Origin of the sequence: Prescottella sp. D32 (assembly GCF_037287305.1) — a bacterium.
GTDB lineage: Bacteria > Actinomycetota > Actinomycetes > Mycobacteriales > Mycobacteriaceae > Prescottella > Prescottella equi.
The window spans coordinates 566,286-796,971 of the sequence record NZ_JARBSW010000002.1; the positions used below are offsets into that span (position 1 = coordinate 566,286).

The 230,686-nt window shown below is 69.0% G+C and carries 213 protein-coding genes, 5 tRNA genes, 3 pseudogenes and 2 riboswitches (2 of these 223 only partly in view); of the genes and pseudogenes, 103 read left to right on the forward strand and 118 right to left on the reverse strand.

Annotation, left to right across the window (positions count from 1 at the left end):
• Positions 1–1,715, forward strand: the 3' portion of a protein-coding gene (locus tag PSS76_RS12285) for a propionyl-CoA synthetase (protein WP_064057952.1). The gene continues 199 nt to the left of window position 1, outside the view; 1,715 of the gene's 1,914 nt are visible here — the last part of the coding sequence; its start codon lies off the left edge, out of view; its stop codon occupies positions 1,713–1,715.
• A 236-nt stretch (positions 1,716–1,951) separates the two neighbouring features.
• A complete protein-coding gene (locus PSS76_RS12290; protein ID WP_013415062.1) occupies positions 1,952–2,791 on the forward strand; it encodes a hypothetical protein in 840 nt (279 codons plus the stop codon).
• 12 nt (positions 2,792–2,803) lie between these two features.
• Here PSS76_RS12290 and PSS76_RS12295 read toward each other — a convergent pair whose 3' ends face one another.
• The 3 genes from PSS76_RS12295 to PSS76_RS12305 all read right to left on the reverse strand — a co-directional run bounded on the left by PSS76_RS12295 (position 2,804) and on the right by PSS76_RS12305 (position 4,920).
• Entirely contained in the window at positions 2,804–4,003 is a 1,200-nt protein-coding gene (locus PSS76_RS12295; protein WP_005515049.1) for an NADH:flavin oxidoreductase, read from the reverse strand.
• Between the two features lie 96 nt (positions 4,004–4,099).
• Positions 4,100–4,525, reverse strand: a complete 426-nt coding sequence (locus PSS76_RS12300) for a hypothetical protein (RefSeq protein ID WP_041673920.1) — start codon at positions 4,523–4,525, stop codon at positions 4,100–4,102.
• Between the two features lie 38 nt (positions 4,526–4,563).
• The gene (locus PSS76_RS12305) at positions 4,564–4,920 is read right to left on the reverse strand and encodes a hypothetical protein (protein ID WP_005515051.1); all 357 of its coding nucleotides are present in this window, start codon (positions 4,918–4,920) and stop codon (positions 4,564–4,566) included.
• A gap of 151 nt (positions 4,921–5,071) precedes the next feature.
• Here PSS76_RS12305 and PSS76_RS12310 point away from each other — a divergent pair, with 151 nt between their 5' ends.
• Positions 5,072–6,472, forward strand: coding sequence for a DUF1254 domain-containing protein (locus PSS76_RS12310; protein WP_064079198.1), 1,401 nt, complete (start codon positions 5,072–5,074; stop codon positions 6,470–6,472).
• Here the strand turns inward: PSS76_RS12310 and PSS76_RS12315 are convergent.
• The 3 genes from PSS76_RS12315 to PSS76_RS12325 are packed head-to-tail and all read right to left on the reverse strand — an operon-like array spanning position 6,465 to position 8,682.
• Positions 6,465–7,796, reverse strand: coding sequence for a cryptochrome/photolyase family protein (locus PSS76_RS12315; protein ID WP_337456229.1), 1,332 nt, complete (start codon positions 7,794–7,796; stop codon positions 6,465–6,467). The two genes, PSS76_RS12310 and PSS76_RS12315, sit on opposite strands and share 8 nt — an antisense overlap.
• Positions 7,797–7,844: 48 nt before the next feature.
• Complete coding sequence (locus PSS76_RS12320; RefSeq protein WP_255221271.1) at positions 7,845–7,970, reverse strand: hypothetical protein; 126 nt, start codon at positions 7,968–7,970, stop codon at positions 7,845–7,847.
• Between the two features lie 49 nt (positions 7,971–8,019).
• Positions 8,020–8,682 carry a GntR family transcriptional regulator gene (locus PSS76_RS12325; RefSeq protein ID WP_022594382.1) on the reverse strand — a complete coding sequence of 221 codons (663 nt, stop codon included), beginning with the start codon at positions 8,680–8,682 and terminating at the stop codon, positions 8,020–8,022.
• A gap of 123 nt (positions 8,683–8,805) precedes the next feature.
• Here PSS76_RS12325 and PSS76_RS12330 point away from each other — a divergent pair, with 123 nt between their 5' ends.
• The 6 genes from PSS76_RS12330 (at position 8,806) to PSS76_RS12355 (ending at position 15,842) form a co-directional block, all read left to right on the forward strand.
• A complete protein-coding gene (locus tag PSS76_RS12330) occupies positions 8,806–9,651 on the forward strand; it encodes a fumarylacetoacetate hydrolase family protein (RefSeq protein ID WP_064077083.1) in 846 nt (281 codons plus the stop codon).
• A gap of 70 nt (positions 9,652–9,721) precedes the next feature.
• Entirely contained in the window at positions 9,722–10,183 is a 462-nt protein-coding gene (locus tag PSS76_RS12335; protein ID WP_069856207.1) for a MarR family winged helix-turn-helix transcriptional regulator, read from the forward strand.
• Positions 10,184–10,188: 5 nt separating this feature from the next.
• Positions 10,189–10,923 (forward strand): response regulator transcription factor, encoded by a 735-nt coding sequence (locus PSS76_RS12340; protein ID WP_064058041.1) that lies wholly within the window; start codon positions 10,189–10,191, stop codon positions 10,921–10,923.
• Entirely contained in the window at positions 10,920–12,224 is a 1,305-nt protein-coding gene (locus tag PSS76_RS12345) for a sensor histidine kinase (protein ID WP_221278503.1), read from the forward strand. Before PSS76_RS12340 ends, PSS76_RS12345 begins: the two co-directional genes overlap by 4 nt.
• Complete coding sequence (locus PSS76_RS12350) at positions 12,214–14,604, forward strand: lysylphosphatidylglycerol synthase transmembrane domain-containing protein (protein ID WP_005515061.1); 2,391 nt, start codon at positions 12,214–12,216, stop codon at positions 14,602–14,604. The genes PSS76_RS12345 and PSS76_RS12350 overlap by 11 nt, the downstream gene beginning before the upstream one ends.
• A gap of 152 nt (positions 14,605–14,756) precedes the next feature.
• Positions 14,757–15,842: an alpha/beta hydrolase gene (locus tag PSS76_RS12355; RefSeq protein WP_064057949.1), complete on the forward strand. Its 1,086-nt coding sequence runs from the start codon at positions 14,757–14,759 to the stop codon at positions 15,840–15,842.
• A gap of 160 nt (positions 15,843–16,002) precedes the next feature.
• Here the strand turns inward: PSS76_RS12355 and PSS76_RS12360 are convergent, their stop codons facing one another.
• The 6 genes and pseudogenes from PSS76_RS12360 to pdxH form a co-directional block, all read right to left on the reverse strand.
• A complete protein-coding gene (locus tag PSS76_RS12360; protein WP_269149624.1) occupies positions 16,003–16,368 on the reverse strand; it encodes an FKBP-type peptidyl-prolyl cis-trans isomerase in 366 nt (121 codons plus the stop codon).
• 9 nt (positions 16,369–16,377) lie between these two features.
• A pseudogene (locus tag PSS76_RS12365) lies at positions 16,378–16,728 on the reverse strand (FKBP-type peptidyl-prolyl cis-trans isomerase); the annotation flags it as partial.
• Between the two features lie 37 nt (positions 16,729–16,765).
• The gene (locus PSS76_RS12370; protein WP_005515064.1) at positions 16,766–18,064 is read right to left on the reverse strand and encodes a citrate synthase; all 1,299 of its coding nucleotides are present in this window, start codon (positions 18,062–18,064) and stop codon (positions 16,766–16,768) included.
• 57 nt (positions 18,065–18,121) lie between these two features.
• Positions 18,122–19,041, reverse strand: a pseudogene (locus PSS76_RS12375) (PfkB family carbohydrate kinase).
• Positions 19,034–20,314: an MFS transporter gene (locus tag PSS76_RS12380; RefSeq protein ID WP_005515066.1), complete on the reverse strand. Its 1,281-nt coding sequence runs from the start codon at positions 20,312–20,314 to the stop codon at positions 19,034–19,036. Before PSS76_RS12380 ends, PSS76_RS12375 begins: the two are co-directional and overlap by 8 nt.
• Complete coding sequence (gene pdxH / locus PSS76_RS12385; protein WP_337456230.1) at positions 20,311–20,961, reverse strand: pyridoxamine 5'-phosphate oxidase; 651 nt, start codon at positions 20,959–20,961, stop codon at positions 20,311–20,313. Before pdxH ends, PSS76_RS12380 begins: the two co-directional genes overlap by 4 nt.
• 227 nt (positions 20,962–21,188) lie before the next feature.
• Here pdxH and PSS76_RS12390 point away from each other — a divergent pair, with 227 nt between their 5' ends.
• From PSS76_RS12390 to PSS76_RS12405, 4 genes are all read left to right on the forward strand, one after another.
• Complete coding sequence (locus tag PSS76_RS12390; RefSeq protein ID WP_005515068.1) at positions 21,189–22,316, forward strand: citrate synthase 2; 1,128 nt, start codon at positions 21,189–21,191, stop codon at positions 22,314–22,316.
• A 56-nt stretch (positions 22,317–22,372) separates the two neighbouring features.
• Positions 22,373–23,491: a phosphoserine transaminase gene (gene serC, locus PSS76_RS12395; protein WP_005515069.1), complete on the forward strand. Its 1,119-nt coding sequence runs from the start codon at positions 22,373–22,375 to the stop codon at positions 23,489–23,491.
• A 349-nt stretch (positions 23,492–23,840) separates the two neighbouring features.
• The gene (sepH, locus tag PSS76_RS12400) at positions 23,841–24,710 is read left to right on the forward strand and encodes a septation protein SepH (RefSeq protein WP_205317185.1); all 870 of its coding nucleotides are present in this window, start codon (positions 23,841–23,843) and stop codon (positions 24,708–24,710) included.
• Entirely contained in the window at positions 24,665–25,486 is an 822-nt protein-coding gene (locus PSS76_RS12405) for a DUF6928 family protein (RefSeq protein WP_337456231.1), read from the forward strand. Before sepH ends, PSS76_RS12405 begins: the two co-directional genes overlap by 46 nt.
• Positions 25,487–25,492: 6 nt before the next feature.
• Here PSS76_RS12405 and PSS76_RS12410 read toward each other — a convergent pair whose 3' ends face one another.
• Genes PSS76_RS12410 through PSS76_RS12420 form a run of 3 tightly spaced genes read right to left on the reverse strand, consistent with a single transcriptional unit; the run spans position 25,493 to position 27,208 of the window.
• Positions 25,493–25,765: a DUF2537 domain-containing protein gene (locus tag PSS76_RS12410; protein WP_013415047.1), complete on the reverse strand. Its 273-nt coding sequence runs from the start codon at positions 25,763–25,765 to the stop codon at positions 25,493–25,495.
• Entirely contained in the window at positions 25,762–26,568 is an 807-nt protein-coding gene (locus PSS76_RS12415; RefSeq protein ID WP_013415046.1) for a TrmH family RNA methyltransferase, read from the reverse strand. The genes PSS76_RS12410 and PSS76_RS12415 overlap by 4 nt, the downstream gene beginning before the upstream one ends.
• A gap of 34 nt (positions 26,569–26,602) precedes the next feature.
• Positions 26,603–27,208 carry a TetR/AcrR family transcriptional regulator gene (locus PSS76_RS12420; RefSeq protein ID WP_013415045.1) on the reverse strand — a complete coding sequence of 202 codons (606 nt, stop codon included), beginning with the start codon at positions 27,206–27,208 and terminating at the stop codon, positions 26,603–26,605.
• A gap of 69 nt (positions 27,209–27,277) precedes the next feature.
• Here PSS76_RS12420 and PSS76_RS12425 point away from each other — a divergent pair, with 69 nt between their 5' ends.
• Entirely contained in the window at positions 27,278–27,829 is a 552-nt protein-coding gene (locus PSS76_RS12425) for a hypothetical protein (protein ID WP_337456232.1), read from the forward strand.
• Here PSS76_RS12425 and PSS76_RS12430 read toward each other — a convergent pair.
• From PSS76_RS12430 to PSS76_RS12440, 3 genes are all read right to left on the reverse strand, one after another.
• Positions 27,781–28,998 (reverse strand): MFS transporter, encoded by a 1,218-nt coding sequence (locus tag PSS76_RS12430; protein ID WP_084922624.1) that lies wholly within the window; start codon positions 28,996–28,998, stop codon positions 27,781–27,783. The two genes, PSS76_RS12425 and PSS76_RS12430, sit on opposite strands and share 49 nt — an antisense overlap.
• 94 nt (positions 28,999–29,092) lie before the next feature.
• On the reverse strand, positions 29,093–29,524 hold the full coding sequence (locus PSS76_RS12435) for an Rv0880 family HTH-type transcriptional regulator (protein ID WP_022594339.1): 432 nt from the start codon (positions 29,522–29,524) through the stop codon (positions 29,093–29,095).
• 35 nt (positions 29,525–29,559) lie between these two features.
• Positions 29,560–31,050, reverse strand: a complete 1,491-nt coding sequence (locus PSS76_RS12440; protein WP_005515081.1) for an NCS2 family permease — start codon at positions 31,048–31,050, stop codon at positions 29,560–29,562.
• A gap of 81 nt (positions 31,051–31,131) precedes the next feature.
• On the opposite strand from PSS76_RS12440, the gene PSS76_RS12445 reads away from it, so the two are divergent.
• Positions 31,132–31,380, forward strand: a complete 249-nt coding sequence (locus PSS76_RS12445; protein ID WP_005515082.1) for a DUF2530 domain-containing protein — start codon at positions 31,132–31,134, stop codon at positions 31,378–31,380.
• 46 nt (positions 31,381–31,426) lie between these two features.
• Here the strand turns inward: PSS76_RS12445 and PSS76_RS12450 are convergent, their stop codons facing one another.
• From PSS76_RS12450 to PSS76_RS12460, 3 genes are read right to left on the reverse strand one after another with little or no spacing between them, the layout of a single operon-like run.
• A complete protein-coding gene (locus PSS76_RS12450) occupies positions 31,427–31,984 on the reverse strand; it encodes a phosphatase PAP2 family protein (protein ID WP_005515083.1) in 558 nt (185 codons plus the stop codon).
• The gene (locus PSS76_RS12455) at positions 31,981–34,734 is read right to left on the reverse strand and encodes a sacsin N-terminal ATP-binding-like domain-containing protein (protein WP_221285985.1); all 2,754 of its coding nucleotides are present in this window, start codon (positions 34,732–34,734) and stop codon (positions 31,981–31,983) included. Before PSS76_RS12455 ends, PSS76_RS12450 begins: the two co-directional genes overlap by 4 nt.
• A complete protein-coding gene (locus tag PSS76_RS12460) occupies positions 34,731–35,630 on the reverse strand; it encodes a DUF3027 domain-containing protein (RefSeq protein WP_044990538.1) in 900 nt (299 codons plus the stop codon). Before PSS76_RS12460 ends, PSS76_RS12455 begins: the two co-directional genes overlap by 4 nt.
• Positions 35,631–35,639: 9 nt before the next feature.
• Between PSS76_RS12460 and PSS76_RS12465 the strand changes: the two genes are divergently transcribed.
• From PSS76_RS12465 to PSS76_RS12475, 3 genes are all read left to right on the forward strand, one after another.
• Positions 35,640–36,449 (forward strand): glutaminyl-peptide cyclotransferase, encoded by an 810-nt coding sequence (locus tag PSS76_RS12465; protein ID WP_081183263.1) that lies wholly within the window; start codon positions 35,640–35,642, stop codon positions 36,447–36,449.
• 87 nt (positions 36,450–36,536) lie between these two features.
• On the forward strand, positions 36,537–38,282 hold the full coding sequence (locus PSS76_RS12470) for an MFS transporter (RefSeq protein ID WP_064057939.1): 1,746 nt from the start codon (positions 36,537–36,539) through the stop codon (positions 38,280–38,282).
• Positions 38,283–38,297: 15 nt separating this feature from the next.
• The gene (locus tag PSS76_RS12475) at positions 38,298–38,807 is read left to right on the forward strand and encodes a DUF2771 family protein (RefSeq protein ID WP_005515094.1); all 510 of its coding nucleotides are present in this window, start codon (positions 38,298–38,300) and stop codon (positions 38,805–38,807) included.
• A gap of 76 nt (positions 38,808–38,883) precedes the next feature.
• Here the strand turns inward: PSS76_RS12475 and PSS76_RS12480 are convergent, their stop codons facing one another.
• Entirely contained in the window at positions 38,884–39,297 is a 414-nt protein-coding gene (locus tag PSS76_RS12480) for a cold-shock protein (protein ID WP_084922623.1), read from the reverse strand.
• 235 nt (positions 39,298–39,532) lie between these two features.
• Here PSS76_RS12480 and metA point away from each other — a divergent pair, with 235 nt between their 5' ends.
• The 10 genes from metA (at position 39,533) to PSS76_RS12530 (ending at position 48,083) form a co-directional block, all read left to right on the forward strand.
• Positions 39,533–40,447 (forward strand): homoserine O-acetyltransferase MetA, encoded by a 915-nt coding sequence (gene metA, locus PSS76_RS12485; protein WP_005515096.1) that lies wholly within the window; start codon positions 39,533–39,535, stop codon positions 40,445–40,447.
• A gap of 103 nt (positions 40,448–40,550) precedes the next feature.
• Positions 40,551–41,327 (forward strand): cyclase family protein, encoded by a 777-nt coding sequence (locus tag PSS76_RS12490; RefSeq protein ID WP_064057938.1) that lies wholly within the window; start codon positions 40,551–40,553, stop codon positions 41,325–41,327.
• Positions 41,324–42,979, forward strand: coding sequence for a thiamine pyrophosphate-binding protein (locus PSS76_RS12495; protein WP_084845616.1), 1,656 nt, complete (start codon positions 41,324–41,326; stop codon positions 42,977–42,979). Before PSS76_RS12490 ends, PSS76_RS12495 begins: the two co-directional genes overlap by 4 nt.
• Positions 42,980–43,295: 316 nt before the next feature.
• Positions 43,296–43,820, forward strand: a complete 525-nt coding sequence (locus PSS76_RS12500; RefSeq protein WP_084845617.1) for an alternate-type signal peptide domain-containing protein — start codon at positions 43,296–43,298, stop codon at positions 43,818–43,820.
• Positions 43,821–43,824: 4 nt separating this feature from the next.
• Positions 43,825–44,370: a hypothetical protein gene (locus PSS76_RS12505; RefSeq protein ID WP_064078567.1), complete on the forward strand. Its 546-nt coding sequence runs from the start codon at positions 43,825–43,827 to the stop codon at positions 44,368–44,370.
• A 1-nt stretch (position 44,371) separates the two neighbouring features.
• Positions 44,372–45,010, forward strand: a complete 639-nt coding sequence (locus PSS76_RS12510) for a signal peptidase I (protein WP_064078568.1) — start codon at positions 44,372–44,374, stop codon at positions 45,008–45,010.
• A 13-nt stretch (positions 45,011–45,023) separates the two neighbouring features.
• Entirely contained in the window at positions 45,024–45,620 is a 597-nt protein-coding gene (locus PSS76_RS12515; protein ID WP_064078569.1) for a SipW-dependent-type signal peptide-containing protein, read from the forward strand.
• 7 nt (positions 45,621–45,627) lie between these two features.
• Positions 45,628–46,221, forward strand: a complete 594-nt coding sequence (locus PSS76_RS12520; RefSeq protein WP_064078570.1) for a signal peptidase I — start codon at positions 45,628–45,630, stop codon at positions 46,219–46,221.
• Positions 46,218–47,396 carry a RodZ family helix-turn-helix domain-containing protein gene (locus PSS76_RS12525; RefSeq protein ID WP_139810562.1) on the forward strand — a complete coding sequence of 393 codons (1,179 nt, stop codon included), beginning with the start codon at positions 46,218–46,220 and terminating at the stop codon, positions 47,394–47,396. Before PSS76_RS12520 ends, PSS76_RS12525 begins: the two co-directional genes overlap by 4 nt.
• A gap of 87 nt (positions 47,397–47,483) precedes the next feature.
• The gene (locus tag PSS76_RS12530; RefSeq protein WP_236723225.1) at positions 47,484–48,083 is read left to right on the forward strand and encodes an alternate-type signal peptide domain-containing protein; all 600 of its coding nucleotides are present in this window, start codon (positions 47,484–47,486) and stop codon (positions 48,081–48,083) included.
• 114 nt (positions 48,084–48,197) lie between these two features.
• Here PSS76_RS12530 and PSS76_RS12535 read toward each other — a convergent pair whose 3' ends face one another.
• Entirely contained in the window at positions 48,198–48,827 is a 630-nt protein-coding gene (locus PSS76_RS12535; RefSeq protein WP_005515111.1) for a hypothetical protein, read from the reverse strand.
• Positions 48,828–48,942: 115 nt separating this feature from the next.
• Between PSS76_RS12535 and PSS76_RS12540 the strand changes: the two genes are divergently transcribed.
• The 3 genes from PSS76_RS12540 to PSS76_RS12550 all read left to right on the forward strand — a co-directional run bounded on the left by PSS76_RS12540 (position 48,943) and on the right by PSS76_RS12550 (position 50,738).
• Complete coding sequence (locus tag PSS76_RS12540; protein ID WP_005515113.1) at positions 48,943–49,182, forward strand: hypothetical protein; 240 nt, start codon at positions 48,943–48,945, stop codon at positions 49,180–49,182.
• Between the two features lie 11 nt (positions 49,183–49,193).
• Positions 49,194–49,598 carry a YccF domain-containing protein gene (locus PSS76_RS12545; RefSeq protein WP_013415021.1) on the forward strand — a complete coding sequence of 135 codons (405 nt, stop codon included), beginning with the start codon at positions 49,194–49,196 and terminating at the stop codon, positions 49,596–49,598.
• A 507-nt stretch (positions 49,599–50,105) separates the two neighbouring features.
• Complete coding sequence (locus PSS76_RS12550; protein ID WP_081121461.1) at positions 50,106–50,738, forward strand: resuscitation-promoting factor Rpf1 domain-containing protein; 633 nt, start codon at positions 50,106–50,108, stop codon at positions 50,736–50,738.
• Positions 50,739–50,807: 69 nt separating this feature from the next.
• Here the strand turns inward: PSS76_RS12550 and PSS76_RS12555 are convergent, their stop codons facing one another.
• Positions 50,808–50,996 carry a hypothetical protein gene (locus PSS76_RS12555; RefSeq protein ID WP_031937314.1) on the reverse strand — a complete coding sequence of 63 codons (189 nt, stop codon included), beginning with the start codon at positions 50,994–50,996 and terminating at the stop codon, positions 50,808–50,810.
• A 60-nt stretch (positions 50,997–51,056) separates the two neighbouring features.
• Between PSS76_RS12555 and PSS76_RS12560 the strand changes: the two genes are divergently transcribed.
• From PSS76_RS12560 to PSS76_RS12580, 5 genes are all read left to right on the forward strand, one after another.
• On the forward strand, positions 51,057–53,357 hold the full coding sequence (locus PSS76_RS12560) for a helicase-associated domain-containing protein (protein WP_337456233.1): 2,301 nt from the start codon (positions 51,057–51,059) through the stop codon (positions 53,355–53,357).
• 239 nt (positions 53,358–53,596) lie between these two features.
• Positions 53,597–53,809, forward strand: a complete 213-nt coding sequence (locus PSS76_RS12565; RefSeq protein WP_005515120.1) for a hypothetical protein — start codon at positions 53,597–53,599, stop codon at positions 53,807–53,809.
• A 1-nt stretch (position 53,810) separates the two neighbouring features.
• Positions 53,811–53,963: a hypothetical protein gene (locus PSS76_RS12570; protein WP_005515122.1), complete on the forward strand. Its 153-nt coding sequence runs from the start codon at positions 53,811–53,813 to the stop codon at positions 53,961–53,963.
• 131 nt (positions 53,964–54,094) lie between these two features.
• Positions 54,095–55,753: a DNA repair helicase XPB gene (locus PSS76_RS12575; RefSeq protein WP_013415019.1), complete on the forward strand. Its 1,659-nt coding sequence runs from the start codon at positions 54,095–54,097 to the stop codon at positions 55,751–55,753.
• Positions 55,754–55,765: 12 nt separating this feature from the next.
• Complete coding sequence (locus PSS76_RS12580; protein ID WP_005515125.1) at positions 55,766–56,434, forward strand: DUF3239 domain-containing protein; 669 nt, start codon at positions 55,766–55,768, stop codon at positions 56,432–56,434.
• A 58-nt stretch (positions 56,435–56,492) separates the two neighbouring features.
• On the opposite strand, the gene PSS76_RS12585 is transcribed toward PSS76_RS12580, so the two are convergent.
• The gene (locus tag PSS76_RS12585; protein ID WP_231849566.1) at positions 56,493–56,759 is read right to left on the reverse strand and encodes a hypothetical protein; all 267 of its coding nucleotides are present in this window, start codon (positions 56,757–56,759) and stop codon (positions 56,493–56,495) included.
• A 405-nt stretch (positions 56,760–57,164) separates the two neighbouring features.
• Between PSS76_RS12585 and PSS76_RS12590 the strand changes: the two genes are divergently transcribed.
• On the forward strand, positions 57,165–58,706 hold the full coding sequence (locus tag PSS76_RS12590; protein ID WP_013415017.1) for an alpha,alpha-trehalose-phosphate synthase (UDP-forming): 1,542 nt from the start codon (positions 57,165–57,167) through the stop codon (positions 58,704–58,706).
• Here PSS76_RS12590 and PSS76_RS12595 read toward each other — a convergent pair whose 3' ends face one another.
• The 7 genes from PSS76_RS12595 to PSS76_RS12625 all read right to left on the reverse strand — a co-directional run bounded on the left by PSS76_RS12595 (position 58,707) and on the right by PSS76_RS12625 (position 65,675).
• Positions 58,707–59,963: an MCE family protein gene (locus PSS76_RS12595; RefSeq protein WP_081121464.1), complete on the reverse strand. Its 1,257-nt coding sequence runs from the start codon at positions 59,961–59,963 to the stop codon at positions 58,707–58,709.
• Positions 59,964–60,124: 161 nt separating this feature from the next.
• Entirely contained in the window at positions 60,125–60,718 is a 594-nt protein-coding gene (gene idi / locus PSS76_RS12600; protein ID WP_013415015.1) for an isopentenyl-diphosphate Delta-isomerase, read from the reverse strand.
• 36 nt (positions 60,719–60,754) lie between these two features.
• A complete protein-coding gene (locus tag PSS76_RS12605; protein WP_238840316.1) occupies positions 60,755–61,741 on the reverse strand; it encodes a phytoene/squalene synthase family protein in 987 nt (328 codons plus the stop codon).
• On the reverse strand, positions 61,734–63,353 hold the full coding sequence (crtI, locus tag PSS76_RS12610; RefSeq protein WP_337456234.1) for a phytoene desaturase family protein: 1,620 nt from the start codon (positions 63,351–63,353) through the stop codon (positions 61,734–61,736). Before crtI ends, PSS76_RS12605 begins: the two co-directional genes overlap by 8 nt.
• Positions 63,350–64,627: a glycosyltransferase family 2 protein gene (locus tag PSS76_RS12615; RefSeq protein WP_260985093.1), complete on the reverse strand. Its 1,278-nt coding sequence runs from the start codon at positions 64,625–64,627 to the stop codon at positions 63,350–63,352. Before PSS76_RS12615 ends, crtI begins: the two co-directional genes overlap by 4 nt.
• Complete coding sequence (locus tag PSS76_RS12620; protein ID WP_013415012.1) at positions 64,624–65,439, reverse strand: carotenoid biosynthesis protein; 816 nt, start codon at positions 65,437–65,439, stop codon at positions 64,624–64,626. Before PSS76_RS12620 ends, PSS76_RS12615 begins: the two co-directional genes overlap by 4 nt.
• Positions 65,440–65,510: 71 nt before the next feature.
• The gene (locus PSS76_RS12625; RefSeq protein WP_005515140.1) at positions 65,511–65,675 is read right to left on the reverse strand and encodes a hypothetical protein; all 165 of its coding nucleotides are present in this window, start codon (positions 65,673–65,675) and stop codon (positions 65,511–65,513) included.
• Between the two features lie 129 nt (positions 65,676–65,804).
• Between PSS76_RS12625 and PSS76_RS12630 the strand changes: the two genes are divergently transcribed.
• The gene (locus PSS76_RS12630; RefSeq protein ID WP_084865923.1) at positions 65,805–66,776 is read left to right on the forward strand and encodes a sigma-70 family RNA polymerase sigma factor; all 972 of its coding nucleotides are present in this window, start codon (positions 65,805–65,807) and stop codon (positions 66,774–66,776) included.
• Here PSS76_RS12630 and PSS76_RS12635 read toward each other — a convergent pair.
• Complete coding sequence (locus PSS76_RS12635; protein ID WP_005515142.1) at positions 66,703–67,305, reverse strand: carboxymuconolactone decarboxylase family protein; 603 nt, start codon at positions 67,303–67,305, stop codon at positions 66,703–66,705. The genes PSS76_RS12630 and PSS76_RS12635 overlap by 74 nt on opposite strands.
• Before the next feature lie 128 nt (positions 67,306–67,433).
• On the opposite strand from PSS76_RS12635, the gene PSS76_RS12640 reads away from it, so the two are divergent.
• A complete protein-coding gene (locus PSS76_RS12640) occupies positions 67,434–68,618 on the forward strand; it encodes a pyridoxal phosphate-dependent aminotransferase (protein ID WP_005515143.1) in 1,185 nt (394 codons plus the stop codon).
• Positions 68,615–69,631, forward strand: a complete 1,017-nt coding sequence (locus tag PSS76_RS12645) for an AraC family transcriptional regulator (RefSeq protein ID WP_005515144.1) — start codon at positions 68,615–68,617, stop codon at positions 69,629–69,631. The genes PSS76_RS12640 and PSS76_RS12645 overlap by 4 nt, the downstream gene beginning before the upstream one ends.
• On the opposite strand, the gene PSS76_RS12650 is transcribed toward PSS76_RS12645, so the two are convergent.
• Entirely contained in the window at positions 69,591–69,914 is a 324-nt protein-coding gene (locus tag PSS76_RS12650) for a WhiB family transcriptional regulator (RefSeq protein WP_022594306.1), read from the reverse strand. The two genes, PSS76_RS12645 and PSS76_RS12650, sit on opposite strands and share 41 nt — an antisense overlap.
• 88 nt (positions 69,915–70,002) lie before the next feature.
• On the reverse strand, positions 70,003–70,407 hold the full coding sequence (locus PSS76_RS12655; RefSeq protein ID WP_013415009.1) for a hypothetical protein: 405 nt from the start codon (positions 70,405–70,407) through the stop codon (positions 70,003–70,005).
• A 241-nt stretch (positions 70,408–70,648) separates the two neighbouring features.
• Here PSS76_RS12655 and PSS76_RS12660 point away from each other — a divergent pair, with 241 nt between their 5' ends.
• The 5 genes from PSS76_RS12660 to PSS76_RS12680 are packed head-to-tail and all read left to right on the forward strand — an operon-like array spanning position 70,649 to position 72,928.
• A complete protein-coding gene (locus PSS76_RS12660) occupies positions 70,649–70,798 on the forward strand; it encodes a hypothetical protein (protein ID WP_005515149.1) in 150 nt (49 codons plus the stop codon).
• Between the two features lie 37 nt (positions 70,799–70,835).
• Positions 70,836–71,201, forward strand: coding sequence for an anti-sigma factor antagonist (locus PSS76_RS12665; RefSeq protein WP_005515154.1), 366 nt, complete (start codon positions 70,836–70,838; stop codon positions 71,199–71,201).
• 5 nt (positions 71,202–71,206) lie between these two features.
• A complete protein-coding gene (locus PSS76_RS12670) occupies positions 71,207–71,698 on the forward strand; it encodes an ATP-binding protein (RefSeq protein ID WP_005515155.1) in 492 nt (163 codons plus the stop codon).
• A gap of 6 nt (positions 71,699–71,704) precedes the next feature.
• Positions 71,705–72,136, forward strand: a complete 432-nt coding sequence (locus PSS76_RS12675; RefSeq protein ID WP_064078513.1) for an ATP-binding protein — start codon at positions 71,705–71,707, stop codon at positions 72,134–72,136.
• A gap of 3 nt (positions 72,137–72,139) precedes the next feature.
• Positions 72,140–72,928 carry an RNA polymerase sigma factor SigF gene (locus PSS76_RS12680; protein WP_064057919.1) on the forward strand — a complete coding sequence of 263 codons (789 nt, stop codon included), beginning with the start codon at positions 72,140–72,142 and terminating at the stop codon, positions 72,926–72,928.
• Between the two features lie 6 nt (positions 72,929–72,934).
• Here PSS76_RS12680 and PSS76_RS12685 read toward each other — a convergent pair whose 3' ends face one another.
• Positions 72,935–74,614 carry a phospholipase D-like domain-containing protein gene (locus PSS76_RS12685; RefSeq protein ID WP_175279309.1) on the reverse strand — a complete coding sequence of 560 codons (1,680 nt, stop codon included), beginning with the start codon at positions 74,612–74,614 and terminating at the stop codon, positions 72,935–72,937.
• 171 nt (positions 74,615–74,785) lie between these two features.
• Between PSS76_RS12685 and PSS76_RS12690 the strand changes: the two genes are divergently transcribed.
• A complete protein-coding gene (locus PSS76_RS12690) occupies positions 74,786–75,214 on the forward strand; it encodes an ATP-binding protein (RefSeq protein ID WP_005515161.1) in 429 nt (142 codons plus the stop codon).
• Positions 75,215–75,247: 33 nt separating this feature from the next.
• On the opposite strand, the gene PSS76_RS12695 is transcribed toward PSS76_RS12690, so the two are convergent.
• The 4 genes from PSS76_RS12695 to PSS76_RS12710 all read right to left on the reverse strand — a co-directional run bounded on the left by PSS76_RS12695 (position 75,248) and on the right by PSS76_RS12710 (position 79,268).
• Positions 75,248–75,691 carry a response regulator gene (locus PSS76_RS12695; protein WP_005515162.1) on the reverse strand — a complete coding sequence of 148 codons (444 nt, stop codon included), beginning with the start codon at positions 75,689–75,691 and terminating at the stop codon, positions 75,248–75,250.
• Positions 75,688–77,310, reverse strand: coding sequence for a sensor histidine kinase (locus PSS76_RS12700; RefSeq protein WP_084843974.1), 1,623 nt, complete (start codon positions 77,308–77,310; stop codon positions 75,688–75,690). The genes PSS76_RS12695 and PSS76_RS12700 overlap by 4 nt, the downstream gene beginning before the upstream one ends.
• Complete coding sequence (locus tag PSS76_RS12705) at positions 77,307–78,518, reverse strand: PP2C family protein-serine/threonine phosphatase (protein ID WP_064077893.1); 1,212 nt, start codon at positions 78,516–78,518, stop codon at positions 77,307–77,309. Before PSS76_RS12705 ends, PSS76_RS12700 begins: the two co-directional genes overlap by 4 nt.
• Before the next feature lie 138 nt (positions 78,519–78,656).
• Positions 78,657–79,268 (reverse strand): TetR/AcrR family transcriptional regulator, encoded by a 612-nt coding sequence (locus PSS76_RS12710; RefSeq protein ID WP_041673894.1) that lies wholly within the window; start codon positions 79,266–79,268, stop codon positions 78,657–78,659.
• Between the two features lie 201 nt (positions 79,269–79,469).
• Here PSS76_RS12710 and PSS76_RS12715 point away from each other — a divergent pair, with 201 nt between their 5' ends.
• Complete coding sequence (locus PSS76_RS12715; protein ID WP_064077892.1) at positions 79,470–80,576, forward strand: alpha/beta hydrolase; 1,107 nt, start codon at positions 79,470–79,472, stop codon at positions 80,574–80,576.
• Positions 80,577–80,580: 4 nt separating this feature from the next.
• Here PSS76_RS12715 and PSS76_RS12720 read toward each other — a convergent pair whose 3' ends face one another.
• Both PSS76_RS12720 and PSS76_RS12725 read right to left on the reverse strand, forming a co-directional pair.
• Complete coding sequence (locus PSS76_RS12720; RefSeq protein ID WP_064077891.1) at positions 80,581–81,006, reverse strand: VOC family protein; 426 nt, start codon at positions 81,004–81,006, stop codon at positions 80,581–80,583.
• Positions 81,007–81,125: 119 nt separating this feature from the next.
• Positions 81,126–82,202, reverse strand: coding sequence for a 3-deoxy-7-phosphoheptulonate synthase (locus PSS76_RS12725; RefSeq protein ID WP_064077890.1), 1,077 nt, complete (start codon positions 82,200–82,202; stop codon positions 81,126–81,128).
• A gap of 292 nt (positions 82,203–82,494) precedes the next feature.
• Between PSS76_RS12725 and PSS76_RS12730 the strand changes: the two genes are divergently transcribed.
• The 3 genes from PSS76_RS12730 to PSS76_RS12740 all read left to right on the forward strand — a co-directional run bounded on the left by PSS76_RS12730 (position 82,495) and on the right by PSS76_RS12740 (position 84,143).
• Positions 82,495–82,848, forward strand: coding sequence for an ArsR/SmtB family transcription factor (locus tag PSS76_RS12730; protein WP_064057913.1), 354 nt, complete (start codon positions 82,495–82,497; stop codon positions 82,846–82,848).
• Positions 82,849–82,851: 3 nt separating this feature from the next.
• The gene (locus tag PSS76_RS12735; RefSeq protein WP_064077889.1) at positions 82,852–83,337 is read left to right on the forward strand and encodes an SRPBCC family protein; all 486 of its coding nucleotides are present in this window, start codon (positions 82,852–82,854) and stop codon (positions 83,335–83,337) included.
• A 122-nt stretch (positions 83,338–83,459) separates the two neighbouring features.
• Positions 83,460–84,143 (forward strand): nitroreductase, encoded by a 684-nt coding sequence (locus tag PSS76_RS12740; RefSeq protein WP_022594297.1) that lies wholly within the window; start codon positions 83,460–83,462, stop codon positions 84,141–84,143.
• A 27-nt stretch (positions 84,144–84,170) separates the two neighbouring features.
• On the opposite strand, the gene PSS76_RS12745 is transcribed toward PSS76_RS12740, so the two are convergent.
• Complete coding sequence (locus PSS76_RS12745) at positions 84,171–84,809, reverse strand: TetR/AcrR family transcriptional regulator (RefSeq protein WP_254593111.1); 639 nt, start codon at positions 84,807–84,809, stop codon at positions 84,171–84,173.
• A 164-nt stretch (positions 84,810–84,973) separates the two neighbouring features.
• Between PSS76_RS12745 and PSS76_RS12750 the strand changes: the two genes are divergently transcribed.
• From PSS76_RS12750 to metE, 4 genes are all read left to right on the forward strand, one after another.
• Positions 84,974–86,209 (forward strand): cytochrome P450, encoded by a 1,236-nt coding sequence (locus PSS76_RS12750; protein ID WP_064077887.1) that lies wholly within the window; start codon positions 84,974–84,976, stop codon positions 86,207–86,209.
• Between the two features lie 29 nt (positions 86,210–86,238).
• Positions 86,239–87,411, forward strand: coding sequence for a phosphotransferase family protein (locus PSS76_RS12755; protein ID WP_337456237.1), 1,173 nt, complete (start codon positions 86,239–86,241; stop codon positions 87,409–87,411).
• The gene (locus tag PSS76_RS12760) at positions 87,408–89,021 is read left to right on the forward strand and encodes an ABC transporter substrate-binding protein (RefSeq protein WP_084986875.1); all 1,614 of its coding nucleotides are present in this window, start codon (positions 87,408–87,410) and stop codon (positions 89,019–89,021) included. The genes PSS76_RS12755 and PSS76_RS12760 overlap by 4 nt, the downstream gene beginning before the upstream one ends.
• Before the next feature lie 153 nt (positions 89,022–89,174).
• A riboswitch (cobalamin riboswitch) is annotated at positions 89,175–89,357 on the forward strand.
• A 166-nt stretch (positions 89,358–89,523) separates the two neighbouring features.
• Entirely contained in the window at positions 89,524–91,785 is a 2,262-nt protein-coding gene (metE, locus tag PSS76_RS12765; protein WP_337456238.1) for a 5-methyltetrahydropteroyltriglutamate--homocysteine S-methyltransferase, read from the forward strand.
• Positions 91,786–91,828: 43 nt separating this feature from the next.
• Here the strand turns inward: metE and PSS76_RS12770 are convergent, their stop codons facing one another.
• From PSS76_RS12770 to PSS76_RS12785, 4 genes are all read right to left on the reverse strand, one after another.
• Positions 91,829–92,824: an NAD(P)-dependent oxidoreductase gene (locus PSS76_RS12770; RefSeq protein WP_233282339.1), complete on the reverse strand. Its 996-nt coding sequence runs from the start codon at positions 92,822–92,824 to the stop codon at positions 91,829–91,831.
• Entirely contained in the window at positions 92,733–94,184 is a 1,452-nt protein-coding gene (locus PSS76_RS12775) for an MFS transporter (protein WP_337456239.1), read from the reverse strand. Before PSS76_RS12775 ends, PSS76_RS12770 begins: the two co-directional genes overlap by 92 nt.
• Positions 94,185–94,304: 120 nt before the next feature.
• A complete protein-coding gene (locus PSS76_RS12780; RefSeq protein ID WP_337456240.1) occupies positions 94,305–95,030 on the reverse strand; it encodes a hypothetical protein in 726 nt (241 codons plus the stop codon).
• 41 nt (positions 95,031–95,071) lie between these two features.
• Positions 95,072–96,490: a short-chain fatty acyl-CoA regulator family protein gene (locus PSS76_RS12785; protein WP_049799592.1), complete on the reverse strand. Its 1,419-nt coding sequence runs from the start codon at positions 96,488–96,490 to the stop codon at positions 95,072–95,074.
• Between the two features lie 171 nt (positions 96,491–96,661).
• Here PSS76_RS12785 and prpD point away from each other — a divergent pair, with 171 nt between their 5' ends.
• Genes prpD through PSS76_RS12800 form a run of 3 tightly spaced genes read left to right on the forward strand, consistent with a single transcriptional unit; the run spans position 96,662 to position 100,222 of the window.
• Positions 96,662–98,164 carry a 2-methylcitrate dehydratase PrpD gene (gene prpD / locus PSS76_RS12790; protein ID WP_337456241.1) on the forward strand — a complete coding sequence of 501 codons (1,503 nt, stop codon included), beginning with the start codon at positions 96,662–96,664 and terminating at the stop codon, positions 98,162–98,164.
• Between the two features lies 1 nt (position 98,165).
• A complete protein-coding gene (gene prpB / locus PSS76_RS12795) occupies positions 98,166–99,104 on the forward strand; it encodes a methylisocitrate lyase (protein ID WP_337456242.1) in 939 nt (312 codons plus the stop codon).
• Positions 99,101–100,222, forward strand: a complete 1,122-nt coding sequence (locus tag PSS76_RS12800) for a bifunctional 2-methylcitrate synthase/citrate synthase (protein WP_337456244.1) — start codon at positions 99,101–99,103, stop codon at positions 100,220–100,222. Before prpB ends, PSS76_RS12800 begins: the two co-directional genes overlap by 4 nt.
• A gap of 172 nt (positions 100,223–100,394) precedes the next feature.
• On the opposite strand, the gene PSS76_RS12805 is transcribed toward PSS76_RS12800, so the two are convergent.
• Both PSS76_RS12805 and PSS76_RS12810 read right to left on the reverse strand, forming a co-directional pair.
• Positions 100,395–101,840: an MFS transporter gene (locus PSS76_RS12805; protein WP_064057895.1), complete on the reverse strand. Its 1,446-nt coding sequence runs from the start codon at positions 101,838–101,840 to the stop codon at positions 100,395–100,397.
• A 194-nt stretch (positions 101,841–102,034) separates the two neighbouring features.
• Entirely contained in the window at positions 102,035–102,652 is a 618-nt protein-coding gene (locus tag PSS76_RS12810; protein WP_231849562.1) for a hypothetical protein, read from the reverse strand.
• 224 nt (positions 102,653–102,876) lie between these two features.
• Here PSS76_RS12810 and PSS76_RS12815 point away from each other — a divergent pair, with 224 nt between their 5' ends.
• Both PSS76_RS12815 and PSS76_RS12820 read left to right on the forward strand, forming a co-directional pair.
• Entirely contained in the window at positions 102,877–103,590 is a 714-nt protein-coding gene (locus PSS76_RS12815) for an SOS response-associated peptidase (protein ID WP_013414987.1), read from the forward strand.
• 182 nt (positions 103,591–103,772) lie between these two features.
• Positions 103,773–104,543, forward strand: a complete 771-nt coding sequence (locus PSS76_RS12820) for an IclR family transcriptional regulator (protein WP_005515198.1) — start codon at positions 103,773–103,775, stop codon at positions 104,541–104,543.
• 131 nt (positions 104,544–104,674) lie between these two features.
• Here PSS76_RS12820 and PSS76_RS12825 read toward each other — a convergent pair whose 3' ends face one another.
• From PSS76_RS12825 to PSS76_RS12835, 3 genes are all read right to left on the reverse strand, one after another.
• On the reverse strand, positions 104,675–105,835 hold the full coding sequence (locus PSS76_RS12825) for a 3-ketosteroid-9-alpha-monooxygenase, oxygenase component (protein ID WP_013414986.1): 1,161 nt from the start codon (positions 105,833–105,835) through the stop codon (positions 104,675–104,677).
• An 89-nt stretch (positions 105,836–105,924) separates the two neighbouring features.
• The gene (locus PSS76_RS12830) at positions 105,925–106,197 is read right to left on the reverse strand and encodes a hypothetical protein (RefSeq protein ID WP_013414985.1); all 273 of its coding nucleotides are present in this window, start codon (positions 106,195–106,197) and stop codon (positions 105,925–105,927) included.
• Between the two features lie 101 nt (positions 106,198–106,298).
• Positions 106,299–107,054, reverse strand: a complete 756-nt coding sequence (locus PSS76_RS12835) for an SDR family NAD(P)-dependent oxidoreductase (RefSeq protein WP_013414984.1) — start codon at positions 107,052–107,054, stop codon at positions 106,299–106,301.
• A gap of 185 nt (positions 107,055–107,239) precedes the next feature.
• On the opposite strand from PSS76_RS12835, the gene PSS76_RS12840 reads away from it, so the two are divergent.
• Complete coding sequence (locus PSS76_RS12840) at positions 107,240–107,821, forward strand: TetR/AcrR family transcriptional regulator (protein WP_005515203.1); 582 nt, start codon at positions 107,240–107,242, stop codon at positions 107,819–107,821.
• Between the two features lie 64 nt (positions 107,822–107,885).
• On the opposite strand, the gene PSS76_RS12845 is transcribed toward PSS76_RS12840, so the two are convergent.
• Complete coding sequence (locus tag PSS76_RS12845) at positions 107,886–110,318, reverse strand: ATP-dependent Clp protease ATP-binding subunit (protein ID WP_337456245.1); 2,433 nt, start codon at positions 110,316–110,318, stop codon at positions 107,886–107,888.
• Between the two features lie 253 nt (positions 110,319–110,571).
• On the opposite strand from PSS76_RS12845, the gene PSS76_RS12850 reads away from it, so the two are divergent.
• Positions 110,572–112,008 (forward strand): MFS transporter, encoded by a 1,437-nt coding sequence (locus PSS76_RS12850; RefSeq protein ID WP_013414982.1) that lies wholly within the window; start codon positions 110,572–110,574, stop codon positions 112,006–112,008.
• A gap of 1 nt (position 112,009) precedes the next feature.
• On the opposite strand, the gene PSS76_RS12855 is transcribed toward PSS76_RS12850, so the two are convergent.
• From PSS76_RS12855 to PSS76_RS12865, 3 genes are read right to left on the reverse strand one after another with little or no spacing between them, the layout of a single operon-like run.
• On the reverse strand, positions 112,010–112,549 hold the full coding sequence (locus PSS76_RS12855) for a VOC family protein (RefSeq protein ID WP_013414981.1): 540 nt from the start codon (positions 112,547–112,549) through the stop codon (positions 112,010–112,012).
• Between the two features lie 5 nt (positions 112,550–112,554).
• Positions 112,555–113,436, reverse strand: a complete 882-nt coding sequence (locus tag PSS76_RS12860) for an oxidoreductase (RefSeq protein ID WP_037084577.1) — start codon at positions 113,434–113,436, stop codon at positions 112,555–112,557.
• Between the two features lie 55 nt (positions 113,437–113,491).
• Positions 113,492–114,481, reverse strand: a complete 990-nt coding sequence (locus tag PSS76_RS12865; RefSeq protein ID WP_049799410.1) for an alpha/beta hydrolase — start codon at positions 114,479–114,481, stop codon at positions 113,492–113,494.
• 490 nt (positions 114,482–114,971) lie between these two features.
• Here PSS76_RS12865 and PSS76_RS12870 point away from each other — a divergent pair, with 490 nt between their 5' ends.
• Both PSS76_RS12870 and PSS76_RS12875 read left to right on the forward strand, forming a co-directional pair.
• Positions 114,972–115,865: a pseudouridine synthase gene (locus PSS76_RS12870; protein WP_013414979.1), complete on the forward strand. Its 894-nt coding sequence runs from the start codon at positions 114,972–114,974 to the stop codon at positions 115,863–115,865.
• A 112-nt stretch (positions 115,866–115,977) separates the two neighbouring features.
• The gene (locus PSS76_RS12875; RefSeq protein WP_005515222.1) at positions 115,978–116,754 is read left to right on the forward strand and encodes an SDR family NAD(P)-dependent oxidoreductase; all 777 of its coding nucleotides are present in this window, start codon (positions 115,978–115,980) and stop codon (positions 116,752–116,754) included.
• A gap of 22 nt (positions 116,755–116,776) precedes the next feature.
• On the opposite strand, the gene PSS76_RS12880 is transcribed toward PSS76_RS12875, so the two are convergent.
• From PSS76_RS12880 to PSS76_RS12895, 4 genes are all read right to left on the reverse strand, one after another.
• Complete coding sequence (locus tag PSS76_RS12880; RefSeq protein ID WP_005515223.1) at positions 116,777–117,343, reverse strand: TetR/AcrR family transcriptional regulator; 567 nt, start codon at positions 117,341–117,343, stop codon at positions 116,777–116,779.
• Between the two features lie 11 nt (positions 117,344–117,354).
• Positions 117,355–118,977 carry an FAD-binding protein gene (locus PSS76_RS12885; RefSeq protein WP_337456246.1) on the reverse strand — a complete coding sequence of 541 codons (1,623 nt, stop codon included), beginning with the start codon at positions 118,975–118,977 and terminating at the stop codon, positions 117,355–117,357.
• 32 nt (positions 118,978–119,009) lie between these two features.
• Positions 119,010–120,185: a 3-hydroxy-9,10-secoandrosta-1,3,5(10)-triene-9,17-dione monooxygenase oxygenase subunit gene (gene hsaA, locus PSS76_RS12890; protein ID WP_013414977.1), complete on the reverse strand. Its 1,176-nt coding sequence runs from the start codon at positions 120,183–120,185 to the stop codon at positions 119,010–119,012.
• 211 nt (positions 120,186–120,396) lie between these two features.
• Positions 120,397–120,999, reverse strand: a complete 603-nt coding sequence (locus tag PSS76_RS12895) for a TetR family transcriptional regulator (protein WP_013414976.1) — start codon at positions 120,997–120,999, stop codon at positions 120,397–120,399.
• 238 nt (positions 121,000–121,237) lie between these two features.
• Between PSS76_RS12895 and PSS76_RS12900 the strand changes: the two genes are divergently transcribed.
• Positions 121,238–121,996, forward strand: a complete 759-nt coding sequence (locus PSS76_RS12900; RefSeq protein ID WP_005515229.1) for an IclR family transcriptional regulator — start codon at positions 121,238–121,240, stop codon at positions 121,994–121,996.
• Positions 121,997–122,136: 140 nt separating this feature from the next.
• On the opposite strand, the gene PSS76_RS12905 is transcribed toward PSS76_RS12900, so the two are convergent.
• The 12 genes from PSS76_RS12905 to PSS76_RS12960 all read right to left on the reverse strand — a co-directional run bounded on the left by PSS76_RS12905 (position 122,137) and on the right by PSS76_RS12960 (position 129,087).
• Positions 122,137–122,210: transfer RNA gene (locus tag PSS76_RS12905), tRNA-Asp, on the reverse strand.
• 57 nt (positions 122,211–122,267) lie between these two features.
• Positions 122,268–122,344: transfer RNA gene (locus PSS76_RS12910), tRNA-Phe, on the reverse strand.
• Between the two features lie 54 nt (positions 122,345–122,398).
• Positions 122,399–122,472, reverse strand: a tRNA-Asp gene (locus PSS76_RS12915).
• Between the two features lie 49 nt (positions 122,473–122,521).
• Positions 122,522–122,594 (reverse strand) — tRNA-Glu (locus PSS76_RS12920).
• A gap of 117 nt (positions 122,595–122,711) precedes the next feature.
• Positions 122,712–123,368 carry a TetR family transcriptional regulator gene (locus tag PSS76_RS12925; RefSeq protein ID WP_013414975.1) on the reverse strand — a complete coding sequence of 219 codons (657 nt, stop codon included), beginning with the start codon at positions 123,366–123,368 and terminating at the stop codon, positions 122,712–122,714.
• A 205-nt stretch (positions 123,369–123,573) separates the two neighbouring features.
• Complete coding sequence (locus tag PSS76_RS12930; protein WP_242420968.1) at positions 123,574–124,626, reverse strand: magnesium transporter CorA family protein; 1,053 nt, start codon at positions 124,624–124,626, stop codon at positions 123,574–123,576.
• Positions 124,627–125,034: 408 nt separating this feature from the next.
• Positions 125,035–125,175, reverse strand: coding sequence for a hypothetical protein (locus tag PSS76_RS12935; RefSeq protein WP_005515232.1), 141 nt, complete (start codon positions 125,173–125,175; stop codon positions 125,035–125,037).
• Between the two features lie 333 nt (positions 125,176–125,508).
• Positions 125,509–125,581: transfer RNA gene (locus tag PSS76_RS12940), tRNA-Lys, on the reverse strand.
• Between the two features lie 392 nt (positions 125,582–125,973).
• The gene (locus PSS76_RS12945; protein ID WP_064077818.1) at positions 125,974–126,702 is read right to left on the reverse strand and encodes an oxygen-binding di-iron domain-containing protein; all 729 of its coding nucleotides are present in this window, start codon (positions 126,700–126,702) and stop codon (positions 125,974–125,976) included.
• A gap of 104 nt (positions 126,703–126,806) precedes the next feature.
• Positions 126,807–127,388: a hypothetical protein gene (locus tag PSS76_RS12950; protein ID WP_005515331.1), complete on the reverse strand. Its 582-nt coding sequence runs from the start codon at positions 127,386–127,388 to the stop codon at positions 126,807–126,809.
• Positions 127,385–127,777 carry an MmcQ/YjbR family DNA-binding protein gene (locus PSS76_RS12955; RefSeq protein ID WP_022594244.1) on the reverse strand — a complete coding sequence of 131 codons (393 nt, stop codon included), beginning with the start codon at positions 127,775–127,777 and terminating at the stop codon, positions 127,385–127,387. Before PSS76_RS12955 ends, PSS76_RS12950 begins: the two co-directional genes overlap by 4 nt.
• A gap of 74 nt (positions 127,778–127,851) precedes the next feature.
• A complete protein-coding gene (locus PSS76_RS12960; protein WP_013414970.1) occupies positions 127,852–129,087 on the reverse strand; it encodes an MFS transporter in 1,236 nt (411 codons plus the stop codon).
• Positions 129,088–129,182: 95 nt separating this feature from the next.
• Here PSS76_RS12960 and PSS76_RS12965 point away from each other — a divergent pair, with 95 nt between their 5' ends.
• The 8 genes from PSS76_RS12965 (at position 129,183) to PSS76_RS13000 (ending at position 138,867) form a co-directional block, all read left to right on the forward strand.
• Positions 129,183–130,100, forward strand: coding sequence for a LysR family transcriptional regulator (locus tag PSS76_RS12965; RefSeq protein ID WP_337456247.1), 918 nt, complete (start codon positions 129,183–129,185; stop codon positions 130,098–130,100).
• Positions 130,101–130,304: 204 nt separating this feature from the next.
• Complete coding sequence (locus tag PSS76_RS12970) at positions 130,305–131,258, forward strand: acyl-ACP desaturase (RefSeq protein ID WP_005515338.1); 954 nt, start codon at positions 130,305–130,307, stop codon at positions 131,256–131,258.
• 97 nt (positions 131,259–131,355) lie between these two features.
• Positions 131,356–132,498, forward strand: a complete 1,143-nt coding sequence (gene dusB / locus PSS76_RS12975) for a tRNA dihydrouridine synthase DusB (RefSeq protein WP_005515348.1) — start codon at positions 131,356–131,358, stop codon at positions 132,496–132,498.
• Between the two features lie 77 nt (positions 132,499–132,575).
• Positions 132,576–133,517 carry a DUF5996 family protein gene (locus PSS76_RS12980; protein WP_064077816.1) on the forward strand — a complete coding sequence of 314 codons (942 nt, stop codon included), beginning with the start codon at positions 132,576–132,578 and terminating at the stop codon, positions 133,515–133,517.
• Between the two features lie 129 nt (positions 133,518–133,646).
• A complete protein-coding gene (locus PSS76_RS12985) occupies positions 133,647–135,626 on the forward strand; it encodes an LCP family protein (protein ID WP_069856247.1) in 1,980 nt (659 codons plus the stop codon).
• 82 nt (positions 135,627–135,708) lie between these two features.
• Complete coding sequence (gene phoU / locus PSS76_RS12990) at positions 135,709–136,398, forward strand: phosphate signaling complex protein PhoU (protein ID WP_005515352.1); 690 nt, start codon at positions 135,709–135,711, stop codon at positions 136,396–136,398.
• A gap of 73 nt (positions 136,399–136,471) precedes the next feature.
• Positions 136,472–137,458, forward strand: coding sequence for an endonuclease/exonuclease/phosphatase family protein (locus PSS76_RS12995; RefSeq protein WP_069856248.1), 987 nt, complete (start codon positions 136,472–136,474; stop codon positions 137,456–137,458).
• A gap of 278 nt (positions 137,459–137,736) precedes the next feature.
• The gene (locus tag PSS76_RS13000) at positions 137,737–138,867 is read left to right on the forward strand and encodes an NDMA-dependent alcohol dehydrogenase (RefSeq protein WP_005515354.1); all 1,131 of its coding nucleotides are present in this window, start codon (positions 137,737–137,739) and stop codon (positions 138,865–138,867) included.
• An 85-nt stretch (positions 138,868–138,952) separates the two neighbouring features.
• On the opposite strand, the gene pstB is transcribed toward PSS76_RS13000, so the two are convergent.
• From pstB to PSS76_RS13030, 6 genes are all read right to left on the reverse strand, one after another.
• Positions 138,953–139,729 (reverse strand): phosphate ABC transporter ATP-binding protein PstB, encoded by a 777-nt coding sequence (gene pstB / locus PSS76_RS13005; protein WP_005515355.1) that lies wholly within the window; start codon positions 139,727–139,729, stop codon positions 138,953–138,955.
• 94 nt (positions 139,730–139,823) lie between these two features.
• Entirely contained in the window at positions 139,824–140,729 is a 906-nt protein-coding gene (pstA, locus tag PSS76_RS13010; RefSeq protein WP_005515356.1) for a phosphate ABC transporter permease PstA, read from the reverse strand.
• 3 nt (positions 140,730–140,732) lie between these two features.
• On the reverse strand, positions 140,733–141,782 hold the full coding sequence (gene pstC, locus PSS76_RS13015; RefSeq protein ID WP_005515357.1) for a phosphate ABC transporter permease subunit PstC: 1,050 nt from the start codon (positions 141,780–141,782) through the stop codon (positions 140,733–140,735).
• Positions 141,783–141,840: 58 nt separating this feature from the next.
• Complete coding sequence (pstS, locus tag PSS76_RS13020) at positions 141,841–142,968, reverse strand: phosphate ABC transporter substrate-binding protein PstS (protein WP_081183351.1); 1,128 nt, start codon at positions 142,966–142,968, stop codon at positions 141,841–141,843.
• A gap of 205 nt (positions 142,969–143,173) precedes the next feature.
• Positions 143,174–144,082, reverse strand: coding sequence for a mycothiol synthase (mshD, locus tag PSS76_RS13025; RefSeq protein WP_022594231.1), 909 nt, complete (start codon positions 144,080–144,082; stop codon positions 143,174–143,176).
• Entirely contained in the window at positions 144,083–144,844 is a 762-nt protein-coding gene (locus PSS76_RS13030) for a winged helix-turn-helix transcriptional regulator (protein ID WP_064079635.1), read from the reverse strand.
• A 141-nt stretch (positions 144,845–144,985) separates the two neighbouring features.
• Here PSS76_RS13030 and PSS76_RS13035 point away from each other — a divergent pair, with 141 nt between their 5' ends.
• The 6 genes from PSS76_RS13035 (at position 144,986) to PSS76_RS13055 (ending at position 148,215) form a co-directional block, all read left to right on the forward strand.
• A complete protein-coding gene (locus tag PSS76_RS13035) occupies positions 144,986–145,771 on the forward strand; it encodes an LmeA family phospholipid-binding protein (protein ID WP_037085655.1) in 786 nt (261 codons plus the stop codon).
• A complete protein-coding gene (locus tag PSS76_RS13040; RefSeq protein ID WP_081121518.1) occupies positions 145,768–146,241 on the forward strand; it encodes a thioredoxin family protein in 474 nt (157 codons plus the stop codon). The genes PSS76_RS13035 and PSS76_RS13040 overlap by 4 nt, the downstream gene beginning before the upstream one ends.
• Positions 146,242–146,263: 22 nt before the next feature.
• A complete protein-coding gene (locus tag PSS76_RS23920; RefSeq protein WP_350317252.1) occupies positions 146,264–146,350 on the forward strand; it encodes a putative leader peptide in 87 nt (28 codons plus the stop codon).
• Between the two features lie 145 nt (positions 146,351–146,495).
• Positions 146,496–146,969, forward strand: a complete 474-nt coding sequence (locus PSS76_RS13045) for a DUF4395 domain-containing protein (RefSeq protein WP_005515368.1) — start codon at positions 146,496–146,498, stop codon at positions 146,967–146,969.
• A 101-nt stretch (positions 146,970–147,070) separates the two neighbouring features.
• Positions 147,071–147,904 carry a sulfurtransferase gene (locus tag PSS76_RS13050; protein WP_005515369.1) on the forward strand — a complete coding sequence of 278 codons (834 nt, stop codon included), beginning with the start codon at positions 147,071–147,073 and terminating at the stop codon, positions 147,902–147,904.
• 5 nt (positions 147,905–147,909) lie between these two features.
• Positions 147,910–148,215 (forward strand): DUF1416 domain-containing protein, encoded by a 306-nt coding sequence (locus tag PSS76_RS13055; protein WP_005515371.1) that lies wholly within the window; start codon positions 147,910–147,912, stop codon positions 148,213–148,215.
• A 61-nt stretch (positions 148,216–148,276) separates the two neighbouring features.
• Here PSS76_RS13055 and PSS76_RS13060 read toward each other — a convergent pair whose 3' ends face one another.
• Positions 148,277–149,503, reverse strand: coding sequence for a cutinase family protein (locus PSS76_RS13060; protein WP_081183611.1), 1,227 nt, complete (start codon positions 149,501–149,503; stop codon positions 148,277–148,279).
• A gap of 264 nt (positions 149,504–149,767) precedes the next feature.
• Between PSS76_RS13060 and PSS76_RS13065 the strand changes: the two genes are divergently transcribed.
• A complete protein-coding gene (locus tag PSS76_RS13065; RefSeq protein ID WP_013414961.1) occupies positions 149,768–150,466 on the forward strand; it encodes a heme-binding beta-barrel domain-containing protein in 699 nt (232 codons plus the stop codon).
• A 356-nt stretch (positions 150,467–150,822) separates the two neighbouring features.
• Here PSS76_RS13065 and PSS76_RS13070 read toward each other — a convergent pair whose 3' ends face one another.
• The 6 genes from PSS76_RS13070 to PSS76_RS13095 form a co-directional block, all read right to left on the reverse strand.
• A complete protein-coding gene (locus PSS76_RS13070) occupies positions 150,823–151,539 on the reverse strand; it encodes a hypothetical protein (protein ID WP_081183354.1) in 717 nt (238 codons plus the stop codon).
• A 280-nt stretch (positions 151,540–151,819) separates the two neighbouring features.
• Positions 151,820–153,547 (reverse strand): thiol reductant ABC exporter subunit CydC, encoded by a 1,728-nt coding sequence (gene cydC / locus PSS76_RS13075; protein WP_337456248.1) that lies wholly within the window; start codon positions 153,545–153,547, stop codon positions 151,820–151,822.
• Positions 153,537–155,276 carry a thiol reductant ABC exporter subunit CydD gene (gene cydD, locus PSS76_RS13080; protein WP_084870361.1) on the reverse strand — a complete coding sequence of 580 codons (1,740 nt, stop codon included), beginning with the start codon at positions 155,274–155,276 and terminating at the stop codon, positions 153,537–153,539. Before cydD ends, cydC begins: the two co-directional genes overlap by 11 nt.
• On the reverse strand, positions 155,273–156,295 hold the full coding sequence (gene cydB, locus PSS76_RS13085) for a cytochrome d ubiquinol oxidase subunit II (RefSeq protein WP_022594227.1): 1,023 nt from the start codon (positions 156,293–156,295) through the stop codon (positions 155,273–155,275). The genes cydD and cydB overlap by 4 nt, the downstream gene beginning before the upstream one ends.
• A 9-nt stretch (positions 156,296–156,304) precedes the next feature.
• On the reverse strand, positions 156,305–157,822 hold the full coding sequence (locus PSS76_RS13090) for a cytochrome ubiquinol oxidase subunit I (protein ID WP_013414957.1): 1,518 nt from the start codon (positions 157,820–157,822) through the stop codon (positions 156,305–156,307).
• Between the two features lie 156 nt (positions 157,823–157,978).
• Positions 157,979–158,839 (reverse strand): aminodeoxychorismate lyase, encoded by an 861-nt coding sequence (locus PSS76_RS13095; RefSeq protein WP_064077927.1) that lies wholly within the window; start codon positions 158,837–158,839, stop codon positions 157,979–157,981.
• Between the two features lie 88 nt (positions 158,840–158,927).
• Between PSS76_RS13095 and ygfZ the strand changes: the two genes are divergently transcribed.
• From ygfZ to PSS76_RS13115, 4 genes are all read left to right on the forward strand, one after another.
• Positions 158,928–160,061 carry a CAF17-like 4Fe-4S cluster assembly/insertion protein YgfZ gene (gene ygfZ / locus PSS76_RS13100; protein WP_238840340.1) on the forward strand — a complete coding sequence of 378 codons (1,134 nt, stop codon included), beginning with the start codon at positions 158,928–158,930 and terminating at the stop codon, positions 160,059–160,061.
• Positions 160,058–160,708: an MOSC domain-containing protein gene (locus tag PSS76_RS13105; protein WP_022594225.1), complete on the forward strand. Its 651-nt coding sequence runs from the start codon at positions 160,058–160,060 to the stop codon at positions 160,706–160,708. The genes ygfZ and PSS76_RS13105 overlap by 4 nt, the downstream gene beginning before the upstream one ends.
• Positions 160,705–161,700 (forward strand): asparaginase, encoded by a 996-nt coding sequence (locus PSS76_RS13110; RefSeq protein WP_013414953.1) that lies wholly within the window; start codon positions 160,705–160,707, stop codon positions 161,698–161,700. Before PSS76_RS13105 ends, PSS76_RS13110 begins: the two co-directional genes overlap by 4 nt.
• 143 nt (positions 161,701–161,843) lie before the next feature.
• Entirely contained in the window at positions 161,844–162,059 is a 216-nt protein-coding gene (locus tag PSS76_RS13115; protein ID WP_080559279.1) for a DUF3073 domain-containing protein, read from the forward strand.
• A 197-nt stretch (positions 162,060–162,256) separates the two neighbouring features.
• On the opposite strand, the gene purM is transcribed toward PSS76_RS13115, so the two are convergent.
• The 3 genes from purM to PSS76_RS13130 all read right to left on the reverse strand — a co-directional run bounded on the left by purM (position 162,257) and on the right by PSS76_RS13130 (position 165,556).
• Positions 162,257–163,336 carry a phosphoribosylformylglycinamidine cyclo-ligase gene (gene purM, locus PSS76_RS13120; protein WP_022594223.1) on the reverse strand — a complete coding sequence of 360 codons (1,080 nt, stop codon included), beginning with the start codon at positions 163,334–163,336 and terminating at the stop codon, positions 162,257–162,259.
• Positions 163,337–163,479: 143 nt separating this feature from the next.
• On the reverse strand, positions 163,480–165,060 hold the full coding sequence (purF, locus tag PSS76_RS13125) for an amidophosphoribosyltransferase (protein ID WP_005515395.1): 1,581 nt from the start codon (positions 165,058–165,060) through the stop codon (positions 163,480–163,482).
• Between the two features lie 109 nt (positions 165,061–165,169).
• Positions 165,170–165,556: a sterol carrier family protein gene (locus tag PSS76_RS13130; protein WP_022594222.1), complete on the reverse strand. Its 387-nt coding sequence runs from the start codon at positions 165,554–165,556 to the stop codon at positions 165,170–165,172.
• Between the two features lie 55 nt (positions 165,557–165,611).
• Here PSS76_RS13130 and PSS76_RS13135 point away from each other — a divergent pair, with 55 nt between their 5' ends.
• Positions 165,612–166,058, forward strand: a complete 447-nt coding sequence (locus PSS76_RS13135) for a PPOX class F420-dependent oxidoreductase (RefSeq protein WP_041674568.1) — start codon at positions 165,612–165,614, stop codon at positions 166,056–166,058.
• 6 nt (positions 166,059–166,064) lie between these two features.
• Here the strand turns inward: PSS76_RS13135 and PSS76_RS13140 are convergent, their stop codons facing one another.
• The 8 genes from PSS76_RS13140 to PSS76_RS13175 form a co-directional block, all read right to left on the reverse strand.
• Positions 166,065–166,730, reverse strand: a complete 666-nt coding sequence (locus tag PSS76_RS13140; RefSeq protein WP_337456249.1) for a CPBP family intramembrane glutamic endopeptidase — start codon at positions 166,728–166,730, stop codon at positions 166,065–166,067.
• On the reverse strand, positions 166,727–168,508 hold the full coding sequence (locus PSS76_RS13145; RefSeq protein ID WP_005515400.1) for an alpha/beta hydrolase: 1,782 nt from the start codon (positions 168,506–168,508) through the stop codon (positions 166,727–166,729). Before PSS76_RS13145 ends, PSS76_RS13140 begins: the two co-directional genes overlap by 4 nt.
• A 3-nt stretch (positions 168,509–168,511) precedes the next feature.
• Complete coding sequence (gene purL, locus PSS76_RS13150; RefSeq protein ID WP_005515401.1) at positions 168,512–170,791, reverse strand: phosphoribosylformylglycinamidine synthase subunit PurL; 2,280 nt, start codon at positions 170,789–170,791, stop codon at positions 168,512–168,514.
• 141 nt (positions 170,792–170,932) lie between these two features.
• A complete protein-coding gene (locus tag PSS76_RS13155; RefSeq protein WP_167539348.1) occupies positions 170,933–172,222 on the reverse strand; it encodes a M18 family aminopeptidase in 1,290 nt (429 codons plus the stop codon).
• 53 nt (positions 172,223–172,275) lie between these two features.
• Entirely contained in the window at positions 172,276–172,626 is a 351-nt protein-coding gene (locus tag PSS76_RS13160) for a VOC family protein (protein WP_005515403.1), read from the reverse strand.
• Positions 172,627–172,658: 32 nt separating this feature from the next.
• Positions 172,659–173,138, reverse strand: coding sequence for a carboxymuconolactone decarboxylase family protein (locus tag PSS76_RS13165; protein WP_005515404.1), 480 nt, complete (start codon positions 173,136–173,138; stop codon positions 172,659–172,661).
• Complete coding sequence (locus tag PSS76_RS13170) at positions 173,135–174,262, reverse strand: NAD(P)H-dependent amine dehydrogenase family protein (protein WP_044990507.1); 1,128 nt, start codon at positions 174,260–174,262, stop codon at positions 173,135–173,137. The genes PSS76_RS13165 and PSS76_RS13170 overlap by 4 nt, the downstream gene beginning before the upstream one ends.
• 52 nt (positions 174,263–174,314) lie before the next feature.
• Positions 174,315–175,742, reverse strand: a complete 1,428-nt coding sequence (locus PSS76_RS13175) for a C4-dicarboxylate transporter DctA (RefSeq protein WP_005515406.1) — start codon at positions 175,740–175,742, stop codon at positions 174,315–174,317.
• A 175-nt stretch (positions 175,743–175,917) separates the two neighbouring features.
• Here PSS76_RS13175 and PSS76_RS13180 point away from each other — a divergent pair, with 175 nt between their 5' ends.
• Positions 175,918–177,528 (forward strand): sensor histidine kinase, encoded by a 1,611-nt coding sequence (locus PSS76_RS13180; protein ID WP_175272084.1) that lies wholly within the window; start codon positions 175,918–175,920, stop codon positions 177,526–177,528.
• Positions 177,525–178,235, forward strand: a complete 711-nt coding sequence (locus PSS76_RS13185) for a response regulator (RefSeq protein ID WP_084979465.1) — start codon at positions 177,525–177,527, stop codon at positions 178,233–178,235. The genes PSS76_RS13180 and PSS76_RS13185 overlap by 4 nt, the downstream gene beginning before the upstream one ends.
• 150 nt (positions 178,236–178,385) lie before the next feature.
• Here the strand turns inward: PSS76_RS13185 and purQ are convergent, their stop codons facing one another.
• Positions 178,386–179,063 (reverse strand): phosphoribosylformylglycinamidine synthase subunit PurQ, encoded by a 678-nt coding sequence (gene purQ / locus PSS76_RS13190; protein ID WP_005515409.1) that lies wholly within the window; start codon positions 179,061–179,063, stop codon positions 178,386–178,388.
• Positions 179,060–179,296, reverse strand: a complete 237-nt coding sequence (gene purS / locus PSS76_RS13195; RefSeq protein WP_013414946.1) for a phosphoribosylformylglycinamidine synthase subunit PurS — start codon at positions 179,294–179,296, stop codon at positions 179,060–179,062. The genes purQ and purS overlap by 4 nt, the downstream gene beginning before the upstream one ends.
• Positions 179,297–179,437: 141 nt before the next feature.
• On the opposite strand from purS, the gene PSS76_RS13200 reads away from it, so the two are divergent.
• Complete coding sequence (locus tag PSS76_RS13200; RefSeq protein WP_013414945.1) at positions 179,438–180,085, forward strand: MBL fold metallo-hydrolase; 648 nt, start codon at positions 179,438–179,440, stop codon at positions 180,083–180,085.
• A gap of 13 nt (positions 180,086–180,098) precedes the next feature.
• Here the strand turns inward: PSS76_RS13200 and PSS76_RS13205 are convergent, their stop codons facing one another.
• Positions 180,099–180,476, reverse strand: a complete 378-nt coding sequence (locus PSS76_RS13205; protein ID WP_022594211.1) for a VOC family protein — start codon at positions 180,474–180,476, stop codon at positions 180,099–180,101.
• An 84-nt stretch (positions 180,477–180,560) separates the two neighbouring features.
• On the opposite strand from PSS76_RS13205, the gene PSS76_RS13210 reads away from it, so the two are divergent.
• The gene (locus tag PSS76_RS13210; RefSeq protein WP_084865825.1) at positions 180,561–181,307 is read left to right on the forward strand and encodes a TetR/AcrR family transcriptional regulator; all 747 of its coding nucleotides are present in this window, start codon (positions 180,561–180,563) and stop codon (positions 181,305–181,307) included.
• A gap of 10 nt (positions 181,308–181,317) precedes the next feature.
• Here PSS76_RS13210 and PSS76_RS13215 read toward each other — a convergent pair whose 3' ends face one another.
• A complete protein-coding gene (locus PSS76_RS13215) occupies positions 181,318–182,022 on the reverse strand; it encodes a DUF2334 domain-containing protein (protein WP_022594208.1) in 705 nt (234 codons plus the stop codon).
• Positions 182,023–182,122: 100 nt separating this feature from the next.
• Complete coding sequence (locus PSS76_RS13220; protein ID WP_005515420.1) at positions 182,123–182,617, reverse strand: glutathione peroxidase; 495 nt, start codon at positions 182,615–182,617, stop codon at positions 182,123–182,125.
• Positions 182,618–182,807: 190 nt separating this feature from the next.
• On the opposite strand from PSS76_RS13220, the gene PSS76_RS13225 reads away from it, so the two are divergent.
• Positions 182,808–184,160, forward strand: coding sequence for an MFS transporter (locus PSS76_RS13225; protein WP_337456250.1), 1,353 nt, complete (start codon positions 182,808–182,810; stop codon positions 184,158–184,160).
• A gap of 50 nt (positions 184,161–184,210) precedes the next feature.
• On the opposite strand, the gene PSS76_RS13230 is transcribed toward PSS76_RS13225, so the two are convergent.
• The 6 genes from PSS76_RS13230 to PSS76_RS13255 all read right to left on the reverse strand — a co-directional run bounded on the left by PSS76_RS13230 (position 184,211) and on the right by PSS76_RS13255 (position 205,720).
• A complete protein-coding gene (locus PSS76_RS13230; protein WP_337456251.1) occupies positions 184,211–186,034 on the reverse strand; it encodes a siderophore-interacting protein in 1,824 nt (607 codons plus the stop codon).
• A 15-nt stretch (positions 186,035–186,049) separates the two neighbouring features.
• Positions 186,050–187,324, reverse strand: coding sequence for an enterobactin transporter EntS (gene entS / locus PSS76_RS13235; RefSeq protein WP_064059697.1), 1,275 nt, complete (start codon positions 187,322–187,324; stop codon positions 186,050–186,052).
• Positions 187,325–187,331: 7 nt separating this feature from the next.
• On the reverse strand, positions 187,332–187,556 hold the full coding sequence (locus tag PSS76_RS13240; protein ID WP_013414939.1) for a phosphopantetheine-binding protein: 225 nt from the start codon (positions 187,554–187,556) through the stop codon (positions 187,332–187,334).
• 36 nt (positions 187,557–187,592) lie between these two features.
• Positions 187,593–196,757, reverse strand: a complete 9,165-nt coding sequence (locus tag PSS76_RS13245) for a non-ribosomal peptide synthetase (protein ID WP_337456252.1) — start codon at positions 196,755–196,757, stop codon at positions 187,593–187,595.
• A gap of 91 nt (positions 196,758–196,848) precedes the next feature.
• Positions 196,849–197,868: an ABC transporter substrate-binding protein gene (locus PSS76_RS13250; protein ID WP_084968294.1), complete on the reverse strand. Its 1,020-nt coding sequence runs from the start codon at positions 197,866–197,868 to the stop codon at positions 196,849–196,851.
• A gap of 109 nt (positions 197,869–197,977) precedes the next feature.
• On the reverse strand, positions 197,978–205,720 hold the full coding sequence (locus tag PSS76_RS13255) for a non-ribosomal peptide synthetase (RefSeq protein ID WP_084968295.1): 7,743 nt from the start codon (positions 205,718–205,720) through the stop codon (positions 197,978–197,980).
• Positions 205,721–205,897: 177 nt separating this feature from the next.
• On the opposite strand from PSS76_RS13255, the gene PSS76_RS13260 reads away from it, so the two are divergent.
• From PSS76_RS13260 to PSS76_RS13275, 4 genes are read left to right on the forward strand one after another with little or no spacing between them, the layout of a single operon-like run.
• Complete coding sequence (locus PSS76_RS13260; protein ID WP_084968296.1) at positions 205,898–207,043, forward strand: isochorismate synthase; 1,146 nt, start codon at positions 205,898–205,900, stop codon at positions 207,041–207,043.
• Complete coding sequence (locus tag PSS76_RS13265; RefSeq protein ID WP_064077800.1) at positions 207,040–207,813, forward strand: SDR family NAD(P)-dependent oxidoreductase; 774 nt, start codon at positions 207,040–207,042, stop codon at positions 207,811–207,813. Before PSS76_RS13260 ends, PSS76_RS13265 begins: the two co-directional genes overlap by 4 nt.
• 50 nt (positions 207,814–207,863) lie before the next feature.
• Complete coding sequence (locus tag PSS76_RS13270) at positions 207,864–209,546, forward strand: (2,3-dihydroxybenzoyl)adenylate synthase (RefSeq protein ID WP_084968297.1); 1,683 nt, start codon at positions 207,864–207,866, stop codon at positions 209,544–209,546.
• Positions 209,547–209,553: 7 nt separating this feature from the next.
• Complete coding sequence (locus tag PSS76_RS13275; protein ID WP_005515433.1) at positions 209,554–210,204, forward strand: isochorismatase family protein; 651 nt, start codon at positions 209,554–209,556, stop codon at positions 210,202–210,204.
• A gap of 68 nt (positions 210,205–210,272) precedes the next feature.
• Here the strand turns inward: PSS76_RS13275 and PSS76_RS13280 are convergent, their stop codons facing one another.
• Both PSS76_RS13280 and PSS76_RS13285 read right to left on the reverse strand, forming a co-directional pair.
• Positions 210,273–212,402, reverse strand: a complete 2,130-nt coding sequence (locus tag PSS76_RS13280; protein WP_084968298.1) for a S9 family peptidase — start codon at positions 212,400–212,402, stop codon at positions 210,273–210,275.
• A 1-nt stretch (position 212,403) separates the two neighbouring features.
• Positions 212,404–213,288 (reverse strand): phosphoribosylaminoimidazolesuccinocarboxamide synthase, encoded by an 885-nt coding sequence (locus tag PSS76_RS13285; RefSeq protein WP_013414932.1) that lies wholly within the window; start codon positions 213,286–213,288, stop codon positions 212,404–212,406.
• A 294-nt stretch (positions 213,289–213,582) separates the two neighbouring features.
• On the opposite strand from PSS76_RS13285, the gene PSS76_RS13290 reads away from it, so the two are divergent.
• From PSS76_RS13290 to PSS76_RS13320, 7 genes are all read left to right on the forward strand, one after another.
• On the forward strand, positions 213,583–215,001 hold the full coding sequence (locus tag PSS76_RS13290; RefSeq protein ID WP_013414931.1) for an MDR family MFS transporter: 1,419 nt from the start codon (positions 213,583–213,585) through the stop codon (positions 214,999–215,001).
• A 123-nt stretch (positions 215,002–215,124) separates the two neighbouring features.
• Positions 215,125–216,183 (forward strand): ABC transporter substrate-binding protein, encoded by a 1,059-nt coding sequence (locus PSS76_RS13295; protein ID WP_337456253.1) that lies wholly within the window; start codon positions 215,125–215,127, stop codon positions 216,181–216,183.
• A 96-nt stretch (positions 216,184–216,279) separates the two neighbouring features.
• Positions 216,280–216,464: riboswitch (cobalamin riboswitch) on the forward strand.
• Between the two features lie 31 nt (positions 216,465–216,495).
• The gene (locus PSS76_RS13300) at positions 216,496–217,482 is read left to right on the forward strand and encodes an ABC transporter substrate-binding protein (protein WP_217627049.1); all 987 of its coding nucleotides are present in this window, start codon (positions 216,496–216,498) and stop codon (positions 217,480–217,482) included.
• Positions 217,479–218,537, forward strand: a complete 1,059-nt coding sequence (locus PSS76_RS13305) for a FecCD family ABC transporter permease (RefSeq protein ID WP_238780521.1) — start codon at positions 217,479–217,481, stop codon at positions 218,535–218,537. Before PSS76_RS13300 ends, PSS76_RS13305 begins: the two co-directional genes overlap by 4 nt.
• The gene (locus tag PSS76_RS13310; protein WP_238780524.1) at positions 218,534–219,346 is read left to right on the forward strand and encodes an ABC transporter ATP-binding protein; all 813 of its coding nucleotides are present in this window, start codon (positions 218,534–218,536) and stop codon (positions 219,344–219,346) included. Before PSS76_RS13305 ends, PSS76_RS13310 begins: the two co-directional genes overlap by 4 nt.
• On the forward strand, positions 219,343–220,095 hold the full coding sequence (locus PSS76_RS13315; protein ID WP_005515441.1) for a (2Fe-2S) ferredoxin domain-containing protein: 753 nt from the start codon (positions 219,343–219,345) through the stop codon (positions 220,093–220,095). Before PSS76_RS13310 ends, PSS76_RS13315 begins: the two co-directional genes overlap by 4 nt.
• Positions 220,092–220,382 carry an Rdx family protein gene (locus tag PSS76_RS13320; protein WP_084865813.1) on the forward strand — a complete coding sequence of 97 codons (291 nt, stop codon included), beginning with the start codon at positions 220,092–220,094 and terminating at the stop codon, positions 220,380–220,382. The genes PSS76_RS13315 and PSS76_RS13320 overlap by 4 nt, the downstream gene beginning before the upstream one ends.
• Before the next feature lie 39 nt (positions 220,383–220,421).
• Here PSS76_RS13320 and PSS76_RS13325 read toward each other — a convergent pair whose 3' ends face one another.
• From PSS76_RS13325 to PSS76_RS13350, 6 genes are all read right to left on the reverse strand, one after another.
• On the reverse strand, positions 220,422–221,213 hold the full coding sequence (locus tag PSS76_RS13325; RefSeq protein WP_005515443.1) for a phosphatidylethanolamine N-methyltransferase family domain-containing protein: 792 nt from the start codon (positions 221,211–221,213) through the stop codon (positions 220,422–220,424).
• Between the two features lie 169 nt (positions 221,214–221,382).
• Positions 221,383–221,712, reverse strand: a complete 330-nt coding sequence (locus tag PSS76_RS13330; protein ID WP_005515444.1) for a DMT family transporter — start codon at positions 221,710–221,712, stop codon at positions 221,383–221,385.
• On the reverse strand, positions 221,709–222,074 hold the full coding sequence (locus PSS76_RS13335; RefSeq protein WP_238780527.1) for a DMT family transporter: 366 nt from the start codon (positions 222,072–222,074) through the stop codon (positions 221,709–221,711). The genes PSS76_RS13330 and PSS76_RS13335 overlap by 4 nt, the downstream gene beginning before the upstream one ends.
• Before the next feature lie 19 nt (positions 222,075–222,093).
• The gene (locus PSS76_RS13340; RefSeq protein WP_084865809.1) at positions 222,094–223,110 is read right to left on the reverse strand and encodes a 1-aminocyclopropane-1-carboxylate deaminase/D-cysteine desulfhydrase; all 1,017 of its coding nucleotides are present in this window, start codon (positions 223,108–223,110) and stop codon (positions 222,094–222,096) included.
• Complete coding sequence (locus PSS76_RS13345) at positions 223,103–223,531, reverse strand: HIT family protein (protein ID WP_005515459.1); 429 nt, start codon at positions 223,529–223,531, stop codon at positions 223,103–223,105. Before PSS76_RS13345 ends, PSS76_RS13340 begins: the two co-directional genes overlap by 8 nt.
• Positions 223,532–223,542: 11 nt before the next feature.
• Complete coding sequence (locus tag PSS76_RS13350) at positions 223,543–224,094, reverse strand: TetR/AcrR family transcriptional regulator (RefSeq protein ID WP_022594172.1); 552 nt, start codon at positions 224,092–224,094, stop codon at positions 223,543–223,545.
• A gap of 256 nt (positions 224,095–224,350) precedes the next feature.
• On the opposite strand from PSS76_RS13350, the gene PSS76_RS13355 reads away from it, so the two are divergent.
• The gene (locus PSS76_RS13355; RefSeq protein ID WP_337456285.1) at positions 224,351–225,562 is read left to right on the forward strand and encodes a cytochrome P450; all 1,212 of its coding nucleotides are present in this window, start codon (positions 224,351–224,353) and stop codon (positions 225,560–225,562) included.
• Between the two features lie 125 nt (positions 225,563–225,687).
• Positions 225,688–227,100: pseudogene (locus PSS76_RS13360) on the forward strand (FAD-dependent oxidoreductase); the annotation flags it as partial.
• Here PSS76_RS13360 and PSS76_RS13365 read toward each other — a convergent pair.
• A complete protein-coding gene (locus PSS76_RS13365) occupies positions 227,017–228,966 on the reverse strand; it encodes an ABC transporter ATP-binding protein (protein ID WP_443147373.1) in 1,950 nt (649 codons plus the stop codon). The pseudogene PSS76_RS13360 and the gene PSS76_RS13365 overlap by 84 nt on opposite strands.
• Positions 228,967–229,054: 88 nt before the next feature.
• Here PSS76_RS13365 and PSS76_RS13370 point away from each other — a divergent pair, with 88 nt between their 5' ends.
• Positions 229,055–229,489 carry a MarR family winged helix-turn-helix transcriptional regulator gene (locus tag PSS76_RS13370; RefSeq protein ID WP_064059668.1) on the forward strand — a complete coding sequence of 145 codons (435 nt, stop codon included), beginning with the start codon at positions 229,055–229,057 and terminating at the stop codon, positions 229,487–229,489.
• Between the two features lie 76 nt (positions 229,490–229,565).
• Here the strand turns inward: PSS76_RS13370 and PSS76_RS13375 are convergent, their stop codons facing one another.
• Both PSS76_RS13375 and purB read right to left on the reverse strand, forming a co-directional pair.
• Positions 229,566–230,270 (reverse strand): dienelactone hydrolase family protein, encoded by a 705-nt coding sequence (locus tag PSS76_RS13375; protein WP_337456256.1) that lies wholly within the window; start codon positions 230,268–230,270, stop codon positions 229,566–229,568.
• Positions 230,267–230,686, reverse strand: the final stretch of a protein-coding gene (gene purB, locus PSS76_RS13380; protein ID WP_013414916.1) for an adenylosuccinate lyase. Its footprint extends 1,002 nt past the window's final position; the window shows 420 of its 1,422 coding nt (coding positions 1,003–1,422); the start codon falls outside the window, past its right edge — the gene reads right to left on this strand; the stop codon is at positions 230,267–230,269. Before purB ends, PSS76_RS13375 begins: the two co-directional genes overlap by 4 nt.

Below are 230,686 nucleotides of genomic sequence, written 5' to 3' on the forward strand. Positions count from 1 at the left end.
ACCGGCACGTGCGCGACGGCCGCGGTGATCAGGCGGCACTGATCTGGGACTCGGCGATGGTCCCGGCGCAGCGGACGTACACGTACGCCGAGCTGCTCGCGGAGGTGGCCCGATTCGCGGGCGTGCTGTCCGAGCAGGGCGTCGTGGCCGGCGACCGCGTCGTGATCTACATGCCGATGATCCCCGAGGCCGCGATCGCGATGCTCGCGTGCGCCCGGATCGGTGCCGTGCACTCGGTGGTGTTCGGCGGCTTCGCCGCCAAGGAGCTCGCGACCCGCATCGACGACGCACAGCCCGTCGTCCTGGTCACCGCGTCCGGGGGCCTCGAGCCGGGCCGCACCATCGAGTACCTGCCGATGGTCGACCAGGCGCTGGACATGTCGGCGCACCCGCCGCACACCGTGATCGTGAAGAACCGCGAGGCCGTGCCCGGGTCCGCAGGCGACTTCCGCGACCGGGGCGCCGCGTGGTTCGACTGGGACGAGCTGGCCGCCGACGCGAAGGACGCCGCCCCCGTCTCGGTGGCCGCGACCGACCCCCTGTACATCCTCTACACGTCGGGCACCACCGGGAAGCCGAAGGGTGTGGTCCGCGACAACGGTGGCCACGCCGTGGCGTTGACCTGGTCGATGCGCGACATCTACGACCTCGGCCCCGGCCAGGTCATGTGGACCGCGTCGGACGTCGGCTGGGTCGTCGGCCACTCCTACATCGTGTACGCGCCGTTGCTGGCGGGCGCGACCACCGTGATGTACGAGGGCAAGCCGGTGGGCACCCCCGACGCCGGTGCGTTCTGGCGAGTGATCCAGGAGCACAACGTCTCCGCGTTGTTCACCGCACCCACCGCGATCCGCGCGATCCGCAAGGCGGACCCGGAGGCCGCCGAACTCGCCAAGTACGACATCTCGTCGATGACGACGCTGTTCGCCGCCGGCGAGCGCCTCGATCCCGACACCTACGTGTGGGCCACCGAGAAGCTCGGCGTCCCGGTGATCGACCACTGGTGGCAGACCGAGACGGGCTGGGCCATCTGTGCGAATCTGCGTGGGCTGGAACCGATGCCGATCAAGGCCGGCTCCCCCACGGTCCCCGTGCCCGGTTACCGCGTCGGCATCGTCGACGGCGAGGGTTCTCCGGTCGGGGCGGGCACGGAGGGCAACATCGTGATCGCGCTGCCGCTGCCGCCCGGCACCCTGGCGGGGCTGTGGCGCGACGAGGATCGCTACACGAAGTCGTACCTGTCGACGTTCGACGGCTACTACCTCACCGGCGACTCCGGCTACATCGACGAGGACGGCTACGTGTTCGTACTCGGACGCAGCGACGACGTCATCAACGTTGCCGGACACCGCCTTTCGACCGGCAGCATGGAGGCGGTCGTCGCGTCGCATCCCGCGGTCGCCGAGTGCGCGGTGATCGGCATCCACGACGAACTCAAGGGCCAGCGTCCGAGCGGCTACGTGGTCCTCAAGGCCGGCGCGGAGATCGAGGACGACGTTCTGCGCAAGGAACTGATCGCGATGGTCCGGGAACAGATCGGCGCGGTCGCCACGTTCCGCGACGTCACCGTCGTGCAGGCCCTTCCGAAGACGCGATCGGGCAAGATCCTGCGCAAGACGATGCGGCAGATCGCGGACAACGACGAGTACACCGTGCCGTCGACCATCGAGGACCCGTCCGTCATCGACGCACTCGAGAAACTGCTGCGCGGATAGCGTGGCGCCCTGCCGAAAGGCCCCTCCCCACTGCGGGGTGGGGCCTTTCTTTTCGGATAAATCGGATATTCAGCACCAATTAGTACCAAACGACAATTTGGCTTAAATATCCAAAAGGGCAGGTCAGGACCACATAGAGGTTGACCATCACGGTTCGATCACGGTATGTTTACGAACAGGATCCAAGCGATCATCGGATTCGACACCATCAATTCGCACTCGCCCGAGGGGGAGAATTGTCCGTAGTCGCCACGCCATCCGTCCACGCTCTTCTGCGCGATCTCGTCGCGAACTGCACGCGCAGCCATTTCCTGGACGATCCGGAGGGACTCGAACTCTCGAACCAGGCCGCCCTCATGCGTGAGGTCGTCGTCACCGTGCAGGCCTGTCTGGCCCCCGACCTGGACGCCACCCGAGCAGCCGAGCGCCGGGACGCGGCGAGCGACCCCCACTGGTCCGACAGCCCCGGCCTGCGCCTGATCGCCGCCATCGCGCAGTACGAGGAGATTCTGTCCACCCTGCTGGACGCAGCCGCCCTCGTCGAATCGGGGCGCATGAGCACCGCCTGGACGCTCCTCGGATCGACGGCGGACCGCCTCCGGGTCCTCGCAGCCCTCGCATCGGCCGCCGGCGACGACGTCGCCCGGCAGCTGGCCGCCACGTCGGCACACGCCCGCGCGCGATTCACCGCTGCGGCCGCAACCGACGGCGTCGACCTCGGCCTGCCCGCGCCGTTCGAATCGGCGACGAACGTGGTAACCGCGCCCGCCCCCCTCGCACCGGGAGAGCCGCCGCGGGCGATCGCCCGGGTGATCGAACTCGCCACGCTGGGCGCCGCGACCAGCCGGGACGGCGGACCGCTCGACACGACTTCGCTGCACGGTTCGCCGCACCACACCGACTACGCACATCTCGCAACCGTCGGCGGCTACCAGTTCCACCTCGTACTCGACATCGTCCGCGCCGCAACCGATTCCCTCTGCAGCGTCGCCGGCGCCCTCACCGCCGAGCAGGTCTGGGCGGACTGGGCCGACGACGTCCGCGAGGCGATCGAATTCGCGTGGGACTGCATCTAGGACGCGTCCGCGTCAGCCTCCGATGCGCACCGGCCCCCGGTCGACCAGGACGCAGCGGGCGCCCGAGAAGATCGTCGGCATGCACTTGTTGCAGTGGATGCACAGCGACTTGGTGCGGGACTCGGCCTGGATCCGGTTGATCAGGTCGGGTTCGCGCAGCAGCGCGCGGGCCATCGCGACGAACTCGAACCCCTCGTCCATCGCCGTGTCCATGCCGGCCTTGTCGGTGACGCCGCCGAGCAGCACCAGCGGCATCTTCACGGCAGCGCGGATCTGCCGGGCCTCCTCGAGCATGAACAGCGGCTCGTAGGGGTAGGTCTTGATGAACGCCTTGCCCACCAACTGCACGCCGAGCTTGACCGGCTGCGGCATCGCGTTGGCGAAGTCGCGGACCGGGGCGTCGCCCTTGAACAGGTACATCGGGTTGAGCAGCGAACTGCCCATGGTCAACTCGAGTGCATCGAGGCTGCCGTCGGCCTCGAGCCACTGCGCCACCTGGATCGCCTCGTCCACCCAGAACCCGCCGGGCACACCGTCGTCCATGTTGAGTTTGGCGAGCACAGCGATGCGGTCGCCGACGGCCTCGCGGACGGCGCGGGCCGTCTCACGCACGATCCGCGCTCGATTCTCGAGCGATCCGCCGTAGTTGTCCTTGCGCTTGTTCAGCTTGGGGCTGAGGAACGAACTGGCGAAGTAGTTGTGGCCGAAGTGGATCTCCACGGCGTCGAAGCCGCCCTCGATCGCGAATCTCGCGGCGTCGGCGTGCGCCTGCGTGATCCGCGCGATGTCGGCGGAGGTCGCGGCGTGGATCCTCTTCATGCTCAGCGGGCTGAACGACGTCGACGGCGCCAGCGCCGGCAGCCCGTTCGACTTCTCGTTCGCGACGGGGCCGGCGTGCCCGATCTGCGCCGACGCCGCCGCACCCTCGGCATGGATCGCGTCGGTGAGCTCGCGAAGGCCCGGCACCACCTCGGGTCGCATCCACAGCTGACCGCGTTCGGTGCGCCCCTCGGGCTGCACGGCGCAGTACGCGACCGTGGTCATGCCTACACCGCCCGCCGCGGGCCGGCGGTGGAACTCGATGAGCTCGTTCGTGACCAGCGCCTGCGGGGTGCGCCCCTCGAACGTCGCGGACTTGATGATCCGATTGCGCAGCGTGATCGGGCCGAGCTTGGCCGGCGCGAACACGTCGGGGGCAGTGATCTGGGACACCGCGAATCCTTCCGTCGGGAGCGGCCCGAGGCTATACCGATGCCAGCGGTCTCGAAAGTAGGGGTGTCCACTGGGTGGGACGTTTCGGACCGGTGCTCAACGGCAGACCGTCTCCACGAGCCCGTAGATCTCGCGGGACTGCTCTCCTGTCGGCATCCGGCCCTCGTGCTCGGCCCGATCGACGATCCGCGAGCTCACCGCGTCCGGGTCGACGCGCCTGCCGAGATCGTCGCACGACTGCGTGGCGATCCCGGCGATTTCGGCATCATTGCGGTCGACGGCCAACTCGGGGTACCGGGCCCGGAAGGTCGCGACGAAAGCGGCCACCTGCGCGGGGTCGTAGGTCCCGAGTGTGGGCCGGGTGTGATCGTGGTGGTCCGTGTCCGACGGCATCACATCGGTGGTCGCAGCCGGTCCCCGGGGACCCGTGTCGACCGGGTGGTCGTGGACGTCACCGCAGGCGCCGGCGAACACGAGGGTCCCGATTGCGATCGCGATCCCCCCGAACGCCACTCTGGTCATACCTTCGGATTCCCCGACAGCGCGGTTCCGAAACCCGCTCAGCCGGCCACGCTTCGCACCGCGATGCCCAGATACACGAGCATCAGGACGAACAGGAACCATCCCGCCGCCTGCCAGATCGGCCATGTCCCGGCGCGGCGCCACACACGATAGGCCTGCACGAACGCTCCGATCCCACCGAGCAACAGCAGAGCCGACGGCACCACGACCACCACGATGCGCGCGGTGTCGGTACACAGTCGGCCCTCGTCGGGGGCGCAGTCACCGGCCCCCGACCCCACCACGATCGTGACGACCATCGCGATCAACGCGAGCACGATCGTCGCGCCGTCGTACAGCGCCGCCCGGCGAAATGTCTGCGGGTCCGACCACCGCTTCTCCACGTCGCGCGTCATGAGCCTCCCTTCAGGGCTTTTCGTTCAGACACGTACCCGTGACCGGGCGGAACGAAACCGGCACTCACCCCTCGCGGGTGAAGCCGACAGGGTTGCGGTGGGGTTCATTCGTGGGACAGGACTACCAGCCCCGCCGAGTGAAGGATCTGCAATGACGACAGCCGACCGGACGAACGATGCACCGTACGAGCTCCCCGGCGGATACCCGACCGCGGAATCCGCTGCCCGCGCGCGGGACGATGCCGACTTCCAGAGGGCGGTCACGGCATACCGGTTCTGGTACCCGACGGTGTCCGCCGAGGGGATCTTCAACGGCAACCGGGAGATCGGCATCGCCGACAACGAGTCGGTGGGAATCGCCTCGACTGGGCCGCTGCAGGTCGGCTTCACGCTCAACTCCGACACCCCTTACGGTGCGGCTGTGCTCGATCTGACCGACGGACCGATGGTGATCGAACTCCCGGCCGGTCCGTACATCGGGCTTGTCGACGACCACCACCAGCGTTGGATCCTGGACATGGGTATCCCAGGCCCGGACGAAGGGAAAGGGGGACGGCACGTGGTGCTGCCCCCGGGATATGCCGACGACGTCCCATCGGGTTCGCACGTGGGGCGGTCGAACTCGTTCAAGGTTCTGATGGCGCTCCGCGCACTGCCCATCGGCGGCGACATCGCCGGGGCACTGAAAGCGCTGCGCGAGGTGAAAATACACCGCCTGGGCGACGACACGGAGTGCCTCACTTTCGTGGACTTCAGCAACTTGCGGGTCGACAGCACGTGCCTGCGATGGGAGGACAACGTCGAGTTCTGGACCGTTCTGCACGGCGTCGTCGACAGCGAACCGGTGGTGGACGAGTTCCGGCCGATGTACGGACTGCTCGCCGGACTCGGAATCCGCAAGGGCGAACCGTTCGCACCCGACGCGCGAACCACCAGGATCCTGGCACGCGCGGCCAGGGTCGGCCGCGACCAGATGCTGGTATCCGCGTTTGCCAACTCCCGCCCCGACCGGATCGCATGGCCGAATCGTGCGTGGGAGTGGGTAGGGCTGGTTCCCGACAACGCCGACTTCGAAACGCCGATCGGGCTCGATCTGGAGGCGCGCGACCGCTGGTTCGCACAGGCGATCGTCGCGTCCCCGGCGATGTTCCGCAGGGAGGTCGGTGGCGGTTCCCTGTACTGGCTCGGGACGCGGGACTCGCAGGGCAACTATCTCGACGGCGGCGCCGAGTACACGCTTACGGTGCCCACCCCCGTCCCCGGGGGCTTGTTCTGGTCGCTCACCGTCTATGACGCCCAGACTCGGTCCCAGGTTCAGGCTCCACTGGGCCGGGCCGCCCTCCGCTCGCTGTTCGAAGTGCCTGAGGACGACTCGGGCTCGATCGATCTACGCTTCGGTCCGAACGCCCCTGCGGGAGAGGAGAACCTGTGGGTCGAGACCCTCCCCGGCCGGTCCTGGTTCGCGTATCTGCGAATCTACGGTCCACAGGAAAGTGCATTCGACGGCCGGTGGCGACCCGGTGATTTCGTCCGGATGCCCTCTCTCAGCTGAGCTCACCGTAGCGGGCCAGCGCCTCGCGCCGCTCCTCGGCGTGGTCGACTATCGGGTCCGGGTACGCCTCCGGCCGAGCGTCTTTCAGGGTGTGCACCGCCTTGCCGCGCACCCCGCGCAGTTCCGGCACCCAACGCCGCACGTAATCTCCCGTGGGGTCGAACTTCTCACCCTGCCCGGTCGGGTTGAACACCCGGAAGTACGGCGAGGCGTCGGTACCCGACCCGGCGGTCCACTGCCAGCCGTGCTGGTTCGACGCCAGATCGCCGTCGACCAGATGCTGCATGAAGAACCGCGCACCGCGCCACCACGGCAGGTGCAGGTCCTTCACGAGGAACGACGCGACGATCATCCGCACGCGGTTGTGCATCCACCCCTCGGACACCAGCTGCCGCATCCCGGCGTCGACGATCGGAAAGCCGGTGCGCCCCTCGCACCACGCCGCGAACATCGCGTCGGCGTCGCGGCCGGTGTCGTGACGCATGGCGTCGAACTTGGCGTCGTAGTTGCGGCGCGCACTGTCGGGACGCTGGAACAGGATGTCGGCGTAGAAGTCTCGCCACGCCACCTGCCGACGATACTGTTCGGCGCCGTGGCTGCGCTTGCGGGCCAGGTCGGCGAGCATCGTGCGCGGATGGATGTTCCCGAACTTGAGGTACACCGACATTCGACTGGTGGTGTCGAGGTCCGGGCGGTCACGCTCGGCGTCGTACCGGATCAGGTCGTCGTCACAGAAGGCGCTCCAGCGTTCCAGCGCCGCCGCCTCCCCCGCCGCCGGGCCCGGAGCCTCGGGGGCCGGAATTGCGTTGCGCGCCTTCGAGACATCGACGTCGTCCGGGTCGATCCAGTCGAGTGTGTCCGCACCCGTACTCGCCGGCGCGCGCCAGCCGTGGTCGAGCCAGCGCTTGAACCACGGCGTGAACACCTTGTAGGGGCTGCCGTCGTCCTTCGTCACCCGGCCGGGCGCGACCGCGTACGGAGAACCGGTCGTCACCAGGTCCACGTGCTCCGCGACGGCCGCGTCGCGCTCGCGTCCGTACGGACCGTAGTCGGCACTCACGTGCACTTCCTGCGCGCCAATCGCTTTCGCGACCAGAGGTACCACCTCGACCGGATTCCCTCGCACCACCAGCAGTCGTCCGTCCAACTGCTCGTCGAGCGCGGACAGGCTGCGGTACAGGAAGTCCCGTCGCGGACCGCCTGACGGGCCGAGCAACCGGTCGTCGAGCACGAACAGCCCCAGCGCCCGCTCCCCGGCGGCGCTCAGCGTCGGCAGATCACCCACCCGCAGGTCACGGCGGAACCAGACGAGCGATTGCGTCACGGCGTCCTCCTGATCGATAGCGTGCCCGGCACACACGACCACGGTAGTTCAGGCGTCGTCTGCACCGCCCGGCACCGCTTCACGCGACGCGGTGCGGCGCCGGCGCAGCATTCGTCCGGCAACTCCTACGAAGAGAAGCACCACCAGCACCAGCAGCACACCGGCGTCGGACACCCGATTCGCCCAGTCCCCATCACGGCGCTCTCGAGTTCCCCCAGTCCGATCATGCTCCGGCACCGGCAATCAACAGGTCGGTCGTCAGTTCGATGTGCCGCCGCAGCTCGTCCACCGCGCGGTCCGCGTCCCGATCAACGGCCGCCGTGGCGATGCGGTCGTGCTCCGCCTCGACGTCCCGGGCCGCGGATTCGGGGCTGCGCACGCTCCAGCAGCGGTACACCTCCGAGACGTCGCGCAGCGATTCGGCGATGTGCACGAGCCGGGTGTTGGGACACGCCTGCAACAGCGCACCGTGAAAGCCGCTGTGCGCCGCGAGCCACGCCTCCGAGACTCGGCCAAAGGTGTCCAGCGACGCCGTCCGCGACAGCCGGTGCCGCGCCGCGAGCACCGCAGACTCCCATTCGACGTCGCCGTGCGCGATCGACCGGCGCAGCGCCTCGGTCTCGACGAACACGCGAGTGTCGGTCAGTTCCAGCAGGTCCGGCACCGACACCGGGACGACACGGAACCCCAGTTGCGCCTCCGACACGGCGAGCCCCTGCTCGACCAGCCTCGGCAGTACCTCGCGCAGCACCCCGGTGCTGACGTCGTAGCGGGCCTGCAGCTGCCCGAAGGCGAGCTTCTCCCCCGGCGCGAGGACGCCACCGAGGATGTCGGCACGCAGCCGCGCGTGGATCTCGTCGGCGCGGGTCGCGGTCGCTCTGGCCATGCCGTCAGTACAGGCTGTTCCGAATCGCGAGTCAAGTTTCGAAATTATGTTGCTTTTCCGATATTTCTCAGGTCTACTGGGCCCCACTTCCGCCAGCACTCACCGACAGACAGGAACGCCGTCATGCGCGTGGCCAATCTCTCCGGACGCACCGTCCTGATCGACGGCGACCGAGCCCTCGACGTCCACACCGCGAGCTCCGGCCGCTTCGGCCCCGACCCAGCGGCGGTCTACGCGGACTGGCCGGCCTTCGCCGAGTGGGCGCGGACACTCACCGGCACGGACGGGGAACCGTTCGATCGCCGCGAACTCGGCGCCCCGTCTCCCGCGCCCAGCCAGGTGTTCGCGATCGGCCTCAACTACCGCGACCACGCGGCCGAGACCGGACTGGACGCACCCGACGCACCGCCGACGTTCACCAAGTTCGCGAGCTGCCTCACCGGCCCCGAGACCGACCTGGTGCTGCCCACCGACACCGTCGACTGGGAAGTGGAGCTGGTGGCGGTCATCGGCCGGGAGGCCACCGACGTCCCAGCCGCCGACGCATGGTCGTACGTCGCGGGACTGACCGTCGGACAGGACTTCTCGGAGCGGACGTCGCAGATGGCCGGGCCGGCGCCGCAGTTCTCGCTGGCCAAGTCGTTTCCCGGCTTCGGCGCGACCGGGCCGTGGCTGGTGACGCCCGACGAGTTCGCCGACCGGGACGACCTCACGATCGCGTGCGAGATCGACGGCGAGACGGTGCAGTCCGGCCGCACCGGACAGATGATGTTCCCCGTCGCCGACCTGATCGCCCACCTGTCGGCGGTGTGCACGTTGCGCCCGGGCGACCTGATCTTCACCGGCACCCCGGCCGGCGTCGGGGTCGGCCGCAGCCCGCAGCGGTTCCTGGTTCCCGGCAACGTCGTGACCAGCAGCATCGAGGGCATCGGATCGCTGGTCCAGCGCTGCGTGGCCGGAGCGAAGTAGGCGATTCACCGGAATCTCGGCGGGACCGCGACTTAGTGAACAGCATTCACAATGAACTAGCATCACCGCCGTGTCCGACAACTCCGACCACCACGACGCCCGCGACGCGCTCGGCCGCGCGTACGTCCTCGTGGAGAACCTGTCGGCGTCGCTGCAGTCCGGCACCCGCGATGTCGGACTGACCACTGCGCGGACCCGTGCGCTGCTGTGCGTCCTCGAGAATCCGCCGATGACGCAGCGCGACCTCGCGAAGGCGCTGCGGTGCAGCACCCGCCAGGTCACCGCGCTGGTCGATGCGCTCGAGAAGTCCGGACACCTGCGCCGGGATCCGCATCCCACCGATCGGCGCGCCCACATCGTCGCGCTCACCGAGCGCGGCCACCACGACGCCGACCGGGTCCGGCACCTGCGGGCCAGTACCGCGCAGCAGCTGTTCGACGGCGTCGATCCGCACGATCTCGACGCCTTCGTCCGGGTCGCCGACACCGTCATCGCACGCGCCGACCGCGTCCGCCCCCGGCCGGAGGAGTGACGAAGATGAGGGGAAATGCCGCAGTCGGCGGGCACAATGCTCAGGTGACCGCCACCGTACTGGTCGTGGACGACGACCCGGACGTGCTCGCCTCGCTCGAGCGTGGGCTCCGTCTGTCCGGCTTCACCGTCCTCACCGCGTCGGACGGGGCGGTGGCGTTGAGGGTGGTCGCGGACGCGGCGCCCGACGCCGTCGTGCTCGACATGAACATGCCCGTCCTCGACGGCACCGGGGTGGTCACCGCGCTGCGCAGGGCGGGCAACGAGGTCCCGATCTGCGTGCTCAGTGCCCGCAGTTCGGTCGACGATCGCATCGCCGGGCTCGAGTCCGGCGCGGACGACTACCTCGTCAAACCGTTCGTGCTCGCCGAACTGGTCGCCCGGATCCGCGCGATGCTGCGCCGCCGCTCGGTCGCCGTCGCGGCGACGGACACCGATCCCCCGATCGTCGTCGGCCCGCTGTCGGTGGATCTCGCGGGCCGCCGTGTCTGGCTCGGCGACACCGAGATCACCCTCACCAAGAGGGAATTCGAGCTCACGGAGGTGCTGGCCCGCAACGCCGGGGTGGTGCTGAGCCGCGAACGACTGCTCGATCTGGTGTGGGGCTACGACTTCGTCGCCGACACCAACGTGGTGGACGTGTTCGTCGGCTACCTGCGCCGCAAGTTCGAGATCGACGGCACCCCACGGCTCGTGCACACCGTGCGCGGCGTGGGCTTCGTGTTACGGGAACCGACATGAGACCGCAGTCGCTGCGGGCACGCGTCGCCGCCGCCACCGCACTGGGCGCGACGATCGTCGTCGCCGCGGTCGGCGTGTACCTGGCCCTCGCGATCGCCCGCAACAATCTGCAGCAGCTCGATCGGCGGCTCGAGACCGCGTCGCGGGTGCTCGTCGTCAATGCCGGTGCCGCAGCCCCGTTCCTGAACGTCCTCGGTGACGGCGGGGCGTTCGCGGTGACGATCCGGGCGGGCGAGAAGGTCGTGTCGAGCACGTCCAGCCGGCTGCCCGAGCTCGATCCCGGATCGCACTCCGTCGACGTCGCCGGGACCCCGTTCCGCACCTTCACCGCCCCGCTGGGTCCCGACTCCACGACCCTCCTGACGGTGGCGGTCCCGCTCGCCGAAGCGAAGGATCCCACCACCGACCAGCAGCAGCAGGTCGCACTGGTGGGTGTGGGCGCGATCGTCGCCGCCACCGGGCTCGGCTGGCTCTTCGGTGGCCGCGCCGTCCGCCCGCTGGTCGAACTCACCCAGCGCGTCGGCCGCCGCGACCGCGACCTCGCCACCGCGGCGTCCGGGGTCCGCGAGGCCGACGAGCTCGCCGCCGCGGCCGGCGCCATGCTGCAGGACGTCTCCGACGCGCAGGAACGCACCGCGGCCGCGCTCGACACCGCCCGCGACTTCGCGGCCGCGTCCGCGCACGAACTACGGACCCCGCTCACCGCCATGCGCACCGACCTCGAGGTACTCACCACCCTCGACCTGTCCGACGAACAGCGCGCCGAGATCCTCGCCGACCTCGCGCGGACACAGGGCCGGCTCGAGGCCACGCTCACCGCGCTGGAACGGCTCGCGTCGGGCGAGCTGTCCAGCGAGAAGGACCACGTCGACCTCGACCTGACGGAACTGTGCGACCTCGCCGCCGAGGACGCGCAGCGTCTGCGTCCGGATCTCACGGTCACCGTCGACGCGCCACCCGGGCTGGTCGTGCGTGGCCTGCCGGTGGGACTGCGGCTGTCGATCGACAACGCGATCAGCAACGCCGTCCGGCACGGCGGCGCACGGCACGTGTCGATCGGTGCGCACCGCAACGACGACGGCACCGTCACGGTCACCGTCGACGACGACGGCACCGGCATCCCGCACGAGGAGAGGGTCGAGGTGTTCGAGCGCTTCCGGCGCGGCAGCAGCGCCGCCAAGGGCGGCTCGGGGCTCGGGCTGGCGCTCGTGGCGCAGCAGGCCGGTCTGCACGGCGGCACGGCACACCTCGCGGACAGCCCCCTCGGCGGCGCGCGACTGGTGGTGACCCTTGAAAGTTGACGGACGCGAAATCCCGGTCAGCGGCAGCCTGCTGCCGCCACTGATCCGACGCACCAGCGACATCCTGCGGGTCGTCTTCGCGCTGGTCCTGCTCGGCGCCGTGATCGCCGGCTCGGTGATCACTCGCAGCGAGTGGGACGCCCTCGAGACGTCGGTGTCCGACATCGTCGGCATCCTCTCGCCGGGGGTGTCCGACACGGTCTACCTGCTGTACGGCGTCGCGATCCTGGCGCTGCCGTTCGCGATCCTGATCCAGCTGATCGTGGGCCGCCGCTGGAAGCTGCTCGCCGGCTACGCGGCCGCGGGACTCATCGCGGGAGTGGCGCTCTCGTTCACCGGGTCCGGGCTGGCGGCCCCGCGCTGGCACCTCGACGTCTCGGACCGGCTCAACACCTTCCTGTCGCAGTTCCTCGACGACCCCCGCTGGATCGCGATGCTCGCCGCCGTCCTGACCGTCTCGGGGCCGTGGCTGCCCAAACGCTGGCGGCGCGTGTGGTGGGCGCTGCTGCTGTTGTTCGCACCGATCCATCTGATCGTCAGCTCGATCGTCCCGGCCCGCTCGATGCTCGGCCTGGCCGTGGGCTACCTCGTCGGCGCGATCATCGTGCTCGTCGTGGGCACCCCCGCGCTGGAGGTCCCGCTCGAGTCGGCGGTCGAGGCGCTGCAGCGTCTGGGACACCGGGTGACCGCGTTCCGCGTCATCACCACCGCCGGCAGCGGGCCGCTGATCCTCGGCGCGTCCCGCGACGGCGAACCCGAGATGATCGTCGAACTGTACGGGCAGAACCAGCGCAGCAGCGGAGCGATCCGGCAGGTGTCGAAGTGGCTGACGCTGCGCAGCAGCGAGAGCGCCCCCGCGCACGCGTCGCTGGCGCGGGCCGTCGAGCACCGGGCACTCATGGGGATCGCCGTGGCCGATCTGGGACTCGCGGCGTCGAAGCCGATGGCCGTCACCGCCCTCGACCGCGGGTGGCAGCTCTATGCCCGGCCGCTCTCCCACGGCGCCCCGGTCGCGACGCTCCGGACCGACAACCCCCACCCTCGCGACACCCTGCTCGAGATGCTGTGGGCCTCGCTCGGCGAACTGCACGCCCGCCAGATCACGCACGGCGACCTGCGCGCGTCCGAGATCCGGATCGACGACGGCCAGGCCATGTTCGACGGCTTCACGTACGCCGAACTGGGGTCGTCGGAGGCACAGATACAGTCCGACACCGCGCAACTGCTCCTGACGACCGCGACGCTGTTCGGGGTGGAGCCGGCCGTCCGTGCCGCGCTCGCCGCGCGCGGCCGCGACCGGATCCTCGCCGCGTCGGGCCGGCTCACGAAGTCCGCGATGCCGTCACGGCTGCGCAAGCAGGCGCCCGACTCGTCCGCGCTGCTCGGCGCGATCCGGGACGAGGTGAGCAACCAGACCGACATCGAGAAGATCGCCCCAGAACAGGTCACCCGCTTCACCCGGAACCAGATCATCCAGCTGGTGCTGCTGATCGGCCTGGTCTACGTGGCCTACCCGTTCATCAGCCAGGTACCGACGTTCCTCACGGAACTGAAGACCGCGAACTGGTGGTGGGCACTGGCCGGACTGGTCGTCTCGGCCCTCACCTACGTCGGCGCCGCGGCCGCCCTGTGGGCGTGCGCCTCCGAGCTGGTGCGCTACCGGCACCTGCTGATCATGCAGATCGCCAACACGTTCGCCGCCACAACCACCCCGGCCGGCGTCGGTGGCCTCGCGCTGAGCGTGCGGTTCCTACAGAAGGGCGGCCTCGGCACCGTCCGGGCGACGGCCGCGGTGGCCCTGCAACAGACCGTGCAGGTGGTCACCCACGTGGCGCTGCTGATCTTCTTCAGCGTCGCCGCCGGGCGGGACGCCGATCTGTCGCACTTCGTCCCCAAGGGCACGACGCTCTACCTCATCGCGGGCATCGCGTTGGGTGCGATCGGCACCTTCACGTTCATCCCCAAGGCGCGGCGCTGGCTGCGCAACGAGGTCCGGCCACAGCTGACGGAGGTGCTCGGATCCCTGACGCAGCTGGCCCGCAATCCGGGCCGCTTCATGCTGATCGTCCTCGGCAGCGCGGGCACCACCCTCGGGGCCGCACTGGCGTTGTGGGCCAGCGTCGAGGCGTTCGGCGGCGGCACCACGTTCGTCACGGTCACGATCGTCACGATGATCGGCGGCACCCTGGCGTCGGCCGCGCCCACCCCCGGCGGTGTGGGCGCGGTGGAGGCCGCCCTCATCGGTGGCCTGACCGCCTTCGGGCTGCCCGTGGGCATCGCGGTACCGTCAGTGCTGCTGTACCGCGTCCTGACCTGCTGGCTGCCGGTGTTCTGCGGCTGGCCGACATTGCGCTGGTTGCAGAAAAACGACATGGTCTGACGGTTTGTGACCGATAATTCTGGAACGCCGGAAGAATTTTGCGGCAACCAGTAGCAAATCGAGACGTAGTCCCGATAGCGAAAGTGATATACACCTGTTCAGAACCGCGGAGCTGATCCTTGCTCCCGGCCGACCACCGAAGCGGAGAAAGCATGCGCGTAACCCAGAAGTCCCGCCGGCTCAAAGCACTGATCGGCGCCACGACTGCGGCGGTCGCCGCACTGCCCGTCTTCGTCGGAGCCGGGGTCGCCTCCGCCTCGACGCCCGGCGCGACCGACGCCGCCAACGTCCAGGCTTCGGCCCGCGCGAACGGTGGCACCAAGCTCGTGTCGGCCACGTCGACCGGCTCCAACAAGCTCCGCCTGGTGGTCCGCTCCGAGTCGATGAACCGCGACATCCCGCTCGACGTCATCCGCCCGGCCGACACGTCCAAGGCCGCCCCCACGCTGTACCTGCTCAACGGCGCAGGCGGCGGCGAGGACTCGGCGTCGTGGCAGAAGCAGGCCGACATCGGCACCTTCTTCCAGGGCAAGCAGGTCAACGTGGTCACCCCGATGCAGGGCGCGTTCACCTACTACACCGACTGGCAGAAGGCCGACGACGCCCTGCACGGTGTCAACAAGTGGGAGACGTTCCTGACGCAGGAACTGCCGCCGGTCATCGACTCCGCGCTCGGCACCACCAAGGTCAACAGCCTTGCCGGCATCTCGACGTCGGGCACCTCGGTGTTCAACCTCGCGCTCAAGGATCCGCAGCTGTACAAGGCGGTCGGCGCCTACAGCGGTTGCGCGGACACCGTGACTCCGATGGGCCAGACCTACATCCAGATCGTCATCGCGGCCCGCGGCAGCGCCGAGGTCGAGAACATGTGGGGCCCGGTCGGCAGCCCCGACTGGCAGGCCCACGACCCGATCTACAACATCGGCAAGCTCAAGGGCGGCCCGAAGCTGTACGTCGCCAACGCGTCCGGCCTGCCGGGCCCGCACGACACCCTCGAAAGCCAGGGCATCAACGGTAACGTCTCGACGCTGGCCAACCAGATCATCGTCGGCGGCATCATCGAGGCGGCCACCAACGAGTGCACCCACCGTCTGTTCGACGCCGTCAACTTCAACGGCATGGGCGACCAGGCGCACTTCGACTTCAAGCCGGCCGGCACCCACTCGTGGGGCTACTGGCGTGACGACCTGAACAACTCGTGGCCGATGCTGGCCGACGCCATGGGCACTCCCCGGTAGTCGTTCGGCAGTAGTCGCACCACACCGAGCAGAGGGCGCCCCGACTTCGGTCGGGGCGCCTTTCTCGTCGCCGGTGCGGCGCTCCTGACCGGACTGCGGAGACAACTCGGGCCCCGCACCGGTGAACGGTGTGGGGCCCGAGTTCTGTTGCTCTACAGGACTACTGGGTGCCCAACAGGTCGATGACGAACACCAGCGTCTTGCCCGACAGCTGATGGCCGCCACCGGCGGGACCGTATGCGAGCTCCGGAGGAACCGTGAGCTTGCGGCGGCCGCCGACCTTCATGCCGGGGATGCCTTCCTGCCAGCCCGGGATCAACCGGTTGAGAGGGAAGGCGACCGACTCGCCACGCAGGAACGACGAGTCGAACACCTCGTTGGAGTCGTACTCGACACCGTGGTAGTGCACGTCCACGACACCGCCCGGCTGAGCCTCCGCGCCGTCGCCGATCGTGATGTCCTCGATCACCAGCTCGGCCGGGGCCGGGCCCTCGGCGGGCTCGATGACCGGCGGCTTCGGCGGCACGACGACGTCGAGCAGGTCGATGACGAACACGAGGGTCTTGCCCGACAGCTGGTGACCGCTGCCTGCCGGACCGTACGCAAGCTCCGGCGGGATGGTCAGCTGACGCCGGCCGCCCACCTTCATGCCCGGGATGCCTTCCTGCCAGCCTGCGATGAGGCCCTGGAGCGGGAAGGTGATGGACTCGCCGCGGCCCCACGAGGAGTCGAACTCCTCGCCGGAGTCGAACTCGACGCCGACGTAGTGGACCTCGACCTTCGCGCCGGGGGTGGCCTCGGGGCCGTCACCGACGACGATGTCCTTGATGACGAGTTCGGTGGGCGCGGGGCCTTCCTGGAACTCGATCTCGGGCTTGGTGCTCATGATGGTGTCCGATCAGTAGTAGTCGGGCAGAAACAGATCAGCGTGCGGACAGGTCCACGTAGCCGCGCTGCGTGTAGCCGGTGTAGATCTGACGCGGACGGCCGATCTTGGTGGCCGGATCCTCGTGCATCTCACGCCAGTGCGCGATCCAGCCGGGCAGGCGGCCGAGCGCGAACAGGACCGTGAACATGCGCGTCGGGAAGCCCATCGCGCGGTAGATCAGGCCCGTGTAGAAGTCCACGTTCGGGTACAGCTTGCGCTCGATGAAGTACTCGTCGGTGAGCGCGGTCTCCTCGAGCGCCATGGCGATCTCGAGCATCTTGTCGTCGCCGCCGAGCTTGCCGAGCACCGAGTGCGCGGTCTGCTTGACGAGTGCGGCACGCGGGTCGTAGTTGCGGTAGACGCGGTGACCGAAGCCCATGAGCTTCACGCCGTCTTCCTTGTTCTTGACCTTGCGGACGAACTCCTTGACGTCGCCACCGTTCGCGGTGATGTCGTCGAGCATCTCGAGCACGGCCTGGTTGGCGCCGCCGTGCAGCGGGCCCCACAGCGCGTTGATGCCGGCGGAGACCGACGTGAACAGGTTCGCGTCCGACGAGCCGACCATGCGGACCGTCGACGTCGAGCAGTTCTGCTCGTGGTCGGCGTGCAGGATCAGCAGCATGTCGAGGGCCTTGGCGACCTCGGGGTCCACCTCGTACGGCTCGGCGGGGAAGCCGAACGTCATGCGGAGGAAGTTCTCGACCAGGCTCAGCGAGTTGTCCGGGTAGAGGAACGGCTGACCGACCGACTTCTTGTACGCGTACGCCGCGATCGTGGGCAGCTTCGCGAGAAGGCGGATCGTGGACAGCTCGACCTGCTCCGGATCGTCCGGATCCAGGGCGTCCTGGTAGTACGCGGACAGCGCGTTGACGGCGCTCGACAGCACCGGCATCGGGTGCGCGTTGCGCGGGAAGCCGTCGAAGAACCGCTTGAGGTCCTCGTGCAGGAGGGTGTGGCGACGGATCTTGTCGGTGAACACCTCGAGCTGGTTTTCGGTGGGCAGCTCGCCGTAGATCAGCAGGTAGCTGACCTCGATGAACGTGGAGCGCTGTGCGAGCTCCTCGATCGGGTACCCGCGGTAGCGCAGGATGCCCTTGTCGCCGTCGATGTAGGTGATTGCGGAACTGGTGGACGCGGTGTTCACGAAGCCCGGGTCGAGCGTCGTGTAACCCGTGTCGGCAAGGAGCTTGCCCAGCTCGATGCCGTCGTTGCCTTCAGTCGCCTTGGCGATGGACATCGTGTGCTCGCCACCGGGGTAGCTGAGTGTGGGTTTGTTGTCATTCTCAGCGGGCACGGAAGGATCCCTCTCAAACTCAGACCAGTGAGTAACTTCGTAACATTCAAGTAGAAACTAGCCGCCCGCGAGCTCCACTGCCCACGGAGGGTCCGCCCCGGGCCGCGAAACGGTGATCGCCGCCGCGCGCGCCGCGAATTCCAGGGCGTCACGCCATTGTCCCCCGCCGAGCCGCGATACCGAATTCCGACCGAGGAGTTCCCGCCGGTCGAGCCGGCGCAGGAGCGCCGCCTGAACCGTGTCACCTGCACCGATCGTGTCGACGACGGCCACCGGCCGTCCCGGCACGCGCACCGTCAGGGACCGCGTCCGCACGCTCAGTCCGTCCGCCCCGTGCGTCGTGACGACGGCGGCCACTCCGCGATCGAGCCACTGCTCCGGTGTGGTGCCATCCACTCCGTGTCCCAACCATTGGACGTCGTCGTCGGAGACCTTCACTACATCGACCCACGGAAGCAGGTCGCCGAAACGGCGGCGGTAGTCGTCGGGAAAGACGGCCGGGCGGATGTTGGGGTCGAGGATCGTGAGCCGTCCCTCGTCGTGGCAGCGGCGGAGCAGGTCCGCGTAGACGCTCGCGCCCGGTTCGAGCACCAGCGAGAGCGTCCCGAACGACACCGCGACCACCGTGTCCGGGAGGCGGCCGGGATCGGTGACGAGCCGGTCGGCGGTGCCGTCGGCGTAGAAGGTGTAGCGGGCGCCGCCGTCGGGCCCGATGCCCGCGACCGCGAGCGTGGTGGGCTCGGGCCCGCGCTGGACGGTCCGGGTGTCGACGTCCGACGCGGTGAGCGCCGCGAGCACCCGGTCGCCGAACGCGTCGGTCGAGACCCGCGAACAGAACGCCGTCCGGCTACCGAGACGTCCGAGCGCGACGGCCACGTTGAACGGCCCACCGCCCAGGCGCGGTCGAAGGACTCGCCGCCGGTCGGGACGAGGTCGACGAGCGCCTCGCCGCACACCACGATCCGCGGGTCAGACATGTTCGGGTCGTCCCGTCCGGCCCACGCGGTACCGCATGAACGCCGGGAAGGCCAGGATCGAGGCGGCGACGCCGACCACCACCAGGATTCCGCCGCCGGCCGACGCGACGGCGGTGCCGAACGCGAACGCCGCGGCGCCGTGCAGGACGTCGCCGATCCGCGGCCCGCCGGCCACGACGACGGTGAAGACACCCTGCAGGCGTCCGCGCATGTCGTCGGTGGCCACCTGCTGGAGCATCGTGCTGCGCAGTGCCGCGGAGACCATGTCGACGGCACCGCCGAACGCGAGGAACGCGAGTGCCAGCCACAGTAGGAAGGCCGGGCTGTCCGGGCCCGCGATCCCGATGACCACACCGAAACCGACCATCGCCAGACCCCACAGGACGATGCAGATCACGACGGCCCGGCCCTGGAAGCGGATCCGGGGCAGCCACCCGGAGAAGACGCCACCCAGCACGGCACCCGCCGACATCGCGGCGAACAACAGCCCCAGAGCGACGCCGCCGTCGAGTGGATCCCCGAACGACTCGTGAGCGATCTCCGGGAACAGTGCCCGGGGCATTCCGAAGACCATCGCGACGATGTCGACGACGAACGACGCCAGCAGCACCTTCTGGGTGGCGAGATACGTGAAGCCCTCTCCCACCACGCGCAGTCCGGCGCGGCGCGCCGGACCGGTCGGCGGCAGCGCCGGCAGTTTGATCACCGCCCACAGCGTCGCGAGCAGCGCGATCGAGTCCAGCAGATACACCGTCGACAATCCGGCCACCGGTATGAGGACGCCGGCGAGCAGCGGACCGGCGATGGCACCGAACTGCATCACCGTCATGTTGAGGGAGTTCGCCGCCGGCAGATCCTTCAGGGGCAGCAGTCGCGGAATGATCGCGCTGCGGGTCGGCGAGTTCACTGCGAAGAACACCTGCTGCAACGAGAACAGACACAGCAGCAACCACACGTTGTTCACGTTCGCGGCGGCCTGCAGCCACAGCAACACCGACGTGCCGATCAGACCGAGCGTGGTGATGACGATCAGTTTGCGGCGATCCATGACGTCGGCGAGGGCTCCGCCCCACAGGCCGAACACGACCAGCGGCACCAGCCCGAAGATGCCGGCGAGACCCACGTAGGCCGAGTTCTGGGTGATCGCGAAGATCTGCAGCGGCACGGCCACGACGGTGAGCTGTCCGCCGATGACGGTGACGATGCCGCTCGTCCACAACCGCCGGTAGTCGGGATTGCGGAGCGGAGTGACGTCGGCGAGCAGTCCCCTCACGGCTGCAGACGCTCGACGGTCCAGGCGCCGTCGACCAGACGGGTGCGGATGCGGTTGTGCATGCGGTTGGGTCGGCCCTGCCAGAACTCGACCGACTCGGGGCGGATCCGGAACCCACCCCAGTGCGCGGGCACCGGGATGTCACCGTCGACGCCGAAACGCCTGCCGGCGTCCACGAGTCGGCTCTCGAGGTCAGCGCGGGTATCGATCGGGCGGGACTGGTCCGACGCCCACGCCCCCAGCCGGGAGCCGCGCGGGCGGCTGTTCCAGTACTCGGACGTCGTGCTCTCGCTGGTTTTCACCACGGGACCGCGGACGGTGAGCTGGTGTGCGAGCGGAATCCACGTGAACGTCACCGACGCGTACGGCGTCGCGGCCAGCTGACGACCCTTGTCGGAGTCGTAATTGGTGAAGAACTGCACACCGTCCTCGTCGAACCCCTTGCACAGCACCGTCCGCGTGCACGGGTGCCCGTCGGCACCGACGGTGCCGAGCACCATCGCATTCGGTTCCGGCAGTCCCGCCTCTACTGCCTCCTCGACCCACCGGCGCGCCAACGCGACCCATCCGTCGTCGAGCCAGGACGGCTCGAGATCGGGTTCGACGACGGGCCGCTGCGGCCCGATTTCGCCGTAGCTGACCCTCATCGTGGAGAGATCGGAATTCCGGGAACCCCGGCGGCGGGAATCTGACGACACAGCCGTTGACGCTACCCCTGGGTAGGCGCTGGCCAGGTGAGCGGTGACACCCGCTAGAGTTTGGTTAGCACCAGGCCCGACGGAGTATCTCGAAGCCCCATGTTGCAGTAGTCGAAGGCTGAGGCAGGCAGTGCAGCTCGCACGGGCGGCACTCGGATGAGGAGAGTCCAGGAGCAATGGCACCCAGCGCTGTAGTACCCGAGGATTTCGTCAGCGGCCTCGAAGGCGTCGTCGCGTTCACCACCGACATCGCCGAGCCCGACAAGGACGGCGGCGCGCTGCGCTACCGCGGTGTCGACATCGAGGATCTCGTCGGCCGCCGCGTCACGTTCGGCAACGTGTGGGCGCTGCTGGTCGACGGCGAGTTCGGCCGGGGTCTGCCCCCGGCGGAGCCGTTCCCGCTGCCGATCCACACCGGCGACGTCCGCGTCGACGTGCAGGCCGGCCTCGCGATGCTCGCCCCGATCTGGGGCTACCAGCCGCTGCTCGACATCGACGACGAGACCGCCCGCGAGAATCTCGCGCGGGCCTCGGTGATGGCGCTGTCGTACGTCGCGCAGTCCGCGCGCGGCATCTACCAGCCGGCCGTGCCGCAGAAGCTCATCGACGAATGCCCCACCGTCACCGCACGTTTCATGACGCGGTGGAAGGGCGACCCGGATCCGGCGCACATCGAAGCCATCGACGCGTACTGGGTGTCGGCCGCCGAGCACGGCATGAACGCCTCCACCTTCACCGCCCGCGTCATCGCCTCCACCGGCGCCGACGTGGCGGCGTCGCTGTCCGGGGCGATCGGCGCGATGTCCGGCCCGCTGCACGGCGGTGCCCCCGCGCGAGTGCTGCCGATGATCGAGGAGACCGAGCGCACCGGCGACGCCCGCGCCCTGGTCAAGGGGATCCTCGATCGCAAGGAGAAGCTGATGGGCTTCGGCCACCGGGTGTACCGGGCCGAGGACCCACGCGCCCGGGTGCTGCGTGAGACCGCCAAGCGTCTGAACGCACCCCGCTTCGAGGTGGCCGCGGCACTCGAGCAGGCCGCGCTCGCCGAACTGCGTGAACGTCGCCCCGATCGCGCGATCGAGACGAACGTCGAGTTCTGGGCGGCGGTGATCCTCGACTTCGCCGAGGTTCCCGCGCACATGATGCCCGCCATGTTCACGTGCGGCCGTACCGCCGGCTGGTGCGCGCACATCATGGAGCAGAAGCGTCTGGGCAAGCTGGTCCGCCCCGCCGCCATCTACACCGGCCCCGAGCCCCGCACCCCCGACTCGGTCGCGGGCTGGGACCAGATTTCGCACAGCTAGAAACAGCTGGACGTCCAACCACATCCGAGCACAATCGATAAGGACAACTCGCACCGATGAGCACACCGATCATCCCCGCCGACCTCAAGCCCGTCGACGGCCGTTTCGGTTGCGGACCCTCGAAGGTTCGCCCCGAGCAGCTGCAGTCCCTGGTCGACGTCGGCGCCTCGGTGTTCGGCACCAGCCACCGGCAGAAGCCCGTCAAGGACGTCGTCGGCCGCGTGCGCTCGGGCCTGCGTGACCTGTTCTCGCTGCCCGAGGGCTACGAGGTCGTCCTCGGCAACGGCGGCTCCACCGCGTTCTGGGATGCGGCGGCCTTCGGTCTGATCCGGGAGCGCTCGCAGCACTTCACGTACGGCGAGTTCTCGTCCAAGTTCGCGTCTGTGGCGAAGAACAACCCGTTCATCGGCGACCCGATTGTCGTGTCGAGCGATCCGGGCACCGCGCCGGAGATCGTCGCCGACGGTTCGGTCGACCTCATCGGCTGGGCGCACAACGAGACCTCGACGGGTGTCGCCGTGCCGGTGTCCCGCCCGGCGGGTTCGGAGAACGCGCTCATCGCGATCGACGCCACCTCGGGCGCCGGTGGTCTGCCGGTCAACGCCGCCGACGCCGACGTCTACTACTTCGCGCCGCAGAAGTGCTTCGCCGCGGACGGTGGCCTGTGGATCGCGCTGATGAGCCCGGCCGCGCTCGAGCGCGTGGCCGAGATCAAGGACTCGGGCCGCTGGACTCCGGACTTCCTGTCGCTGCCGATCGCGGTCGACAACTCCACCAAGGACCAGACGTACAACACTCCGGCGCTCGCGACGCTGCTGATGTTCGAGAACCAGATCGCGTGGATGAACTCCAACGGCGGCCTGGACTGGACCACGGCCCGCACCAAGGATTCGTCGGAGCGCCTGTACTCGTGGGCCGAGGCTTCGGAGTACGCGACGCCGTTCGTCGCCGATCCGGCCTACCGCTCGCAGGTCGTCGGCACCATCGACTTCGCCGACTCGGTCGACGCGGCCGCCGTCGCGAAGATTTTGCGCGCCAACGGCATCGTCGACACCGAGCCGTACCGCAAGCTGGGCCGTAACCAGCTGCGCATCGGCATGTTCCCGGCGATCGACCCCGAGGACATCTCGCAGCTCACCAAGAGCATCGACTGGGTCGTCTCGCAGCTCGGCTGATTTCCGCCGGGCCGCAGGGGTGGCCCCGGGCTTCCCGGTTCTCCGTAGCGAGGGCGGGCACGCGTGCGCGTGCCCGCCCTTTCTGCGTCCCTACGTCTCCTGCTCCGGCCCCTCCGCGCCCCTCCCCCTCCCCCACCTCGCGTTTTGCGCACTTGTCGCACCCCGGACCACCCCTCCTCCCGCGCTTTGCGCACTTGTCGCGCGCATCACATCCCCGGGGTAGCGATAAGTGCGCAAAACGCGCGGGGAGGGTGATATACGGCGCGCGTGTCTTTCCTGCGCGTGGGTCACGGATGAATTACAGTCGATCATGACGTGATCGCGAGTCGGCGCGATGAGGAGGACGAACGTGCGGGAGCTGCGAGTAATAGGTCTCGAACCTGGCGGCGCGCACGTGGTGTGTTCTGATCCAGACACCGGCGAAAAGTTCCGGCTCCCAGCCGATGACAAACTCCGCGCGGCCTCCCGCGGGGACATCGCTCGACTCGGCCAGATTGAGATCGAAATGGACAGTCAGCTCCGCCCCCGCGAAATCCAGGCCCGCATCCGTGCCGGCGCCTCCGTCGAACAGGTCGCCGAACAGGCCGGCATCCCGCACGCCAAGGTGGAACGCTTCGCGTACCCCGTGCTGCTCGAGCGCGCCCGGGCCGCGGAGATGGCGCAGGCCGGTCATCCGGTACGTCCGGACGGCCCGGCCGTGCACACCCTTTCGGAGATCGTGACGCTGGCGTTCAAGGCGCGCGGTCACGAGAACAGCGCCATCACGTGGGACGCCTGGAAGGACGAGGACGGATTCTGGGTGGCCCAGCTGCAGTGGCAGGCCGGCCGCACCACCAACACCGCACACTGGCGTTACCAGCCGGACGCGCACGGCGGCACCATCACCGCGCTCGACGACACGGCCGCCCAGCTCGTCGACCCCGATTTCGGTCGGCGCGGTCTCGCTCCGGTGCCCACCAACCCGATCTACGGTCCGGCCGATTTCGAGCAGGATCACGAACACGAGAGCGCCGAGCCGTCCGACAAGGCCCAGGATTCTCCGATCGTGTTGGCGGACAACGATTCCCACGCCCCCGCGTCGGAGGTCACAGGCGAGATCGAACACGATCAGCCCAAGGTCGCGCCGCAGCAGACGCCGGGTAAGGACAAGCGCGGCAAGCCCGCCCTGCCGTCGTGGGACGACGTGCTGCTGGGCGTGCGGAGCAACGGGCGCGGCTGACGCCGGTGCTGGGGGTCACCTCCTCGACGATCTGGTACGTCGACGACACCGAGCCCGCCGGGGTCCTGCGCGGCGCGATACCGGACCGGGAGTCCGCCCGGGCCCTCGCCGCGACGCTGCATCCCGGTCTCGACGTCACGTATCTCGGTGACGAGCCGCTTTCCGACGCCGTGAAGCCCGAGCCCGGCGAGGTGGTCGTCGGCCGCTACCCGGGCGTCGCCGTGGTTCGCACGGGGGAGGCGCTGCCGCCGACGCCGTCGACGCTCGTCGAGCACTGGATCCGCCCGACGGGGGCCACCCACACCTACCTGAGTTCGTCGACCGTCCACACGGCCGCCGGTTCCTGGGGTGCGTTCGCGCACTGGGAGGACGGCGAGCTCAAGCGGTCGTTCAGCGCGACGCCGGTGCACATCATCGAGGATCTCGGTCTGCCCCAGGTGTGGGAGCGGCCGTACTGGGCGGGCGAGCACCCGGCGCCGCCGGTGATGGACGTCCTGCCGGACCCGCAGACGCTGCCGTTCGATCCCGGCGCGTTCGCCGAGGCGGCACCGGCCGCATGGCTCGGGGACGACCTGGACCTGTCATCGATCACGGTGTGCCGCTTCGCCGTTCACCCGACGGGTCAGGTGCCGGAGTCGGTGCGACGCGCACAGGAGAGGCTGCGCGCCGAGCAGGCCCGCGCCGAGCAACTGCGCGCCGAGCAGGCCCGGCCCGAGCAGGCGGCCCGGCCGCAGCGGCGATCGTTGTTCGCGCGGCTGTTCCGACGGGAGCGCTGACGCGGCCTAGAAGGCCCCGAAAAGCAATGCGATCCAACCGGATACGACCCCGGCCGCCACACCGTAGACCACCCACCGCCACACCGGCAGGTTCCGCCACCGCCACACGGTGGGTGCGGCGCCGCCGACGGCGACGAGGTTGAACCCCACCGTGAGCAGCGGGTGGATGTGCGCGAGGGTAACGCCGAACGCCACCACCGCGACCAGCGTCACCACCGCGGCGAACGTGCTGACCAGCAGGCCCGTCGCCCACGGGGTCGGATCGGCGGACGCGGTCACGATCCGGTCCGGATTCGCTCGTAGAACGCCATGGCAGCCGCGGTCGCCACGTTGAGCGAATCGGTGCCCGCCGACATCGGGATGCGGGCACGCACGTCGGTGACACGCATCGCGTCTTCGGTCAATCCCGGACCCTCCGCACCGAGCAGCAATGCCACCCTCTCACCCGTCATCGCCTCCGCGAGCGTCGGCGCCGCCGGATTCGGAGTGAGTGAGATCAGCTGGAAACCTCTGTCGCGCAGAATGTTCAGTCCGCGCGGCCATTCCGGGATCTGTGCGAACGGAACCCGTAGCGCGTGCCCCATCGACACGCGCACCGCCCGCCGGTACAACGGGTCCGCCACCGCAGCACCGAACAGGATGGCGTCGACGCCGAGACCGGCGGCGTTGCGGAACATCGAGCCGATGTTCTCGTGGTCGTTGACGCCCTCGAGCACCGCGACGGTGCGGGCGTCGCGCAGGACGTCCTCGACGTCGAGGGCGGGCGGGCGGTGCGCGGCCGCGAGGACACCGCGGTTGAGGTGGAAGCCCACGACCTGCGCCATCACGTCGGCGGTGGTTCGGTAGAACGGCACGTCCACGCCCTCGAGGTCCGCGGACAGTTCGGTGAGACGTCGGTCGACGCCGAGCAGGCTGTTCGGGGTGAAGCGCGATGCGAGCATCCGCTGCACCACCAGCACGCCCTCGGCGATCACCAGGCCCTTGCCTCCGGGCAGGTCGGGGCGACGATCCGACGAATTCAGATCGCGGTAGTCGCCCAACCGGGGGTCGGCGGGGTCTGCGATGTCGATGACGTGAACCACGGGTCCATCGTGCCGTACCGGACTCGGCGTTCGGCTACACGGTGTCCCCATCCACGAGCAGGGCCGCGAAGTGGGCGTCGAGGACGGCGTGGAGCCGCTCGGCGTCCATGCGGCGGGGGTGGTTGACGCCGTGGGCGGCGAGGCCGTCGACCAGGGCGTGCAACCGCGCCGCTTCCACTTCCACCGATGTGTCCGGCGCGAGCAGGCCGGCGTCGTGCAGCGCGCCGACGAGGCGGAGGAAACCCTCGTACATCTCCCGGTCGGTGCGGTCGCGCACCTCGGCGAGGGCTGGATCCGTGCGCGCGGCCACCACGAAGGCCTGCCAGACGTCCATCTCGCCGCGCCGGTCGGCGTCGAGCGGGACGAACTGCTCGGCCAGCAGTCGGGCGTCGGCGCGCAGGTCGCCGGTGAATTCGATCGCCGCGATGCGCTCGTGGACCCGCCTGGTGACCAGTTCCATCGCGAACAGCAGCAGTTCGGACTGGGTGCCGAAGAAGTGCCGCAGCGACCCGGTGGACAGCCCGGCCTCGTCGGCGACGGTGCGCACGCTGGCGGCGCCGATGCCGTCGCGCCGGATCACCTGCAGGACCGCGTCGGCGATCTCCTCGCGGCGGGCCTCGGTACTGGTTCGCTTCACCACGTCGCCAAAACTAACACAGTCGTGATAGTTTCTACCCGACTAACACAGTCGTACTAGAATGGGGCGGACATGATCGTGCAACTGATCGTCGCGTGCGAGATCCTCTTCTGGGTGTTCCTCGGCGCCGGCCTGACGGCGCGCTACCTCCTGCGCCGCCCCACGCTCGGCGCGGTACTGCTGGTGGGCGCACCGCTCGTCGACGTCGTGCTGTTGGTCACCACCACGATCGATCTGCGTGGCGGGGCCGAGGCGTCGTGGAGCCACGGTCTGGCGGCGGCGTACATCGGCTTCTCGGTCGCCTTCGGCCACAGCATCATCCGCTGGGCGGATGGTCGTTTCGCCCACCGCTTCGCCGGAGGACCCGCCCCCGAGAAGCCCGCCCGGCACGGGAGGGCACGGGCGATCCGCGAGTGGCGCGAGTTCGGAAAGGCCGTGGTGGCCTGGGGTATCGCGTGCGGCCTGCTGCTCGCCGCGATCGCGATGGTCGGCGAACCGGACCGCACCGCAGCCCTGTCCGACTGGATCCGCACGCTCACGGTCGTCCTCGGTGTCTGGGGCGTGATCGCGCTCAGCTACACGCTGTTCCCCGCACGCCCCAAGGTTGCCGAACGACGCACGTAGCCCGCGGCGGCCAGGGCTGCGACGAGGGAGACGACGCCGCCGATCACGAGCGGGGCGCGGGGGTCGACGGCGTCGGCCAGCCAGCCCAGGAGCGGGCTGCCCAGCGGGGTGCCGCCGAGGAAGGCGAGCATGTACATGCCCATCACCCGGCCGCGCATCTCGGGCGGCACCGACATCTGCAGGATGCTCATCGCGGCCGTCGAGAACGTGAGGACGAGGGCGCCGGTGGGCACGAGCAGCACGATGACCGCCACATACGACGGGACGAGTCCGATGGCGGTCTCGAGGACGCCGAACCCGACAGCGGCGCCGAGACACCAGCCGACGGTGGGGGCCGTCGCCCGCCGCGCGGCGAGGGTGGCGCCGCCGAGCATGCCGATCGCGAGCATCGTCGACAGCAGACCGAACGCGTCGGCGTCCTTGCCGAAGGTGTTGCGGGCCAGGACGGCCAGGGTGAGCGAGAAGTTCAGCCCGAACGTGGAGACCACGAACACGGTGAGCAGGACGACGGTGAGGTCGGGCCTGCCGCGCGCGTACCGGAAGCCTTCCCGCACCTGCCCCTTGGTCCGCGGCGCCGGCGCGGACCGGGTGAGCTCGTCCACCCGCATCCACAGCAGCGAGGCGAACACCGCGACGAAGGACACGGAGTTGACGAGGAACACCGGGCCGGTGCCGATCAGCGTGATGAGCACACCGGCCACGGCGGGTCCGACGATGCGGGCGGCGTTGAACATCATGGAGTTCAACGCGATTGCGTTGGCCAATCGGTCCGGTCCGACCATCTCGATCGTGAACGACTGGCGCACGGGCGTTTCGAGAGCCGTGACGCAGCCGAGCGCGAACGCCAGCACGTACACGTGCCACAGCTGCACCACACCACCCACGTCGAGCAGTCCGAGAATCAACCCGAACGACGCCATCGCGACCAGCGAGACCATCAGGATGCGCCGCTTGTCGTACCGGTCGGCGAGCAGCCCGCCGTACATCGACAGGAACAGCGTCGGCCCGAACTGCAGAGCCATCACGACGCCGACCGCGAAACCGTCTCCGCCGGAGAGGGTCAGGACCAACCAGTCCTGCGCGATCCGCTGCATCCACGTGCCGACGAGGGACACGATCTGACCGGCCGTCCAGTACCGGTAGTTGCGGGAGCGCAGCGCGGCGAACATCGACGGCGCGAGATCGGTTGACACCCCGTGATCTTGCACACGCGAAACCGGTCAGCGGGGATTACATCCCGCTGACCGGTTTCGGGTGGAAGGGTCAGTCGTTCTCGGAGACCAGGGAACTGATGATCGTGACGGCGTCGCGCAGCGTGGCGAGCTGGGTGGCGTCGAGGCCCGACAGCTTCTCCGTCATCCACGCCTCACGGGCCTGGGTCTCCCCCTCGATGAGGGCGTGGCCGGCGTCGGAGAGCGACACGATGATCTGCCGACCGTCGGTGGGATGCGGTGCGCGGTCGACCAGTCCGACGTCCGCGAGGGAGGCGATGACCCGCGTCATCGACGGCGGCTGGACCTTCTCGCGCTGGGCGAGTGCACCCGGGGTCATGGGTCCCTCGGCGCTGAGCGTGACGAGCGCGGACAGCTGCGTCAGCGTCACCTGTGCGTCCGCGCGCCGTCCCCGCAGGTGGCGGGTGAGGCGGACCACCGCTAGGGAGAGGTCGCTGGCAAGGGCGCGAGTATCCGTTGTCACAACTTCGAACAATACGGGAACTCGCGCCCCGCCAATCACGTAACGGCGTCAGTGATGGGGCCGACCGCGAAGTATGCGACGAACAGCGCGGCGACGATCCACAGCAGCGGATGGATCTTCTTCGCGTTGCCACCCGCGGCCGCGAGGACCACGTAGGAGATGAAGCCGATGCCGATGCCGTTGGCGATCGAGTAGGTGAACGGCATCGTCACGACGGTCAGGAAGGCCGGCAGGGCGATGGCGAACTTGCTGAAGTCGATCTCGCGCAGCTGGCCGATCATCAACGCGCCCACCACGACCAGAGCCGGTGCGGCCGCCTCGATCGGGACCACCGAGTACAGCGGGGTCAGGAACATCGCGGCGAGGAACAGCGTGCCGGTGACGACGTTGGCGAGGCCGGTGCGAGCGCCCTCGGCAATGCCCGAGGCCGACTCGACGAACACCGTGTTGGACGACGCGGACGCGCCGCCGCCCACGACGGCGCCGGCACCCTCGACGATCAGGGCCTTGCCGATGCCGGGCAGGTTGCCGTCCTCGTCGGCCAGCTTCGCTTCCTTGCCGAGACCGGTCATGGTGCCCATGGCGTCGAAGAAGTTCGCGAGCACCAGCGTGAAGACGAGCAGGCTGGCGGCGATGACACCGATACGGGTGAACGCACCGAACAGGCTGACGTCACCGACCAGGCTGAGATCGGGCAGCTGCGCGAACACGTCGGGCATCGCGGGGACGCTGAGGTTCCAGCCCTTGGGGTCGACGCCCTTGGAGGCGCCGATGTCGAAGACGGCCTCGAGGATCGCGGCGAGCACGGTGGTGACGACGATGCCGATCAGCAGACCGCCGCGGACCTTGCGCACGACGAGGATGCCCATGAGCAGCACGCCGAAGACGAACACGGCGGTCGGCCATGCCGAGATGGAGCCGTTGATGCCGAGGCCGACGGGGACCGTGGTGCCCGCGGCGTCGGGGATGCGTCGGACGAAACCGGCGTCGACGAGGCCGATGAACGCGATGAACATGCCGATTCCGGCGGCGATCGCGGCCTTGAGCTCGCGCGGGATGGCGTTGAACACGGCGGTACGGAAGCCGGTGGCGGCGAGCGCGACGATGATGATGCCGTCGATGACGACCAGACCCATCGCCTCGGGCCACGTCACCTGCGGGGCGATCGTCACGGCGAGCAGGCTGTTGATGCCGAGACCCGCGGCGATACCGAACGGATAGTTGGCGATGATGCCGAACGCGATGCTCATCAGGCCCGCGACGAGCGCGGTGACGGCGGCGACCTGGCTGACCGGGAGGATGTTGCCGAGTACGTCGGTCTTGGCGACGGCGTCGTCCGCCGAGAAGCTACCGAGGATCAGCGGGTTGAGGACCACGATGTAGGCCATGGCCACGAACGTGACCAGGCCGCCGCGGACCTCGGTGCTGATGGTCGAGCCCCGCTCGGAGATCTTGAAATAGGTGTCGAGCAACCGCGAGGGTGCCGACGGCCGCGAGGGCTCGGTGGTCTTGTCGGTAACCGCCATGTCGTGTTTCGGTCCAATCGCCGGGAAGTGGGGTTTCGCACCTGGCAGATTAGGGCACCGACGCGCGGGTAACTTAATCGTGTGACCGAAATCCATAGCACGCCGACGCTCGTGGAGCGCCTCTCCGACCCGCGCCCGGTGCTGGCGGTGGGAACCCTCGCGTGGATCGTGGCGACCGTCGTGGTCCTCGCGTCCGGGGACCGTTGGAACACAGCGCTTCCGGTCTGTTACGCCGGAATCGCCCTGGGCCTCCTCGGATTCGGACTGTTCCTGGTTCAGCGCCGCGCGGCGCGGCGCGGCCGACGTGGCGCGCAGCAGGGGCTGGTCTGACCGACAGCGGACGCCGGGGTGCAACCCATCCGCCCGGTGACTGATCTCACAGGGTATTCGCGCGTGTCCGGTGGCGGCTGCGACGGCTGATCGCCCAGATCCACAGCGCCGCCCACGCGATACCGAAGGCCCACCCGGCCAGCACGTCGGTAAGCCAGTGCGCGGCCAGGTAGACGCGGGAGAGTCCGACGGCGATCGTGTAGCAACCCAGCAGCACGAGCAGCGCGATCCGCCGGATCCCGGGTGCGACGAGACGCACGACGACGGCGCCGAGCACGCACGCGAGGATCGCCGACATCATCGCGTGCCCCGACGGGAACGAATAGCTGTCGAGCACGACCAGCCGCTCGGGCACCGGCGGCCGCTGGCGCCCGAAGAAGAGTTTGAGCAGGCTCATCGCGGCCCACCCGGACAGCATTGCGCCCGCGACCGTCACTGCCTCCGCGGTGTACCGGCGGAGCAGCAGCGCGACCGTGACGATCGTCGAGATCACGAACGCGGCGACGGTGCCGCCGCTGTGGGTGATCACGGTGACCACGTCGGTCAGGCCGGGGGTGCGGATGTCGAGCATCCAGTTCAGCACCGACTGATCCATGTCCGTCATCGCTGCTCCCCCACCGGCCGGCGCCGCAAGTGCGCACGGCCGTCGTCGTCGATCCAGATCGGCACCGCGACGTCGCCGTCGAGTGCGCCGCCGAGACGCACCACCAGATCGTCGTGCACGACGACGTCACCGGACGGCAGTGGCAGGCCCAGGGCCGCGCACGCGAGCACCGCGCCGGGCTCGCGGTCCCACGTGCTCACCTCCCCGTCGCCGACGACGTGCGCCTCGACGGCGGCCGACGCGAGCGGCAGGTCCAGCAGATCCGCGAGGGCGGCGGCGGTGTCGAGCGCGCCGAGCACCAGACGCTCCGGCGGCACGACGGCCGCGAGGTGGGCGCGGTCGAGCACCAGCGCGACGTCGGGGTCGACGACGGCGCCGGTCAGGCTGCGCACCTGCGCGGGCAGGTCCAGGTCGTCGAGGTCGAGCACCCCGCGCCGGGCGGCGTCGGCGAGCAGCCGGTGGGCACGGACCACGACGTCGGGGCTGGGCGTGCGCGCGGGGTCGGCGAGACGGTCCAGCAGCACGGCGGTGAGCGCGTTGTCGTCGACGGTCCGCGGGGCGAGCGCCGCCGCGAGCGCCGGGGCGTCGGGGTGGTCGAGGACGTCGAGCAGGCCGGCGAAGGTGTCGTCGTCGGCGGCGCGGAGCAGCCCCAGCGGGTGGCCGTCGATCTCGGCGTGGGTGCGCAGCCACCACGCGGTGTAGCCGGTCCGGTCGCCGAGCGCGGACGCCGTGTCGGGCTCGGCGGCGAGCAGGGTCAGCGCCTGCGCCCAGCGGTCGGGGTCGACCAGGTCGAGGTCGCGGACCGCGATCAGCGTCTCGGGGTCGTCGGCGAGGGTGTCCCACCAGGCGTCCTCGTCGTCGAGGTCGTGTTCGGGGCCGGTGGGCAGGTCGGCGCGCAGCACCGTGAAACCCCAGCCGACGCCCACGGCGCGCAGCGCGTCCGCACCGAACCGGTCCACGAGGGCGGCGTCGACGGTCCCGAAAGGCGAGTCGGCGTCCAGCACGTCGGCCAACGGTGCGCCGGGGAGCAGCAACTGGTCGGCGGGCACGAGTTCGCCGTCGGCGTCGGGCAGTGGGAGTTCACCCAGCCAGGTCGGCCGCGACCCGCGCGCGGTGAGCGTCACGAGCGCGAGCACCGCCGACGCCAGTTCGGTTGCCGCGCCGGGGTCGTCGTAGTCGAGGTCCTCGATCCGCGCGTGCAGTGCGGGATCCGACAGCAGGTCACCGGCGGTGGCCCGCTGCGCGCCCAACCGGTTCAGCAACGGGTGCGCGGCGTCCGGGTGCACCAGGCGTACCCAGTCCAGCGCCGACGCCGCATCGTCGAGCGCGTGCCCCAGATCGGTGCCGGTGACGACGGTGCGCGGGCCGGTGACGGTGCGGCCGTCCGCGAGCGGAACCGGTACGGCGGCAAGCTCTTCCACCGCCAGTGCGTCCACCACCAGCGGTTCGAGCGCGGCGTAGACGGCGTGCCACCACGACGGCTCGCGGCTGTGTCCGCCGAGGAGTTCCGCGACGCGGGCCAGCCCGAAGCGGTGCACGTCGACGGCTGCCAGCGCGGCGGCGTGGCGTGGGCCGGACAGCTCCGGATCCACCAGGCCGGGCACGACATCGGCGAGCGCATCGGCCAGTTCCCTGGTGAGCCCGGACAACACACTCGCCCGCGCCGGCACGAGAGCCGGTACGTCGGAGCCGGTCTCGGCGGGCGGTAGCCACGGTTGGGTCCGCAGGTCGGCGAGCACCGCCTCCCGCAGCGCGGCGTCGGTCTCGCTGCGCGCGAACCCGGGCAGCGGCACCAGGTCGAGCCGCTGGTCGCCGGGCAGGGCGGCGACGAACCGCGCGTAGCCGTGCGCGACACGAGCCAGCGGCGCACCGGGCAGCAGGCGTCGGCGGTCGGGCTGCATCGGGACGTCGGCGATCAGCAACGCGGGCAGCGACAGTTCCTCGTCGGACCGGGTGGGCGCGCGCAGCACGTCCTCGGCGACGGGGCGGACGCGGCCGTCGACCACCGGAACCAGCCAGCGCGCGGTGTCGGTGACGTACTGCCACCACGTGTTCTCACCGACGGTGATCTCGGTGAGCCCGCCGTCGAGGTCGCGGGCGGTGCGGCGCAGCGTGCGGTCGCCGATCGTGATCGTCTCGAGCGCGGGCAGTTCCAGCAGCAGGTCGACGGCCTCGTCGGCGAACCCGCCCAGCAGCGCGGCGCCGTCGATGTCGGGGCGCAGGTGCAGCACTACCTCGGAGTCGAACCCGGCGGCGGGCGGCTCGTCGGTGGCCCACACCAGACGCAGCACCGGGACGCCGGACGCCGGCGCCTGCAGGGAGGAGTCGGCGATCTGCGCCCGGGTGCGGGCGGCCGAGAACTGCAGCGACCCGCTGGTGGAGCGCAGTTCGATCTCGTCGCTCACCGAGCGGACGGCGGTGAAGCCGACGCCGAATCGTCCTACCCCGGTGGACTTCCCGGATGCGCGCAGTGCGGCGAGAGCCTGCACACCCTCGATGTCGAGGGGGGCGCCGGTGTTGGCGATCCGCAACACGTCGCCGTGCAGTTCCACGCGCAGCGTCCCGGGGACGCCGGCCCGGGCGGCGGCGTCGGCCGCGTTCTGTGCCAGTTCCGTCAGCAGCCGGTCGCGGTACCCGGCGCGGACCAGGTCGGCCTCCGCGGCGGCATCCTCACGCAGCCGCGTCGGGGAGTTGCGCCACGCGAGGATCGTGCCGTCGCGCAGCGCGTCGGTGCCGAAGGGGTCGGTCAATCGGCCGAGGTGGTGTCCGGGGAAGCGTCCTCGGGAGCCTGGGACGGCTCGGGAGCCGCTTCGACCGCGGTGGTTTCGGCGGCCGGCTCGGCCCGCTCGATCTGCACCGCCTCGATCGCGCCGTCGTCGTAGGCGTCGTAGCGCGGGGTGCCCGCACCGGTGGGGAGCGTGGTGTCGGAGTGCGCACCGCAGCCGTGCGCCGCGTGCACGATGTGCCCGTCGGCGGCCATCTCGTTGCCGCACACGCCGAACGCGGCGTGCAGCGAACCGGCCAGCGGCAGATAGAAACCGCACAGGTCGCACGTCGACGGCGCGGCCTTGGCCATCTCGGAATCGGGACCGTAGTCGCCGTCGTGCCAGCGGGCGGCGCAGTCCAGGCGGCCCTCGCGGCTCATGACCTGCTTGCGTCCCAGGCCCACCTCGAACGCGACGTCGTCGATCTCGGGGTCGCCGGTGGCGACGTAACCGGGCACCAACCGCGGATCGTTCTCCCGCGGCGCGAGCAGGTCGCCGGGCGAGAGATCGCCGGGGCGGACGCGCTGATCCCACGGCAGCCACTCGGGCGCGACGAGCGCGTCCGGCCCGGGCAGCAGCGCGAGCTCGCTGACGGTGACGTGATCGGAGCCCGGCACGGCGGCCACGACGACGGCCCACTGCCAGCCCCGGTAGCCGGGAAGCTCGGTGTCGAAGCGGTGAGTGGCGGCGCAGTCGTCCTCGGCGGTCACGCCGAGGTATCTGCCCACTCCTCCCTCTCCGAGGTCGACCAGCGCCGTGCGAGCAAGCTCGACGGCATCGGCGAGGACGGGGCGCACGACGGCGCTCTCGGGAGACGACGTAACACTCACGGTGTCCATCTTGCCGCACTCGGTCCCGTCTGCGCTCGTGCGGGCTGCCATGCTGGGCGGGTGAATCTGCGTAGCACCCCCGTCCGGGCCGCGGTCGCGGTGTCCGTGGCGGCCGTCGCTCTGCTCACCGGCTGCTCGGGCGGCACCCCGCCGGCGGGCGCGACGATCGCCGAACGGATGCACCCGGAGATCGTCCGCGAACTTCCCCATGATCCGTCCGCGTTCACGCAGGGCCTGGAGATCTCCGACGGCACCCTGTTCGAGAGCACCGGACGGGTGGGGCAGTCGTGGGTGCGGGCGACCGCGCTCGACACCGGCGTCGAGCAGGCCCGCGCCGACCTGTCGCGGCCGATGTTCGGCGAGGGGATCACCGTCGTCGGCGACACGGTGTGGCAGATCACGTGGAAGGACGGGGTCGCGATCGAACGCGACCGCGACACCCTCGCGCAGCGCCGCACCGTCGACTACGACGGCGAGGGCTGGGGGTTGTGCACGCAGCCCGACCGGCTGGTGATGAGCGACGGTTCCGACGCGCTCACCTTCCGCGATCCCGAGACGTTCGCGGAGACGGGGACGGTCGACGTCACGCTCGACGGCCGGCCCGTCGACAAGCTCAACGAGCTCGAGTGCGCGAGCGACGGTTCGGTGTACGCGAACGTGTGGACCACCGACACGATCGTGCGGATCGATCCGGCGACTGGTGTCGTGACGGGCCGGATCGACGCGGCGGCATTGAAGGACGCGCTGCCGGCGGACGAGCGGGGCGGCATCGACGTGCTCAACGGCATCGCTCAGATCCCCGGCACCGACCGGTTCCTGGTGACGGGGAAGCTGTGGCCGCGCATGTTCGAGGTCCGGTTCGTCGCCTGAGCGCGTCGCGCCGGGCGCCGACACGTCCGAGCGAGCAGGAACGGACCGCCCGTGTCGTGCATTGTCCGGGGACTAGGACAGAATTGAGTGGTGACCGGACCCCGCGACCCCCACGACGCCCCTCGGCGTGGGCCCCACCCGCAGGATCCTTCGACGCGACGTCACCCCGGTTTCGAGAACTATCCGCCGTCGCAGCGGGTCAGCGGGCGTAGGGCACCGCTGCCACCCCTGCATCCGGTGGACCGGTCGGCACGCACCGAGCGCATCGAGCAACCCACCGAGCGTTTCGCGTCGCCGCCGGCCGAAGAGACCCGCCGGATGGACGTCCCCGCGGATGATGCGGCGAACGGGGCCCGCCCCGAATCCCCCGAGCCTCCCGAATCCGCCGAGGCCGACGCCCCCAAGCCGCGCCCCATGCCGCGCAAGCTGACGGTGACCCGGGTCGCCGCGATGCGTGGCCGTGAACTCACCAACAAGGGCATCGCCACGTTCCGGCGGGCGGCCACCGCGGACGGCGCCGACAAGTCGGGGCTGACCGCGCTCACGTACGCGGTGATGGCGAACTTCGCGACCGACGCGACGGTCGCCGTCGCGCTCGCGAACACCCTTTTCTTCTCCGCCGCGACCGGCGAGGACAAGACCAAGGTCGCGCTGTACCTGCTGATCACGATCGCGCCGTTCGCGGTGATCGCGCCGCTCATCGGGCCGGCGCTGGACCGTCTGCAGCGGGGGCGGCGGATCGCGCTGGCGTCGTCGTTTGCGCTGCGCACGCTGCTGGCGATCGTGCTGGTCTTCAACTTCGACAGCTGGGCGCTGTACCCGTGTGCGCTGGGCATGATGGTGCTCAGTAAGTCCTTCGCGGTACTCAAGAGCGCGGTGACGCCACGCGTGCTGCCACCGGAGATAGACCTGGTGCGGGTCAATTCGCGACTGACGGTGTTCGGCCTGATCGGCGGCACCATCGGTGCAGGCGCCCTCGCCGGCGCCCTCGCGTTTCTCACCGGTTCCACGGGTGCGCTGTGGTTGACCGTCCTGATCACCGCGTTCGGTGCGTACCTGAGCATGCGGATCCCGGCGTGGGTGGAGGTCACCGAGGGCGAGGTGCCGGCCAAGCTCGCATTCCACGGGGACGACTCCCCCACCGAACGGATCGACGCGGCCGCCGTCGCGGGCGTCGCCCCCGACAAACGCCGTCAGCCCCTGGGCCGCACCGTCGTCACCGGGCTGTGGGGCAACGGCACCATCCGGGTGCTCACCGGCTTCCTCACGCTCTACATCGCGTTCGTCGCCAAGGCCAACACCGACCACGCCGCGGTCATGCAGGCCGCGATGCTGGGTCTGGTCGGTGCCGCGGCGGGCATCGGCAACTTCGCCGGCAACGCCGCAGGCGCCCGCCTCGAACTGGGCCGTCCCGCGATGATGGTGGTGCGGTGCACCATCGCCGTCACCGTCGTCGCGATCCTCGCCGCGATCACCGGGAACCTGCTCACCGCGGCGCTCGCCGCGCTGGTGGCGTCCGCGGCCAGCGCGCTCGCGAAGGTGTCGCTCGACGCGTCGCTGCAGCAGGACCTGCCCGAGGAGTCCATCGCGTCCGGGTTCGGTCGGTCCGAGACCGTGCTCCAGCTCAGCTGGGTCGTCGGCGGCGCGATGGGCGTCCTGCTGCCCACCGAACTGTGGATCGGTTTCACCGTCGTGTCGGTGGTGCTTACGATCGGGCTGGTACAGACCGTGCTGACGTATCGCGGTGGCTCGCTGCTACCCGGCCTCGGCGGCAAGCGCCCCGAGCACGTCGACCAGGAGACCACCGTCGGCCACAGCCCTCGTGCCGACTGATACACCGAACGAGAAATGGACTTGATGATGCAGGACCGGACGAAGAAGATTCTTGCGCTGATCGCCGCGGTGGTGATCGTCGCGGCTGCCGGTCTGGCCGGAGTTGTGGCCTACCTCGTCGGGCAGTCGGAGGAGAAGCTGCCGACCATCACGGCGTACTCCAAGCAGGAGACCGCCACCGTCGTGCCCGGGTTCTGCGATCCGTCGCTGCAGTGCGAGGGCCTCGAAATCGTCGAGCTGCACGTGCCCGAGGGCTACCCGCTGCAGCTGTCGCTGCCCAAGGAGATCGCCGATTCCGACTGGCGTCTGAACGTACAGATCGGCAACCCGAAGACCGGTGAGATCTACGAGGGCTACCGCGACTACAAGCCCGGCGACGCCTGGGCCGTGACCGTGCCCGGCGCCCCCGGCGAGCAGCTGATCAGCGCCATCATCCAGCTCCCGGCCCAGGGCGGCCTGGCCCCGGTGTGGGCGCTGCAGACGATGCCGCTGCCCGGCGGCGGTGTGGTCGCCCCCGCCTCCTGATTCGAGGCCCCGACCGAAACGGGCGCCCTCCGGTGATGATCACCGGAGGGCGCCCGTTTCGCGTCGCGTGGACGACTCAGCTGTCGAGCTCGCGTGCGACGGCGCGCACCACCTCGGAGATCCGCTGCGCGGTCTTGCGGTCCGGGTACTTACCCTTGCGCAGGTCCGGCTGGATCTTGGCCTCGAGCAGCGTGATCATGTCCTCGACCATGCCGTGCAGTTCGTCGGGCGAATGCTTGCGGGCCCCGGCGTCCTTGCGCGCCCCACCGTTCTGGCGCAGCGTCGGGGCCGGCTCGAGCAGCTGGACCTTGAGCGCCTGCGGACCGCGGCGTCCGGCGGCCATGTCGAATTCGACGCGCTGACCGGCCTTGAGGCCGTCGACGTCGCCGGGCAGCGCGGAAGCGCGGACGTAGACGTCCTCCCCTTCTTCCTGGGACAGGAAGCCGAAACCCTTCTCGACGTCGTACCACTTCACCTTGCCGGTAGGCACCGTGTTCACCTGCTCATCTGCCAGCCGCACTCCCCGTTGAGCGCGCGCGTGTATCTATGCAAAACAACGCGCCCCACTCGGATTGCGGGACGCGTGAATGCCCGAGTGTACCCGCCCCGCCCGGTCACAGGCATCCGCGTTTCGGGCCGCAGGACGCGTGGGCGAGGGTCCGGCATGTGGGTGTCGGAAGCGCCGGCCCCTGCCTCGAACCGGCCGCCGACTATGCTGCTGGGCGATGCCTGTCAACGTGCCGCGCGACCTTCCCGCCAGGGCCATCCTGGAGGCGGAGCGAATCTTTGTCATGTCCGACGAGCGCGCCGGACATCAGGACATTCGCCCCATGCGGATCGCGATTTTGAATCTGATGCCGCTGAAGGTCTCCACCGAGACGCAGCTTCTACGGTTGCTCAGCAACAACCCGCTGCAGATCGAGATCACTCTGCTGCACATGGCCAGCCATGTCTCGCGTACCACCTCTGCCGAGCATCTCGAATCGTTCTACTCGACTTTCGACGACGTGGCCCACATGCACTTCGACGGGCTCATCGTCACCGGGGCGCCGATCGAGAAGCTCGACTTCGAAGACGTCGACTACTGGCCGGAGATGACCAAGATCCTCGACTGGGCCCGCGGCGCCGTGCAGTCGACCCTGCACGTCTGCTGGGGTGCGCAGGCGGCCCTGTACCACTACTACGGCGTCGGCAAACACGAAGTCCCACAGAAGATCTCCGGTGTGTTTCCCCACCGGCTCACCGGGGTGCAATCTCCGATCGTCACCGGGTTCGACGACGAGTTCCTGGCCCCGCACTCACGGCACACCGACGTCCACGCCGCCGACATCGAGGCCACCGGCGAGGTCGACGTGTTGGCGGTGAGCGACGAGGCCGGGGTCTACCTGGCCGCCACCCCGGACGGCCGCCAGGTCTTCGTGACCGGGCACCCCGAGTACGACGCGGACACCTTGGCACGCGAATATCGCCGCGACAGCGCGCAAGGACTGCCGATCGCGGCGCCCGCGCACTACTTCCCCGGCGACGATCCCACCGCGAGCCCGCTCAACCGTTGGCGCGGTCACGGGCACCTGCTGTACTCCAACTGGCTCAACTACTGCGTCTACCAGGAGACCCCGTTCCTTCCCGGCGACGTCTGACCGGCTGAGGCCGTCCCGCAGTTCGGCGACCAGGTGGTCGGTCCGTTCGCTGCGTGCCCGATACTGGTGCGCACGGACTTTCGACGACAGTGAGGACCACGCCGTGACGACGCTCGACGACCTGCTCACCAAGATCGGTTCCAAGAGCATCGAGGTGCTCGACCTCACCGCGCCGCTGAGCTCGGAGACGCCCGTCCTGCATCTGCCGGAGCCGTTCGCGAACACCATCCCGGCACGTCTGGAGACGGTCAGCAACTTCGACGACGACGGGCCGGCGTGGGCGTGGAACAACCTCCACACCGGCGAGCACACCGGCACGCACCTGGACGCGCCGACGCACTGGATCACCGGCCGTGACGGCGCCAGCGTCGACCAGATCCCGCCGGAGCGGCTGATCGGGCCGGTCGCTGTCGTCGACGTCACCGCCGAGGTGGAGCAGAATCCGGATTTCGTGCTCGAGGTGGAGCACCTCGAGGCGTGGGAGGCCGAGAACGGCCCGCTGCCCGACGGCGCGTGGCTGATCCTGCGCACCGGGTGGGGCGAACGCGGCAGCGACCCGGTGCGCTTCGCGAACGCCGACGCCGACGGCCCGCACACGCCCGGCGTCTCGGCGGCCGCCGCGAAATGGCTCGCCGAGCAGAGCCCCATCACCGGTCTCGGCGTCGAGACGGTCGGCATCGACGCGGGCATCGCGGCCGGCTTCGAGCCGATGTTCCCGGCGCACTACTACCTGCTCGGCAACGACAAGTACGGCCTGACGCAGCTGCGGGGCGTCGACAAGCTGCCGACACTCGGCGCGGTGCTGGTGGCCTCGCCGCTGCCGATCGTCGGCGGCACCGGCAGCCCGGCCCGAGTGTTCGCGCTGGTCGAACGGGCATGAGTTCCACCGCCGCCGGTTTCACTGTCGCGCAGTTGGTGGGCGCCACCCTCGCCGAGCTCGGGGTGGGGCACGCGTTCGGGGTGGTGGGCAGCGGCAACTTCGCGGTCACCAACGCGCTGATCGCGGCGGGGGTGCCGTTCGTCGCGGCCCGGCACGAGGGCGGCGCGGCGACGATGGCCGACGCGTACTCGCGGCTGTCGGCGCTGCCGGCGGTGGTCACCACTCATCAGGGCTGCGGGCTCACCAACGCCGTCACCGGGATCGGTGAGGCCGCGAAGAGCCGCACCCCGCTGATCGTGCTCACCGCCGACACTGCCGGTGCTGCCGTGCGATCGAACTTTCGGATCGACCAGGATGCGTTGGCGCGCAGCGTCGGTGCGGTGGCCGAACGGGTGCATTCGGCGGCGTCGGCGGTGGCCGACACCGTCCGCGCCTACCGCACCGCGGTCCGCGAGCGGCGGACCGTGGTGTTGAGTCTGCCGTTGGACGTGCAGGAGCAAGCCGCCCCGCAGTCGTGGGCGGTTCCGCTGCTGCCGCCGATCCAGCGGGTACACCCGGACGCGGACGCGTTGACGTCGCTGGTGGCACTGCTCGAGCAGGCACAGCGGCCGGTGTTCGTGGCCGGGCGCGGCGCCCGAGACGCCGGACCGCAGATCGCGGCGCTGGCCGAGCGCACCGGCGCGCTGGTCGCGACGTCGGCGGTGGCCAACGGTTTGTTCGAGGGAAACCCGTTCTCGCTCGGGATCTCCGGCGGCTTCTCGTGCCCGCTCACGGCGGAGCTGATCGCCGGCGCCGACCTGATCGTGGGCTGGGGTTGTGCGCTGAACATGTGGACGATGCGGCACGGATCGCTGATCGGCGCCGACGCCACCGTCGTACAGGTGGACGTCGAGGACGCGGCGCTGGGCGCGAACCGGCCGATCGATCTGGGAGTGCTGGGCGACTGCCGTGAGACCGCCGCCGCAGCGGTCGCGGCTGTCGGTCCGGCGCGGGCCGGCTACCGCAGCGACGAGCTGCGGGAGCGTATTGCGGCGCACGGCCGTTGGAACGACATGGTGTTCGACGACCTGTCGACCACGTCGACGATCGACCCGCGCGTGCTGTCGCGGGAGCTGGACGCGATTCTGCCGCGCGAGCGCACGGTGTCGGTGGACTCCGGCAACTTCATGGGCTACCCCAGTGCGTACCTGCGGGTGCCGGACGAGTTCGGCTTCAACTTCACGCAGGCCTTCCAGTCGATCGGACTGGGATTGGCGACGGCGATCGGAACGGCGCTGTCGCAACCGGATCGGATCCCGGTCGCCGCGCTGGGCGACGGCGGCTTCCTCATGGGGATCTCCGAACTGGAGACGGTGGTGCGGCTGGGACTGCCCATGGTCTTGGTGGTCTACAACGACAGCGCATACGGCGCGGAGGTCCACCACTTCGATGCGCCGGGCACCGACCATTCCGCAGTCACGTTCCCGGACAACGACATTGCGGCGATAGCCCGTGGGTACGGGGCGGAGGCCGTCACGGTACGGTCGGTCGCCGACCTCGACGCCGTGCGCACCTGGGTCGCGGGGCCGCGGAATCGGCCGCTACTGATCGATGCGAAGGTCAGTTCCGACGGCGGCGCGTGGTGGCTGGCCGAGGCGTTCAAGGGGCACTGACCAGCCGTTTCGTAGGCAGTTTCGCGCACTTCCGGTGACTGAACCGATCCCGGACAAATTTCCTTCTGGACGATTGACCAGTTTTGCCTTCAACAAGGTCTCGGGAGTGCTACAACTTACTCCGGCACCGCGCGGGGGCAGTGCCAAACGTTCGACTCAGCTCTGCATGTTCTGCCATCTCTGCCAGCGCCGGACGAGCGCCGACCAGGTTGTCGTGTGTGAAACAAAGTTTTGACTGGTCCAAGTGTCTGTACGCCGACGCACCACCCTTGCAACGACCCCTACCCTCGGGGCCAGAAGAAACGAGAACACCCGCATGAACAAGAAGACCAAGGGCGCAATCGCCGCCGGCGCTGCTGCAGCCCTCCTCGCCGGTGGTGCCGGCACGTTCGCGCTGTGGAGTGACACGGAAACCGTGACTGGCGGCACCATCAACTCCGGCACGCTGGAGTTCGTCGGTACTACCGCCGCCGGCACTTGGTACGACGGGGCCACCGCGATCTCTGACATCGCCAACTACCGGATCGTCCCCGGAAAGACGCTGACCTACAAGGCATCGCCGACCATTCACGCTGAAGGCAACAATCTCTCCGCAAAGGTGACCGCCAGCGCTGGCGCTGACGCTACGGGCGCTCTCCTTCCGCACCTCACCATCGGCACGCCGACTGTCACCGGCACAGGTGTCGGCGCCGGGGGCGTCATCACTCCCCAGGCTGCCAACCAGACGGTCGAGGTCTCCGTTCCGGTCACCTTCAAGAGCGACGTAACAGGAACGACCGGCCAGGGCGCTCAGGCTGTCCTGTCGACGATTACGCTGACCCTCGAGCAGACCAGCAGCTAACACCGTGTCGAAAAACCACCGTTGGTGGGCGCTCGCAGCGGTGCCGGTCGTTGGGCTGATTCTCTTTTCAGCCCAGCAGACCGGCGCCCTGTGGAGTGACACCGAAAGCCTCCCCGGCGGCACCCTCACCGCCGGCACCCTGGAGATCGGCGTCGGCGCCGGCGGCTCGAGCAGTTCCGCCTTCACCCTCGACGGCTTCGGCAAGACCGGACTTGCCGAGGGCGGATACTCACAGACGCCGTTGACCGTCAAGAACTCCGGCGACATCCCCACCCGGTACCGGCTGGCCGGTGTAACGCAAACCAACGCCTCCCTTCCCTTGACCCTGGACGTGTGGCGAGTTGCGAGCGAGTCGGCCTGTGGCGCCACCGGGACTCCGACGGGCACCTCGCTCTACTCCGGACCCATGAACGGTGCAAGCATCGCATCGTGGCAGACGCTGGCGGCGGGCAGCACCGAAGTGCTCTGCCTGCGTGGCACTGTCGGCTCGGGCGCGGGCCCCGGTATGAGTTCGACCACCCAGTTCACCTTCGACGCGAGCCAGGTCTGACGTGAGGCAAGCAGCCGAACCCGACGATCAACCGGCCACCGTATGGTGGTGGGTCAAGTCGGTCGTGTCCTGGCTGCTGCTCATCGCGATGGTCGGCCTTCTGGCCCTGACCATCGTGATTCCGCGGATCACCGGTTCGACGCCGTACACGGTGTTGACCGGGTCGATGGAGCCGACGTACCCGCCGGGCACCCTCATCGTGGTCAAACCGCAGGCCGCCGAGACCCTCGGCGCCGGTGACGCGATCACCTTCCAGTGGGAGTCCGGCAAGCCGGATGTGGTCACGCACCGCATCACCGCGGTGCAGTACACCGCGGGCGGCGAACGCCGGTTCACCACTCAGGGTGACGCGAACTCGTCACCCGACGAGAGGCCCGTTGTGCCCGAGCAGATTCGCGGCAAGGTCTGGTACGCGGTTCCGTACGTCGGGTACATCAACAACTACATCACCGGCCAGCAACGCTCGGTCCTCGTCCTCGTTGTCGTCGGCGCCCTGCTGACCTACGCGGTGACGATGTTCGTCAGCTCCGGCCGGGACAAGGCGCGCCGGCGCGGTCGGCAGGCACCGGACACCGACGACTCAGCCGTGACAGCCGTCATTCCAGCGGTCGACGCGGACGCGTCAACCGCAACGAAGTAGGAAGGGCCTCTTCATGTCTCGCCACGAGATCACGACCTCGACCCCCACCGTCGGTGGACGTGTCCGCCGGGTCCTGGGCGGCGGCCGGGTGCGCGCCGCACTCTCGCTCGGCATCGTGCTCGGACTCGGCTCGGTCGGCACCCTGGCCGCCTGGAGCGATACCGCCACCGCGACGTCCGGGGAGTTCCGGACCGCCACGATGAACTTGGAAGTCGGCCCGAGCGGCACCAGCAGCAAGAACTACACGTTCAGCGGCCTCACCAGTTCCGGCCTGCTGCCCGGCACCACCACCGAGGCCACGCTTCCCCTCCAGAACAAGGGTGAGCTTGCCCTCAACTACTCGATGACGGCGAATGCCACCGGCAACGCGGCTGTGGCGGGGCAGATCACGATCAGCGTGTTCGCCGGTACCTGCTCCGGGAACGCTCTTGCAAGCAGCGCCTTGTCCACCACGAGTGCTACAGCGTCGCTGATCCCGACGCCCAGAGCCATCACGGCAGGCGGCACCGATACCCTGTGCATTCGGGCTACCGCGGGCAACAGCCTGACGAAGGCGATGCAGAACCAGTCGATCAACGTGGTCTTCACGTTCACCGCCACGTCGGTGTGAGGCTGCGATGTCCGAGAACGCCGTCACTACACCCAGCGCGCCGTCATCGGCCGCCCACAAGGCCCGCGAAGTCGCGCTCACCGTCGGCGCGGTCGCGGGGCTGATCTGCATCGTCGCAACCGTGGCCGCGCTGTTGTTCGACGTCAAGCCGCTGATCTTCCGCTCGGGCTCCATGTCGCCCGCGATCACTACCGGATCGATCGCGCTCGCCCGCACCGTGCCGGCGACGGACCTCACCGTCGGTGACGTCGTCAGTGTCGAGAACGCCCAGGGAACGCGTATCACGCACCGCGTGTACGAGATTCAGCAGCAGTACGGGGACACGTCCGTGGTCACGCTCAAGGGCGACGCCAATACCGAACCCGACGTCGAACCGTATGCGATCACCGAAGCCGACCGCGTCTTCTGGAGCGCCGGCGGTCTCGGCTATGTCGCGGCGTGGCTGTCCAGTTCTACCGCAATCTTTCTCGGCGGCGCCCTCGTCGGGGCGCTGCTCGTGATCGTCGCGCGCCCGTCACCGGGCCGCCGCGCCGACATCCAATCCGATGCCACCGATCAGGACAACGAAATGCACCACGGGGGAAGGACTCAGACACCGTGACCACACAGCTCCCGCCTGACCCCGAGCAGACCACGCCGTCTCGCCGATTCACGCTGCGGTCCACCCGTCCCGCCCTCGCACTCGGTGCTCTGGCGCTGTCCGTCTTCGGGCTGTCGCAGATGACCGGGACCAGCGCCGCTTTCCAGGACACCGCAGCGGCGACCAGTGGTGCGCTCACCGTCAGTGCGAATGTGCTTCCCGCCGTTGCGTCGATGTCGGCCGGCAATCAGGGCTCCGGCGGCACTCAGTGGTGCGAGCTGTCGTGGCCGCACCGCGGCTACCCGTACATCTATCGCACTGAGGTGTACCTGAACAACACCGGCTCACCCGTTTGGACCGGCGACCAGGATCCTGGGGTAAGTGCACCTGTGGGCACTATCGTCAAACGTGGCGTCGGCTCGGATGAAACGACGTATCACTTCACACAGACTCGCTCGTTCACGGCACGCGTCTACACGGTCAACCGTCTGACCGGCGAGAAGTCCACCGACTGGCGTGGGCAGCAGATTCGGCGCCGGGCCGCCTATTTCGAAGGTACCTGCAACGGCGCCGACCAGAGCATCAGCGGAGCGAGCCTGACCGTTGGCCTCGACACATTCAAAGCACAAACAGCTCCGCCGAACGAGGGTGAGTTGGCTACGCCGACTCCGACCACACAGACGGCAGCACCGACCACGATCACAGCAACGCCCAGCATCACAGCAACGCCCAGTACCACTTCGGCAGCCACGCCCTCGCGGTCCTCCCAGCCGACCACGACCACGAGTGCTCCGACGCAGTCCGCTGCCCCCACATCCACCACAGCGCCGGGCATTACAACTGCCCCGAGCACGACTGCTGCCATCCCGACCCCGACCAGTACAACCTGGACCGCTCCCGCCGATACACCGTTGGGCGCTCCACAGCGTTCTCCGTCACTTGGCTACTCGGCAAAGCTCGTGACGTCGTCAGGGACTTCGCAGACGGTGCTCCTCATCGAGGATTCGAGCGGTGACGAGGTGGAGCGCATTCCGGTTTCGGCGTCGGCCAACTTCGAGTGGGATTCGTCCACAGACACCCTGTGGATCGTGGAGGGCGGCCAACTGTACAAGGCGTCCGGCAGCACGTGGTCCAAGACCTCAGCAGACCCGACGTCCAGCGACGTGCCGGCAGACATCGCGGCCCTGGTCGAATAACGCCACGCTGCGCCGGAATCCGATCCGGCGCAGCTCAATCACCGTCGGGCCGTGGAATGTCGCACGAGGGGAATGGAAGACAATCTGATGAACACACAGACGAGGGCGTTCAAGGCCACAATCGCCGCGGTAGCGCTCGGCTCGACGCTGACATTGACCGCCTGCGACTTCGGCAGCCTCGGTAGCGGAAGTGCCGGCGGCGCAACCACCACCACGCCGTCCGCACCCACCACAACGGCTCCCCCGACGACCATCGGTGGCGGCGGCAACGGATCGGGCTCGCTCTCGATCACCCAGGTCACCGCGCCTACGTGGAGCGATCAGAACGGCCCGATCGACATCTCGACGTTCCGCATCGTCCCCGGTGACGTTCTCACCTACCGGGGCAGCTACCGGATCAACCTCGCCGGGACCGACCTGAAGGCGCGCCTCACCGCGGACAACATCACCTTCACCGGCGGCGGCCAGCTCAAGGGCAAGCTGCAGCCTCAGGTGACCGCCACCATCGGCGGCACCGTCGTCCCGGGTGGACCCACGGGCATAGTCGTCACCCCTACCCAGAACAATGCGATCGTCGACGTGGCAGCCAAGTTCACGTTCGATCCACAGACGTCCGGCATTGTCGGACAGGCAGACTCGGCGAACTTCGCGGACTTCCGCGTGCGCCTCGAGCAGGTCATCTCCTAGTTCCGCACAGACTCGAGGCCACCGACGGACCCCCTCCCAGCGAACGGGCGGCTGTCCGACTATCGGCCGGAGCCGTGCCGAACAACCGCCCGTTCAGGGTCGGGTAGAACGAAATCAGGACGCGAGGCTGCCCGAGCTACCCGCGCCGGCGAAGAGGCAGGACAGCGAGCCCAGGGAACCGCTGGGGACGCAGCCGGGATCGGGTAGCTCACCCGGGGTGAAGCCGACGGACCAGCGGGGATTGACGGTGCCGTTCTGCGCCTGGTTGCCGGCGTCTGCGGGCATACCGCTCACCAGATCGATGGACGCGACCGCGCCGGGCGCGAGGTGCACCCGGCCGATCTCCGTCAACGGCGCCACGGCGCCACCGTCGGTCAGCGTCACCGGCGTGCCGGCCGTGCCGTCGACGTCCACACGCACGCTGGCGATCATGTCGGGCGACACCTCGTACTCGCCCACCGCGAAGCCGGCCCAGCCCGCCACACCGGAGGCGTTGCGCACCTTGAAACTGGTCTTCAGCTCCTCGCCGGGCACCAGCAGTCCGTTGTTCCACGTGATCTTCTCGGTGCCACCCCACGTGGTCCCGCCGTCGGACGAGTACTCGACCGTCGCGGGCTCGTCGGCGCGCGCGACGGACGGCACGACGATCACGGCGAGGGCCGACAGGAAGAGGGCGAGCAGCACGGCGCCCAGGATCTTGCCCGGCACCGAGAGGCCTCCGGACACACGGGTGATTGCGGTCATTTCGCGGAGCCTAGGGCAGCAAACCTGGCCAAGCGTCCAATTCGGCGATATTGGATGGATCACGCGAGACGAACTGCGGTACACCACGCGACGACCGGTGGCCTACCGTTGTGTTGTGACGAAAGAATCGAACCGCAACGACGCCGGCGCCCCCACCGAGTCCGGCAAGGGACTGTTCTATGCGGCAGTCGTCAGCTTCCTGATCGGCATCGCGGCCATCGTCGCCATCTTCTTCGTCCACTCGCTCTCCGAGGGCGACCCGGGTCTGGTTCTCTACTTCCTGACCCTGGCGTGCCCGCTCGGCTTCGTACTCGCCGTCGCCTACGCCCTTCGCTCCGGCCGCCGGAGCCGCTGAAAGGAACGATCATGAGGATCCTGCTGAACATCATCTGGCTGATCTTCGGCGGCCTGTGGCTGGCGCTGGGCTACTTCCTGGCCGGCCTCGTCATGTGCATCCTCATCATCACGATCCCGTTCGGCATCGCCTCGTTCCGGATCGGCCTCTACGCGCTGTGGCCGTTCGGCAAGACCGTCGTCGACAAGCCGACGGCGGGTGTCGGCTCGCTCATCGGCAATGTCATCTGGCTGATCCTGGCGGGCATCTGGCTCGCGATCGGACACATCGCGACCGCCTTGGCGATGGCCATCACGATCATCGGCATCCCGCTGGCGATCGCGAACTTAAAGATGATCCCGATCTCGCTGATGCCGCTCGGCAAGGAGATCGTCGACGTCGGGTCCCGCGATCAGGCCCAGTGGGCGCCCGCCTGACACCGCACCGCCCTCCCGGTCCGTTCCGAATTCTGAGACGAGCCTGCGGTATACCTGTGATCTCGCTCACATTACGCGGCGATAACGGGGCGGTGTCGGTCCGTGACCGTCCGGCGCTCGGCGCGACTAGCTGGGGATAAGCCGTCTCAATCGAATCCCGCACGCGAACAACACAAGACGCGCCGCGTTATCAACCGGTGACATTGAGCGGCAAATTCTCGTACCGTCGTTTTCGGCCGCAACCTCGGCCACCCCGGGCCCGCCGCGCCAAACCCCGTCCAGTGGGCCCGGAAGTACCCACGAACCATCCATGGACGGGGACGGGGGACCCAAGGTCCTCCGGGGAAGCAAGTCCCGAACGAGGGACGACCCCGCAGGCATCGGGAGAGCGATCTCCCTGGGGGTGAAGCCAGACCCGCTCCATCCAAGAGCGGCGAGGCCGGGCGACCTCTCAGTCCGAACCCGACAGCTGACCTCGCAGGCGCGTGCGGAGAGGAAACGACCGACATGAGCGGACGCCATCGCAAGCCGACCACCACCGGCCGCACCGTCGCCAAGGTCGCCGTCACCGGCGCCATCATGGGCGTGGGCGGCGTCGCCTTCGCCGGCACCGCCAACGCGGCGCCCGATTCCGACTGGGATCGCCTGGCGCAGTGCGAGGCCAGCGGCAACTGGGGCATCAACACCGGCAACGGCTACCAGGGCGGACTGCAGTTCTCGCCCAGCACGTGGACCGGCCACGGCGGCGGCCAGTTCGCCGCCACCGCGGACAAGGCCACCCGTGAGCAGCAGATCGTCGTCGCCGAGCGGGTGCTCGCGTCGCAGGGCTGGGGCGCCTGGCCGTCCTGCTCCTCCAAGCTCGGTCTGAGCAGCGCGCCGTCGCAGCGCAGCGTCCCGGCTACCCCCGCGCCGGCCCAGGTCACCCCGGCTCCCGTCGCCACCACCCCCGCGGCCCCGGCCGCTCCCTCGGCCGTGCAGGCCGCCTTCGCCGGCATCGATGCGCTCCTCGACGCCGCCGCGAACAACGGCATCGTCATCCACCAGGACGTGCTCAACGCCTACGACGCCGCCAAGTCGTTCGACTTCAACCAGGTGGCCATGCAGAACATCGCCGGTATCGCGAACCAGTCGCAGAGCTGAGATCGCCCCACCCGGAACAGCGAACGGGCCCCTCACCATCGGTGAGGGGCCCGTTCGGTTGTGTGTGCGTCAGCGGTTGATCACGGTGTGCGGGTGCACGTAGGGCAGAGAATCCACCGGAAGGGGGAACTCCGTCTCCTCGCCGAACGGCGAGAGGTTGCCGGCACGACTGGAAGACAACTCGGTCACCGCGTGATCTCCATCCGCAGTTTCCGGCCACCCTGGATCGACATAGCGCTTCTTCGAATTGTTAGCCACGCGCCCATTTTGACAGGAGTGCGAAGCGCGGTACAGCCCAGGTCACTAATCTCATAGGCGATGACCCCCACGCCAGGCACCGAGGGCGCCGCCGAAACCGCGTCGACCGCACCGACACCGACCCTGACCAGCTGGTTGGCCGACCGCAAGGACGCCGCGCTCACCGAGCTGCTGCGGCTGCGTCCCGACCTCGCCGTGCCCCCACCGGCCACCTCCGCGATTCTCGCCGCCCGGGCCGAGCAGCGCGCGTCGGTGGTGCGGGCCGCCGATCTGCTCGACTCCCTCGAGTTCACGGTCCTCGAACTCCTCGCGCTGGAGCAGGCCGACCAGATGCCGGTGGCCCGGCGGCACGTCGACGAGGCGCTGGCCGGCCGGGTACCGCAGCGCACACTGGATCGGGCGCTGGCCCGGCTGCGCGCCCTCGCGCTGGTGTGGGGCGACGACGAGCACCTGCGCATCGTCCGCTCCGCGGTGGAAACCATCCCGTGGCGGGCGGGCCGGATCAACGCCGAACCCGACGACCTGAGCGAGGACGAGATCCGCGCCGCGCTCGACGCGAGCGAACCGAACGAACGCGAGCTGCTGACCACCCTGGCCCGGTCGTCGCCGATCGGACGCACCCGCGACGCCGCGCCCGGCACCTCCCCGGACCGGCCCGTGCAGCGGCTGCTCTCCCGGGGGCTGCTGCGCTGGATCGACGCCGAAACCGTGGAGCTGCCGGCCCGGGTGGGCCAGGTCTTGCGCGGTGAGGCCGTGTTCGATCCGTCCTCCCCCACCCCGCCGCCACTGTCCGGCCGCAAGCAGAAGCCCGCCGATGTCAACGCCGCCGCTGCCGGCGAGGCCCTCGAGCTCGTCCGGCACTGCGAGGACATCGTCGCCGCGCTCGGCGACGCTCCCGCCCCCGCGCTCAAGGCCGGCGGTGTGGGTGTGCGCGAGGTACGACGACTGTCCAAGGCCACCGGTGTCGACGAGGCCCGCGTCGGCCTGTTGCTCGAACTGCTCGCCTCGGCCGGGCTGATCGCCCGCGGCATCCCCGATCCGGCGCCGCTCACCGACGTCGACGACTACTGGGCACCCACCGTCGCCGTCGACGGCTGGCTCACCTCCGGCACCGCCCGCCGCTGGGCCACCGTGGCCGGTGCGTGGCTGGCACTGCCGCGGCGGCCGTGGATCATCGGCAGCCGCGACGCCACCGACAAGCCGATCTCGGCGTTGTCGGAGGAGGTGCGCGCGCCGGGCGCCGCGCACGAGCGTCGGCTGCTGCTCGAACTGCTCGCCGAAACCGGTGGCAAGGAGGTCTCCGCGACCGAGGCCGCCCGCCTGCTCGCGTGGCGGCGCCCCCGTTGGGCGGGCCGGCTGGGCCCGCACGTCGTCGAGCGCACGCTCGCCGAGGCCCGCACCCTCGGGCTGGTCGCGCACGGCGCGCTCAGCTCCCCTGGCAAGGCGCTGCTCCACGGCGGCGACCCCGAGGCGGAGATGGAAGCGGCCCTGCCCCAGCCGATCGACTACGTGCTGGTGCAGGCCGACCTCACCGTCGTCGCCCCCGGCCCGCTGATCCCGGAACTGCTCGAGCAGATCACCCTCGTCGCCGACATCGAATCGGCCGGCGCCGCATCCATGTATCGGATCAGCGAGGCCAGCATCCGGCGCGCGCTCGACGCCGGGCTCACCGCGTCCGAACTGCAGGCCCTCTTCGCGACCCGCTCCAAGACCCCCGTCCCGCAGTCACTGACCTACCTGATCGACGACGTCGCCCGTCGCCACGGCCGGCTGCGTGCCGGGGTCGCGGCGTCGTTCGTGCGCTGTGAGGATCCGGCGCTGCTCGCCGAGGTGCTGTCCTCCCCCGTCGCCGAACACCTGGCGCTGCGCGCGCTCGCCCCCACCGTCGTCATCTCGCAGGCGCCGCTCAAGGAGGTCCTCGCGGAACTGCGCGGCGCCGGGTTCGCTCCGGCCGGGGAGGACTCGAGCGGCGCGATCGTCGACCTGCGCCCGCGTGGGGCCCGGGTGCCCGCCGCCCGGGCCGCGCGCTCACGGGTCCCAGCGGTGCCCAACGACGACCAACTGGCGGCGCTGGTGCGGTCGCTGCGCTCCGGCGACAAGGCCGCCGCGTCGTCGGGGACGGGGCTGCGCAGCGACGGCAGCCGGGCGTCCACTGCCGCGACCATGACCCTGCTGCAGACCGCTGCGCAGGTGCGGCGGTCGGTCACCATCGGCTACGTCGATGCGCAGGGCGTCGCGTCGCACCGCATCGTGCAGCCGGTGAGCGTCGGCGGCGGGCAGTTGGACGCGCTCGATCAGGCGTCCGGCGAGGTGCGCCGGTTCACACTGCACCGGATCACGTCCGTCGCGTTCGCCGACTGAGAATCCGGGCCCGAAGGCCTCGCGAACTGCACGACTGGCTTTTTTCTGGAAATGGGCTATGGTCTCGGTCAAGTGATTGCCACTTCGAATTCAGGAGCGACAATGGCCGACCGAAAACCCGGTAAGAGTCTGAAAAAGTCTGCACAGTCCATCAAGGAAAAGCGTGCGGAAAAGCGGGAGCGTGCCGCTGATGCCGGTGAGTTGATCAAAAAGCGGAAGCGCCACTGACGGACCGCGCCATGACCCGCGAGGCCCCGGCGCCCGACGCGCCGGATGTCCTGGACCACCTACATCGGAAACTGGACCTGCTGCTGGGCGACGACGCCCCCGGGCAGCCCCGCCCGCCGGGCTTCCGGTCCGCGATCGCGTCGGCGAAATTGTTCGTCCTCGACGAACGCGCACACAATTCCGGTTTTCACAAATTCAACGACGCCGAAAAAAGAGGATCCTGACGTGAAGCGGACCCTGCTCGCCCTGGACAGAATTCAGACGCGACTGGAAAACGAGCTCGACGCCACCGAAGTCCGCTCCGAACGCGACGCCGGTTACCGCGCCGGAATTTCCGAGGCGCTGGTGCAGGTGATGGAAACGAGGAAATCCCTCTGAGGCCTTCGGCCTGTGCGCCTTTTCGGTAGCCCTCACTACCGAAAAGGCGCACGGGCCGCAGGCCTACGTGGCGGGACGTCGCCGACGTCTGGACAATGGTCTGGTTACCGTTCCGCTGCTAGGAGGCGCACGTGACCGACGGCCCGCTGATCGTCCAGTCCGACAAGACCCTGTTGCTCGAGGTCGATCACGAGCGCGCCGACGAGGCACGGCAGGCGATCGCACCGTTCGCCGAGCTCGAGCGCGCCCCCGAACACGTGCACACGTATCGGATCACCCCGCTCGCGCTGTGGAATGCGCGCGCCGCCGGGCACGACGCCGAGCAGGTCGTCGACGCGCTCGTCAACTTCTCCCGGTTCGCGGTGCCGCAGCCGCTGCTGGTCGACATCGTCGACACCATGGCCCGCTACGGACGGCTGCAGCTGGTGAAGAGCCCGGTGCACGGTCTCACTCTGGTGAGCCTGGACCGTGCGGTGCTCACCGAGGTGATGCGGCACAAGAAGATCGCCCCGATGCTGGGCGCGAAGATCGACGACGACACCGTGATCGTGCATCCCAGCGAGCGCGGGCACCTCAAGCAGATGCTGCTCAAGATCGGCTGGCCGGCCGAGGACCTCGCCGGGTACGTCGACGGCGAGGCCCACCCCATCGACCTCGCGTTCGAGGAGGGCCACTGGCAGTTGCGCGACTACCAGGAGATGGCGGCCGACTCGTTCTGGGCCGGCGGCTCCGGCGTCGTGGTGCTGCCCTGTGGCGCCGGCAAGACCATGGTGGGCGCCGCCGCGATGGCCAAGGCGAAGGCGACGACGTTGATCCTGGTCACCAACACCGTCGCCGGCCGGCAGTGGAAGCGCGAGCTGATCGCCCGCACCTCGCTCACCGAGGAGGAGATCGGCGAGTACTCGGGTGAGAAGAAGGAGATCCGCCCCGTCACCATCGCCACCTATCAGGTGATCACCCGCAAGTCGAAGGGCGAGTACAAGCACCTCGAGCTGTTCGATTCCCGCGACTGGGGCCTGGTGATCTACGACGAGGTGCACCTGCTGCCCGCGCCGGTGTTCCGGATGACCGCGGATCTGCAGTCCCGCCGCCGTCTCGGCCTGACGGCGACGCTGGTCCGCGAGGACGGCCGCGAGGGCGACGTGTTCTCGCTGATCGGGCCGAAGCGCTACGACGCCCCGTGGAAGGACATCGAGGCGCAGGGCTGGATCGCGCCCGCCGACTGTGTCGAGGTGCGGGTGACGCTCACCGACGCGGAGCGGATGGCGTATGCGACGGCCGAGCCGGAGGAGCGCTACAAGCTGTGCTCCACCGCCCGGACCAAGCACGCGGTGGTGAAGTCCATCCTGGACAGGCACCCGGGCGCGCCGACGCTGGTGATCGGCGCCTACCTGGACCAGCTCGAGGAGCTCGGTGCGGAACTGGACGCCCCCGTCATCCAGGGTTCCACGCGAAACAAGGAACGCGAGGCGCTGTTCGACCGCTTCCGGGCCGGTGAGATCCAGACGCTGGTGGTGAGCAAGGTCGCGAACTTCTCGATCGACCTGCCGGAGGCGTCGGTGGCCGTGCAGGTGTCGGGCACCTTCGGCTCCCGGCAGGAGGAGGCGCAGCGGCTGGGCCGACTCCTGCGTCCCAAGCACGACGGCGGTCAGGCACACTTCTACTCGGTGGTCGCTCGGGACACGCTCGACGCCGAGTACGCCGCCCACCGTCAACGCTTCCTCGCCGAGCAGGGCTACGCGTACCGGATCACGGACGCCGACGACCTGCTCGGCCCGGCCATCGGATAGGACCCCTCACCCGTGCGACGCTTCGAGTTCCCGGTCGACAAACTTCACGCCAAGGCCGTCAACGAGACCCTCGGCGATCTGCGACGGCTGCAGTGGTCGGCCGCGCTGATGGCGGTCCTGCTCGGCGCCGGCGCGGCATGGATGTTCGTCCTGGCACACCCGTGGTCGTACATCCTCGGCGTGGTTCTCGCGATCTGCGCACTGACCTCGCTCTTCATGGTGGTGTGGACGCCTCGGAAGGTGGGCAGCATCGAGGATCTCTACGCGAAGGGTGACCTGGTACCGGCGATCGTGTCGGAGGTGCATCCGCGCGGGTACACGCTGCTGTCGCTGGTCGACATCGCCAAGCCCGGCGCGACGAAGCCGCACTACGCGCTCGCCGCCCGGACCGTCCGCACGCTGCCCGGCAAGAGCTACGCGGTGGGCGCGAAGCTGCCGTCGGTGTCGGTGCTCGGCGACCGTGGATCGCGTTCCTCCGGTGAGACGTGGCAGATGGTGAGCTTCATGCCGGTCTCGTGGGGCACCCGCGACAGCAAGGTCCTCACCAAGGCGTCGGCCGCGATCGACGACGTCGAGTGGAAGCTGCTGAACAAGAACATCGCGAGGTCGGAGAAGGTTCGGGGCTCGAGCGGGCAGTTCGTGCTGCTCGATCCGGCGGATCTCCCCGACGAACTGCGCTGACGCGCAGCGAATTACAGCGATGGGATTAGCCCCGGCCCCGTTTCCCGGGGCCGGGGCGTCAGATCATCAGGGCCGCGAGGCCGACGCCACCGACCGCAACGAGCGCGATCGTGAGCGCGAGGGTCACAGACCCCATCAGTACAACCGTCGCGACCGCCGGCACCGCCGCCACCACGATCAGCAGGGCGACCCACCACAGCGCCGTCTCGACGGACGTTGATCTACCGATTTCCAAGTCGTGCAAGATGTTCGGCCGGACAGCGCCGGTCATCGGCCGGGAAACAGATCCGTTGGCTCGGAGTTCCATAGAGGTGACCTCCTTCATGAGGTCACCTCAGTCTCGCGCACTTCGGCAGATTTCGCAGCCGTGTCGGCAGAACGATCGACATCGACCGCCGCGTCCGGCCGTCCGGGCGCCGATTCCCTTCGAACGCTGAACGTTTTCCGTATGAACGTCAATTGAACTGCGGTGCAGCGATTCCGGACGATTCGCCGTCACTCGGCCGCGCAACGAGGAAGCCGCGCAGGGGCTTTGCCGCCCCGCCACGCCCCTTCCCCCCGATCGCCGGCATGTGTGTGTCGGACGCCCGATCGGTTGCCGCGCACGCACAACACTGATACAACAAATCTATTCCGACAGCTATAGATTTGTCGTCTCGTCGGGCGGCGCGGTTCCGTGCTCCGAGCGATCCCCGCCGCCGGCGGGACGCGTACCCACGGGAGCCGCTCGATGCCATTGGAACTTGCCGACGACACAACCGCCCGCCCCGACGAACAGTCCGACTTCGTCGTGGTCGCCAATCGCCTGCCCGTCGATCTCGAGGAGCGGCCCGACGGCTCCACCGCGTGGCGGCGCTCGCCCGGCGGGCTGGTCACCGCGCTGGAGCCGGTTCTGCGCAGCAGGAACGGCTGCTGGGTGGGCTGGCCCGGCGTCGCCGACCGTGACGTCGCTCCGTTCACTCACGAGGGTTTGCGGGTGCACCCGGTCCGCCTCGGCGAGGACGACATCGAGGGCTTCTACGAAGGCTTCTCGAACAGCACCCTGTGGCCGCTCTACCACGACGTCGTCGTCAAACCCACATTCGACCGCGAGTGGTGGGCCACCTACCGGGACGTCAATCTGCGCTACGCGCATGCGGCCGCCGCCGCAGCCGCACCCGGTGCGACGGTGTGGGTCCACGACTACCAGCTGCAGCTCGTTCCCCGGCTACTCCGGGAGCTGCGCCCGGACGTCACGATCGGGTTCTTCCTGCACATCCCTTTCCCGCCCGTCGAGTTGTTCGCCCAGCTGCCGTGGCGGCGCAGCGTCCTCGAGGGGATGCTCGGCGCCGACCTGGTCGGCTTCCACCTCCCCGGCGGAGCCGAGAACTTCGTGGTGCTGGCGCGCCGGTTGCTCGAGCTCGAGACGCGGCCGGTCGCCGACGGACGCGGCGAGGTCCGCTTCGACGGGCGCATCGTCCGGGTGGGAGCCTTCCCGATCTCCATCGATTCGGCCGACATGGTCGAACGCGCGCGCAGCGAGTCGGTGCGCCGGCGCGCCCGCGAGATCCGGGAGGACCTCGGCAACCCCGAGCAGATCCTGCTGGGTGTCGATCGGCTGGACTACACCAAGGGCATCGACCTGAGACTCGACGCACTGGGCGAGCTGTACGACGAGGGCCGGCTCGACCCGAGCCGGACCGTGATGGTGCAGCTCGCCACCCCGAGCCGGGAGCAGGTGGAGCAGTACGCGCTCATGCGGACGTCGATCGAGACGCAGGTCGGTCGGATCAACGGTGACCACGGTCGCCTCGGGCGCGCGCCCGTCCACTACCTGTACCAGCCGGTGCCGCGGGACGAGTTGATCGCGCTCTACGTGGCCGCGGACGCCATGCTCGTCACACCGCTGCGCGACGGCATGAACCTCGTCGCCAAGGAGTACGTGGCGTGCCGTCCCGACCACACCGGAGCTCTCGTCCTGAGCGAGTTCACCGGCGCCGCTTCCGAATTGGACCAGGCATACCTGGTGAACCCGCACGATCTCGACTTCGTCAAGGACACGATCGTCGCGGCCCTCGAGCAGTCCCCGGAGCAGCGCAGCACCCGGATGGCCGCGCTCCACGCCCAGGTGATGACCCACGACGTGCACCACTGGGCGCGAACGTTCCTCGACCACCTGGCCTTGGCCGGCCGCGCCAACACCGAGGTGGAGGAGTTCTCCCTGGACTGGCAGATGCCGACGACCGGCCCGTTCTCGCCCGGCGAGTCGCCGATCGCCGCCACGGGGCGGTAGTCACCGCGGCGGCACCAATCCCATCACGGTCGCGAGCTGCGTCGCGATCGGGTTGAGGTTCAACGCATCCGGAGCCACCTTCGGCTTGTCGTCCCACGGCTGCGCGACGTTCGGGTCGGCCAGCGCCGCCCGTTCGGCGCTGCGCACGCCCGTGACACTGCCCTGCGGAGCGAGGCACCGGACGTCGGAGGCGAACGGGAAGTCGTCGCGGGTGTCGTCGAAGTCGGGGTCGCGCCGCTTCATATCCGCCAGGATCTCGTGGGTGCTCTCGTAGCCGACCGTGCACGCGGGCGGATTGTTCGTCTCGAGGATGATCCCGAAGTGGATGGTGCCGTCGCCCGGCGCGACGGCACGTGCGGCCACCGGCAGGGCGGGCAGCAACTGCAGCATCGAGCGCAGATAGGGCTCGCGCCCCGGGGCGAGCGAGGTGACCTGCTGCGTGTTCGAGAGCACCTCGGTGAGGTCGGCGCCGCTCTCGCGGACCAACGCACCCACCTGGTCGCTGGTGGCGGTGCCCGTGCCGATCAGCTTGCGTACGTCCGGATCGCTCGAGCGCAGCTGGGCGGCGAGTGCGTCGAGGTCGGCGCTGAACGAGCGGATCGACGACGCCTGGCCCGCCTGGGTGTCGAGTACGGTGCGGCCGTCGCCGATCAGGTCGAGCGTCTGCGGCAGCGCATCCGACGCCTCCCGGGTGAAGGCGTTCAGCGAGTCGACGACGGCCTGCAGGTTGTCGCCCTGGCCGTCGAACGCCTTGCCGAGTTCGGTGGCGACCGTGTGCAGCCGGTCGGCGGGCACGGAACGGGCGAACGCGTCGACCGAGGCCACCAGATCCTCGACCGGTGTCGGGACGGTGGTGTCCTTCCGATCGATCACGGATCCCTCGGCGAGGTACGGGCCGTCGCTGCCGGTGGGCTGCAGGTCCACGTACTGTTCGCCGATCGCCGACCGGTTGGCCACGACCGCCGCCGCGGACGCCGGAACCTGCGGGCCGCCGTCGTCGAGGCGCAGTTCCACGCGGACGCCGTCGGCGGTGAGCTGCAGGTCCCCCACCCGTCCGACCGGGACGCCGCGGTAGGTGACCTCGGCGTTGGAGAAGATGCCGCCGGAGGTCGGCAGGTCGACGAACACGGAGTACTGGCCGAAGCCGAGGAGGTTGTCGAGACGCGCGTACTTGCCGCCTACGAAGACGATGCTCACGACGGCCAGGATCAGGAACGCCGCGATCTGGCCTCGCGCCAGCCTGGACACCATGTTCATCGCCGCCGGCCCTCCATGCTCACCCCGAAGAGAATGTCGGCGAGATCACCAGAACCGCCCCACTGTTACGCAGGCAACAGGCTACCGCTATCCGTTACTCGGGGTCACATTCATGTGACCGGAGTTACAAAGTGGACAATTGTCCGGCTCGCAACCGGCCGCTACGGGGCGTCCACCCCGTGCCGGGCGGCGGGCGGCAGGGCTGTCAGCGGCGCGGCGGTCCAGGCGGCGGGATCCGGGCCGAGTCGGCGCAGCTGCTGCACCTGCTCGCGACACCACGGCGACACGGCGCGAGCGCCGGCGTCGACCTCCGCGGAGAACGTCGACCAGTCCACCCAGTCGACGTCGTCCACCTCCCCCCGCCGCGGAACGGGCGGCGGCCCGTCGTAGCGCACCCGGAATACCGGGCAGATCTCGTTCTCCACCACACCGCTGTCCATCACCGCGCGATAGCGGAAGTCCGGCAGAACCAGATCGACCTCGGACGAATCGATCCCGAGCTCGTGATGCAACCGTCGCCGAACCGCCTCGCGCAGTGGCTCGCCCAGGGCCGGGTGCCCGCAGCACGTGTTGGTCCACACTCCCGGCCACGTAGCCTTGTCGAGGGCACGGCGGGTCATCAGCAGCCGCCCGTGGCGGTCGAAGACGTAGGACGAGAACGCCAGATGCAGCGGCGTCGCGGTGGTGTGGACGGTCGCTTTCGGCTCGGTGCCGACGGCGCGGCCCGCCTCGTCCAGCAGCACGACATGTTCCATGTGATTCCTTCTTCGTCGGGTCGGGGCCGTCGGGGGTCAGGCCGCACGCGCTCGCGTCCGCGCCGTCCGGCGCAACCGCGCGGACGTCCGGCCCGCAATCAGCAACTGCGGCACCGCGACAGCCAGTCGGCGACGCCGGGAGACGACCGCTCGCTCGCAGAGCACGCGGTATCCACCGTCCTCCACTTCGCGCAGGATGTCGGCGTAGAGGACGAATGCGGTGCGGATCGCCGGCCGCGCCGCGGGATCGAGCATGTCGAGCCCCGGTTCGGCGGCCCGGTACACCGACCGGGTGTGGGCGACGAGATGGGCGAGCGCTCGGCCGAGCCGGGGGTCGGTCCGGCCGGTCGAACGACAGCGGCGAAGGAGTTCCTCGTCGACGCCGAACGCCGCGAGCTCGTCGGTCGGCAGATAGATCCGGTCCCGGTCCAGGTCCTCGCCCATGTCGCGGATGAAGTTCGTCAGCTGGAACGCTTCTCCCAGCGCGCGGGCAGGGCCGACGGCGTCGTCGATCGGAACCGACGTGCCCAGGATGGGCAGCATCTGCAACCCGATCACGGCTGCCGAGCCGTACATGTACTCGGACAGCTCGGCCATCGTGCGGTATCGCGACCGGAACGCGGCGGTTCCCGGGATGTCCATCCGCATAGAATGCAGGAACGCGTAGTGGTACTCGTGTGGAATGTCGTAGCGCGCAGTGGTGTCCGCCAGCGCGCTCAGGACCAAGTCCGTCTCGGCGTGTCCCGACACCCCACCGGCCAGCACCGTGCGGACCCGCGCCTCGAGCTCGTCCAGCGCCTCGGCCGCCGCCCGGTCCGTCGGGGCGATACCGCTGTCGGCACCGACGTCGACGACGTCGTCGACCATGCGCGCGAAGCCGTACAGCGCGTGCACACCCGCCCTCCGCGACGTCGGGAGCAGTCTCGTCGCCAGGAAGTACGTCTTGCCGTGCCGCGCGTTCAGGGTGCGACACAGGCGGTAGGCCGCGTGCAGGCTCGGATCGATACCGTCGAGTTCACCCATGCCGGACCTCCACCCGAGACGTTTCCGTGTGCCGAGCTGCGGCCGTCGGCGCCCCGGTGATCCGTTCGGCGGCGAGGCGCCCTGAGACGAGGACGGTCGGCACCCCGACCCCGGGTGTCGTCCCCGACCCGGCCAGCACGACGTTCCCGATCCCGGACACCATGTTCTTGCGGCGGAACGGGCCGGTCTGCCGGAATACGTGCGCCGAGGAGAACGGGCTTCCGGCCAGCATGCCCTTGTCGAGCCAGGTCTGCGGGGTGTCGAGATGGTCGACGACCATGGCCTGCCGCAGATCTCGATAGCCCCGTCCTTCCAGGTCGTCCTGGAGCTCACGCATGTACGACGTCCCCAGCCGGCCCCAGTCCAGATCGGCGCTGTCGAGGTTGGGGCACGGCGCGAGGATCGACACCGGCTCGCTGTGCACGCCGTCCCGGACGACGTGCAGACCGGGATCGGTGACGGCCGGGCGCGTGATCAACAGTGAGGGGTCGTACATCAACCGTCCTCGGCCACGCGGGGCGGTGATCCGGGCGAACGTCTCCGACCACTGCGCACCGAAGTCGATGGTGTGGTGCGCACGAGTCGGCCACGTCCGCGTCACCTCGGTGGGGACCGTGCCGTGGAAGACGACGGCCGACGGTGACGCCACCGCGTAGCCGCGTCTGCGCCCGCGCGTGGCGACGCCCGCGCCGTCGAGCAGCCGGTCCACCACGGGGAGGTCTGCTGTGAGAACCAATGCGTCGCACTCGAAGTGACGGCCGTCGGCCGTCCGGACGCCGGTGGCCCGGCCACCGGCGACGTCCACCGCGCAGACCTCGGCGCCGGTGTACACCACCCCACCGTGGCGGGTGAGGGCATCGGCCATCGCCCGCGCGATGGTGCACATGCCCCCTTCCGGGAAGTAGACACCGAGCGAGGTGTCCATGTGCGCGATGGCGCCGTACACGCCCAGGGCCTTCGCGGGCGACATTCCGGCGTACAGCGCCTGGAAGGTGAAGATGCGGCGCAGTCGGTCGTCCCGGACGAACGAGCCGACCCGCGGTCCGAGGCGACCGAACCCGCCCAGGCGAACGAGTTTCGCGGTGTCGACCAGCGCTCCCCGCGACGACACCAGGTCGAGCGGCGAATCGAAGTTCGAGTCGATGTACCGGTCGAACTCGGTGTCGAAGATCGACGCCAGCCACCGCCGGAGTCGGCGGTATCCCGCGGCTTCGCCTGCACCGCAGACTCGTTCGACCTCCGCGGACATCGCCGCCGGATCGGAGAAGACGTTCAGCGAGGTGCCGTCGGCGAACCGGGCGTGATAGCTCGGCGCGAGTTTGGTGAGCGTGACCGGCGGCGACGTGGACTCGAACGACTCACCGACGGCCGCGAGGGCGTCGGCGATGAGTTCGGGCATGGTCAGCACACTCGCGCCGTTGTCGATGTCGTACAGCCGGTGCCCGGAATCGTCCCGCACCTCGTACGTGCCGACCCGGCCGCCGACCGAACTCTCGCGCTCGAGAACGGTGACGCGCTTGCCTGCCCCCGCGAGGTGCAGTGCCGCGGACAGCCCGGCGAGCCCTGCTCCCACCACGACGACCGACTCGGTCCGTCCCTCGACCGCCCTCATGCGGCACCGTCCAGGATCGACATCAGGGTTCCTCGCTTCTCTCGTTTCCGCGCTCGGTGTGCGGACGGTTCGCCGGTCGGGGAGGGCAGTGCTCTGCCCTTCCAGGAGAGGGTATTTCGTGCCCGGCGGATGTGGGAATCCACGACCAGTCCGGCGAAGACCGCGGTGGCCGGCGGGTGCAGAGCGGCGCTCGCGATCATCCGCAGCAGATCGACAGCCCGCACGCGACCACGATCGGCGACCGCGCTCTCGGACATCGCCGCGCCCACGCGTCCGGCCACGCCGGCGAGGTAGCCGACGGTGCCCGCACGCCGTATGCGTCCGGATCCCAGGACAGCCGCGGCGGGCGGCAGCAGGTACGCCACCGCGGCGAAGGTGAGAACACCTGCGGCCCCTGGCCGCCCGCCGAACGACGACCACAACCATCGCGTGTAGCCCGCCCGTAGTTCGGTCCAGTTGCGGTACATCCGGCATTCGACGAATCCGGCGCCGGACACGACGACGGTGCGCTCACCGGCCCGCCGCAGAGTCCTCGCGATGTCGAGATCCTCGGTGGCGCTGGACGCGACGGACTCGTGTCCACCGATCCGCCGGTAGGCGTCGGCGTCGAACACGAGGAGCTGACCGCACGCCACGGCCAGTGACGGCCGCAGCGAACGGTTCGCCGCGGCGACCATGACGGTCGACATCCACGAGAAGCTCAGCAACGGCTGGATCAGCCACTCGGCGAAGCCCCCGGTCCGCTGTTCGGGCCACGGGCACACCAGCGCCGCTCCGCTGCTGCGCAGGGCCGTCACCGCCGCCCACACCGCGTCCGGCGCCAACCGCACATCGGCGTCGACGAAGACGATGACGTCGGCGGCGGCGGCGGCGGGAGAATCGGCCTGCGCCAGCTCGGCGAGGCGGCGGCAGGCCGCCGCCTTTCCGGTCCACCCGGGCGGCGGCGCGGCGGTGTTCGAATGCACCGCGATCCGCGAGTCACCGCGAGCGGCGTCCAGTGCTGCCGCCCGCGTCCCGTCCCGGGAACCGTCGTCGAGGACGATCACCCGCAGCTCCCCCGGCCAGCTCTGGGCGCGAAGGTCGCCGATCAGCAGCGGCAGTCTCGTCTCCTCGTCGCGCGCCGGTACGCAGACCACGACCCGATCATTGGTCGTCGCCGCAGCCCCGGGTCGTCGCAGCCGCGGCATCGACAGCGCGTTGCCGACCGACAACGCCGCCGACGCCACCGCCAGCGCCGCCCCGCTCACGACCAGCCGGCGGGTGACGGCAGTCATGCCGGCTCCCGGAGCGGTTCGCGTCGCCAGGTCAGCGTCCACAGCAGCGGGACGCCGACCGCCCCCATCATGCAGAACCCGTAGACCGCCGAGTACCGCAGCTCGGCGCCGTCCAGCAGGGCCGCGTGCGCGAACGCCGAGCCGAGCCACGTCCACACGAACAGCACCAGCGGCGCGGTGTCCGGCATCCGCGGGCCGGCGGGCCGGCGGGCGCGAGTGCGCCTGTCCACGATCTCCACGACGACCGCCATCAGCAGAGCGGTACCGAACCATCCGAGATAGTTGGTGACCGGAATCGACGCAATGCCCGGCAGACCGGGAGCGTCGGACGTCCACGTCCACTGTCCGTCCGTCACCATCTGGGTGTCGAGGTACAGATCCCACCCGACCATCCCGACGGCGGTGAGCACGATCCGCTGGAGCCACAGCCGCCCGGCGGGCACCCGGGAGCGTTCGAGCACGTAGGTCACCGCGCACCAGATCGGGTAGAAGCCGGCCGTCCAGGCGAACGGAACCACGACCGGGACGCCGTCGACATCCATCCCGAGCCGGTCGACGGCGTAGAAGTAGCTGCCGAACGGGAAGCCGGTCGCGGTGCCGACGATCTCCGCAGCCAGACCCACGCCCGCGGTCGTGACGAGCAGTGCCGACGCCCACACCGCGCCCCGGGACAGGCCGGCGTGCACCAGGACCGCCGCCGCCGACAGCGTGACGACCGCAACGGTGATCGTGTCGCGGGCTTCCCCGGTCACCAGGGCATACGTGATCTGGGCGAGCAGTGCGCCCCCGACCAGTGCCCACAGCAGCACCATCGCCCCCGCCCGCGGCGCCGTGGCCCCGACGGGGCGGGCGTCCGTTGGCGCCAGGACCGGCCCGGTCGACGTCACTCCGGCCGCCGATCACCTGCGATGTCGACACCACGGTCCGGCACCGAACCGCTCACCGCGCGACCCGCGAGCCGGTTGGCTTCCATGAAGAGTTGGAGGAACCCACCGGGAGGCGGAACCGAATCCTCGCCGGCATGCGCAGAAGCTTCCGTCAACGCCATGTCGCAACCCTTCCCTCGACTGTCCGGCCCGTCCGTGGAGACGCAGCCCTCACCTTCCGGGAAGTCATTCGGAGCACCGACACCGATGGATGGGAACGAATTGTGCGGAGGAGATCGTAGGATCGCGGCATGAGCGCTCCGACTCTCGCGGACTCGTTCGAATCCCATCGCGGACACCTGCTGTCCGCGGCATATCGCCTCACCGGAAGCGTCACCGACGCCGAGGACGCCGTGCAGGAGGCGTGGCTACGCCTCGCGAAATCGGACGCCGACAGGATCGACGACCTCCGGGCCTGGCTCACCACCGTCGTCGGCCGCCTGTGCCTCGATCGCCTGCGCTCGGCGGCCGTCCGCCGCGAGCAGTACGTCGGGCAATGGCTACCCGAGCCGATCGTCACGGACCTGACACCGTCGGCCATGCCCGATCCGCTGGAGGCCGTCGTCCGCCAGGAGGACAACCGGCTGGCCGCGCTGATCGTGCTCGATGCACTCACCCCGGACCAGAGGGTGGCGTTCGTGCTGCACGACGGGTTCGGGGTGCCGTTCGGGGAGATCGCGGATGTGTTGTCGGTGAGCGTCGCGTCGGCCCGACAGCTCGCGTCCCGGGCCCGACGTGCCGTTGCCGACGCCCCACCGCCGGTACCGGACGACGAGCACACCGCGGCCGTCACCCGCCTGATGATCGCGATGGCGGCCGGCGACCTCGACGCCGTCCTCGACGCGCTGCACCCCGACGCCATCACGATCGGCGACGCCAACGGCACCACCCGTACCGCCGTCAACATCATCACCGGCGCCGATCGCACCGCCCGCTTCTTCCTGGGGCTCGCGCACAAGTACGGCCTCGAGGCCTTCCTGAGTGCGGCGATGCCGGCACTGGTCAACGGCCAACTCGGCTTCGTCAGCCACGGCTCTCCCGGCGACGACACCCACCCCGGTTTCCCGGGGCGGGTGACGGGGTTCACCGTCCGCGACGGCCTGGTGTGGGCCGCCTACGACATCGCGAACCCCGAGAAGCACCGTGGGATCAGGCTTTCCGCTCCTCCTGCGCCCCGGACCCCTCCGCCGCCCACGGCACCCGGCACGCGTCGCCCGAGTTGAATCCCTGGTCGTGGATGCCCAGGGCCGAGTTCATCCGCGCCCGCATGTTCTCGAGTCCGATCTGGTAGGTCAGTTCGACGACGCCGTCGCGGCCGAACCGTCGCTCCAGATCGGCCACCTGCTCGTCGGTCGCGGCCGTCGGCGTCTCCGTCATCGCGTCGGCGTAGGCGATCGCGGCGCGTTCGTCGTCGCTGTAGAGCGGCGAGGTGTCGTATTCGCCGATGTGTTGCAGGCGGTCCACGTCGAGGCCCTGCAGTCGCTGGAGCATGGTGCCGAAGTCGACGCACCAAGAGCATCCGACCGTCCAGGCGACGCGGTAGACGGCGATGTCGCGCACGTTCGGCGGCAACACGGTCGACGCCTTCTGTGCGCCCATCTCGTGCCTCGCCGACACCGTGAAGAGCTTGCGATGGTTGGCCAGGACCGCGAACGGTTCGGGTACCTCGCCGAACCGCCGACCGGCGTACCAGTACGCGGCCTTCACCAACGGATTGGCCTCCTGCGGGGTCACCGCGTGAATGCGAGCCATGACGTTCTCCTGTCTCCGGGTCTGCGCCGGGCACCGGTTGCGCCCGTTCACCCCTTGGACGAGACAGCCCCCGTGAACGTGACACGGCCGGGTTCGTTCGTCGACGGCGACGCCGCTACGCTGGACAAATGCCCGCAGCGCCCCGTTCCCGCACCGTCTCGCGACTGCAGCCGTTCGCGTCCACGATCTTCGCCGAGATGACGGCGCTGGCCACCGAGCACGATGCGATCAACCTGGGTCAGGGCTTCCCCGACACCGACGGTCCGGCGTCGATGCTCGAGGTCGCGCGACAGGCGATCGCCGACGGCCTCAACCAGTACCCGCCCGGTCCGGGTATGCCGGTGCTGCGGCAGGCCATCGTGACCGACCGCGCCCTGCGCTACGGCATCTCACTCGACCCCAACTCGGAAGTCCTGGTGACCGTCGGCGCCACGGAGGCGATCAGCGCCGCGATCCTCGGGCTGGTCGAGCCCGGCGAGGAGGTGGTGCTGATCGAGCCGTACTACGACTCGTACGCCGCCGCCGTCGCGCTGGCCGGGGCGGTCCGGCGGTCGGTTCCGCTCGCCCGGGACGGCGGGCGGTTCGTGCTCGACCTCGACGGTCTGCGGGCCGCGATCACCCCGAACACCAAGATGCTCGTGGTCAACTCCCCTCACAATCCCACCGGCACCGTGTTCACCGAGGCCGAGCTGCTCGCGGTTGCCGAGCTGGCGTGCGAGCACGATCTGCTGGTGCTCAGCGACGAGGTGTACGAGCACCTGGTGTTCGACGGCCTCACCCACACGCCGCTCGCTGCGCTGCCCGGCATGTACGAGCGCACGGTCACGGTGTCGAGCGCGGCCAAGACGTTCAACGTCACCGGCTGGAAGACCGGATGGGCCTGCGGCCCTGCCGAACTGATCGACGCGGTTCGCGCGGCGAAGCAGTTCATGTCGTTCGTGGCCGGCGGCCCGTTCCAGCCCGCCGTGGCGCACGCGCTCGAACACGAGCAGGCATGGGTGCGGCAGATGCGAAACGAGTTGCAGGGCAAGCGAGATCTGCTCGCGGCGGCCCTGCGGGACGCCGGATTCGACGTCTGTTCGGGCGGTGGCACGTACTTCCTGCTGGCCGACATCTCCGCGTTCGGCACCCGGGACGGAATCGAGTTCTGCCGCCGACTACCCCGCGAGGTCGGCGTCGCGGCGGTGCCCGTGAGTGTGTTCACCGACCACCCCGAGCAGTGGAGTCACCTGGTTCGGTTCGCGTTCTGCAAGCGTGACGAGGTCCTCACCGAGGCGGCGTCCCGGCTCCGCCGGGCAGAGGTGTCCGGGTGAGCCTGGCGACCGTTCCCGCGGACTTCCTCAAACGCGCCCTGCGACTGGCGGAGACGGCAGGTGCGGACCTGGCGTCGACGCTCGAGGCGTCGGGCATCGACGTCGCGTCGCTCGACGATCCCCGCTCGCGGCTCACCCCGGAGCAGGTCACGGCGTTCACCCAGGCCGCGTGGCAGCTCACCGACGACGAACTGTTCGGCATCGGTGCGTCTCCGGTCCCGCGCGGCACGTTCCGGCTGATCTGTCTGTCGTTGATCCACCGCCCGGATCTGGGCAGCGCGCTCGAGCGGATGGCCGACGTCACCCGCGCGCTACCGGTGCCACCGATCACGCTTGTCCGGAGTGAACGCTCCACGCGACTCGAGGTGCGGGTCGACGTCCGCGACGACGCGTACTCCCCCGAATTCGTCGACGAGGCGTTCCGGCTGGTCACCGATTTCGAGCTGATCCTCCTGCACCGCTTCGCGGCCTGGCTGGTGGGTCGCCGCGTGCGACTGCGGGCGGTGCTCATCCCCTATCCGGAGCCCGAGGCCCGGTTCGCCAAGCACTACGACGCGATCTTCGGGGTCCCGGTCACGTTCGGGGCGGCCGTGGCGACGCTGGAGTTCGACAACGCGATCCTGCGGGCACCGATCATCCAGGACGAGGACACGCTCGCCGAGTACCTGCGCGAATCTCCGAACCTGCTTCTCTCCGAACGCGACTACGACAGCACCGCCTCCGCTCAGGTGCGCCGGGTACTCGAGATGGGCGCGCGCGGACGCACGTGCACTGCCGACGAGATCGCCGAGATGCTCTCGATCAGCGTGCCGCACCTGCGCCGGCTCCTGCGCCAGGAAGGCACGTCGCTCAACGCGCTGCGCGAGGAGGTGCTGCGCGACGCCGCGGTCGCTGCACTCCGCCGCGGCGAGCCGGTGGACGAGCTGTCCGCCCGGCTCGGCTTCTCCGAGGCGAGCGCGTTCCGGCGCGCCTTCAAACGGTGGACGGGCGCGACGCCCGGGGCCTACCGCTGAGCGTTCCGCCGGCACACCCTCCCGCCGCCACGTGGGCGCGGGGCCGTCCGCGTGAGCGCTTGCGGGCGACGACGACGCCGCGGTGCAGGATCTCACCGCCCCAAACTCCCCACGGCTCGGCCCGCTCGAGCGCACCGGCGAGGCACCGGGACCGGATCGGGCATCCCCCGCACTGCCGTTTGGCCTGCTCGAGATCGTCGGGGGCCGGCGAGAACCACAGATCAGGATCGCCGGTGCGGCACGGCGTCGTCCGTTCGTCGATGGAAATCGCACTGCCCTGCATCCCGATGGTCTCCTCGTCTCCCCGCGGCCGGGCAATTCCCGTGCCATCGGTACAGACCGGTTTCAGGACGAAAACTCATCGCGAAAGGTCAGCAGAGAGCGACGGCGCCGGTCGAGGGGACGGTCACGGAGGGGGCGGCCACCGTGGTCGCGTCGGCGGCGCTCGCCGCGAGCTGCCGGCCGGGCACCGCGCGGGCGACGTCGTAGACGCGATCGAACGCGTCCGCCAGCCATTCGTCGGTGGCCTCGGCCAGCACGCCCGCCGACGGATCCTGCTCGTCGTGGACGGTGACCGTCCAGTCCCCGCACGCGTCGGGATCGGTGGTGGTGCCGGTGTCGTCGTTCCGCGCGAGGAGGAACCGTCCGAACTCGAAGTCGACCCGGACCACGCGGCGGCCGCGGTGCAGAACCACCCGGACGGGACGATGAGTCGCCGCCGCCAGCACCGTGACAGCATCGGTGTAGCAAAGATCAGGCGTGTCCAGCCATCCCATGCCGAGGTCCTTTCCCGACGAGTTCTCCGAGTTCTCCGCGCCGCCCTCCGGCAACGCACTCCACGCTGTTACCCCGGGAGAACGGCGGCTATACCTCCGATGTCACACACGTCACCGGAACCGTCCGAAACGGTCGTCCGTACCGCTCCGCCGGCCTTTTCGAGATCGGGGGTATAGGGCACCCGAGAGGTGGGTACAGACGGGGAGATCGTTCGTAAATCTCTCACCGGGAGTTGCCCTCATGTCGTTGTTCTCGAGGACCGCCGTTCGCGTCGCCTGCGTCAAGAGCGTCTACTCGTGGTGCGGCGTGCCGTACTTCGGCGCGCGTGCCGACCTGGCAGCCACGGCCTACCCGACACCGGTGTCCGTTCTGTCGGCGGCGCGGGCGTAGGGCCGGCCGGGTGAGCACCGAACGTATATTTGCGCCCATGGAAATGTCCGGATCTGCCGCCGATTCCGCCCTGTCCCTCGACGTCGACGTGATCGAGGGCGTGGTCGTCCTACGCGCCCGCGGCGAGATCGACGTCCTCACCGCGCAGATGTTCGAGGAAGCACTCGACCGTGCCGCGTCCCGGCTGAAGGACGGCGTACTGATCGTCGACCTCTCCGAGGTCGCGTTCCTCGCGTCGGCCGGCCTCGCCGTGCTGGTCCGCTGCAGCGACGACATCCCCGCCGGTAATCGGTTCATCGTGGCCGCGCACGGCCCCGCCACTGTCCGCCCCCTCGAGCTGACCGGACTGACCGAGGTGCTCGAGGTGCACCCGTCCGTCGAAGCGGCTCTGTCGACGGTGTGATCCTCGTGGCTGACAGAACGGTTACCTCGGCGTCGGTGGCGCAGCAATCGGGCGTCGACGCCACGCGTGGCGACGGCGGCTTCTCGCTGATCGAACTGCGGGCCGAGCCCACGGTCCTCGCACCGGCTCGCCGGGCGCTCGCCGAGTTCCTGAGGCGGGCGGGTTTCCCCGACGACCGGGCGCAGGACGTGCTGTTGGCCTGCTACGAGGCGATGGCGAACATCGTCGAGCACGCGTACCCCAGCGGGGCCGCCGGCACCTTCGACGTGTCGGCGACCTGTGACCGGGCCGGGACCCTGACGGTGACGATCACCGATCGTGGCGTCTGGAACAGCGCGGGGCCCGACCCCGCTTCGCGTCGGGGCCGCGGGTTGCAACTGGTTCGCGCGTGCGCCGACCGATCCGAGGTCGCGTGCGGGGACACCGGGACACGAGTACTTCTCCAGTGGCGCGGCGCGCCCAGCAGCGCCACGCCCTACGACGAACAGGGTGGATAGAACACGATGCAGGCCGACGCCACTTCCGAGGTCTCCCTCAGCCCGTCCGGCACCACCCCCGCCGTGACGGTCACCGTCGCCGCCCGGCACGACCAGCTCACCATCCTGCGGATGCTGACCGAGTTGGTGGCGATGCGCAACAACTGCACCCTCGATCAGGCGGCCGATCTCAAGCTGGCCGTCGACCAGATCTGCACCCTGCTGATCTCGTCCGCCGCCCCGGACACCGAGGTGAGCTGTCGGTACACCACGGTCGACGACACCTTCACCATCGCGCTGACCGCGTTCACGGTAGGCGAGTGGTACCCCGAACAGGGCAGCCTCGAGTGGCGCATCCTCAGCGCCCTGGCCGATTCGATCGCGATCGACCAGCAGCCCGGCGCCTCCGGCGGCGCGACCGAATCGACGGTGACGATCTGCACCCGAAAGCTGGTGTGACGGGTGGTTGCCCACGCCGACTCCCCGTCGTCACAGTCCTCGGACGACCTCGACGGGGTGGCCGAACTGTTCGCCGAACTGGCGAACTGCGACCCCGGTGACGAGCGTGGCACCGCGCTGCGCGACCGGATCGTCGCGCAGTCACTTCCACTGGCCCGCAACATCGCTCGACGCTTCTCCAGCCGCGGCGAGGAGATGGACGACCTCTACCAGGTGGCGTGTGTCGGCCTGATCAACGCCGTCGACCGCTTCGACCCCGCCCAGGGAAGCAGCTTCGCCGCATACGCCGTCCCCACCATCATGGGCGAAGTGCGCCGTTACTTTCGCGACCACGCGTGGGCGGCCCGGGTCCCCCGTCGCCTCAAGGATCTGACACTCGACGTCGGCAAGGCCACCGAGGCACTGTCGCAGCGCCTCGGGCGCTCACCCACCGCACACGAACTGGCCGCCGAACTCGGCACCGATCCGGACTCGGTCATGGAGGCGATCGCCGCGGCCGGTGCGTACCAGACACATTCGCTCGACAGCCCGGTCGGGCGCGACGGCGAGAGCGCGACTCTCGCCGATACCCTCGCGACCGACGACGTGGATCTCGAACAGACCGAACTCCACCTCGCCCTGCGGCCTCTCATCGATCAACTCGAGCCGCGGGAGAAGCGCATCGTCGTGATGCGCTTCTTCGAGGAGAGGACGCAGACCGAGATCGCCCGCGAGATCGGCGTCTCGCAAGTCCAGATCTCCCGCCTGCTGTCGAAGATCCTCGCCAGGATTCGCACCAACCTGGACGAGTGACGCCGCTCAGTAGGCGCGCTTCAGCCGCAGCCGGAGGGGCCGGCCGTCGGGGTCGACGACGAGGCGGTAGACGAGAGCGGCGGCGCGCTGCTGCCACCGTGGCGGCACGTCGATGTGGTGTCGGCGCAGCCGTCCCGCAGGTCTGGTCCCCGCCGACGGCGCCTCGTGCCAGCGGTCCAGCGCGTCGACACTGGTTCTGACGACGTCGAAGAAGCGCCCCGGGTCGATCAGGTCGGCGTCGTCACCCTCGCGCCGGCCCAGGTGTTCCCGGGCCAGCTCGAGCCGGAGGTCGCGCGCGAAACGGCGCGCCCCGTCGCCCAGACCGGCCGGGTCGACGGGCGCACGAACCTCACGCTCGGCGTCCACGACGGCGGCAGTCAGCTCCGAATCATGGGTCCAGGACCGACGATTGAAGTTGTCGCTCCCGACGGCCGCCCACGTGTCGTCGACAACACACACCTTGGAGTGCACGTACACGGGAATGCCGCGATCGTTCTCGAGGTCGAGCACCAGAACCCGGTCGCCACCGGCGGCGCGGATGGTTTCGAGCGCCGACGAGTGCCCGAGCAGCGCAGACGGGATCGTGATGGGACTGTCGTCGTCGAGATGCTTCGGAACGACCGCCACCAGCCTCAGCTCCGGCTCGCGGCGCAGCGCCTCGGCGAACACCCGCGCGACGTCCACCGACCACAGGTACTGGTCCTCGACGTACACCAGGGTCCGGGCGCGGTGCAGAACCTTCGCGTATGCCTTGGCCGCGCTGCGTTCGCCCTCTCGGGCAAAGGGGTAGGCCGGTCGGCGCCGCGGGTAGGTGCGCAGCAACTGCACCGAACACGACCCGCACGGCTCGGGAGGCGCTGCGGGCGTCGGCAATTCGGACGGTGATCGAGTCAGGCCCCGCAGGATGTCCGGCAACGCGTGCCACGGCAGCCGGGACAGCGCAGCGGGATCCTCCCACCGCTCCCGGAACACGTCCTCGACGTCACGGACCGCCGGCCCGCGAATCTGCAACTGGGCGTCGTGCCACGCCGGGGTCTCGCCGTACTCGGGCGGGAACGGCCGGCTGAGCGGGTCACCGAAGTGATCGGCGTCGTCACGGCGGGCGCGGGCGAGATCGATTCCCCCGACGAACGCGACGTCGGGGATGTGCGGGTCGGCATACCGGACCACGACGAACTTCTGATGGTGACTGCCGAGTGCGGGTACCCGCTGGTCGAGGATCACCTCACCGCCGGCGGCCTCGAGCGTCTCCGCGAGCTTGCGGTTGCGGCGCCCCGGGAATCCCAGTGTCTCGATGTGCGAGCGCCACATCATGCCCTTGACCGTCGCGCCGCGACGGGCGGCGCCGGCGAAGGCGTCGGCCACGGTAGTGCCGTCGACGAGCTGTTGATCGGCATCACCGCGCCAATCCGTGAACAGCACGAGGTCGTTCGATCCGGCGCGGGCCAGAGCCTCGGCCAGGGCCTCGAAGTACGCCCTGCCGTGGATCAGGGGCGTGACCTCGTTGCCGTCCGTCCACGCCGGGATCCGGGTGTCGCCGTTTCCTCGCTCGTCGTCGCTGAGGAACCACGGGTGCGCCGGATCGAACCGCTCCCGGCGGCCCGTCAGCGCGAGGCTGGACCGCCCGAACGCCGAGGAGACCCGCCCAGCGAGCACACGGCAGCGACGCCACAGGGTTACGACCAACGCTCGAATCCTCCTCGGGAGCACTCCGGGATCATTCCAGAACCGTGGGGCGCTGTCCGGCACCGGACGGTCGGAGCGAGATTCCGGTCGGAAGTCCCAGGTATAGGACCCCCGTACTCGGGGTACCAGATCGGGGAACCGTGTCACCGTACCGAGCCGGGGAGAGAAGCCATGTCACGGCAGCTGCGGCAGCGCCCGACCGACGACGCCCTGTCATTGACGGGCATTCGTGCGATCCCGACCGAGCTGGCGCCGGCCCGCGCCAGCCTGACGTCGTACATGCACGGCCTGGGCCTGCCCGCAGTCCAGGCCCAGGACGCGGTCCTGGCCGGCTACGAGGCGATGGCGAACAGCGTCGAGCACGCCTACCCGCCCGGCGGCGCAGGAACATTCGATCTGCATGCCACTCGCGGGCACGACGGGGTCGTCACCGTCACGATCACCGACCACGGAACGTGGAAGGACACCGGGACGCAGCCGCACGCCAAGCGGGGGCGCGGCCTGCAGCTGATGAAGGCGTGCAGCGACCACGCGGAGGTGCACCGTGGCCACGACGGGACGCGCGTCCGGTTGCAGTGGAGCCCTCGCGTCGCCGCGTGACGGCGCGGCTCCGGATGTCGCCGAACGGCGGATTCAGTGCCGGCCGGGGAGACGGACCACCTGCACCCAGAAGTCGTCGATCTGCCGGACGGCAGCGATGAACTGATCGAGATCCACCGGCTTGGTGACGTACGCGTTCGCGTGCAGCTTGTAGCTGCGCACTATGTCCTCCTCGGCGCCCGACGTCGTCAGGATCACTACCGGGATGTCGGCCAGGTCCTGGTCCGACTTGATCTTCTCGAGCACCTGGCGTCCGTCGTACTTGGGCAGGTTGAGGTCGAGCAGGATCAGGTCCGGCCGAACAGCGTCCGGGTACTCCCCGCGCTTGTAGAGGAAGTCCAGCGCCTGTTCGCCGTCCCGGACGACGTGCAGGTTGTTGCCGACCTTGTTGAACTCGAACGCTTCCCGCGTCATCAGTTCGTCGCCGGGATCGTCCTCGACGAGAAGGACGTCGATCGCCTTGCCTGCAGAACTCATGTGAGGGCTCCTTGTCCGGTGTGGACGCCGACATCGGCGCCGTTGTCTGCTTCGCTGATGACGGGCAGGGTGAAGTTGAACCGCGCCCCGTCGGAAGAGGTTGTGTCGAGCCAGATCTGACCGCCGTGGTACTCGACGATCTTCTTGCACAACGCGAGTCCGATACCTGTACCGGTGTACTCGTCGCGGCCGTGCAGGCGCTGGAAGATGACGAAGATCTTCTCCTCGAACTCCTCCGCGATCCCGATCCCGCGGTCCTGCACGCTCACCAGCCACATGTCGTCTGGGCGGCGCTGCACGCTGATGGATACCTCGGGTGTGCTCTCGGGCCGAGTGAACTTGATCGCGTTACCGATCAGGTTCTGCCACAACATCGCCAGCAGCGTTGCATCGCCGTCGATCTCGGGCAGCCGCTGCGGTCGCTCGATCGTCGCACCCGACTCGTCGACGGCCGCGGAGAGGTTCGCCAACGCCTTGTCGAGCGCGTGGTCGAGGGACACCGGTCCGAAGCCGTCGTTGACCCGACCCACGCGGGAGAAGGTGAGCAGGTCGTTGATCAGCACCTGCATGCGCTTGGCACCGTCCACCGCGAAGTCGATGTACTGGCGGCCCCGCTCGTCGACGACGTCCCCGTAGCGCTTCTCGAGGAGCTGGCAGAACGAGGCGACCTTCCGGAGCGGTTCCTGCAGGTCGTGCGATGTGACGTAGGCGAACTGCTCGAGTTCGGCGTTGGAGCGCCGCAACTCCACCGTCTGCGCGTCCAGCTTGGCGGTCTGCACCTCGAGTCGGGCCTGACGGTCTCGCACGAGCTCGAGTTCGGCGACGATCCGCTGCCGCATCCCCTCGATGTCCTCGGCGAGCGCCCGGATGTCCGCCGGACCGCTACCCGCGTCGACCTGCTGCCCGAAGTTGCCCAGTGCCACGCGGCGCGACGATTCCGACAGTCGCCGCAGCGGGCTGGTGATCGCCTTGCGGATCAGCACCGCGAACGCCGCCGACGCGGCCAACAGAATCACGAACAGCGACACGAACACCGCGGCCCGGATCTCCCGCGCGTGCGCGAGGGTCGCCCGGGCGTCGGCGCCTGCCTCGGCCAAGTGCTGGTCCAACTCGCCGAGACCGGCGCGCAGCTGGTCGAAGGCGAGCTTGCCGCGCTCGTACACGCCCGGGTCGAGAGGGCGGCCACCCGTGGTCGGTGTGGTGGCGAGGATGGGCTCGACGAAAACGGTCTGCCAGTTCGCGGCGTCCTGCTCGATCGCGTCGAGATCGGCGACCAGTTCGGATGTGGAACTGACCAGACCGCGCAGCTCGGCCATCGCGTCGGTCTGCAGCTGCTCTCCCGCGGTGTACGGCTCGAGGGCTGCCGTGTCACCGCTGAGCGCGTACCCGCGAACCCCCGTCTCCTGATTCAGGAACGACGCCCCGAGCTGCGAGGCCGCAGCTTCCGCCGGCGCGAGCCGGTTGATCAGATTGTCGGTGGCCGTCTGGGTCCAGTTCAGCGACACGGCAGCAGCGACCGCCCCGCCACAGATCAGAACCACCAGGGCGGCCAGGATCACGTTGAACCATGCCTGGACCGTGAGGCCCTTACCGGCGGTTCGCCGCAATTGCGTACTCATCGACGGGCACCTTCCTTCGTCATCCGAACATGGACGACTGCGATGTCGTCGGTCAGGCCGCCGAAGTCGGCCGCAAGGCTCTCCGCGTGGCCGATCAGCGCGTCGACGAAGTCGTCCGCCGACGCATCTACGCGCGTACGCGCGTACTCGAGCAGACGCTCCTCGCCGAGCCGCTCCGTCGTACCGGTGCGGCTCTCGAACAAGCCGTCGGTGAAGAGCACCATCGCGGACCGATCCTCGATCGGCAGCTCGTGGGCCGTCCACTGCCCCGGCACCCGGCGCAGACCCAATGCGGGCCCACCGGGAACCTCGAGCCAGTGCACCCCGGAGCCGGTGCGCAGCATCATGCCGGGATGGCCCGCGCGAATGACGCGCATCGTGGACCGATCCGGTGCGAGCACGACGCACGTCATCGTCGCGAAGATGTGGCGCCGGGGCCGCTCCGCGATCAGGATCTCCTCGAGCGTCCGCATCGCGGCGTCGGTGGGGACACCACCGACCACCAGCGTCCGCCACGCGATTCGCAGGCTCACGCCGAGGGCGGCCTCGTCCGGACCGTGCCCGCAGATGTCGCCGATGAGGACGTGCACCGTCCCGTCGCCGGCCTCCACCACGTCGTAGAAGTCGCCGCCGAGCAGGCCGTGCTCACGTCCCGCCCGGTAACGCGCAACCACCTCGACGTGGTCGCTGCGCAGCAGGGGAACCGGCAGCAGGCCGCGCTCGAGCCGGGCGTTCTCGCGGGATCGCTGTTCACTCGCTTGCAGGGCAGCCGCATTGTTCTCGGCACGCTTGCGCTCGACGGCGTACCGGACCGAGCGCGTCAGCAGGTCGCCGTCGACCCGGCCCTTGACCAGGTAGTCCTGCGCGCCGGCCGCCACGGCCGCGAGTCCCGTTCCGTCCTCGGCGAGACCGGTCATCACCACTACGGGCGCACCGTTCGCGCTGCGCTGAACAGCGGCGAGCGCGTCGAGTCCCTGCGCATCCGGCAGATGCAGGTCCAGCAGGATGCAGTCCGGCCTACCGGTTTCGAGTACCGCCTGGGCCTGTCCCAGCGACTTGGTCCAGACCAGGTCGTAGTCGAAGGCCGAGTCGATCGCCATCTCCTCGACCAGGAGGGCATCGCCGGGGTCGTCCTCGATCAGCAGGATCGACAGCTTGCTGTCGCCTGCTATTTTCGCACCGCTGGGAACAGTGTCGTCGTCGGTCACGCCGGATTGGCCAGCGAAACAGTCGACAAGGCCATGACCTGCTCCTCACGTCGGGGCAGACGATCTGCCGACGACTACCCTAACGGACGCTTGGACCACGGGCCGCGCCGCTGTGAGGACCCGCACCGGTGTCGTTCGTTACGCGGCCACCACCGGTGTGACGACGGCGAGGCCGGCGAACACCTTCGCGAAGGCCGCGAGCGACGCCTCCACCTCGTCGGTGCGCCCGTCGGCGAGCCAGCCGAGGATCAGGCCGTCGATGGCCGTGGTTACCATGCGGCTGAGCACGGGGATGGGAACGGTCCATTCGATCCCGGCGGTCTCGGCGAGCCGGGCGAGGAAGCGGCCGGTCGATGCGAAGTACTCGCGGTACTGCCACTCGGCCACGTCGCTGCGTTCGGGGGCGCGCAGCGCCCCGACGGTCAGCTCGTAGAACACCAACTGCTTCCGGGGTTGGACACGAACGGTTTCCCACAGGGTCATGAGCCCCTTGAAGATCGACTGCTCGGCATCGACACCGGGCGTCAGGCTGGCGACCGCGTTCTCGAGCATCGTCGCGACGACCTCACGGGTGAGTTCGCGCAACAGTTCCTCCTTGGAACTGAAGCAGTAGTGGAACACGCTCTGCTGCACCCCGGCCTCGGTGCAGATCGCGCGGGTACTCGCGGCGGCGAGCCCCACCTCGGAGCTGACGCGAATGGCCGCGTCGATCAAGTCCCTGCGCCGTTGTTCCGCCGAAACGTAAGGCATCGCAACCTTTCCCGAACCCTCGCACCCAGTGTTCCCGGCAGCGTAGTGGGCAGTTGGTCCGGTGGCCAGGGTTGAGCGCAGTGAATTCGCGGAGCCGAGCGATGTCCGATTTCACCCTTGTTTCCAAGCCGGTCGGTTGACAGACTTCGGGGACGATTCGGCAGCACGACGTGCGGCCCGCGGCGAGAGGACGAAAGACCGATGAGAACGACGCTCGAATCGATGCTCGAATCGGCGGTCCGGACCGTGGCCACGGTCGCCGGAGCACTCCCCACGCCGCTGCAACGCGCCCTCGGCGGCCGACCGGTCCGCCTCGACGGGCAGGAGCTGAATCCCGAGATCCAGTTGATGCTGCGCATGCTGGCGCTGCTTCCGGACTCCGACTTCGAAGAGCTCCCGATCGAGAAGTCGCGCGCGCAGATCGACATGGAGGCACGCCTGGTCAGCGGTCGGCCGATTCCGATGGCATCGGTCGAGTCGCTGGCGATCCCCGGACCGGCGGGCCCCGTCCCGGCACGGATGTTCCGCCCCGCTGGTCTGCCGACCTCCGCGCCGCTGCTGGTCTACTTCCACGGCGGCGGTTTCGTCCTCGGCAGCCTCGACAGCCACGACTCGCTGTGCCGGTTCCTCGCCCGGAACGCCGAGGTGGCCGTGCTGGCCGTGGACTATCGCCTGGCACCTGAGCACGCCTTCCCCGCTGCGGTGGACGACGCCGTGTCCGCCTTCCGCTACGCGGTCGAGAACGCATCGGCGCTCGGCATCGATCCCGACCGGGTGGCTGTCGCCGGCGACAGTGCCGGCGGCAACCTCGCCGCGGTCGTCTCGCAGGTCACCCGGAACGACGACCGGCGTCCCGCGTTCCAGATGCTGTTCTTCCCGTGGCTCGACATGACCGCGAAACGCCGCTCGTACCAACTGTTCAGCGACGGCTTCTTCCTCACGGAGGCCCAGATGGATTGGTACACGAACCATTACGTGCCGAAGACGGAAGATCGCAGCGACCCGCAGGCATCGCCGATCCTCACTGCGGACCTCACCGGACTGCCCGCGGCGTACGTCGCGATCTCAGGATTCGACGTACTGCGCGACGAGGGCATCGAATACGCCGAGTGCTTGCGTGCCGCGGGCGTCCCGACCACGTTGCGCGTCCACGACGACCTGGTACACGCGTTCGTGAACCTCACCGGCTACGGGCGAGCCGGGGTGGATGCACTCCGCGAGGCCGCCGGTGCACTGCGCGTGGGACTCTCCTTCGCGCCGCGGCGTGCGTCCGATCCCGGACTCGGGGCAGTCGAACTGGCGGAGTGACCGCTCAGCCCACGCAGAACTCGTTGCCCTCGGGGTCGGTCATCGTGATCCAGATGCTCGGGCCCTGCCGGCCGCGATGCAGGACCGTGGCGCCGGCGGCGACCAGTTCGGCGGCCACCTCCTCGCGGCGGTCCCCCACTCGCACGTCGAAATGCATCCGGTTCTTAACCGCTTTGCCCTCGGGCACCAGTTGGAACAGCACCCTGGGCCGCTGCGGGTGCTCGGGGTCCCGGATGGCCGCCCCCTCCTTCCAGACGAGGACCCCCTCGAACACCGTGGTGTCCGACTCCTGCGCATGTCCCGCCTCGACGAGTCCCCGGATGAACTGCTCGTCGCTGGGCTCCACCTCCCAGCCCAAGGTCTGCGCCCACCACTTCGCCTGCAGGTGAGGATCCTTCGCGTCTACGGTGATCTGAATTTCGTATCCCATGTCGCGACGCTACTGCGGACCACCGACAAGTCTGTGCGGAATACGCTTCGCCGATCAGCTGCCGACGGGGCGTGCCCTCACCAATGGAGAACACGCCCCCGTGCGGCCGACGACCGGCCTCAGCCGCGGCGAGTGGCGACCGCGGCGGCGAGACGGTCGAGCGTCGAGGCCGTAGTCTCCCAGTCGATGCAGGCGTCGGTGATCGACTGGCCGTAGGTCAGTTCATCGGACCTGCCCAGCGTCAGGTCCTGGCGGCCCGCCTCGATGAAGCTCTCGAGCATGATGCCCACGATCCCCTTCTCGCCGGCCTCGATCCGCTCGGCGACGTCGGCGGCGACGTCGACCTGCTTGTTGTGGTCCTTGCGGCTGTTGCCGTGACTCGCGTCGATCACGACCCGCTCCGGAAGACCCGACTTCGCAAGGCGCGCAAGGGTGTCCGCGACGGTCTCGGCGTCGTAGTTCGGCCCGTCGGTGCCGCCACGCAGGATCACGTGGCAGTCCGGGTTCCCGACGGTGTGGATCAGCGCGGCCTGCCCCTCGAGATCGGTGCCCGGGAAGACGTGGCTCGCGGCCGCGGCGCGGGTGCCGTCGACCGCAACCTGGACGTCGCCCTCGGTGGAGTTCTTGATACCCACCGGCATCGACAGCGCGCTGCACAGCTGACGGTGCACCTGGCTGGCGGCGGTGCGGGCACCGATCGCGCCGTAGGTGACCAGGTCGGCGATGTACTGCGGGATGATCGGGTCGAGGAATTCGCAGCCGACCGGCAGACCGAGCCGAGAGATGTCCAGCAGCAGCTTGCGCCCCATCCGCAGGCCGGTGTTGATGTCGAAGGTGCCGTCGAGGTGCGGGTCGTTGAGCAGGCCCTTCCAGCCCAGCGTGGTGCGCGGCTTCTCGAAGTAGACGCGCATGACGATCTGCAGGTCGTCGCGCAACTCCTCGGCCTTCGCGGCCAGACGGCGTGCGTAGTCCATTGCCGCCTCGGGATCGTGCACCGAGCACGGTCCGACCACGACGACCAGACGGTCGTCGTCGCCGTTGAGGATGTTGACGGTGTCGGCACGCCCCGAACGCACGGTGGCCGCGGCCACCTCGTCGGGAGTGTGCTCGGCGCGCACGACGGACGGCGCCACCAGCGGGCTGACACTGACGGTGCGCTGTTCGTCGAGACGCTGGTCGTTTGCGATAGCAGTCATGGGGTTCGGTTTCCTGTTCTCAGGCCGACCCTCGAAGACTGAAGAATCCAGTGAGCCGGTCTGTCATCCGGCTCTGGGGTGGAAGATTGTCAGCGCGTGGTTACGCCGACCGACCCACCCGGGGCCGGCCTGCTAAACCAGAAATAGGTCGCTGACACGTCGACCACAGTAGCGCGGGCCGCCCAGACATGCAGCAGCGCCCCCGCGAACGAGACCACGATCACACCTAGTGGGCACCCGGCCCGTAGCCCCTCCCACGCACCGAACCCTTGACATACAACCAATCGGTTGTATGTTTGCCAGTGTGAGCGGAGATGACGAGGACCGGGCGGACGCCCTGTTCCACGCGCTCGCCGACCGCACCCGGCGCGACATCCTGCGCCGCGTCCTGGCCGGAGAGCACTCGGTTTCCGCGCTCGCCGAGAAGTACGACATGAGCTTCGCCGCCGTGCAGAAGCACGTTTCCGTGCTGCAGAACGCCGGCCTGCTCACCAAACGGCGTCGCGGGCGCGAGCAGTTGGCCAGTGGCGACGTGGCCGCGGTGCGCTCGGTGGCCTCCATGCTCACCGAGCTGGAGGACGTCTGGCGCGGGCGCATCGCACGTATCGACGAGCTCATCGCACTCGACTCGACCAAGGAGGACTGAGCAATGCCTGTCACCGATGTTTCGCACGATCTCGAAAACCGCACCCTGACGATCACCGCGCAGTTCGCGGCTCCGGTGGAACGGATCTGGCAGATCTATGCCGACCCGCGCCAACTGGAGAAGGTGTGGGGGCCGCCGGCCTGCCCCGCGACGGTGGTGGACCACGAACTCGTACCGGGCGGACGGGTCACGTACTTCATGACCGGTCCGGAAGGTGAGAAGTACGCGGGCTACTGGGAGATCTCGGCAGTGGACGAACCGCACAGTTTCTCGTTCGCCGACGGCTTCGCCGACGAGGACTTCAATCCGAATCCCGAACTGCCCGTGTCGCAGAACGTCTACACGTTCACTGCACACGACCGGGGCACGCGGGCGACGTACACGAGCACATTCGAGTCCGCAGAGGGCCTGCAGAAGGTGTTGGACATGGGCGTCGTCGAGGGTGCGACGTCGGCGATCAACCAGATCGACAGCGTTCTGACGGCCTGACGACACCCGGCCGGGCGGGGCCACCTCTGGCGAAACTGAAATCAATTCCATATCGTGTGACGCGCGACACCCGCGCGACGGGCGCCGCTCACGCCCGTCCGCCGTCGTCAGGAGTGCCCCCCGTGACCGCATCGCCCAGCTCGAGCGCCGATCTTCAGACTCTGCTCGCGACCCGCAGCAGTTGCCGCGCGTTCCGTCCGGATCCCGTTCCGCGGGTGACGATCGAGCAGATCCTCGAGCTGGCGCAGCGCACTCCGTCGTGGTGCAACACCCAGCCCTGGCAGGTCGCGATCACCGAGGGTGAGGGCACCGAACGGTTCCGGAAGGGGCTGGGCGAGTATGTGCGGTCCAACCCCCAGGAATCGGACTTCCCGTTCCCCGCCGAGTACCGCGGCGCGTACCAGCAGCGCCGCAAGGAATGCGCGATGCAGTTGTACGCGAGCGTCGGCATCGCGCCCGGAGACCGGCAGGCGTCGGCGCAGCAGACCATGAAGAACTTCGACCTGTTCGGCGCACCGCACGTCGCGATCGTCACCACGGACGCCGCGCTCGGCGTCTACGGTGCGGTCGACTGCGGCCTGTACGTGAACACCTTCCTGCTCGCCGCCCAGAGCCTCGGTGTGGCAAGCATTCCGCAGGCCGCGCTGGCCGGAAGCGCGCCCTACCTCCGCAGCTTCCTCGACCTGCCCGAGGACCGGAAGGTCGTGTGCGCCATCTCGTTCGGCTACGCCGACGAATCCCACCCAGCGAACGGCTTCCGCACCACCCGCGCCGACATCGCGTCCGTGGCCACCTGGGTGTCCTGAGGCGCCCGCGGCGTCGAACGGCCGACTCTAGAAGGAGCTCAGGGCGCGGTCCGGAAGCTCCGCGAGGCTGCCCAGCGTGCCCATCTCGATGAGATTGATGACGAAGGTGTCGTGATCGAGCGGGAGCTCGCTCCCGCCGTCGAACGCCCGTGCCCGCGACGCCAGCGCCGAGACGATGAAATTGGTCGTCAGCCGGATCCGCTCCTCGCGGAGCGCTTCGCTCATGCCCGTCATGGATCGGCGGACCACATCCTTCGCGATCGCACTCGCCGGGGAATACTGGGCGTCGGCGAGACCGCCACGCCGCTCGTACACCTCGGCCATGATCTGCACGAAGTCACGCCCTCGTTCGTCGAGAAGCTTCTCCGCGAGCGGAATCGTCATTGCGGCGATGGCATCGCGCAGCGCCTCCGGCGAAGGTCCGCGGCCGACACACAACCGTTCGACCAGCTCGTCCATACGCCCGCTGACATCGACCATGTGCCGCAGCACGATGGCCTCGAGCAATCCTTCGCGGGATCCGAAGTAGTAGTGCACCGCCGAGTCGTTCCGCACCTCGGCCATCGCGTTGAGATCGCGGATGCGTACTCGCGCAATTCCTTCACGCGCGAACAGATACTCACCCGCCCGCAGCAATCGCTCCCTCGCGGGAAGATTCGGAGCCATGGCTTGACAGCCTAACAAACATGATTAATGTGTTCCGCATCACTGTTAACGGCCCTCGTTAACTGTTTCCTTCTCCACGGCCCGGTGCCCTCGGACGACCCGGGTCGAGCTGGACACTGTCCGATGTCAGGACTCCCGAATCCCTATGCGCGGAGGGAATTTCCATGGCTGTACCCGAAGGAATCGACGTCACCGACGCTTCGACGTTCGAGAACGGAATCCCCCACGACCTCTTCGCGGAACTGCGCCGCACCGACCCCATCTGGTGGAACCCGCAGCGTCGTGGGGCCGCGGGCTACGACGACGAAGGATTCTGGGTGGTGTCGACACACGAACTCGTCCAGGACGTTTCCCGGCGCAACGACGTGTTCTCGTCGTGGGAGAACACCGTCATGGTGCGAAACGCGGACGACGCGCCCCGCGAACAGATCGAAGCCCAGCGGGCCACCATGCTCAACAAGGACGAACCCGAGCACTCGGCACTTCGTCGCATCGTCACCAGAGGTTTCACCCCACGGGCCGTCAGCGGACTGCGCTCGGCGCTGGCCGCGCGGGCGCAGGACATCGCACGAACCGCAGCCGGCCTGGGACGCGGCAACTTCGTCGAGGAGGCCGCGTGCGAGCTGCCCCTGCAGGCGATTGCCGATCTCCTCGGTGTGCCGCAGGAGGACCGCCGCAAGCTCTTCGACTGGTCCAACCGAATGACCGGCCGAGACGACCCCGACGCGCACGGAGATCCGCTGGTCGCGGTCGGCGAAATCGCGGGGTACGCATACGCACTGGCCACCGAACGCCGCGAGAATCCGGCCGACGACATCGTCACGAAGTTGGTCCAGGCCCAGGTCGACGACGGCGCGCTCACCCCGGAGGAGTTCGCGTACTTCGTCATCCTGCTCGTGGTGGCCGGCAGTGAGACCACCCGGAACTCGATCACGCACGGGCTGATGGCGTTCCTCGACAACCCCGAGCAGTGGGAGCTGTACAAGCGCGAACGCCCGTCGACCGCGGTCGACGAGATCATCCGCTGGGCGAGCCCGGTCCTGTCGTTCCAACGGACCGCGACCTGCGACACCGAACTCGGCGGCCGGACGGTGCGGAAGGGCGATCGCGTGGTGATGCTGTATGCGTCCGCGAACTACGACGAGACCGTCTTCGACGAGCCCCGCCGCTTCGACATCCTGCGGTCCCCCAACCCTCATCTGGCCTTCGGGGGTACCGGGGCGCACTACTGCCTCGGCGCCAATCTCGCGCGACTCGAAGTGGAACTGATGTTCGCCGCGATCGCCGATCACCTGCCCGACATCACGATCCTCGGACCGCCCACTCGTATGCGCTCGGCATGGCTCAACAGCATCAAGGCGCTACCCGTCGACTACGGCACCTGCCCGGTCGCGCACTGACGGCCGCCCGGAACGACAGGAGGAAGGCGATGACCACCAGTTCCGCTGTCCCGAGGGGAGTGAACACGGACGTCACGACGACCTCGACCGATGTCGCGGCGCTCCGCGGAAGTCTCGAACGCTGGGTGCGAGACCGGATCGGGAGCCCCACCGCTCATGTCTCCGCTCTGCAGATACCGTCCGCATCCGGGATGTCGAGCATCTCGGTGCTCTTCACCGTCGACTGGGACGAGCACGGAACGCGCCACCACGCCGACCTCGTCGCCCGGCTGGCCCCCGAATCCACCGCGCTTCCCGTGTTTCCCGAGTACGACCTCGAACGGCAGGCTGCCGTCATGCGCGCCGTCGCCGCTCACAGCGCGGTGCCGGTGCCCCGGGTGCGGTGGGTCGAGCCGTCGTCCGACGTCCTGGGGCAACCGTTCGTCGTGATGGACCGGGTCGAGGGTGTGGTCCCGGTCGACAATCCCCCCTACGTGTTCGGTGGCTGGCTGCACGAGGCCACGTCGGAGCAGTGCGAGGTCCTGCGACGCGGTTCGGTGGAGGTGTTGGCGGCCATCCACTCGATTCCCGATCCGGAGTCGCTGTTGCCGGAGCTCGGTGCCGGCGCCGCCGACGACGCCCTGCGCAGGCACGTCGACAACGAGCGCACCTACTACGAGTGGACGCACCGCGAGGACGGGGTGCGGATCCCGCTGCTGGAGAAGGGGTTCGACTGGCTCGAGGAACACTGGCCGAGCGCTCCGTCGGAACCGGTGCTGTGTTGGGGAGACTCCCGTATCGGCAACATCATGTATCGGGACTTCGCGCCTGTGGCCGTACTCGATTGGGAGCTCGCAACCCTCGCTCCCCGTGAGGTGGACGTCGGTTGGTTCGTCTTCTTCCACCGGATGTTCCAGGACATGGCGGAACAGTTCGACCGACCGGGCCTTCCCCATCTGCTCCGACGCGAGGAGGTGGTCGCCCTGTACGAGGAGACGACCGGCGTCGAACTGCGCGACCTCGACTTCTACCTCGTCTACGCCGCCGTCCGCCACGGCATCATCATGTCCCGCATCAAGCGTCGCTCCATCCACTTCGGCGACAGTGCGGCGCCGTCGGACCCCGACGAGTACGTCCTGCACCACCACCTGCTCCGCCGGATGATCGACGGCGAGCCCGCATTCCCAATCACACAGTCTCGGAACGGAAGAAGGATCGAATGACACGATCGTCACTTGCCCGGTTCGGTCGGGTGTTCACAGCGTTGGCCGCGGCGACGGTGCTGGCGGCCGGATGCGCAGGCCAGAGCTCGACCTCCGCCACCGACGCCACCGACGTCACGACGGGCCTGGTGGGCGAGCAGCCCGACGGCGGCGACGCCGTGTCCGGCGGAATGCTGTCGTACGCGACGTACAACGCGGTGAGCAGCCTGGATCCGGCCGATCGGCAGGACGGCGGGGCGACCGGCGGCACCGAGATGGCGGCGATCTACGACGTCCTCATGCGCTACGACACCGCCACCAAGGAGTATCAGCCGCAGTTGGCGCAGTCGCTGACACCCAACGGGGACAACACCGTCTGGACGTTGAAGCTGCGGGACGGCGTGAAGTTCAGCGACGGCACCGCGCTCGACGCAGCGGCGGTGCAGTGGAGCATCGACCACTACCTCGAGAAGAAGGGCACCCACACGCAGGTGTGGAAGGTGACGGTCGACAAGGTGGAGTCGCCCGACCCGTCGACGGTCGTGTTCACGCTGAAGCAGCCGTGGAACGAGTTCCCGATCATGTTCACCACCGGACCGGGCATGATCGTGGCGCCCTCGTCGACGGCCAACGGCACCTTCACTCCCATCGGAGCGGGCCCGTTCACGGTCGAGAAGTTCGCATCCCAGAACGAACTGGTACTCGCCGCGAATCCGGGCTACTGGGACGGCAGGCCGAACCTGGACAAGCTGCGGTTCCCGGCCATCGTCGGCGAGCAGGCCAAGCTCGACGCGTTGCACAGCGGCGGCATCCAGGCCGCGTACCTGCGTGCCGCGGACACCGTGCACAACGCACTCGAGGCCGGGGACGTCGGCTACGTCTACACCGCCAGCATGGGTGGCGTGCAGGTACTGAACCAGCGCGAGGGACGCGCGGCGTCGGATCCGCGGGTGCGCGAGGCGATCGTCAAGGCATTGAACCCGGAAACGTTCAACGAGCGCGGTGAAGGTGGCTTCGGTATGCCGGGCACCGACATGTTCCAGTCCTGGTCGCAGTGGCACGGAGACGTGTCCGGCTCCACCTTCGACCCGGACACCGCGAAGAAGGTCCTGGCCGAGGCCAAGGCCGACGGCTACGACGGCAAACTCACCTATGCGGGCCTCAACGAACCGGGCGCTCAACGCCGGGCACTCGCGATCCAGTCGATGCTGCAGGCCGTCGGGTTCACCGTCGACATCGTCTACAACAGCGGCATCAACGACCTCGTCAAGATGATGTATGCCAAGCACGATTTCGATCTGGGCGAGTCAGCGTTCAATGTCCTCGACGAATCGCCGTTCATGCGCATGTACGGCAATCTGGCGAGCGCGTCGACGTCCAACGTCCTCGGGTATCAGAACCCCGAGATGGACGCCCTCCTCGGCAAGCTGCAGTCCGCACCGAACGACGACGACCGCCGCCGGGTCCTCGAGGACATCCAGACCCTGGTGAACGAGACGAACCCGATGATGGTCCTCGGCGCGGGCAAGTACTTCATCCCGTGGAGCAAGAACGCACACGGCATCACGCCCAGTGCCGACGGCGTCCTGCTGTTCGGAAACGCCTGGCTCACTCCGGATTCGGCGTCGTAGCACCGGACGCAGACACCGCTACTCGATCCTCGATCGGGCGGACGCCACCACGGGTCCGCCCGATCGGCCTTTCCCCGGGGCCTATGCTGGACGGTGCAGCTGGTTCGCCGGGTGCGGTCGTGAGGAGCCCCGAAGACCGCCGCCGGCGTCGAAGCATCCGTGGTCGCGAGACCGGCGGATGTGAGAGGGAACCCGGTGGAAATCCGGGACTGTCCCGCAGCGGTGAGTGGGAACGACCGCCGTCATGAGCACTGGACCGACAGGTCCGGGAAGCGACGGCCAGTAGGTTTCGCCGGGTCGATTCCCGGCCGAGCGCCCACGAGTCCGAAGACCTGCCGACTGTGTCGGGCACGCCGTGCCCGACGGTCCACCGCCTCGTGGAGAAGGCGAGATGGGCGATGCTCGGCACTTCGTGCTGCCCGCTGGCGGGTACACACAGGGCTCGCTTACGTTCTCGTCTGCCGGCGGTGACCATCCACGCTGTGAGCAACTGGAGAACGACGTGACATTCGCTTTCACCGCAACCGTGCTGGGCTCCCCGCGCATCGGACCCCGCCGCGAGCTCAAGAGGGCCGTCGAGGCCTACTGGGCCGGGAACCTCGACGCCGCCGCACTCGCGGCGGTCGGCAAGGATCTGCGCCGACAGACCTGGACCGAACTCGTCTCCGCCGGGATCGACTCCGTCCCGGTGGGCACTTTCTCGTACTACGACCAGATGCTCGACACCGCTGTCATGTTGGGCGCGCTGCCCGAGCGGGTCGAGAGGATCGACGACGAACTGGACCGCTACTTCGCGGCCGCGCGCGGCACCGACACCGTGCCGCCGCTCGAGATGACGAAGTGGTTCGACACCAACTACCACTACCTGGTCCCCGAGATCACCGCCGCGACCAGGTTCGTGCTGAATCCGGGCAAGATACTCGGAGAGGTCGCCGAGGCCCGGGACCTCGGCATCCCGGCACGCCCGGTCGTGATCGGACCGATCACCTTCCTGCTGCTGTCGAAGTTCGACGACGGCTCCGCGCTCGAGCGCCTGGACGAGATCGTGCCCCTGTACGCGGATCTGCTGCACCGTCTCGCGAACGCGGGCGTCGAGTGGGTGCAGATCGACGAGCCGGCGCTCGTGGCCGACCGGACCGACGCCGAGCTGGCCGCGACCCGCTCGGTGTACGACCGCCTCGCCGCGCTCGACCATCGTCCCGCGATCCTCGTCGCGTCGTATTTCGGTGACCTCGGCGCGGCACTGCCGGCGCTGACGTCGACGGGCATCGAGGGCATCGCCGTCGACCTCGTCGCCGGATCCCTCGACGCGGTGATCGCGACGCCGGACATCGAACGCAAGCACCTTGTCGCCGGCGTCGTCGACGGCCGCAACATCTGGCGCAACGGACTGGACGCCTCACTCGACACTCTCGAAATGCTGCGTGAGCGTGCGGGTTCGGTGGCCGTGTCGACGTCGTGCTCGCTGCTGCACGTCCCCTACACCCTCAGCGGCGAGGACGGTCTCGACCGGGCGCTGCGGTCGTGGCTGGCGTTCGGTTCCGAGAAGATCGGTGAGGTCGCCACCCTCGCGGCCGGGCTGCGCTCGGGGCGCGGGGCGATCACCACCGAACTGTCCGAGGCACGGACGGCGGCCGCCACCCGGGTCGCCGATCCGCGACTGCACGACGACACGATCCGCGAGCGCCTCGCCGACCTGACCGACGCCGACCGCACGCGGATCCCGGCGGCGGAGCGGCGCACCGTGCAGGCGAGTCGGCTGCCGCTGCCGCCGTTGCCGACCACCACTATCGGTTCGTACCCGCAGACCACCGCTATCCGCGTGGCCCGCGCCGCGCTGCGCAAGGGCGAGATCGATCAGGCCGAGTACGTCCGCCGCATGCGGGCCGAGGTCGCCGACGTGATTGCACTGCAGGACGAGTTGGGGCTGGATGTCTTGGTACACGGCGAACCCGAACGCAACGACATGGTGCAGTACTTCGCCGAGCAGCTCGACGGCTTCTTCGCCACCGCGAACGGCTGGGTGCAGTCGTACGGCAGCCGCTGCGTCCGCCCACCGATCCTGTTCGGCGACGTGCGCCGACCGAAGCCGATGACCGTCGAATGGTTCACGTACGCCCAGTCACTCACCGACAGACCCGTCAAGGGCATGCTCACCGGCCCGGTCACGATCCTGGCGTGGTCGTTCGTGCGCGACGACCAGCCGCTCGCCGAGTCCGCCGATCAGATCGCCCTCGCGATCCGCGACGAGACGATCGACCTGGAAAGAGCCGGCGCCCAGATCATCCAGGTCGACGAGCCCGCGCTGCGTGAATTGTTGCCGCTGCGGGCGGCAGAGCAACAGCACTACCTGGACTGGGCCGTGGGAGCATTCCGGCTGTCGACGTCGGGCATCGCCGACGCCACCGCGATCCACACCCACCTGTGCTACTCCGAGTTCGGTCCCGTGATCGGGGCGATCGCCGGCTTGGATGCCGACGTCACGTCGATCGAGGCGGCCCGCTCACACATGGAAGTACTCGACGACCTCGACGCGGTCGGTTTCGACCTGGGCGTCGGACCCGGCGTGTACGACATCCACTCGCCGCGGGTGCCGCCCGTCGACGAGATCGCCGCATCTCTGCGCGCCGCACTGAAGGCCGTTCCGTCGGAACGACTCTGGGTCAACCCCGACTGCGGCCTCAAGACACGAGGCTCGGTCGAGGTCGAGGCATCACTGCGCAACCTCGTCGACGCCGCACACATGGTGCGCGCGGAACTCTAGGCGATCGGGTCCGCCGCGACAGCGGAGGCGGGACCGGGGACCACTAAGGTAACCCGGCCCGCCGCCGGGTGGCCTCGGTGACAGCGGACCAGTCCTGGTCGGCCTGCCCGTGGGCGAGCGCGTCGAGGAACAGATCCTCGAGTACGCTGCCGAAGGGCAGGCCGACGTTCACGGCGTGCGCCTGGGCGAGCGCCAGGCGGACGTCCTCGAGTCCCAACGGCAGTCTGAAACCCGCGGGTTCGTAGCGGCGCTGCGCGATCATCGCGCCGTATCCCTGGTAGACGCCACCGGGGAACAGGCTGTCGTTCATGATCTCCATCAGCAGTTCGGGCGAACCGCCGACCTTCTCGGCGACCGTCGTGGCCTCCGCCATTGCCTGAATCGCGTTGGCGATCAGATAGTTTCCCAGAATCTTGACCACATTGGCCTGCGCGGGATCCTCGCCGATCCGCCACGTGCGTCGCCCGATGACGTCGAGCATCGGCGCCACCACGTCGATCGCACCCGGATCCCCCGCCGCTAGTACGGTCAGCTGTCCCGCCTCGGCCACCTCGGCACGCCCGAACACCGGCGCCGCCACGTAGAAGATTCCCCGTTCACTCAGGGCCGCTTCCGCCTCACCGGACTTTCCCGGGCTGACCGTGGCCAGATTGACATGCACGGAACCCTGTTTCGCGGCCTGCAACGACGGCGCCGACAACACCGACTCGGTGAAGGCGCCGTCGTCGGCCAGTGAACTGAACACGACGGACTTGTGAAGCACATCGGCAAGATCGGGCGCCTCGGACGCCCCGTAGTCGACGACGTCGGCGGCCTTGCCCGGACTTCGATTCCACACCGTCACGTCGTAGCCGGCCCGGGCGAGATTGCGCGCCATCGGCCTGCCCATCGTGCCCATACCCAGAAATCCGATGTCCACGTCAGGCTCCTCGTGGTCGGGACCGCGGTCACACGGTTCGCTCCACTGTAACGCCGTCGGGGTCGCTCGGAACCGACTCCGCCGCCGCGCTCCGGAAAAGCAGCGTTGTGGCAACGGCACCGATCAGCGCAGCGACCGCGGCGCCCAGGAAGGCCGCCGAGAACCCGTCGGTCAGGGCTACCGGGTCACCGATCCGGTCGGCGCCGTAGGCAGCCGCGATGGCGGTCATGGCGGCGAGACCGATGGCCGAGCCCACCTGGTAGCTCGTGTTGACGATGCCGGAAGCGAGCCCGCCCTCCTCTGGTCGCGCCGCGGAGATCGCGGTGCCGAGAGTCGGGATGAAGGCGAGCGACATGCCGAGCGCCGCAACCAAGGACGCGGGAAGCACGTCGGTGACGAACGAACCGTCGGGACGCACGAAGGACAGCCAGACCATGCCGGCCGCGAGGAGCAGCAATCCGGCAACCGTCATGTTCTTCGGCCCGAATCGGCCGATTGCCCGAGGTGCGAGCACGACCATGCCGATCATGATCAGTACCGTCATGGGCACCAGGGCCGCGCCGCTGGGGAACGCGGTGTAGCCGAGGACCTGCTGCAGGTACAGGTTGAGGAAGAACCACATCGGGATCCAGGCGGCACCGAGGAGCAGTTGGGCCAGATTGGCAGCGCCGAGGTTGGGAGCCCGGAAGATGCCGAGACGGATCAGCGGTTCGCGACGGGTCGCCTGCAACGCGACGAATCCGACGAGCAGCGCAGCGGCACCTGCGAGAACGAGCCAGGTGCGGGCCGAACCCCACCCGACCACCGGCGCCTGGACGATCCCGTAGACGAGGGCCGCCAGGCCCGCGGTGACGCTGACGGCGCCGAGCACGTCGATCCGACTGCGGGCGACGAGCCCTCCGGGCGGCATGAGAGCAGGGGTGACGGCCAGAATGATCAGAGCGATCGGGATGTTGATGTAGAAAACCCATGGCCAGCTGGCATATTCGGTGATCAGGCCTCCGAAGAACACGCCGGCGGTCCCACCCGCAGGCGCCGCGGCGCCGTAGAGCGCGAACGCCTTGGTCAGTTCGCGAGGGTTACCACCGAAGAGCATCATCAACATCGCCAGGGCAGACGGAGCGATCAGCGCCGCACCGGCGCCCTGCACCGCGCGCCCGGCGAGTTCGACGCCGACATCGGACGCCATCCCTGCCGCGGCCGAACCGGCGATCAGCGTCACCCAGCCGGCGGTGAAGACCCGGCGCGCACCGAAGAGGTCCGACAGCTTGCCGCCGAGAAGCAACAGTCCCCCGAACGCCACGACGTAAGCGTTGAACACCCACGACAGGTTCTCCTGGGAAAATCCCAGGTCGTCCTGCATCTGCGGCAGCGCGACGCCGATGATCGAGGTGTCCATGATGACCATGAACTGGGCAGCCGCGATGACGGCAAGGCCCAGCCAGCGACGAGATGCCGGCGGCGAACTGTGGTTGGACATGTTCTCTCCTCCAAACGTATTCGGATCGATCGACATCTTCGTTGATACCCTAGGGGGGTATTGTATGTCTATGATTCGATCGGAACCGCCGGCCGGGACGACCGGGGAGGGAAGGACCGCCTATGCGGTCTCGGGAGGTGAGGCGTAAAGGACCAATGCGCCGAGAGGCGACGTCAGCGCCAGGTCACGGAGCTCGGCCACGAGCGCGTAGCGTCCCGGAGGGAGATCTTCGACATCGCGGGTAACAATGTTGACCCGCAGATACATTCGATCACCTGGCGCGATGTCGGGCAGTCTCGGCGCATCCGAGAACAAGAACAATCCCGGCACGATCCGCTGGCCGTTCTCGTCGAGAATCCAGCCGTGGACGGTCGTGCGGTCCCCCGCTTCGTCGACCCACGTCGTGTCCGCGGTGTTCACCAACTCGATCGTCACGCCGGGCAGCGCCCCGGCCCTGCAGGTGTGCTCACCCGCCCAGCGCAGTTCCAGACCGACACGGCGGGCAGCGCGGCAGCGGTGCACCCGGTGCGGACCGGGGTGCGCGCCAACCGTCCGGACCCCGTCTGCGTCGCCGACGAACACCAGCGCCCACGCATCCGACACCTCCCCGTGTGGAGCGGCGAAGACCTCGCGAGCTTCCGTGGCGTCTGCGCGGCGCGGGAAGAGCGGGCGCCACCCCCGACGCGGGAGGTCTAACACGGCGTCCGGGGACCTCATCTCGACGCGACTGTCACCGAGAAGATCCCACAACGACGACCCCGGCCCGTCCAGGTCGGCCGGGTCCACTTCGACCGATCCGACCTGGACCAGATCGGCTTCGGGACCGGATCCGGGATCCGTGCTCACTCCCCAACCGTGTCACACGACGGATCCGCATGCCGCCGGTTTCACGACGCCGGCGGATACGGCAGCCGACTGCTGAAGTCGACGTCCACGCGCACCGGGCGGCCGATCTGCGGAAATGCGCGCTGCGCGCAGTTCGTCCGCTCGCAGATCTTGCACCCGGCCCCGATCGGAACCGGCGACACCTGCTCGTCGAGGCGGAGGCCGCGCGAGTAGACGAGACGGTCTGCATGGGTTATGTCGCAGCCGAGGCCGACGGCGAAGCTACGGTCCGGCGTCCCGTACGGGCGGGCGCCGTCGTCGGTGGTGCGGGCGATCCACAGGTACGTTCGGCCGTCCGGCATCTGCGCCACCTGGGTGACGATGCGCCCCGGGGTGCCGAACGCGTCGTGGACCACCCACAACGGACAGCTACCGCCTACGCGAGAGAAGTGGAATGCCGTGGCGGACTGCCGCTTCGAGATGTTCCCGGCTCGGTCGGTACGGACGAAGAAGAACGGCACCCCGCGCCGATTGGGGCGCTGCAGCGTCGAGAGCCGGTGGCAGACGGTCTCGAAGCCCACCTCGAACTGCAGCGCGAGCATCTCGATGTCGTAGTGCAGGTGCTCGGCGGCGTCGAGGAACTGGGTGTACGGCAGCAGCAGCGCCCCCGCGAAGTAGTTCGCCAGGCCGATCTTCGCCAGTTCCCGGGCATTCTCACTCAGGCCGGTCGCCGCCTCGAGCTGTCGCTCGATCACCGCCGACTGCGTGAGAAACGCCAGCTGAGTGGCGATCTGGAAGGCACGCTGCCCCGGCGAGAGCTGCCGCGACAGCGTGAGGATGCGATTGGTCGCGTCGTAGACGCGTTTCGGCCCGGGCCGGTGCGGCGGATCGGTGCGCAGGCGGACGACGATGTCATGTTCGGATTCGAGCAGTGCCGTCAGCTGTGTGTCCAACGATCCGATCCGGAGTCCGCCTTCGACGAACAGCTGCTCGGCGGCGTCGTCAAGCTGCGCGATGTGATTGTGACTGTCGTAGAAGAAGTCTCGCACCTCTTCGAACGGCATCGGCACCCCGTCGCCCGCAGCGGTGGGCGTCGCCAGATGAGCGCTGAACTGCTCGAGCTGCTCGGTCGCGGCCTGCAGCCTACGGTGGACACCGACGAGCGCGTGCCCGATCTCCGGCATGCGGGCGACGAACTCCTCGATGGTGGACGCGGACGGCGCCGGAGTACCGAGGGTCGTCAGCACGTCCTGCAAGTCGGCGGCCAGGCGCGCGTCGGACTCCGCGGCGAAGAAGTGGGCGTCGAGGTCGAACGTCGTATTGAGCTTGAGCAGCACGGGCACCGTCAGCGGCCGCTGGTCGTTCTCGAGCTGATTCACGTAGCTCGCCGACAGATCCAGGATGCGTGCGAGCGCGAGCTGCGTCAGACCACGCTCCTCACGCAGCCGGCGCAAGCGCGGACCGCCGTAGATCTTCTGCACCCTCGTGTCCTTCCACTCGCCCCCACTCAAGCACAGCCGATGCCATTCGCACCATTCGCAAACTCGGTCGATCCACACCACAAAAGTACGCATATTCAGGCTCTTTACCGCCGAACCCGGCCTGCATACGCTGCGAAAACAGCAGCACCGGCCACATCGGAGGACACAGCGTTGAAGACACATCCCGTTCGTACCCGCCTCTCCGCGGAGAACTTCCCCAAGCACGAACACCTCGCGTGGAAGATCGCCGAGGTCGCAACCGACCCGGTCGAGGTACCGGCCGACACCTCGGAGATGATCGTCAACCGGATCATCGACAACGCGGCCGTCGCCGCCGCGTCCGTGACCCGTCGTCCCGTCGCGAACGCCCGGGCCCAGGCGCTGGCGCACCCGTACGCCCCCGGTTCGACGGTCTTCGGTGTCGGTGGCACCTTCTCGCCCGAGTGGGCGGCGTGGGCGAACGGTGTCGCGGTGCGTGAGCTCGACTTCCACGACACGTTCCTGGCCGCGGAGTACTCGCATCCGGGCGACAACATCCCGTCGATCCTCGCGGTCGCACAACACACCGGCCGCGGCGGCGCCGACCTGATCCGCGGTCTGGCCACCGGCTACGAGATCCAGGTGGACCTGGTGCGGACGATCTGCCTGCATGAGCACAAGATCGACCACGTCGCGCACCTCGGCCCGTCCGCCGCCGCCGGCATCGGCACGCTGCTCGGCCTCGACACCGAGACGGTCTACCAGGCGATCGGCCAGGCGCTGCACACCACCACGGCGACCCGTCAGTCCCGCAAGGGCGAGATCTCGAGCTGGAAAGCCTACGCGCCGGCGTTCGCCGGGAAGATGGCCGTGGAGGCCGTCGACCGGGCGATGCGCGGTGAGGGTGCCCCGTCCCCGATCTGGGAGGGCGAGGACGGTGTCATCGCCTGGCTGCTCGGTGGCCCGAACGCGGAATACGCTGTGCCGCTGCCCGGCCCGGGCGAGGCGAAGCGCGCGATCCTCGACACCTACACCAAGGAGCACTCCGCGGAGTACCAGAGCCAGGCTCCCATCGACCTGGCCCGCCGGATGCGCGAGCGCATCGGCGACCTGGACCAGATCGCGTCGATCGTGCTGCACACCAGCCACCACACCCACGTCGTGATCGGCACCGGCTCGAACGATCCGCAGAAGTTCGATCCGTTCGCCAGCCGTGAGACCCTCGACCATTCGGTGATGTACATCTTTGCGGTCGCGCTGCAGGACGGCACGTGGCACCACGAACGCTCGTACGCACCCGAGCGCGCGCAGCGCCCCGACACGATCGAGCTGTGGAAGAAGATCTCCACCGCCGAGGATCCGGAGTGGACCCGCCGCTACCACTCGACCGACCCGGACGAGAAGGCCTTCGGCGCCCGCGCCGAGGTCACGTTGAAGAGCGGCGAGGTGATCGTCGACGAGCTCGCGATCGCCGACGCGCACCCGCTCGGTGCCCGGCCCTTCTCGCGCGACCAGTACATCGCGAAGTTCCGCACCCTCGCCGAGGGCGTCGTCGATCCGGCCGAGCAGGACCGCTTCCTCGACGCCGCGCAGCGCACCCCCGATCTGAAGGCCGGCGAGCTGAACCAGCTCACGTTCACCGTCTCGGACGCCGTTCTCGCCCGCTCCCCCGAGTCGCCGAAGGGACTGTTCTGACATGACCGGTCTCATCGCCGCTTCCACCTCCGCGGCCGACAAGCGCATCGCTTTCCGCGGGGGCCTGTCGTCGGGCAAGATCCAGCGCCTGCCCGGTGCGATCAACCCGTTGAGCGCCAAGCTGATCCAGGAGATCGGTTTCGAGGGCGTGTACGTCTCCGGCGGCGCTTTCTCCGCTGCGCTCGGACTGCCTGACATCGGGCTGACCACGCTCACCGAAGTTGTCGCGCACGGCGGGCAGATCGCCGGGATCACCGATCTGCCGGTGCTCATCGACGCCGACACCGGTTTCGGTGAGCCGATGTCGGCGGCGCGCACCGTCCTTGCCGCCGAGGACGCCGGTATCGCCGGCCTGCACCTCGAGGATCAGGTGAATCCCAAGCGGTGTGGACACCTCGACGGCAAGGCCATCGTCCCCACCGACGAGATGGTTCGTCGCCTGCGCGCCGCCGTGACGGCTCGGCGGGACCCGAACTTCGTGATCTGCGCCCGCACCGACGCCGCCGGCATCGGATACGACGCAGCCTCCGGCAAGACCGGCATCGACGCCGCAATCGAGCGGGCCAAGGCCTACGCGGACGCCGGCGCCGACCTGATCTTCACCGAGGCCCTGCACACCGAGGCGGACTTCGCGAAGTTCCGCGCCGCGGTGGATATCCCGCTGCTCGCGAACATGACCGAGTTCGGCAAGTCCCGATTGATCCCCGCGCAGACGCTCGAGGACATCGGCTACAACGCGGTGATCTACCCGGTCACCACGCTGCGGCTGGCGATGGGCGCCATCGAGCGGGGCCTACGCGAGATCCACGCGACCGGCACGCAGGAGGGGCAGCTCGATCAGATGCAGACCCGGTCGCGGTTGTACGAACTGCTCGAGTACGAGCGCTACAACGAATTCGATTCCGGAGTCTTCAACTTCACGCTCGGAGGGAACCAATGACGAATGCAGTCCCGACGATCTACAAAGGCCTGGCCGGCGTCGTCGTCGACACCACCGCGATCTCGAAGGTCGTCCCCGAGACCAACTCGCTGACCTACCGCGGCTACGCGGTCCAGGACTTGGCGGCGAACTGCACCTTCGAACAGGTCGCGTACCTCCTGTGGAACGGTGAGCTGCCCTCGGACGCCCAGCTCGAACTCTTCTGCCAGCGCGAGCGGGCCAGCCGCCGTGCGGACCGGTCGCTGCTCGCGCTGGTGGCGAAGATGCCGGACAACTGTCACCCGATGGACGTGGTGCGCACCGCGATCAGCTTCCTCGGCGCGGAAGACCCGGAGGAGGCAGACAGCTCTCCGAAGGCCAACCGCGAGAAGGCTCTTCGCATGATGGCGGTGCTGCCGACGATCGTCGCCGCCGATCATCGCCGGCGCCACGGTCTCGACCCGATCGCGCCGCACAGCCACCTCGGCTTCGCCGAGAACTTCCTGAACATGTGCTTCGGCGAGATCCCCGATCAGGAGATCGTCAGGGCCTTCGAGGTGTCGCTGATCCTGTACGCGGAGCACAGCTTCAATGCCTCGACCTTCGCCGCCCGCGTGGTGACCTCGACGCTGTCCGACATCTACAGCGCCGTCACCGCCGCGATCGGCACCCTCAAGGGACCGCTGCACGGCGGCGCCAACGAGGCGGTCATGCACGGCATGCTCGAGATCGGCGAACCCGAACGCGCCGAGTCCTGGCTGCGCGGCAAGCTGGCCCGCAAGGAAAAGGTGATGGGCTTCGGGCACCGCGTCTACAAGAACGGTGACTCGCGCGTCCCGACCATGCGTCAGGCGTTCCTCGACGTCGCCGCGAGGACCGGCGGCGACAAGTGGGTCCGGATGTACCAGATCCTCGAGCGCACCATGAGCGAGGCGACAGGCATCGCGCCCAACCTCGACTTTCCCACCGGGCCCGCGTACTACCTGATGGGCTTCGACATCGAGATCTTCACACCCATCTTCGTGATGAGTCGCATCACCGGGTGGACCGCGCACATCATCGAACAGGGCGAGTCCAACGCCCTGATCCGACCGCTCAGCGAGTACACCGGCGTGCCGCAGCGCTCGGTGGTGGCCTGAGCCGGTGGCACACAGGTTCTGCCGGGATCACACCGCGGTTCGACTACGACAAGGTGTGTGTTCCCGGGAAGTACTGTGTGACGCGACGCCGCGGAGGACGTGAGGCCGCGAATACCTCGGGGCCTGCACCGGATGACGGTGCAGGCCCCGAGGCGCCGAAAGCGTTGCGGGACTATCCCTCGCCGCGTCGTCCGACGGTGATACCGAAGGCCAGGACCGCGCCGAGCAGTGCGGCGCCGGCGGCGACCATGAAGGCCACGAAGAACCCGTCCGAGCTGTAGACGGGGCCGGCGGGGCCGACCGTCATGACGTGCTGCGCCAACAGCGCGAAGCCCACCGAGGACAGCATGCCGCCGAACATCGACTGCGACAGACCGGTGAAGTTGGCGCCGATCGCGCGCTGGTCCTCGGGCAGCGCCATCATCACCAGGTTCGGGATCGCGGCGTAGATCATCGAACCGAAGCCGATGAGACCGTACGCGCACACGACCTGCCACGCCTGGTCCGGCGTCGTCGCCAGCCAGGTGGCACCCAGCGCGATGAGGACGGCGCCGAGAACGAGGTGCTGACGGAAGCCGATGCGCTTCGCCGTCGCGCCGACGAAGACGCCACCGAGGACGATCAGGCAACCGCCGGGCAGCATCCACAGCGCCATGTCGGTGACTGTGAGTCCGAAGCCGTAGTCGGCCGCTTCCTTCGGGGTCTGCAGCAGCATCGGAATGAGCGTCGCGGTGAGCGTCGTCGCTCCGTAGGCGATGCCGCCGGCGAGCAGCGTGATGCCGACCTTGCGGCTGGCGAGCACGTCGATGCTGATGAGCGGTTCGGGCACGCGGCGCTCCCAGACGACCCAGGCGACCGCGAAGACGACGGTGACGGCGAGCGTGCCGAGGGTCTTTCCGCTCAGCCAGCCCCAACCGGCGCCCAAGGACAGCGCGAGCATGACGGTGAACAGCGCGACGGTGAGCAGGAAGGCGCCGAGCCAGTCGACGGAAACCTTGGCACGCACCGGAGTTTCGGGGACGAAGAACAGCGTCAGCAGTCCGCCCACGGCGCACAGCCCGAAGGAGAACCAGAACACCGACGAGACACCGGAGTGGTCGAGCATGTAGCCCGAGATCAGTGGCGCGACGACGGTGACGACACCGACGCCGGTGTTCGCTATGGAGATCGACATGGCCTGCAGGCGAGCCGGGAACACGTCGCGGATCAGCGAGTAACCGAGCGCGGTGAAGGCGAAGCCGACACCGGACAGGAAGCGGCCGACCAGCAGGATCGGGAACGTCGGCGCAACCGCCGAGATGAGCGCACCGAGGCTCGCGATCGCGGCGGTGACCACGAGAATGCGCTTCTTGCCGTAGACGTCGGCGAGCTTCCCGAGAATCGGCGACGCGATGGCCGCCGCCAGAACCAGCGCCGTCATCACCCAGACCACCTGCGTGGTCTTGTACTCCGCAGCGATCTTCGGGAGCGCGGGAGTGAAGAGGGCGAAGGCAAGCGCCGCCTGCTCGGTGAGCAGAACGAGGATCAGCAGGACACGGATCCAGTACCCGGTCGAGCCGCCGGCATCGCCGGGGCCCCGCACGGGGGCTGCGTCGCCCTGAGAGACGGAGACTGCCATTTCTACCTACACATTCCGGTCTGGGGTCCAACAGTGACCGGACGCACATTAGGAGGTGAGACGGGACTCACCTTCATCGCTTCCCGATGAACGGGAAGGTGGCATGGATCGACGGACGCACCCCCGCCGCCGACGCGCCGTCTTCGACCAATCCGATTGCCGCTTCGTCACTTTCGCGGAGCACCGGGCCCCGCTCAGGCAAGGGCGTCGAACACCTCCGCCCAGTTGCCCCCGGCTACCTCCATCGCATTCGCGATCTCGCGGAGGATGTCGCGTGCGATCTGCTCACGCGTGGACCCGTCGTCGGGATCCTCCGTTCCCTTGATCGCCCTGATGCCCTCCCCCGCCGCGGTGAATTGCTCCTTCCACTGCCCGGCGGACGACAGAAGGAATCTCAGGTGGTACGGAAAGCTGAAGTCGGGCATCGGTATCCCGGATTCCGCGACGCGCTCGAGCGAGGTGACGATCGACCGCAGTCGCGCGGACTCGAAGGTGCACGACTCGGGCTCCGCCAATTCGGAGGACCCGACGGATCCGTCGACCAGACCCTGCCAGTACTCACGATCGTGGAGACCGTCTCGCTGTTCCATGTGGGTCTCCGCGAACACCGCCATGAGTCCGCTGTCGCTGATGAGCGGGGACAGGACCAGATCCTCGCTGTAGTCGTAACCGAAGAAGTACCGTGTGCCGTCGACCTCGATGGACTCGATTCCGCCGATGTGGCGGTAATCCCGAAGCAGCGGCACGGGAATGTCCGGCGCCGCGTCGGCACCGTCGGGTACTCCACTCTCGCCGCATCCCTGGGATCTCATCGCCGTTCCTTTCATCCACGATTCCGACCTTGTTGCCCGCAGTCGATCGAGTGTACGAATCGGCGCTCCGGGGGAGCCCACGGGAGCGCAGCCCGGACGCATGCCGTCCGAGGGGGCGACCGCACGCATCCGGGCCTTTCCGGGTCGGCAGCGCGCTCTGCCGCGCAAGTGTCCGTGGTGCGGATATCGTTCGCGAGGTACCTGCGACGACGGGAGACGCGCGCGTGTGTGGACGGTATGCCTCGACCACGACCGACAAGGAACTGCGCTCGCTGTTCGATGTGGCCGAGTCGGTGGGCCCCGAAGTGCCGCCGTCGTACAACGTCGCCCCCACCCGACAGGTTCGCGTCGTGCTCGAACGCGCGCCCCGCAGGGAGCCGCGAGCAGGCGCCGAGCGGCAGCTCAGGACCGCCAAGTGGGGTCTGGTACCGGCGTGGTCGAAGGACCCGAAGATCGGCTCCCGGTTGATCAACGCCCGCTCGGAGACGATCACCGAGAAGCCCAGCTTCCGATCGGCCGCCGCGAAGCGCCGCTGCATCATCCCGGCGGACGGATACTTCGAATGGATGAAAGACGCCGAAGGAAAGAAGATTCCGTACTTCCTCCACGGCGACGACCCGGTCCTCGCGATGGCCGGCCTCTACGAGCTGTGGCCGGACCCGTCCAAGGCCGAGGACGATCCAGACCGCTGGCTGTGGACCACCACCGTGCTCACCACACAGGCGACGGATGCGACCGGACACATCCATGACCGCTCCCCTGTCATCCTGCCCGCGTCGTTCTGGGAGCACTGGCTCGACCCCTCGATCACCGACCGCGACGAAGTGCAGGCGATGGTCAACTCCATCCCCGAACCGCATCTGCAGCCCTACCAAGTGAGCACGGCGGTCAACAACGTCGAGAACGACCGTCCGGAGCTGCTGAACCCGGTCGGCTAGGACGAGAAGTAGAGCGGCGCCGGACCGCTCCGGGCCTCATGGCATCGGGATCCGGTGCATCACCGAAATGAATCGACGGGGCCGCTGGAGCGACGCGGCTCACGCTGATACAGTTCGCACCACTTGATTGAACGCTTGCTCAATCAGACTGGAATGCGAGCACCCTGGAGGTTCAGAACGTCATGACGACGACAGACGCAAGCTCCCCCATCGCAGTCATCGACCGTGTCGCAGTCCTGCTGGACGCATTCCGGGAAGCCGAGCGGTTGACCCTGTCGGAGCTCTCGCGGCGCACCGGGTTTCCCCGGTCGTCGACGCACCGCATGCTGCTGCAACTGGTTCGGATCGGATGGATCCGCCGACACGGGCACGCCTACGAACTCGGCATGAAGATGCTCGAGCTCGGCTCCCTCGCGCAGCACCACGATCGTGTGCACCAGGCGGCCCTGCCGGTGATGCACGAACTGCACAACGCCACCGGACTCGTCGTCCACCTCGCGGTGCTCGACGGCCCCGACGTGCTGTACCTCGAGAAGATCGGCGGCCGTTTCACGCTGTCGGTCCCGTCGCGCGTCGGCGGGCGCCAGCCCGCCCACCGCACCGCGATCGGCAAGGCGCTGCTCGCAAGCTCGCGGATCGATGCCGAGTCGGTCATGCCGCATCCGGTGGTAGGCCCCACGCCGAACTCCATCGGCGATGCGGCGCGACTGCGCGTGGAGCTCGCACGAATCCGTGAGCAGAGCATCGCGCACGATCGGGACGAGACCACCGTCGGCGTCTCCTGCGTGGCAGCGGCGATCGGCGACGGCAAGAACACCGTCGGCGCGGTCTCGGTGTGCGGCCCCACCAAGAGCATGAACAGCTCGGCACTGGTGGCACCGGTCCGCATGGCCGCGCTCGCGACGTGGCGGCACATGACGAGCAGCCGCACCCTGCGCCCCATCCCTGCCTGACACTCCCCCACACGACGAAGGGGTGGTTCCGCCGGTCGGCGGAACCACCCCTTCGTCGTTGCCCGCACCCGCGAAAACAACTGTGCCCCTGCCCGATGATCGGCAGGGGCACAGTCGGTGCCGTCGGCGGACTAGACGTCGGCAACCAGCTCGACGGGCTTGACGCCGTTCGCCACGTTGTCCGCGACGACGTCACGCCAGTTCTGCTGAGCGCGGGTCGTGTCGACCTCGAACTCGAAGCGCTTGGTCATGTCCTCCGTGACGTCTGCGACGTCCACGTAGAACTGCTGGTACCAGCGACGCAACTGGTAGACCGGGCCGTCTTCCTCGGTCAGCAGCGGGTTCTCGATACGGCTCTTGTGGTTCCAGATCGCGATGTCCTGCTTGAACTGGTGCTCGACGCCCTCCGTGAACTGCTCCGCCATCGCCTTGGCGTCCTCGTCCGACAACCCCTCGGTCCGCTTGACGATGGTGCCCCACTGCAGGATGAACGAGTTGTTCGTGATCGGGTAGTGGCAGTTCGCCAGCTTCGTCTCGACCTTGATGTCGCCGGCAACCGTGTAGACGGTGTCGAGCATGAAAGACGGGCCGAAGTACGAAGCGTCCGAAATGGTTTCCGCCTCGGCCATCCCGAGCTGGACACCGGTCTGGATGTCGTCACGCCCACCCGACCGCATCACCTGGGTCGCGACGTGGCCCTCGAAGACGTTCTTGAAGTAGGTCGGGATCTGGAAGTGCACGTAGAAGAAGTGCGCCATGTCCACCACGTTGTCGACGATCTCGCGGCAGTGCGAACCCTCGACGACGTAGGTGTTCCAGCTCCAGTCGCTCCAGCCACCCTCGTCGTAGCCCTCGATCTGCGGGATCGTGACTTCGGCCGGCGGCGGGTTGCCCTCCGGGTCGTTGTAGACGAAGAGGAGACCGTTGCGCTCGAGCTTGACCCACGCCTTGGTCTTGGCGACCGGAGGAACACGACGCGCGTAGGGGATGTCGGTGCACTTGCCCTTGCCGTTCCAGCGCCAGTCGTGGAACGGGCAGGCGATGGTGTCACCCTTGATCTCGCCCATCGCGAGGTTGCCACCCATGTGACGGCAGAACGCGTCGAGCACCTGCAGCTCGCCCTTGCTGTCCTCGAACACCACCAGGTCGGTGCCGAAGATCTTGACCTGGTGCGGCTTTCCGTCACGGAAGTCCTGCGCGCGGCCGATGCAGTGCCAGCCGCGAGCGAAGCGGTCGGGATTGCTGCCCGCCACGATCTCCCGGACCTCGACGTCGTCGGAAATCTCGGTCATCTTGCCTCCTTCGAAGAAGTGAACGCTTCCCGCCCATGTGCGGGCAGCGTCGAAAAATACGGAATCGCAGAGAATCTGGTTCCGGCGCTTTACGAGTACGGACGGACTTCCGCCGTGGACCCCGAGACCGGCACGGTCCGGTACGACTCGCCCAGACGCCCCTCGGCGACCGCCTCGTCGATGCTCTCGGTCAACGCACCGCACGTGCGCACGTACATGCTGTGCGTTCCGTTCGCCGCGGCGTCACGGAACTCGGCGCACGCCGTCTCCGCATCCTCGAGCCACTGGGTGCTGGTGTGCGTCGAGCTGTACTTCTCGACGAGTACGCGGTTGCCGCACGCTCCGCATTCGACCGGCTGCATTGCGCGATCCTTCCGTTGGAACTGTATTGGTCCACCGTACGAGCAGTGGGCTTGCTCGTTGCTGTCGATTTCCGTTGAGCGGTAAAGAATTCGGTGCTCCACTACCTCAGGAAAGCCTGCCCTCCGTCGACCGGCAGTGAATGCCCCGTTATGTAGCGGGCGGCCGGGCTGCACAGGAACACCACGGCCGGCCCGATGTCCGACTCGGCGTCACCCAGACGACCGAGCGGCACGCTCCGCAGATACTCCCCGTACGCCTCCTGATTCAGCTCTGCCCACTCGTCCATCAACGGGGTCGACGCCAGCGGGAGCACCGCGTTGACTCGGATCCCGTCGCTGCCCCACTCGCACGCGGCGGTGCGCGTGAGCACCCGCACCGCTTCCTTCGCGGCAGCGTAGGCACCGGTACCGGTCGGATCCCATTTCAGCCCGGCGGCGGAGCCGAGGTTGACGATCGAACCGCGACCCTTCAGATGCGGGTGGCACACGCGCATCAGCCGCAGCGTCGCCAGCGGACCCGAGTTCATGCTGCCGTGGTAGTCGTCTTCGCTGACATCCAGGAGCATGCCGTGAGCCGGGGTCTGCGCGTTGTTCACCAGGATCGACAGGCCGCCGTATCGGTCGACCACATCCGCGACCACGGCGTCGATGCGTTCCGCGTCCGTCACGTCACACTGCAGTGCGACGGCGTCACCGCCGCGACGGACGATCTCGTCGGCGGTGTCGACGACCTTCGACAGCGTGCGCCCGACGACCGCGACGCGCGCGCCCTCGGCGGCCAGCGCCAGGGCGATTCCACGTCCGATCCCCTGACCGGCACCCGTCACCAACGCGACGTCGCCCTCGAGTACACCCATCAACTGCTCCCACTTCCGATCTCGGCCACAACTGCCGACCATTGTGATCCAAGACACGATATTGAGCAAGCGATCAATCAATGTAGGATTGCCTGGCCAGGTTGGTCGGGGGCGGTGCGGTCGCAGGTAGCATGAGGCGCCTCGACCGGCAACCGATCGACCCAGGTACAGGGGGAACAACCGCGATGGATCCGCAGGAACGTCGGCGCCAGATACTCGACCGTTCCGGCGAGATCTTCGCGACCAAGGGCATCTCCGCCACGACGGTGCGGGAGATAGCGGACGCCTGCGGCGTCTACTCGGGCACGCTTTACCACTACTTCCCGTCGAAGGAAGCCATCGTCACCGAGATCATCCGGGTGTACGTCGACGAACTCTACGAACGCTGCTCCCAGGTGATCGCCGAGAACCTTCCCCCGATCGAACGCCTCGAGGCCCTCGTACTGGTGGCGATCGACGCCGCCGAACGTCATCGCCACGCCACCGCGATCTGGCAGGTCGAGACGGACTACATGCGCGACAAGATGCTCGAGGCCAGCCTGGACGACAAGGGCGACTTCGCGGCAGGTTTATGGATGCAGTGCATCACCGAGGCCCAGGCGGACGGCGAACTCCGCTCGGATGTCGATGCCGCGACCTTCTACCAACTGATGCGGGACTCGGTGTGGCTCACCAGTCGGTGGTTCCGCGCGTCGCCGCAGAAGTCCAATGCCGACTTCGCCCGCGAGATCACGTCGATCTACATCGACGGACTCCGCGTGCGCTGAGGGCAGCACACAACGAAGGGCGGGACAGGTTTTCACCTGTCCCGCCCTTGTCGTTGTCTCGGCGTCAGCTGACCACGAGATCCAGTTCGTCGTCGGTGACCTTGACCGTGATCCGCCCACCGGCGTCGAGGACGTCGTCGAGCAGCAGATCGGCGATTCGGTCGTCGACCTCACGGGCGATGGTCCGGCGCAGCGGCCGTGCCCCGAACTCGGGCTGGTGCCCGTGCTCGGCGATCCAGTCCACCGCATCGGGAGTGAACTCGATGTCGATGTCCTGAGCCCGCAGGCGATCCCGGCTCTCGCCCAGCAGCAGATCGGTGATCCGGTGCAGCTGCTCGGCCTCGAGCTTGCGGAAGATCACGATCTCGTCGATCCGGTTGAGGAACTCCGGCCGGAACGACTCCCGCAGGCGGCCCATCACCCGATCGCGCAGGGGCTTCTCGGTCGCCGCGGCGTCACCGGTGGTGAAGCCCAGCGCCCCGCCCTTGCTCGAGATGATGTCCGAGCCGAGGTTGCTCGTCATGATCAGGACGGTGTTCTTGAAGTCCACCGTGCGGCCCTGGCCGTCGGTGAGCCGTCCGTCGTCTAGCACCTGGAGCAGCACGTTGAACACATCCGGGTGGGCCTTCTCGATCTCGTCGAGCAGGATCACCGAGTACGGGTGACGTCGCACCTGCTCGGTGAGCTGACCGGCCTCGCCGTAGCCGACGTAACCCGGAGGCGCCCCGACCAGTCGGCTCGCGGTGTGCCGCTCGCCGAACTCGCTCATGTCGAGCCGCAGCATCTTGCTCTCGTCACCGAACAGCGACTGCGCCAACGCCTTCGCCAGTTCCGTCTTGCCGACGCCCGTCGGACCGAGGAACAGGAAGCTACCGACCGGACGACGGGGATCACCCATGCCGGTCCGGCTGCGTCGCACCGCTCGTGCGATCGCCTTCACCGCATCCTCCTGGCCGACGACCCGCCGATGCAGTTCGTCCTCCAGTCGCCGCAGACGCTCCTTGTCCTTCTGCGTCATCTGGCTGGCCGGGATTCCCGTGGACCGCGCGACGATCTCCGCGATGTCCTCGGCAGTCACCGACGGCGTCCCCACCGCGACGGGCTCACCTGCGCGAGTCTCGGAGAGTCGCTTCTCGGCTCCCGCGATCTCGTCGCGCAGCTGCGACGCGCGCTCGTAGTTCTCGGCGCTCACCGCATCTTCCTTGGCCTTCTCCAGTCGCGCGATCCGCTGCTGCAGCGCCTTGGCATCCGGATTGGATGCGCCGAGCTGCAGGCGCTTCCGCGCGCCGGCCTGGTCGAGCAGGTCGATCGCCTTGTCCGGCAGGTACCGGTCGGCGATGTACCGCGACGACAGTTCGACGGCAGCGGAGATCGCCTCGTCGGTGTAGCTGACGCGGTGATGCTCCTCGTACCGCTCGCGCAGCCCGCTCAGGATCGCCTTGGCGTCGTCCTGGCTGGGCTCGTTCACGGTCACCGGCTGGAACCGCCGCTCGAGCGCGGGATCCTTCTCGATGTGCTTGCGGTACTCGTCGAGCGTGGTTGCACCCACGATGCGGAGATCGCCGCGAGCCAGCTTGGGCTTGAGGATGTTTCCGGCATCCATGGCACCCTCGCCGCCGGCGCCCGCACCCACGATGGTGTGCAGCTCGTCGATGAACACGATCAGCCGGCCGTCCTGCGCGACGATCTCGTCGACCGCCTTGGTCAGCCGCTCCTCGAAGTCGCCGCGGTAGCGGGTTCCGGACAGCATGCCGGCCAGGTCCAGCTGGACGATCTTCTTGTCGGCCAGCACCTCCGGGACGTCTCCGTCGACGATGCGCTGCGCCAGACCCTCGACGACGGCGGTCTTGCCGACGCCGGCCTCACCGACCAGAACCGGGTTGTTCTTGGTCCGGCGCGCCAGGATCTCGATGGCCTGCTCGATCTCGTCGCTACGTCCGATGACCGGGTCGACGCCGCCGGAGCGGGCCCGCTCGGTCAGGTCGGTGCCGTACTTGTCGAGCGTCGGGGTGGCCGACTCCTGCTGCGGCTCCGCAGCACTCGCGTTCACCGCGGACTGCATCGACTCCGGCGTGACACCGGCGGACGCGAGGATGCGCCCGGTCGTCGAGTCCCCGTTGGAGACCAGCGACAGGAAGATGTGTTCGGGATCGATGTAGGTCGATCCGAGTGCGCGCGCGATCTGGTGTGCGTCGAGCAGCGTCCGACGTCCGGCGGCCGTGACCGTCGGAGAGATCGAGACGGCTTCGCGACCACGGGGCAGGCGCGCCTCCGCGTCCTTCGAGATCGCCTCCGGGTCCCCACCCACTCGCTTGACCATGTCGCGCACCGGATCCTTGACCGCGGCCACGTGCAGGATGTGCAGTGCGTCCAGGCCCGTGTCACCGCGTCGGGCCGCGAACTGCGCAGCCTCGGCCATGAGCTGCTGCGTGTCACTGCTCATGAGACGGGTGATATCGATGCGCCCGGGCCCCTCGGGCCCGAAGAATGCCGGCATTCGCAGCCTCCTCCAAAGTTGAGTCTTACTGACTCATGGAACATGCCTCCGCGAGATTCAATTCCCGACCGTCCAGGATCGTCGGCGCGGCAAGGACGCCGACCCGCGCCGAGAGCCGTCGACAAGCCCGCGACCTGGGTGTTCGCGCGACCCGACGCGGCGAAGGTCCGCGTTTGTGACAACGAACACAGTGCTTCTCGGGCGCATCCATCTCCTTGACCTCGAGTGCGCTCGAGCTTCTACCTTCGGGGCCATGACAACCCGAACCGACGGCTCCGGCACCTGGCGTCAACTGCTGAGCGGGCGACATCTCGGGGTCGCCGCCGTACTGGCCGGCGGAGTGGCGCTGTACGCGACCAACGTCTATCTCACGAGCAGTCTGCTGCCCACCGCGATCGACGACATCGGCGGACGTCGCTACTACGCCTGGACGTCGACCGTGTTCCTCATCGCGTCGGTGCTCTCGTCGATGATCGTCAGTCGGACGCTCGCCGCCCGCGGCCCGCGCGGCGCCTATCTGATCGGCCTCGCCCTCTTCGCGTTCGGAACCGTGGTGTGCGCGCTGAGCCCGACCATGGAACTGCTCCTGGCCGGACGCGCCGTGCAGGGTTTCGGCGGCGGCCTGCTCGCCGGCCTCGGATACGCGGTGATCAACTCCGCGCTGCCCCGGCATCTGTGGACCCGCGCCAGCGCACTGGTCTCCACCATGTGGGGTGTCGGCACCCTGGTGGGCCCTGCCGTCGGCGGGGCGTTCGCCCAGTTCGGCGCGTGGCGGTGGGCGTTCGGTGCGCTGATCGTGTGCACCGCGGCAGTCGCTGCCCTCGTTCCGGTAGTCCTGCCGCCGCACACCCGTGCGGACGACCGCGTCGTCGCCCCCGTGCCGGTCGTCCCGCTGGCGCTGCTCACCGCCGCGACGCTGCTGGTGAGCGTCGCCGGGCTCCTCTCCCACGCGGCGATCGCGGCCGCCGCCGTCGCCGGCGCGGTGGGCCTGGTCGTGTGGTTCGTCGCCGCCGACCGGCGCAGCCCGCACGGGGTGTTGCCACCGTCGACGTTCTCCGGGTCGTCCCTGAAATGGGTGTACCTGACCATCGGGGTCCTCGCGATGGCATCGACGGTCGAGACGTTCGTCCCGCTGTTCGGGCAGCAGCTGGCCGGGTTGGCGCCCCTCGTCGCCGGATTTCTCGGTGCCGCACTGGCACTCGGCTGGACGGTCGGCGAGATCCCGAGCGCGTCGGCGGCGGCTCCGAACGCGGTCCGCCGCATCGTGCGATGCGGCCCGCTCCTGGTCGCGGCCGGCCTCGCGATCATGGCAGTGGTCCTCGCCGAACAGGTAGGGAGCGGCCGCGTCGCGCTCTGGGCGACCGGGCTGATCGTCGCCGGCGCGGGCATCGGCATCGCGTGGCCGCATCTGGCGGTCGGGGCCATGAACGCCGTGGCCGAACCGGTCGAGGGCGCCCGCGCGTCCGCCGCGATCAACACCGTGCAGCTGATCGCCAACGCGTTCGGTACCGCGCTGGCGGGCGTGCTGGTGAACCTCGGAGGACAGTCCGAGATGCGTTCGGCGCAACTGCTGCTGTTCGGCTTCGCCGCACTTGCATTCGTCGGAGTATGGACCGCGTGGCGCGCCACCCCGGTGCGCGGGCGCCCGAAGACCGCGGTCCGGCGCGACGTGGACGCGATCGCCGGCTAGTTCAGCCGCGGGCGCGGGCCGCGAACACCCGCTCCCATAGGTGCCGATCGGTGCGCGGACCCCCGCGGGTATCAGCGCCGTAGCGGGCGATCTCGGCATCGATGTCGAGCGGACGCGTCGGCGGCTGTGCGGGCACGAGTTCGTCGATCGCGAGCGCGTCCGGCACCAGCCAGCACACCTCGAACTCGATGCCGTCCGGGTCGGCCGCGTACAACGCCTTGGTGGAGCAGTGGTTGCTGGCCCCCGTCAGCGCGCCCGCCGCGAGCAGACGCTCACGCATCTGCGCCAGGGCGGCGAGCGTGTCGACCTCCCAGGCCAGGTGGTACAGCCCGACGTTGCCCGGCGTCACGCGGCTCACCGGGGCGGGGCTCTGGAACAGGCCCAGGTCGTGGTCGTTCGCCGAGTCCGGCGCCTGCAGGAACGCCGCACCGGGGTACCCGCCCGGCAGTGCCTTGAACCCGAGCACATCCTGGTAGAAGGCCAGGCTGCGCTGCAGGTCCGACACGAACAGGACGGCGTGGTTGAGTCGCTCGATCGCCAACGCGGTCAGCCTCCGAAGTCGTAGGTGACGCCGGTGAGTTGCTCCGACGCCGACCACAATTGTCGCGCAACGCTCCGGTCGTGCGACTTCCGGTTCGACGAAACCACTTTCGGGTAGCCCCGCGTCTCGAACATCGACGACGGACCGAGGTAGCTGCCGCCGATCGCGTCGGGCACGGTCGCGGCGTACAGCATCGGCAGCGCGCCCATCTTCGCCGACTGCGCGATGAACGGATTGGCCAGCGCCATGACCCTGCTCGAGATCGACTCGGTGTGCGATTGCAGGTTCGTCGCGGCGTAACCGGGATGCGACGCCAACGCGCGTACCTGAGAACCCGACGCGGACAGCTTGCGCTGCAACTCGTATGTGAACAGCAGGTTCGCGAGCTTGGACTGCCCGTAGGCCGGCCAGCGCCGGTACGTTCGGCGTTCCCAGTTCAGGTCGTCGAGGTCGATACTGCCGATCTTGTGCATGGTGCTCGACATCGTCACGACACGATCGGTGACCTTGCCCAGCAGCAGGCCGGTGAGCGCGAAATGCCCCAGATGGTTGGTGCCGAACTGCATCTCGAACCCGTCGGCCGTGCGACCGAGCGGCACCGCCATCACGCCCGCGTTGTTGACGAGCACGTCGACCGCATCGACCGAGTCCGCGAACTCCCGCACGGACGCCAGGTCGGCGAGGTCGAGGCGGCGCACCTCCGCCCGCTCCCCCAACGGCGCCGCGACGGCCTTGCCCTTGTCGACGTTGCGGCAGGCCAGGATCACGTGCGCGCCGGCCTTCACGAGCGCCTTCGCCGCCTCGGCCCCCAGCCCACTGTTAGCACCCGTCACGACGAACGTCCGGCCGCTCTGATCGACGATGTCCCCTGCATCCCATGTGGTCATGGCCACAGACTACGGAAACCTGGTCGGCGGAAGTGTCGATGCGCGCAAGACGTCTTCACCACGCGTTCAACGCGTTCAGGATCTGTGGTCGCGCCTGCCACAGCTCGCCCGACCAGTACGGCCACGCATGGGTACCGGTGCCGCGGAACTGAAAGTTCGCGGGAATGCCCAGGGTGTGCAGACGAAACTCGAATGCCCGCGTGGTGACCATGGACAGGAACTCGAGGCCCATCGCCATCGTCGTGTTCCAGTAGCCGACCAGGTCGGTGGGTCGGTCGTACACGCCCGGTATCCCGTTGCCGGCGGACACGTACATCGACAGGCCCTGCAGTTGCGGCGCCGAGACGAACGGATCGTTGCGCATCCACGCCGGATCCCACGGGAAGCCCCACATCGAGTCGGCGTTGTAGCGGCCCGCGTCGTACATCGCAATCCGAATCGCCTCGCGCATGCCCGGCGCCGTCGTATTCAGATAGCCCGACAGCGAGCCGGCGAATCGGAACTGGTCACGATGGTAGGCGGCGAGCGTCATTGCGGCCGTTCCCCCCATCGACAACCCGACGACTCCGGTATTCGTGCGGTCCACACCGAAATTGGCCAGATAGTCGGGCAGTTCGCGAGTAAGAAACGTCTCCCATTTGTAGGTGATCGGCTGAGCATTGAAATTGCTGGGGTTGTACCAGTCCGAATAGAAGCTGGCTTCGCCGCCCACAGGCATGACGAGAGTGACGTTGTCCAGCGCGAACTGCTCCATCGCATTGGTCTCGAAGCTCCACGCGTTGCGGTCGTTGCGTGCCCGCATGCCGTCGAGTAGATACAGCGAGGCGCTACCGCCGCGCGCGGCCCACTGGACCTGAACCTTGATGTCCCCCATCGACGAAGGGACCCACAGCTCCTGATAGCCACCTCGCGCTACCTGGCGAGCGGTCCCCGCGGAAGCCCCGGGCGCAGCCGCCAACACGCAGCCCGCACACGTGATCAACGCGACGAGAACCGCCATCAGTCGATGTCGCCATGCCGTCGCCCAATTTCCGGAGTAGTACATCGAACCGCTTCCTGCCACCTGCCGTCGACCTCGACGAACAACGAACACAACCCTCTGTTGATCAGCTGCACACGAGCAGTCGTTAGCAGAACGAAATGTGGCAAAACTCTCTCTCGGACAATTCTTGAGAGTTCTCTGAGAGTTTCGGATGGTTCACAGATTTCGTGGTAGTCGATTTCCGGAACCACGATATGCGCCGCGATCAGCAGAAATGGCGACCCCGCCCGGTCGGCGGCCCGCGCACCACGACGAAGAAGCGCGGCCACGCGCGTCGTGGGTGGCCGCCTCGCCCCGCGAAACGGACCGCGCGGGTTGTTGACCAAGGACGCCGGCAGCGCAGCCCGGCGACGCGTCGAAGAGAAGGGCAGCGCCACCACCCACCCCTCGAGAGTGGCGGACGCCGCAACTTACCGAAGGGTAAGGTAAGAAGGTGCGCACGTCAACGCCCTGCACACGACCCGTCGCGAGCCGGGGCCGGTACCGTCGACACGTGCCCGCCGCTCCCCTGCCCGTCCGCGACGGACTGAATCCCACCCGACTGCGCCTACCCGACGACGGCGCGTGGCCCACCGCGCTCGGGTACCTACTGTCGCGGTTTCCCGGCGACGCGAAGAGGTTGCAGGAGAAGGTGGATGCGGGTGAGGTGGTCGACGAGCACGGCACGCCGATCGACGCCGTCACCGCGTACCGGCCCCGCGCGTTCCTCTACCTCTACCGCGACCCACCGGCCGAGAAGCGCGTCCCGTTCGAGGTGGACGTCCTGCACCGTGACCAGGACCTGCTCGTGGTCGACAAGCCGCACTTCCTCGCGAGCACCCCGCGCGGCGCGTACGTCGTCGAGTCGGCCCTGGTCCGGTTGCGCCGCGAACTCGATCTACCCGAACTGACCCCCGCGCACCGACTGGACCGGATCACCGCCGGGGTGCTGCTGTTCACGGTGCGCCGCGAGGCACGGCGCGCGTACCAGTCACTCTTCGACGAACGCCGGGCGACAAAGGTGTACGAGGCGCTCGCGCGGCACGATCCGTCCCTGCACCTGCCGGTCACGGTACGGAGCCGAATCATCAAGGAGCGCGGCGTACTACAGGCGCGCGAGGTGGACGGCGAGCCGAATGCGGAGAGTCGCATCGAACTGCTCGACGTCCGCGACGGCGTGGGCCATTACCGGCTGCTGCCACGCACCGGCAAGACCCACCAGTTGCGCCTGCACATGTGCTCGCTCGGCGTCCCGATCATCGGCGACAACTTCTATCCGCGCTTCTACGACGTGGCCTCCGACGATTATTCCGACCCGTTACGCCTACTCGCACGCAGTCTCGAGTTCGACGATCCCTACACCGGCATCCGCCGCCGCTTCGAGAGCCGGCGCACGCTCACCGTTTGACGTTCCGGCCCGGGATTTCCCATTGCCCGGGCGAATCAGAGCACTCGAAACCAAGCAAGTGCTAGGTTGCCTGACATCTCGCAAGGAACAGACGCCAGCAGGGAGCACACCAGTGAGCACCACATCCTCGAGTTCGACGACGACCACCGCCCTCGTCACGGGCGGCACCGGCGGGATCGGCGCCGCGATCGTCCGCCGACTCGCAGCCGAGGGACACAACGTCGTCCTGACCTACCGATCCAACGCCGACGCCGCCACCAAGTTGGTCACCGAAGTCGAGGAACTCGGCGTCCGTGCCGCAGCACACTCGGTCGACCTCACCGACGCCCGGCAACTGGGCGACCTCGTCGCCGCGATCACCGCAGACTTCGGCGACCTGTCGATCCTGGCCCATGCGGCCGGCCCGCACGTGCCGATGGTGCACCTGTCGAAGGTCGAGCCGTCCACGTACGCTGCGCATCTCACCGACGAGGCGACCGCGTTCTTCACCGTCGTGCAGGCCTGCCTGCCGGCGCTGCGCGAGGCGTCGGGCTCGGTTGTCGCCGTCACCACCGCCGCCACCGACCGCTACCCCGTTCGGGACGGGCTGTCGGCGGGAACCAAGGGCGCCGTCGAGGCGCTGGTGCGAGGCTTCGCCGCCGAGGAGGGACGCTTCGGCGTCCGCTTCAACGCGGTCGGCCCGGGCATGCTCACCGACGGCATGGCCGAACGGCTCATCAGCTCCCAGAGCCTGGACCAGCGGGCACTCGACGTCACGATGAGCCGGATCCCACTGCAGAAGTTCGGGACCGCGGTCGACATCGCCGAAGCCGTCTGCTTTCTCGCGAGCCCCAAGGCCGGTTTCGTGACGGGCCAGAAGCTCAACGTCGACGGCGGCTACACCGTCTGAGCCGTCCCCGACCGGCTCGGGATCACGGCAGCAGCAAACGCGCCGAGATCTCGAGCCTGTCGGCGATGTGCCCGTACGAGTCGTACCCCATCCCGGCCCGCAGCAACGCGCCCGCGTACAGCATTTCGAGCGCCTCGAGGAGGTCGTCGTCGGGTTCGTCGCCCATCGCGTGGAGCAGTCGCTTACGGATCTCGAGTCCGATGCGCGCCCGCAGGTGCACGACGTCGGGGTCGCGGCCCAGCAGCGCGGTCGTGACGGCGGCCGCGAGTTCGGGCTCGTCGGAGACCAGCAGTGCGACGCTGCGCAGCACCTCGACGATGCGGGTGGTCCGGTCGTCGGAGACCGGCTCGTCGGCCGGCATCGCCGCCAGCCGGCGCCAGAACACCTCCGCGACCAGGTGTTCCTTCGACGAGAAGTAGGTGTAGGCCGTGGCCGGCGCCACCCCGGCCTGCTTCGCCACCAAACGAACGGTCAATCCGGCGAACCCGTTCTCGCGTAACACCTCCACGGCGCAGCGAGTCAGCCGAGACACCGTCTCGGCCTGCTTGGTCGTCAGCCGACGACGGGTCGATTCGAAATCGCCAGACACATGTCCGGAGGCTACGCGAGCCGCCCACCTCGTGCCACGACGGCCCCCGCCCGGCGCCCCGAGTACACGCAGTCGGCGATGGACAGGCCGCTGACGTAGGACTGCGAGCACACCCCGACCGCGGTGCGTCCGGCCGCGTACAGACCGGGGATCGGAGCGCCGTCCACCTCGGTCACCGCCCCGGTCCACTCGTCGACCGTCAGGCCACCGAGCGTGAGCACCGGGCACGGGAACCCGGCCTGCACCCGGATCGAGCAGTCGAACGCGTAGAACGGGCCGTCGACCAGTGGCGTGACGTGAGCGGGATCCTTGCCCATCGCATCGGGCACCCCGGCCCGACGGTCCGCGTTGTACCGCTCGAGCGTCCGCGCCAAGCCCGCCGGATCGATGCCGGTACGGCGGGCGAGCTCCTCGGCAGTCGCACCCTTCTTGTGGCCCACGGTGTACAGGTACGTCGTCTGCAGACGCTGGAACCACAGCGTCTGTTCGGGGACCTGACGTTTCGCGTCGGCGAGGACGCGCGAGTCGACGACGAGATACGCGGCGACATCGGTCTGCTCGGCGATGTGCTCGCCGATCTTCGCGCCGTAGAACAGTTCGTTGCAGATGCGCTCGCCCTCCTTGTTGACGAGCACGCCCTCGGTCATCGCGATCGGCGGATTGAAGAAGCGCCACGCCGACACCCGTTCCATGCGATCGGTGGCACCGCCGGCGGACTGCCCCAACCGGATACCGCTGCCGTCGTCGCCGATCGTGCCCAGCCCGGTCCCGCCGAGGTAGCGCGGCGCGTACTCGCCGAGCATCTCCCGATCGAAGACGAATCCCCCGGCGGCGAGGATGACACCCTTGCGCGCCCGGTACCGGCGCACCACCGAGTGCCCGTCCTCGATCCGACGGATGGGGCCGTCCATCAGGCGACCGACCGGGCGGTAGTAGAGGTTCCACTTGCGGTTGAGCGACCCGAGCACGCGGTGCAGGACGCGGCGCCCCCGGGCCCGCGGATCCACCTCGCGGCACTCGACGCCGATCACCGTCCCGGCGTCGTCGGTGATCAGCGACGTCACCGTGGTCTGGCAGCGGACGTCGATACCCCGGCGCTTGCGGGCCGACTTCGCCATCGCCGAGAAGAACACCTTGCCCGACGTGCCCTTGCCCTTGGTCCGGTGACCGCGCGGGGCCGGGGTCGCCGCGTCCTTGTACGGCGGCGCCAGTTCGTTGCCCGAGTAGTACAGGTAGTACTCGTTGGTGGGATATGACGTCTTCCGTGGCGCCATGCTGCCCTCGAACGGCACCCCCAGGCGCTCGAGCCACTGCAGGTTCTCGACACTGCGCTCACAGAAGTCTTCGAGCAGTTCGTCGGAGACCACGCCTGCCGTCTCGAGCTTCAGGTAGTCGAACATCGCCGACGGGGTGTCGTCGAAGCCGGCCTCCTTCTGCTGCGCAGTTCCACCGCCCGCGTAGTAGATGCCGCCGCTGATCGCGGTCGCCCCACCGCCCTGGAACCTCTCAACCACCAACACATCGGCGCCCAGGTCGGCGGCCTCGATGGCGGCACTGGCACCGGCCGCGCCGAAGCCGACCACCACGACGTCCGCCTCGCCGTCCCACTTCTCGGATCCACCGTACGACTGCATGTTTCGCCTCCCACTGATTCTGCGACCCTGGATCACACCCACGCGTCGTGGATGTCCCGGCCTAGTTCGTTGCGCCCGAACAACACCAGCGGCTGGTACGGGTCGTTGATCACGTGAGCCCGTCCTGCATGGGCATCGCGCCAGAAACGCTGGATCGGGGCGTCGGTACGCAGGGCACCCCCACCGGCGTGGTCGAAAAGACGATCGATCGCGCCGACGGCCATGCTCGACGCACTCACCTGGTCACGGCGGGCCTTGACCCGCAACGACACCGGAATGCGGACGTCGGCGTGCGCGAAGTCCAGCATCTCGGAGAAGTTGCGCTCCAACTGCATCCAGGCCAGCTCGATGTCGCGCGCAGACTCGGCCAGCGCGGCCTGCATGAACTGATCGTCCGTGAACCGCAACGGACTCACCGCAGCGGTTCGGCCGGTCTGGTACGCGGTGAACGCGGAGTAGGCTCCGTCGGCCATCCCGACGATCGGCGCAGTGATCGTCGTCGAGAAGACCGCGGAGAACGGCAGGCGGTAGAGCGGCGCCGTGTTGACCGCCTGACCGGGACCGGCGCACTGCACCGTGGACGTGAAACTCAACGTCCGGTAGTCCGGAACGAAGACGTCCTCGACCACGAGGTCGTTGCTGCCGGTGCCGCGCAATCCCACGGTGTGCCAGACGTCGTCGATGCGATAGTCCCGGGCCGGGATCAGAAAGGTACGGAAATCGATGGGGTCGCCGGCGTCGTCGACGACCAGACCGCCGACGAGTACCCAGTCGGCGTGGGCCGATCCGGACGAGTAACTCCACCGGCCCGAGAAGAAGAATCCGCCGTCGGACGCGATCGCCCGCCCCATCGGCGCGTATGCCGACGACATCAACGTGTCCGGATTCGCTCCCCACACGTCTCGCTGGGCCCGCACGTCGAACAGCGCCAACTGCCAGGGATGCACGCCGACGACCGACGCCACCCACCCCGTCGATCCGCACGCGCCGGCGAGAGATCGCACCGCGGCGTAGTAGTCGCGGGGATCCGCCTCGAATCCGCCGAACGCGTGGGGCTGGAGCAGACGGAAATAGCCGATCTCGGTGAGCCTGGCGATCACTTCCGTGGAGATCTGCCGGTCCCGCTCGACCTGGCCGGCGCGGTCGCGCAGCATCGGCAACAGGTCCCTGATGTCGTCGAAGACGTCGACGACCTGCCGATCACCCATCGCACCCCTGTCCGCGCCGAGGGCACCCTCCACGGCCGCATCCGAACCGACCGAACACTCGGGCGATCACCTCCATCGGGGTGAGGGTAGAACAGGGTGCAGAGTTTGTCGACGATCTACGGTGAACACGGAGGCCAGGACACCGAAAAGGCCGGGCGCCGAAACTGGAATCTGTTCCAGTTCTGGAGGCGGTGGGATCGCCGAGCGAGCGTCAGGCGTAGTCGGCGAGCACCAGACGAATTACGTCCTCGACGTTTCGCACGGCCTGCGCGTAGCTGATGCGGCCCGCCGTCCAGAAGGACAGCGCCGCGAGCATCGTCCCGTCGACGGCCAGGATCGCAACCCGGGACACGTGGTCGGGAACCCCGTCCATGAGGGCGAATGTCGCGGCGTGGTTCACGTGCGCGCGCCGCTGCATCGACTGCCGGACGTAGGGGTCGGACGACGCCGTCAACTCCAGGTCGAGCCGAGCAAAGTTCGGGCCCCTCTGAAATGCCCTCAACTGGCGGCGGTACAGCGCGAGCACCCTTTCACACACACTGCGATCGTCGGACTCGCCGGAGGCATCCGCCCGGGCGCGTTCGACCTCGAGCTTGCGGGACAGCCTGTCGTTCCAGGCCTCCATCGAGGCCGCCATCAGGTGTTCCTTCGTGGGGAAATAGCGATACAGCGTCCCCAGCGCGACGCCGGACCGCTCGGACACCTCCCGCATCTGGATCCGGTCGGGCTCCGTCTCCTGCAGGAGGTCGATCACCGCCTCGGTGAGGGCCGCCCGCCGCCCCCGCTGGCGCGCCGTCATCCCCTCCGTCGACATCGGAGCGCCACAGTCACCTCGCACCGCGCCACGATAACGCAGCCATCCGAAGTATTTGAAACATCGTTCTCACTTCTCGTGAAAGACGTACCATCGAAATATCTTTCGGAGCCTCACCGTACTCACGGGTAGCGCTCCACGGTGGGGGGGTCAATCGGCCCGCTCGGCTTGTTGCACAGCCCCGCGGTGGGTATAACGAATGGACCGGTAGGCGATCGCGCCGGGGATTGGAGGAGCCGTGACCGTCATCGACGACGAAGTGAGGGCCGCGGTCGCGGACGTCCCCCCGACGATGGCCGAGCGGATCACGCTGATCCTCGACCAGTTCGACGGCGCCGGCACCCGGCTCACCGCGGAGGACCTCGTCCAGCTCACGAGCATCCCGCGATCGACCACCCACCGCATCCTCGACCAGTTGACACAGTTGAACTGGCTGAGGCACAACCGGACGGGTTACCGCCTGGGGTGGCGGGCGATCGCCCTGGGACGCAGCAACGAGCGCGACGAACTGCGCGCTGCAGCCGCCCCGCATCTGCATCAGTTGCACCTTCACACCCGCATGATCACGCACCTGTCGGTTCTCGACGGCCGCGACGTCGTGTGGCTGGACAAACTCGGCGGCCGCTGCGCCGACACGATCGCCACGCGGGTCGGCGGGCGCAGCCGGGCCGACCTCACCAGCGAGGGCAGGGCAATGTTGTCCCTGTTGCCCCCGGAACACGTCGACGTGCTGTACGGCGACATCCTCTCGACGGAGTCTCTTCGCGAACTACACGGACGCATCGGCGTCATCCGCACCCGCTACGGCCGCACGTGGGAGACCGACGCGCAAGGGGTGTCGTCGGTGAGCGCCGCCCTGCTCACCGGCGAATCCGATCATGTTCAGCTCAGCTGCATCTCACTGCGCGGGCGGGTCCATCAGAATCAACTGCAGGGCGCGATTCCGCTGCTCGCGGCGACGGTCCGACGGGTGGCCGAGCGGATCGCGGAAGACTGACGGGCAGACCCGTTCACCCGGGGACCTCCGTCGGGGACGAGACGGGCCCGGAAAGCACGAAGTCCCTGGCACCCGAAGGTGACCAGGGACTGGATCGCACTGCATTGTCGACAACACTGGATTGTCGCCAATTCAGAAAGCGACCCTGACGGGACTCGAACCCGCGACCTCCGCCGTGACAGGGCGGCGCGCTAACCAACTGCGCCACAGGGCCTTGCTGCGCTCCTCGCGGAGCGGTACTGCATTTTCACCGAAGTCCGAGGACCTCACGTGGTGGCCAGAGCCGGGATCGAACCGGCGACCTTCCGCTTTTCAGGCGGACGCTCGTACCAACTGAGCTACCTGGCCGTACGGCACCCGAACCGAATGCCTATCGCGCTCCATCGTTTCCGATGGAACAAGCGACCCTGACGGGACTCGAACCCGCGACCTCCGCCGTGACAGGGCGGCGCGCTAACCAACTGCGCCACAGGGCCTTGCTGTTACTGCTATTCAACTGTACTTCCCCAGCTGATGGGTGAAGCGTACCCCCTACGGGATTCGAACCCGCGCTACCGCCTTGAAAGGGCGGCGTCCTAGGCCGCTAGACGAAGGGGGCCCGCCGGATTGCTCCGACCAGTACCTCCAACGGCGTTCCGTTGGGAGCTTGGATAGCTTAGGGCACCGATTTCGCAATCCACAAATCGCCTGATCAAACCGCGCAAACGCCAGGTTGTCACGCCTCCGTGGACACGGGGACCTCGGCCGGCCACCCGTTGGCCCGCCAGTTCGCGAGCCACTCGTCCGACGCCATCCCCGCCAGCACCACCTCGAGCGATTCCTCGAAGCGGGCACGCAGGTCCACCTCGCTCGCGGTCAGATCCGACATGTAGCGCTGCCCGGCGAGGCTGGCCGCGAGCACGCGGGTGAACTTGTCGGTGTCGACCCCGTCCCGGACCAACCCCTCACGCTGCGCCCGTGCGATCAGGTCGCGAGCCGAGGACCCCCACACCCGTGCGCCACCGTTCTGCACGTCCGCATAGAACTCCGGCTCGATGATCAATCGGAACTCGGCCCGCACGATGGGGTCCGTCAGGAACATCTGCGCCACCTGGTCGATGAGCCCGTGCAGGATCTCGAACGGATCGAGGTCGGTGCGGGACGTCCACCGATCGGTGGTCTCCTTGAATTTCTCGAGCGCGGCAGCGAGAACCGCGCGCCCGAGCTCCTCCTTCGATTCGAAGTGGAAGTACATCGCACCCTTGGTCGCGTTGGATCCTTCCAGGATCGCGTTGACCGAAGCTGCCGCGTAACCGCGCTTCCCGAACTCGACTGCAGCCGCTTCCACGATCGCAGCGCGGGTCCGCCGCGCACGTTCCTGTTGACGTGCCATGCGCTACTCGCCTCCGAAAGCCGTAACGCTCGCCGGCCTGCCGACGAGCTGCCACCCGCCCGAAAACCAGACTAGTCCGCTTGTCGGTGGGGCCGAAACCGTAAACCCTGAACAGGCGGTTTGCGCTCTTCGTCCATAAACACACCAAGTGGTATCCTTTTTCCGGCTCGGGTGTGCCGCAGGGGGTGCGCACCCGAGCCTTCAACTACAGCCATCCCCGGCGTTTGAAGCTCGCCCACAGTCCGGTGGCCAAACCCAGCAGGAGCACCGTGCTGAGCCAGAAGCCCAGCGGCTCGGAGTAGCCGGGAAACGGAATGTTCTGGCCGAAGTAGCCGGTCACCCCGGTGGGAATCGCGATGATCGCCGCCCACGCGGTGAGCTTCTTCATGATCTCGTTCAGCGCGTTGCCCTGCATCGCCAGACTCGTCGAGAGAATCGACTCGATCGTGTCCCGCAACCCGTCGATCCGCTCCGTCGCCCGCAGCGCGTGGTCGTAGACGTCCTGGTAGTACGGCACGATCTCGGCAGACGACGCATGTACGCCGGCGCGCAACAACGCACTCAGCGCCTGGTTCATCGGCAACACGACCCGCGACATCGCCACCACGTCCTTGCGCAGCGAGAAGCTCTGCAGCTGGATCGACCTGACGGACTCCGACCCGTCCAGCAACTCGTCCTCGACTGCCTGGACCCGTTCGTCGACGTCGTCCAACGCGTCGAAGTAGCCGTCGACCAACTGGTCGAGCAGCGCGTGGACGAGGAATCCGACGCCGTGCTCACTGAGCGAACCCAAGTCGTCCCAGGCGTCGAGCAGGGGGTCCACAGGAAACCCGTCGTCGGAGCGGATCGTGATCAGCGCCCGGGCGAGGATGAACGCCGCGACCCGCGTCGAGCCCAGTTCGCCGGAATCCGGATCGACACGGAGCGCGCGGGCATGCAACAGACTGTGATCGCGATAGCGCACCAGGCGGGGTCGCTGACTACCCGACGCGGCGTTCTCGAGAGCGAGGGGATGCAGTTCGATCTCGCCGCCGACCAACGGCGCCAGCGCAACCAGATCCGCCAGGGTCGGCGCCGAGAGATCCACCCAGATCACGGTGTCCGAGTCGGCACGGTGGACCGCAACCTCCTCCAGCGGTATGTCGGACGCGATCAGTACGCCGCCCCGATACACCCGGCTTCGGTGCTTGCAGGTCACCTGCAGATCCTGCGTCACGCCAGCGATCTCGCGCGCCGCCTCGTCCGTCGTCTCGTCCACACCTTCGATCCTCGCCCACGTCCACGTCGAGCGCGCGCCCCCTCATCACCGAACGTTCTCCCCGGATACCGTTCACACCTTTGTTCAGTGCCCCACGGTTCATTCCGGCCGAACGAACCTTCACGAGAAAAATTGAATGGAAACTGTTTACCCTCTCGCTCGCGCCGGGGAGCGTCTTCGGTTCCGAATCGTGATCGGGTGGCCCGACCACATGTGCGGGCGGCCCGCTCGCATTTTCCGTGCCCGATTTCCTGTTGCGCCGCAGGGCTGTGAACGGGTGGCAACTCATGCGAACGATCCGCGCGAACCCACTCGAGCAGGTTCGCACGGATCGTTCCCGCCGTCGGCGGGTCAGCACGTTTCGATCCGTCCAGACTGCGGAATCGCATTGCGCTGGAAGAGTTCCCCCTACACCGGCGGAGTCGCCGTGCTGCCACCGAAGGTGCTGCCGCTGATGTTGCTGCCACTGTTCGCAGACCCGAACGTCACGTCGGAACTGAAGGCATTTCCATTGAACAGATTGAAGATCAGATCGAAGATGCTGCCCATTCGAGCCTCCTGAATTGGAATTCCGTGAATGATGACGACGTCACAGTAACAGCGGAACAGACCTGCCGTTGTGTTCTTCAATAACGGATCGATAAATGCACCAACCGCCACTCGCGAACTCAGGAATCAACTGTTTCAACAATACCTGCAAAATGGACTTTCTCACCATTGCGGATATACGTCGGATCCCCTCCTCGCCACGAGCACGAAGGGGTGCGACGGCGGCTCGCGGCGGGGAAGTCGAGCGAGCCCGACACTGGAGGAAACGCGTCAGCGGCCCGCTCCGAAGTCGGAACGGGCCGCTGAACGGCGGCGGAGCGAACCGCCTGCACGTGCCCCCAGTAGGGCTCGAACCTACGACCTGCGGATTAAAAGTCCGTAGCTCTACCAACTGAGCTATAGGGGCGTGCGGGCAGAGTCTAGTGGGATCGACCGGCCGGAGGAAACTGCGCCCCGACACGACATCTCACCTGCCGCGTTCGGGCAGCCCAGCGGCACTCGGCCGTCGGCGCTCGGTGCAGGAGAGTGTGCTCCACCGGCGCCGACGGCCACCCTCCCCCGAGGATTCGACGAAGGCCCCTCGAAAGGAAGAAAACTGTGAACGCCCCGCCTCCAGACAGACGGGGCGTTCAGCGGACTGTCGACAGCACCCGTAGCCGACGGCCGGCCCCCGCGCGGGGAGGCATCACCAGATCACCACACTGCGGCACGTGCCGGAAGCTCCGGAGCCGAGAACGGGCGCAACGGCCCACGGATCGGGGACCAAGGACCTACTTTTCGACTCGGTTTCGACTCGGTTCAGCCGCGGACCCGTTGGAGTTCGGCATCCAGCCGGTCGTCGTAGGCGGCCGCGAGTTCACGCAACGCCACCGAGCAAGCGCCACGATAGGCGGGGCCGTGCATCAGCCCGAGCACTGCCGGCTCCAGCTCTGCGAGCCCGCGCAGCGTCGCACCCAGCGCCGGCGTCAGCGCCGTCGCGTGTCCGCGGTCCTCCGCGTCCAGCGCCGGCTCGACGATGTCGTGGTCTGTCTCGGACATCGACCTGCCGAATGCGGTGAAGAAGTCACCACACAGCAGCGTGGAGGTCGTCTCCTCGAACATCAGTCCGGCGTCCCAACCGTGGGGAACGTGTGGAGTCTCGATGCGACGTACCCGCCGGCCGCCGACGTCGATGACCTCCCCGTCGTCGAGCGGCCGCGGCGGACGGTCGGCGAGATATCCGATCTGCACGAAGCAGCCCATCGCTCCGTGCGCCACCTGAGCTCGTGGAGCGGCGGCCAGCCAGCGGTTCATGGACCCGCTCTCGTCGGCCTCGACGTGGCCGAACGTGATCCAGCGCAACGTGTCCAACGGCAACAGCTTCGACACGGCGGCGGAGACGGAGGGGTACAGCATCGGCATCCCGGTGTGGAACAGGAGCGGCTCGTCGCCGCGGATCAGGAACTGGTTCATCGGCAGGTCCGCCTCGTCGACGAACGTCGAGAGCCGGAAGATGTCGGCGGCGATCTCGGTGACCTCGGTGTCCATGTCCGGCCTCGCAGGAAGTCCTCCCCCGGCTCGCGGCCCCTGTCCCAGCCTTCGCCGACGACGAGCCCGACGCAAGGTCCGCGGGACCCGCGGGACGGGTCGGATCACATCTCGGGGCCGGGCGACTCTCCCGGTGACTGCGGCTCACGCTGGTGAAGGTCACCACGCAGCTTCGTCAGCTCGTTGCCGCGCTTGCGGTACCGGACATCCAGGAACACCGCCGCGGCGAACAGTAGGGCGCCGATGATCGCGCCCCACAGCGACGCGCCCCGGAAGCCGGGCGCGTCGACGTCGAGCGTGCGCTCGCCCGCATGGGCGGCGCTGCTGTTGCCGAGCACGACCGACAGCGTGAGGAGGTTCGGGATCGCGACGACGATGCCGAGCACGAGAAGTGAGATCACCCAGATCCGAGCGTGCGTGCGGTGACGGGATCGCCACGCGAAGTAGAACAGCAGCAACGGAACTGCGGTGCACACCACCCCGTACAGCAGGCCCCACATGATGCCGCGGGAGAAGCTACCCGACGACAGCGAACCCACACTCTGCGACCACCAGCGGGGCAGGAACGCAGCCAGGATGAAATAGAGAGCGATCAACGCCACCGCGATCACGGCAGCCCAGATCGCTTTGCGCGCCCAGGCCGGCAGGCCGGACTTCGCGGGCGAGGTCGTGGAAGTGTCGCTCACGATGTGCCTCCTGTCGTCTGCGCGGAGTCCTCGGCGAGGACGACGCGCGCCAAGGTCTTGGGTGCGATCAGGGTGTAGGACGTGCGCACCCACTCCCGTAACTGGTCCCACCAGTCGTCCCGGCCGGATGGCGGCACGGTCAGCGAAATCCAGCCGTGCCGGCCGAGCCCGTACCCGGCGGGCCCCGCACCCGCCTCGGTGGCGACAACCGCCGCCGCTTCGTCGCGGGGCAATTTGAGTGACAAGCTCGACGCGTCCGGGTCGCTGAACACGAAATTCTTGCCGCGGACGCGGAACGTGGGATGCCCGCCCCACTCCTCGATGTCGACCCGCACCGCCTCGGGCAGCTCGTCGACGATCCGCTGCAGCCGAGTCATGTTCGCGACCATGGCGCGATTCTGTGCCCCCGCGTGCCGGGCCGCAAGCTTTTCGACGAGACGGTGTCACGGGGGCGGTCGCCGTGTCAGCCTCGCCGCGCCCGCCGGAACATCGCTGACGCCGCCACCGCGGCGATCGCCAACAGCACCCCGACGAAGCCCACCGTCGCCGGCCACGCACCGTGCGCGTAGGCGATCCCCGCCGCGGCGCCGGCGACGCTCGAACCCAGGTAGTACGCGAACAGGTACATCGACGACGCCTCGGCGCGGTGCTCGGTCGCGAGAAGACCCACCCACCCGCTGGCCACCGAATGGGCGGCGAAGAACCCACCGGTGAAGAGCAACATCCCGGCCAGGACGAGCGGGAGCACGGCCCACAGTGTCACCACCAGCCCGGTGGCCATCGCGAGCACCGCGCCGAGCAGGACCGTGCCCCGACCGAACCGGTCCGCGGCCGCACCTGCCGCGGCCGACGTGTACGTCCCCGACAGATACAGCAGGAACACCAGGCCGACGAGCGCCTCCGGCAGCGAGAACGGGGCGTCGAGCAGTCGGAACCCGAGAAAGTTGTAGACGGAGACGAAACCGCCCATCAGCAGGAACCCCAGCACGAACAGCAGCGCCAGCGCCGGATTGCGCAGGTGCCCGCCCAGATTCGACAACACGATCCGCGGGCTCACCCGCTGCGGGCGGAAGTGGCGCGACGGCGGGAGTTTACGGGTCATCACGACGGCCAGTACGAGCGCCAGGAGCGAGGCGGCCTCCATCGCCCAGCGCCACGACGCGACGTCGAGCACCGTCGACGGCACCAGGCGGCCGACCAGACCGCCGATCGTGGTGCCGGCGACGTAGCGGCCCATCGCCGCGCCGAGGTCACGGGTATGGATCTCCTCCGCCAGGTAGGCCATAGCGACCGCGGGGATGCCGGCCAGCGCGACACCCTGCAGCGCACGTCCGATCAGCAGCACCTCGATTGTCGGACTGAACGGCAGAAGCACACCGAGCACGCTCGACACCGCCGCCGACGCCACCATCACCCGTGTGCGCCCGAACCGTTCGGACAGCGCACTCGCCGGGATGATCGCGAGCGCGACCATCCCGGTCGTGACCGACACCGCGAGCGCGGCCACCGCGGGCGGCACCGCGAACTCGTCGGTCAGCGCCGGCAACAGCGCCTGCGCCGAGTACATCGAGACGAAGGTGGTCAGTCCGGCCGCGAACAGCGCGACGGTGACGGCCCGGTACTCGCGGGTACCCCGAGTCGGCCGGACGTCGCGCGTCGTCGCCTCCGCCGGCGTCTCGCTCGTGAGCGTGTGATCCATGCGTTTCCTCCACGAACCATCCTCGCGAGACACCCGACGAGAAGGAAATGCATCTGTCAACAGTTGTTGATACGTCTTGTGCATAAGCTGATCGGGTGGAACTGATCGAGGGTCTGCGCTGGTTCATCGCGCTGGCCGAGACCGAGCAGGTGACGGCCGCGTCGGACATGCTGCGCATCTCCCAGCCGACGCTGTCGCGCCGCCTGGCCCGGCTCGAGCGGGACATCGGTGCCGAGCTGTTCGACCGGCACGGCCGACGCCTCGAACTCAACGACCGGGGCCGGGTGCTGCTCGAGCACGCCCGCCGAGCGGCCACGGAACTCGCCGCGGCCCAGCGCGAGATCGACGCGTTCGACAGCCCGGATCGAGGCACCGTCCGGCTGGGCTTCCTGCATTCGTTCGGCACCTGGCTCGTCCCGGACCTGCTCCGCGCCTACCGCGAGGCGCACCCGCGCGTGGCGTTCACGCTGTACCAGGACGCCGCTCGGACGCTCGTCGACCGGGTGGTCGAGGGACGCGACGACCTCGCCTTCGTCTCCCCCCGACCGCGCACGTCCCAGGTGCACTGGACACCGGTGACGTATCAGCGCCTCGCCCTGGCCGTGCCGTCCGGACATCCGCTGAGCTCCCGCGCCGACCTCGACCTCGGGGCCGCGGCGGACGAGCATTTCATCGGAATGCACCAGGACTACGGGATGCGCCGCATCTTCGACGACCTGTGCGCCGAGGCCGGCGTCGTGCCGGAGGTCGTGTTCGAGTCGAGCGAACTCGCGACGATCGGAGGCTTGGTGTCGGCGTCGCTCGGTGTCGCGGTGATGCCGTGGCAGGAGCCCCGCTCGTGGCCTGACGGCGTCACCCTCGTCCCGCTGCGCGGCGCCGGGCGCGAGATCGGCATGATCCGGGCCGAAAGCCGTCCGCTGCCGCCTGTGGCGGACCGATTCCTGCGTTTCACAGCGGACTCACAGCGGGAGGAACCGCCGAAATCGGGTCCGAGCCAGGTCACCGACGTGTAACGTTCGCCACACGGGCGACGGTGCATCTGCACGGCGGGTGGGAACGTGCACCGCAACCGGTGTGGGGGCGTCCGGGAGACACCGATCGGTATGTTCCGAACCCTTTCCCACCGCAAACCTACGGTACCGTAGGTTGTCAGCACGATCCTGAAGTACAGCGCCACAGGCATTCAGCGTCAACAACTTTCACGGAGGCAGATACCGATGTCGAGAGACCTCACTCAGCTCGAGCTGCTACAGGAGCTGCAGCCGGTCGCCGAAGAGAACGTCAATCGACATCTCTCCATGGCAAAGGATTGGCATCCGCACGATTACGTCCCGTGGGACGAGGGTCGGAACTTCGCGGCGATGGGCGGCGAGGACTGGGATCCCGAACAGTCCCGTCTGGACGAGGTCGCGAAGGCCGCGATGATCACCAACCTGCTGACCGAGGACAACCTGCCGTCGTACCACCGGGAAATCGCGGAGAACTTCTCGCAGGACGGCGCGTGGGGTACGTGGGTCGGCCGTTGGACCGCCGAGGAGAACCGGCACGGCATCGTGATGCGCGACTACCTCGTCGTCACACGCGGCGTCGACCCCGTGGAACTCGAGAACGCCCGCATGGTCCACATGACCAACGGCTACACGGCCCCCGGTGGCCCGCACTCGGGTCTGCTGACCTCGGTCGCCTACGTCACGTTCCAGGAACTGGCGACGCGCGTCTCGCACCGCAACACCGGCAAGGCCTGCCAGGACCCGATCGCCGACAAGATGCTCCAGCGCATCGCCGCGGACGAGAACCTGCACATGATCTTCTACCGCAACATCTGCGGTGCCGGTATGGACGTGGCGCCGGACCAGACACTGCGCGCCGTGACCGATGTCATCAAGAACTTCCAGATGCCCGGCGCGGGTATGCCGAACTTCCGCCGCAACGGCGTGCTGATGGCCAAGCACGGCATCTACGACCTGCGTCAGCATCTCGAAGAGGTCGTGATGCCGGTGCTCCGGAAGTGGAACGTCTTCGAACGCACCGACTTCACCGCACGCGGCGAGGACACCCGCGAGGAACTCGCCGCCTTCCTCGAGGGTCTCGAGAAGCAGGCCACCAAGTTCGAGGAGATGCGCGACCGCGCGCTCGCGCGGGACGCCGCGCGCGCGGAGAAGGCCTCCTGACAGGTCGCCACCTACTCCGTTGCAGCTATCCTGTGCCCGGTACCGGATTCGGTGCCGGGCACAGTCTTTTCTCCCGAAGAATTATCCCGAGGTCTTCATGTCACCCCTTCGCATCGGTTCGCTCGAGCTGGGCAGCCCCGTCGTTCTCGCCCCCATGGCGGGCATCACGAACGTCGCGTTCCGCACGCTGTGCCGCGAACTCGAACTCGAACGTGCCGGCAGCACGTCGGGTCTGTACGTGTGCGAGATGGTGACCGCCCGCGCGCTCGTCGAACGTCATCCGGTGACGATGCACATGACCACGTTCGGCCCCACCGAGACGCCGCGGTCGCTGCAGCTGTACACGGTGGACCCGGAGATCACGTACCAGGCGGCGAAGATGATCGTCGACGAGAACCTCGCCGACCACATCGACATGAACTTCGGCTGCCCGGTCCCCAAGGTCACCCGCAAGGGCGGCGGCTCGGCCCTGCCCTACAAGCGCCGCCTTTTCGGACAGATCGTCGCAGCCGCGGTGAAGGCGACCGAGGGCACCGACATCCCCGTCACCGTGAAGATGCGGGTCGGCATCGACGCCGAACACCACACCCACCTCGACGCCGGCCGGATCGCCGCCGCGGAGGGGGCCGCTGCCGTCGCGCTGCACGGCCGAACCGCCGCCCAGCGCTACTCCGGCCAGGCCGACTGGTCCGAGATCGCACGGCTCAAGGAGCACGTCACCGACGTCCCGGTGCTCGGTAACGGCGACATCTTCGCCGCCGAGGACGCCGAGAAGATGATGTCCGAGACCGGTTGCGACGGGGTCGTGGTCGGACGCGGATGCCTCGGCCGACCGTGGCTGTTCGCCGAGCTGAGCGCTGCCCTCAACGGCACCGAGATGCCGGTCCCGCCGAACCTCGGCGAGGTCGCCGCGATCATGATGCGGCACGGGCGACTGCTCGCCGATCATCACGGCGAGGACAAGGGCATGCGCGAGATGCGCAAGCACATCGCCTGGTACATGCGAGGCTTCCCGGCCGGCTCCGAGCTGCGGAACGGCATGGCCCGGGTGTCGTCCCTGGCCGAACTCGAGGGGTTCCTCGGCCAGCTCGATCCGACGGTGCCGTTCCCCAAGGACGCCGAGGGCCCGCGTGGTCGACAGGGCTCGCCCGGCACCGTCGCCCTCCCCGACGGCTGGCTCGACGACCCGGAGGACACGCTCGTCCCCGCCGGCGCCGACGTCATGCATTCCGGCGGATAGCCCCGGCCACGGGTAGCCCGCGCCTACACTCCGAAGAAGCCTGCAGTTCCTCGAGGATTCTTCCGGAGGTAGACGTCGTGGCCGCTTCCCCAGCAGTTTCGGACCCCTGGCCCGCACTGCGGGTCGACGACTGGCAGCCCACCCGCGACACCCTGCACATGTGGACGCAGATCGTCGGGAAGGTCCGCATGGCGCACACTCCGCTGGTCAATCACTGGTGGCAGGTGCCGCTGTACGTGAGTGCGCGGGGACTGACGACGTCGGCGATCCCGTACCGCACCCGTGTGTTCGAGATCGAGTTCGACCTGTCCGGCCACCGGCTGGCGATCCGCGACAGCAGCGGCGCGCATCGCGAGTTCCCGCTCGAACCGATGCCGGTGGCAGATTTCTACGCGCGCGTCCTGCGGATCCTCGACGAGCTGGGCATCGAGACACACATCCAGCCGACGCCCAACGAGGTGCCCGACGCCGTCCCGTTCGCGGAGGACACGGTCCACGACTCGTACGACCCCGCTGCCGTGAGCCTGTTCTGGAAGCAGCTCATCCAGGCCGATCGCGGCCTGCACATGTTCCGGTCGTACTTCATCGGCAAGGTCAGCCCGGTGCACTTCTTCTGGGGTTCGTTCGACTTGGCGTGCACCCGGTTCTCAGGACGGGCCGCTCCCCCGCATCCGGGTGGCGCCCCCAACTGCGGCGACTGGGTGATGGTCGAGGGGTACTCGCGGGAGCTGTCGAGCTGTGGTTTCTGGCCGGGCGGCGGCGAGGAGGGCGCGTTCTACGCGTACGCGTATCCCGAGCCGGACGGCTTCGCGGACTACCCGGTAGCGCCCGGGCAGGCGTTCTACAGCCCGGATCTCCGCCAGTTCCTGCTGCCTTACGAGACGGTCCGCACCGCTGCGGACCCCGACGCCACGCTGCAGCGATTTCTGCAGACCACCTACGCCGCGGCCGCCGATCGGGGCGGGTGGGACCGGGCCGCACTCGAGTGCGATCCGCACCGCTGGGACAGCCGCCACTGATCTTTCCGATACCGGCGATGCCGAACTTCCCCACCGCGCACTGATGCCCCGGAGGGCGTCGATCAGTATCATTGCGACGTCGTCGAGCGACGGTATCTTTTTTGGAGGCGGAGAGGTCAGGGCGAACAGGTGGGTGACGAGCACAATCCCGGTCACGCCGCGCCGGAAGGCCGGGCCCCCTGGGAACGCCCCATCGCCGACCCCGACTATCGCGAAGCGACCGGTCACCGCCGCCGCCGCGACGGCGAGTCCGGTCGCCGGGCCCTGGACGACGACCCCAGCGAGCAGCTGTCCGTCGCCGAACTCATGCAGAAGATGGGGCGCACCGCCCCCGTCGCCTCGGGAGGCCGCCGAGCGCGGCCGGACGAGGCCGAGGACGTCGACGAGATCGACGAGGCGCCCGGGATCGCCGAACCGGAGGCGCAGTCCCCTCCCGGCTTCGATGCCGACGCCACCGAGATCATTCCCGCCGTCACCGACGCGCCACCCGCCGACTCCTGGTCCGGCCGCGCGCCGGAACCGGAGGAACCAAACTGGGTCGAGCAGGCCGTCACGACGGCGTCCCCGCAAGCGGTCGGCACCCCCAACCGCTCCCGCCTCGCCGAGAACAAGACCCGTAAGCGCCGCAAGGCGCTCGTTGTCGGGCGGTCGATGGTCGCCTTCGTCGCCGTCATGGCGTTGCTCGCGACCGGAACGGTGTGGGGTTACCTCCGCTCCGCCGAGGGCCGCTTCTCGCAGATCGCCGCACTCGACACCGACTCCGCGGACATCGTCGACCCCGGCGGTCAGATGGGCGACGAGAACTACCTGATCGTCGGTACCGACACCCGTGCCGGCGCGTCCGGCGCGATCGGCGCCGGCACCGTCGAGGACGCCGAGGGCGCCCGCTCCGACACCGTGATGCTGGTCCATGTGCCGGCCGACCGCAGCCGCGTCGTCGCGGTCTCGTTCCCCCGCGACCTGGACGTCGAGCGTCCGGTGTGCCAGGCCTGGGACAACGACACCGGCACCTACACCGACGAGACGTACCCGGCCGCGGACGGCGACAAGCTCAACGCGACCTACGCGCTCGGCGGACCGAAGTGCCTCGTGAAGGTCATCCAGAAGATGTCCGGACTGCAGATCAAGCACTTCGTCGGCATGGACTTCGCGGGCTTCGAGAGCATGGTCGACACGGTCGGCGGCGTGAACGTGTGCATCCCGCAGCCGTTGATCGACGGCGAACTCGGCAACGTCCTGCCCGTTGCCGGCAACCAGACGCTGGACGGTCGCAAGGCCCTCGACTACGTCCGTGCCCGCCACGTGGAGGCCGAGGGCAACGGCGACTACGGCCGGATCAAGCGGCAGCAGCTGTTCCTGTCGGCGCTGCTGCGCGAGGCGATGTCGAGCAAGGTGCTGTTCGATCCGGGCAAACTCAACGGCTTCATCAACGCCTTCACCCGTGCCACGTTCGTCGAGGGCGTCGACACCCGGTCGCTGCTGACGCTCGGGCAGTCACTGCGCAACGTCGATGCCGGAGCGGTCACCTTCATCACCGTCCCCACCGCCGGCACCAACGACTGGGGCAACGAGATCCCGCGACTCGACGACATCAAGGCGATCTTCCAGGCCATCATCGACGACCAGCCGCTGCCCGGCGAGGAGCGCACGTCCGGCGACAAGAAGGAGACCACGCCGGCGCCCGCCCCGGACATCACCGAACTCGCGTCGGCCCCCGAAGAGCTGTCGGTGCAGGTCTCCAACGGCTCCGGGGTTTCCGGCCTGGCCGCCGGCACGGCCGATCGGCTCGCCGCCTACGGCTTCGGCATCTACAGCGTCGGAAACTACAGCTCGACCAGCCGCCAGACGATCGTGCGCTTCGCCCCCGGCCTCGAGGCCGAGGCCGCGACTCTCGCGTCGGCGATACCGGGCGCCGTGCTCGAGTCGACGTCGGGGCTGGGCAGCATCGTCGAGGTGGTGCTCGGCACCGAGTTCGACGGCACGCTCACCGCACCGGCCGCACCCGGCACGCCCGTCGACTCCGGTCCGACGCGCATCTCCGTCGAGGAGGACGCCGAACTGCCCGCCGACCTGGCCGTCACGAACGCCACCGACAACCCCTGCGCCTGAGCCCGGAACTGTCCCGGTCATTCACCCGCCGTTCACCCGACCGTGGTGACTTGGTTTCCGGCACGCCGTAGGCTGTGACCTCATGCGCGTCGCTTACAACGAACAGATGACCGAGCTCGCCGACACCCTCGGCGAGATGGCGGGCTTGGCCGGAGCGGCCATGGAGAAGGCAACCCAGGCACTCCTGCAGGCGGACCTCGGGCTCGCCGAGCAGGTCATCGGCGAGCACGAGAAGATCACCGAGCTGAGCGTGATCGCCGAGGAGCGGGCTTTCGCGCTGCTCGCGCTGCAGGCCCCCGTGGCCGGGGATCTCCGATCGGTGGTCAGCGGCATTCAGATCGTCTCGGACATCGACCGCATGGGTGCTCTCGCGCTGCACGTCGCCAAGATCACCCGCCGTCGGCACCCCAACCACGTCCTCCCCGAGGAGGTCAACGGGTACTTCGCCGAGATGGGCCGCATCGCCGTCGCGCTCGGCGCGGGCGCCAAGGAGGTCCTCGAGACCCGCGACCCCGAACGTGCCGCGAAGATGCACGAAGAGGACGACGCGATGGACGACCTCCACCGCCACCTGTTCAGCGTGCTCATGGACCGTGAATGGAAGCACGGTGTCGCCGCCGCCGTCGACGTGACCCTCCTCGGCCGCTTCTACGAGCGCTTCGCCGACCACACCGTCGAGGTCGCGCGCCGGGTGATCTTCCTCGTCACCGGCAAGATGCCCGTCGAGCCCAGCAACGAGTCCGACGACCTCACCACCTATCCGGAGCTGTAGCGAACGGACACCGAGCGCCCGTCGGGATTCCTTCCCGGCGGGCGCTTCGCGTCGGACAGGGCATGATCGACACGTGCGCCTGCCTCCACACCTCGAGCGATCGACCGGCATCGTCGGAGTGTTGTGCGCCCTGTACGGGACGGTGGGCCTGCTCGCGTCGACCGTCCCGGTGGAGAACCGGTTCGTCGTCCTGCTGGCGGGCCGGACGCCGTCCCTGCTGCTGCTGACGTTGTTCGGCGCGATCGTCGCCACCGTGGGCCGGCGATGGCGTGCGTCCGCCGCCTGCCTTGCCGTGTGCGCTCTGGGGACCTGGCTGCTCGCACCGCTGTTCATCCCCGGAGCAGACGGCGTGTCCCCCGCGTCTGCCACCGGCCCCACCGTTCGCGTCATGCAGGCAAACGTCAAGGTGGGCCAGGCCGATCCGGATGCACTCGTGCGGACGGTCCGCGACCGGGACGTCGACATCCTGACCGTGCAGGAGCTGACCGACGAGTCGATCGAGGCGCTGGAACGAGCGGGACTCGACGACGTACTGCCCCACCGATTCGTGGTGTCGTACGGTCCCGGCGGCCAGGGCGGCGGGGTCTACAGCCGATTCCCGCTGTCGAACACCCACAACCTGCCCGACTTCTTCTCGGTGAACCTCACCGCGGACATCGACGTCGGGCTGCGGGAACCGCTGACGCTGTTGGCGGTTCACCCCGCACCCGCGTATCTGTTCCCGGCGCAGCTGTGGGCGGCCGAACTGCGCGGCATCCACGACGAGATGCGCTCGTTCGCCGGGCGCGACAACGTCGTCGTCAGCGGTGACTTCAACGCGAGCTACACCCAGCCGCAGTACCGCGCGCTGCTCACCGACGGTTACGCCGACACGGCCGATCAGTTGGGCGCCGGGCTGGTTCCGACGATGCCGGCGGCGCGCTGGTATCCGGCCGTCACCGGGATCGACCGCGTCATCACCAAGGGTGCCGTTGCGACGGATCTGGAACGCATCGACATCGCCGGATCCGACCATCACGGCCTGCTCGTCGACGTCCTGCTGCGCACCGACGGCTCGTAAGTTCCGTTTCCCGTCCGGCCAGATCCCCTCCCCGCCAAAGCAATCGACAGAACGAACGGACGCCGGTCAAACGTCTGACGCACCCGCGTGCACGACATTCCGGTACCGACATGTCTACCGCCGCGGGCGTCACGGATTTCGTTGACACGCCGTCCAGCGAGTGCCATTGTGTGAGCATTCCGAGCGGGGTCGGTCCACCACTCGACCGCAGATCCATGTGCAGCACTCACTTCGAAGTTCGTCATCGCACCGTCGTCTCGTAGAGGGGAATCCGCAACATGAAGACCAAGGGCGCAATTCTGTGGGGGCTCGACGAACCGTGGTCGGTCGAGGAGATCGACCTCGGCGATCCCCGCGAGGGCGAGGTCCAGGTGGAACTGGCCGCGTCGGGCCTGTGCCACTCGGACCACCACCTCGTCACCGGCGACATCGCGCTGCCGAGCTTCCCCGCGCTCGGCGGGCACGAGGGTGCGGGCGTGATCAGCAAGGTGGGCCCGGGCGTCAAGGGGCTGGCGGAGGGCGATCACGTGGTGCTCTCCTTCATCCCCGCCTGCGGCCAGTGCGCCCAATGTTCCACCGGCCACCAGAATCTCTGCGACCTCGGCATGTATCTGCTCACCGGGCAGGCCATCTCCGACGGCACCCACCGCGTGCAGGCGCGAGGGAAGGACGTCATCCCGATGTGCCTGCTGGGCACGTTCTCGCCGTACGTGACCGTGAACCAGTTCTCGGTGGTGAAGATCGAGCCGTACATCTCGCTGGAGGCGGCGGCTCTCGTCGGCTGCGGTGTCACCACCGGATGGGGATCGGCCGTCAACATCGCGGACGTCCGCCCGGGTGAGACCGTGATCGTCGCCGGCGTCGGCGGCATCGGCATCAATGCGGTTCAGGCCGCGGCAGCGGCCGGCGCCGAGCGGATCATCGCGATCGACCCGGTCGAGTTCCATCGGGACCAGGCCAAGCGCTTCGGCGCCACCCACACGTTCGCCTCCATGGCGGAAGCCATCGAGCCGGTCATGGAGATCACCTGGGGCCGCATGGCCGACAAGGTGATGCTGGCGATGGGCGTGGTGCACGGCGAGGACATCGAGCCGGCGATGATCCTGACCGCCAAGGGCGGAAGGTGCGTCGTCATCGGCCTGGCCTCGGTCACCGACATGGATACCCGACTCAGCCTGTTCCAGCTGTCGATGCTGCAGAAGCAGCTGTGCGGCACGATCTTCGGCGGGGCCAACCCTCGCAAGGACATCCCGTCACTGCTGTCGATGTACCACTCCGGCAAGCTGAACCTCGACGATCTCATCACCAAGACCTACCGGCTCGAAGAGATCAACGACGGCTACCAGGACATGCTGGAGGGCAGGAACATTCGCGGCGTGATCCGGTACACGGACGCCGATCGGAGCTGAACCGACCTGACGCGAACGACCGTACGAGCGGGACACGACGAGGCCCGGTGCGTCGATACGCACCGGGCCTCGTCGTGGAAGCAGATCAGCCGAAACGGCCCGAGATGTAGTCCTCGGTCGCCTTCTGGGTGGGATTGGAGAAGATCTTCTCGGTGTCGTCGATCTCGATGAGCCGGCCCGGCTTGCCGGTGGCCTCGAGGTTGAAGAACGCCGTCTGGTCGCTCACGCGCGCAGCCTGCTGCATGTTGTGAGTGACGATGACGATCGTGAAGTCCTTCTTCAGTTCGGTGATGAGATCCTCGATCGCGAGCGTCGAGATCGGATCCAGCGCCGAGCACGGCTCGTCCATCAGCAGAACGTCCGGCGAGACCGCGATCGCGCGAGCGATGCACAGACGCTGCTGCTGACCACCCGAGAGACCGCCGCCCGGCTTGTCGAGGCGGTCCTTGACCTCGTTCCACAGGTTCGCTCCGCGCAGCGACTGCTCGGCGATCTCGTCGAGCTTCTTCTTGTCGCGCATGCCCTGCAGCTTGAGCCCGGCGACCACGTTGTCGCGGATCGACATCGTGGGGAACGGGTTGGGCCGCTGGAACACCATGCCGATGGTCTTGCGGACGCCGACCGGGTCGACCGACGAGCCGTAGATGTCCTCGCCGTCGAGCAGCACGGAGCCCTCGACGCGGGCGCCCGGGGTGACCTCGTGCATGCGGTTGAGTGAACGCAGCACCGTCGACTTGCCACAGCCCGACGGCCCGATGAACGCGGTGACGCTGCGCGGGGGCACCGACAGCCCGACATCGGCGACGGCGTGGAACTTGCCGTAGTAGATGTTGACGTCCTTGAGATCCAGACGCTTGGCCATTATCGGCTCCCTACTGGTGCGAGCGTCAGCTCGAGTATGTGCTTACGAGGTTCTGGGGTTGCGGCGATTGCGCCGATCGCCGCTTGTTCGGTGCTCACTTGTTGCGCACCGTGGTGAAGTGGCCGATCACCTTCGCGATGATGTTGAGGACCGCGATGAGGAGGATCAAGGTCAGGGCCGCGCCCCAGATCCGGTTGGAGCCGGCGTCGGTGGGGTTGTTCATCTCCGCGACCATCACGCCCGGCAGCGTCCCCATCTCTCCACCGAACAGGTTGAAGTTGATGAACGGCGCGTAGCCCACCAGGATCAGCAGCGGCGCGGTCTCACCGAGGACGCGGGCCAGGGCCAGCATGACGCCGGTGATGATGCCGGGCAGGGCGGTCGGAACGACGATGCGGGCGATGGTCTTCCACTTGGGCACGCCCAGCGCGTACGACGCCTCGCGCAGGTCGTCCGGCACGATCCGCAGCATCTCCTCGGTGCTGCGGACCACGACCGGAACCATCAGCAGCACCAGTGCGAGCGACACCGCGAACGCCGACTTGGGGAAGCCGAACGTGGCGATCCACAGCGCGTAGATGAACAGGGCCGCGACGATCGACGGGACACCGGAGAGGATGTCGACCATGAACGTGGTGAGCTTGCCGAGCCGCGAATTACCCGCGTACTCCACGAGATAGACCGCGACGAACAAACCGAGCGGGACGGACAGCGCGGCGCAGACGAGTCCCTGCATCAGCGTCCCGATGAGGGCGTGGTAGATGCCGCCGCCCTCGGCCGAGGCCGACAGTCCGCTCAGCGAATGGGTGAACCACGTCTGCGACATGATGGCACTGATGCCCTTGACCACCACCGTCCACAGCACCCACACGAGCGGCACGAGCGCGATGAGGACGGACAGGGTCACCAGCACCGTGGCGGTGAGATCGGTGGAGCGGCGGCGGAATCCGACACCCTGGAAGGCGGGCGCCTTGATCGGCTTGTCGAGGACGCTGGTCATCGGTCAGTCCCGCTTTCCGGCGATCGCGGCACGCGCTGCCGCGTTGACCACGAAGGTGAGCACGAACAGGACCAGGCCGGCGGCGATGTAGGCACCCGCCTGGATGTTGTTGTTGAACTCGGCGTAGCCGAGGGCGATCTTCGATGCGATCGTCGAACCGCTGTCGAAGAGCGATCCGCTGAACGCCTGCGACGTGGTGCGCAGGATCATGTACAGCGCCATCGTCTCGCCCAGCGCGCGGCCCAGGCCGAGCATCGAGCCGCTGATGTAGCCGGACTTGCCGAACGGAATGACCGTGGTGCGCACCACTTCCCAACGGGTGGCGCCGAGCGCGAGCGCGGCCTCGACGTGTGCCTTGGGTGTCTGGGCGAACACCTCGCGGGTCACCGCGGTGATCACCGGCAGGATCATCACCGCGAGCACGATGCCGGCCGTGAAGATGGTGCCGCCACCGCGGATGGAGCCGCTGCCGTCGGCGAAGATGGGAATCCATCCGAGATGCTCGTTGAGCCACACCGCGAGCGGTGCGATGGCCGGAGCGAACACCAGCAGCCCCCACAGGCCGTAGACGATCGACGGCACCGCGGCGAGCAGGTCGATCACGTACGCGAGCGGCCGGGACAGCTTCTTCGGCGCGTACTCGGTGAGGAAGATCGCGATACCGAGCGCCACCGGCATCGCCAGCACCAGCGCGAACACCGACACCATCACCGTGACCAGCAACAGGTCCAAGACGCCGAACGCCATCGCGTTGATGTTGTCGGTGTCCCACACCCGGCTGGTGAGGAAGTTGACCTCGTTGCGCTGCAACGCGGGGACTGCACGCCAGATCAGGAAGATGCCGACCGCAGCTACCAGCAGCGTGATGAAGACCGCCGATCCCGATGCGAGTGATCCGAAGATCCGGTCGCCGGGACGGGTGACCGTCTTGTTCTTCGTGGCCTGTGGGGTAGTGATCGGGGCCTCCGGGTTACCGTGCGGACCGCCCACCCCGGCCCCGCCGTCCGCGGGGTCGGAGGCGCGTGGTGTCGACCTTGTGCTCGCGTCAGTCATCTGCGCTCACATTCTCCGTCTGAATATAGATGGGCGGTCCGTCGGACGATCGTTCCGATCAGGCGATCGCGGAGATCGACTCGTTGATCTTGGCGCGGAACGACTCCGGCAGCGGCACGTAACCCTGGTCGGCCAGCGTCTGCTGTCCCTCGTTCGCGGCGCTGGTGAGGAACGACTTCACCGCGTTGCCCGTCGCCTCGTCGTAGCCCTTGGAGCAGACGATCTCGTAGGTGGCGAGAACCAGCGGGTAGGCGCCGGCTTCCTGGGTGCCGTAGATCGACTTCAGGTCGAGCGTGAGGTCACCGATGCCCGAGCCCTTGAACGACGCGTTCGCGATGGCCTTCGACGCGGTCTCCTGCGTCAGCTCCACCGGGCCGGAACCGGTGTCGATCTGCGCGGCCGGCAGCTTCTGCTGATCGGCGAACGACTTCTCGACATACGTGATCGAGCCGGGAGCCGACGCGACGGCCTGAGCGACGCCCGCCGAGCCCTTCGCCCCCTCACCGACGCCACCCTTGAAGTCGGAACCGGCGCCCTGCGTCCAGGCACCCTTCGACGAGGCCTCGAGGTACTGCTGGAAGTTGTCGCTGGTGCCGGAGGAATCCGAGCGCACGATGGGGCTGATCTTCTCGTCGGGCAGCTTCACGCCGGAGTTCAGCGCGGCGATGGCCGGGTCGTTCCAGTTGGTGATGCCACCGTTGAAGATCTTGGCGATGGTCTCGCCGTTCAGGACGAGTCCGTCGACGCCGTCGAGGTTGTAGGCGATCGCGACCGGACCGAACACGAGCGGCAGATTCCAGGCGTCGTTGCCCTGGCAACGCTGCTTGGCCTGCTCGGCCTGCTCACCCTTGATCGCCGAGTCGGAGCCGGCGAAGTCGATCTGGTTGGCGATGAACTGCGTGCGGCCGTCACCGGAGCCGCTGGGGTTGTACGCGACGTTGACGCTCTTGCCCTTCTGCTGGCAGGCCGCGATGTAGGTCGAGGTGAACTCGTCCATCGCGTTCTTCTGCGCAGACGATCCGGCGCCGGAGAGCTTGTCCTTGCCGTCGCACAGGGCCGTGGACGCCGACGTGTCGACGGTCGACGACGCGGCATTGTTGTCGCTGCCGCACGCGGTCAGCGACATCGCCGTCACGGCACCCACAGCTACCACTCCGAGCAGTGCGCCCTTGCGGTCGAGATTCACCCTGGTCCTCCGCTGGTCTAGCGTCACGCCCACGGTCGGGCGGCACGGTAGGTGCGGGACGCAAGCCCGCACCGGGCGACGTTCTGTCACCCAGGCCAGAAAGGTAGGGGCGCCCGGTAGCCAACGGGACCCGGTTCGGTGAACGGAAGATGAACACCCGCGAGAATTCGACCGAGACGTGGGTCACACCGGCCGAACGGCCAGGTCAGGGCTGTGCGGCGTAAGCGACGTCCACGTGGAACCGCTCGAATCCGAGGCGCTCGTACGTGTGCAGCGCGGCGGTGTTGTCGCCCTCGACGTACAGCAGCACGGTGCCCAGCCCACGGTCGCGCAGATGGTGCAGGCCGGCGAGCGTGAGCACTCGGCCCAGGCCCCGGCCCTGCGCATCGGGGTCGATGCCGACCACATACACCTCCCCCAGCGCGGGGTCGCCGTTCTCGGGCGCGTGCACCTTGGTCCAATGGAAGCCCAGGAGACGATTCGTGTCCCCTTCCGACGGGAAGGCCAGGAACAGCCCCGCGGGATCGAACCACGGCTCGGCGCGGCGCTCGTCGATCTCGCGCTGCGTCCACGTCCCCTGCTCGGGGTGCCACGCGAAGGCGGCCGCGTTGACGCGCAGCAACTCCGCGTCGTCCTCGGGTCCACGGTAGGTCCGCAGCGTGACGCCGTCCGGCACCACGACGTCGGGCAGGTCCGGGGTTGCGAGCGAGCGACGCAGCTGCAGCAGTTCCCGGGCGCCGGTGAGACCGAGCCGCCGCGCGACCGCGACCGCGGCAGGGAGGTTGCCGTGCGCCCACACCCGAGTGCCGGGTCCGCCCGCCTCGAGTACCGCGGCCACCAGTCGGCCACCGACACCGGCCCCGCGCTCGGCCGGGTCCACCACGACCTCCGCCATGGCGGGATGGTCCCCGTGGCCGGGCTCGAGGTGCGCGTAGCCCACCGGACGGTTTTCCACCGTGCAGACCAGGTGTCGGGACGGACCGTCGGCCGCCAGCGCATGCACCGCCTGTTCCGAGATCGGCGCGGTGCCGTCGGCCACGGTGGCACGGGCAATCATCGCCCGAACCGCCTCGACCGGCGGTGAATCGATCCAGTCGAGCTGCTGCACGGTCATCTAGTACGCCGATCCGTTGGTAGGGGTGAGATCCGGGTCGTCGGTGTCCTCCGCCTCGCCCGCATCGCCGACGGGTCCGCCCCGGCCGGCGTTCCGGGCCGGGCGGACCGCCTTGTAACCGACGTTGCGGACGGTGCCGATCAGCGACTCGTACTCGGAGCCGAGCTTGGCGCGTAGTCGTCGCACGTGGACGTCGACGGTTCGGGTGCCACCGAAGAAGTCGTAACCCCACACCTCCTGCAGCAACTGGGCGCGGGTGAAGACCCGGCCGGCGTGCTGTGCGAGGTACTTCAGGAGCTCGAACTCCTTGTAAGTCAAATCGAGGGGACGTCCCCGCAGTCGCGCGGTGTACGTCCCCTCGTCGATCACGAGCTCTCCGAGCGTGATCTTGCCGGTGGCCTCGGGACTGGCCACCCCGCCGTTGCGGCCGACCAGCAACCGCAGTCGCGCGTCGAGTTCCGCGGGCCCGGTCGACGGCAACAGGATGTCGTCGAGCCCCCAGTCGGAGTTCACCGCGACAAGGCCGCCCTCGGTGAGTACGGCCACGACCGGAATCGCCGATCCTGTGCTGCCGAGTAGTCGGCACAGGCCGCGGGCTGCGGCCAGGTCGCTACGGGCGTCGACGAGTGCCACATCCGCGGCGCCGGCCTCGAGCAGCGACGAAACCTCTGTCGGAGCGGGGCGCACGGAATGGGACAGCAATGCCAACGAGGGCAGCACCGTATCGGGATTGGGGTCGGAGGTCAGAAGCAGCAGCTCCACTCAACCTCCCTCTCTGCGTCGCGAGTGCCGACGCAGGGGCCGACACCGAGTGGACCGACGTTCATGTTTCGGGGACAGATTAGCGCGAGGTCAGGCAGGACCGTCGCACCGGTGCCCGACGGACTCGGTAAGAATGGTGAGGTGCGCAAACTCATCATCGGCCTGGTGTGCCTCGTCGGACTCGCCGTCGTCGTCGATTTCGGCGCCGCCGCCTACTCCGAGTTCCGGGTTTCGCGCGCGCTGCGGGAGGGCGGCTCGCTCAACGCGGACCCCGAGGTGACCATCCACGGATTCCCCTTCCTCACACAGGCGTGGAACGGGAAGTACGACAACGTCGAGATCCGGGCGCAGCAGGTCGAGGCCGACATGATCGGAGAGGTCACGATCGAGGCGTCCCTGAAGGGAGTGGTCGTCCCGGCGTCCGCGCTGCTCGACGGCTCGGTGCAGACCGTCCCGGTGGATTACCTCGACGGCCGGATGAAGATCGACGCCACCGACCTCGGCAAGTTCCTCGGCATCCCGGACCTGCAGGTTTCCGCTCCGCCGGCGAGCAAGTCCGACGGCACCGGTGGTTCCGGCGGATCGGGTTCGACCACCGACGACGGCGGCATCGTCCTCACCGGCACGGTTCCGGTCGGGCCGCTGCAGACCACGGTGAGTGTGCAGGCCGACCTGGTCCTGCGGGGCGAGCAGCTGATGATCGTGGCCACCGACTTCAACTTCGGCCCCGAGGGCGAGGCCGAGTTCACGGTGCCGGCCCCGTTGCGCCAGCAGGTGCTCGACCGCTTCACCAAGACGATCGACCCGCAGTCGCTGCCGTTCGGCATCATGCCCACCGAGGTGTACGCGCAGGGTTCGCAGATCGTCGTCGAGGGCACCGGCGAGAACCTCGTCATCAACCTCGACGAACTGCAGGCGCAGCTGTGACCGCGCTGATCATCCTCGTCGTGGCGATCGCCGCGACCGTGGCCGTCGGGCTGATACTGCAGTCCCGCGCCGGCAAGGTGCGCGCCACGGCCCCGGCCGCCACCGCAGCCGTCGACGACGAGCGGGCGACGCAGCTCGCGGCCGCCGGTGTCACCGCGACCGGAGGCCCGATCGTGCTGCACTTCTCGGCCGACTGGTGCGGCCCGTGTGCTGCGGTCCGCCGCGTGGTCGGACAGGTCCTCGCCCGATTCGAGGCGGACCCCGACGGCACTCCGGCCGCCACCGAGGCGGAGGTCGACATCGACGAACATCCCGCTCTGGCAAAAACTCTCGGCGTCCTGTCGCTGCCCACGACGTTCATCCTCGACGGCGCGCTCACCGAGCGGTTCCGCATCTCGGGTGTGCCGTCCGCACCGGACCTCGAGACCGCACTCGCACCCCTGCTCGAAACCGGGCGCCCCAATTCCTGAAAAACCGGGTACGCTGCACCACGTGTACGCCAACCATGAGCTGATGCTCACCCGTCGCCGCGCAGTCGATCTGTGCCGCCTCGGTGGTTGTTGCTGTCCCTGCTGCTGATCACGCAGACGGCTGTCTTCTTCTCTTCGCCCAGCGTCTCTCGCTGCGACCCCCGTCCGTGATCGGTGAATCCCCCCGAGTCCGGTCCCTGCCGCATCTCCACGTCGGCACGTCAACAATCGGTAGTCCGCAGGAGCACCCCACAATGGCAACTCCCACGTCCACGCACCCGGCCCAGCAGGTCGACGTCCGCGGTCCGCGCTTCGCCGCGTGGGTCACGACCGGCGTCCTCGTCCTCGTGCTGTTGCTCTCGACCGTCTCCACTCTCGCCGCCGGCCTGCTGCTCACCGCGCAGGCCGTGGTGTTCGCGATCGGCGCTGTCGCCGGACCGCGCCGCAGCCCGTACGGCCAACTCTTCGCCGCGTTCGTCGCGCCGCGGCTGAGCCCGACGGTCGAGCGCGAGCCCGTCGCCCCACTGCGGTTCGCGCAGGGCGTCGGGCTGACCTTCGCCGCCGTCGGCGCGGTTGCCTTCCTGCTCGGCGCGGGCATCGTCGGCGGCATCGCGACCGGGTTCGCCCTGTTCGCCGCCCTGCTCAACGCCGCCTTCGGCATCTGCCTCGGCTGCCAGATCTATCCGCTGGTCGCGCGTCTGCGCGGCGGCACACCCAGCGCAGCCTGACCACCGACCCCGTCTCCCCCGTGCGGGACCGTGCTCGCACCGGTCCCGCCCGCCTCGCTCCACGCATTCACACCCGCGCTCCATCATCGAAAGGACACTTCATGGCTCGCTCCGACGTCCTGGTCTCGGCAGACTGGGCAGAGCAGAACCTCGATGCTCCCAAGACCGTCTTCATCGAGGTCGACGAGGACACCGCCGCATACGACGCCAGCCACATCGAGGGCGCGATCAAGCTCGACTGGCGCAAGGACCTGCAGGACGGCGTCCGCCGCGACTTCCTGAACCAGGAGCAGTTCTCCGCACTGCTGTCCGCCAAGGGCGTCGCGAACGACGACACCGTGGTCCTCTACGGCGGCAACAACAACTGGTTCGCGGCCTACGCGTACTGGTACTTCAAGCTGTACGGCCACCAGGACGTCAAGCTGATCGACGGCGGCCGCAAGAAGTGGGAGCTCGACGGCCGTCCGCTGTCGAAGGAGACCGTCACCCGCCCGGCCACCGAGTACAAGGCCGCAGCGCCCGACACCTCGATCCGCGCCTTCCGCGACGACGTGATCGCCGCGATCGGTTCCGCGAACCTGGTGGACGTCCGCTCCCCCGACGAGTACTCGGGCAAGATCCTCGCGCCGGCGCACCTGCCGCAGGAACAGGCTCAGCAGCGTGGCCACGTCCCCGGCGCCATCAACATCCCGTGGAGCACCACCGCCAACGAGGACGGCACCTTCAAGTCGGACGCCGACCTCGAGAAGCTGTACGCGGACAAGGGATTCGACGAGACCAAGGACACCATCGCCTACTGCCGTATCGGCGAGCGCTCGAGCCACACCTGGTTCGTGCTGCAGGAGATCCTCGGTAAGCAGAACGTGAAGAACTACGACGGCAGCTGGGTCGAGTACGGCTCGCTGGTCGGCGCACCGATCGAGTTGGGAGCATAAGGAAAATGTGCGGAGCACCTGTTCAGACCCAGACCCTGCCCGCGGGCGTGAACGTCGAGAAGGAAACCGTCATCACCGGCCGCGTGCTGGCCGCTGACGGCCAGCCGGTGGGTGGCGCGTTCGTCCGCCTGCTCGACGGCACCGACGAGTTCACCGCCGAGGTCGTCGCGTCCGCGACCGGCGACTTCCGCTTCTTCGCCGCACCCGGCACCTGGAAGGTCCGCGCCCTGTCGAGCACCGGCAACGGCGACGTGACGATCACCCCGGACAGCGCCGGCGTCTACGCCGTCGACGTGACGGTCGCGAAGTAGGTCGTTCGACACCAGACACGAAGGGGCGCCACTCCACTCGGAGTGGCGCCCCTTTCGTCGCCTAGGCGCCACCGCGTGGCAGTCCGTCGATCCACTCGGCAACTCGTTCACTGTCGCCGAGGAGTGGTGCGGGGCCGGGAAGCCAGTAGAGGACGTGCTGGAGCGGTCCGAGGAACAGGTACGGCTTGACGATGAGATCGACGATGCCGCGGTTGTCCTCGAGGAATCCGGCTCCTTCGGCGCCGAGCTTGGCCCGGACCACGTCGGCCCCCGGTCCACGCGCCCAGGCATCCAGTGCCGCAATGCGTTCCGGTGTCGCTGCCGCCATCGCCGCATCGTCACGGTAGGTCTGGTCGGCGACGGTTCGCAGCACGTCGAGCAGCGACTCGTCGGAGGTGAACCAGTCCTCGCGGGTGACGATATGGGCGATCGCGCGCGCCGACATGTCGGATGCCACGCGACCGAAGTCGGCGAACGTCTGCACCGGGTTCACGATCGTGAACCGCACCTGTCCGAGCACACCGAGCGCGAGTTCGAGCAGCGCGATGTCCGGCGGGGCGTCACACGCGATGTCCATCGGGCGGCAGTCGTAGAGGATCCGGCCGGCGAGCGCGCCGTAATCGGCCGGCTCGGACGCCATGAAGCCCCCGCCGGCCGGTCCGGGCTCGCCGAGCGACGGCGTCCCGGCCGGGCGGTAGGGGTCTCCGACGAGCGCGACGCCTGCGATGTCGTCGGCGGTCACGGCTGCCGACGCGTCCCGGTGGCCGATGTCCCGGGCGACCCGTTCGGTGATCTCGGCGCCGACGCTGTAGCCGAGCAGGACGAACCGGGTCGCGGCGCCGCACTGCGCCTTCTTCTCGTCGAGTATCCGGTTCGCCGATGCCACGCCGGCGGCCACCGAGTCCTGGTAGGTCGGCACGTCCGCCAGCAGTCCCACGCCGTAGGTCGACGGATAGGGCACGTACATCCACCCCACCGTGCCCGGCTGATCCCGGTTCGCCTGGCCGAGCGACACGGTGATCCGGTTCAGCCAGTTGGCCCCGGGCAGCTGGTTCATGTCGGCGAACGGGTCACGGTCCACGGTGGAATCACCGGCGCCCGACGCCGCGACCACCAGAAGGTCGGGGCACCCCGCACCGCCGTTGTTCGGGTCGACGACGGGCGCCCCGGCCGACCCCGGCGCCGACGACCCTTCCGCCGCCGCGACACCACCGGACGCGAACAGGGTCGCGGCGGCGACCAGCCCACCGAGAGCCGTTCCGACCATCCGCTCAACCCTGCGTCCCATCGACACCTCCGAACGTTCGCACCCAGTGCTGATCTTGTTCCGTTGGCGATCCGGGAGCACCGTACTCCCGCATAACGGGCGTCGAGCTCGATTCGGCCGGATCGATTCACCCGGCGGCACGGTCCCGTCCGATTTCGAACGCCGCGGGGGCGCGGTCTAAGATGAGCCCGTGGTCATCTTCTTCGAGGTTCTCCTGGTACTTGCCGCCATCCTGATCACCTGGTTCTCGCTGTACGTCGTGTACCGGCTGGTCACCGACAAGCCGTGAATCAGGATCCCGGCGCAGGCGGTTCGCAGCCTGACGACACCGAGTCGCACGTAGTTCGTGGCAGCGGCGACCGGGCGGTCGCGGCTGCAGAAGAGCGTGCGAAGGAAACGGCGGGTCGCAACATCCCGACACTGCCCGATCTCCCCCTGCCCGAGGACACCGCGAATCTGCGGCTCGGGCCGGACCTCAACCCGGGAATGCTCGCGCTCCTGCCGCTCGTCGGCGTGTGGCGCGGCGAGGGCGAGGGTCACGATGCGGAGAGCGGCGACGACTACCCGTTCGGCCAGCAGATCGTCGTGTCGCACGACGGTGGCAACTACCTGGTCTGGGAGTCCCGCACGTGGCGTCTGGACGCGGACGGCGCCTATGTCGGCCCCGATCAGCGCGAGAGCGGCTACTGGCGCGTCGCCGGCGACGGTATCCCCGGTAGCACCAAGGAGGAAGTTGTCGAGCTCCTCCTCACGCACTCGTCGGGTGTCGTCGAACTGTTCTACGGCCAGGCCCTCACGCAGTCTTCGTGGGAACTCGCCACCGACGTCGTGATCCGTAGCGAGTCCGGCGAACTCATCGGCGGCGCCAAGCGTCTGTACGGCATCGTCGAGGGCGGCGATCTGGCGTACGTCGAAGAGCGCGTCGTCGCCGACGGGCCTCTCGCCCCTCGCTTTTCGGCACGACTCCAGCGCTACATCGGCTGACCCCCGAACGACAGCGACCCCCGGGCCCGTCCACGTGACGAAGCCCGGGGGTTTCGTCGTTCGTGGAGTTCCGGCCTGGACGTGGCCGGAGGGCTCGGGGGTCGGGTAGCTGTCTGGGATTCGCCAGCCGCGCTGCGGTCAGTGAACCCGAAAAGCATCGTGGCTAGCGGACAGCCACCTCACGTGTCCGTTTGTCATTCAACTTCAGACCACCTCCTTCCTCGTGTAGACCCGAAGCTACGCTCGACGGAAGCGCTCGGCAACGGATTATCCGGTGACGTGTTTCACGCAGCGAACGAGCCCCGCCCCGGACAGTGCCGGGACGGGGCTCGCGTGTGGTTCGGGTGGGACGGGAACTAGCTCATGTTGCCGAGCACGTTGCCCAGGATTCCGCCGACCACGTTGGAGATCGAACCCTGCGGGTCGGTCAGCGATCCGAAGACCTGACCACCGATGCCCAGGTCCTCGAGGCTGCCCGAACCGGCCTCCACCGGGTTCGGCTGACGGACCGTGACACAGACGCCCATCGGATTGATGTTCCAGTCTCCGCCCGCGAGCAGGATGTTGGTGCCGGCACCGCTGTCCAGCTTGCTACCGACCACGGCGTTGTCCGGGATCTTGTACGTGGTTTCCAAGGCGACGACTCCGCCGCCCGCCGTGGTCCACCCGGCGCCCGTGGCCTTGACGGAGTTGTTGCCGACGACGGCGGTGCCGGTGACGTCCTCCCACTGCTGCCCCCCGATCACCCACTTCACGTTCACCCGGGCCTTCACCAACTCGAAGCCGGCGGGGTGGAAGTCACGAATCTCGCCGACGAGCGCACCCGAGCCGGACACCTTCGTGAGGTAGGTGACGGTGTGCCCGGGAGCGGCGGTGCCGTCACCGACGATCTCCTTGCTGATGGTGTAGGGGGTCCAGACGGAACCGGGCCAATCGTCGGTGACCGACTGCTTGGTGGCACACGCCGGAGCGGCCTGCGCCGTGGTGGCTCCGAGTCCGACGGTGACGCCGGCGGCGAGGATCGCCATCGAGGCGGTGGCGGCGACGGCGTGTCGTAGCGAGCGACGTGACATGAACAGCTCCGTTCAGTGGGTTGGGGGGCCGGCCTGAGGGGGATGGTAGAACGCGTTTCAGTATCGAGTGCACAACTCCGCCGAGTTGCCTATTTCGTCGTGAAGTCGATCACATAGTAGCTAGTAATTCGGACGTACGTCCAGAAAACTAGCACCGAGGTCGGGGGCACTTTTCGACGAATCGCCGCTCGTAACGCGACGGAACGCGCGAACGATCACGAGATCACTAGAACGTGTTGCAACACAGACGGCCGCGCGGTGCAGTTCACATCGCCCGTGGTCAGGGCCGCTGCGAGGCACCCATCGGTTCACCCGGACTGACACCGTCGCCCGCGTCGGCGGGCGCCTCACCCACGGTGACGATCCGATCCGGACGTGCATCGGCGGGCAACTGGTGCGTGACGAGCATCAGAGTCCGTGTGGCGTCGACCAGCGAGCCGTTGCGGTCGAGCAGCTCGCGCAGGATCTGCGCGCCGTCGGACGCGTCGAGGTGCTCGGTCGGCTCGTCGAGCAGCAGTACCCGAGCCGGCGAGACGAGTGCCCGCGCCAACAGCAAGCGGCGGCGCTGGCCACCCGAGATGGCGCGCGCACCACCACCCAGCGACGTGTGCACCCCCCGCGGCAGGCGCGTGACCCACTCCCCCAGTCCGACGGTTCGCAGCGCCGAGAGAGCGTCGTCCTCGGTCAGATCACCCCGGGCAACCCTCAGGTTCTCGAGCACCGACGTGTCGAACAGGTGCGCGTCCTCGGCGAAGAACCCGATCTCGCGCCGCAGATCGTCCGGCCGGAAGTCGGCGAGCGGGACACCGTCGACGGTCACGGTTCCGCTGACCGGCGGCAGCAGTCCCGCCACCGTCATCAACAGTGTGGTCTTGCCCGCGCCGCTGCCCCCGACCACTGCGATGCGTGCGCCCGGCGGCAGATCTAGGTCGAGCGGTGCGGTCACCTTGTCGCCGTCGGGCCAGCCGCAACGCAGGTCCCGGGCGCGCACGTCGGCCGGATCGGGCGGCGTGCGGCTGCCGCCGGGCCGCGCCTCGCCCGCCCGGTCGAGCAGCTCGAGAATCCGGGTGGACGCGATCCGGGCACGGGTCAGAGCGACGGCGGCGGCCGGAAGCGCACCGGTCGCCTCGAAAGCTGCGAGCGGAACCAGCACGAGAATCGCCAACGACATCGGAGTCATCGCGCCCGGCGCGCCCCCGTCCGTCCCGTACAACGTGATGCCGATGAGCAGGGAGCCGAGCACGCTCGCGCCGATCGCGAGGGGCGTGGCGGCGGCAGCGAACGCCGCCGGTTTCGCCGCCCGGTCCGCGGCGCGGACCGCCTCGTCGTCGGCAGCCTCCGCTCGCGCGACTACGTCGTCGAGGCGTCCGGCCACGCGCAGTTCGGCCGCATGGTCCAACGCGGTGACGGCAGTCTCGCTGAACAGTGCCGTCGCCGCGGCACTCTCGGATTCCGCGAGACGCGCCGCGCGCGCCGACAGCCACGGCGCCAGAATCCCGGACACCGCGAGCGCGACGGCGAGAACGAGCGCCCCGGCCGGAGAGATCAGCCCCAACAGAATCACTGCGGACAAGGACATCACGACGGCGACCGCGATCGGTACCAGCGCCCGGATGACCACGTCGCCGAGCGCGTCGACGTCGGCGCCGGTGCGAGCCAGCAGGTCGCCGCGGCGCAGCCCCGCTGCTGCCGCGGGGTCGCCGTCGGCGAGACGCCGGTAGATCATGGTCCGCGCCGACGTCGTGCCACGCAGCGCGGCGTCGTGCGTCGCGAGGCGCTCGAGGTAGCGGAAGAGGCCCCGGGAGATGCCCAGCGCTCGCACCGCGACGACCGCGACGGTGAGGTCCAGGACCGGCGGCATCTGCCATGCCCTGGTGATCAACCACGCCGACAGCGCCGCCAGCGCGAGTGCGCTACCGAGCGTTGCGACGCCGGCGGCGATTGCGGCCAAGACCCGGCGCGGTTCGAGGTCGAGCAGGCGGATCGCCCGCACCAGATCACGATTCATGTTGCTGCGCCCCGACTTCCTGCTGCGCCTCCACCCGGACCACCCGGTCGCCCGCCGCGAGCACGGTCGGCCGGTGGCCGACCACCACGACGGTGCGGCCCTTCCCGGCGAGATCGCGCAGGGAAGTCAGCACGGTGCGTTCGGTGTCGTCGTCGAGGTGCGCGGTGGGCTCGTCGAGCAACAGCACCGGGCGCGGCGACACCAGTAGCCTGGTCAGCGCGAGGCGCTGCCGCTGGCCTAGCGAGAGGCCGGTGCCACCGACCCCGACGACGGTGTCCCACCCGCGTGGGAGCTCGGCGAGAACCGCGTCGAATCCGGTTGCTCGACAGGCGCGGTGAAGCGCGTCGGACCCGGGATCCACCGGTCCGACCAGCGCGAGGTTCTCGCCGAGAGTGCCCGGCACCAGCACCGGATGCTGCGGCAGCCATGCGATCCGGTCCCACCACCGGGTCCGGTCCAGGTAGGCGACGTCGACGCCGCCCACCCGCACCGCGCCCTCGGCAGGCTCGGCGAGACCCAGGATCACCTGCAGCGCCGTGGATTTCCCGGAGCCGTTGGCACCGGTCAGCACCGTCACCTGTCCGGGCCTGCACGAGACGTCCAGCCGGTGCGGTGCGAGCCCGGACCGCGAGTGCACGCTGACGCCGACCAGCTCGACCGAGTTGTCCGCGGGTACCTCGGAACCGGTTCCCGCCTCCCGACGAGCGGGGGCCTCGTCGATCACCGCGAAGGCCTTGTCGGCGGCGGCGAGACCGTCCTCGGCCGCATGGAACTGCATGCCCACCATGCGCAGGGGCAGGTACACCTCGGGGGCGAGGATGAGCGCCACGATGCCCGGTTCGAGCTCCATGTTGCCGAAGACCAGGCGCAGGCCGATGCTCACCGCGATCAGCGCCACCGACAGCGTCGCGAGCATCTCGAGCACCATCGACGACAGGAACGCGACCCGCAGCGACGACATCGTCGTCTTGCGGTGCGCATCGCCGAGTTCCCGCACCCGCGCAGCCGGACCGTGTTCGCGGCCCAGGGCGCGCAGTGTCGGCAGGCCCGCCAGCAGATCCATCAGCTGACCGGAGAGCCGGGTCATCGCGCCGAGATTCGCCTCCGACTTCCCCTTGGTGAGCAGACCGATGAGGATCATGAACACCGGGATGAGCGGCAGCGTGATCACCACGATCATCGCCGCCGTGAGGTCCTGCAGAGCGATCACGACGAACGTCGCCGGCGTGAGTGTCGCCGCCAGGATCAACGCCGGCAGGTAACCGGTGAGATACGGTGCCAGGCCGCGGATACCGCGGGTGAGGACCGTGGCGATCTCGTCGCGCCGTGGGTCGAGATCCCGTGGCGACATCCTGGTCGCTGATTCGAGTACCTCGACCTCGAGTTCGGCGACGACGCGGTTCGCGGCGCGGTGGGCGTAGCGGGCGTGCAACCACGCCGCCGACACCCGCACCACGACCGCCGCGGCCAGCCACAGCAGGTCCGTTCGCCAGTCCGCGATGCTGCGCCTGTCGGACGTGATGACGCCGGCCAGGATCGTGCCGATCAGCACCGCGGAGACGATCACCATCGCGACGTTCACCGCGGACAGCACGACCGTGAGGATCAGGTAGCCGCGCGCCGATGCCGAGTACTTCCACAGCCGCGGATCGACCGGACCCGACCGCCGACGGTCCCCGCGCCCCGCCCGGCGTGGCGCGCGGGCGGGGCGATCGGACTCGATAGTCATCCGATCTTCGTGGGCAGGCCGATCGACGGCGGGATGTGCTTCGTCGAGATCCGCTTGCTGAACACCCAGTACGTCCAGCCCTGGTAGACGAGCACGACGGGCACCAGAATCACTGCGGCCCAACTCATCACCTTCAGGGTGTACGGACTCGACGATGCGTTCTCGATCGTGAGGTTGTACGCCTCACTGATCGTGGACGGCATCACGTTCGGGTACAGCGAAGCGAACAGCAGCACGACCGCGCCGATGATCGCGAGCGTGGTGAACACGAACGCCCACCCCTCGCGTTCCAAGCGGGTGAAGAAGACGACCGCGAGCACCGCCACCGCGGCGAGCGCGACCAGGATCCACGTCCAGCCCTTGCCGTAGGCCAACTGGGTCCACAGCACGAACCCACCCGCGACCGGCACCGCCGGGATGGCCAGCTTCTTCGCCAGTTCCGCGGCGTCGATCCGGACGTCGTCCGCGGTCTTGAGCGCGATGAACACCGCACCGTGGAGGGCGAAGACCAGGCCGGTGGTGATACCGCCGAGCAGCGCATAGGGATTGAGGAGATCGAAGAAGCCCGACGTGACCTTCTTGTCCGCGTTGATCGCAACGCCGCGAACGATGTTCGCGAACGCCACGCCCCACAGCACCGCCGGCACCCACGAACCGATCATGATCCCGAGATCCGCCCGCCAGCGCCACTTGTCGTCGTCGATCTTGCCGCGCCATTCGATGGCGCAGATCCGCAGGATCAGGGCGACGAGAATCAACAGCAGTGGTAGATAGAAGCCCGAGAACAATGTCGCGTACCAGTCCGGGAACGCCGCGAACAACGCACCGCCTCCGACGATCAACCACACCTCGTTGCCGTCCCACACCGGGCCGATGGTGTTGATGACGACCCGTCTGCGGATCTCGGTCTTGCCGAGCACCGGCAGCAGCATCCCGACGCCGTAGTCGAATCCCTCGAGCACGAAGTACCCGACGAAGAGCACCGCGATGAGAATGAACCAGAATTCCTGCAGTCCCATGTCGGTCTCCTAGTAGGCGAACGAAAGTTGTTCGTCGGATTCCGGTTCGCCCGGTTCGCCCGGGCCGCCGGCCTTCGGTTTGGGGCCCTCACCCGGCGGATGCATGTCGTGCGGCGACGGACCCGCGATCGCGTACCGGCGGATGAGGTAGAACCACACCACGCCGAGCGCGCCGTACAGAACGGTGAAGACGACGAGCGAGGTCACGACCAGCGCTGTCGGATGGTCGGAGACACCCTGGTCGACGGTGAGCCTGATCAGGTCGACACCGGTCGGGTTGGGGTGCACCACCCACGGCTGACGGCCCATCTCGGTGAAGATCCAGCCCGCACTGTTCGCGAGGAACGGCGTCGGGATCGCGATGAGCGACAACCACTTGAACCAGTTCTGGTCCGGGACCCTGCCCTTGCGCGTCACCCAGAGCCCGGCCAGCGCCAGCGCGGCCGAGCCGGCGGCGAGGCCGATCATCGCGCGGAACGACCAGTACGTGACGAAGAGGTTGGGCCGGTAGTTACCTGGGCCGAACTGCTCCTCGTACTGGGCCTGCAGGTCTTCCACACCCTGCAGCGTGACGCCGCTGATCTTGCCCTCCGCGAGCCACGGCAGCACGTACGGCACCTTGAGGACGTGGGTGACGCTGTCGCAGTTGTTGTGGGTGCCCACGGTGAGGATCGAGAAGTCCGGATCGGTTTCGGTGTGGCACAACGACTCCGCGGACGCCATCTTCATGGGTTGTTGCTGGAACATGAGCTTGCCCTGGACGTCACCGGTGTAGATCACGGCGATACCCGCGATGATCATCACGAGCATGCCCATCCGGGCGGCGGGTCGGAACATTCCACGCGCATCGTTCTCCAACACCTCGCGCTCCTCCGGAGCGGCGGTCTTGGCCTTGCGCATGTTGCGCACCATCCACCAACCGGCGATGCCGACGACGAAGGTGGAGGCGGTCAGGAAGGCTCCGGCGACGGCGTGCGGAAACGCTGCCCACGCAGTGTTGTTGCCCAGCAACGTCCAGATGCTCTCGAGTTCGGCGCGCCCGGTGTCCGGATTGAACCGCGCGCCTACCGGGTGCTGCATGAACGAGTTGGCGACGATGATGAAGAAGGCCGACGCATTGACGCCGATGGCCGCGAGCCAGATGGTTGCGAGATGCACCAGCTTCGGCAGCCGGCCCCAACCGAAGATCCACAGCCCGAGGAAGGTCGACTCGAGGAAGAAGGCGACGAGCCCCTCCAGGGCCAGTGGTGCGCCGAAGACGTCGCCGACGAACCGCGAGTACTCGCTCCAGTTCATGCCGAACTGGAACTCCTGGACGATGCCGGTCGCAACCCCGAGGGCGAAGTTGATCAGGAAGAACTTGCCGAAGAACTTGGTCAGGCGATACCAGTGATCCTTCTTCGTGATCACCCACATCGTCTGCATGATCGCGACCAGCGGCGCCAGTCCGATCGTGAGCGGAACGAAGATGAAGTGGTAGACGGTGGTGATTCCGAACTGCCACCGCGAGACATCCAAGACATCCATGGCTACTCCGAAAACTCGGCCCCTAGGACAGGCTTCGGGGTCGAGACGTGGGCGTCCGCTCGATCCCTGTTCACAAAGCTACTGCGGCGTGAAGCTCACCGCAGCTATTTGTTACTACGGAATGTAGTAGACCCGTCGGCACAAACCTAGTCCGCGTCAGTCCGAACCGATCGTCTCCACCGCCAACTCGACCAGGGAGGCCACGTCCTCGGCGGCCGGTGAGGACTGCAGCGTGAGCCCGTCCAGGGTGTGCACACGCGCCGCGAGCGTGACGCTCGAGACGAGCCAAACACCCTCTGCTGCAATGAGATCGGAGGGGAACAGTGGGGCGTACTCACACGAGTACCCCTTGTCCGGAGCGACCTCGAAGAGCGCCTTCTGAGTGGTGCCCGGGAGGATGCCCTGCTCCGGCGGCGGAGTGATCAAAGTCTTACCGCGGGCGATCACGACGGTCGACCGCGGACCCTCGAGAACGCGGCCCTCACTGCTGGTGAAGACGACCTCGTCGGCACCCTGCGCCTGTGCGTGCCGCAGGGCCGCCATGTTCGTCGCGTACGACAACGTCTTCGCGCCCAACAGTTGCCACGGGGCCGACGCGGACAGATCCACCGAATAGCCCCGCGGCAGGGTCAGCGCCGACACCCCGTCCTGCCGCGCCCGCAGTACCCGTTCCGCCACCGCGCCGACCGTTACGAAGGCCGTCGGCGGTCCACCCGCTTCCCGCCCGCGGCTGAGCACCAGGCGCATCCAGCCCTCGCGGTCACCGCCCCATTCGCGGGCCGCAGCCTCGACGGCCCGGGTCCACAGGCCGCGCCCCGGCCAGGGCAGGTCCAGCGCCCGCGCCGACGCCTCCAGTCGGTCGAGATGCAGGGCCGGCTTGCGGGCCCGGCCGTCCCGTACGAGCAGCGTCTCGAAGACCCCGTCGCCGCGGATCACCGCCAGGTCGTCCACGTGGAGCAAGGGCGCCGCGGCGTCCCGCACCTGCCCGTCGAGCGTCACCAGAACCTGCTCAGCCATGCGCCCACCATAGCCAGAACCGGTCACCACCAGCAGTTCCACACCCGCCCAGCCCTGCCCCACCCCCCGTCGCTTCTAGAATGGGTCCGTGTCCGACACTCCGCTCGCCGCACCCAGTCCGCTCCTCTCCTCCCCCGGTGCCGTGCCGCCGCTCGATGGATCACCCGACGCCGGTGTCGCCTGGCACCACGGCGATCCGTTCGCCGAACAGCGCGCCGCGGTTCGGGCGGCCGCCGTCGTGGACCGCTCCCACCGGTTCGTCATCGCGATCTCCGGTGAGGAACGACTCACGTGGCTGCACACCATCTCGAGCCAGCACGTGGCGTCCCTGCCGGATGGGACGAGTGCCGAGAACCTGAGCCTGGACCTCAACGGCCGCGTCGAGCACCACTTCGTGATGACCGATATCGACGGCGTCACGTGGATCGACACCGAGACGGGCCGCGGGGCCGACCTGCTCGGTTTCCTGCAGAAGATGGTGTTCTGGTCCAAGGCCGAACCCCGGGACGGCAACGAACTGGCCGTGCTGAGCCTGCTCGGCCCCGATGTCGCGGCTTCGCCCGCGTTCACCGCAGCCCTCGGGGTGGCCGCGCTGCCCGGCGTGTACGAGGCCGTGCCGCTCGCCGGAGGCGGATTCGTCCGGCGCATGCCCTGGCCCACCGACGACGCGTTCGATCTGCTCGTCCCGCGCGCCGATCTGGCCGCATGGTGGTCCCGGCTCGTCGACGCCGGCGCCCGCCCGGCCGGGACGTGGGCATTCGAGGCGCTGCGGGTCGCCGCGCACCGGCCCAGGATCGGACTCGACACCGACGACCGCACCATCCCCCACGAGGTCGGCTGGATCGGGGGCCCCGCCGAGCACGGCGCCGTGCATCTCGAGAAGGGCTGCTACCGCGGCCAGGAGACCGTTGCGCGGGTCCACAACCTCGGCAAGCCGCCGCGCCACCTGGTGATGCTGCACCTCGACGGCTCGGCCGAAGGCCGCCCCGAGGTGGGCGAGACCCTCACCGCCGCCGGTCGCGCCGTGGGCCGGGTCGGCACCGTCGTCGACCACTTCGAGGACGGGCCGATCGCGCTCGCCCTCGTGAAGCGATCGGTGCCGGTCGACACCGCGCTCGACGCGGGCCCGTGTGCCGCCGCCATCGACGCGGACTCGGTCCCGCAGCACGACGAGGTCCAGGCCGGCCGCGCCGCCGTGGATCGGCTGCGCGGGCGCGGGTGACCGGCCGGGTAGAGGCGGTGTGCGTCGTGTTCGCCGAGCTGGACGCACCCAGCCGGCGCTCGCCGCGCACAGCCATCGACAAGCGACCGGTGATCGGCCCGGTACGCGTCGAGACCGGCGGGCTGACCGGCGACCACGTGTGCGACACGAAGTTCCACGGAGGCCGCGACAAGGCCGTCTACGCGTACTCCGCGGAGGAAGCCGGGCGGTGGAGCGACGAACTGGGTCGGGAACTGCCGGCCGGCTGGTTCGGGGAGAACCTGCGGGTTACCGGCGTGGCGACGACCGACGCGGTGATCGGCACCCGCTGGCGTATCGGGACCACCGAGCTCGAGGTCACCGAACCCCGCGTGCCGTGCGGGACCTTCGCGCACTGGACCGGTGAGCCGCAGTGGGTCAGGCGCTTCACCGGACGCGCCGACGTCGGCGCCTATCTGCGGGTGCTCACACCGGGCCGGCTGCAGGCCGGAGACCCGGTGCAGATCGTGTCCGTCCCGGAGCACGGGGTGACCGTCCGCGACGTGTTCACCGGCGCCGATCCGGCCCGGCTGCGCGCACTCCTGGCCGCCCCCGGCGATCTCGCGGACGGGGCGGCCACCCGCATCCGCAAGTTCTTGAACCGTCTCGAGGAACAGGTGCCGTCGTGAGCGTCGAACTGGTGGAAGTCGTCCGATCCGGGTTCCGCGAATGCGTACACCGCGGATCGCTCGTCGTGCTGGCCCCCGACGGCACGACGAGCGTGGAACTCGGCGAGGTGCACACCCCGATCTACCCGCGCTCGTCGAACAAGCCCATGCAAGCGGTCGCCCTGCTGCGCGCCGGCTTCGTGCCGCGTTCGACCGAGGAACTGGCGATCGCCTCGGCGTCGCACGAGGGCGAGGCCGCGCACGTCGAACTGGTGGAGCGCCTCCTCGAGCACACCGGGCTCGAGGAGAGCCGGTTGCTGTGCCCGCCGGACCTGCCGGGGAACGAGCAGGCCCGAGCCGAGGTCCTCGCGGCCGGCGCCCCGCGCCGGGCCGTCTACATGAACTGCTCCGGCAAGCACGCGGCGATGCTCGCGGCGTGCGTCGCGAACGACTGGCCGCTCGACTCCTACCTCGATCCGACGCACCCGCTGCAACAGGTCGTCATCGAAACGATCGCGGATCTCACCGGCGAACCGGAAACCGAACTCGGCATCGACGGCTGCGGTCTGCCGATCATCCCGGTCTCCCTCACGAACCTCGCGCGCGCGTTCGGTCGTCTCGTCACCGCCGACCCCGGAACTCCCGAACGTGCGGTCGCCGACGCGATCCGCGCGCACCCGCACGTGATCTCGGGGACCGGACGCGACGACGCACGACTGATGCCCGCCGTCCCCGGACTGCTGTGCAAGGCCGGAGCGGACGGCGTCCACGCCGGCGCACTCGAGGACGGAACCGCCTTCGCCTTCAAGATCGACGACGGGCACGAGCGGGCCCGCCTGCCGCTGACCGCCGCGCTGCTGCACCGACTCGGGGTGAACTGGTCCGAGGACCACGCCGCGCTGGCCTCGCAGCCGGTGCTGGGTGGAAGCGCCCGGGTCGGCACGATCCGCGCCGTTCCCGGCGTGTTCCAGCCTGCACAAATCGGACATAGCGGCAGCTCACAGGCCCGGTGAGACTAATCAGACACCGCTGGGGACCATACGTGGAGGCGGAAGCGAGTTTTGCACGCTAGAGTGTGGGTCAGGAAAACATCAACACTCAACGCGGGGCCGCCAAATTCCCCAGGCCGCCCCGCGAAAGCGCGAGGGGGTCAGCCATGGGCCGCGGCCGGGCTAAGGCAAAGCAGACCAAGGTTGCACGGGAGCTCAAATACAGCTCGCCGTCCACGGATTTCGACAGCTTGCAACGAGAGCTCTCGAACGGCGGAGCATCTGGCTCACCCCGCAATGGCGGAGTGATCGCGGACAAGCGCGCCGACGAGGATTCTCGCTCGCGCTGGGACGAGGACGACTACGACGACTGGCGTCGTTGACTGTCGTACTGACGTCGCCTGACACACCTCGCAATGAGGGGGAGCCGCCCGGCTCCCCCTCATTTCGTGGTATCCGGCGGTGGCCGTAACGCTCCGGAACGACGCCGACGGCACCAGCCGTCCGGAACGACACCGAGAACACGACGTCCCCGGCTCCTCCTTCGAGGCGCCGGGGACGTACGGGGTGTAGAGGTGCGTCAGAAGCGCGGGTGATCGCCCAGCAGCAGCGCACGCGCGGCGTCGCCGTCCGATGCCTTCTTGACGGTGCCGAGTGTCCAGCAGTCGATGTGGCGTGCGGTGAGCACCGCCATCGCGCGGTCGACGTCCTCGGGCGCGACGATCGCGACCATGCCGACGCCCATGTTGAACGTCTGCTCCATCTCGGCGCGCTCGACACGGCCGCGCTGCGCGATCATCGTGAAGATAGGGGCCGGGCTCCAGGTGCCGCGGTCCAGCTCGGCGACGAGACCCTTCGGCATGACGCGCGCCAGGTTGTTCGCGAGACCGCCGCCGGTGACGTGGCAGAAGGTGCGCACATCCGTCTCGGCCGCGAGGGCCAGGCAGTCCTTGGCATAGATCTTGGTGGGCTCGAGGAGCTCCTCGCCCAGGGTGCGGCCGAACTCGTCGACGTGGCCGGTCAGCGACATCCGGTCGATCTCGAGCAGCACCTTGCGGGCCAGCGAGTAGCCGTTGGAGTGCAGGCCCGACGCGCCCATTCCGATGACGACGTCGCCCGGACGGACCCGGTCGGGGCCGAGGACCTGATCGGCCTCGACGACGCCGACGCCGGTCGCGGAGATGTCGTAGTCACCGTCGGCCATTACGCCGGGGTGCTCCGCCGTCTCGCCACCGAGCAGCGCGCAGCCGGCCTGGATGCAGCCCTCGGCGATGCCGCCGACGATCTCCGCCACCCGCTCGGGCACGACGCGCCCGACAGCGATGTAGTCCTGCAGGAACAGCGGCTCGGCACCGCACACGACGAGGTCGTCGACCACCATGGCGACGAGGTCGAGGCCGACCGTGTCGTGCTTGTCCATCGCCTGCGCGACGGCCAGCTTGGTGCCGACACCGTCGGTGGACGCTGCGAGCAGCGGCTCCTTGTAGTCGCCCTTGAGCGAGAACAGGCCGGCGAACCCGCCGAGGCCACCCATCACCTCGGGGCGGCTGGCCTTCTTCGCCAGCGGGGCGAACAGCTCGACTGCCCGGTCGCCCGCCTCGATGTCCACTCCGGCGGCGGCGTACGAAGCGCCCTGCGTGCGGGTACTGTCCTCGGTCATCGGTTTCTGGCTCCAGCCTTGATCTCGGTGAATGCCCGACTTCGGCGCCAGCCGTCGTCGGGCATACGTGTACAGGCGCAATCACCTCGATTGCGCCCTAACGTTACCGGAGTGCGATGCGCACTCCGGCAGCGTCCTGCGAACTAGGGGCGAGACAGCGCGTCCGCATTGTCGTTGTCGTGACTGAACGAGGCGCCCGCAGCCGACTCCAACATCCCCTCGAGGACGTTCTTGCCGATGCCGCCTTCCGGCAGCGCGATCGGGTAGGTGCCGTCGAAGCACGCAGCGCACAGACGCGACCGGGGCTGCTCGGTAGCCGCGACCATGCCGTCGATCGAGATGTAGCCGAGCGAATCGGCGCCGATCGACCGGCGCACACCCTCGAGCATCTCGTCGAAGGTGGCGTTGACGCCGCTGCCCTCGGCACCGTTCGCGATGAGTTCGGCGGGCGACGCGAAGTCGATACCGTAGAAGCACGGCCACTTGACCGGCGGCGACGCGATGCGGACGTGGATCTCGAGTGCACCGGCCTCGCGGAGCATCCGGATCAGCGCGCGCTGGGTGTTGCCGCGGACGATCGAGTCGTCGACGACGACCAGGCGCTTACCTCGGATGACTTCCTTGAGCGGGTTGAGCTTGAGCCGGATGCCGAGCTGACGGATGGTCTGCGACGGCTGGATGAAGGTGCGGCCCACGTAGGCGTTCTTCATCAGACCCTGGCCGTACGGAATGCCCGAGCCCTGCGCGTAGCCGACCGCGGCGGGGGTGCCGGACTCCGGCACCGGGATCACCAGGTCGCCCTCGGCGGGGTGCTCCTTGGCGAGGCGGCGACCGATCTCGACGCGCGTCGAGTGCACCGAACGGCCGGAGATCACGCTGTCGGGGCGGGCCAGGTAGACGTACTCGAACACGCAGCCCTTGGGCTCGGGGTTCGCGAAACGCGAGGACCGGACGCCGTCGGCGTCGATCGCGAGCAGCTCACCGGGCTCGATCTCGCGCACGAACGACGCGCCGACGATGTCGAGTGCGGCGGTCTCGCTCGCGACCACCCAGCCGCGGTCGAGGCGCCCGAGGCACAGCGGACGGATGCCGTGCGGATCGCGCGCCGCGTACAGCGTGTGCTCGTCCATGAACGTCAGGCAGAACGCACCGCGCAGCGTCGGCAGCAGCTTCATCGCGGCCTGCTCGATCGTGCTGTCGGCCGCGGCGTGCGCGAGCAGCGCACCCACGATGTCCGAGTCCGACGTCGCGGCACCCGGACGCTTCTCGTCGACAAGACCGGCCTCCCGCGCGCGCTGCGCGAGTTCGGCCGTGTTGACGAGGTTGCCGTTGTGGCCGAGCGCGACACCGGTGCCGGCGGCGGTGGTGCGGAAGATCGGCTGCGCGTTCTCCCACGTGGTCGAGCCGGTCGTCGAGTAACGGCAGTGGCCGACGGCGACGTGCCCCGGCATGGCGCCCAGGGTCTGCTCGTCGAACACCTGGCTGACCAGACCGAGGTCCTTGAACACCAGCACCTGCGAGCCGTCGGCGACGGCGATACCGGCGGCCTCCTGGCCGCGGTGCTGGAGGGCGTAGAGCCCGTAGTACGTCAGCTTGGCAACGTCCTCGCCCGGCGCCCAGACACCGAAGACGCCGCACTCTTCGCGAGGTTCGTTCTCGTCCTCGTCTGGTGCGGTCGTAGCGAGAAGATTCCGACTGTTGACCGACAGTTCGGCACGAGTCACGGCAAGCGCTCCCTAAGGGGATTCGGTGCGGGGGGGCGTGCCCCATTCTAACTACCGCTCGGCGCGAGATCGACGATCGGTGCACAGGATCACGCCGATGAGACTCGAGTCACAGACGGAGCAGTGGCAACCAGTGCGCGATCTCCCCTGCCCGCCCGCCGGACGCACCGAGTGATCCGTTCGCGACCGCGTCGTCGAATCCGAGCAGTCCGGTGGCGAGCGACAGCCAGGTCCGCGGGTCCGTCTCGACGACGTTCGGCGGTGTGCCGCGGGTGTGCCGCGGCCCCTCGACGCACTGCACCGCGACGAACGGCGGCACCCGCACCTCGACGCTCGATCCGGGTGCGATCTGTTCGAGGGTCCGGGCGCTGAGGCGGACCGCGGCGGCGAGCTCGGCGCGGGCGGGCTTGTCCGGGGACTCACCGCGCAGCCACGGGCCGACGGCGAGCAACGCGCTGCGGAGTTCGGCGGGATCGACGGCACGACGGGCTGGCATGGGCACCGAATCTACCGGCCGGAACAACCCCGCCGACACCGCGGTTGCACGAGCCATGAGCACCGACGTCGACACGCAACGCCCGCTTCTCGAACTCGTTGCGTCACAGAACAAGGCCGTCCTCGCGACCGTCAAGCACGACGGCCGTCCGCAGTTGTCCAACGTCCTGTACGCGTGGGATCCGGACACCCGCATCGCCCGGGTCTCGGTCACCGCCGATCGCGCGAAGACCCGCAACGCGGCGCGCGATCCCCGGGTGTCACTGCACGTGAGTGCACCCGACTTCTGGAGTTACGCCGTCGTCGAGGGCGATGCGGACCTGTCCACGGTGGCCGCCGATCCGCACGACGCCGCGACCGACGAACTCGTCGACGTCTACCGGACGGCCACGGGGCGCGAGCACGAGGACTGGGAGGAGTTCCGGCGCGCCATGGTCGACGAGCGCCGGCAGGTGCTGCGTGTCCGCACCGACCACGTGTACGGCATGGCGCAGTTGCCCTGACACCCGTCACACCGGCGGCAGCGGCACCTCGCGGGCCCCGGTGGTCACCTGGATGCGGCGCAGCAGCAGCGCGCCGCCGGCATTGACGGCCAGGTGCAGCAGCGCGGGCGCGAGCAGGCTGCCGCTGCGGGCGCGCAGCCAGTCGAACACGAGGGACGCCGCCGCGGTGAACGCGACGGTGCCCGGCACCGAGTCGTCCGCGACGTGCGCAGGATGTACGTGCCACAGCCCGAACGTGACCGCGCGGATCGCGGTCGCCCCCGCCGGCGGGAACGCCCGTTCGGTGACCGCCGTGAGCAGTCCGCGGAACAGCAACTCCTCCGTCGCGACGGTGCCGAACGGGATGTGCGCCGACACCCATTCGCCGAAGTCGTCCCGCACGTCGTCGGGAACGACGAAACGGTCGTGCAGCGACGGCACGGCCAGCGCGACCGCGTAGCCGACCACGGGGAGGGCGGCAGCCGCACTCCCCCAGCGCAATCCGGCCCGGAGGTTGCCCAACCCCAGTTCGTCCCGGCGCAGACCGCAGGCGGACCCGGCCGCTGTCGCGGCCGCGGCCACCACCGTGCCCGCGATCGCCCGGTGCCGCGACGACAGCCGCAGCGCAGGCAACACACCGTTGTTCCAGGCGACGAGCGCCGCGCCGAACCCGAGCGCCGCCGCGCGTCTCACTTCTCGGGCCCGTCGTGGCCACGCAACGACTCGAGCACGCCACGCACCCGTTCGGTGTCGGCCGGCGTCCAGCCGTCCGGGGACGTGACCGCGACCCAGCCGTCGAGGATGACGGTGCCGTAGTTGTGCCCGTGCCCGTCCGGGACGCCGGCCGCGTTCGCGAGGTCCGCACTCACCTGCCAGAACGTGACGAACGGGAACCACTTCATCGACGGCAACCGGTCGAAACCGGGTGGCTCCGAAAGCCAGTCGGGTCGTGAGAAGGCCAGGTCCGGCGACCACCACACCACCGGATCCGACGGGTGCTGGATGTAGAGCACTCGCGGCTCGAGCCACGGTCCGGGGCTGCCGGGGATCGCGTCGGCGTCGTCGGCGAACCGTACGACGAGCCCGTCGGCGTACACCGGCTGCACCTCGGGTGTGCCGGGGTCGCGGCGCTCGGTGAGCGCGCTCCACAGCGGGTTCGCGTTGGGCGGGCCCACCCACAGCACACCGTCGACGGTCTCCCGGATGTCGGCGAGGCCGTCGAACGCGCCCTCGCCGGCCTGGGTGCCGAGGCTCTCGCCGTACACGTACAACTTGGGGCGGGTGGCCTCCGGTTTGGTGAGCCACCGGTCGTGCACCGCCCGGATCAGCGCGTTGCCGGCGACGGCGGCCCGGCCGCGGTCGGCGACGAACGAGATCCAGCTCGGCATGTACGAGTACTGGGCCGCGACGAGAGCGCTGTCGCCGTTCTCGACGAGTTCGATCGCCTGCGCGGCGGTGGGATTGACCCAGCCGGTTCCGGTGGTCGGGATGATGACGAGCGTCTTGCGTTCGAAGGCCTTGGTCCGCTCGAGCTCGTCCAGCACGACGTCCATGCGGGCGGCCGTGTCGTCGGCGGTCTCGAGACCCGCGTACACCCGGATCGGCTCCTTGGCGGGTGCGCCGTTGGCGGCGGTGAGTGCGTCGGCGTGGATACCGCCGGAGACGAAGTTGCGGCCCTCGAACCCGAGGGTGTCCCACGGCGCGGCCGACGCCGGACTTCCCGACTTCTCGGGCAGGATCGGCTGCACCGCGCCGGGCCGCGTCTCGTTGTTCTGCAGACTGAAGATCGAGTTGACGACGCCGTATCCGACCCGCAGCAGGATGCCGTCGACCAACATGAACACGAGCACCAGGACGACGGCGAACCCGGCCGCCGATGCGGCGGGCCGCGGGATCTTCAGCCACTTGTTGAGCTGGCGGGCGACCCAGCGGACGAGGTCGCGCAGCACGCGCCACAGTGAGATGAGTGCCGCCGCCACCAGCAGACTCAGTCCCCCGGTGCGGATGTAGCCGGTGGTGGTGGTGCCCTCGGCGTTCATCAGCGCCGACAGTTCCCGTTGCCAGCCGGCCGAATAGATGAGCATCGTGATCGCGGCGAGCGCCGACACCACGGGTACCAGCACCTTGATGGCGCGCATGTACCGGTCCGGAAGCGGCCACCACGGCCGGCGCGCGAGCCCGAACTCGTACACGAGCCAGCCGATCGCGGTGCCGACCGCGTAGCCGAAGGCGGCATTGATGCCGCCGATCAGCCCCTGATAGAGCCAGTCGCGCGGCAGCAGCGATGGCGTCAACGACCAGCAGAAGAAGAGCGACGCGAAGGCGATGCCGGTGAAATCGAGCTTCAGCAGGCCCCACGCCCAGAGGACGAACGGGTGGCGCTGGTCGAACCCGGGGACGGCAGGGGTCGAGGGCTGCGGGTCCTCCCGCAGCTCAGCGACCGCCTCCCGTTCGATCCCCGAGTCCGTCACGCATCACCCGAACAGTGCCGGAAGCGTCGCCTCGTGTGCCTCGCGCAGCTCGGCCATGGTCACCGAGAACTGACCCTGGACCTCGACGGAATCGGAACCCTCGTCGACCACACCGATACGCACCCACGGGAGGTTACGGGCCGTGCACATACCGGTAAAGCGAGTTTCCTCGGTGCGCGGCACCGCGACCAGCACGCGACCGGCCGACTCGGAGAACAGCGTCACGAACGGGTCCTCGCCCTCGGGCAGCAGGATCCGGCAGCCGGTCTCGCCGGCCAGCGCGGCCTCGACGACGGCCTGTGCGAGACCACCCTCGGACAGGTCGTGTGCGGCCGAGATCAGGCCGTCCCGCGACCCCGCGAGCAGGATGTCCGCCAGCAGGCGCTCACGCTCGAGGTCGACCTTCGGCGGGACACCGCCGAGGTGACCGTGCTCGACCTGCGCCCAGATGGAGCCGTCGAACTCGTCACGGGTCTCCCCCAACAGGATCAACGTCTCACCGGGCTCGAGGCCCAGGCCGGTCGGGATACGACGGTGCACGTCGTCGATCACACCGAGGACGGCGACGACCGGCGTCGGCAGGATCGCGGTCGAACCCGTCTGGTTGTAGAAACTGACGTTGCCGCCCGTGACCGGGATACCGAGCTGCGCGCAACCGTCCGCCAGGCCGCGCACGGCCTGCTGGAACTGCCACATGACACCCGGATCCTCCGGCGAACCGAAGTTGAGGCAGTTGGAGACGGCCTTCGGGGTCGCGCCGGTGACGGCGACGTTGCGGTACGCCTCGGCCAGCGCGAGCTGCGCACCGGCGTAGGGGTCGAGCATCGTGTAACGGCCCGATGCGTCGGTGGCGAGCGCGATGCCGCGTCCGGTCTCCTCGTCGATGCGGACGACGCCGCCGTCGGCGTTCTCCGCGAGCACGGTGTTGCCGCGCACGTAACGGTCGTACTGCTCGGTGATCCACTTGCGGCTGCACAGCGCCGGCGAGGAGATCATCTTCAGCAGCGTGGCCTTCAGCTCGTCCGCCGTCTCGGGGCGCTTCAGGTTCGCAGTGGTGTCGGCGATCAGCGCGTCCTGCGTGTCGGGGCGCGCGACCGGGCGCTCGTACACCGGGCCCTCGTGGGCGATGGTGTTGGCCGGGGCGTCGACGACGGTCTCGCCGTGCCAGTCGATGACGAGATGCTCGCCGTCGGTGACCTCACCGATCACGGTGGCCAGGACGTCCCACTTCTTGCAGACCTCCATGAACGCGTCGACGTTCTCGGGGGCGACGACCGCGCACATGCGCTCCTGCGACTCGCTGGAGAGCACCTCGGCGGGGGTCATGCCGGTGGCACGCGTCGGGACCAGGTCGAGGTCGATGTGCATGCCGCCGTCGCCGGCCGCCGCCAGCTCGGACGTCGCGCAGGACAGGCCGGCACCACCGAGGTCCTGGATGCCGACGACCAGCTTCTCGCGGTACAGGTCGAGGCAGCACTCGATGAGCACCTTCTCGGTGAACGGGTCGCCGACCTGGACGGCGGGCAGCTTCTTGGGGCGGCCGCCGGCGCTGTCGTCGAACGTCTCGGACGCGAGGACGGAGACGCCGCCGATGCCGTCGAGGCCGGTGCGCGCCCCGAACAGGATGATCTTGTTACCGGCGCCGGACGCGAATGCCAGGTGTAGGTCCTCGACGCGCATCGCGCCCGCGCACAGCGCGTTCACGAGCGGGTTGCCCTGGTACGAGGAGTCGAACACGGTCTCGCCGCCGACGTTGGGCAGGCCGAGGGAGTTGCCGTAGCCGCCGATGCCGCGCACGACGCCGTCGACGACGCGGCGGGTGTCGGCGTGGTCCGCGGCACCGAAGCGCAGCTGGTCCATGACCGCGATCGGACGCGCGCCCATCGCCATGATGTCGCGGACGATGCCGCCGACGCCGGTCGCTGCGCCCTGGTAGGGCTCGATGTACGACGGGTGGTTGTGCGACTCGACCTTGAACGTGACCGCCCAGCCGTCCCCGATGTCGACGACGCCGGCGTTCTCGCCGATCCCCGCGAGCATCGACGCGCGCATCTCGTCGGTCGTGGTCTCACCGAAGTACTTGAGATGGACCTTCGAGGACTTGTACGAGCAGTGCTCGCTCCACATCACCGAGTACATCGCGAGCTCGGCGTCGGTGGGACGGCGGCCGAGAATCTCCTTGATGCGGGCGTACTCGTCGTCCTTGAGGCCCAGCTCCTTGAACGGCTGAGCGACGTCGGGAGTCGCGGAAGCGTTGGTGACGGTATCTACCTGCGGAGACACGGGGCGTGTGGTCCCTTCCCTCTGGGATCGAATGGGCAGGCCGGGCGGCGGACTGCCAGGGCAAAGTCTAGCCGGGGGCGCCGACGCGCTGCGCACCCACCGCGCACCGTCGCGCACGCCGCCCCGACCGGACCGGCAGAGCTACCGCACCGGCGTCAGGAAAGCCGCGAGGGCGTCGGCGTACATCCCGACGTCCCGGGCACCCATCAACTCCCGGGCAGAGTGCATCGCAAGCTGCGGCGCCCCGACGTCCACGGTCGACAGACCGGTCCGCGACGCGGTGATGGGACCGATGGTGGACCCGCACGGCAGGTCCGCACGATGCACGTACCGCTGCAGCGGCACCCCGGCACGATCGCAGGCCAGCGCGAATTCGGCTGCGCCGGCCGCATCCGACGCGTAACGCAGGCTCTGGTTGACCTTGAGCACCGGCCCGCCGTTGATCGCGATCCGGTGTGCGGGCTCGTGCCGATCCGGGTAGTTGGGGTGCGTCGCGTGCGCCATGTCGCCCGACGCACACACCGACCCGGACATCGCGCGCAGGAAGTCCTCGCGTCCGCCGCCGCGCAGCAGCACGATGCGCTCGAGCACCGAGTTCAGCAGGTCCGAGAACGCACCCCGGTCGGACATGCTGCCGACCTCCTCGTGGTCGAAGAGCGCGAGGACCGGCGTGGAGTCGCCGGGCTCGGCGACGGCGGCGAGTAATGCCTGCGTCCCGGCGTAGCAGGTGCCCTGATTGTCGAGGCGCGGCGCACTCACCAGCGACGCGTCCTCGCCCACCACCGTCGACGGCGCCAGGTCGTGGGTCATCAGCTCCCAGCCGAGGACCGCGTCGGCGGCCACCCCGGCTTCGTCGGCGAGGAACCCGATGAACGAGCGCGGCTCGCTGCCGGTGCCCCACACCGCATTGAGGTGACGCTGCGGATCCAGCTGCACACCCTTGCGTTCCTCGGACAGGTGAATCGCCAGCTGCGGCACCCGCAGGATGGGCCGGTCCACACGGACCAGCACCTCCTGCACGGCGTCACCGGCGCGGACACTGAGTCGCCCCGAAATGCCGAGGTCGCGGTCGAGCCACGAGTTGAGCCACGCCCCGCCGTACGGCTCGAGACCGACCAGCTGCCAGCCCGCCGAGACGAGGTCGGGGTGCTGCTTGACCCGCAGGTTCGGGCTGTCGGTGTGCCCGCCGACGATGCGGAACGGCGACGCCGGGCCGGCCGACACGCCCTCGGTGCTCCACGCGATGAGGGAACCGCCGCGGACCAGGTAGTACCGGCCGGGCGCCGACGGCCACGCGTCCGTCTCCTGCAACTCGGTGAAGCCGTTCGCGGACAGCTCCGACGCCACCGTTGCACACACGTGGAACGGCGACGGCGAAGCGTCGACGAACGAACACAATCCCTGGGCGTCTGCCTGTGTCATCGATGGCATACCGACCATCATGGCAGTACCGCGTTCCGGACTCAGTGAGCTCCCGAGACGACTCAGTGGGCTCCCGAGACGCAGAACTGGTTGCCCTGGGGGTCGGCGAACGTGACCCAGCGGAAGCCGTCCATGTTCTCGCGGTGCACCTCGGTGGCGCCGGCCGCGAGGACCCGCTCGACCTCGGCGTCGAGATCGCCCGAACCGAGGTCCATGTGCTGGCGGTTCTTGCCGGGGGTGGGGTCGTCCACCTTCTGGAAGCCCAGTTTCTGGTTCCAGCCGGGGATTCCGACCATGTAGAACCAGCCGTCGTTCTCCTGCTCGATCGTGCCGCCGGTGAGGTCCGCCCACCACTTCGCGAGCGGTCCGGGGTCGGTGGAGTCGATCGTGATCATGCCGAGTGTGAGTGCCATGACCGGACGCTAGCGCGTGGGTCCGACAAGCGTCAGAGTTCCGGCAGCGCGCACACCGTGTCGAGGCCGAGGACGTGGTTGAGGCGCCCGGACGCGATCCACGACCCGATGCACATGCTCAGCTCAACGATCTCGCGCTGGCTGTAGTGCTCGGTCATCCGCGCCCAGAACTCGTCGTCGAGGTTGTGGTGATCGAGCGCGTACCGCTGCGCGTACTCGGCGGCCAGGCGGGTCCGGTCGTCGAACGCATCTGTGGTGCGCCAGTTCTCGACGGCCTCGAAGAATCCGTCCTCGACCTTCTCGCCGTCGCGGTCCGTGCGCCAGTCCATGCACACGATGCAGCCGTTGATCTGGGCGATACGCAGCCGCGCGGCCTCGAATTCGCGCAGTCCCAGTGTGGATTTCGCGTAGACCGCCAGCGACAGTTTGGACGCGGGGATGCCGATCTCGGGCACCAGTTCGCCCCACACGTAGCCGACCGGGTCCTTGCCCTCGGGAATGTCGATTCTCATTGCTCGATCCTTCCGGTTGCCCCCAGTGTGCCCGCCGCGGCGGGTCCTGTCGCCGAAAATCCCAGTGCGGGCGTAGGCCGTAGCGGCACGTCGAGGGCGTCGTACAGTCCCGGTTCGGCTTCGACGAGCCAGTCGATCGCGCCCACGAGGCGTCCGACAGCCGTCGCGTTGCCGCCCGCAGCCCGGCTACCGCCCTCGTCGGTGGCCTCCACGGAGACCTCGATCCGCGGCCGGCCCTCGACGATCACCCGGTGCGCTCCGGCGCCACCGTCGGGCGGCATCGGCCAGTCGGTCGCGCACGAGGGGTGGATCCTGGTGACGTGCTCGACGACGATCCGCGGCACTCCCCCGACGACGCCCTGCACCTCGAAGCGCAGCGCGCCCTGGGTGCCGGCCGCGAAATCACCCATCGTCGCGGTGGTGACGTCGGACTCGAGGGGCCGCCGCTGCACGGTCTCGCGGATCTCGTCGAGATCGACACCGAGCGCCCGCGCCATCAGCCGGATCTGCCCACCCCACACCATGGTCGGCACCGACGGCGCGATCATCGGCGGTTCGTAGTCCATCGGCTGGCCCATCCCGACGAGATAGCGCACCGAGTCGGGCTGGTCGTACGTGGAGTAGTCGAAGATCTCCTGGCAGCGGAGCACGTCCACGACGGACCCCAGACCGCTGAGCAACAGCGGCAGGACGTCGTTGCCCCAGCCCGGATCGACCCCGGAGACGAACAGCGACCCGCCCGCCGCGCCGATCGCGTCGAGCACCGGTTGCCGCACCTCCGGCGGCGCGCTGCGGTGGTCGTACAGCGCGTACACCGACGGCGTCACCACCACCGCGCCCGTGCGCAGGATGCGCACGATGTCGGCGAGCGCGTCGTCGGGGCGGATGTCGCCGGACGCCGCGTACACGACCGCGTCGGGCCGGGACGCGAGGACCGCCTCGACGTCGTCGGTGGCCGACACGCCCGTGTCGACGCCGACGTCCCCGAGGTCGCCGGCGTCGCGGCCCACCTTGGCGGGGTCGTGCACGACGACCGCGGACAACTGCAGGCGGGGATTGGCGTGCACGGCGCGGATCGCCGCGCGTCCGACGTTGCCGGTGCCCCAGACGGCGGTGGTGATCATGCGCGGCACGCTAGCGAAGGTCGGGACGCCGTGTGACCGGTTCGGGCATACGTCAGGCGCTGGCCAGTTCGCGATCGGCGGCCGTGGTGGGCACGACGGTCGGCCGGGCCGGTGCCTCGTCCGCCGGCGACTGCGGGTCGTGGTCGTCCACCATGGTCGATTCGTCGAACGGAATCTCACCGTCGAGGACGGCCCGGACCCGCTCGGTGTCGACGGACTTGGTCCAGGTGCCGACGAGCAGGGTGGCGACGGCGTTGCCCGAGAAGTTGGTGACGGCACGGGCTTCCGACATGAAACGGTCGATACCGACGATGAGGCCGACGCCGTCGAGGAGTTCGGGTCGATGGCTCTGCAGACCGCCCGCGAGGGTGGCCAGTCCGGCGCCGCTGACGCCTGCCGCACCCTTCGACGCGATGATCATGAACACCAGCAGCGACAGCTGTTCGGGCAGGGCCAGCGGTTGTCCCATGGCGTCGGCGATGAAGATCGACGCCATCGTCAGGTAGATCGCGGTGCCGTCGAGGTTGAACGAGTACCCGGTGGGCACCACGACGCCGACGGTGGTGCGCTCGACGCCGACGTGCTCCATCTTCGCGATGAGCCGGGGCAACGCGGACTCCGACGACGAGGTCGCGAAGATCAGCAGGTACTCGCGGGCGAGGTAGCGCACCAACTTGAAGATCGAGATCCCGGCGAAAGCCCGCAGGATGCTGCCCAGGACGCCGAACACGAAGATCAGGCACGTCAGGTAGAAGCCGAGCATGAGCGCACCCAGCTGGACGACGGCCCCGAGTCCGGTCTGCCCGACGACGTTGGCGATCGCGCCGAAGGCACCGATCGGCGCCAGCCACAGGATCATCGACAGCACCTTGAAGACCAGCTTCTGCACGTAGCCGATGCCGCGGAGCACGGGCTCGCCCTGCTTGCCCATCGCCTGCAGTCCGAAGCCGACGAGCAGCGCGACGAACAGGGTCTGCAGCACGCTGCCCGCGGTGAGCGACGACAGCAGCGACGTCGGGATGATCGACGCGACGAAGTCCATCGTGCCGCCCGCCGCGTGTGCCTTCTCGGCGAGCGCGGCCCCGGTGCTCGCGGTGTCCGGCGTGATGTCGAGCCCGCTGCCCGGGTTGAGCAGGTTGCCGACGACCAGGCCGATGCCGAGCGCGACGGTGGACATGCCGATGAAGTACGCGAGGGCGAGGCCACCGACCTTGCCGACGCTCGCGGCCGCGCGCACCGAGCCGATGCCGAGCACGATGGTGCAGAAGATCACCGGGCTGATCATCATCTTGATCAGGTCCACGAACATCGTGCCGAGCACGCCGAGCGACTTGCCCGCGTCCGGCGCGAGCCAGCCGACGAGTACACCGGCGACGACGGCGACCACGACGCCGACGTAGAGCCAGTGCGTACGGTCACGCGTCTTCTTGCTCTCGACGGGTTGCGCCGGCCCCGGCGTCCCTGCTGCACTCGTGCTCATGCGGTGTCCTCTTGGTCGGATGGATTGCGCGACGAGTCGACTCGGTTGATCTTCGAGTGATCGGGGTCACGCCGACTCGCTTGTGAATGCTGGTACCCGACGAGGCCGCGGAGAAGTTTGTGTTCATTAGTTTCACGAGAGGATTCACGTGCCCCTCGGCACCTCCCGCCGACCGATGAGCGTCGCGCGTCAGCTACTCCTCCTGCAGCTGGTGGTGTTGGCGCTGGTCATCGCGGCCGGATCGGCGTTCGCGATCATCGACGAACGGCGGGACTCCGACGACGCCACCCGCCGCGAGGTGACACACGTCGCAGAGACCCTCGCACTGTCCGACGCGACGATCGCCGCGCTGCGTGGCCCCGACCCGACCTCAGCGCTCCAGCCCGAGGTCGAACGCATCCGGGACGCGACCGGGACGGACTTCATCGTCGTCATGGCACCCGACCGCACGCGTTTCACGCACCCGGACCCGACGCTGATCGGGCAGCGTTTCGAGGGCCACATCGAGCAGGCCCTGGCCGGCGAGACGTTCACCGAGACGTACACCGGTTCGCTCGGGCCGTCGATCCGCGCGGTCGCTCCGGTGGAGTCGGACGGGCAAGTGGTGGGTCTGGTGTCGGTGGGTGTCACGCGTGAGCGCGTCGGTGAGCAGTTCGCACAGGGGGTGCCCTCGATGTTGGGGATCGCCGCGGTCGCGGTGGTGATCGCGGCCGTCGGCGCCGCTCTGGTGAGCCGTCGCCTGCGCCGGCAGACCCTCGGACTCGACCCCGACCAGTTGCGCCGACTGTACGAGCACCACGACGCGGTGCTCCGGTCGATCGGCGAGGGCCTGATCGTGTTCGGTCGCGATCGCGACGGGCGGGTCCGCGTGGACGTCGTGAACGACGAGGCGCGACGCCTGCTGTGGCTGCCCGACGGTCCGATCACGCCGGACCAGCTGCCCGAGACGCTGCGGCGCATCGGCCCCGACGCCGACGGCGAACAGGACGAGGTGCACGTGACCGCCGACCGGCTGCTGGTGGTGGGCCGGGCTCCCGTCCTGTGGGAGGGTCGACGGATCGGGACCGTGGTGACACTGCGCGACCACACCGAGTTGCAAAGTGTCCTGGGCGAACTCGATTCCGCGCGCAGCGTCGCGGAGTCGCTGCGCGCACAGGCGCACGAGTACGCGAACCGCCTGCACACGATCGTCACGATGGTCGAGCTGGGCCGCACCGACGAGGCCGTCGCGTTCACGACCGCCGAACTCACCACCTCACAGCACCTCATCGACCGGCTCACCGCGGCCGTACACGAACCCGCGCTGGCCGCGCTGCTGCTCGGCAAGGTGACCGAGGCGGCGCAGCAGGGTGTCGAACTGACCGTCACCGAGGACACCGCGCTGGGACCGGCGACGGCGCTCGGACCACTCGAACTCGTCACGGTGGTCGGCAATCTGGTGGACAACGCGATCGACGCCGCTCGATCGGAGGGCGACGCCCGCCCCTGGGTGGAAGTGACGGTGACGGAAGAGGATTCGATGCTGGTGATCCGGGTGGCCGACAGCGGCCCGGGTATGGATCCCGACGCCCTCGCCCAGGCGACGACACGCGGGTACTCCACCAAACCGGTGGACGGACGACCGGCCCGACAGCGCGGTCTGGGGCTGGCGCTGGTCGCGCAGATCGTCACGCGACACGGTGGCCGTCTGCACACCGAGCCCTCGCTCGCGGGCATGCTGGTGGTCGAGGTCCCGCTGCCGCGCCGGGCGCGACGTCACGATTCCGGGGAGGTCGAGGATCGATGATCCGGGTGCTGATCGTCGAGGACGAGGTGCTGATCGCCGAGGCGCACCGTTCGTATGTCGAACGGGCCGAGGGCTTCTCGGTGCACGCGGTGGCGCACACCGCGAAGGACGCGATGCGGGCCGTGGCCGACGCCGCGGCCGCCGGGGAGCCGGTGGACCTCGTCCTGCTCGACATCGGTCTGCCCGACGCGAGCGGTCTCGATCTGGCGGTCACGCTCGGCGGTGTGCGCCCCAGCCCCGGCATCATCGCCGTCACCTCCGCCCGCGATCTCGACGTCGTGCGGACCGCGGTGGCGCGCGGGGTGGTGCTGTACCTGCTCAAGCCGTTCACGTTCGCGGCGCTCCGCGAGAAGCTCGAGCACTACCGGCAGTTCCGCGCCGCCCTCCCCGAGGGTGGGACGGCGGTGAGCCAGCGCGACATCGATCGCGCCATGGCCGTCCTCCGCACCACCGATGCGCGCGCCGGCGCCCCGAAGGGTGTCGCCCCGCACACCGCGGACCTGATCAGTGCGTGCGTCCGCGACGCCGGTCGGGCGTTGACGGCGGCGGAGGTCGCCGCCGCCGTCGGGGTCTCCCGGGTCACGGCATGGCGCTATCTCGAGCGCTTCGCCGACGACGGCGTGCTCACACGAGAGACCGAGTACGGTCGCGCCGGGCGTCCCCAGGTGCGGTACACCTGGGCGGCGTCTTCCGGTCCGATCCGGTAGCGCGAGCCCGGGGCGAGCCCCGGAAGAGCCCGGGGCGAGCCCCGGAAGAGCCCGGGACGGGCCCCGGAAACGACACGGTCGCCGCAGCCGCTCGGTATCGAGTGGGCTGCGGCGACCGCGGGTAGGGCTCGGGGCCGGACGTCGTGCCGGTCAGGCCGTCAGGACGCTCTCCAGGACGGAGTAGAACATGCCGAGTCCGTCGTCGCTCGGGCCGGTGAGAGCCTCGGTGGCGTGCTCGGGGTGCGGCATGAGGCCGACGACGCGGCCGTTGGCCGACGCGATGCCGGCGATGCCGCGCTGCGAGCCGTTGGGGTTGTCACCGGCGTAGCGGAACACCACGCGGCCCTCACCCTCGAGCTCGTCGAGCACCTGCTCGGACGCCTGGTAGCGGCCCTCGCCGGACTTGAGCGGGACCAGGATCTCGGCGCCCGCCTCGTAGCGCGACGACCATGCCGTCGAGTTGGACTCGACCTTCAGCCACTGGTCGCGGCACACGAAGTGCAGGCCGGCGTTGCGGGTCAGGGCGCCCGGCAGCAGCCCGGCCTCGCACAGGACCTGGAAGCCGTTGCAGATGCCGAGGACCGGCATGCCACCCGCGGCGGCCTTCACCACCTCTCCCATGACGGGCGCGAAGCGGGCGATGGCACCGCATCGCAGGTAGTCGCCGTAGGAGAAGCCACCGGGCACGATGACCGCGTCCACACCCTTCAGGTCGGCGTCGCCGTGCCACAGGCTGACGGCCTCGCCGCCGGCGAGACGAACCGCGCGGGACGCGTCGACGTCGTCGAGCGTGCCCGGGAACGTGATGACTCCGATGCGTGCACTCACTGGACTCGGGTGACCTTCCAGTCCTCGATCACCGTGTTCGCCAGCAGCGACTCGGCGATGGTGGCGAGCTCGTCGTCGCTGACGGTGTCGTCGACCTCGAGTTCGAATCGCTTACCCTGGCGAACATCCGACACGCCGGCATGACCGAGTCGGGACAGCGCCCCGACAATGGCCTGCCCCTGCGGGTCGAGAATTTCGGCCTTGGGCATGACATCGACAACGACACGGGCCACGTGCTGCTCCTCGCTATGGCTGGTTTCCGCCCGGGATCGCACCGGGCATCCAGGAGTTTACCGGGCAGCCCGGCCCGCTCCCGCACCGAGTGACGTCGGACGCCACCCCCACCGTCGGGTGTGATCCCGCATACTCGTCTCATGCGACTGACGCACTTCGGCCATTCCTGTGTCCTGGTGGAACTCGACGGCGCAAAGATCCTGTTCGATCCGGGGAACTTCTCCCACGGGTTCGAGGGCATCACGGGTCTCGACGCCATCCTGATCACGCACCAGCATCCCGATCATGCCGATCCCGCGCGCCTGCCCGCGCTGGTCGACGCGAACCCCGGCGCCGGGTTGTACGCGGATCCGCAGACGACGGCGCTGCTCGGCGACGCGTGGACGGCGGTGTACCCGGGCGACGTGTTCAACGTCGGCGAGGTGCAGGTGACCGGCACCGGCGGCACGCACGCGGTGATCCACCCGGAGATCCCGCTGATCGACAACACCGCGTACCTGCTGGGCGACGCCGAGAACCCGGCCAAGCTGATGCATCCGGGCGACTCGTTGTTCGTGCCGGAGCAGAAGGTCGACGTGCTCGCGGTCCCGGCCGCAGCACCGTGGCTGAAGATCTCCGAGTCCGTCGACTACCTTCGTGCCGTGCACCCGCGCGTGGCGGTCCCGATCCACCAGGGGGTGGTGGCGCAGGAGGCTCGCGGCATCTACTACGGCCGGCTCACCGAGATGGGCCCGGGCGGAACGGAGTTCCGTGTGCTGCCGGAGGAGTCGAGCGTCGAGGTGTCCTGACCCGACGTCCGGTTCACACCCACTGCACCAGTTGCCAGACGATCCCGTTGGGGTCGACGAACTGGCAGTAGCGCTCGCCCCACGGCTCGGTCTCCGGTGTGGTGACGACGGTTGCCCCCGCGGCCGCGATGCGCGCGAACTCGCGATCGATGTCCTCGACGACGAACACGATCAGCAGGCCCTGCCCGGCGGGACCGGCGACGGCGGCCGGCTTGAACGTCTCCAGGCCGGTGCGCAGGAAGATCACGTTCATTCCCGCACTCGGATGCTCGAGCGACACGAAGCCGTCGCTCGCCATGGCCTCGGTGAAACCGAAGTGGGTCTCGGCGAAATCAGCCGACGCGGCGGGATCGGCGACGTTCAGGGACAGCGCAGTACCGGTGATCTTCATGCACACCTCCACGATCGAGAGAAACCTTATGCACCGCATAACGTATGGCGGGTGTTCGTTTGTTCCCACCCGCGGAGGTGACCGGTGGCCCGCGACCTGATCGACCTGCTGTGGCGCGATCACCCCGACGCGCCACGCGGCGGGACTCGCGGGCCGCGAGCGAAAGTGAGCACCGGTCAGGCGGTGGAGGCCGCTGTCGCGATCGCCGACGCCGAGGGACTCGAGGCCGTCACTGTGCGGCGCCTCGCGGCCGACCTCGGCATCTCCGCGATGGCGCTGTACACGCACGTCGGATCCCGCGACGATCTGCTGGTCCTGATGGTCGACGCGGTACACGGGACCCGCCCGCGCGCGGCGTACACCAGCGACGAGTGGCGGGAGCGCGTCCGGCAGGTCGCCGAGACGGAGATGACGCTGTGCACGCAGCACTGGTGGCTACTGGACGTGACCGACGAGCGGACGGCGTTCGGCCCCGGAACGATCGCCAAGTACGACCACGAACTGCACGCGTTCGACGGAACGGGGATCACCGACCTGGAACGGGACGCCGCACTGACGTTCGTCACCGACTTCGTGCGCGCGTCCGCGCGAGCACGGCGCCCCGACCCCCGCGCCGCCGACATGGCGGAACTCTGGGCGACCGCCGGCGAACGATTGGCCGGGTATCTGGGCGACGATTTCCCGCTCGCGCAACGCGTCGGCGAGGCCGCCGGTCAAGCGATGAACTCGGCGTACAGCCCCGAGTTCGCTTGGGAGTTCGGGCTGGAGCGCGTGCTGGACGCCCTCGAACCTCTCGTCCACGCCGCGCGGGGCGGGTCGTCGGACGAGTAGCGCCGACGTCTCACGCCGCCCCGCGCACCCCTTCGACCAGTGGCCACCGGTAGACGCCGGGGACGGCACCGTGGTGCAGTGCGAGGTCCACGGCGTCGAGCACGGCCTGCCGCGGCCCTGGCCTGCCGAGTTGTTTCGCGGAGACCGCCAGGCGCACCAGGCGCCCACGTCGGGCGCCGCGGGAGGCGCCGAGCACCATCGCCCGGCACCGCCACGGCTCGGCGCGGAAGCCGTCGCCCACCCCGATGACGTGACTGCGCACCCCGGTGTCGTGCGCGAGGTCGCGGACACTCGTCATGCCGGCCAGCAACCGGAAGCCGACGTTCGGCAGCACCGCGACGGCGCCCGGGGAGGCGACCCAGCGCGGCGGCGCGAACAGTCGGGTGCGCAGACCGACCTCCTCGAGCACCCGGTCGGCGGCGAGCAGGCGCAGGCGCGCCTCGTGCTCGGGTAGCACCGCGAACTCGGCGCGCCGACGCTTGGTCGCGGCCTGGTCGTAGCCGTGCAACACGATGGCGTCACCGCGGTCGCGTCGACCGCGCAGCCAGTCCTGCGTGACGGCGTCCGAGACCAACCGGTACTTGTCCTTCAGGCGCGGCGCCACGAGCAGCGACAGCGGAACCGACCTGCGGTCCATCTCGGCCGCGAAGTCGGCGACCACCTGCACCGTCTCGTCCCTGATCCCCGACACCGACACGATCACCTGTCCGGTCATGTCTTCGAGGGTGACACCCGTAGGTGAACGGGCGCTTACGCGCCCGTGCGCCCTTCTGGTAGTTCTGGCTACCGAAAAGGCGCACGGGTGGCGCAGCCGCCTATCGGGGCAGCACGGCCTCGATCGCCGCGATCACCTCGGGGGCGTCGGGCTCGGTGCGCGGACGGAACCGGTTGACGACGGTGCCGTCGGGCGCGATGAGGAACTTCTCGAAGTTCCACTGGATGTCGCCGGCCTCGCCGTCGGCGTCCGCGGTCTCGGTCAGCTCGGCATAGATCGGGTGCCGGTTCTCGCCGTTGACGTCGACCTTCTCCATCAGGGGGAAGGTGACGCCGTACGTGGTGGAGCAGAAGGTCTGGATCTCTTCGGGGGTGCCCGGTTCCTGGCCCATGAACTGGTTGCACGGGATGCCGATGACCGTGAGGCCGCGCTCGGCGTACTCCGACGCCAGCTTTTCGAGGGCCGTGTACTGCGGGGTGAGCCCGCACTTGGAGGCCACGTTGACCACGAGCAGTGCGCGCCCGCCGTATTCGCCGAGGCTGGTCGGCACGCCGCCGAGGGTGTTGATTTCGAGGTTCTGCAACGGAGTCGTCATGGCCCCAACCTAGCGAAATCCGGACGCCGGAGAGGGAACCGTACCCGCGCCTGCCGAATGTCGTAAGTGTCCGTTCCGGCAGGTGGCAAACGGGGCCGTGCCGTTGTGCGGAACGTCTCGTTGATGTGACGCACACCGCAATCGACGCTTTCAGCCGTCGACCGACGTGGTCGCCTGCTGAAGGAGCGCAATGCAACCTCGAGACACGACGTATACGGAGCCGGCTCCGAAGGACTCGCGCCGTGCCCTGATCTCCAGCTTCCTGGGATCGACGGTCGAGTACTACGACTTCCTTCTCTACGGAGCAGCGGCCGGCCTGGTGTTTCCGAAGCTGTTCTTCCCGGACACGATGGATCCCGTTCTGGGATCCACGCTCTCGTTCGTCATCCTGCTGGCCGGCTACGTCTCGCGGCCCGTCGGCGGCGTCCTGTTCGGACACTTCGGCGACAAGTTCGGCCGCAAGAACATTCTCGTCATCACGCTGTTGATGATGGGTCTCGTGTCCGTCGCGATCGGTCTCATGCCGACCTACGCCTCGATCGGTGTGGCCGCGCCGCTGATTCTGGTCGCGCTCCGCGTCGTCCAGGGTCTCGCGGTCGGCGGCGAGTGGGCGGGTGCGACGCTGATGGCGGCCGAGCACGTGGGCGCGGGCAAGCGCGGCTTCGCGGCGTCGATTGCGGTCGCGGGCGGCCCCACCGGTTCCGTCCTCGCGACGCTGGTGCTCGCTCTCTTCTCGGGTCTGCCCGACGACGCCTTCTTCAGTTGGGGCTGGCGTGTGCCGTTCCTGCTGTCGGCGACGCTCGTGATCGTCGGCCTGTTCATGCGTTACCGCGTCACCGAGTCCCCCGACTTCGCGAAGGCCCGTGCCGCGGGTGAGGTCCACACCGGCACGCCGATCCTGCGCGTCCTCAGGAAGTACCCCGCATCCACCGTGTACGGCATCCTCGCGTCGGCCGGACCGCTGTTCATGCAGGCGATGCTGGCGGTGTGGATGGTGCCGCACATCGCCGCGCAGGGCACGATGCCGCGTCAGGACGCGCTGTACATGCTCACATTCTCGAGCTTCGTGCACATCTTCGCCATTCCGTTCTTCGCGTGGCTGTCCGACCGCCACGGTCGCCGCAAGGTGATGCTGGCCGGTGCGGCCGTCTCGATCGTGCTGGTGTTCCCGATGTTCGCGATGTTCAACTCGGGCAGCTACTGGCTCGTCGCGATCGGCTTCCTGGTGGGCAACCCGATCATCCAGGCGTCGATGTACGGCCCGATCGGCGCGTTCCTCGCCGAGAAGTTCGACACCGCCGACCGCTACACGGGCGTCTCGCTCACCTTCCAGATGGGCTCGGTCCTCGGCGCCGGCACCGCCCCACTGATGTGCAACTGGCTGTTCGGCCTCGGCAACGACGGTGGCACCAGCAACATCGCGTGGTACTTCGTCGCGCTCACCGCGCTGTCCGCGCTCGCCGTCTACCTGTCGAAGGAGACGCTCGCCAAGAAGCGCGCGGTGGCGGTCGGCACCGACCAGGATCTCGTCGCGAAAGCCTGACCACACAGCGGAGGGGCGGTGCCACCGGATCGGGTGGCACCGCCCCTCCGTCACTGCACGCCGGCGAACTCGACGATGGTCGATCCCCAGCCGATCGCCCCGAATCGCGTTGTCCCACAGCCGGCATCGACTACCAGAGCCCGGATCTCGGCCTCGGTGCGCCGGCCGGACCCGTACAGGCACAACCGCAGCAGATCGCTCTCGGTCTCGTGGTCGTCGTCCGTCGAGGGATCCAGTAGATCCGTCACGAGCACCACGCGGCGGCCCGAGGCGCCCAGCACGCCGATCAGCATCCGCGCGTCCGGATCGGGGTGAGCGTCGACGACGTCCACCGCCACGACCAGGTCGACGACGTCGTCGAGCGGCGTGAACTCGCTCCGGTCGACGCGCCGGATCCGGGCACGCCGGGACTGCGCCACGTCCGCGATGTTCCGGTCGTTCGCCGCGGGCAGTCCGACGAGCGCGATGTCGAGGTCGGGCCGCACGCGGGCGAGGGTGTCGGCATAGACGCCGGCGCCCTCTCCGTAGATCGCGACCGTGCGTACGCCGTCGAGGTCGACGGCGTCGGGCAGGGCCGGCGCCCGGTAGACCGCGCCCGCCGCCGCCTCCTCGTGGAAGTCCTCGACGAAGCCGGGCTCCCGTGCCTTGTCGGCGAATCCGTGCCCGGGGGCGGGCGCACCGGTCCGCACGGCCTCGAGCAGTCCCAGGAATGCCATGTCGAGACGGGTGTGAATCTTCCCGAAGTGCAACGCCTGGCTGGCGAAGGTGTCGGGGTCGGCGAGGATCTCGCCCATCTCGGTGAGGCCGAACCGGTCACCGTCGACCGTCAGGAGGTTCATCGCCACCAGATGGCGCAGCAGTTTCGCGGTGGCATCCGGGTGGGTCTCGCACACCGCCGCGATACGCGCCGGGGTCGCCGCTCCGCCCTCGATCGCGGCGAACACCCCGACGGTGACCGCTGTTCTGATCACGAACGGCGGCAACAGTTCCGACATCTCGTGAAGCTCGCTGTAGGCGTCCGGCGTCGCCTCGCCTTCACCGGACGTCCCTTCGGTCCGGGGAACCTCACGCTGCCGCCAGTACCCCGTGATCTCGACGAACTGCTTGGGGATCGCCCTGTCCTGCTTCGCCCACCGCCGCAGCGGTTTGATCGTCAGCGCCTCGCCCGCGACCCACAGGTACGGCTGACCCGGACGCCACTGCGCCGCCTGGACGGTCTCGACCAGCCGCGACTTTCCGCCGTTCTCGGAGCGGAACAACCACGTGATCTCGACCGGCGCCTCGGACTTCAGTTCCTGACGGTGCGAAGGCTCGGCCACCTCGATCACTACCGTCGCGGGCATGTCCGCGGGGAGCATCTCGAGGCAGCGGGCGATGGCGGGCAGCGCAGTCTGGTCGCCGGCGACGAGCATCCACTCGGCCTCCCGCGGCAGGCTCGCCGAGTGCTTGGGGCCGGCCATGAGGATCGTCTCGCCCGGGCTGACGCGGTACGCCCAGTCCGAGGCCAAACCTCCCTCGTGCTCGGCGAAGTCGATCGCCATCTCCCGGGTGTCGGCGTCGTAACTGCGCACCGTGTAGGTCCGGCTGTACTGGAACGATCCGGCCGGCCAGTCGACCGCACCGGTGTCGGTGTTCCGCGGGACGTCGAACGGCAGGGCACCGGTCTGCGGATCGACCGGGAGCAGCTTGACGTCGTCGTCGAAACCGTTGGTGCACACCGCGGGCAGTCGGACACCGTCACGAACGTGACTGTCCATCGCGGAACCGCCCACGATCACCCGGCGCATTCCCGGTGTCACGTCCTCGACGCGAAGTACCTCCACCTCGCGGATGCAGATCGGAAACACCTCGACCTCACGAACGGTCGCTGCCATCGTAGAACTCCTTTCTCATGACGTCGGCTGCTCGACGTGCGCGGCATCCGAAAGGGGCTGGGCGTGTTCGTCGAAGCGGCGCAGCCGCTTCAGCGTCACGGCGAGCACTGCCGTCGCGACCAGACCGGTGGCACCGTACACGGCGAGCGCGGCATCGATCGGAACCAGCGCAGCCACCACACCGGCCGCGACCGCGCCCACCGACGCCCCGGCGGTGACCTGCGCCGACCACACGCCCGCGATGCGGGCGCCGTACTCCTCGGCGGTGTGCTTCTGCACGATCGCGTAGCGCAGGATGTCGGCGACCGCCTCGCCGAATCCGTGCGCAGCCAGACCCGCCACCGTCACGACGACAGCTCCGGTCGCCCCGGCCCCGACGAGGCCCGCGGCGGAGAGCAGCATGCCCACGAACACCGCGCGGCCGGACCAGCGCACGGTCCCGGTCCACCCACTGGTGAGTGCGCCGAGCACGGCACCGACGGCCGGTGCGGCGTAGAGCAGACCCGTCACCGAGGCTCCGACTCCCAGGACCTCGGCGGCGTACTCGGGAATCAGGACCGACCACCCGGCGAGCAACATCGTGACGAACCCGCACACGAGCACACCACCGATGACGCGATGACCCGCCGCATAGCGGAATCCGCTAGCGACGGCCCGTAGCGGGGATTCCGCGGCCGAGCGCGGCGGCGGCAACGCCGGCAGGCGGGTGATGCAGAACGTGGTGACCGCCGTCGTGGCCGCGGCGAGCGCGAACGCCAGCCCGACACCACCGGAAGCGATCACGACACCACCGAGCGCCGGCCCGATCATCGCCCCCAGGTCGCCGGTGAGCGCCATCAGCGCTCCGGCCGCGGCCATCTTGTTGCGAGGCAGCAGGGTCGGGGTGACGGACATCAGCACGGTCGCCGAGATACCACCGCAGATCCCGTCGACGATCGCGGCGAGATACACCACCCAGAGCCTCGGATCCGGTAGGAACGCGTTGATCGCGAGCACCGCGAAGGCGACACCCGCGCAGCCGCGCGCAAGAGCGATGACGCGGCGCCGGTCGTACCGGTCGGCGAGGATGCCGCCCGCGAACGTTGCACCGAACGTCGTGAGCCCCAGCACCGTCGACACCGCCGCGACGTGGGCGGTGGACGCGGTGATCTCGTACACCTGCAGCGGCACGGCGACGATGAGGAAGCCGAGCCCGAACAGCGACACGACCCGCGCGGTGAAGATGTAGCGGAACTCCCGACTGGTGCGCAGCGGGTCGAGGTCGAGAGTCAGCTTCCCGAGGAGTGCCACGGGCGGGTCACCGCGGCTCGAGCAGTGTGAACCACTGCTCGAGATCGGGTTCGGATGCGAGCGAGACGAAGTCGACGTCGGCGCCGCTGTCTCGCCAGCGTTCGACGAGCGCCATCAGCCGCACCGAGTCGAGGCCCTGGTCCACCAGGCTCACCGACGGATCGATCTCGGCGACGTCCACCTCCAGGATCTGCGCCGTGTCGGCGAGGATCGTGTCGCGGTCGAGTGACATGTTCTATCTCCCTTTGTTTGCTGAGGTCTCGTCGGATCAGGGCACGGCGTGCGTCGCGACGCCGAGAAGCGCCGACATCGCCTGCTCCCAGGCGGACGCGATCGCGTCGAGGGTGGCGTCGTCCAGCACCTCGGACGCCGCGAACTCGCAGTCCAGGATCGGTCCGTCCGCGGTGTCCTCGACCACGGCGTCCACCTGCAGGATGTGGTCGAGCGGTGTCGCCGAGTCCACCGAGCCGCCCAACGCGACGCCCTCGGGTGCACCCGACCAGGGTCCGCCGTTCTGCTCCCCCAACGTCATCCGACCGAGGTAGTTGAAGACGATCTGCGGGCGCGTGTAGCCGGTGAACGGATCCTCACCGGTCAGCCTGCGCAGAATGCCGAAACCGATCCCGTTGTCCGGCACCGCGCGCAGCGCAGCACGCACCCGCGCGGAGGCCTCGTCCGCGGGGACGTCGCCCGCGAGGACCTCGTCGACGGCGACGCCGCCGAGGTCGAATGCGACCGGATACATGGACGTGAACCAGCCCACCGTGCGGTCGACGTTCGCACCGGGAACCACCTGTTCCTCACGCCCGTGGCCCTCGAGTTCCACCCGCACGGTGTCACCGCCACGGACCTTCGCCACCGCGAGTGCCAGTGCCGTGAGCAGGGTCTCGTCGACGGCACCACCGCCGAGTGCGCGCGTGGTGACCTCCGTCGGCAGCACTCGCTTGACGGACCGGAGAGTGGAGACCGTGTCGAGCGCCGGATCGAGCGGCCGGACGCCGAGCGCCGGTTCACGGGCGTCGACGACGCGCTGCCAGTAGGTTGCCGTCGCGGCGATCCGCTCGCTGCGAGCCGCGTCGACCAGTCCTCGCGTCCAGGCCCGGAACGACGTGCCGGCGCCCGCCAGCGCGACGGGTTCACCGTTGTGCGCCTGCGCGACAGCGGTCGCGAGGTCCGGGACCAGGATCCGCCACGAGACGCCGTCCACCACCAGGTGATTGACGGCCACGAACACGCGGTCCTGCCGCCCGGGGCCGAGGTCGAACCACACCACCTGCGCCATGATCCCGTCCGCAGGACGCAACGCCGCGTACGTGTGCTCGCGTTCGGCGGCGAAGACGTCGCCCCACTCGTGGTCGGAGCAGCCGGAGACGTCGACGCGGCGCACCACCTGCGAGGCGTCCGGCAGCCGCTCGGGCACCGACCACTCCGGCACGCCGTCCACCACGGCGAAGCGTGAACGCAGCATGGGGTGCGTCGTGAGCAGCCCGGCGACTGCAGCTTCGAGCACCTCGACCGTCAGCCCGTCGGGTGCCACCAGCAGCCGCGCCTGCGAGAACCGGCCGAGGTCGGTCCCCCAGTGCACCGCCTCCCACACGATCGGCGTCGGCACCACCTCGCCCGTCGCGGCGATCGCCGCGAGGGCCGCCGCTGCCTCGTTCCTCCCGGGATCCGGCGTCTGCTCGCACGCGGCGGCCAGCGCTGCCACCGTGCGCAATTCGAATACCTGTCGCGCGGTCACAGCCAGTCGGGCCGCCCGGCACCGGGTCACCAACTGGATGGACACGATCGAGTCGCCGCCGAGCGCGAAGAAGTCGTCGTCGATACCGACCCGGTCCAGGCCCAGCACATCGGCAACCACCGCCGCCAGCATCGCCTCGGTGTCGGTGCGCGGCTCACCCGATCCGACCAGCGCACCGAAATCCGGTTCCGGCAGCGACTTGCGGTCGATCTTGCCGTTCGCGGTGACCGGGAAATCCGCGAGCACGAGGACCACGGCGGGAACCATGTAGTCGGGCAGGCGTTCTGCGGCGACGGCGCGTGCCGCCGCGGGATCGACGTGCCCGTCCGGCGTGACGTAGCCGACGAGGCGGACCACACCCCGGGTGTCGGTGTGCGCCACGACGACCGCGTCGCGCACCCCGTGAACCGCTGCGAGGGCCGCCTCCACCTCCCCCAGTTCCACCCGGAACCCGCGGATCTTCACCTGGTCGTCGCCGCGCCCGAGGAACTCGAGGGTCCCGGCGCCCCGCCGCACCGTGTCACCGGTCCGGTACATCCGCTCCCCCGCGGCACCGAACGGATCGGCGACGAACCGCGCCCCGGTGAGATCGGGTCGGCCGAGGTAGCCGCGTGCGACGCCGGAGCCGGCGAGATACAGCTCACCGGTGCCGCCCGCGGGGACGGGCCGCAGCCATCGGTCGAGGACGTACGCGCGGCCGCCGTGCACGGCACGGCCCAGGCACGGCTCGTATGCGTCGGTGACCTGCCCGACGAGTGCATCGACGGTGCACTCGGTGGGACCGTAGAGATTGAACGCGCGACCGTCGGTCAGTTCCCGAAGTCGCTGCCACGACGCCGGATTGACGGCCTCTCCGCCGAAACCGACCGTAGCGGGCCGGTGCTCGCGCTCGAACAGTCCGGCGGCGAGCATCCGATCGAGGAACGACGGGGTCACCTCGAGGAAGTCGAGCCCGTGGTCGACGACGTAGTCGGTCATCGCCTCCGGGTCCCGCATGGTGTCCTCGTCGAACACGTGGACGGTGTGGCCGTCGAGCAGCCACAGGGTGGGCTGCCACGACGCGTCGAAGCTGAACGACCAGGCGTGGCCCACACCGACGCACTCGCGTCCGGTGGCCTCGACCGTCGGTCGGTAGAGGTCGGCTCGGTGGCTCTCGAAGAGGTTCAGCAGGTTCGCATGGGTGACGGCCACGCCTTTCGGTCGGCCCGTCGAGCCGGACGTGTAGATGACGTACACGCAGTGGTCTGGCCGCAACGGGGCGAGCCGGTCCGCATCGGAGACCGGGGCGTCCGGCAGGACAGCCAGTGCCGCTTCGACTTCCGGATCGTCGAGTACCGTCACGGCGGTGCCGCGCAGGACCGCGTCCAGTGCGGCACGGACCGTGCCGTCGGTGACCACGACGGTCGGTGTCGCATCGGCCACCATGTGCGCCAGCCGGTCCGCCGGATACGACGGGTCCATGGGGACGTAGGCGCCACCCGCCGCGATCACCGCGAAGATCGCCACCACCATCCGCTCCGAACGGGGCAGCGCGAGTCCGACGACGGTGTCGGGTCCCACACCGGACGCGATCAGCAGGCGGGCGAGTCGAGCCGACGCCGCACCCAGTTCGCCGAACGTCAGACGGCTGTCCCCGAACACAATTGCGGTGGTGCCCGGGGAGGCCGCCACGCGAGCGGCGAGCAACTCCGCGACCGTGCTGCAGCCCGTCGCGGGTGCGGACACGGTGGCCGCCCGGTCCCCGACCGACAACCCCCGTTCGACGTCCGACAGTGGATCGACGCGGGCGACGGTGGACGTGTCCGGCGCCGCGAGCTGCTCGAGCACCCGGACCAGCCGTTGCCCGAGCACCTCGACATCGGTGCCGTCGAACAGCGACTGCTGGTACTCGAGGGTGAGAGTCAGTTCCTCGTCGAGCGCAGCGACCAGGACGAGCGGAAAGTTGGTCGCGTCGTGGCCACGGACGTCACTCACCTCGAGGCCGCCGGATCGTTGCGCGCGGGCCAGTGCCTCGGTGTCGATCGGGTAGCTCTCGAACACCAGAAGGGTGTCGAACAGTTCACCGATCCCGACGCGACGCTGGATGTCGGCGAGACCCACGTACTGGTCGTCGAGAGTGCGATTCTGCAGGTCCTGCGCGCGCCGCAAGAATTCGTCGGTGCGCTCGCCGGGACGGAGGGTCGTCCGCACCGGCACGGTGTTGATGAACAGGCCGATCATCGTCTCGATCCCCGCCACGTGTGGGACACGACCGGACACGACGGCACCGAAGACGACGTCGTCGCGGTCGAGTCGGTGACCGAGGAGCAGTCCCCAGGCAGCCTGAACGACGGTGTTGACGGTGACCCCGAGGTCGCGGCTGCGGCGCTGCAGGGCCGCGGCCAGGTCGTCGGGTACCGCGATCGAGTGCTCGCCGGGCAGGTCCGCCCGCAGGGACGATCCGGCGGGCGCCACCAGCGTCGGTTCGGTGACGCCGTCGAGCACGTCGCTCCACCGTTGCAGCGCCGCGTCGGTGTCCTGTTCCGACAGCCAGGCCAGGTAGTCGGTGAACGGCTGCACGGGCGGCAGTACCGCGGCGTCGGCACCGGCGCCATAAAGCGTGAACAACTCTCGCATCACCAGCGGCGACGACCAGCCGTCGAGCAGCAGGTGATGCGCCGCGAACACGAGGCGGTGCAACTCCGGTGCCAGCCGGATCAGAGTGAACCGCAACAGCGGCGCCGCACCGACGTCGAAGCGGGTGACCCGATCGCGGGCCACGACAGCGGCACTGCGTTCGCGCGCCTGCACCTCCGACAGATCGGTGAGATCGACCTCGGCCCACACCAACTCGGGGTCCTCGAGCACGACGCCGATCGGTTCGCCGGCGGCGGAGGCACGGAATCCGGTGCGCAGTGTCGCATGCCGGGCGAGCAGGGCGTCGGCGCTGCGACGAAGCGCGTCGCGGTCGAGGTCACCACGAAGGTCCAGCACGGTCTGCATGGCGTAGACGTCACTGTCGGCGTCGAGTTCGGCCAGGAAGAACAGTCCACGCTGCAGCGGAGTCAGCGGCACCACGTCCTCCACGGGGCCGAGTCGGTCTGCCAGGAAACGCAGTTCCGGATACTCCAGTCCGCGGTAGGTGAGGTCGGCGGCGGTGCGCGTCGCGGTGGGAAGCGCCGACGTGTGTTCGGAGAGGGCGCGCAGCGCATCGATCCAACGGGCGGCGATCCGCGAGACGGCGGCGCCGTCGAGGATCTCGTCGGTCGCCGTGAACTCACAGACCAGTTCGGGACCGTCGGCGCCGTCCTCGGTGACGGCGTTGACGTCCAGTACGTGTTCGAGCGGGGTCGCCGGATGCACCGCACCGCCCAGGGCACCGGATTCGGGCGCCCCCGTCCAGGCGCCTCCGGACTCCTCCCCCAGCGTCAGTCGTCCGAGGTAGTTGAACATGACATCGGGGGCCCGACAGCCGTCCAATCGGCCGGCGGTCTCGCCGAGGCGGCGCAGCATCCCGAAACCGATGCCGCTGTCCGGGATTCGTCGCAGGCCGTCCTTGACCTGCGCCAGCGCGATGCCGGCGTCCTCGGTCCCGGACAGGGCGCCGGCGACATCGACGCCGGTGAGGTCGAGGACCGCCGGGTACAGGGACGTGAACCAACCGACGGTCCGCGAGAGATCCGCGCCCGCGACCACGTGCTCCTCGCGGCCGTGGCCCTCGAGATGCACCCGGACACGGTCGCCCCCGCGTTCCCCGGCGACGGCCAGACCGAGTGCCGTGAGCAGCACGTCGGCGACCCCTGCCCGATAGGCGGCCGGCACGGTGGTCAGCACGCTCCGGGTCAGTGCCGGCGGTACCCGCACCTCGATCGATCGAGCCGACGCCACCGTGTCACGCGAGGGATCGAGCGCCCGCACCCCGAGCGCCGGCTCGCTCGCTGTGGAGATCTCCCGCCACAACGGCAGCGCACCGCGGATCCGGTCCGACTCGACGGCTTCCGTGAGCCCGACCGCCCAGTCCCGGAACGACGTTCCGGCGTCCGCGAGGGCGATGGTCTCCCCGCGTAGAGCCTGCTCGACGCCGGTGGCCAGATCGGGTACCAGGATCCGCCACGACACCCCGTCCACCACCAGGTGGTGGACGGCGACGAACACCCGCCCGGCACGGCCCGGTCCGAAGTCGAACCACACCACCTGCACCATCACGCCCGCATCGGGACGCAAGGCTCGATACGCCCTCTCGCGTTCGGCAGCGAACACCTCCGGCCACGAACTCCCCGCGACCGCGACCCGCCGCACCAGCGCAGAGGTCTCCGGGATCTGCTCCGGCACTTCCCATTGCGGGTGTCCGTCCACCACGGTGAACACCGACCGCAGCATGTGATGCGTGGTGAGCAGCGCGGCCACCGCCGAGCGCAGAGCGGGCTCGGAGAGCGCGTCGGGCGCGATCAGCAGACGCGACTGGGCGAAGCGGTCGAGTGGCACGCCGTGCGCGACGGTGTCTCGGACGATCGGGGTCGCCGGCACGTATCCGGTGGCCGCGGCGGTGACGCGCGAGTCGCCGAGGGTGTCGGCCGGGGTGTCATGCGCCGCAGCGAGAGCCGCGACGGTCCGCAGCTCGAAGACCTGGCGCGCGGTGATCCGGACGTCGGCCGCGCGGGCCCGGGTGACGAGTTGGATCGAGACGATCGAGTCGCCGCCGAGCGTGAAGAAGTCGTCGTCGACACCCACCCGGTCGAGACCGAGAACCTCGGCGACCACGGCCGCCAGTATCGCCTCGGTCTCGGTGCGCGGTTCACCCGAGCCGACGAGCGCACCGAAATCGGGTTCCGGCAGAGCCTTCCGGTCCACCTTCCCGTTCGCGGTCAGGGGGAAGGTGCGCAGTGGCACGATCGCCGTGGGAACCATGTAGTCAGGCAGGCGCTCGCTCATCGTCGCACGCACCGCGCCGGGGTCGACTTCTGCGATCACGTAACCGACCAGTCGCGTCACGCCACGGTCGTCGGTGTGCGCCGCGACGACAGCTTCCCCGGCACCCGACGCAGCGGCCAGCACGGACTCGATCTCGCCGAGTTCGACACGGTACCCGCGGATCTTGACCTGATCGTCGGCGCGGCCCGCGAATTCCAGAACCCCGTCGAGGGTCCACCGGACGACGTCGCCGGTGCGGTACATCCGCTCACCGGCCGCTCCGAACGGATCGGCGACGAAACGGGATCCGGTAAGCGCGGGCCGATCGTGGTAACCGCGGGCGACGCCGCCACCGGCCACGTACAACTCGCCGTCGACGCCGGGCGGCGTGGGACGTAGCCAACGATCGAGGACGTACACGCGTGTGCCCGGGGTGGGCCCACCGATCACGACGGCGTCGCCGGAGATCCGGGATGCGGTGGCGTCGACGGTGCATTCGGTGGGGCCGTAGCAGTTGAACGCCGTGACGCCGCGCTCGGACGCGGACCCGAGCCTGCGCCACAGCGTCTGCGACACGGCCTCACCGCCCACGGTGAGCTGCGCGGGCACGTGCGCGGCCGTGTCGAGCAGTCCGGCGTCGAGCAGCTGGTTCATCAGGGCCGGTACGCAGTCGACGTGGTCGATGCGACGGGTCCGCACGTAGTCGACGATGTAGTCGGCATCGGTACGCCGGTCGTCGGGGAGCAGGTGCAGGGTGTGGCCGTCGAACAGCCACGTGAGGGACGCGACGGCGGAGTCGAACGCGAACGGGTAGGTCAGCAGCACTCGGCGCGGGCGCTCCGCCACGACCGGCATCATCGTCTCGCGCTGCGCGGCATGCAGATCCGAGAGGTTGGAATGTGTGACGATCACGCCCTTGGGCAGGCCCGTCGACCCGGACGTGTAGATGACGTAGGCGGCGTTGGCCGGGCGCAGCGGCGCGATCCGGTCGCTGTCGGTGACGGGTCGGGTGGACTGTCGCGACACCGCGTCACGTACCTGCGGATCGTCGAGGATCACGATCCGGGACTGCGTGAAGACACCACCGAGCGACGCCGCGACGGCCGCCGTCGTCAGCACGACGGCCGGCCGGGAGTCGGCGACCATGTGCGCGAGTCGATCCGCCGGATAGGAGGGATCGAGCGGCAGGTAGGCGCCCCCGGCGGAGAGGACCGCGGTGACGGCCTCCACCATCGCCGCCGACCGAGGCAGAGCCAGGCCCACCCGGACGTCGGGGCCGACACCGGAGCCGATGAGCAGCCGTGCCAGTTGTGCCGAGTTCGAGACCAGTTCGCCGAAGGTGCGCTGCTCGCCGTCGCAGATCACGGCGGGCACTGCGGGATCCCGATGCGAGAGGAGGTCGGTGACGATGCCGGACGGCTCGGCTGCCGGAGTCGTCGACCACGTCCCGAGGGCCCGCGTCTCCGACGGCGACAGCGCTGCGAGCGCCGCGACCCTCGTCTGCGACCCGCTGGCGAGCGCGCTCAGGATCGTGACCAGGCGCCGCCCCAGAGTCGCGATATCGGCCGCGGCGAAAAGGGAAGGACGGTAGTCGAGTCGGATGATCAGTCGATCGGCGACGCCCGCGGTGAGCACCAGCGGGTAGTTGGTGGCGTCCACCGCGTCGACGCCCGCGATTCCGACCCCGCCGGCACGCTGGGCGCGGTCGAGCGCATCGCGATCGACGGGATACGACTCGAAGATCGTGAGCGTGTCGAACAGTTCACCCAGACCGGTCTCGCGTTGCACCTCGGCCAGTCCCAGGTACTGGTGGTCGAGAGTCCGGGCCTGCTCCGTCTGGACACGTCGGAGCGTTTCGGCGACGGTCGCCGCGGGGTCGAGCCGCACCCGGACCGGGACGGTGTTGATGAACAGGCCCACCATCGATTCCACACCCGGAAGGTCCGCCGGGCGACCGGACACCGTCGCGCCGAACACGATGTCGTGGCGGCCGACCAGACCGGCGAGCAGCAGCGCCCACCCGGTCTGCAGGACGGTGTTGAGGGTGACACCGGTGTCGCGCGCCAGACCCGTCAACAGTTCCGTCAGATCCGCGGGAATCTCGACGTCGATCACGGCGGTGCCCTGCGCGTCGCGAGTGGAACCCGGCGGGGCGACGAGCGTCGGTCCGTCGAGGCCGTCCAGCGTTTGCCGCCAGAGTTCGCGCGCCGCATCGTGGTCCTGCCGTCCCAGCCACGCGAGATAGTCGCGGTAGGGCCGGACGGCCGGCAGCGCCGCCGCGCTGCCGCCGGCCGCGTAGATCTCGAGCAGTTCACGCACCAGGATGGGTGTGGACCAGCCGTCGACGACCGTGTGGTGCGCGGTGAGCAGCAGGCGCACGTCGTCTGCGGCGAGTCGGATCAGGGTCCAGCGGACCAGTGGAGGGTCGGTGAGGTCGAACCAGGTGTGCAGGTCCGTGTCCAGGAGAGCGGCGAGGGCAGCCTCCGGGTCGGCCGTCGAGCTCAGATCGACGCTGCGCCAGGGCACCTCGATGTCCTTGACTACCAGACCCGCGACCCGCCCGTCCTTACGCGGACGGAAACACGTACGCAGTGCCGCGTGCCGGTCCAGCAGCGCCTGCGCCGAGGCGTGCAGGCGTCGGGCGTCGACGTCACCGGTGAGGCGCAACACCGACTGCACGGTGTAGGCGTCCGGATCCACCTGCGGCTCGTGTTCGGTCTCGGACGGCGCCGCGACAGTACTGAGGTAGTGCAGCCCCTGCTGCAGCGGTGACAGCGGGACGACGTCTTCGAGCTTGGACATGCAGGGGATCTACTTCCGGTCGAAACGGGTGCGGGTACGAGCACGGCCCCCGAATATGTTGTCGGGGGCCGTGTTCGAGCCGCAGGTGGGACTACTGCTTCGCGGCGGGCAGTGCGCCGAGGCCCTCGTCGATCGAGTCGAGCGCGAGCAGGGCGGTCTGGTGGGTGGCAGCCTGCGCGTGCTTGACGGGAACGAGGTTTCGTGCCTTCACCGCGGGCAGGTTCTGCCACAGCGGCGACGCCATCAGTTCCTGCATCTCGGGAGTCACGGAACCGTCGAGTTCGACGCCGTAGACGATGACGTCGGCGTCACCGAGCTTGTCGGAGATCCGCTCGAAGGCGACGTACTCGGCGTGGCCGTCCTCCGGGTTGTCCGGCTGGCCGGGGAACTGCAGACCCAGGTCGTCGAACAGGTTCGTCACGTAGGAGGACTTGTACTCGCGGACGAACTCGCCCGGATCGGGGAAGCACACGCTGCACACACCGGCAAACTTCAGCCCACCGAGCTTGTCCTGGTACTTCTTCGAGATCTCCTGGGCCCGTTCGTCGTACTGCTCGATGAAGGCACCGTACGAGTCGGATACGTTCGCGGCGTCCGCGAACTGCTCGCCGAGCGTGCGCCAGTCGGCCGGCGTCGTGGGACCGAGGAACACGACGGGTGCGAGTGCCTGCAGCTTGCCCATGTCGACCTGGGACTGCGCGCGGGAGGGGACACCCAGAATGATCAGATCCGGGCCGGCAGCGGTGACCGCCTCGTAGTTCAGCTCGCTGATCGCGCCGTCGGGGCCGACCTTCGGCAGGGCGTCGTAGGCCTTCCTGGTGTCGGCGTCCATGTTGTCGTCCTCACGACCCCACTCACAGATGCCGGAGAGGTTGGCACCCGACTGGATCAGCGGCAGGACGGCGTAACCGCAGGCGACGATGCTCTGCGGATCGCCGGGAATCTCGATTGCACCGTTCTGGGCCTGGAACGTGCGGGTCGTGGCGGCGGCGGTGGTCTCGGCATCCGAGCCCTTGTCGTCGTCGCTGCCGCACGCCACGAGTCCCGCGCTCAGCAGCGCAGCGGCGCCGATCACGGCGGCGCGGCGGGCCCAGCCCATCTTCACCTGCATCTCAGTGTCTCCCCTGGTTCCTTCGTCACATTCCGAGCGGTCGCTCGAGTCGATTGGTTAGGCTAACCGAACTTGATGGCCGTTCCAAGAGCGTGCCCACTGAGCGGCTCTACAGGAACTCCAACTCGAACTCGTCGATCTCGGCCTGGTCGAGGTCTGTAAGCGTCAGGTCGCTCGGCGTCAGCCCACCCGCGTGACCGCTCGCGGCATGCCCGGACAGCGCCCGCAGGGCGTCGACCCAGGCCGTCGCCAGACTCCGGACGGTCGCGGCGTCGACCACGTCCGGGCTGTATCCCCACGTGGCCCGCAGTATGGGCCCGTCAATGGAATCCTCTGTGACCGCGCCGATCTCGATCGCGTGACTGACGGGCATGTCCCCGTCCGCCGCGCCACCGAGGGTGCCGGATCCGGGTGCGCTCGTCCACGCCCCACCTGCGCCCTCACCCAGAGTGAACCTACCGAGGTAGTTGAAGCCGATCTCCGGGGCCGGCCCGGCGGCCAGCGCAGGTCCGGCGACCGGATCGAGGTGGCGGAGCACGCCGTAACCGATCCCGTTGTCCGGGACCCGACGCATCTGTTCCTTGACGGATTTGAGCGCGTCACCGGCAGCCCCGCCGCCACCGAATGCGTCCACGAGATCCACTCCCGCCACGTCGAGCCGCACCGGATACAGCGTCGTGAACCAGCCGACGGTGCGGGACAGGTCCACGCCCGGCACCGCCTGTTCCTCCCGCCCGTGGCCCTCGAGGTCGATCGACAGCGCACCCGAACCCCGGATTCGGGCGACGGCCAGAGCCAGCGCGGTGAGCAGCACGTCGTCGACCCGCGCGTTGAACCGGTCCGGCACGGCGGTCAGCAGTGCCTCGGTGACCTCCACCGGTGCCGAGACCTCCAGGGTCTCGGTGCCGGACATCCTGTCGCGCAACGGGTCGACGGCGCGGCGTCCGATCGTCTCGCGATCCGACACGGTCGCCGCCTGCCACAGCGCGAGCTCGTCCCGGCGCTGTGCCGCGGTTCCGACGAGGCCACGTGCCCACGTTCGCAGCGGTGTACCGGGCGCCGCCGGCGACTTTCCCGCACACGCGTCCGCGAGGTCCGGGACGAGGATCCGCCACGAGACACCGTCGACGACGAGGTGGTGGATCACCAACAGTACGAGCGACTCCGTCTCGCCGGCATCGAGCAGCACGGCCCGGAACATTGCTCCGGCAGCCGGATCGAGCCGTCCGTACGCGTCATCGGTCGCGCGCCGCACCGCCTCCCGCCGCGCGTCGGTACCCGCGCCTCGAATGTCGACGCAGGTCAGCACGCCCTCGGCAGGCACGGTTCCGGGCGGCGCGACGTCGAACACCCGGTCCCGGTCGTCGAAGGACGCGCGCAGGGCGTCGTGGGTGTCGAGCAGCGCCTGCACCCCGCGCGTGAGCGTCGCGAGCGTCAGTCCGTCCGGGGCCCGCAACAGGCGGGACTGTGCGAACCGGCGGTACGGGCCGCCCCGGTCCAGCAGGTCGTGGACGATCGGGGTCGCGGGCACGAACCCGAGCGCGGCGGACGGGTCGACCGGCGCCACCTCGGCATCCGTTTCGGCCACCGCCGCCAGGCCCGCCACGGTGCGGTGCTCGAACACGTCACGCGCGGTGAACCGGATCCCGGCCGCACGGGCACGGGAGACGAGCTGGATCGAGACGATGGAATCACCACCGAGCGAGAAGAAGTCGTCACCCGGGCCGACGTCGTCGACCCCCAGCACGTCGGTGACCACTGCACACAGGCGGCGTTCGAGGTCGCTGCCGGCGTCCTGCGCGGAGCCCGACGCCGCGAAGTCCGGCGCGGGCAGCGCCCGGCGGTCCACCTTGCCGTTCGGTGTGACCGGCAGCGCGTCCAGCAGGACGATCGCGGCGGGCACCATGTGCGCGGGCAGTCGGGCCGCCAGGTGCTCGCGAAGCGCTTCTCCGTCGGTGGCCGCCCTCACGGCGGCGTATCCGACCAATCGGCGGCGTCCCGGATCGTCCTCGCGGGCGACCACGGTTGCGGCCGTCACCGCCGGGTGCGCGTCGAGTACCGACTCGACCTCGCCGAGTTCGATGCGGAACCCGCGGATCTTCACCTGGTCGTCGGTGCGGCCCAGGTACTCGAGTACCCAGGCTCCCTCGCGTGACGTCCAGCGAACCAGATCGCCCGTGCGGTAGAGCCGTTCACCGGAGCCGCCGTACGGGTCGGCGACGAAGCGTTCCGCGGTGAGGCCGGGACGGTTCAGGTAGCCGCGCGTGACACCGGGCCCTCCGACATACAACTCGCCGGGGACCCCGCGGGGAACCAGGCGCATCCTCGCGTCGAGCACGTACGCCCTCGCCCCGTCGACCGGGGAACCGATGTGCGCGGCCGATCCCGTGATGTCGCCGATCGTGGCATCGACGGTGCACTCGGTGGGGCCGTACATGTTGGTGGCGTGGATGCCGTCGGCGCCGGCGAGTGCGGACCACAGCTCGGCGGGGACCGCCTCGCCGCCGACCGCGAGCAGACCGGGGCGATGCGCGGCGGTGGCATCGAGCAGGCCCTCGCGCAGCAACTCCGCCATCAACAGCGGCACGCAGTCGACGGCGTCGATGTGGTGGCGACGCACGTACTCGACGATGCCGGCCGCATCCGCGGCGAGGTCCGCGCCGAGCACGTGCAGCGTGTGCCCGGACAGCATCGACAGCAGCGGGTCGATTGCCGAGTCGAATGCCAGCGCATACGTGAGCAGGACCCGCCGCCGACGGTCGTCCGCCGGTCCGAACGTCCGTCGGCGCTGTGTCGCCAGCAGATTGACGACGCCACGGTGCGGTACGACGACACCCTTCGGGACACCCGTCGATCCGGAGGTGTAGATGACGTACGCGGCGTTGTCCGCGCACGGAGTGCCGGTCCGCTCGCCCACCGCCAGCGGACCGGACGGCAAGGTGGGGTCGACCGCGGCGATCGCGTACTCGTCGAGCACCAGGACCGGGGCGGCGTCCGCGAGCATGTGCGCGATCCGGTCGGCCGGGTAGGCCGGGTCGATCGGCAGGTACGCGCCACCGGCCTGCCACACCGCGAGGGCGGCGATCACGATGTCGGTACCGCGGGGAAGCTTCAGTCCCACCACCGTTTCCGGTCCGACCCCGTGCGCGATCAGGTGCCGCGCGAGACGATTGACCCGCACGCTCAGCTCCGCGAAGGTCAGTTCGGTGCGGGCGTCGACCAGGGCGGGAACGTTCGGTGTGCGTGCCACCTGCCGGTCGAACGCAGCGGCCGCGGTCGGGACGTCGGCGATCACTGCCGGAGTGAGCGCACCGCGGGTCAGGCGGACGCGCTCGTCGGCCGACAGCAGATCCACCGCCGACAGTCGCAACTGCGGGGTGCGGGCCAACGCGGTGAGGGCGCGCACCACCCGGTCCACCAGCGCCTCGGCGGTGGCCGCGTCGAAGAGATCCTGCGCGTACTCGATCCGCACCCGCAGGCCGTCGCCGGGCACTTCGACGACGTCGACGGTGAGATCGAACATCGCGGCGCCGGTGTCGAGCGTGACGACGCTCGGGGCGAACTCCGCGAACTCGTCGACGACGGGCGGCATCCGGTGCTGGACCAGGACTTGGAACAGCGGGTGCCGGGACGCGGAGCGCTCCGGGTTGACGGCCTCCACCAGCCGGTCGAACGGAAGATCCTGATGGGCATAGGCTTCGAGGTCGTCGGAGCGCACCCGGCCGACCAGTTCGGTCAACGTCGGATCTCCCGAGAGATCCGTGCGCAGCACCACGAGGTTGACGAAGAAGCCCACGAGCTGGTCGAGTTCGGCGGCTGGCCGGCCCGCCGTGGGAGTGCCGACCACGATGTCGTGTCCGGCCCCGCTGCCCGCCAGCGCGACGGCCAAGGCGGTGTGCGAGAGCATGAACATCGACGCTCCCGCCGCCCGCGCGGACGCACGCAGGTCGTCGGTGATTTCGGCGCTCACGGCGCGTTCGACGACTCCCCCGGCGAACGTCGGGACCGCCGGACGGCGGCGGTCCGCGGGCAGCGCGATCTCCTCCGGGGCACCCGCCAGCCGGGCGCGCCAGAACCCCTGCTGAACCGCCGTGAGCGCAGCGGGATCGTCACCTTCGCCGAGCAGATCACGCTGCCACAGTGCGTAGTCCGCGTACTGCACCGGCAAGTCGGTAAGCGAGAGGTTCTCCCCCGCGACCGCAGCGCGGTACGCCGAGCCCAGGTCGCGCATCAGTACGGGCGTCGACAGTTCGTCGCTCGCGATGTGGTGCGTCAGCACCAACAGCACCGACTCCGTGCCGGTCACGAACAAGCGCAGCCGGATCGGGAACTCGTGATCGAGGTCGAACGGGTGACGTGCCGCGGCCGCCAGAACCGCGTCCAGCTCGTGCGGGGCGACGTGTTCCACCTCGAACGGCACCGTGTCCGGCACCGGGCACACCCGCTGCATACCGATGCCGTCGACGTCCTCGAGCAGGGTGCGCAACACCTCGTGCCGGCGCAGCAACGCGCCGGTTGCCACCGACAGTGCCGCGGGATCGGGCACACCCCGCAGGCGCAGCGCCACGGGAATGTTGTACGTGGAACTCGGTCCCTCGAGCCGGAACTGGAACCACAGCCGCTGCTGGGCGGCGGACAGCGGCGAGACCGGGCCGCGGTCCACCGCGAGCACGGGAGGCCGGCGCCCGGCCCCCGTCGCGACCTCGCACTGCTCGGCCAGCCCGAGCACGGTCGGATTGTCGAACACGGCGCGGATGGCGAGTTCGACGCCCACGGCGTCGCGCACCCGCGCGATCAGCTTCGCGGCGGCCAACGAGTGACCACCGAGCAGGAAGAAGTCGTCGTCCACGCCGACGGCGTCGAGGCCGAGCACGTCGGCGACGAGTGCGCACAGCACCCGCTGCAGCTCGGTCGACGGCTCACGCGTCGACACCACCGCACCGAAGTCGGGTTCCGGCAGACGCTTCCGATCGACCTTGCCGTTCGACGTCAGCGGTAGCGCGTCGAGGAACACGAATGCCGACGGCACCATGTACGCCGGCAACCAGTTCGCGAGCAGCTCACGAGCGCCGATCGGGTCGCCGTCCGCGCCCACGACGTACCCGACCAGTCGCACCGATCCGGTGGCGTCGGGGCGCGTCGTCGCGACGGCCCGGGTGGCGCCGGGCAGGCGCAGCAGCGCGGACTCCACCTCGCCGAGTTCCACCCGGAAACCCCGGATCTTGATCTGGTCGTCCGTGCGTCCGCGGTAGACGATCTGTCCGTCCGGCCGGCGATGCACGATGTCCCCGGTCCGGTACAGACGCGCGTCGTCGCCGGCGGGATCGGCGCAGAACGGATTCGCGACGAAACGTGCCGCCGTCACCGCCGCCGCACCGAGGTAGCCGCGCACGACACCCGGGCCCGCCACGTACAGCTCGCCGGGAACGCCGTCCGGCACCGGCTCGAGCCCAGAATCGAGCACGTAGGCAGCCAGGTTCGCCACCGGCACCCCGATCACCGGTTCGGGGGCGTCGACGATCTCGGCGACCACGACGTCGACCGTGCCCTCGGTGGGGCCGTAGAAGTTGAACGCGGTGCCACCCCGCTCCCGCAGGCGTCGCCACAGGTTCTCGCTCACCGCGTCGCCGCCGAACCCCAGGGTGGGGACGATGTCGGCGGGCAGCAGGTCGGCGTCGACGATGTGCTCGAGCTGCGACGGTGACAGCTCCACGAAGTGCCACCCCTCGGCCCGGGCCTGCGCTGCGAGCCGCTCCGGATCGCGCTGGGTTTCCTCGTCCACCAGCCGCAGTTCGTGCCCCGCGAGCATCCACAGGTGCGGCCCCCACGACGCGTCGAACGCGAACGACCACGCGTGCCCCACCCGCAGGCGATCCCGCCCGGCGACGGCACACGCGCGGGAGAACACCCGATCCCGATGGCTGTGGAAGAGGTTGACCGCGCCGCGATGTGGCACCTCGACGCCCTTGGGTCGTCCGGTCGAGCCCGACGTGTGGATCACGTAGGCGATGTCGAGGTCGTGCATCCGGTGGCCACGCTCGGCGGCGGACACCGGATGGTCCTCGCCGACCGAGAGGTCGAGGGCCGTGATGTCGACGACGCGGCTCGTGCCCGTCACCTCGCGCAGACGCTGCGCCACAGCACCGTTCGTGACGACGCACCCGGGCCCGGTCTCGTCGAGCACATGGCCGATCCGGTCCGCCGGGTGATCGGGATCGACGGGCACGCACGTGCCGCCGGCCTCGAGGACCGCGAACAGCGCGACCAGCGTGTCGACGCCACGCGGGAGCGCCACCGCGACCCGCCGGTGCGGTCCGAGTCCGCCGGCGAGCAGGTTTCGGGCGAGCCGGCGCGCCCGCGACGCGAGCTCACCGAAGGTCAGGGACGTCGTTCCGTCGCTCGCTGCGGGCGCGTCCGGATCACGCTCCACCTGGGCCTGCAGGAGGTCCGGCAGGGTGAGACCGGTGGGGACGGCCAGGGCTTTGCCCGCGGCACGCGCGAGCAGCGTCCGGCGTTCGTCGGAGGTGAGGATCGACACCCCGGCGAGCGCGGTCGCGCCGGGATCCTCCAGCGCCGCGAGCGAATCCAGCAGGTGGGCCAGACGACCGGTGTGCGTGGCCAGCTCGTCGGCGGTGTAGCGCTCGGCGTCGACGTCGACCCACACCTCGAGCCCACCGACGTGATCGAGGGGGCGGGCGGTCACCATGAGGTCCTGGAGCGGACCACGGGCGATCGAGTGCACCGCCGCGTACAGGTCGCCGAAACGCAGCCGGTCACCGAACGGTTTGACGTTCACCGACGGCCCCACCACGCCGCGGGATCCGGACGGCAGGCGCAGGTCGTTCTGGATGTCCTCCCCGCGGTAGCGATAGTGATCCCGGCACCGGGCGACGGCGTCGCGCACCTGCCCGACGAGGTCGACGACGGTCGTCGACGGGGCCGGCTCCAGCCGCAGCGGAACGACGTTGACCGCGGACATCGGCACTGCCAACGCCGCACTACCCAGACGGTTCATCACGGGGAACCCGACGACGATGTCACCACGTCCACTCGCCCCGCGCAGGTAGATTGCGACCGCCGCGGTGAGGACGTCGCCCCAACTGGCGCGGGCCGCCCTGCCGACCGCGGACAGGCCCCGCTGCTGTTCGGCGCTGAGGGTGAGCCGCATTCCGCGTGACGCACGCGCGATTCCGGCTCCGCCCCCGGCGAGCGTGACGGCCTCCGATGCGTCGTCGAGGTAGTCGGTCCAGAACACGCGATCGGCCTCGAACCGGGGCGACTCCCGGTAGGCGGCCTCTTCGGCGACGACGGGTGCGAGCGACGTGAACTTGCAGGCCGGACGCTCTTCCCCCCGCACGTCCGCGGTGTAGATCTCCGCGATCCGCCGCATGAGCAGACCGAAGCCGTACGCGTCGATCACGAGGTGGTGAATACCCAAGTACAGCAGAACTATACGATCGTCCAGCTGAAGAACAGCAGCGCGCACACAGGATTCGGCACGCGGGTCGACGACCGTGCGATGACAGGCCTCCATCAGGTCCCGGGCCGCCGCCTCCGGATCGTCGTGGTCGCGAAGGTCGTGCACCGGCACGGCATCGAGTGAGTGCGCGCCGGGACGCAGATACGCCGAGCCGTCCGATGCGACCTCGACTGCAGCAGTGAGCACTTCGGCCTCACCGACAGCGTCGCGCACCGCACCGACGAGCGCCGGAATGCTCACGTCGCCACGAAGTTCGATACATTCGGCGGTGTTGAATATCGGGTTGTCCGGGTCCAGCTGCTGCGCGAACCACACGCCGGCCTGAGCTCGGGTCAGTGGAAATACCGAGTTCGACGGGCCGATCGAGGACACTGACCATCTCCTGTTCTGTAGGCGAATCCGGTTGCGCCGTAACGCTTCACGCAGCCATGTCGACGGCCGGATCAAGATCGAAGAGTACCAAAGGTTAGGCTAACCGTATATCGTCGTTCCGGTCGGCGCATCTCCGCCGATTCGTCCCACGTCACCGCTATCGAAAGGTGAGCGCTCATGCCTGCACCGGTCGTCGCAGCGATCACCCCACACCGTGCCGGACCCGTCGCCGGGAACCCGTTCGTACTGTCCCGGCCCCAGGGAAGTATCCGCGCCGAGGGTGTCCTTCGTCACTTCGACGATGCCGTCGAGGCCGCCGACGCGTTGCGCGCCGGCGACGTCACCGCTCTGACCGGCGCCCTGCCGTTCGATCCCGACACCCCCGCCGCGTTCGTCGAGCCCGGTCTGCTGTGGCGGAGCGACAAGCCGTGGCGCAGCGTCCCGACCGAGGGCCTGCCCCACTGCGAGGTCGAGCAACGCCTGCCGGCCGAGGACGAGCACCTGGCCCGCGTCCGGACGGCACTGCACCGGCTGCGGGATGACGCCGATCCGCTCCGAAAGGTCGTCCTCGCCCGGATGCTGCGTCTGCGCACGCACGATCGCCTCGACCCCGAGGCCCTGCTCCGGAACCTGGTCGCGGCCGATCCCGCCGGCAACGGCTACTGCGTCGACCTCTCCGCCGCCGGATCCGACAGCGCCGGACAGTGGCTGGTCGGATCCAGCCCCGAGGTGCTGATCCGCAAGGAGGGACGAGCGATCAGCTGCCACCCGCTGGCGGGGTCGGCACGACGACTCGACGACCCGCTGGCCGACTGGGAATCGGGGCGCACTCTCGGCGAGTCCGCGAAGAACCTCGACGAGCACCGCTACGTCGTCGACGCCATCCGCGACAGGCTCGCTCCCCTGTGCACCGAACTCGACATCCCGGAGCGCCCGACACTCACCCACACTCCGCAGTTGTGGCATCTCGGCACGCCGATTCGAGGGATGCTCGCCGACACGTCGATGACGGCGCTGGACCTGGCCCTCGCAGTTCATCCCACCCCCGCGATCTGCGGTACGCCCACCCGCGACGCATACGAGACGATCAGCGCACTCGAAGGCGACCGCGGCTTCTACGCCGGCGCGGTCGGGTGGTGCGACGAGCGCGGCGACGGTGAGTGGATGGTCACGATCCGCTGCGCCCGCATCGACGCCGACGGTACGGGGATCACCGCGTACGCCGGCGGAGGCATCGTCGCCGACTCCGTCCCGGAAGACGAGTTGGCCGAGACCGCAACCAAGTTCACCACCATTCTCGACGCCCTCGGAGTGACCGCATGACCGCACCTCTGTGTCTGGTGACCGGCGCCGGACGGGGCATCGGCCGCACCACCGCCGCGACCCTCGCACAACGCGGATGGCGCGTGGCGGTGCTCGACCGCGACGCCGAGTCCCTCGAGCGGACCGGGGAACTGGTCGGCGTGGCGTGCGTGGCCGCCCACGCCGTCGACATCCGCGACGGCGACGCGGTGGCCGCCGCCGTCGCCACGATCGAATCCCTCCACGGACCACTGACCGGGCTCGCGCACGTCGCCGGAGTACTCGAGACCGGCTCGGTGCTCGACAGCGAACCCGACTCGTGGCAGCGCGTGTTCGACGTCAACGTCACCGGACTCCTCAACGTGGTCCGGTCCGTCGGCAGAGCGATGCGGGCACGCGGGGCCGGGACGATCGTCGTGGTGGGATCGAACGCGGCGGGAGTACCGCGAACCGGAATGGGCGCGTACGGCGCGTCGAAGGCCGCCGCGACCATGATCGCGCGGGTCACCGGACTCGAGTTGGCCCACCACGGCATCCGGGTCAACGTCGTCGCGCCCGGCTCCACCGACACCGACATGCAGCGCTCCCTCTGGCCCGACCCTGCCGACGACACCGGTGCCCGCGGTGCGATCGAGGGCAGTCTCGCGGATTTCAAGGTGGGAATCCCGCTGGGGCGCATCGCCGCCGCCGAAGATATCGCCGACTCGGTCGAGTTCCTCCTGTCCGAGCGCGCCCGGCACATCACGATGCAGGCACTCTACGTCGACGGCGGCGCGACGCTGCGGGCCTGACACCCGTTGCCGCCCTGCCGTGTTCGCCCATCACCCGAAAGGAGCACGCCGTGAGCACCGCCCTACGGCGCAGTCCACTGGTCCCCGCCACGCCGTATCCCGCCGAGTTCGCGCAGCGCTACCGGGACGCCGGATACTGGACCGACGAGACCTTCGCCCGCTTCCTGCCCGCCCGTGCCGAGCAGTTCGGGGACCGCGTCGCCGTCACCGGCGCGGGTGAGGGCGACGCCGTGCGCACCCTCACGTACCGTCAGCTGAGCGACAACTCCGACGTCCTCGCCGCGGGTCTGCTGCGACTGGGCGTGCGGGCCGGCGACCGGGTCGTGCTGCAGTTGCCGAACATGCCCGAGTACGTCGAGATGCTGTTCGCGGTCTTCACGATCGGGGCCCTGCCGGTGTTCGCGCTGCCCGCGCATCGCCGCGCCGAGGTGGGCTACTTCTGCGAGTTCACCGACGCAGCCGCGTACGTGATCGCGGACCGGCACGCCGGGTTCGACTACCGGACGCTGGCGCGGGAGATCGTCGCCGGATCCGAGCGTCCGCCGCTGGTGATCGTCGTCGGCGAGGCCGGAGACGACCCCGGCTTCGTCCCGCTCTCCGAGCTGCGGACCGCCACACCGGACCCGGGTGACCGCGCCGAACCCGCACCGGACGACGTCGCGTTCCTGCAACTGTCGGGCGGAACCACCGGGCGTTCCAAGCTCATCCCCCGCACACACACCGACTACCTGTACTCGGTGCGCGCGTCCGCCGAGATCTGCGGCCTCGACCCCGACACTCGGATGCTCGTGAGCCTGCCTGCCGCACACAACTTCCCGATGAGCTCGCCCGGCATCCTCGGGGTGCTCCACGCGGGCGGGCGCGTGGTGATGGCCCCGGACCCGACGCCGTCGACGTCGTTCGAACTGATCGAGCGCGAGCGGATCACGATCGCGTCGCTCGTCCCGCCCCTCGCGTTGACCTGGATGTCGTCGCCGGCCCGCGCGAAGCACGACCTGTCGAGTCTCGAACTGCTGCAGGTGGGCGGCGCCAAGTTCGGCGCCGAAGCGGCTCGCCGCGTCCGCGACGAACTCGGGTGCCGGCTGCAGCAGGTGTTCGGGATGGCCGAGGGTCTGGTGAACTACACGCGCCATGACGATCCCGACGACGTCGTGGTCACCACGCAGGGCCGGCCGATCAGCCCGGACGACGAGGTGCTCGTGGTGGACGACCACGACAGGCCGGTCGCGGTCGGGGTGGTCGGGCACCTCCTCACCCGCGGCCCGTACACGATCCGCGGCTACTACGCTGCGCCGGAGCACAATCGGGCGTCGTTCACGGAGGACGGGTTCTACCGCACCGGTGACCGGGTGCGGCTCACCGAGACCGGTCACATCGTCGTCGAGGGCCGTGCGAAGGACCAGATCAACCGGGGCGGTGAGAAGGTGGCGGCCGAGGAGGTGGAGAACCACCTGCTCGCGCACCCCGCCGTGCGCGATGTCGCCGTCGTCTCCAAGCCCGACGCCTACCTGGGCGAGCGCACGTTCGCCTTCGTGGTCGGCGAGGGCACCACGCCGCGCGCCGTCGAACTGCGCGTGTTCCTCCGCGAACGCGGACTGGCCGCCTACAAGATCCCCGACGGCTTCCGGTTCGTCGACGAGTTCCCCGTCACCGGCGTCGGCAAGGTCAGCCGCACCGAGCTGCGCCGCGCCCTCGAATCCACGTTCGTCACCGAAACCGCTACCGACAGTTAGGCATCAGATGTCCCTGCCCCGCTCCGTCTCCTACCCGATGCCCACCCAGCTGCCCGACAATCGCGCATCGTGGCGCATCGACCCGGCCCGCGCGGTGCTACTGGTCCACGACGCGCAGGAGTACTTCATCCGCGCATTCGACCGCACCGCCGACCCGATCCGCACCATGATCGCGAACGTCGACGCGATCCGCACCGCCTGCCGGGTCGCGGGTGTCCCGATCATGTACACCGCGCAGCCCGGCGACCAGGATCCCGAGCACCGGGCGTTGCTCACCGACTTCTGGGGTCCGGGCCTGTCCTCCGACCCCGCCGAGACCGCGATCATCGCCGACCTCGCGCCGGAGCCGGACGACGTCCTGCTCACCAAGTGGCGCTACAGCGCGTTCGCCAGAACCGATCTGCGGCAGCGGCTGTCGGACCTCGGCCGGGACCAACTGATCGTGACCGGCGTGTACGCCCACATCGGCTGCCTCACCACCGCGCTCGACGGCTTCATGCAGGACGTCGAGATGTTCCTCGTCGCGGACGGACTGGCCGACTTCTCGGAGGCCGAGCATCGACAGGCTCTCGACTACGCCGCGGCGCGCTGCGCCGTGGTGACCCCGACCGCGCACGTGCTGTCCGGGATGGCGACGGCGGGGGTTCTCGCCGGCTGATCGCCCATACCGCAAGGGCACCGATCGCGAAGGCCGCCGACGAGCCGGTGGGCGAGCAGCCGACCGGCTCAGACGGCGCCGGCCGTGTCGAGCACCCACGCGTACTCGAACGCGACTTCCTTCCACTTCTCGTACCGGCCGCTGACACCGCCGTGCCCGGCGCTCATCTCGGTCTTGAGCAGCAGCGGTGAGTCGCCCGTCTTCGTCGCGCGCAGCGCCGCAACCCACTTCGCGGGTTCGACGTAGAGCACGCGGGTGTCGTTGATGCTGGTGATCGCGAGGATGGCCGGGTAGTCCTTGGCCTCGACGTTCTCGTACGGGCTGTAGGAGCGCATGTACTCGTACACCTGCGGGTCCTCGAGCGGGTTGCCCCACTCGTCCCACTCGATCACCGTCAGCGGCAGATCCGGGTCGAGGATCGACGTGAGCGGATCGACGAACGGCACATTCGCGAGGATGCCCGCGAACAGTTCGGGGGCCAGGTTCGCGACCGCACCCATCAGCAGACCGCCCGCACTGCCGCCGTCGGCCACCAACTGCCCCGGTGTCGTCCGCCCCTCGGCGATGAGATGCCTTGCGCACGCGACGAAATCGGTGAAGGTGTTCTTCTTGGTGAGTGTCTTGCCGTTCTCGTACCAGTGCCGCCCCATCTCGCCGCCGCCGCGGACGTGGGCGACGACGAAGACCATGCCGCGGTCGAGCAGCGAGAGCCGCGCCACCGAGAACGCCGGGTCCATGCTGGCCTCGTACGAGCCGTACCCGTACAGCAGCGTCGGGGCCGGGTCGCCGCCGATCCCCTTGCGCCGCACGATCGAGAGCGGGATGCGGGTGCCGTCGTCGGCGACCGCCCACTCGCGGTGCTGCTCGTAGTCCGCCGGGTCGAAGCCGCCGAGCACCGGCTGCGATTTGCGCAGCAGCAGTTCGCCGGTCGCGAGCCGGTAGTCGTACACCCTTGAGGGCGTGATGAACGACGTGTAACCGATCCGCAGTGTCGGCTGCTCCCACTCCGGGTTGGAGCCGAGGCCGACCGAGAACAGTTCCTCGTCGAATTCCATCTCGGTGAGCTCGCCGTACCCCTCGGGGGTGAGCGGCCAGATCGCCAGCCGGGTCAGCCCGTCACGCCGGTAGCTGAGCACGAGATGGTCGGAGAACGTGTCGATGTCCTCGAGCCGAACGTCGTGGCGATGCGGGACAAGGATTTCCATCGCCGCCGGATCCGTGACGGGCGCCTGCGCGAGCACGAAGTTCTCGGCCTTCTCGCCGTCGACCACGTCGTTGTGGAGGATCAGGAAGCGGTCCTCGCCGGCGATCACGGCGTGCTCGGCCGAGTACTCGACGCCCTCGCGGCGCGGCAGGATCACCCGGAACTCGCCCTCGGGGTCAGCCGACTCGAGGATCCAGCCCTCGGTGGTGACCTTGGAGCCGAGCCAGATCATCAGGTACTTCTCGCTGCGCGTCGAACCGACCGCCACCCAGTAGCGGTCGTCCGGCTCGTGGAAGACCTGGACGTCCTCGTCCTGTCCGGTACCGAGCTTGTGCCGCCACACCGTGTCGGGCCGCCACGACTCGTCGACCGTCAGGTAGAAGATGTGCTGATGGTCGATCGCCCACGTCGCACCCGGTGCGGTGTTCGGAATCTCGTCGGGCAGCAACTCGCCGGTCTCGAGGTTCTTGAACCGCAGCGTGTACCGCTCGTCGCCGATCACGTCCACCGAGTACGCGAGCAGCGTGCCGTCGTGACTGAGCGAGAACGCGCCCACCGAGAAGAAGTCGTGTCCCTCGGCCTCGGCGTTGCCGTCGAGGAGCACCTGCTCGCCCTCGATCGCCGTGTCGGTGGACAGCTCCGGCGGTGTCCAGTCGTCCGGCCCGGCGATGGGGCACCGGCAGTTGACGCCGTACTGCTTGCCCTCGATGGTGCGCGCGTAGTACCACCAGTCACCGAGTCGCGTCGGGACCGACATGTCGGTCTCCTGCGTGCGCGACTTGATCTCCTGGAACACCTTCTCCCGCAACGGCTCCAAATGCTCGAGTTGCTGCGCGGTGTACGCGTTCTCGGCCTCGAGGTACGCGATGACCTCCGGATCCTCTTTGGCCCGGAGCCACTCGTAGTGATCGACGAAGGTGTCCCCGTGATGCGTCCGTTCGAACGGAACCCGCTTGGCGACCGGGGGCGTAGTCGGCGTAGAGGGCACAGTCATCTCAGCCCACCCAGTCCTCGAACGACAGGCCCGAGATGCGCTCGTACGCCTCGATGTAGCGCGCGCGGGTCGCGTCGACGATGTCCTGCGGCAGCGGCGGGGGCGGCGTGTCGGACGCGCGGTCCCAGCCGGACTCCGGGCCGGTGAGCCAGTTCCGTACGAACTGCTTGTCGAAGCTGGGCTGCACCTTGCCGGGCTCGTAGCCGTCGGCCGGCCAGTAGCGCGACGAGTCGGGCGTCAGCACCTCGTCGGCGAGCACCAGGTTGCCTTCGGCGTCGAGACCGAATTCGAACTTGGTATCGGCGAGGATGATCCCCCGGTCCCGCGCGAAGCTGGCGGCCCGGAAGTAGATGTCGAGGGTGTCGTCGCGCAGCTTGACCGCGAGGTCCTGGCCCACCTTGTCGACGACGGTCGCGAAGTCGATGTTCTCGTCGTGGTCGCCCAGTTCGGCCTTGCTGGCCGGCGTGAAGATCGGCTCGGGAAGCTGACTGGCCTCGACCAGGCCCTCGGGCAGCGCGACGCCGCACACCGCGCCGGTGCTGTTGTAGTCCGCCAGACCCGACCCGGTGAGGTAGCCGCGGGCGACGCACTCGACCGGGAGCATGTTCAGCTTGCGCACGACCAGCGCGCGGCCGAGCACCTCTTCGGGGATGCGCTCGTCGAGCGGGTCTCCGGCGAGGTGGTTGGTGCCGCCGAGCTTCTCGAAGAAGAAGACACTCATCGCGGTGAGCACGCGGCCCTTGTCCGGGATGGGCGTGCTCAGCACGTGGTCGTAGGCCGAGATCCGGTCACTGGCGACCAGCAGCAGGTGCTCGTCGTCGATCGTGTACAGATCGCGGACCTTGCCGCCGGCCAGGTGGGTGTAGGACTCGAGTGAAGGACGCACGTCCCCAACCCTATCGGTCGCCCGGATCGGCGCATCTCGCCACACGCGTCTGCCCCGATCTGTCCGCAGAACCCCGCTTCTCGTGATCAACTCCCGTCCCCCCTCCCGCGTTTTGCGCACTTATCGCGCGAATTCGGTCCCCGAATGCGCGATAAGTGCGCAAAACGCGAGGGTGGGGGCGCCGGGGTAGGTGGGGCGCCGGGGTAAGCGGGCGGGTGGAAACGGACGGGAATAGGAACCGGCCGGAGATCGTTAGCCTTGTTTCGGACTTGACTATCGATCGGCGGGAGAGTGATGGCGACCGAGACCGCCTCGAGGGCATCGGTGGGACTACGGTCGGAGCGCGGCCCGATCCTGCTGTCGCTGATGCTCGCCACGTCACTGGTCGCGCTCGACAGCACGATCATCGCGACCGCCGTCCTGACGATCGTCGGGGACCTCGGCGGCTTCACCCAGTTCCCGTGGCTCTTCTCCGTCTATCTGCTGGCGCAGGCCGTGTCGGTGCCGATCTACGGCAAGTTGGCCGACGTCTTCGGACGCAAACCGATCATGCTGTTCGGCATCGCGGTGTTCGCGATCGGATCGCTGCTGTGCGGCGTGGCCTGGAGCATGCCCGCGCTGATCGTGTTCCGGGCGGTCCAGGGCCTGGGCGCCGGCGCGGTGCAGCCGATGAGTCTGACGATCGCCGGTGACATCTATTCCGTCGCGGAGCGCGCCAAGGTCCAGGGTTACATCGCGAGCGTGTGGGGCGTGTCGGCGGTACTCGGCCCGACGCTCGGCGGCGTGTTCTCCGAGTACCTGTCGTGGCGGTGGATCTTCTTGGTGAACCTGCCGCTGTGCGCGATCGCGGCGTGGATGCTGATGCGCAACTTCGCGGAGGAGAAGATCACACGCCGCAGTCGCATCGACTACCCCGGCGCGATCCTCCTCACGGGCGGCGCGGCGCTCATGATCCTGGGACTTCTCGAGGGCGGCCAGGCCTGGGCGTGGGTGTCGCCGGCCGGCATAGGCGTGTTCGTGGCCGGCGCGCTGCTGCTCGTCGCGTTCGTCCTCGTCGAACGACGCGTGGCCGATCCGATCCTGCCGCTGCACATGCTCACCCGCCGGGTGCTGGTCGCGAGCAGCCTGGTGTCGCTGTCCGTCGGCGCGATCCTGATGGGCCTGACGTCGTACGTGCCGACGTTCGTGCAGGGCGTCCTCGGCACGGGCGCCCTCGTCGCGGGCTTCGCGCTCGCGGTCCTCACCATCGGTTGGCCCATCGCCGCGTCGCAGGCGGGACGGCTGTATCTACGCGTCGGGTTCCGGACGACCGCGCTGATCGGCAGCGTCCTCGTGCTCGCCGGGTCGGCGCTGCTCCTTCTGCTCGGCGACGGCTCCCCGGTGTGGCAGGTAGGCGCGACGTGCTTCGTCATCGGCTCCGGCATGGGCCTGATCGCGACGCCGACGCTCATCGCGGCGCAGTCCAGCGTCGACTGGTCCGAGCGCGGCGTCGTCACGTCCACCAACATGTTCGCCCGCTCGATCGGTAGTGCCGTCGGCGTCGCGGTGTTCGGCGCGCTGGTCAACTCCCGTGTCGGAGACACCGCCGAGCCCGACCCGACGGCCCTCTCGGGCGCGATCCATCTCGTGTTCGTCGGCATCCTCGGCATCGCGGTGCTGCTGACGGTGTCGTCGGCGCTGATGCCGCGGGCCGAGAAGGCCCTCAACGGCTGACCGGGCCACGACGGCGTGGCCGAATCCCATTATCCGATGGCCTTTTCAGGCGAACCACACGGCACCGGCAGTCGATAGGTTGGGGCCTTCCCTGACCGACCTATCGGACGGAGCGCCGAATCCATGCCCGTGATCGAATCGACGAAGACCGACGCCCGCCTCGGAGACTGGAACGGCGACGTCCGCCGCCCGACGTCCGCGCGCACCACACGAGACATGGACCGTGAATTCGGCACTCTCGTCGATGCTCTGACCCGACGCGGTTTCCTCACCGGCGCGGCCGCGCTCGGCGCCCTGGGCGCGCTGTCGGCGTGCTCGACCAGACCGGGGAACAGTGCGACGTCCGACGCGTCGGTCGAGATCGTGGTGGGCGAGGAGCGATACCGGCTCCCGCGTGACCCGCAGCGTGTCGTGGTGCTCGAGGCCCGAGCCGCGCTCGACTTCGCCCTGCTCGCCGAGTACCCGATCGTCGCCACCAACTGGGACGACAGGTCGCAACTCATGCAGCGAGTGCCCGCCGGGGCGGAGCGTCTCGGCGGCACCAACAACGAACCGGACGCCGAGGCGATTCTCGGCTACGAACCGGATCTGCTGGTCGTGGGTCAGGGTTGGTGGGACTACTACCGGGAGCGGGGACTTCTGGGGACCGACATCGCGCCGGTTCTCGTCGTCGACCAGGGGACCCCCGGATCGACGTGGAAGCGAGCGATGACCGAGCAGTTGACGGCACTCGATCGACGCGACGTCGCCGACCGTGTGGTTGCTCGCTACAACGCCGAACTGGCGCAGGCGCGTGCCGCGATGGCCGGGCTTCTCGACGGGAAGACCATCGCGATCGCGGGTGCGGACAAGGGACAACTCTGGCTGCAGAACGACACGTTCGCGGTGTCGGTGGCGCGCGACCTCGGGTTGGACGTGCTGACCGATCCCGCGAACGCGTCTGCGGACAACAGGGGAATCACCTTCTACGCGCTCGAACAACTCGACATCTTCGAGCAGGCGGATTTCGTCCTGTTGCAGAATCCCGACGCCGCCGAGGCCCAGTCGCCGACGTGGAAAAGGGTGCGCGCGGTCCGAGACGGTCATGTCGGGCAGCTGCGGTACGACCTCAACAGCGGTCTGGCACTGACCGCGATGGCGCTCGCCGCCGACATCGCGGAGCAGGTCCAGGTGATGCGCTGACGACCCCGGAGGGATCTGCACCGCCTTCCGCGCCCTCGACCGCCGAACAGCACGAAACCGACAAGGCCGACCATTGCCCGGGCACCGGTCGTCTATTCTTCACGATGTCGTCACGGTGTTCGGGAAGTCCGGTAGAAGCCGGCGCGGTACTCGCCACTGTGGGCAGGTACGTCGACTACTAGGGGTTCGACCCCAGCCACTGGATGCTCACGCATCCGGGAAGGCGTAGTCGGCGGTCATCCCTGCCGAGCCAGGAGACCGGCCGTGACGCATACCTGCACGTTTTCCACGAGTCATGGAAGGCGGGTCGCTTTGCGTACCCCTATCTCTCGCCGAGTCATCTCCACGGCAGCGGTGTCGATCGCCGCAGCCCTCACCCTCACCGCCTGCGGCGGGTCGTCCGACGAGGACGCCGGCACCGCGTCGATCTCCCTGCAGAACTGCGGCCGCACCGTCACTCTCGACGGTCCGGCGGAGCGGGCCGTCACCCTCAACCAGGGCGCCACCGAGTCGGCGCTCGCGATCGGCGCGGAGGGACAGATGGCCGGCACCGCGTACCTCGACGACACCATCGCCGCGCAGTGGCAGCCGGCGTACGCGCAGATCCCGGCGCTGGACGAGAAGGACTACCCGAGCCGGGAAGCGCTCCTCGAGACCAAGCCGGACCTGGTGCTGGCGTCGTATTCGAGCGCATTCGAGGACAAGGCCGTCGGTACCCACGAGTCGTTCGACACTCTGGGCATCGCCACCTACGTCTCGCCGTTCGCCTGCAAGGACAAGTCGACGCGTCCGGCGGTGTCCTGGGACTCGATCGCGACCGAGATCACCGACTACGGCACGCTCTTCGGGCGCGAGGCCGACGCCGACGCCGTCGTCGCGCAGATGCGCCAGACGCTGAGCGGGATCGAGACCACCGCAGCGGCGAACGGCCGCAGCGTCTTCTGGTACGACAGCGGCACCGACACCCCGTACATCGGCGGCAATGCCGGCGGACCGCAGCTCATCATCGACGCGGTCGGCGGCACCAACATCTTCGCCGGCTCCGACGGTGCCTGGCTGGACGGCAGCTGGGAGACCGTGCTGGCGGCGAACCCGGACGTCATCGTTCTCGCCGACGCGTCGTGGGACACGGCCGAGGCGAAGAAGGACTACCTCCGCAACGATCCGTCGCTGAAGGATCTGAAGGCCGTCCGCGACGACGCGTTCGTCGTGGTGCCGTTCTCGGCGAGCACTCCCGGCCCGCGTCTGATCGAGGGCGCAACTCTCGTCGCCGAGCAGCTGGGCGGCGGCCGGGCATGAGCGTGAGCGCCCGGGTTCCCGCCCGGGTACGAACGACGACGGCCACCGGCTGGACGGCGGCACTGGCCGCGCTGCTCGTGGTGAGCTGCGCGGCCGGCGTCGCGATCGGCGCCGCCGACCTCTCGATCGGGACTGTGGTGGAGGCGATCGCCGGACGTCTCGGTGTCGGGGCGGGCACCGACCTGCTGACCACGCACATCGTCGTGGACCTGCGGCTGCCCCGGGTCCTTGCGGCGGCGCTGGTCGGCGCCGGACTCGCGCTGTGCGGCGCGGTGTTGCAGTCGCTCACCGGCAACGCGCTCGCCGACCCCTATCTCCTCGGCATGTCCGGTGGAGCCTCGCTCGGCGCGGTACTCGCACTGACGGCCGGGGTCGGCACGGTCGGTGTGCTCGGCATGAGCGCGGTGTCGGTCGCGGCCTTCGTCGCGGCCCTGGCGAGCCTGCTGGTGGTCTTCCTCATCTCCACCTCCCCCTCCGGCGCGCTCCTGCCCGGGCGTCTCGTGCTGGCCGGCATCGCGGTCGGCCAGTTCGCGGCGGCACTGACCTCCGCGCTGGTGTTCTTCGGGGATCGCGACGCCGCCCACCGCGTATTGCAGTGGACCCTCGGCTCGTTCGCCGGGGCCCGCTGGTCGGGCCTCGTCACCATCACCGCGGTCGTCGCCGTCACCACCGGCGTGCTGCTCGCGCACGCGCGAGTGCTCGACTCGTTCGCCTTCGGTGCGCGCGCCGCCGCGAGCCTGGGCACCGACGTCGAACGCTCCCGCTGGGTGCTCTACGGGATCGCGTCGCTGTGCACCGCCGCGCTGGTCGCACAGTCCGGCGTGATCGGGTTCGTCGGGCTGGTCGTCCCGCACGCCGCCCGAATGCTCGTCGGCCCGTTGCACGCTCGAATGTTGCCCGTCGTCGCACTGGCAGGTGCCGTCCTGCTGGTCTGGGCGGACATCGCCGCCCGGACCGTGATGCCCGGTCGTGAACTACCGATCAGCATCGTCACCGCGGTCGTCGGTGTGCCGGTGTTCGTCCTGTTACTGCGACGCCGAGGGGCCCGCGCATGAGCCACCACTCCCCCGAGATTCGGGCCGAGGCCGTGACGTGGTCGGTGGACGGCACCACGATCCTCGACGGCGTCAGCTGCCACGCGCCCTCCCGACGGGTCACCGGGCTCATCGGGCCGAACGGCTCCGGCAAGACGTCGCTGCTGTCCGCGATGGCCCGCCTCACCCGCCCCGACTCCGGGCGGGTGATGGTCGGCGACGAACCCGCAGCCGAGATCGACCGCCGCGAGTTCGCCCGCACGGTGGCCCTCGTGGAGCAGCATTCGGCGACCGAACTGGAGTTGACCGTCGAACAGATCGTCGAACTCGGCATGATTCCGCACCGTGGCGGGTGGGCCCGGCCGGCCGCCGCCGGGACGGCCGACATCGTCACCGAGAGCCTGGCGATGGCCGGGATCACCGCCCTGCGACACCGCCTGTGGCAGAGCCTGTCCGGCGGCGAGAAACAGAAGACCCAACTGGCACGGGCGTTTGCGCAACGTCCCTGTGTGGTGCTGCTCGACGAGCCCACCAACCACCTCGACGTCTCCGCGTCGCTCGAACTGCTCGACCTGATTCGCGCGCGCGGCCTCACCACCGTCGCCGCGATGCACGACCTGAACCTCGCCGCCATGTACTGCGATCACCTCGTGGTCCTGGACCGCGGCCGCGTCGTCACCGAGGGCACCCCCGAAAGTGTCCTCACCGAACAGTTGCTCGCCGACGTCTACGGCATCGACGCGATCGTCCAGACGCATCCACGCACCGGACGCCCCATGGTGGTGTTGTGCGGCACGACCGGGGCCGAAATCGAAAGGCTTTCCTCATGAACGACATTCGTCCGCGTCGCTGGGTGGTCGTCACCGCGCCCACCGATCGCGGCGACGACCCGCGCGACCAGGTCCGCGCCGCACTGCACGCGCTCGGGGAGCGCCATCCCGACACCGTCTTCCGCACCGCGGTGCTCGGCGGGTCGGGGACGTCGGTCACCGGCGCCCTCGACGAGGCCGCCACGTCCGGGGCCGCCGAGATCGTGGTGGTGAGTGCGCAGACCGTGCTGGACCGCAAGATCGACGCGTGGTTCAGACGGGTCGTCGGACACTGGCTCCGCGAACGCGGGGCAGGGGCACCCGACGTCCGTCTGGCTCCGCCGCTGTCCGACACCGCGAACTACACGGATCTGCTCGACGCCGCGATCAGCGGAGCAACGACACCGGCCCGCACCACCACCGCGCCCCTCACGTCACCGGCATGGGACGAGGTGCCCGGCTTCACCCGACACGTGCTGGTGTGCCGCGGACCGCGGTGCTCGGCGCGCGGCGGCCCGGAAACCGCGGAGGCGCTGGACCACGCGCTCGAGGCGCGCGGGCTTGGTGACGACGACGTCCTCGTCACCCAGACCGGCTGCATGTTCCCGTGTTCGCAGGCACCGGTGGTCGCGGTGTACCCGGACGACACCTGGTACTGCGGGCTCACCGCCGACCGGATCGATCGTCTCGTCGACGAGCACCTCGTCGCGGGTCGTCCGGTCACCGAATGGCACGGTGCCCGGCGCCGATCTGCGATCCTGGAGGGATGACCTCCCCCGCCCGCGTCACCATCACGTACTGCACCCAGTGCAACTGGCTACTCCGCGCCGGGTGGATGGCCCAGGAGTTGCTGAACACCTTCGGCACGGAACTCGGCGAGGTGGCGATGATCCCCGGTACCGGCGGGATCTTCCAGGTCACCGCCGGCGACACGTTGGTGTGGGATCGCAAGCGCGACGGCGGATTTCCCGACATCGTGACGCTGAAGAAACTGGTGCGCGACGCCGTCGTCCCGGACCGGAATCTCGGGCACACGGACCGCGCGCGGGGCGACTGAGCGGTGGTCCCGCTCCCCTGGCGGGAGCGGGAAGCCGAGTCAGACCAGTCCGGGAATCAACGCCTTGCGGTCGCCGGGGTATTCGACGAACTTGTCCCGGTACCACTTGTGGGTGGCGAGTGCGCGGGGGATCAGGTTGCCGGCGGTGATGAGGAAGATGACCACACCCGCGAGCGACCACGTCAGCAGTGCGAAACCCGCCCACGCGATCAACTCACCGAGATACGCGGGGCTGGAGACGAATCGGAAGCCGCCGCCCATCGGGATGCGGTACTCGGTGGCGCCGGGGTTGTCCTTGTCGCGCAGGTTGCGGACGATCGACTCGGAGTTCACCAGTAGTGCGAAGCCGGCGAGGTAGACCACCAGTCCGATCAGGAAGCGGGGATCGGTGAGCCACGCGGTGTCGTACTGGTGCATGTAGTCGTGACTGAAGAACGCGCCGTTGAGGTAGCCGTGCATCGACGTCACGATCACGCCCATCGCGATCACCGAGACGTTGAACGTGCTGCGCTTGCCCGGGACCTGACGGATCGACAGCGGGAAGAACCAGCCGCGGTTCGCGTAGTGCAGCAGCCACACCGCGGCGAGCACCAGCGACGTGGGCTCGAACCGATTGGGGCCGCTCAGATAGAACACCGCGAAGACGACGGTCGCGGGGATCTCCATGAGCCACCACCCCAGCTTCGGGTTCAGGTTGAAACCGAGGTTGGTGGACGAGAAGCGGCCGTACGAACTCTGGGCGAAGAAACCGCCGACGATCACAAACGCCGCGAAGGCGAACGCGCAGGTCAGGACGGTGTCGTAGACGGTGTTGCCGGTGTACCAGTGCATGGGATTCCTTCGGCGAGCGCGGCCGGTACAGCGCCCTCAATCGGCCACACCCGCCACGAACCAGTAGCAAACTGGAACATGTTCTACCACGCCGGACTCCCGGTGGTCGACACCTTTCTGGACAAGAGTCCATTTGCATGGAACTTGACCGAGACAGAAGTTCCGGCAACTACGCGGCCGACGCCGCGCCGAGTTCGATCACGAGCACGCCGGCGATGATGAGCGCGATGCCCAGTCCCATTCGGGGCGTGAGCGGGTCACGGAAGATCACGCGACCCAGGATCGCAGTCAACGCGACCCCGCACGCGACCCAGATGCCGTACACGACCCCGACCGCCATGCCGCGATCGAGAACGACGGCAATCAGCCCGAACGCGGCGACGTAGGCGGCGGCCGTCGGCAACAACCACCACCGGCGTCGACCACCGTCGGAAGCCTTGAGGCACAACGTTCCTGCGACCTCGACGACGATCGCCGCAACGAGCAGGATCCAGGTCACTGCGCCGACTCCCGACGCTCCGCGCCGCCCGCGGCGCGCTCGCCTTCGGCTGCCTGCGCCCCCAGCTCGACCACCAGAACCCCCGCGATGACGAGGACGATCCCGAACCCCATGAGCACGGTCAGCGCATCCCCGAAGATGACCGCCGCAGCCACCGCAGTGATCGTGATTCCGCAGGCGCCCCAGATCCCGTACGCGACCCTGACGGCCATGCGCCGCAGAACGGCGGACAGGAACCCGAACGAGGCGACGTACCCCATCACCACCAGCGCGTACCACGAGGGATGGTCGGTGGCCGCGCGTAACGACAACGTCGCAACGACCTCGCAGACGATCGCACCCACCAGCAACCACCACTTCATGGCGACAACCGTAACGACCTCAGTCCGGGCGCGGACCGAAGGTGTCGAGCATGACGATCGGGCCGTCTCCACCGCGCGTGTGCGCATCGATCTCGAGCAGGCCGGCGAACGCCTTGGCGGTGTAGACGGGATCGAGCGGGATGCCGAATTCGTGCCCGACACGTTGCGCGGCCCGCCCTTCCGCGGTGGCGTATCCGTAACCGGGGCCGAGGTATTCGCGCGTCACGGTCAGCGGTGCCGAACGCAGGTCGATGTCGCCGAGGTCGGCACCGCGTTGCCGCAGTAACGATTCGGAGCGTCCTGCCAGATCCCGGATCTCACGCTGCCCCAACGGCAGGGTGTCGTTGACGACCACCGCGACGACGCCGGTTCGCAGGCCGGCGAGCCGTAGCCCGAGGAGCAGTCCGGCGACGGTGCCGCCGGAGCCGACGGGCGCGACGATGTGCGCCGGTTCGGGGATCTCGCCGGCGTCGACCTGGGCTGCCAGTTCCAGCGCGGCCTCGACGTAGCCGAGCGCGCCGATCGGCGAGGAGCCGCCCGGAGGCAGGTAGTAGGGCAGCCGGCAGCCTTTCATGTGTCGAACCATGAGCCACGGCGCGACCGCGAAGGTGCGGGCCTTGGTGCGGGTGAAGTGCAGGGTGGCACCGGAACGCTGCAGCCGAGCGAGTTGAGCACGGACGTGGTCGTCGACCGGCTGGTCGATCAGCGCCAGCGCGGTCTCGATCCCGAACTGGCCGGCGTACAACGCGGTCGCGAGACCCCAGTTGGTCCCGAGACCGCCGACGGTGATGATGCGCTTCGACTTCCGCGCCAGGACGTCGGGGATGATCCACTCGAGTTTGCGAACCTTGTTGCCGCCCCACCCACCGGAGCCGAAGCGGCTGTCGTCCTTGAGCCAGATCCGGTCCCCGATGCCGAGTCCCTCGAGTTTGCGCACGGGTGTCGGCGACGTCCCCAGCCGCACGTGCGGAAGGGATTTCGCCAGTTCCGGAAAACGCTGATGCAGGTATGGAGAGGCCGTCGTCACGTCAGGCATCGGCAGCGCCCAGCCGTCCGCGGATCGATCCCGCGAGATAGTCGAGGTCCGGTCGCGGCGGCACGGTCGGGCGACCGCGCAGACCGAATCCGTCACCCGCCGTCCGGGGAACGACGTGAAGATGCACGTGGAACACCTCCTGACCAGCTACCACTCCGTCAGCGAGGAAGAAGTTCACCCCCTCCGCACCCACCGTACTTGCCCGCAGTGCGCCTGCGATCCGTTGCCCCACACGGAACAAGCGCGCCCCGTCCTCGGGATCCAACTCGGCGAGGCCCGCGGCGTGCGTCTTCGGTACCACCAGCAGATGGCCGGGGGTGAAAGGACGAATGTCCATGAACGCGGTCGTGTGCTCGTCCTCGTACACGAGACTCGATTCCGCCTTGCCGGCGACGATGGCGCAGAAGACGCAGTGGCTCATGCTCGTCGATGTTATGTGGCGAACGCCGGCGCGACGAAGTGCCGCACCATATGTCGTTCCGTGTCGCCGTCGGCTCCCGGCCACGCCAACAGCGTGAGGACCACCCGGACGATCCACTCACCCGCCAGGTCGTCGGCCACGGCACCTGTGAGCGTCGTCGCGAACCGAGCCAGATCCGGGGACGACGCGAGGTAGCCGTTCGCCGCCCCGGTCCGGTTGTGCGCGAACCAGTACGAGAGCGCCGGGTCCGCCCGCACCGCCGCCACGGACGTGAGGATCGCCTCGACCACTCGATCGGCACCGTCGAGGTGAGCCACCGCGCACGCCACGTCCTCGGCGACCGACGCTGCGGCCGAGGACACCACGGCTGCGACGATCGCGGGCTTGCCGCCCACGTACCGGTACAGCGTCGCCCGTGAACATCCCGCGCGCTCGGCGACGTCCAGGACCCCGACCCGATCGAATCCGCGCTCGAGGAACAGGTCCGTCGCGGCCGCAGTGATCCGTGCGACCGCAACCTCCCGCCGGTTCCCACCGGCCAGCCAGTCGTCCGTTCGCGCCATGCGCCCCTCCGATCACCGATGACTTGCGGTCTCATTGTGAGACAGAGAGGCAGTTTCGTCTACATCGTGGAATTGCCGCCACCTGCGGCGACACCGACGACCGGCCACAGCCTCGAGACAGCCCATTCGCGCACGTCAAAAGGGTTCTCTCAGTTTCCCGGCACCCCTTGACACCGCGTCGCCGCGGGCTGGACGGTGGCATCACCACACCAGGTTCCGACCGCTTGACGGGAGATCATCCGTGACCAGGACACGTATGGACGGGCTCGGCGTCTTCGACCCCGCACACCTCGACGACCCCTACCCGCTGTACGCGACGCTGCGCGAGCGCGACCCCGTCCACCGCGTCCCCGGCACCGACTTCCACCTCGTGTCGTCGTGGGAACTGGTGACCGAGGCACTGGCCCGTCCCGAGGACTTCTCATCGAACCTCACCGGGGTGATGGTGCAGCGAGCCGACGGTCCACCCGTCACGTTCGACATGGACGGCGGCGGCCGCGCGGTCCACGTGCTCGCCACCGCCGACGAACCCTCGCACGCGGTGCACCGCAAACTCGTTCTCGCGCAACTCACCAAGCGGATCCGCACCCTCGGACCCACGGTGCGGACCCTCGTCGATCAACTCTGGGATGTCGGGCTGCGCGCCGACGACACCTTCGAGTGGGCGCGCGAGATGGCCGACGCACTGCCCCTCGCCCTCGTCGCGAGCCTGATCGGACTGCCGCAGAGCGACGTCCCGCAACTGCTTTCGTGGTCGTACGACAGCACCGAGATGCTCGGCGGGATCGTCACCGAGGACCGTCTACCGACGCTGGTCGCTTCGGCTGCCGCACTCACCGGCTACCTCCACACCGAATTCACTGCCGCCAAGCGAGATCCGCAGACAGATCTGCTGGGCGCACTGGCCCACGCCTGCAACGAGGGCGATCTCACCGACGACGTCGCCGTCCTCGTCCTGGTGCAACTGGTCGGCGCTGGCGGCGAGTCGACTGCAGGCCTGATCGCCAACGCCACCCGAATCCTCGCGACGAATCAGGAACTGCAGGACCGGCTCCGGCGCGACCCCCAGCTGATCGACCCGTTCCTCGACGAGGCACTCCGGCTGGAATCACCGTTCCGCGGGCATCACCGACACGTCGTCACGGACACCACCCTCGGCGGCGTCCGGCTGTCCGCCGGGAGCCACCTGCTGCTGCTGTGGGGGGCCGCGAATCGCGATCCGGCGAGGTTCGTGGACCCCGACACCGCCCGCCTGGACCGCCCGAACCTGAAAGGCCACCTCGCGTTCGGCAAGGGTATCCACTTCTGCGTCGGATCGGCGCTGGCCCGGATGGAAGCACTCGCCGCGCTGACGACGCTGCTCGAGCGCACCACGTCGTTCACGATCGCCGACGGCGGAGCCGAATGGGTGCCGAGCCTGTTGGTGCGCCGCCATCGATCGCTGCCACTGGAACTGAACCGCCGCTGACCCAGAAGGATTGGAGTGCGCACCCCCAGCTTCCCGCTCACCGGACAACCACCTTCACGGTCCCGCGCTGCGACCCTACTGTGACCGGCACCACAGTCATGCCAGTGTCACGACAGGAGAACCGGATGAGCGCACGCGTACCCGTCACCCCGATCGACGCGGCGGAGATCACCGCCTACGACCACGAGACCGACGTCCTCGTCATCGGCTACGGCTGCGCCGGTGCGTCGGCCGCACTCGAGGCCGACGCCGCGGGCGCCGACGTGGTCCTGCTCGAGCGACAGAGCGGTGGCGGCGGGTCGTCGGCATTGTCCGGGGGCGAGATGTACCTCGGTGGCGGCACCCCGATCCAGGAGGCGTGCGGCTTCGCCGACACCGCCGAGGAGATGGAGAAGTTCCTGCTCGCCGCCCTGGGCCCGGACGCCGACCAGGCGAAGGTGGGACTCTACAGCCGCGAGAGCGTCGCCCACTACCAGTGGCTCGTCGACCACGGCGTCCCCTTCAAGCCGTCGCTGTGGGACTCCCCCACCTGGGTGCCGCCCACCGACGACGGCCTGATGTGGATGGGTGAGAACGCCTATCCGTTCTACGAGATCGCCGAACCGGCGCCCCGTGGGCACCGCGTCACCTCGGACGGTTTCGGCGGCAAGGTTCTGATGGCGGTGCTCAGCGAGGCCGTCACGAAGACCGCGATCGCCGTCCACACCGACACCACCGCCCTGCGCCTGATCATGGAGGACGGCCGCGTCGTCGGCGTCGTGGCCCGGTACTTCAACGAGACCGTCACCTACCGTGCCCGACGCGGCGTGGTCATCACGACCGGCGGGTTCGCCGACAACAAGGAGATGCTCGCGCAGCACGCGCCACAGCTGGTGGGTCTGGGCGTCAACAGCGACGGCGGCGACGACGGCCGCGGCATCGTGATGGCGCAGGCCGTCGGCGCAGCGGTCAAGCACATGTCTGCCGGTCAGGTGGGTATCTCGCTGGTGCCCGGAATGATGGTGCGCGGCATGATCGTCAACAGTGTCGGCCAGCGGTTCATCAACGAGGACGTCTACCCCGGCCTGGTCGGGCAGGCGGCACTGTTCAAACACAACCTGAAGGTGTGGGTGATCCTCGACGAGCAGGCGTACGAGGAGGTCCCGGTCGACGAACGCTGGGGCGTGCAGCCGCATTTCGTCGCCGAGACGCTCGAGGAGCTCGAGCGCGAGATCGGCATGCCCGAGGGCGCACTACAGAACACGGTCGGCGAGTACAACCGCTTCGCCGAACACGGCGAGGATCCGTACTTCCACAAGTCGGCGCGCTGGCTGCGTCCACTGCAGTCGCCGTTCGCCGCGATCGACGTCCAGCGTGGCATGGCTCCCCCGGAGTACGGCGACGGCGGAACCGGCGGTGGCGGCGCCGAGGTGTTCACCATCGGCGGTCTGCGCACCACCGTCGACGGCCGCGTCCTAGACCTCGACGACGACGCGATCCCCGGCCTCTTCGCTGCCGGGCGCGCGACGTCCGGCCTGCACTCGTGGGGCTACATCAGTGGCACCTCGCTCGGTGACGGCACCTTCTTCGGCCGTCGGGCCGGCGTCGCCGCCTCGCGCGAGTAGCGCGGCATACCGGCCGCCGAGGGCGCGCAACTCCTCGTGGGTGCCGCGCTCGGCGACCCGGCCGTGATTCAGCACCGCGATCTGGTCGGCATCGCGGATCGTCGAGAGCCGGTGCGCGATCGTGATCGTCGTCCGGCCACGACTGACGACGTCGAGCGCGGCCTGCACGGCTCGCTCGGTCTCGTTGTCGAGTGCGCTGGTGGCCTCGTCGAGCACCAGGATCCGCGGGTCCCGCAGCAGGGTTCGCGCGATCGCGATGCGCTGCTTCTCGCCACCGGAGAACCGGTGACCGCGCGCGCCGACCACGGTGTCGTACCCGTCGGGCAGCGACACGATCAGCTCGTGCACCTGTGCCGCCTGCGCCGCCGCCTCGATCTCGGCGTCCGACGCGTCGGGCCGGGCGTGCCGAAGATTCTCCCGGATCGTCGCGTGCAGCAGGTACGTCTCCTGCGACACGACGCCGACCAGTTCGGACAGCTCCGCGAGCCGAATGTCGCGCAGGTCCACACCGTCGATCGTCACCCGGCCCGACGTCGGGTCGTGCAGACGCGCAACCAGCGATGCCAGCGTGGTCTTGCCGGAGCCGGTTTCGCCCACCAGCGCGAGCGACGACCCGGCGGGCACCTCGAGGGTGACGTCGGCGAGCGCATTGCGGTCGGCATTCTCGTAACGGAACCCGACGTCTTCGAACCGCACCGCACCGTCGACTCGCTCGCGCGGCATCGGTGTGGGGCGTTCGGGATCGTCGATCTCCACCGGCAGATCGAGGTACTGGAAGATCCGGCTGAACAACGCGAGCGAACTCGTCACGGACACACCGACGTCGAGCAGGCCCATCAGCGGACGGAACAGCGTGGTCTGCAGCCCGGTGAACGCCACCAGGGTGCCGATCGTCATGCCGCCCGACGTCGCCGGCAGCCCGGCCGCGAGGTACAGCAGCGCGGGGATCGCCGAGAAGATGATGCTCATCGTCGCCATCCGCCAACGTCCGGACAGCTGGGAGCGGACCTCGAGATCGACGAGCCGCGTGGATGTCTCGGAGAAACGCTCGGACAGCGCCGGCCCGGCACCGAGCGTCTTACCGAGCTGCACCCCGCTGATCGACAGCCCCTCCTCGATCTGGGTCTGCATGTCCGCCAGCGCCTTCTGCCGCTGCGCGATGATCTCGCGCCGCATGAGCGCGACCTTGCGGGTGAGCCAGATCGCGGGCGGCAGCACGATCAACGACAGCAACGACAGCCGCCAACTGAGTACCACCATCGCGATCGCGGTGCCGATCACCGTCGTGACGTTGGACGCGATCGACGTCGCCGTGGACGTCACGACGGTCTGCATGCCGCCGATGTCGTTGGTGAGCCGGGACTGGACCTCACCGCCGCGGGTGCGGGTGAAGAAGCCGAGCGACTGGCGCTGCAGGTGTGTGAACACCCGCGTCCGCAGGTTGTGCATGATCCGCTGCCCGACGGTCGTCGAGATCCACGTCTGCACCACGCCGAACACCGCCGTCGCGACGGTGATCGCCAGCATCGCGACCACGGCCCACACGAGCAGCGTGACGTTCTGTTCCGGGATCGCCCGGTCGATCACCTCACGCACGAGGAACGGGTTGGCCAGCGAGATCGCCGACGACGCCACGATCAGCGCGACAACCACCGTGATCTGCCACCGGTACGGCGCGAAGAGCGCACCGATCCGGCGCAGGCTGACCGGGGATTCCTCGAGCTGGGCGCGGTCGGCGGGGTCGACCTTGCGGGTTCGCATCGGACCACCGCCGGGTCCGCCGAATGGAGGGCTTGTCATTGCACCACCCCTCTCAGATGTCGGGGCAAGCCTTTACTGAGGTTGCCTCAACATGAGGTAACTGTCAAGTGAGGTAGGCTCCAGCAGCATGACGGACGTAACGGCCGAGCAACTCCGCGACCTCGTGATGTCCACGTCGCGCGGGCTGCGCCGACGCTGGTTCTCGGCCCTCGAACCGTGGGGGCTGTCCCCGCACGAGTTCCGCGCACTGCGTGTGATCGACGGCGAGGCCGGCGGCCGCCCCCGCCTCGGCGACGTCGCCAAGGCCCTGCGCATCGCACCCCGCTCGGCCACCGAGGTGGTGGATCGACTCCAGAAGCGCGACCTCGTCGAACGCGTCGCCGACGACGTGGACCGTCGCGCGGTGTGCGTCCGGCTCACCGACAGCGGTCGCCGGCTTCTGGACGAGATGTCCGCCGCCCGCGACGCCCAGGCCGCCGACTTCTTCGCCCGACTCGACGACCACGACCGCGTCGAGCTGAGCCGGATCCTCGACAAGCTCACCGCCGACGACCGCTGCTGACTCCGGAAACGCCGAACGGGAATCCGCGGCACGCTCGGAGTCCGAGACCGTGCCGGGGATTCCCGTTCGAGACCGACTACTGGGCCAGCGTCGCCTTCGCGAAGGCCAGCGCCTGCGGCCAGGAGATCTCCCAGGCCGCCTTGTTCACCGGATCGTCGTGGCGCGCCCGGGCACTGAAGCCGTGCGCGGCGCCCGGGTAGGCGTGCACGATGGTCGCGCCGGCCTCGCGGGACTGCAGCGCGGCCTGCAGGGTCTGGAAGCTCCCGGTCGACAGGATGGTGTCGGCGCCGGCGTGCAGCACCATCACCGGCGCCGCGATCGTCGGGGCCAGCGCGATCGCGTCGAGGTCGTGATTCGCCGCGGCCGGATCCCAGATCGACGGATGGTACGCAACGACATTCGCGAGATCGGTATCGCGGGTGCCGAGCAGCAGCGCGAACCGACCGCCCAGGCACCAGCCGATCACGCCGACCCGGCGTGCGCCGAGTTCGCGGCGCGCATGGTCGAGCAACGCGGACATCTCGGCCAGGCACGTCTCGTCGTCGAGTTCGCCCATGAGCTCGAACAGCCGCTCCTTGGCGGTGTCGTCGAGACTCGGTCCGTGCCACGGATCCCACACCAGGGCGGTGACCCCGGACGCGGCGACGTCGTCGGCGTACTCCCGCACCTGCGCGTCGATGCCGTTGATCATCGGCAGCAGCAGCATGACGGTGTCGCTACCGCCCTCGGGCTGCGCGAGGTACGCGGTCAGGTCACCGACGGCGACGGAACCCGTTGTCACAGAATCGAGCCCGGCGTGTAGCGGGCGGCATCGGGGTTGGCGTCGACGAGCTTCTGCACCTCGGCGACCACCGAGTCGACCTGCGCGCCGGCGGCACCGACGAACGCGGAACGGTCGGCCAGCGCCTCGTCCAGCGCGGCACGGTCGAGCGGCAGCCGGTCGTCGGCGGCCAGGCGGTCGAGCAGGTCGGGCTCCTTGCCCTCCTCGCGCATCGCGAGCGCGACGGCGACGGCGTGCTCCTTGATGGCCTCGTGCGCGGTCTCGCGTCCGACACCGGCACGCACCGCGGCCATGAGGACCTTGGTGGTGGCGAGGAACGGCAGGTAGCGGGTGAGCTCGTTCTCGATGACGGCCGGGTAGGCGCCGAACTCGGCGAGCACCGTCAGGAACGTCTCCATCTGGCCGTCGATCGCGAA

Bases quoted from the DNA above. Each gene is read 5' to 3' on its own strand.
- pstA (WP_005515356.1), bottom strand. From the start codon at position 140,729: ATGACCAGCGTCCTCGACAAGCCGATCAAGGCGCCCGCCTTCCAGGGT.
- PSS76_RS13365 (WP_443147373.1), bottom strand. From the start codon at position 228,966: ATGACAAGCCCTCCATTCGGCGGACCCGGCGGTGGTCCGATGCGAACC.
- PSS76_RS13245 (WP_337456252.1), bottom strand. From the start codon at position 196,757: ATGTCCAAGCTCGAAGACGTCGTCCCGCTGTCACCGCTGCAGCAGGGG.
- PSS76_RS12845 (WP_337456245.1), bottom strand. From the start codon at position 110,318: ATGCCGGCATTCTTCGGGCCCGAGGGGCCCGGGCGCATCGATATCACC.
- PSS76_RS12565 (WP_005515120.1), top strand. From the start codon at position 53,597: ATGACCCGCGAGGCCCCGGCGCCCGACGCGCCGGATGTCCTGGACCAC.
- PSS76_RS13170 (WP_044990507.1), bottom strand. From the start codon at position 174,262: ATGATCACCACCGCCGTCTGGGGCACCGGCAACGTCGGACGCGCGGCG.
- PSS76_RS12720 (WP_064077891.1), bottom strand. From the start codon at position 81,006: ATGGGATACGAAATTCAGATCACCGTAGACGCGAAGGATCCTCACCTG.
- PSS76_RS12955 (WP_022594244.1), bottom strand. From the start codon at position 127,777: ATGGTCGCGAACATGACTCGGCTGCAGCGGATCGTCGACGAGCTGCCC.
- PSS76_RS13130 (WP_022594222.1), bottom strand. From the start codon at position 165,556: ATGCCAGCCCGTCGTGCCGTCGATCCCGCCGAACTCCGCAGCGCGTTG.
- crtI (WP_337456234.1), bottom strand. From the start codon at position 63,353: ATGAGGGCGGTCGAGGGACGGACCGAGTCGGTCGTCGTGGTGGGAGCA.
- PSS76_RS13370 (WP_064059668.1), top strand. From the start codon at position 229,055: ATGACGGACGTAACGGCCGAGCAACTCCGCGACCTCGTGATGTCCACG.
- PSS76_RS12310 (WP_064079198.1), top strand. From the start codon at position 5,072: ATGACGACAGCCGACCGGACGAACGATGCACCGTACGAGCTCCCCGGC.
- PSS76_RS12895 (WP_013414976.1), bottom strand. From the start codon at position 120,999: ATGTCGACGGAGGGGATGACGGCGCGCCAGCGGGGGCGGCGGGCGGCC.
- PSS76_RS12425 (WP_337456232.1), top strand. From the start codon at position 27,278: ATGATCGTGCAACTGATCGTCGCGTGCGAGATCCTCTTCTGGGTGTTC.
- cydC (WP_337456248.1), bottom strand. From the start codon at position 153,547: ATGAATCGTGATCTGGTGCGGGCGATCCGCCTGCTCGACCTCGAACCG.
- PSS76_RS12325 (WP_022594382.1), bottom strand. From the start codon at position 8,682: ATGGCCAGAGCGACCGCGACCCGCGCCGACGAGATCCACGCGCGGCTG.
- phoU (WP_005515352.1), top strand. From the start codon at position 135,709: ATGCGCGTCGCTTACAACGAACAGATGACCGAGCTCGCCGACACCCTC.
- PSS76_RS12725 (WP_064077890.1), bottom strand. From the start codon at position 82,202: ATGACTGCTATCGCAAACGACCAGCGTCTCGACGAACAGCGCACCGTC.
- PSS76_RS13115 (WP_080559279.1), top strand. From the start codon at position 161,844: ATGGGCCGCGGCCGGGCTAAGGCAAAGCAGACCAAGGTTGCACGGGAG.
- PSS76_RS12590 (WP_013415017.1), top strand. From the start codon at position 57,165: ATGCCATTGGAACTTGCCGACGACACAACCGCCCGCCCCGACGAACAG.
- PSS76_RS12450 (WP_005515083.1), bottom strand. From the start codon at position 31,984: ATGACGGACATGGATCAGTCGGTGCTGAACTGGATGCTCGACATCCGC.
- PSS76_RS12475 (WP_005515094.1), top strand. From the start codon at position 38,298: ATGGACTTGATGATGCAGGACCGGACGAAGAAGATTCTTGCGCTGATC.
- PSS76_RS12805 (WP_064057895.1), bottom strand. From the start codon at position 101,840: ATGGCAGTCTCCGTCTCTCAGGGCGACGCAGCCCCCGTGCGGGGCCCC.
- PSS76_RS12700 (WP_084843974.1), bottom strand. From the start codon at position 77,310: ATGAGTACGCAATTGCGGCGAACCGCCGGTAAGGGCCTCACGGTCCAG.
- PSS76_RS12885 (WP_337456246.1), bottom strand. From the start codon at position 118,977: ATGCAGTCGTACGGTGGATCCGAGAAGTGGGACGGCGAGGCGGACGTC.
- cydB (WP_022594227.1), bottom strand. From the start codon at position 156,295: ATGGGACTGCAGGAATTCTGGTTCATTCTCATCGCGGTGCTCTTCGTC.
- PSS76_RS12635 (WP_005515142.1), bottom strand. From the start codon at position 67,305: ATGGCTCGCATTCACGCGGTGACCCCGCAGGAGGCCAATCCGTTGGTG.
- PSS76_RS13295 (WP_337456253.1), top strand. From the start codon at position 215,125: ATGCCCGTGATCGAATCGACGAAGACCGACGCCCGCCTCGGAGACTGG.
- PSS76_RS13165 (WP_005515404.1), bottom strand. From the start codon at position 173,138: ATGAGAATCGACATTCCCGAGGGCAAGGACCCGGTCGGCTACGTGTGG.
- PSS76_RS12800 (WP_337456244.1), top strand. From the start codon at position 99,101: ATGACGAATGCAGTCCCGACGATCTACAAAGGCCTGGCCGGCGTCGTC.
- PSS76_RS12495 (WP_084845616.1), top strand. From the start codon at position 41,324: ATGAGTTCCACCGCCGCCGGTTTCACTGTCGCGCAGTTGGTGGGCGCC.
- PSS76_RS12500 (WP_084845617.1), top strand. From the start codon at position 43,296: ATGAACAAGAAGACCAAGGGCGCAATCGCCGCCGGCGCTGCTGCAGCC.
- PSS76_RS13185 (WP_084979465.1), top strand. From the start codon at position 177,525: ATGATCCGGGTGCTGATCGTCGAGGACGAGGTGCTGATCGCCGAGGCG.
- PSS76_RS12830 (WP_013414985.1), bottom strand. From the start codon at position 106,197: ATGCAGCCGGTCGAATGCGGAGCGTGCGGCAACCGCGTACTCGTCGAG.
- PSS76_RS12865 (WP_049799410.1), bottom strand. From the start codon at position 114,481: ATGTACTACTCCGGAAATTGGGCGACGGCATGGCGACATCGACTGATG.
- PSS76_RS13315 (WP_005515441.1), top strand. From the start codon at position 219,343: ATGAACGACATTCGTCCGCGTCGCTGGGTGGTCGTCACCGCGCCCACC.
- PSS76_RS12840 (WP_005515203.1), top strand. From the start codon at position 107,240: ATGGATCCGCAGGAACGTCGGCGCCAGATACTCGACCGTTCCGGCGAG.
- PSS76_RS12760 (WP_084986875.1), top strand. From the start codon at position 87,408: ATGACACGATCGTCACTTGCCCGGTTCGGTCGGGTGTTCACAGCGTTG.
- PSS76_RS12390 (WP_005515068.1), top strand. From the start codon at position 21,189: ATGGCACCCAGCGCTGTAGTACCCGAGGATTTCGTCAGCGGCCTCGAA.
- PSS76_RS12330 (WP_064077083.1), top strand. From the start codon at position 8,806: ATGCGCGTGGCCAATCTCTCCGGACGCACCGTCCTGATCGACGGCGAC.
- PSS76_RS12710 (WP_041673894.1), bottom strand. From the start codon at position 79,268: ATGCCTTACGTTTCGGCGGAACAACGGCGCAGGGACTTGATCGACGCG.
- PSS76_RS12960 (WP_013414970.1), bottom strand. From the start codon at position 129,087: ATGGATCACACGCTCACGAGCGAGACGCCGGCGGAGGCGACGACGCGC.
- PSS76_RS13180 (WP_175272084.1), top strand. From the start codon at position 175,918: ATGAGCGTCGCGCGTCAGCTACTCCTCCTGCAGCTGGTGGTGTTGGCG.
- PSS76_RS12605 (WP_238840316.1), bottom strand. From the start codon at position 61,741: ATGGGTGAACTCGACGGTATCGATCCGAGCCTGCACGCGGCCTACCGC.
- PSS76_RS13260 (WP_084968296.1), top strand. From the start codon at position 205,898: ATGCCTGCACCGGTCGTCGCAGCGATCACCCCACACCGTGCCGGACCC.
- PSS76_RS13175 (WP_005515406.1), bottom strand. From the start codon at position 175,742: ATGAGCACGAGTGCAGCAGGGACGCCGGGGCCGGCGCAACCCGTCGAG.
- PSS76_RS13135 (WP_041674568.1), top strand. From the start codon at position 165,612: ATGAGCACCGACGTCGACACGCAACGCCCGCTTCTCGAACTCGTTGCG.
- pdxH (WP_337456230.1), bottom strand. From the start codon at position 20,961: ATGAGGGTCAGCTACGGCGAAATCGGGCCGCAGCGGCCCGTCGTCGAA.
- PSS76_RS12715 (WP_064077892.1), top strand. From the start codon at position 79,470: ATGAGAACGACGCTCGAATCGATGCTCGAATCGGCGGTCCGGACCGTG.
- PSS76_RS13200 (WP_013414945.1), top strand. From the start codon at position 179,438: ATGCGACTGACGCACTTCGGCCATTCCTGTGTCCTGGTGGAACTCGAC.
- PSS76_RS12745 (WP_254593111.1), bottom strand. From the start codon at position 84,809: ATGGCTCCGAATCTTCCCGCGAGGGAGCGATTGCTGCGGGCGGGTGAG.
- PSS76_RS12460 (WP_044990538.1), bottom strand. From the start codon at position 35,630: ATGGCAGCCCGCACGAGCGCAGACGGGACCGAGTGCGGCAAGATGGAC.
- PSS76_RS12630 (WP_084865923.1), top strand. From the start codon at position 65,805: ATGAGCGCTCCGACTCTCGCGGACTCGTTCGAATCCCATCGCGGACAC.
- PSS76_RS12615 (WP_260985093.1), bottom strand. From the start codon at position 64,627: ATGACTGCCGTCACCCGCCGGCTGGTCGTGAGCGGGGCGGCGCTGGCG.
- PSS76_RS12545 (WP_013415021.1), top strand. From the start codon at position 49,194: ATGAGGATCCTGCTGAACATCATCTGGCTGATCTTCGGCGGCCTGTGG.
- PSS76_RS12305 (WP_005515051.1), bottom strand. From the start codon at position 4,920: ATGACGCGCGACGTGGAGAAGCGGTGGTCGGACCCGCAGACATTTCGC.
- PSS76_RS12835 (WP_013414984.1), bottom strand. From the start codon at position 107,054: ATGGGTGTACTCGAGGGCGACGTCGCGTTGGTGACGGGTGCCGGTCAG.
- PSS76_RS12550 (WP_081121461.1), top strand. From the start codon at position 50,106: ATGAGCGGACGCCATCGCAAGCCGACCACCACCGGCCGCACCGTCGCC.
- PSS76_RS13055 (WP_005515371.1), top strand. From the start codon at position 147,910: ATGTGCGGAGCACCTGTTCAGACCCAGACCCTGCCCGCGGGCGTGAAC.
- PSS76_RS12520 (WP_064078570.1), top strand. From the start codon at position 45,628: ATGTCCGAGAACGCCGTCACTACACCCAGCGCGCCGTCATCGGCCGCC.
- PSS76_RS12850 (WP_013414982.1), top strand. From the start codon at position 110,572: ATGACAACCCGAACCGACGGCTCCGGCACCTGGCGTCAACTGCTGAGC.
- PSS76_RS12355 (WP_064057949.1), top strand. From the start codon at position 14,757: ATGCGCGTAACCCAGAAGTCCCGCCGGCTCAAAGCACTGATCGGCGCC.
- PSS76_RS13225 (WP_337456250.1), top strand. From the start codon at position 182,808: ATGCAACCTCGAGACACGACGTATACGGAGCCGGCTCCGAAGGACTCG.
- dusB (WP_005515348.1), top strand. From the start codon at position 131,356: ATGTCACCCCTTCGCATCGGTTCGCTCGAGCTGGGCAGCCCCGTCGTT.
- PSS76_RS12430 (WP_084922624.1), bottom strand. From the start codon at position 28,998: ATGTTCGCCGCGCTGCGCTCCCGCAACTACCGGTACTGGACGGCCGGT.
- PSS76_RS12340 (WP_064058041.1), top strand. From the start codon at position 10,189: ATGAGGGGAAATGCCGCAGTCGGCGGGCACAATGCTCAGGTGACCGCC.
- PSS76_RS12825 (WP_013414986.1), bottom strand. From the start codon at position 105,835: ATGACCGAGATTTCCGACGACGTCGAGGTCCGGGAGATCGTGGCGGGC.
- PSS76_RS12440 (WP_005515081.1), bottom strand. From the start codon at position 31,050: ATGGCGGTTACCGACAAGACCACCGAGCCCTCGCGGCCGTCGGCACCC.
- PSS76_RS12755 (WP_337456237.1), top strand. From the start codon at position 86,239: ATGACCACCAGTTCCGCTGTCCCGAGGGGAGTGAACACGGACGTCACG.
- PSS76_RS13310 (WP_238780524.1), top strand. From the start codon at position 218,534: ATGAGCCACCACTCCCCCGAGATTCGGGCCGAGGCCGTGACGTGGTCG.
- PSS76_RS12300 (WP_041673920.1), bottom strand. From the start codon at position 4,525: ATGACCAGAGTGGCGTTCGGGGGGATCGCGATCGCAATCGGGACCCTC.
- PSS76_RS12735 (WP_064077889.1), top strand. From the start codon at position 82,852: ATGCCTGTCACCGATGTTTCGCACGATCTCGAAAACCGCACCCTGACG.
- PSS76_RS13160 (WP_005515403.1), bottom strand. From the start codon at position 172,626: ATGGCACTCACACTCGGCATGATCACGATCGACTCCACCGACCCCGGA.
- PSS76_RS13355 (WP_337456285.1), top strand. From the start codon at position 224,351: ATGGACGGGCTCGGCGTCTTCGACCCCGCACACCTCGACGACCCCTAC.
- PSS76_RS12665 (WP_005515154.1), top strand. From the start codon at position 70,836: ATGGAAATGTCCGGATCTGCCGCCGATTCCGCCCTGTCCCTCGACGTC.
- PSS76_RS13265 (WP_064077800.1), top strand. From the start codon at position 207,040: ATGACCGCACCTCTGTGTCTGGTGACCGGCGCCGGACGGGGCATCGGC.
- PSS76_RS13280 (WP_084968298.1), bottom strand. From the start codon at position 212,402: ATGACTGTGCCCTCTACGCCGACTACGCCCCCGGTCGCCAAGCGGGTT.
- pstC (WP_005515357.1), bottom strand. From the start codon at position 141,782: ATGACTGACGCGAGCACAAGGTCGACACCACGCGCCTCCGACCCCGCG.
- prpB (WP_337456242.1), top strand. From the start codon at position 98,166: ATGACCGGTCTCATCGCCGCTTCCACCTCCGCGGCCGACAAGCGCATC.
- metA (WP_005515096.1), top strand. From the start codon at position 39,533: ATGCCTGTCAACGTGCCGCGCGACCTTCCCGCCAGGGCCATCCTGGAG.
- PSS76_RS13230 (WP_337456251.1), bottom strand. From the start codon at position 186,034: ATGGCAGCGACCGTTCGTGAGGTCGAGGTGTTTCCGATCTGCATCCGC.
- PSS76_RS13220 (WP_005515420.1), bottom strand. From the start codon at position 182,617: ATGACGACTCCGTTGCAGAACCTCGAAATCAACACCCTCGGCGGCGTG.
- pstB (WP_005515355.1), bottom strand. From the start codon at position 139,729: ATGGCCAAGCGTCTGGATCTCAAGGACGTCAACATCTACTACGGCAAG.
- PSS76_RS12690 (WP_005515161.1), top strand. From the start codon at position 74,786: ATGTCACGGCAGCTGCGGCAGCGCCCGACCGACGACGCCCTGTCATTG.
- PSS76_RS12730 (WP_064057913.1), top strand. From the start codon at position 82,495: ATGTTTGCCAGTGTGAGCGGAGATGACGAGGACCGGGCGGACGCCCTG.
- PSS76_RS12625 (WP_005515140.1), bottom strand. From the start codon at position 65,675: ATGGCGTTGACGGAAGCTTCTGCGCATGCCGGCGAGGATTCGGTTCCG.
- PSS76_RS13325 (WP_005515443.1), bottom strand. From the start codon at position 221,213: ATGCACTGGTACACCGGCAACACCGTCTACGACACCGTCCTGACCTGC.
- PSS76_RS12860 (WP_037084577.1), bottom strand. From the start codon at position 113,436: ATGACCACATGGGATGCAGGGGACATCGTCGATCAGAGCGGCCGGACG.
- PSS76_RS12345 (WP_221278503.1), top strand. From the start codon at position 10,920: ATGAGACCGCAGTCGCTGCGGGCACGCGTCGCCGCCGCCACCGCACTG.
- PSS76_RS13350 (WP_022594172.1), bottom strand. From the start codon at position 224,094: ATGGCGCGAACGGACGACTGGCTGGCCGGTGGGAACCGGCGGGAGGTT.
- PSS76_RS13240 (WP_013414939.1), bottom strand. From the start codon at position 187,556: ATGTCACTCGACCGCGACACGATCCTCGCCGACACGGCGCAGATCCTG.
- PSS76_RS13215 (WP_022594208.1), bottom strand. From the start codon at position 182,022: ATGACCGGACAGGTGATCGTGTCGGTGTCGGGGATCAGGGACGAGACG.
- PSS76_RS13045 (WP_005515368.1), top strand. From the start codon at position 146,496: ATGGCAACTCCCACGTCCACGCACCCGGCCCAGCAGGTCGACGTCCGC.
- PSS76_RS12925 (WP_013414975.1), bottom strand. From the start codon at position 123,368: ATGGCACGTCAACAGGAACGTGCGCGGCGGACCCGCGCTGCGATCGTG.
- PSS76_RS13340 (WP_084865809.1), bottom strand. From the start codon at position 223,110: ATGCCTGACGTGACGACGGCCTCTCCATACCTGCATCAGCGTTTTCCG.
- PSS76_RS12820 (WP_005515198.1), top strand. From the start codon at position 103,773: ATGACGACGACAGACGCAAGCTCCCCCATCGCAGTCATCGACCGTGTC.
- PSS76_RS13290 (WP_013414931.1), top strand. From the start codon at position 213,583: ATGGCGACCGAGACCGCCTCGAGGGCATCGGTGGGACTACGGTCGGAG.
- PSS76_RS12970 (WP_005515338.1), top strand. From the start codon at position 130,305: ATGTCGAGAGACCTCACTCAGCTCGAGCTGCTACAGGAGCTGCAGCCG.
- PSS76_RS12655 (WP_013415009.1), bottom strand. From the start codon at position 70,407: ATGGGATGGCTGGACACGCCTGATCTTTGCTACACCGATGCTGTCACG.
- PSS76_RS12775 (WP_337456239.1), bottom strand. From the start codon at position 94,184: ATGTCCAACCACAGTTCGCCGCCGGCATCTCGTCGCTGGCTGGGCCTT.
- serC (WP_005515069.1), top strand. From the start codon at position 22,373: ATGAGCACACCGATCATCCCCGCCGACCTCAAGCCCGTCGACGGCCGT.
- PSS76_RS13155 (WP_167539348.1), bottom strand. From the start codon at position 172,222: ATGCCATCGATGACACAGGCAGACGCCCAGGGATTGTGTTCGTTCGTC.
- PSS76_RS13050 (WP_005515369.1), top strand. From the start codon at position 147,071: ATGGCTCGCTCCGACGTCCTGGTCTCGGCAGACTGGGCAGAGCAGAAC.
- PSS76_RS13335 (WP_238780527.1), bottom strand. From the start codon at position 222,074: ATGAAGTGGTGGTTGCTGGTGGGTGCGATCGTCTGCGAGGTCGTTGCG.
- PSS76_RS12935 (WP_005515232.1), bottom strand. From the start codon at position 125,175: ATGGGCAGCATCTTCGATCTGATCTTCAATCTGTTCAATGGAAATGCC.
- PSS76_RS12695 (WP_005515162.1), bottom strand. From the start codon at position 75,691: ATGAGTTCTGCAGGCAAGGCGATCGACGTCCTTCTCGTCGAGGACGAT.
- PSS76_RS12750 (WP_064077887.1), top strand. From the start codon at position 84,974: ATGGCTGTACCCGAAGGAATCGACGTCACCGACGCTTCGACGTTCGAG.
- PSS76_RS13345 (WP_005515459.1), bottom strand. From the start codon at position 223,531: ATGAGCCACTGCGTCTTCTGCGCCATCGTCGCCGGCAAGGCGGAATCG.
- PSS76_RS12675 (WP_064078513.1), top strand. From the start codon at position 71,705: ATGCAGGCCGACGCCACTTCCGAGGTCTCCCTCAGCCCGTCCGGCACC.
- PSS76_RS13305 (WP_238780521.1), top strand. From the start codon at position 217,479: ATGAGCGTGAGCGCCCGGGTTCCCGCCCGGGTACGAACGACGACGGCC.
- cydD (WP_084870361.1), bottom strand. From the start codon at position 155,276: ATGACTATCGAGTCCGATCGCCCCGCCCGCGCGCCACGCCGGGCGGGG.
- PSS76_RS12535 (WP_005515111.1), bottom strand. From the start codon at position 48,827: ATGACCGCAATCACCCGTGTGTCCGGAGGCCTCTCGGTGCCGGGCAAG.
- PSS76_RS13250 (WP_084968294.1), bottom strand. From the start codon at position 197,868: ATGCAGGTGAAGATGGGCTGGGCCCGCCGCGCCGCCGTGATCGGCGCC.
- PSS76_RS12595 (WP_081121464.1), bottom strand. From the start codon at position 59,963: ATGAACATGGTGTCCAGGCTGGCGCGAGGCCAGATCGCGGCGTTCCTG.
- PSS76_RS13000 (WP_005515354.1), top strand. From the start codon at position 137,737: ATGAAGACCAAGGGCGCAATTCTGTGGGGGCTCGACGAACCGTGGTCG.
- PSS76_RS13070 (WP_081183354.1), bottom strand. From the start codon at position 151,539: ATGTCACGTCGCTCGCTACGACACGCCGTCGCCGCCACCGCCTCGATG.
- PSS76_RS12515 (WP_064078569.1), top strand. From the start codon at position 45,024: ATGTCTCGCCACGAGATCACGACCTCGACCCCCACCGTCGGTGGACGT.
- idi (WP_013415015.1), bottom strand. From the start codon at position 60,718: ATGGAACATGTCGTGCTGCTGGACGAGGCGGGCCGCGCCGTCGGCACC.
- PSS76_RS13095 (WP_064077927.1), bottom strand. From the start codon at position 158,839: ATGGCTGAGCAGGTTCTGGTGACGCTCGACGGGCAGGTGCGGGACGCC.
- PSS76_RS12945 (WP_064077818.1), bottom strand. From the start codon at position 126,702: ATGGACACCGAGGTCACCGAGATCGCCGCCGACATCTTCCGGCTCTCG.
- PSS76_RS12560 (WP_337456233.1), top strand. From the start codon at position 51,057: ATGACCCCCACGCCAGGCACCGAGGGCGCCGCCGAAACCGCGTCGACC.
- PSS76_RS12810 (WP_231849562.1), bottom strand. From the start codon at position 102,652: ATGAGATCCCAGGGATGCGGCGAGAGTGGAGTACCCGACGGTGCCGAC.
- PSS76_RS13320 (WP_084865813.1), top strand. From the start codon at position 220,092: ATGACCTCCCCCGCCCGCGTCACCATCACGTACTGCACCCAGTGCAAC.
- PSS76_RS13060 (WP_081183611.1), bottom strand. From the start codon at position 149,503: ATGGGACGCAGGGTTGAGCGGATGGTCGGAACGGCTCTCGGTGGGCTG.
- PSS76_RS12640 (WP_005515143.1), top strand. From the start codon at position 67,434: ATGCCCGCAGCGCCCCGTTCCCGCACCGTCTCGCGACTGCAGCCGTTC.
- PSS76_RS13090 (WP_013414957.1), bottom strand. From the start codon at position 157,822: ATGGATGTCTTGGATGTCTCGCGGTGGCAGTTCGGAATCACCACCGTC.
- purM (WP_022594223.1), bottom strand. From the start codon at position 163,336: ATGACCGAGGACAGTACCCGCACGCAGGGCGCTTCGTACGCCGCCGCC.
- PSS76_RS13205 (WP_022594211.1), bottom strand. From the start codon at position 180,476: ATGAAGATCACCGGTACTGCGCTGTCCCTGAACGTCGCCGATCCCGCC.
- PSS76_RS12660 (WP_005515149.1), top strand. From the start codon at position 70,649: ATGTCGTTGTTCTCGAGGACCGCCGTTCGCGTCGCCTGCGTCAAGAGC.
- mshD (WP_022594231.1), bottom strand. From the start codon at position 144,082: ATGACCGTGCAGCAGCTCGACTGGATCGATTCACCGCCGGTCGAGGCG.
- hsaA (WP_013414977.1), bottom strand. From the start codon at position 120,185: ATGGGTGATCGGCAGGTCGTCGACGTCTTCGACGACATCAGGGACCTG.
- PSS76_RS12585 (WP_231849566.1), bottom strand. From the start codon at position 56,759: ATGAAGGAGGTCACCTCTATGGAACTCCGAGCCAACGGATCTGTTTCC.
- PSS76_RS12650 (WP_022594306.1), bottom strand. From the start codon at position 69,914: ATGCAGGGCAGTGCGATTTCCATCGACGAACGGACGACGCCGTGCCGC.
- PSS76_RS12530 (WP_236723225.1), top strand. From the start codon at position 47,484: ATGAACACACAGACGAGGGCGTTCAAGGCCACAATCGCCGCGGTAGCG.
- PSS76_RS13275 (WP_005515433.1), top strand. From the start codon at position 209,554: ATGTCCCTGCCCCGCTCCGTCTCCTACCCGATGCCCACCCAGCTGCCC.
- PSS76_RS12620 (WP_013415012.1), bottom strand. From the start codon at position 65,439: ATGGTGCTGCTGTGGGCACTGGTCGGGGGCGCACTGCTCGCCCAGATC.